The sequence below is a fragment of the Chitinophaga fulva genome (genome assembly GCF_012927205.1).
Lineage (GTDB): Bacteria > Bacteroidota > Bacteroidia > Chitinophagales > Chitinophagaceae > Chitinophaga > Chitinophaga fulva.
Genome location: NZ_JABBGC010000003.1, coordinates 1038087 through 1251210 on the forward strand (window position 1 = coordinate 1038087; position 213124 = coordinate 1251210).

168 protein-coding genes, 2 tRNA genes and 1 riboswitch (1 of these 171 running past the window's edge) are annotated in these 213124 nt (G+C 49.5%); of the genes, 88 read left to right on the forward strand and 82 right to left on the reverse strand.

Translation table 11 applies throughout. From position 1 onward, the window contains the following. Nucleotides 1–1431, forward strand: partial view of a DUF885 domain-containing protein gene (locus tag HHL17_RS27545; protein WP_206156189.1) — the 3' portion only. Its footprint begins 321 nt before the window's first position; only the last 1431 of its 1752 coding nucleotides appear in the window; its start codon lies off the left edge, out of view; the stop codon is at nucleotides 1429–1431. Nucleotides 1432–1552: 121 nt separating this feature from the next. Here the strand turns inward: HHL17_RS27545 and HHL17_RS27550 are convergent, their stop codons facing one another. Beyond that, complete coding sequence (locus HHL17_RS27550) at nucleotides 1553–2773, reverse strand: DUF4272 domain-containing protein (protein ID WP_169228045.1); 1221 nt, start codon at nucleotides 2771–2773, stop codon at nucleotides 1553–1555. A 247-nt stretch (nucleotides 2774–3020) separates the two neighbouring features. Further along, nucleotides 3021–3869 (reverse strand): 3-keto-disaccharide hydrolase, encoded by an 849-nt coding sequence (locus tag HHL17_RS27560; RefSeq protein ID WP_169228047.1) that lies wholly within the window; start codon nucleotides 3867–3869, stop codon nucleotides 3021–3023. A gap of 259 nt (nucleotides 3870–4128) precedes the next feature. On the opposite strand from HHL17_RS27560, the gene HHL17_RS27565 reads away from it, so the two are divergent. Further along, the gene (locus tag HHL17_RS27565) at nucleotides 4129–4845 is read left to right on the forward strand and encodes an SRPBCC family protein (protein ID WP_169228048.1); all 717 of its coding nucleotides are present in this window, start codon (nucleotides 4129–4131) and stop codon (nucleotides 4843–4845) included. Nucleotides 4846–4939: 94 nt separating this feature from the next. Here the strand turns inward: HHL17_RS27565 and HHL17_RS27570 are convergent, their stop codons facing one another. The 4 genes from HHL17_RS27570 to HHL17_RS27585 all read right to left on the reverse strand — a co-directional run bounded on the left by HHL17_RS27570 (nucleotide 4940) and on the right by HHL17_RS27585 (nucleotide 8782). Continuing rightward, nucleotides 4940–5242, reverse strand: coding sequence for a YtxH domain-containing protein (locus HHL17_RS27570; protein ID WP_169228049.1), 303 nt, complete (start codon nucleotides 5240–5242; stop codon nucleotides 4940–4942). A 389-nt stretch (nucleotides 5243–5631) separates the two neighbouring features. Further along, the gene (locus tag HHL17_RS27575) at nucleotides 5632–6870 is read right to left on the reverse strand and encodes a peroxiredoxin family protein (protein WP_169228050.1); all 1239 of its coding nucleotides are present in this window, start codon (nucleotides 6868–6870) and stop codon (nucleotides 5632–5634) included. Nucleotides 6871–6873: 3 nt separating this feature from the next. Next, nucleotides 6874–7560, reverse strand: coding sequence for a YggS family pyridoxal phosphate-dependent enzyme (locus HHL17_RS27580; RefSeq protein ID WP_169228051.1), 687 nt, complete (start codon nucleotides 7558–7560; stop codon nucleotides 6874–6876). An 82-nt stretch (nucleotides 7561–7642) separates the two neighbouring features. Beyond that, the gene (locus HHL17_RS27585; RefSeq protein WP_169228052.1) at nucleotides 7643–8782 is read right to left on the reverse strand and encodes an acyl-CoA dehydrogenase; all 1140 of its coding nucleotides are present in this window, start codon (nucleotides 8780–8782) and stop codon (nucleotides 7643–7645) included. 248 nt (nucleotides 8783–9030) lie between these two features. On the opposite strand from HHL17_RS27585, the gene HHL17_RS27590 reads away from it, so the two are divergent. After that, nucleotides 9031–9978 carry an arginase gene (locus HHL17_RS27590; protein ID WP_168872552.1) on the forward strand — a complete coding sequence of 316 codons (948 nt, stop codon included), beginning with the start codon at nucleotides 9031–9033 and terminating at the stop codon, nucleotides 9976–9978. Here the strand turns inward: HHL17_RS27590 and HHL17_RS27595 are convergent, their stop codons facing one another. Further along, nucleotides 9979–11061, reverse strand: a complete 1083-nt coding sequence (locus HHL17_RS27595; RefSeq protein ID WP_169228053.1) for a DUF3810 domain-containing protein — start codon at nucleotides 11059–11061, stop codon at nucleotides 9979–9981. A 14-nt stretch (nucleotides 11062–11075) separates the two neighbouring features. Here HHL17_RS27595 and HHL17_RS27600 point away from each other — a divergent pair, with 14 nt between their 5' ends. Continuing rightward, nucleotides 11076–11954, forward strand: a complete 879-nt coding sequence (locus HHL17_RS27600) for a fructosamine kinase family protein (RefSeq protein ID WP_169228054.1) — start codon at nucleotides 11076–11078, stop codon at nucleotides 11952–11954. On the opposite strand, the gene HHL17_RS27605 is transcribed toward HHL17_RS27600, so the two are convergent. Beyond that, nucleotides 11948–14380 (reverse strand): PAS domain-containing hybrid sensor histidine kinase/response regulator, encoded by a 2433-nt coding sequence (locus HHL17_RS27605; RefSeq protein ID WP_169228055.1) that lies wholly within the window; start codon nucleotides 14378–14380, stop codon nucleotides 11948–11950. The two genes, HHL17_RS27600 and HHL17_RS27605, sit on opposite strands and share 7 nt — an antisense overlap. A 246-nt stretch (nucleotides 14381–14626) precedes the next feature. On the opposite strand from HHL17_RS27605, the gene HHL17_RS27610 reads away from it, so the two are divergent. The 3 genes from HHL17_RS27610 to plsX are packed head-to-tail and all read left to right on the forward strand — an operon-like array spanning nucleotide 14627 to nucleotide 16371. Continuing rightward, complete coding sequence (locus HHL17_RS27610; RefSeq protein ID WP_169228056.1) at nucleotides 14627–15169, forward strand: YceD family protein; 543 nt, start codon at nucleotides 14627–14629, stop codon at nucleotides 15167–15169. A 12-nt stretch (nucleotides 15170–15181) separates the two neighbouring features. Then, nucleotides 15182–15376, forward strand: coding sequence for a 50S ribosomal protein L32 (gene rpmF, locus HHL17_RS27615; protein WP_073079237.1), 195 nt, complete (start codon nucleotides 15182–15184; stop codon nucleotides 15374–15376). Nucleotides 15377–15423: 47 nt separating this feature from the next. After that, a complete protein-coding gene (gene plsX, locus HHL17_RS27620; RefSeq protein WP_169228057.1) occupies nucleotides 15424–16371 on the forward strand; it encodes a phosphate acyltransferase PlsX in 948 nt (315 codons plus the stop codon). A 366-nt stretch (nucleotides 16372–16737) separates the two neighbouring features. On the opposite strand, the gene HHL17_RS27625 is transcribed toward plsX, so the two are convergent. Next, nucleotides 16738–20547 carry a sensor histidine kinase gene (locus HHL17_RS27625; RefSeq protein ID WP_169228058.1) on the reverse strand — a complete coding sequence of 1270 codons (3810 nt, stop codon included), beginning with the start codon at nucleotides 20545–20547 and terminating at the stop codon, nucleotides 16738–16740. Between the two features lie 53 nt (nucleotides 20548–20600). Continuing rightward, nucleotides 20601–21368 carry a nucleoside triphosphate pyrophosphohydrolase gene (gene mazG, locus HHL17_RS27630; RefSeq protein WP_169228059.1) on the reverse strand — a complete coding sequence of 256 codons (768 nt, stop codon included), beginning with the start codon at nucleotides 21366–21368 and terminating at the stop codon, nucleotides 20601–20603. 214 nt (nucleotides 21369–21582) lie between these two features. Between mazG and HHL17_RS27635 the strand changes: the two genes are divergently transcribed. After that, complete coding sequence (locus HHL17_RS27635) at nucleotides 21583–23862, forward strand: Tex family protein (RefSeq protein WP_169228060.1); 2280 nt, start codon at nucleotides 21583–21585, stop codon at nucleotides 23860–23862. 194 nt (nucleotides 23863–24056) lie between these two features. Here HHL17_RS27635 and HHL17_RS27640 read toward each other — a convergent pair whose 3' ends face one another. From HHL17_RS27640 to HHL17_RS27655, 4 genes are all read right to left on the reverse strand, one after another. After that, a complete protein-coding gene (locus tag HHL17_RS27640; protein WP_169228061.1) occupies nucleotides 24057–24569 on the reverse strand; it encodes a hypothetical protein in 513 nt (170 codons plus the stop codon). A 157-nt stretch (nucleotides 24570–24726) separates the two neighbouring features. Beyond that, nucleotides 24727–25506 (reverse strand): enoyl-CoA hydratase-related protein, encoded by a 780-nt coding sequence (locus HHL17_RS27645; RefSeq protein WP_169228062.1) that lies wholly within the window; start codon nucleotides 25504–25506, stop codon nucleotides 24727–24729. A gap of 48 nt (nucleotides 25507–25554) precedes the next feature. Beyond that, nucleotides 25555–26457 carry a DUF3667 domain-containing protein gene (locus HHL17_RS27650; protein WP_169228063.1) on the reverse strand — a complete coding sequence of 301 codons (903 nt, stop codon included), beginning with the start codon at nucleotides 26455–26457 and terminating at the stop codon, nucleotides 25555–25557. 49 nt (nucleotides 26458–26506) lie between these two features. Further along, on the reverse strand, nucleotides 26507–27463 hold the full coding sequence (locus HHL17_RS27655; RefSeq protein ID WP_169228064.1) for a DUF3667 domain-containing protein: 957 nt from the start codon (nucleotides 27461–27463) through the stop codon (nucleotides 26507–26509). Nucleotides 27464–27609: 146 nt separating this feature from the next. Here HHL17_RS27655 and HHL17_RS27660 point away from each other — a divergent pair, with 146 nt between their 5' ends. The 4 genes from HHL17_RS27660 (at nucleotide 27610) to HHL17_RS27675 (ending at nucleotide 29120) form a co-directional block, all read left to right on the forward strand. Next, nucleotides 27610–28458 carry a hypothetical protein gene (locus HHL17_RS27660; protein WP_169228065.1) on the forward strand — a complete coding sequence of 283 codons (849 nt, stop codon included), beginning with the start codon at nucleotides 27610–27612 and terminating at the stop codon, nucleotides 28456–28458. A gap of 145 nt (nucleotides 28459–28603) precedes the next feature. Continuing rightward, nucleotides 28604–28679 (forward strand) — tRNA-Gly (locus HHL17_RS27665). 16 nt (nucleotides 28680–28695) lie between these two features. Then, a tRNA-Leu gene (locus tag HHL17_RS27670) sits at nucleotides 28696–28781 on the forward strand. Between the two features lie 12 nt (nucleotides 28782–28793). Beyond that, nucleotides 28794–29120: a hypothetical protein gene (locus HHL17_RS27675; protein WP_169228066.1), complete on the forward strand. Its 327-nt coding sequence runs from the start codon at nucleotides 28794–28796 to the stop codon at nucleotides 29118–29120. Nucleotides 29121–29408: 288 nt separating this feature from the next. On the opposite strand, the gene HHL17_RS27680 is transcribed toward HHL17_RS27675, so the two are convergent. The 7 genes from HHL17_RS27680 to HHL17_RS27710 all read right to left on the reverse strand — a co-directional run bounded on the left by HHL17_RS27680 (nucleotide 29409) and on the right by HHL17_RS27710 (nucleotide 40388). Continuing rightward, nucleotides 29409–30539 (reverse strand): DUF4998 domain-containing protein, encoded by a 1131-nt coding sequence (locus tag HHL17_RS27680; protein WP_169228067.1) that lies wholly within the window; start codon nucleotides 30537–30539, stop codon nucleotides 29409–29411. Nucleotides 30540–30585: 46 nt separating this feature from the next. Continuing rightward, complete coding sequence (locus tag HHL17_RS27685; RefSeq protein WP_169228068.1) at nucleotides 30586–31770, reverse strand: DUF5000 domain-containing lipoprotein; 1185 nt, start codon at nucleotides 31768–31770, stop codon at nucleotides 30586–30588. Nucleotides 31771–31803: 33 nt separating this feature from the next. Next, complete coding sequence (locus HHL17_RS27690) at nucleotides 31804–33702, reverse strand: RagB/SusD family nutrient uptake outer membrane protein (protein WP_169228069.1); 1899 nt, start codon at nucleotides 33700–33702, stop codon at nucleotides 31804–31806. Nucleotides 33703–33732: 30 nt separating this feature from the next. Continuing rightward, nucleotides 33733–37125 carry a TonB-dependent receptor gene (locus tag HHL17_RS27695; RefSeq protein WP_169228070.1) on the reverse strand — a complete coding sequence of 1131 codons (3393 nt, stop codon included), beginning with the start codon at nucleotides 37123–37125 and terminating at the stop codon, nucleotides 33733–33735. A 455-nt stretch (nucleotides 37126–37580) separates the two neighbouring features. Beyond that, nucleotides 37581–38747 carry a FecR family protein gene (locus tag HHL17_RS27700; protein ID WP_169228071.1) on the reverse strand — a complete coding sequence of 389 codons (1167 nt, stop codon included), beginning with the start codon at nucleotides 38745–38747 and terminating at the stop codon, nucleotides 37581–37583. Nucleotides 38748–38787: 40 nt separating this feature from the next. Beyond that, on the reverse strand, nucleotides 38788–39393 hold the full coding sequence (locus HHL17_RS27705) for an RNA polymerase sigma factor (RefSeq protein WP_169228072.1): 606 nt from the start codon (nucleotides 39391–39393) through the stop codon (nucleotides 38788–38790). A 386-nt stretch (nucleotides 39394–39779) separates the two neighbouring features. Then, nucleotides 39780–40388, reverse strand: coding sequence for an FMN-dependent NADH-azoreductase (locus HHL17_RS27710; protein WP_169228073.1), 609 nt, complete (start codon nucleotides 40386–40388; stop codon nucleotides 39780–39782). 107 nt (nucleotides 40389–40495) lie between these two features. Between HHL17_RS27710 and HHL17_RS27715 the strand changes: the two genes are divergently transcribed. Continuing rightward, complete coding sequence (locus HHL17_RS27715; protein WP_169228074.1) at nucleotides 40496–40876, forward strand: winged helix-turn-helix transcriptional regulator; 381 nt, start codon at nucleotides 40496–40498, stop codon at nucleotides 40874–40876. A gap of 10 nt (nucleotides 40877–40886) precedes the next feature. Here the strand turns inward: HHL17_RS27715 and HHL17_RS27720 are convergent, their stop codons facing one another. Beyond that, the gene (locus tag HHL17_RS27720; RefSeq protein ID WP_169228075.1) at nucleotides 40887–42407 is read right to left on the reverse strand and encodes a serine hydrolase domain-containing protein; all 1521 of its coding nucleotides are present in this window, start codon (nucleotides 42405–42407) and stop codon (nucleotides 40887–40889) included. A 203-nt stretch (nucleotides 42408–42610) separates the two neighbouring features. Between HHL17_RS27720 and HHL17_RS27725 the strand changes: the two genes are divergently transcribed. Further along, complete coding sequence (locus HHL17_RS27725; protein WP_169228076.1) at nucleotides 42611–42946, forward strand: DHCW motif cupin fold protein; 336 nt, start codon at nucleotides 42611–42613, stop codon at nucleotides 42944–42946. Between the two features lie 175 nt (nucleotides 42947–43121). Here the strand turns inward: HHL17_RS27725 and HHL17_RS27730 are convergent, their stop codons facing one another. From HHL17_RS27730 to HHL17_RS27755, 6 genes are read right to left on the reverse strand one after another with little or no spacing between them, the layout of a single operon-like run. Then, nucleotides 43122–43724 (reverse strand): 4Fe-4S single cluster domain-containing protein, encoded by a 603-nt coding sequence (locus tag HHL17_RS27730; RefSeq protein WP_169228077.1) that lies wholly within the window; start codon nucleotides 43722–43724, stop codon nucleotides 43122–43124. Between the two features lie 3 nt (nucleotides 43725–43727). Further along, nucleotides 43728–44804 carry a ComEA family DNA-binding protein gene (locus tag HHL17_RS27735; RefSeq protein ID WP_169228078.1) on the reverse strand — a complete coding sequence of 359 codons (1077 nt, stop codon included), beginning with the start codon at nucleotides 44802–44804 and terminating at the stop codon, nucleotides 43728–43730. 11 nt (nucleotides 44805–44815) lie between these two features. Then, a complete protein-coding gene (locus HHL17_RS27740) occupies nucleotides 44816–45880 on the reverse strand; it encodes a ComEA family DNA-binding protein (RefSeq protein WP_169228079.1) in 1065 nt (354 codons plus the stop codon). Nucleotide 45881: 1 nt separating this feature from the next. Further along, nucleotides 45882–46094: a DUF2997 domain-containing protein gene (locus HHL17_RS33990; RefSeq protein ID WP_394353302.1), complete on the reverse strand. Its 213-nt coding sequence runs from the start codon at nucleotides 46092–46094 to the stop codon at nucleotides 45882–45884. Then, entirely contained in the window at nucleotides 46094–46528 is a 435-nt protein-coding gene (locus HHL17_RS27750; protein ID WP_169228081.1) for a hypothetical protein, read from the reverse strand. The genes HHL17_RS33990 and HHL17_RS27750 overlap by 1 nt, the downstream gene beginning before the upstream one ends. Nucleotides 46529–46539: 11 nt before the next feature. Continuing rightward, nucleotides 46540–48069: an AAA family ATPase gene (locus tag HHL17_RS27755; RefSeq protein WP_206156190.1), complete on the reverse strand. Its 1530-nt coding sequence runs from the start codon at nucleotides 48067–48069 to the stop codon at nucleotides 46540–46542. A 358-nt stretch (nucleotides 48070–48427) separates the two neighbouring features. Here HHL17_RS27755 and HHL17_RS27760 point away from each other — a divergent pair, with 358 nt between their 5' ends. From HHL17_RS27760 to HHL17_RS27770, 3 genes are all read left to right on the forward strand, one after another. Continuing rightward, the gene (locus HHL17_RS27760) at nucleotides 48428–48991 is read left to right on the forward strand and encodes a TetR/AcrR family transcriptional regulator (protein ID WP_169228083.1); all 564 of its coding nucleotides are present in this window, start codon (nucleotides 48428–48430) and stop codon (nucleotides 48989–48991) included. A 71-nt stretch (nucleotides 48992–49062) separates the two neighbouring features. Then, nucleotides 49063–49935, forward strand: coding sequence for an alpha/beta fold hydrolase (locus HHL17_RS27765; protein ID WP_169228084.1), 873 nt, complete (start codon nucleotides 49063–49065; stop codon nucleotides 49933–49935). Nucleotides 49936–49947: 12 nt separating this feature from the next. Further along, nucleotides 49948–50877 (forward strand): alpha/beta fold hydrolase, encoded by a 930-nt coding sequence (locus HHL17_RS27770; RefSeq protein ID WP_206156191.1) that lies wholly within the window; start codon nucleotides 49948–49950, stop codon nucleotides 50875–50877. 65 nt (nucleotides 50878–50942) lie between these two features. On the opposite strand, the gene HHL17_RS27775 is transcribed toward HHL17_RS27770, so the two are convergent. The 9 genes from HHL17_RS27775 to HHL17_RS27815 all read right to left on the reverse strand — a co-directional run bounded on the left by HHL17_RS27775 (nucleotide 50943) and on the right by HHL17_RS27815 (nucleotide 62090). After that, nucleotides 50943–51152, reverse strand: a complete 210-nt coding sequence (locus tag HHL17_RS27775; protein WP_169228085.1) for a heavy-metal-associated domain-containing protein — start codon at nucleotides 51150–51152, stop codon at nucleotides 50943–50945. Between the two features lie 130 nt (nucleotides 51153–51282). Further along, nucleotides 51283–51564 carry a hypothetical protein gene (locus tag HHL17_RS27780; RefSeq protein ID WP_169228086.1) on the reverse strand — a complete coding sequence of 94 codons (282 nt, stop codon included), beginning with the start codon at nucleotides 51562–51564 and terminating at the stop codon, nucleotides 51283–51285. 149 nt (nucleotides 51565–51713) lie between these two features. Further along, the gene (locus HHL17_RS27785) at nucleotides 51714–53144 is read right to left on the reverse strand and encodes an MFS transporter (RefSeq protein ID WP_169228087.1); all 1431 of its coding nucleotides are present in this window, start codon (nucleotides 53142–53144) and stop codon (nucleotides 51714–51716) included. Nucleotides 53145–53169: 25 nt separating this feature from the next. Continuing rightward, entirely contained in the window at nucleotides 53170–54504 is a 1335-nt protein-coding gene (locus HHL17_RS27790) for a TolC family protein (protein WP_169228088.1), read from the reverse strand. A 17-nt stretch (nucleotides 54505–54521) separates the two neighbouring features. Beyond that, the gene (locus tag HHL17_RS27795) at nucleotides 54522–57632 is read right to left on the reverse strand and encodes an efflux RND transporter permease subunit (RefSeq protein WP_169228089.1); all 3111 of its coding nucleotides are present in this window, start codon (nucleotides 57630–57632) and stop codon (nucleotides 54522–54524) included. A gap of 21 nt (nucleotides 57633–57653) precedes the next feature. Continuing rightward, nucleotides 57654–58718, reverse strand: coding sequence for an efflux RND transporter periplasmic adaptor subunit (locus HHL17_RS27800; protein WP_169228090.1), 1065 nt, complete (start codon nucleotides 58716–58718; stop codon nucleotides 57654–57656). A gap of 213 nt (nucleotides 58719–58931) precedes the next feature. After that, a complete protein-coding gene (locus HHL17_RS27805; RefSeq protein WP_169228091.1) occupies nucleotides 58932–59495 on the reverse strand; it encodes a helix-turn-helix domain-containing protein in 564 nt (187 codons plus the stop codon). Nucleotides 59496–59507: 12 nt separating this feature from the next. Further along, nucleotides 59508–60089, reverse strand: a complete 582-nt coding sequence (locus HHL17_RS27810; RefSeq protein ID WP_169228092.1) for an AraC family transcriptional regulator — start codon at nucleotides 60087–60089, stop codon at nucleotides 59508–59510. Nucleotides 60090–60230: 141 nt separating this feature from the next. Beyond that, nucleotides 60231–62090, reverse strand: a complete 1860-nt coding sequence (locus tag HHL17_RS27815) for a WG repeat-containing protein (RefSeq protein ID WP_169228093.1) — start codon at nucleotides 62088–62090, stop codon at nucleotides 60231–60233. A 173-nt stretch (nucleotides 62091–62263) separates the two neighbouring features. Between HHL17_RS27815 and HHL17_RS27820 the strand changes: the two genes are divergently transcribed. From HHL17_RS27820 to HHL17_RS27830, 3 genes are all read left to right on the forward strand, one after another. After that, nucleotides 62264–63079 (forward strand): helix-turn-helix transcriptional regulator, encoded by an 816-nt coding sequence (locus HHL17_RS27820; protein WP_169228094.1) that lies wholly within the window; start codon nucleotides 62264–62266, stop codon nucleotides 63077–63079. Between the two features lie 92 nt (nucleotides 63080–63171). Then, nucleotides 63172–63666: a YbhB/YbcL family Raf kinase inhibitor-like protein gene (locus HHL17_RS27825; RefSeq protein ID WP_169228095.1), complete on the forward strand. Its 495-nt coding sequence runs from the start codon at nucleotides 63172–63174 to the stop codon at nucleotides 63664–63666. A gap of 58 nt (nucleotides 63667–63724) precedes the next feature. After that, nucleotides 63725–64102 carry a hypothetical protein gene (locus tag HHL17_RS27830; RefSeq protein WP_169228096.1) on the forward strand — a complete coding sequence of 126 codons (378 nt, stop codon included), beginning with the start codon at nucleotides 63725–63727 and terminating at the stop codon, nucleotides 64100–64102. 39 nt (nucleotides 64103–64141) lie between these two features. Here HHL17_RS27830 and HHL17_RS27835 read toward each other — a convergent pair whose 3' ends face one another. Continuing rightward, complete coding sequence (locus HHL17_RS27835) at nucleotides 64142–64567, reverse strand: BrxA/BrxB family bacilliredoxin (RefSeq protein ID WP_169228097.1); 426 nt, start codon at nucleotides 64565–64567, stop codon at nucleotides 64142–64144. A 220-nt stretch (nucleotides 64568–64787) separates the two neighbouring features. Beyond that, nucleotides 64788–64969: riboswitch (cobalamin riboswitch) on the forward strand. A gap of 164 nt (nucleotides 64970–65133) precedes the next feature. On the opposite strand from HHL17_RS27835, the gene metE reads away from it, so the two are divergent. Continuing rightward, on the forward strand, nucleotides 65134–67458 hold the full coding sequence (metE, locus tag HHL17_RS27840; RefSeq protein ID WP_169228098.1) for a 5-methyltetrahydropteroyltriglutamate--homocysteine S-methyltransferase: 2325 nt from the start codon (nucleotides 65134–65136) through the stop codon (nucleotides 67456–67458). A 205-nt stretch (nucleotides 67459–67663) separates the two neighbouring features. Continuing rightward, nucleotides 67664–68050 carry a VOC family protein gene (locus HHL17_RS27845; RefSeq protein ID WP_169228099.1) on the forward strand — a complete coding sequence of 129 codons (387 nt, stop codon included), beginning with the start codon at nucleotides 67664–67666 and terminating at the stop codon, nucleotides 68048–68050. 37 nt (nucleotides 68051–68087) lie between these two features. On the opposite strand, the gene HHL17_RS27850 is transcribed toward HHL17_RS27845, so the two are convergent. Continuing rightward, nucleotides 68088–68903: a siderophore-interacting protein gene (locus HHL17_RS27850; RefSeq protein ID WP_169228100.1), complete on the reverse strand. Its 816-nt coding sequence runs from the start codon at nucleotides 68901–68903 to the stop codon at nucleotides 68088–68090. Nucleotides 68904–69069: 166 nt separating this feature from the next. On the opposite strand from HHL17_RS27850, the gene HHL17_RS27855 reads away from it, so the two are divergent. After that, on the forward strand, nucleotides 69070–70071 hold the full coding sequence (locus tag HHL17_RS27855) for a helix-turn-helix transcriptional regulator (RefSeq protein ID WP_169228101.1): 1002 nt from the start codon (nucleotides 69070–69072) through the stop codon (nucleotides 70069–70071). Between the two features lie 83 nt (nucleotides 70072–70154). After that, on the forward strand, nucleotides 70155–72605 hold the full coding sequence (locus tag HHL17_RS27860; protein WP_240975979.1) for a TonB-dependent receptor: 2451 nt from the start codon (nucleotides 70155–70157) through the stop codon (nucleotides 72603–72605). A gap of 65 nt (nucleotides 72606–72670) precedes the next feature. On the opposite strand, the gene HHL17_RS27865 is transcribed toward HHL17_RS27860, so the two are convergent. Next, the gene (locus HHL17_RS27865) at nucleotides 72671–73570 is read right to left on the reverse strand and encodes a Nif3-like dinuclear metal center hexameric protein (protein ID WP_169228102.1); all 900 of its coding nucleotides are present in this window, start codon (nucleotides 73568–73570) and stop codon (nucleotides 72671–72673) included. A 268-nt stretch (nucleotides 73571–73838) separates the two neighbouring features. Between HHL17_RS27865 and HHL17_RS27870 the strand changes: the two genes are divergently transcribed. The 7 genes from HHL17_RS27870 to HHL17_RS27900 all read left to right on the forward strand — a co-directional run bounded on the left by HHL17_RS27870 (nucleotide 73839) and on the right by HHL17_RS27900 (nucleotide 83729). After that, entirely contained in the window at nucleotides 73839–74408 is a 570-nt protein-coding gene (locus HHL17_RS27870) for an RNA polymerase sigma-70 factor (protein WP_169228103.1), read from the forward strand. A 217-nt stretch (nucleotides 74409–74625) separates the two neighbouring features. Beyond that, entirely contained in the window at nucleotides 74626–75585 is a 960-nt protein-coding gene (locus tag HHL17_RS27875) for a FecR family protein (RefSeq protein WP_169228104.1), read from the forward strand. 47 nt (nucleotides 75586–75632) lie between these two features. Continuing rightward, nucleotides 75633–79055, forward strand: coding sequence for a SusC/RagA family TonB-linked outer membrane protein (locus HHL17_RS27880; RefSeq protein ID WP_206156192.1), 3423 nt, complete (start codon nucleotides 75633–75635; stop codon nucleotides 79053–79055). Between the two features lie 10 nt (nucleotides 79056–79065). Next, the gene (locus HHL17_RS27885; protein WP_169228105.1) at nucleotides 79066–80526 is read left to right on the forward strand and encodes a SusD/RagB family nutrient-binding outer membrane lipoprotein; all 1461 of its coding nucleotides are present in this window, start codon (nucleotides 79066–79068) and stop codon (nucleotides 80524–80526) included. An 11-nt stretch (nucleotides 80527–80537) separates the two neighbouring features. Next, nucleotides 80538–81770, forward strand: coding sequence for an alkaline phosphatase family protein (locus tag HHL17_RS27890; protein WP_169228106.1), 1233 nt, complete (start codon nucleotides 80538–80540; stop codon nucleotides 81768–81770). Nucleotides 81771–81902: 132 nt separating this feature from the next. Then, the gene (locus HHL17_RS27895; protein ID WP_169228107.1) at nucleotides 81903–82847 is read left to right on the forward strand and encodes an SDR family NAD(P)-dependent oxidoreductase; all 945 of its coding nucleotides are present in this window, start codon (nucleotides 81903–81905) and stop codon (nucleotides 82845–82847) included. 9 nt (nucleotides 82848–82856) lie between these two features. Continuing rightward, nucleotides 82857–83729: a helix-turn-helix domain-containing protein gene (locus HHL17_RS27900; protein ID WP_169228108.1), complete on the forward strand. Its 873-nt coding sequence runs from the start codon at nucleotides 82857–82859 to the stop codon at nucleotides 83727–83729. 2 nt (nucleotides 83730–83731) lie between these two features. Here HHL17_RS27900 and HHL17_RS27905 read toward each other — a convergent pair whose 3' ends face one another. The 6 genes from HHL17_RS27905 to HHL17_RS27930 form a co-directional block, all read right to left on the reverse strand. Further along, nucleotides 83732–84163 (reverse strand): SRPBCC family protein, encoded by a 432-nt coding sequence (locus tag HHL17_RS27905; protein ID WP_169228109.1) that lies wholly within the window; start codon nucleotides 84161–84163, stop codon nucleotides 83732–83734. Nucleotides 84164–84317: 154 nt separating this feature from the next. Continuing rightward, nucleotides 84318–85778, reverse strand: coding sequence for a redoxin domain-containing protein (locus HHL17_RS27910; protein WP_169228110.1), 1461 nt, complete (start codon nucleotides 85776–85778; stop codon nucleotides 84318–84320). A gap of 20 nt (nucleotides 85779–85798) precedes the next feature. After that, entirely contained in the window at nucleotides 85799–87229 is a 1431-nt protein-coding gene (locus HHL17_RS27915) for a RagB/SusD family nutrient uptake outer membrane protein (RefSeq protein WP_169228111.1), read from the reverse strand. A gap of 12 nt (nucleotides 87230–87241) precedes the next feature. After that, a complete protein-coding gene (locus HHL17_RS27920) occupies nucleotides 87242–90556 on the reverse strand; it encodes a TonB-dependent receptor (RefSeq protein ID WP_169228112.1) in 3315 nt (1104 codons plus the stop codon). A gap of 94 nt (nucleotides 90557–90650) precedes the next feature. Beyond that, nucleotides 90651–91787 (reverse strand): FecR family protein, encoded by a 1137-nt coding sequence (locus HHL17_RS27925; RefSeq protein WP_169228113.1) that lies wholly within the window; start codon nucleotides 91785–91787, stop codon nucleotides 90651–90653. 80 nt (nucleotides 91788–91867) lie between these two features. Continuing rightward, nucleotides 91868–92458 (reverse strand): RNA polymerase sigma-70 factor, encoded by a 591-nt coding sequence (locus HHL17_RS27930; protein WP_169228114.1) that lies wholly within the window; start codon nucleotides 92456–92458, stop codon nucleotides 91868–91870. Nucleotides 92459–92557: 99 nt separating this feature from the next. On the opposite strand from HHL17_RS27930, the gene HHL17_RS27935 reads away from it, so the two are divergent. The 4 genes from HHL17_RS27935 to HHL17_RS27950 all read left to right on the forward strand — a co-directional run bounded on the left by HHL17_RS27935 (nucleotide 92558) and on the right by HHL17_RS27950 (nucleotide 94948). Continuing rightward, entirely contained in the window at nucleotides 92558–93139 is a 582-nt protein-coding gene (locus HHL17_RS27935) for a Crp/Fnr family transcriptional regulator (protein WP_169228115.1), read from the forward strand. 64 nt (nucleotides 93140–93203) lie between these two features. Beyond that, nucleotides 93204–93383, forward strand: coding sequence for a hypothetical protein (locus HHL17_RS27940; RefSeq protein ID WP_206156193.1), 180 nt, complete (start codon nucleotides 93204–93206; stop codon nucleotides 93381–93383). A gap of 7 nt (nucleotides 93384–93390) precedes the next feature. After that, nucleotides 93391–93843, forward strand: coding sequence for a nuclear transport factor 2 family protein (locus HHL17_RS27945; protein WP_169228116.1), 453 nt, complete (start codon nucleotides 93391–93393; stop codon nucleotides 93841–93843). Between the two features lie 10 nt (nucleotides 93844–93853). After that, nucleotides 93854–94948, forward strand: a complete 1095-nt coding sequence (locus HHL17_RS27950) for an NAD(P)H-dependent flavin oxidoreductase (RefSeq protein ID WP_169228117.1) — start codon at nucleotides 93854–93856, stop codon at nucleotides 94946–94948. Nucleotides 94949–95002: 54 nt separating this feature from the next. On the opposite strand, the gene HHL17_RS27955 is transcribed toward HHL17_RS27950, so the two are convergent. Beyond that, a complete protein-coding gene (locus tag HHL17_RS27955; RefSeq protein WP_169228118.1) occupies nucleotides 95003–95698 on the reverse strand; it encodes a DUF4304 domain-containing protein in 696 nt (231 codons plus the stop codon). 84 nt (nucleotides 95699–95782) lie between these two features. On the opposite strand from HHL17_RS27955, the gene HHL17_RS27960 reads away from it, so the two are divergent. The 7 genes from HHL17_RS27960 (at nucleotide 95783) to HHL17_RS27990 (ending at nucleotide 102599) form a co-directional block, all read left to right on the forward strand. Beyond that, nucleotides 95783–96208, forward strand: a complete 426-nt coding sequence (locus HHL17_RS27960; protein ID WP_169228119.1) for a hypothetical protein — start codon at nucleotides 95783–95785, stop codon at nucleotides 96206–96208. A gap of 66 nt (nucleotides 96209–96274) precedes the next feature. Further along, nucleotides 96275–96610 (forward strand): hypothetical protein, encoded by a 336-nt coding sequence (locus HHL17_RS27965; RefSeq protein WP_169228120.1) that lies wholly within the window; start codon nucleotides 96275–96277, stop codon nucleotides 96608–96610. A 58-nt stretch (nucleotides 96611–96668) separates the two neighbouring features. Then, a complete protein-coding gene (locus HHL17_RS27970; RefSeq protein ID WP_169228121.1) occupies nucleotides 96669–97379 on the forward strand; it encodes an ABC transporter ATP-binding protein in 711 nt (236 codons plus the stop codon). A gap of 13 nt (nucleotides 97380–97392) precedes the next feature. Continuing rightward, nucleotides 97393–98772, forward strand: a complete 1380-nt coding sequence (locus HHL17_RS27975; protein ID WP_169228122.1) for a DUF3526 domain-containing protein — start codon at nucleotides 97393–97395, stop codon at nucleotides 98770–98772. Continuing rightward, nucleotides 98756–100201, forward strand: a complete 1446-nt coding sequence (locus HHL17_RS27980; RefSeq protein ID WP_169228123.1) for a DUF3526 domain-containing protein — start codon at nucleotides 98756–98758, stop codon at nucleotides 100199–100201. Before HHL17_RS27975 ends, HHL17_RS27980 begins: the two co-directional genes overlap by 17 nt. Before the next feature lie 2 nt (nucleotides 100202–100203). Further along, entirely contained in the window at nucleotides 100204–102336 is a 2133-nt protein-coding gene (locus HHL17_RS27985) for a TonB-dependent siderophore receptor (protein WP_169228124.1), read from the forward strand. Nucleotides 102337–102416: 80 nt separating this feature from the next. Then, a complete protein-coding gene (locus HHL17_RS27990) occupies nucleotides 102417–102599 on the forward strand; it encodes a pinensin family lanthipeptide (protein WP_169228125.1) in 183 nt (60 codons plus the stop codon). Between the two features lie 54 nt (nucleotides 102600–102653). On the opposite strand, the gene HHL17_RS27995 is transcribed toward HHL17_RS27990, so the two are convergent. From HHL17_RS27995 to HHL17_RS28040, 10 genes are all read right to left on the reverse strand, one after another. Beyond that, nucleotides 102654–104483: a lanthionine synthetase LanC family protein gene (locus tag HHL17_RS27995; RefSeq protein ID WP_169228126.1), complete on the reverse strand. Its 1830-nt coding sequence runs from the start codon at nucleotides 104481–104483 to the stop codon at nucleotides 102654–102656. Continuing rightward, entirely contained in the window at nucleotides 104470–105333 is an 864-nt protein-coding gene (locus HHL17_RS28000) for a thiopeptide-type bacteriocin biosynthesis protein (RefSeq protein WP_169228127.1), read from the reverse strand. Before HHL17_RS28000 ends, HHL17_RS27995 begins: the two co-directional genes overlap by 14 nt. A 3-nt stretch (nucleotides 105334–105336) precedes the next feature. Next, the gene (locus tag HHL17_RS28005) at nucleotides 105337–107871 is read right to left on the reverse strand and encodes a lantibiotic dehydratase (protein ID WP_169228128.1); all 2535 of its coding nucleotides are present in this window, start codon (nucleotides 107869–107871) and stop codon (nucleotides 105337–105339) included. A gap of 7 nt (nucleotides 107872–107878) precedes the next feature. Continuing rightward, entirely contained in the window at nucleotides 107879–110089 is a 2211-nt protein-coding gene (locus HHL17_RS28010; protein WP_169228129.1) for a peptidase domain-containing ABC transporter, read from the reverse strand. A 124-nt stretch (nucleotides 110090–110213) separates the two neighbouring features. Beyond that, complete coding sequence (locus HHL17_RS28015; protein WP_169228130.1) at nucleotides 110214–111875, reverse strand: hypothetical protein; 1662 nt, start codon at nucleotides 111873–111875, stop codon at nucleotides 110214–110216. Nucleotides 111876–111956: 81 nt separating this feature from the next. Then, a complete protein-coding gene (locus tag HHL17_RS28020) occupies nucleotides 111957–112793 on the reverse strand; it encodes a DUF4397 domain-containing protein (protein ID WP_169228131.1) in 837 nt (278 codons plus the stop codon). A gap of 30 nt (nucleotides 112794–112823) precedes the next feature. Next, entirely contained in the window at nucleotides 112824–116195 is a 3372-nt protein-coding gene (locus HHL17_RS28025; protein WP_169228132.1) for a TonB-dependent receptor, read from the reverse strand. A gap of 106 nt (nucleotides 116196–116301) precedes the next feature. Further along, complete coding sequence (locus HHL17_RS28030; RefSeq protein WP_169228133.1) at nucleotides 116302–117303, reverse strand: FecR family protein; 1002 nt, start codon at nucleotides 117301–117303, stop codon at nucleotides 116302–116304. A gap of 82 nt (nucleotides 117304–117385) precedes the next feature. Further along, nucleotides 117386–117934 (reverse strand): RNA polymerase sigma-70 factor, encoded by a 549-nt coding sequence (locus HHL17_RS28035; protein WP_169228134.1) that lies wholly within the window; start codon nucleotides 117932–117934, stop codon nucleotides 117386–117388. A 152-nt stretch (nucleotides 117935–118086) separates the two neighbouring features. After that, nucleotides 118087–119349, reverse strand: coding sequence for an outer membrane protein assembly factor BamB family protein (locus tag HHL17_RS28040; protein WP_169228135.1), 1263 nt, complete (start codon nucleotides 119347–119349; stop codon nucleotides 118087–118089). A 119-nt stretch (nucleotides 119350–119468) separates the two neighbouring features. Here HHL17_RS28040 and HHL17_RS28045 point away from each other — a divergent pair, with 119 nt between their 5' ends. After that, nucleotides 119469–119852: a 5-carboxymethyl-2-hydroxymuconate Delta-isomerase gene (locus HHL17_RS28045; RefSeq protein ID WP_169228136.1), complete on the forward strand. Its 384-nt coding sequence runs from the start codon at nucleotides 119469–119471 to the stop codon at nucleotides 119850–119852. 41 nt (nucleotides 119853–119893) lie between these two features. On the opposite strand, the gene HHL17_RS28050 is transcribed toward HHL17_RS28045, so the two are convergent. The 9 genes from HHL17_RS28050 to HHL17_RS28090 all read right to left on the reverse strand — a co-directional run bounded on the left by HHL17_RS28050 (nucleotide 119894) and on the right by HHL17_RS28090 (nucleotide 138661). Beyond that, nucleotides 119894–121306: a SusD/RagB family nutrient-binding outer membrane lipoprotein gene (locus tag HHL17_RS28050; protein ID WP_169228137.1), complete on the reverse strand. Its 1413-nt coding sequence runs from the start codon at nucleotides 121304–121306 to the stop codon at nucleotides 119894–119896. A gap of 21 nt (nucleotides 121307–121327) precedes the next feature. Further along, the gene (locus HHL17_RS28055) at nucleotides 121328–124393 is read right to left on the reverse strand and encodes a SusC/RagA family TonB-linked outer membrane protein (RefSeq protein ID WP_169228138.1); all 3066 of its coding nucleotides are present in this window, start codon (nucleotides 124391–124393) and stop codon (nucleotides 121328–121330) included. Between the two features lie 447 nt (nucleotides 124394–124840). Next, nucleotides 124841–127120 carry an FAD-dependent oxidoreductase gene (locus HHL17_RS28060; RefSeq protein WP_169228139.1) on the reverse strand — a complete coding sequence of 760 codons (2280 nt, stop codon included), beginning with the start codon at nucleotides 127118–127120 and terminating at the stop codon, nucleotides 124841–124843. A gap of 158 nt (nucleotides 127121–127278) precedes the next feature. Further along, nucleotides 127279–128703, reverse strand: a complete 1425-nt coding sequence (locus HHL17_RS28065; protein ID WP_169228140.1) for an SGNH/GDSL hydrolase family protein — start codon at nucleotides 128701–128703, stop codon at nucleotides 127279–127281. Beyond that, nucleotides 128693–131296, reverse strand: coding sequence for a glycerophosphoryl diester phosphodiesterase (locus HHL17_RS28070; RefSeq protein ID WP_169228141.1), 2604 nt, complete (start codon nucleotides 131294–131296; stop codon nucleotides 128693–128695). The genes HHL17_RS28065 and HHL17_RS28070 overlap by 11 nt, the downstream gene beginning before the upstream one ends. Before the next feature lies 1 nt (nucleotide 131297). Further along, on the reverse strand, nucleotides 131298–133013 hold the full coding sequence (locus tag HHL17_RS28075; protein WP_169228142.1) for a sodium:solute symporter family protein: 1716 nt from the start codon (nucleotides 133011–133013) through the stop codon (nucleotides 131298–131300). After that, the gene (locus HHL17_RS28080; protein ID WP_169228143.1) at nucleotides 133013–133900 is read right to left on the reverse strand and encodes a DUF5017 domain-containing protein; all 888 of its coding nucleotides are present in this window, start codon (nucleotides 133898–133900) and stop codon (nucleotides 133013–133015) included. The genes HHL17_RS28075 and HHL17_RS28080 overlap by 1 nt, the downstream gene beginning before the upstream one ends. 4 nt (nucleotides 133901–133904) lie before the next feature. Then, complete coding sequence (locus tag HHL17_RS28085; RefSeq protein ID WP_169228144.1) at nucleotides 133905–135488, reverse strand: RagB/SusD family nutrient uptake outer membrane protein; 1584 nt, start codon at nucleotides 135486–135488, stop codon at nucleotides 133905–133907. A gap of 20 nt (nucleotides 135489–135508) precedes the next feature. Then, the gene (locus tag HHL17_RS28090) at nucleotides 135509–138661 is read right to left on the reverse strand and encodes a SusC/RagA family TonB-linked outer membrane protein (RefSeq protein ID WP_240975980.1); all 3153 of its coding nucleotides are present in this window, start codon (nucleotides 138659–138661) and stop codon (nucleotides 135509–135511) included. Between the two features lie 265 nt (nucleotides 138662–138926). On the opposite strand from HHL17_RS28090, the gene HHL17_RS28095 reads away from it, so the two are divergent. Both HHL17_RS28095 and HHL17_RS28100 read left to right on the forward strand, forming a co-directional pair. Further along, nucleotides 138927–139940 carry a LacI family DNA-binding transcriptional regulator gene (locus HHL17_RS28095; protein ID WP_169228145.1) on the forward strand — a complete coding sequence of 338 codons (1014 nt, stop codon included), beginning with the start codon at nucleotides 138927–138929 and terminating at the stop codon, nucleotides 139938–139940. A 145-nt stretch (nucleotides 139941–140085) separates the two neighbouring features. Then, on the forward strand, nucleotides 140086–142188 hold the full coding sequence (locus HHL17_RS28100) for a right-handed parallel beta-helix repeat-containing protein (RefSeq protein ID WP_169228146.1): 2103 nt from the start codon (nucleotides 140086–140088) through the stop codon (nucleotides 142186–142188). Nucleotides 142189–142276: 88 nt separating this feature from the next. Here HHL17_RS28100 and HHL17_RS28105 read toward each other — a convergent pair whose 3' ends face one another. Both HHL17_RS28105 and HHL17_RS28110 read right to left on the reverse strand, forming a co-directional pair. Next, nucleotides 142277–142741 (reverse strand): SRPBCC family protein, encoded by a 465-nt coding sequence (locus tag HHL17_RS28105; protein ID WP_169228147.1) that lies wholly within the window; start codon nucleotides 142739–142741, stop codon nucleotides 142277–142279. A gap of 10 nt (nucleotides 142742–142751) precedes the next feature. Beyond that, nucleotides 142752–143078: an ArsR/SmtB family transcription factor gene (locus HHL17_RS28110; RefSeq protein ID WP_169228148.1), complete on the reverse strand. Its 327-nt coding sequence runs from the start codon at nucleotides 143076–143078 to the stop codon at nucleotides 142752–142754. 542 nt (nucleotides 143079–143620) lie between these two features. Between HHL17_RS28110 and HHL17_RS28115 the strand changes: the two genes are divergently transcribed. Genes HHL17_RS28115 through HHL17_RS28130 form a run of 4 tightly spaced genes read left to right on the forward strand, consistent with a single transcriptional unit; the run spans nucleotide 143621 to nucleotide 149512 of the window. Next, nucleotides 143621–144001 (forward strand): response regulator transcription factor, encoded by a 381-nt coding sequence (locus HHL17_RS28115; protein WP_169228149.1) that lies wholly within the window; start codon nucleotides 143621–143623, stop codon nucleotides 143999–144001. Between the two features lie 38 nt (nucleotides 144002–144039). Continuing rightward, nucleotides 144040–145179 (forward strand): HEAT repeat domain-containing protein, encoded by a 1140-nt coding sequence (locus HHL17_RS28120; protein WP_169228150.1) that lies wholly within the window; start codon nucleotides 144040–144042, stop codon nucleotides 145177–145179. Nucleotides 145180–145181: 2 nt separating this feature from the next. Next, nucleotides 145182–146630, forward strand: coding sequence for a glycosyltransferase family 2 protein (locus HHL17_RS28125; RefSeq protein ID WP_169228151.1), 1449 nt, complete (start codon nucleotides 145182–145184; stop codon nucleotides 146628–146630). Between the two features lie 5 nt (nucleotides 146631–146635). After that, nucleotides 146636–149512 (forward strand): tetratricopeptide repeat protein, encoded by a 2877-nt coding sequence (locus HHL17_RS28130; protein ID WP_169228152.1) that lies wholly within the window; start codon nucleotides 146636–146638, stop codon nucleotides 149510–149512. A 70-nt stretch (nucleotides 149513–149582) separates the two neighbouring features. On the opposite strand, the gene HHL17_RS28135 is transcribed toward HHL17_RS28130, so the two are convergent. Together HHL17_RS28135 and HHL17_RS28140 are read right to left on the reverse strand one after the other, a co-directional pair. Beyond that, complete coding sequence (locus HHL17_RS28135) at nucleotides 149583–150749, reverse strand: glycoside hydrolase family 130 protein (RefSeq protein WP_169228153.1); 1167 nt, start codon at nucleotides 150747–150749, stop codon at nucleotides 149583–149585. 116 nt (nucleotides 150750–150865) lie between these two features. After that, entirely contained in the window at nucleotides 150866–151621 is a 756-nt protein-coding gene (locus HHL17_RS28140; protein ID WP_169228154.1) for an SDR family oxidoreductase, read from the reverse strand. A 170-nt stretch (nucleotides 151622–151791) separates the two neighbouring features. Between HHL17_RS28140 and HHL17_RS28145 the strand changes: the two genes are divergently transcribed. The 6 genes from HHL17_RS28145 to HHL17_RS28170 all read left to right on the forward strand — a co-directional run bounded on the left by HHL17_RS28145 (nucleotide 151792) and on the right by HHL17_RS28170 (nucleotide 157805). Beyond that, nucleotides 151792–153258 carry a hypothetical protein gene (locus tag HHL17_RS28145; protein WP_169228155.1) on the forward strand — a complete coding sequence of 489 codons (1467 nt, stop codon included), beginning with the start codon at nucleotides 151792–151794 and terminating at the stop codon, nucleotides 153256–153258. A gap of 65 nt (nucleotides 153259–153323) precedes the next feature. Beyond that, nucleotides 153324–154373: a glycoside hydrolase 5 family protein gene (locus HHL17_RS28150; RefSeq protein WP_169228156.1), complete on the forward strand. Its 1050-nt coding sequence runs from the start codon at nucleotides 153324–153326 to the stop codon at nucleotides 154371–154373. A 177-nt stretch (nucleotides 154374–154550) separates the two neighbouring features. Next, nucleotides 154551–154751, forward strand: coding sequence for a hypothetical protein (locus tag HHL17_RS28155; RefSeq protein ID WP_169228157.1), 201 nt, complete (start codon nucleotides 154551–154553; stop codon nucleotides 154749–154751). Between the two features lie 55 nt (nucleotides 154752–154806). After that, on the forward strand, nucleotides 154807–155004 hold the full coding sequence (locus tag HHL17_RS28160) for a class I lanthipeptide (protein WP_169228158.1): 198 nt from the start codon (nucleotides 154807–154809) through the stop codon (nucleotides 155002–155004). Nucleotides 155005–155064: 60 nt separating this feature from the next. Further along, nucleotides 155065–156267 carry a lanthionine synthetase C family protein gene (locus tag HHL17_RS28165; protein ID WP_169228159.1) on the forward strand — a complete coding sequence of 401 codons (1203 nt, stop codon included), beginning with the start codon at nucleotides 155065–155067 and terminating at the stop codon, nucleotides 156265–156267. Between the two features lie 89 nt (nucleotides 156268–156356). After that, a complete protein-coding gene (locus HHL17_RS28170) occupies nucleotides 156357–157805 on the forward strand; it encodes an amino acid permease (RefSeq protein ID WP_206156194.1) in 1449 nt (482 codons plus the stop codon). 83 nt (nucleotides 157806–157888) lie between these two features. Here HHL17_RS28170 and HHL17_RS28175 read toward each other — a convergent pair whose 3' ends face one another. After that, on the reverse strand, nucleotides 157889–159373 hold the full coding sequence (locus HHL17_RS28175; protein WP_169228160.1) for a LamG-like jellyroll fold domain-containing protein: 1485 nt from the start codon (nucleotides 159371–159373) through the stop codon (nucleotides 157889–157891). Between the two features lie 354 nt (nucleotides 159374–159727). Here HHL17_RS28175 and HHL17_RS28180 point away from each other — a divergent pair, with 354 nt between their 5' ends. The 8 genes from HHL17_RS28180 to HHL17_RS28215 all read left to right on the forward strand — a co-directional run bounded on the left by HHL17_RS28180 (nucleotide 159728) and on the right by HHL17_RS28215 (nucleotide 168755). Further along, entirely contained in the window at nucleotides 159728–160810 is a 1083-nt protein-coding gene (locus HHL17_RS28180; protein WP_169228161.1) for a linear amide C-N hydrolase, read from the forward strand. Between the two features lie 179 nt (nucleotides 160811–160989). After that, entirely contained in the window at nucleotides 160990–161898 is a 909-nt protein-coding gene (locus HHL17_RS28185; protein WP_169228162.1) for an AraC family transcriptional regulator, read from the forward strand. Nucleotides 161899–162140: 242 nt separating this feature from the next. Further along, on the forward strand, nucleotides 162141–163163 hold the full coding sequence (locus HHL17_RS28190; protein ID WP_169228163.1) for an efflux RND transporter periplasmic adaptor subunit: 1023 nt from the start codon (nucleotides 162141–162143) through the stop codon (nucleotides 163161–163163). A gap of 34 nt (nucleotides 163164–163197) precedes the next feature. After that, the gene (locus HHL17_RS28195; RefSeq protein ID WP_206156195.1) at nucleotides 163198–166317 is read left to right on the forward strand and encodes an efflux RND transporter permease subunit; all 3120 of its coding nucleotides are present in this window, start codon (nucleotides 163198–163200) and stop codon (nucleotides 166315–166317) included. Nucleotides 166318–166364: 47 nt separating this feature from the next. Then, a complete protein-coding gene (locus tag HHL17_RS28200) occupies nucleotides 166365–167648 on the forward strand; it encodes a TolC family protein (RefSeq protein WP_169228164.1) in 1284 nt (427 codons plus the stop codon). A gap of 20 nt (nucleotides 167649–167668) precedes the next feature. Further along, nucleotides 167669–168268 carry a TetR/AcrR family transcriptional regulator gene (locus HHL17_RS28205; RefSeq protein WP_169228165.1) on the forward strand — a complete coding sequence of 200 codons (600 nt, stop codon included), beginning with the start codon at nucleotides 167669–167671 and terminating at the stop codon, nucleotides 168266–168268. An 88-nt stretch (nucleotides 168269–168356) separates the two neighbouring features. Continuing rightward, nucleotides 168357–168533, forward strand: a complete 177-nt coding sequence (locus HHL17_RS28210; protein ID WP_169228166.1) for a hypothetical protein — start codon at nucleotides 168357–168359, stop codon at nucleotides 168531–168533. A gap of 12 nt (nucleotides 168534–168545) precedes the next feature. Beyond that, on the forward strand, nucleotides 168546–168755 hold the full coding sequence (locus HHL17_RS28215; protein WP_169228167.1) for a hypothetical protein: 210 nt from the start codon (nucleotides 168546–168548) through the stop codon (nucleotides 168753–168755). A gap of 47 nt (nucleotides 168756–168802) precedes the next feature. On the opposite strand, the gene HHL17_RS28220 is transcribed toward HHL17_RS28215, so the two are convergent. Then, nucleotides 168803–169426: a hypothetical protein gene (locus tag HHL17_RS28220; protein ID WP_206156196.1), complete on the reverse strand. Its 624-nt coding sequence runs from the start codon at nucleotides 169424–169426 to the stop codon at nucleotides 168803–168805. A gap of 398 nt (nucleotides 169427–169824) precedes the next feature. Continuing rightward, nucleotides 169825–170076 carry a hypothetical protein gene (locus HHL17_RS28225; RefSeq protein ID WP_169228168.1) on the reverse strand — a complete coding sequence of 84 codons (252 nt, stop codon included), beginning with the start codon at nucleotides 170074–170076 and terminating at the stop codon, nucleotides 169825–169827. Nucleotides 170077–170787: 711 nt separating this feature from the next. Between HHL17_RS28225 and HHL17_RS28230 the strand changes: the two genes are divergently transcribed. The 8 genes from HHL17_RS28230 to HHL17_RS28265 all read left to right on the forward strand — a co-directional run bounded on the left by HHL17_RS28230 (nucleotide 170788) and on the right by HHL17_RS28265 (nucleotide 182405). Then, entirely contained in the window at nucleotides 170788–172038 is a 1251-nt protein-coding gene (locus HHL17_RS28230; protein WP_169228169.1) for a TolC family protein, read from the forward strand. An 8-nt stretch (nucleotides 172039–172046) separates the two neighbouring features. Next, the gene (locus HHL17_RS28235) at nucleotides 172047–173102 is read left to right on the forward strand and encodes an efflux RND transporter periplasmic adaptor subunit (RefSeq protein WP_169228170.1); all 1056 of its coding nucleotides are present in this window, start codon (nucleotides 172047–172049) and stop codon (nucleotides 173100–173102) included. Nucleotides 173103–173112: 10 nt separating this feature from the next. Beyond that, on the forward strand, nucleotides 173113–173418 hold the full coding sequence (locus tag HHL17_RS28240; RefSeq protein ID WP_169228171.1) for a DUF190 domain-containing protein: 306 nt from the start codon (nucleotides 173113–173115) through the stop codon (nucleotides 173416–173418). Next, nucleotides 173415–176558 (forward strand): efflux RND transporter permease subunit, encoded by a 3144-nt coding sequence (locus HHL17_RS28245; protein WP_169228172.1) that lies wholly within the window; start codon nucleotides 173415–173417, stop codon nucleotides 176556–176558. The genes HHL17_RS28240 and HHL17_RS28245 overlap by 4 nt, the downstream gene beginning before the upstream one ends. A 333-nt stretch (nucleotides 176559–176891) precedes the next feature. Next, nucleotides 176892–177476, forward strand: coding sequence for a TetR/AcrR family transcriptional regulator (locus tag HHL17_RS28250; protein WP_169228173.1), 585 nt, complete (start codon nucleotides 176892–176894; stop codon nucleotides 177474–177476). A gap of 69 nt (nucleotides 177477–177545) precedes the next feature. Beyond that, complete coding sequence (locus HHL17_RS28255) at nucleotides 177546–178283, forward strand: SDR family oxidoreductase (RefSeq protein ID WP_169228174.1); 738 nt, start codon at nucleotides 177546–177548, stop codon at nucleotides 178281–178283. Between the two features lie 30 nt (nucleotides 178284–178313). Further along, nucleotides 178314–179852 carry a DHA2 family efflux MFS transporter permease subunit gene (locus tag HHL17_RS28260; protein ID WP_169228175.1) on the forward strand — a complete coding sequence of 513 codons (1539 nt, stop codon included), beginning with the start codon at nucleotides 178314–178316 and terminating at the stop codon, nucleotides 179850–179852. Between the two features lie 87 nt (nucleotides 179853–179939). Continuing rightward, nucleotides 179940–182405, forward strand: coding sequence for a YfhO family protein (locus HHL17_RS28265; protein ID WP_169228176.1), 2466 nt, complete (start codon nucleotides 179940–179942; stop codon nucleotides 182403–182405). Between the two features lie 275 nt (nucleotides 182406–182680). Here the strand turns inward: HHL17_RS28265 and HHL17_RS28270 are convergent, their stop codons facing one another. Next, nucleotides 182681–183289 carry a hypothetical protein gene (locus tag HHL17_RS28270; protein ID WP_169228177.1) on the reverse strand — a complete coding sequence of 203 codons (609 nt, stop codon included), beginning with the start codon at nucleotides 183287–183289 and terminating at the stop codon, nucleotides 182681–182683. A gap of 455 nt (nucleotides 183290–183744) precedes the next feature. Here HHL17_RS28270 and HHL17_RS28275 point away from each other — a divergent pair, with 455 nt between their 5' ends. After that, the gene (locus HHL17_RS28275; protein WP_169228178.1) at nucleotides 183745–184014 is read left to right on the forward strand and encodes a hypothetical protein; all 270 of its coding nucleotides are present in this window, start codon (nucleotides 183745–183747) and stop codon (nucleotides 184012–184014) included. 175 nt (nucleotides 184015–184189) lie between these two features. Continuing rightward, a complete protein-coding gene (locus HHL17_RS28280) occupies nucleotides 184190–184546 on the forward strand; it encodes a hypothetical protein (RefSeq protein WP_169228179.1) in 357 nt (118 codons plus the stop codon). Nucleotides 184547–184578: 32 nt separating this feature from the next. Here the strand turns inward: HHL17_RS28280 and HHL17_RS28285 are convergent, their stop codons facing one another. Both HHL17_RS28285 and HHL17_RS28290 read right to left on the reverse strand, forming a co-directional pair. Beyond that, a complete protein-coding gene (locus tag HHL17_RS28285; RefSeq protein WP_169228180.1) occupies nucleotides 184579–185121 on the reverse strand; it encodes a GNAT family N-acetyltransferase in 543 nt (180 codons plus the stop codon). Between the two features lie 71 nt (nucleotides 185122–185192). After that, complete coding sequence (locus HHL17_RS28290) at nucleotides 185193–185819, reverse strand: RNA polymerase sigma-70 factor (protein WP_169228248.1); 627 nt, start codon at nucleotides 185817–185819, stop codon at nucleotides 185193–185195. A gap of 118 nt (nucleotides 185820–185937) precedes the next feature. On the opposite strand from HHL17_RS28290, the gene HHL17_RS28295 reads away from it, so the two are divergent. The 5 genes from HHL17_RS28295 to HHL17_RS28315 all read left to right on the forward strand — a co-directional run bounded on the left by HHL17_RS28295 (nucleotide 185938) and on the right by HHL17_RS28315 (nucleotide 194195). Next, complete coding sequence (locus tag HHL17_RS28295) at nucleotides 185938–186936, forward strand: FecR family protein (protein ID WP_169228181.1); 999 nt, start codon at nucleotides 185938–185940, stop codon at nucleotides 186934–186936. Nucleotides 186937–187228: 292 nt separating this feature from the next. Then, nucleotides 187229–190627 (forward strand): SusC/RagA family TonB-linked outer membrane protein, encoded by a 3399-nt coding sequence (locus tag HHL17_RS28300; RefSeq protein ID WP_169228182.1) that lies wholly within the window; start codon nucleotides 187229–187231, stop codon nucleotides 190625–190627. An 11-nt stretch (nucleotides 190628–190638) separates the two neighbouring features. Beyond that, a complete protein-coding gene (locus tag HHL17_RS28305) occupies nucleotides 190639–192348 on the forward strand; it encodes a RagB/SusD family nutrient uptake outer membrane protein (RefSeq protein ID WP_169228183.1) in 1710 nt (569 codons plus the stop codon). A gap of 1 nt (nucleotide 192349) precedes the next feature. Further along, nucleotides 192350–193057, forward strand: coding sequence for a basic secretory protein-like protein (locus HHL17_RS28310; RefSeq protein WP_169228184.1), 708 nt, complete (start codon nucleotides 192350–192352; stop codon nucleotides 193055–193057). Nucleotides 193058–193259: 202 nt separating this feature from the next. Then, a complete protein-coding gene (locus HHL17_RS28315) occupies nucleotides 193260–194195 on the forward strand; it encodes a DMT family transporter (RefSeq protein WP_169228185.1) in 936 nt (311 codons plus the stop codon). Nucleotides 194196–194486: 291 nt separating this feature from the next. On the opposite strand, the gene HHL17_RS28320 is transcribed toward HHL17_RS28315, so the two are convergent. Further along, nucleotides 194487–196274 (reverse strand): hypothetical protein, encoded by a 1788-nt coding sequence (locus HHL17_RS28320; RefSeq protein ID WP_169228186.1) that lies wholly within the window; start codon nucleotides 196272–196274, stop codon nucleotides 194487–194489. Between the two features lie 102 nt (nucleotides 196275–196376). Between HHL17_RS28320 and HHL17_RS28325 the strand changes: the two genes are divergently transcribed. From HHL17_RS28325 to HHL17_RS28370, 10 genes are all read left to right on the forward strand, one after another. Next, nucleotides 196377–196808, forward strand: a complete 432-nt coding sequence (locus HHL17_RS28325; protein ID WP_169228187.1) for a 6-pyruvoyl trahydropterin synthase family protein — start codon at nucleotides 196377–196379, stop codon at nucleotides 196806–196808. A gap of 47 nt (nucleotides 196809–196855) precedes the next feature. Then, nucleotides 196856–197314 (forward strand): RrF2 family transcriptional regulator, encoded by a 459-nt coding sequence (locus HHL17_RS28330; RefSeq protein ID WP_169228188.1) that lies wholly within the window; start codon nucleotides 196856–196858, stop codon nucleotides 197312–197314. A gap of 260 nt (nucleotides 197315–197574) precedes the next feature. Next, complete coding sequence (locus HHL17_RS28335; protein ID WP_169228189.1) at nucleotides 197575–198090, forward strand: flavodoxin domain-containing protein; 516 nt, start codon at nucleotides 197575–197577, stop codon at nucleotides 198088–198090. 109 nt (nucleotides 198091–198199) lie between these two features. Beyond that, a complete protein-coding gene (locus tag HHL17_RS28340) occupies nucleotides 198200–198700 on the forward strand; it encodes a c-type cytochrome (RefSeq protein ID WP_169228190.1) in 501 nt (166 codons plus the stop codon). Between the two features lie 25 nt (nucleotides 198701–198725). Then, the gene (gene nosZ, locus HHL17_RS28345) at nucleotides 198726–200699 is read left to right on the forward strand and encodes a Sec-dependent nitrous-oxide reductase (protein WP_169228191.1); all 1974 of its coding nucleotides are present in this window, start codon (nucleotides 198726–198728) and stop codon (nucleotides 200697–200699) included. Nucleotides 200700–200753: 54 nt separating this feature from the next. After that, nucleotides 200754–201323 carry a hypothetical protein gene (locus HHL17_RS28350; protein ID WP_206156197.1) on the forward strand — a complete coding sequence of 190 codons (570 nt, stop codon included), beginning with the start codon at nucleotides 200754–200756 and terminating at the stop codon, nucleotides 201321–201323. Nucleotide 201324: 1 nt separating this feature from the next. After that, a complete protein-coding gene (locus tag HHL17_RS28355; protein WP_169228192.1) occupies nucleotides 201325–201762 on the forward strand; it encodes a nitrous oxide reductase accessory protein NosL in 438 nt (145 codons plus the stop codon). 5 nt (nucleotides 201763–201767) lie between these two features. Then, nucleotides 201768–202997 carry a nitrous oxide reductase family maturation protein NosD gene (locus HHL17_RS28360; protein WP_169228193.1) on the forward strand — a complete coding sequence of 410 codons (1230 nt, stop codon included), beginning with the start codon at nucleotides 201768–201770 and terminating at the stop codon, nucleotides 202995–202997. Next, complete coding sequence (locus tag HHL17_RS28365) at nucleotides 202994–203716, forward strand: ABC transporter ATP-binding protein (protein ID WP_169228194.1); 723 nt, start codon at nucleotides 202994–202996, stop codon at nucleotides 203714–203716. Before HHL17_RS28360 ends, HHL17_RS28365 begins: the two co-directional genes overlap by 4 nt. Beyond that, nucleotides 203700–204467 carry an ABC transporter permease subunit gene (locus HHL17_RS28370; RefSeq protein WP_169228195.1) on the forward strand — a complete coding sequence of 256 codons (768 nt, stop codon included), beginning with the start codon at nucleotides 203700–203702 and terminating at the stop codon, nucleotides 204465–204467. Before HHL17_RS28365 ends, HHL17_RS28370 begins: the two co-directional genes overlap by 17 nt. 40 nt (nucleotides 204468–204507) lie before the next feature. On the opposite strand, the gene HHL17_RS28375 is transcribed toward HHL17_RS28370, so the two are convergent. The 5 genes from HHL17_RS28375 to HHL17_RS28395 all read right to left on the reverse strand — a co-directional run bounded on the left by HHL17_RS28375 (nucleotide 204508) and on the right by HHL17_RS28395 (nucleotide 212686). Next, nucleotides 204508–205989, reverse strand: a complete 1482-nt coding sequence (locus tag HHL17_RS28375; protein WP_169228196.1) for a TlpA family protein disulfide reductase — start codon at nucleotides 205987–205989, stop codon at nucleotides 204508–204510. A 24-nt stretch (nucleotides 205990–206013) separates the two neighbouring features. Continuing rightward, nucleotides 206014–207342, reverse strand: coding sequence for a RagB/SusD family nutrient uptake outer membrane protein (locus HHL17_RS28380; RefSeq protein ID WP_169228197.1), 1329 nt, complete (start codon nucleotides 207340–207342; stop codon nucleotides 206014–206016). 8 nt (nucleotides 207343–207350) lie between these two features. Continuing rightward, nucleotides 207351–210899: a SusC/RagA family TonB-linked outer membrane protein gene (locus HHL17_RS28385; protein WP_169228198.1), complete on the reverse strand. Its 3549-nt coding sequence runs from the start codon at nucleotides 210897–210899 to the stop codon at nucleotides 207351–207353. A gap of 33 nt (nucleotides 210900–210932) precedes the next feature. Continuing rightward, the gene (locus tag HHL17_RS28390) at nucleotides 210933–211961 is read right to left on the reverse strand and encodes a FecR domain-containing protein (protein WP_169228199.1); all 1029 of its coding nucleotides are present in this window, start codon (nucleotides 211959–211961) and stop codon (nucleotides 210933–210935) included. Nucleotides 211962–212089: 128 nt separating this feature from the next. Next, entirely contained in the window at nucleotides 212090–212686 is a 597-nt protein-coding gene (locus HHL17_RS28395) for an RNA polymerase sigma factor (protein ID WP_169228200.1), read from the reverse strand. Between the last annotated feature and the right edge of the window lie 438 nt (nucleotides 212687–213124).

Here is a 213124-nt window from a genome sequence, read left to right on the forward strand (position 1 = left end):
CTGATAGAAAACTATCTGAAATCTGTACAGTGGGGCATTAAAGACCTGAAGAACAACGAGTGGGACCCTTCTTCCTTTAACGTCAGCAACACGTTCGCTTTTATTCTCAACGAAAACTACGCACCGCTGGAATCCAGGCTGCGCAGCTTCTCCTCCAGACTGGGCAATGTGCCGGCTTACTATGAAGCTGCCAAAAAACAAATCAAAGACCCGGTGACTGAGCTCACCGCGCTGGCAGCAGACCAGAACAATGGCGGCGTATCCGTTTTTGAAAAGGACTTCGTGGATTCCCTGCAAAAAACCAGCATCGGCGCAGATGAAAAGAAAACGATGATAGCCCGCGCGCAGACAGCCGTGAAAGCCATCAAAGATTACGCAGCATGGCTGAAAACGCTGAAGCCTGAGCACCCGCGCAGCTTCCGGCTGGGCGAACCTTTATACGACCAGAAATTCAATTACAATGTCCAATCCTCTTTCACCGCTTCACAGATCTATGATTCTGCTGTAGCACGCAAGACGTATGTACATGGAGAAATGGCTAAAATCAGCCGTCAGCTGTGGCCTAAATATTTTGGCAGCCAGCCCGTACCAACCGACCAGCTGGAACTGATCAGCCGCATGATCGATACCCTGTCTGTAAAACACGTGAAACCGGAAGAATTCCAGGCGGCCATCGAAAAACAACTGCCAGAGCTGATTGCTTTTATCAAAGAAAAAGACCTGTTGTATATCGACCCTTCCAAACCACTGGTAGTACGTAAAGAACCTGCCTACATGGCTGGTGTGGCCGGCGCTTCCATCAGCGCCCCCGGCCCGTACGACAAAGGCGGCAACACCTACTACAACGTAGGCAGCCTCGAGGGATGGCCTAAAGACAAAGCAGAAAGCTACCTCCGTGAATACAATCACTATATCCTGCAAATCCTGGATATCCACGAAGCTATTCCCGGCCACTATACCCAACTGGTATATGCCAACCAGTCACCCAGCCTGATCAAATCACTGATGGGCAACGGCGCCATGATAGAAGGCTGGGCGGTGTACACCGAACAGATGATGCTGGAAAACGGCTATGGTAACAATGAGCCTGAAATGTGGCTGATGTGGTACAAATGGAATCTGCGGGCGGTATGCAATACCATCCTCGATTACAGCGTACATGTGAAAAACATGAGCCGTGAAGATGCCATTCGCCTGCTGACAAAAGAAGCCTTCCAGCAACAGGCCGAAGCAGAAGGAAAATGGAGAAGGGTTAGCGTGACCAGCGTACAGCTCACCAGCTATTACACCGGCTACAAAGAAATCATTGACCTGCGGGAAGCTTATAAAAAGAAGATGGGCAAGGATTACAGCCTGAAAGCTTTTAATGAGAAATTCCTGAGCTATGGCAGTGCGCCGGTGAAATATATCCGTCAGCTGATGCTGAAATAATAAACATTTAGATATTTGGTTATTTAGATATTTTATCATTTAAAAAAAAATGCAGCGGAGATAAATCTTCGCTGCATTTTTTTAATAATCAAATATCTAAATAATCTCAATAACCCAATAATCAGGTATCACATGTAACCTCGTCCCACGGCTGATTGCGGTAGTTGATCAACCAATTGAGCGCATAGTGCCTTTCATACACCACGCCCGGATGTACCGGTGCTTCCTCGCTTTTCAGGCGGGCATCCACGCATGACCAGTGTGCACGGTAGTAAAGATCGTTGGCATCGAGGATGGCTGCTGCCGGGCGCAGCGTGGCTGCTTTTTCAAAGAAGAAAGCCGGATCACCGGACAGGCCACGGAAAGGAAATACTTCTTCCGGCACCAGGTCCAGGTTACAGAGATCTGTCATATACCCCAGTTCCGGCACCAGGTCGAGTGCCCACAGCAGTACCCAGATACTTTCGCACTTCCAGGTAGCTTTTGTTTTTTGATCTTCCGTAGGATTATCCAGGAAGATTTTTTCAGCTGGTGAAGTGTGCTCCCACAGCTGATTTTTTTGCAGATAGCTGATCACCTCTTTTCCAGGAAGATGGCCAAAGGCCACGCCATTGATAGCCGTAAGGACAGCTACCCTTTTGGCTATTTCTTCGCGGGAACGGAGCGTGACTGCGCTTTCATCGACGATGGCCGGCAGCATGGCGCTGGAGCGGACACCTATGGCCTGCAGCTGTTGCAGGCTGCGGGCTTTTCTTTCCAGTGCTTCCGCGGAGGGAGGCGTCTGGTTGTCGAAATATTTTGCCTCGATATTTACGTTAAGATTGGTAGCGGTAGAATGACCGTTCACGTCCAGCAGCAGGGCGCCTGTTTTATCCCAGAAGCCTTGCACGTCTGTATTGAAGATCACATTGCCTTCGGAGAAAAAGAAAGCGTCCAGTTCGTAGGCCAGTTCCATCACGGCGGAGCGGAGATCTCCGTTGAAGGAAGGTTCAGCCTTGATCGCTATTTCAGTATTGATGGTAGGAATTTTTGCCAGCAGCCGTTGTTTCAGCTCCTGATTATCGGCATCGATTTGTTGAACAAATGCGTGCATGCCGTGCAAATTAACGATGATGGGCTCATCACTGTGTTCCAGGGTATAGCCCGGCACTGACCGTTGACGGTAAGTGATTGTAATAGTATTGCCTTTTCTTAAACGTCTCTTTTTCGAAACTACGGTAATACTCTCCCAGTTGTCTTCCTGTCCGTTTACTTTCAGGGCGGATGCATCGAAATGCGCACGCATGCGCGTCAACACCTTCCCCATATCTACCTCATGCGTGTAGAGGGTACAATTTTCCATGCTAATTTTTTCGAGGGGCCAAAGGTAGCCCAAACCAATAGAAAATCAACTTTGGAGTTTTCTATTTTTTCCGTAGTCGGGAATAATTATTGCCTTCGTATAATAAAAAAGAAGCATAACAATGGTAACCAAACGTGCCAATTACCGGTGTGCATTATTGTTGACAGCGGCCCTGATCGCGGCCAGCTGCGTTCCCCCGAGGAGACCACAGCCGCCGCATCCACCACGGCCGCGCTTGTCATCGGCCTTATTTATGGCTTTTGTTCCGTTTTTGCAACAAGTGGATTATCCTGTTGAGTTTCACCGGATCATTGATATAAGGTGATAAATCAAAGAGTTCAACTTTCCGGAACTGTACCGGGTGACTTTCACTTTGCAGGGAAATAGAGCCTTCTGTGAGCAGTTTACCGTCCTGTTTCACAGCAGGACCGGCATGTGATACGTTGCCACCACCAATTTGCGGCTTATTATAGACGATCACGGTATCGCCTTCCACAATATGTTTAATCACGGAATCACGCAGTACCAGTGCTTCCACGTGCACCCACTGGTCGCCATGATACGTTTTGGAAGTAGAGCTGATGCAGTGATCGGTGATCAGCTTGCCATTCATCACCACATTGGTGCCGGGCGTACACAGGTTGGCCGTGCTTCTGGGGTCTTTGCCATTACCACCGAGGAGCTGATTTTCCAGGGAGATGGGGAAGTCCTGGTTTTTCGTCATAGTAGCTGCCGGTTGACCGTGCAGCATAATGCCGCTGTTACGGAAAGCCCATCCCGGTCCGCCTTTCACCTGATCGCCGGTGAAGCGGTATTCTGCCACCACGAGGTATGCAGAGAAATTCTTTTTATAAAAGATGTGCCCGTATCTTTCTTTGAATTCGTCGTATTTGTCGTAGCTAACGGTGAGATAACCATCTTTCACACGGAAGGTATTACCGAAGTTATCATTGAGATCATAACCGGTTATTTTAACATCCCAGTCTTTCAAATCCTTGCCGTTGAAGAGTTTCAGCCATTTGTTGGGGGCTATTTCCTTTTGTGCATAACTGTGGAGGCCGGAGAGCAGCAATAACGTGGTCAGTAACTTTTTCATATGTTCAGTTGTTTGGCCGGTTAAGATAGTCTATCAGCCAGAGAAATACAAACATGGCATATAATTGGGCGTGTTGAATGCATTTTATCCATAGACTGCGATACAATCGCACGAAACTGTGTAATTAATTACGCACCGTACCCATCATGCCACAGGTATTTAATATTAATTTTAATATTTAGCCATTTAGGTATTAATATCTTAACATCTTTTAACAAAACTCGCAGGGTTTTCGCTGCATCACCCCAAACTGTATCTAATGACAAATCCATCAAATGGTCATGTACCACCTAAGGCGGGACCGCTCTACGAAAGTTCAAATATTATCAATGTAACTCCGGAAGGCAGGATTGTATCCATTTTCACAGGTGCGTGGCTGTTGGGCAGTGCTATCAGCAAGGTCGACAAAAAGCCGGCAGGCAGCTTATTGAAGCTGTTGGCCGCTGGTTACCTGTTGTACCGTGGCATTTCCGGCAATGATCTCGTCAACGGATTGCTAGGCAGGAGAAAACCCGACAAACACACCGCTTCCATCAACATCCGCACTTCTATGAAGATAGACAACCCGAAGGAGGAGGTCTATTATTTCTGGCGGCAGTTGAACAATCTGTCGTTATTTATGAGACATCTGAAATCAGTGGAAGAAATAGATCCGTTGCATTCTCACTGGGTGGTGAAAGGACCAGGTGGCATTGGCACGCTGGAATGGGATGCTGAAATTGTGAAAGAGATACCTGGTCAAATGTTGGGCTGGCGGTCTTTGCCTGGATCGTCTGTAGCTACTGCTGGTCGGGTTACGTTCCAGGAAACGGTGAATGGTGGCACAGAAGTGGATGTTATGATCTCCTATCGCCCTCCGGCCGGCTACATGGGCAGTGGCCTTGCCTGGCTGTTAAATCCTGCATTTGAAAATATGATCGACCGGGATATCAAACGTTTCAAAAATTATATGGAAACCGGAGAAATCATCGGTTAATTTAGCCATTTGCTTATTTTGATATTTGGATATTTAAAATGCATGAAGATGACATCTTAGACATCCAAATATCAAAATAGCCAAATACCAAAATTTATGAAAGGGCTTCCTTTTTAAAGCGGTTGTATTTTCCCTGTGCTTTGTTGATCAGCCTTAAAACGCGTTCGCGGGTATCGTCCTGCAGGCCATCAATTTCTTTTTCAAACACCTCTTTGAGATCTGAAAGATCTTCACCGCCATGATTTACCATACCATTTATTTTGTTACGCCAGTCATCCGCAGTATGCCTGATTTTTCTACGGGTATTATCGCCACTTTCCGGGGCTGTTAACATACCAATAATGATCCCGGTGGTTAACCCTGCAATTGCTCCTGCTAAAAATTTGGTAGTAGACATAATGTGTAGATTTTATGTGGTTTAACAAAAAAAGCCAGTGCGTGGTTTAAACCTGCACAGTGAAGCAAGATTTTCAAATATCAGGCCATAACGGCCACCGCAAATGTTAAGATAGCGTGAAAGAAAATACGTGGAATTTACAAAGGCTAAACGTGGAGGCTTCGTTACCTGCCGGAACAATACCAGTATTGACATTGTTCCGGAGGTGGATTGACAAGCGTGTTAGATAATGGTGGAATTCATAAAGTCAAACGGAGCAGTAAAATAGGTAAGTTTTTTAATTTTTCAATAGTTTTTGAAAGAGATGAAAAAATAAATTTTCTTAAAAAGTCAAATCCTTCCCGGCAACTGTGTACCAGGAAGGATTTGCACTCTTTTATCCGTTTAAATTACGATTCGAGCAATTGGCTGATCAACCTTTCAAAGTCGGCTTTGAACTGTTCATAATGTTCTCCTGTGCCCGGTCCGGAAAAGCCGGTATGCACTTCTTTCACATTTCCTTTTTTATCAATGAAGATGGTAGTCGGAAAACCTTTGATACCTGTCAGCTGCGGTAGGGTCTTCTCTCCTTTTTCCGGGTCAGCCGGTGTAACGCCGGTGATCAGTACAGGATACTGCACATCAAAACGGGTCAGGAAACCGGAGAGTGCCTTTTGGGATTTTTCGAAGTCAGGTGTGCGTTCGTAAGACAGCCCGATCACTTCCACGCCACGGTCTTTATTTTTCTTGTACCACTCGCTGAGGAAACCGGTTTCGTCCATACAATTGGGGCACCAGGAGCCCATCAGCGTGATGACTACCACCTTGTTTTTAAAACGGTCGTCATTAATGCTGACTTTTTTACCGTTCATATCAGGGAAAGCAAAGTCGAGTTTTGACTGTCCTGGTTTCATGGTGGCAATAGTACGTTCATCGGGCAGTTTGGCGGTATCATTTTTTACGGCTGACCAGTTTTCCACATGATCACCAATACCAGCGAAGAAGCGGCCGTTAACGATACTGTCTTTTTTCACCACCGCTTTGAAAAGATAAGCGTGGGAGCCGTCGAAGGTAGAGAGACGGAGGGTATCGCCGTCCATGCTGCCATCGAGGAAACGGTAGTCGCCCGTGGTAGTGAGGAAAGTACCGTGTACCAGGTCGCCCATCTGTTTGAACTCACCGATAGCGTTGCTGGTCTTATTGTCTTTATCCACGAAGGTGGTCACCCAGCGGCCGGTCACCTGTTGCGCAGGTGCGGCGCCTTTAGGGAAACGTTCAGCGGTATTAGGTTTGGCTGTAAAAGGCACAGATACGTCTTTATCAGCCAGGTGGCGGGTCCATTGGCCTTCGAGGCTGCCGCCGTCAGCGAAACGGGCTTTAAAGTCAGAATCGAAGAAAGGCATTTTGATGAAGACAGAATCACCGGAGACTTTCACATCGTCTACCAGCAGTTTGTCGGTGGCATTGAGCACATAGAGTACTTTTTTGCCGGCGGTGTCTTTCACGAGGAAATTAAAGACGATGTCAGCGCCATCGGGGCGGTGCAGGCTGGCCTGCCAGGTACCCGGCGTAAGTTCTTTTTTTGCATTGCCCGTATTGCAGGCGGTCATACCGATACCTGCGAGGCAGTAGATCCAAAGTCGTTTCATAAGTTACTTGTTGTAGTTCCTTTCTCCAAACAGCAGGCTGCCGATGCGCACCATGGTGCTGCCCTCCTCCAGCGCGATGGTATAATCAGCGCTCATGCCGATGGATAGTTCCCTGAAATAATCCTGTGTGTTAAAAAAAGTGGTTTTAACAGACCCGAATAACTGGTGGAGCTGGTGGAACTCTTGGCGGACCTGTGTTTCATTTTCGGTATTGGTGGCCATGCCCATCATGCCGGCGATACGGACGTGTGCAAAATCCTGCTGGTGGCTGTTCCACGAGGCAAGCAGTTGCTGTAACTCCTGCTCGTCCATGCCGAATTTTGTTTCTTCCGCTGCAATGTGGACCTGTAAAAGGCAGTTGATCACCCGTTGGTTTTTAGCCGCCTGTTTATTGATCTCCTGCAACAGTTTGAGACTGTCTACCGCATGGATGGTGTGCACAAAAGGAGCCAGGTATTTGACCTTATTGGACTGGAGGTGCCCGATAAAATGCCATTCGATATCGGCCGGCAGAACGGCCTGTTTTTCCACGAGCTCCTGTACGTAGTTTTCGCCAAAGATGCGCTGCCCTGTTGCATAGTATGCCTCGATATCTTCCACCGGCTTGGTTTTGGAAACCGCTACCAGTTTGGCATGATAAGGCTTCAGTTGGGACAGCACTTCATTATAAGCATTGATGTTGATAGCCATCCGGCAAAAGTAAACAATGCTGGTGTAAAATAAAGCGCCCCGGGGTTTTGGTCCCGGGGCGGCTGTGAATATTTGGTGATGATTACGCCAGTATCGAGCGGCTGATCACGATACGCTGCACTTCGGAGGTGCCTTCGTATATCTGGGTGATCTTAGCGTCGCGCATGAGGCGTTCAACGTGGTACTCTTTCACGTAGCCGTAGCCGCCGTGTACCTGCACAGCTTCTGTAGTTACCCACATCGCTGTTTCAGAGGAGAACACTTTAGCCATAGACCCGCTGAGGGTATAGTCGAGGTGATGGTCTTTTTCCCATGCCGCTTTCAGGCAGAGCAACCGTGACGCCTCGATTTTAGTGGCCATATCCGCCAGTTTGAACTGGATGGCCTGATGCTGGGATATTTCTTTTCCGAATGCTTTTCTTTCTTTGGAGTATTTCACGGCCAGTTCGTACGCGCCGCTGGCGATGCCCAGTGCCTGGGAAGCAATGCCGATACGGCCGCCGCCCAGCGTTTTCATGGCGAATTTGAAACCGAAGCCATCTTCCCCGATCCTGTTTTCTTTCGGTACGATCACGTCCTGGAACATGATACTGTGGGTATCGGAACCGCGGATGCCCAGTTTGTTTTCTTTGGCGCCAACAGTCACGCCCGGGCTGTTTTTCTCCACGATCAGGGCGTTGATGCCTTTGCTGCCCTTTTCCGGATGGGTTTGGGCCATTACCAGGTACACGCTGGCGGAGTTACCGTTGGTGATCCAGTTTTTAGTGCCGTTGAGCAGATAGTGGTCCCCTTTATCTTCTGCAGTAGTACGCTGGGAGGTGGCATCAGAGCCGGCTTCCGGCTCACTCAGCAGGAAAGCGCCGATGATTTCCCCTTTGGCCAGTGGTACGAGGTATTTCTGTTTCTGTTCTTCTGTGCCATAGGTTTCCAGGCCCCAGCAAACCAGTGAATTATTCACGCTCATCACCACAGAGGCGGAAGCATCTATTTTCGATATTTCTTCCATCGCCAGCACATAGGAGATGGTATCCAGGCCTGCGCCGCCATATTTAGGGCTTACCATCATGCCCAGAAAACCCAGTTCGCCCAGTTTTTTGATCTGTTCGGCCGGAAATTTCTGATGCTCATCACGCTCAATCACTCCCGGTAAAAGTTCCATTTGGGCGAAATCACGCGCAGCCTTTTGAATCATAAGATGCTCTTCCGTAAGTTGAAAGTCCATGGTTTTAGTTGTGTGTTTAAAATAATATTGATAAAATCCAAATTATTTATAAATCAGGACGTAAAAAAATGCCGCTGGGAAAATTCAACGTTGTCAACCATATTGTGGCAATTATTGAATAAAATACCAGGATAACGCAACTGTATTGGATTTGGTTCATACAAAATATGTCCTTTTTTTACCATTCCCCGATGGCCTGCTTTGGGTGTTCTCCCAAAATCCTGTAGCTTGCCGGTAATGAAAACTTTATGAAGAACATTAAAATAATAGAAGTCAAGTCGGAAATAGGGGCTGGTACCCGGGGCGCAAGCCTGGGGGTGGACGCGATCAAGATAGCAGCACTGGACTTCATGAGCAACTTTTTTGTACACTTTCCCACCGAAGCCATTGAAACGGAAAACAAACTACTGTTTGAGCCCATTGAATCCCCCTATGCCAAAAGGATCAAGGGCACTGTGAATATGTACGAACGTATCAGTAAAAGCGTATGTGAAACGGTGAAAGCCAATTGGTTCCCGGTATTGCTTTCCGGCGATCACAGCACCGCAGGCGCCACTATCGCCGGGCTGAAAATGGCGCATCCCAAATCCAAGCTGGGCGTGATCTGGATAGATGCCCATGCCGACCTGCACACGCCTTACACCACGCCTTCCGGCAATATGCACGGGATGCCGCTGGCCACCGCTATCGCGGAAGACAACCTGGACTGCAAAGTGCACGACCTGGATGAACCCACCACCGGTATGTGGAACGCGCTGAAAAATATTGGTAAAATAGCTCCCAAAGTATTACCGGAAGATATTGTGTTCATCTCCCTGAGAGATTATGAGAAGGAAGAAGACTACCTGATCAAACAATACGGCATGAAGGTGATCACCACCAATGAAGTGCGCCGCAAGGGACCGGAGAACATCTCCCGTTCCGTGTTCCGTTATTTGAGCGACTGCGACTATATCTACGTGTCTTTTGACGTAGACAGCCTGGACGCCTCCATTTCGAAGGGCACCGGTACCCCGGTGAGCAATGGTTTAAGGGAGCGTGAAGCAGAAGACCTGATTGCCAAGTTTATGCAGCACCGTAAAATCTGCTGTTTTGAGATCACGGAGGTAAACCCGACACTGGACCGGGAAAACCTGATGGCCGAGATAGCGTTCAATATCCTGCAACGCAGTGTGAACGTGCTGATGATGAACTAATCAGCGTATTTTAAACCAGGCGATGAGCCATCCGGTCACTTCGCTGTAGCTGCGGATCCCTTTCTTCTGTTTATTGGCTTTAAGGTATTGGTCATATAAAATGGTGGAATAGTCGTCCACTTTACCTGTATACTTTTCGTAGAAAGTAATAATGCTTTTATAATCCGCTTTCACGCCGGGCAGCGCCCGGTGCCAGATATCCTTTGCCAGCGTGGTGTCCCTGATGGCCAGCTGGCGCACGCTATAGAGGAGCATATCAAAATTGGCCGCATAACGGAAATGACTATCCTGAATACTGGTAGCCGCGAGGTACCCTACAAAATTGGCCTCTTCTTCCGGCGCGTATCCCAGCTGATGGGCAATTTCATGGCAGGTGATAATGGGCTGTATCACCGGGGGCACGGTGGTATTTACCTGTGCCTCCAGCGTAAAGGGATTGAGATAGCCCGTCACCCCGGGATAATTGAGCCATTCGCCGAAGAGTGCTTTTTTAACGCAGGGCGCCTTATACCGGAAAGCAGGCCAGCGCTCGGCGGCAGCCTCATAGGCCGTAGCAGCCTTATCAAACAGCGGTGAACTTTTGTCGGCCAGGGTTACGCCGACGGTATCGCCCAGGCGTTGTTTTTCAGCGTTGGTGAGTCGCAGCAGGGTATCTGACAACTGATAGAGCTGTTGTGTATTGTAGTCGCCGGTAATAATACCGGTATCGCGCAGCAGGGTATTCCTTTCGTAGTTGAATCCCCAGAGGATGAGGAAAGCGAGGTATAGCTTCAGGATAAAATGGATCCCCCGCAGGGTGATCCAACCCGCCTCTTCCCATTGCAGGCGGATGAGTTTATAACATAGTTTTAACAAATAAAACAGGGAAGTTACAATCCAGGCGGTATATATTACGTCCCCAACACTGAATGGTACTATACCTGTTAACTGTCGAAATACCATACTGACACTGCTGTACCACCTATGGAAGTAAGCATCGCTGAAGCGGTTACTCCAGGCAAAGCATCCCTTTAACAACAGTATACCCGCAAGTGTTAATACAATACGGACGATCTTCTTTTTAATTTTGGCTTTTGTTTCCATATAAGTGGCGAAACATGATCGATGAAATTCTACAAAAACAACTGAGCGCGGCATTATCCGAACAGCTGAAAGTGAAAATACATATTAATGACGCAAAAAGCGTACATGGTGGCGATATTAACCAAACATTTCGTATAGGCACCAACGAGGGATACTTTTTCCTGAAGCTGAATGATGCCCGTCGTTATCCGGATATGTTTGCCGCCGAATATGCGGGGCTGGAGGCTTTGCATGCCGCACGTGCGTTGACAGTACCGCAGCCGCTGGCTTACGGCCAGAGCAACGGGCAGGCCTATCTGTTGATGGAGCTGATGATGAAAGGCAATGCCGTACAGGATTTCTGGGAACATTTTGCGCAGTCGCTGGCGCAGCAGCATAAAAAAACGCAGCCGCATTTCGGGTATCAGGCGCCGAATTATATCGGTACGCTGCGGCAATATAACACTCCTTACAGCAGCTGGCCGGTATTTTATGCCTTTAACCGGCTGATGCCCCTGATCAGAATGGCTTATGATCAGCAGGTTATAGATCAGGGTATGGTACAGCAGGCGGAGCGGCTTTGCCGGCAGTTGCCGCAGTTGTTTCCTGCCGAGGCTCCGGCGTTGTTGCATGGCGACTTATGGTCGGGTAATTTTATGGTAGGGCCGGATGGCAGGGCTTGTGTATTTGATCCGGCCGTGTATTACGGTCACCGGGAGATGGATTTAGCGATGGCACGTTTGTTTGGTGGTTTTGACACCCGTTTTTATTATGCCTACCAGGCAGCCTGGCCGCTGTCGCCGGGATGGCAACAGCGGATTGGTGTTTGTCAGTTATATCCTTTACTGGTACATATGTTATTATTTGGCGGCAATTACCACAGCAGCATACGGGAAATATTGCAGGCCTATTGATGCGGATGCGAGGCAGCGTCCACAAATTCCCGCATACGGGCATATTCCTCATCCACCACCGGGTAGTATTTGTCCACGTCTGCCACGATTTCATCGAAAAGGCGGGTGGTACCTTCCGGCTGTTGCGGTTCTCCGGTGCGGAGGTTGTTTTCCAGTTCCTGCATTTTGGCGCTGATCCAGGTAAGGCCCACCATGGCGAAGTTGGGTTTCAGTTTATGCACCTGGAACTTCACGCGCTCCCAGTCGCCTGTATCTACGATAGCCTTTAATTTTTTGATTTCGTCCCGGATGGTCCGGATAAATATTTCAAATAAGTCAGCCGCATAGGAAATATTGTTCTCATAGAGCGCTGTGAGATACTTAACGTCCAATTCCGGGTGGAACTCAAATCCGCTGATGTTCTGCACTTCTTCTTCCATTATTAATTCTGTTTCTTCTTCGTTGAGATATTTGTTAAAGATCTGTAGTAGCTGGTCCGGTGTATACGGTTTAATAAGAATATCGGTGATGCCCGCGGCCCTCACGGTGGCGGCGGTGTTTTCCATGGCAACAGCCGTAGTGGCGATAATAGGTGTAGCCACATTGAATTGGTTTTCATCTGTTCTGATCTTTTGGGCCAGTTCCAGTCCATTCATACCGGGGATACGGATATCCATAAGGATAAGGTCATATTGCCGGGCGTTGAGAAACCATGTGGCATCGGGTCCATTGGTGGCCAGCTGGTAATTGATTTTATATTTTTCCAGGAGGCTCATCATGTAACGCAGGTTCATCTGATTATCTTCCACTACCAGTACACGGGCTTCCTCAAAGGTACGTTGTTTCAGTTTTTTACGTGGTTTGTTGCCCGATGCGGAGATAGGTTTTCTGCTGTCCATGAATGGGAGGTCAAAGACAAAGCAGGTATTATATCCCGGGTAATCTTCCACGCTGATGGTGCCTCCGAGCAGTTCCACGAGTTGTTTTACGATAGCGAGGCCGAGGCCTGTGCCGCCGTATTTTTCGCGGATATCTCCTTCTGCCTGTTTGTAGTTGCGGAAAATCAATTCCAGTTTATCCTTGCGGATACCGATGCCGGTATCACACACGCGGAAGCGTACCCAGATGGTATTATCGAGCCAGCTTTCCTGTGTGGCTTTAATGGCTATTTCTCCTTCGCTCGTGAACTTCTCCGCATTACCTAACAAATTCAGCAATATTTGGTTCAGCAGTACGTCATCGCCGATCAGCCAGGTGTTGAGGTTGGCATCCAGTTCAGCGGTGATGGAGACCGGCCTGCGGCCCAGTTTTAGCTCAAAAGTCTGCCGGAGGGACTGTATCAGTTCCCGTGGGTTGAATTCCCTTTGGTTGACCTGCAGTTCCCCTGCTTCTATACGGGAAATATCGAGTATATCACTGACGATGCCCAGCAGTATGCCGGAGGAGTGTTTAAGGATGTTGACATATTCCTTTTGTTGCGTGTCGAGACTGGTTTCTTCCAGGAGGTGGGCCATTCCGATGATGGCGTTGAGGGGGGTGCGTATTTCGTGGCTCATGCTGGCCAGGAAATCTTTTTGTGCGAGGCGTGCTTCATCGGCCAGGCGGCGGGCGTTTTCCAGGTCGCGCTGGAGGCGTTTCTGCCCGGTGATGTCCATGTGGATGCCGGCGCCGCCGGTGATGTTACCGTTGCGGTCGTACACATTGGCCGAGCTGGCGAGCACCCATCTGCGGGAGCCGTCTTTCAGCACGATTTCCATATCATAGAGCAGCGGGAGGTTTTCCGAGAGGCGTTTACGGCGGAGGGCGCGGGCGAAGGCGCGGTTTTCCTCCGGTACGAACACGTCGGTAATATTTCTACCCAGCAGTTCCGCTTCTGTGTAGCCGGAGAGGCGGCAGAAGCTTTCGTATACACGGGTGATGTTACCGTCCAGGTCCGTTTCGCACATGGCCGCGTTGAGGTTATTGAGCATCACGCGGAATTTGTGCTCATTATGTTTGATTTCCTCCTGGAACTGGTATTTACGGGTGATATTGATGACCTGCCAGACGCTGCCCTGGAAGGCGGGGCCGTTAAAAAGAGCGGTATAGGCCACTTCCACGGTAGTTCCGTTCTGCAGTACCAGTTCCCAGCCGAAAAGCGATTTTTTTTCGTTCCGGAGGGCATTCATTTTAGCGGCAAAAGCTTCCTGATTGGCGACGAATGGTTTCAAAAGCTGGATAAGGTCGTCAAAAGGCAGATTTTCCGGGATTGGATATGGCAGGCGCTGCAGCAAAACGTCGTTTGTCCAGCGGCAACGGAAATTTTCATCTGTCACGAGGATACCGGCGCTGGTGTGGCTGAGCCAAGCGTGGATAGGCAGCGAGCAGATGTCCGGAGTGTCACGGGACTGTGTTTGATCCGTGTCAGGGGCCGGGATTTTCCTTGCATTCTTTCCTTTGGATGTCATTGGTTATGATGGCCAGGGGACTTCGGTTTTCAATTTTCATGGTTGTATTGCAAAAAACAGGTATGAGATAAAGGCAGAAATTCTTACCTTTGCGGCTCACTTCCGCTGTTTGCAACAGCAATATGGATGATATTCTGATATATAAATATATATAATCTGGATATCGATAGTGAACAAATTTAGGAAATTTTTGCAATTGCAAATATTTAATTACCTTTGCATCCCTCTAAAAGTGAGGACATTGATATGAAACCACTCCGCGAATTTGATATAGCCTTTGTTGGATTAAAACCAGGGGTGCATTCATTTCAATATGAGATCGGAGAAAGTTTCTTTGAGCATTTTGAAGGAGAAAGGGACTTCAGTGATTGTAAGGCAACAGTGAACCTGACGCTGGACAAAAAGATTAATTTCTTTTTGCTGAAGTTTGAAATCGGCGGTACGGTAACAGTTACCTGCGACCGTTGTGGACAGCCTTACGAGCTACAGCTCTGGGATGAGTTCAACCAGATTGTGAAAACGGTGGACAATCCTGAAGAAATGGCCAGCGAGGACGCAGATCCGGATGTAGCGTATATTTCCAAGACCGAAAGCCATCTGAACGTGGCGGAATGGATATACGAGTTTATCCTGCTGAGCATTCCGATGCAACGTATCCATCCTGACACTGCCGACGGCAAAAGCGGATGTGATCCCAAGGTAATAGAAATGCTGGAACGTATGAACCAGCAGGCTAAAGAGAACGATAACCCAATCTGGAAAGGGTTGGATAAATTTAAGGACAATTAAAAATTAAATAAAATGCCAAATCCTAAACGCAGACATTCTCAGCAGAGATCAGCAAAGAGAAGAACGCATTATAAGGCGGTAGCGGATACATTAAGCACAGACAGCGCAACCGGTGAAGTGCACCTGAGACATCGTGCTCATTGGGTAGAAAACAAACTGTACTACAAAGGAAAAGTAGTGTTGGAAAAACAGAGCGCCGCTAAATAATTTATTTTACTATTTTTACCCGAGCTAACAAGACAAACTTGAGTTACATGAGAATCGGGCTTGATATGATGGGAGGCGATTTTGCCCCCGCAGCAGCAGTAAAAGGAGTAAAATTATTTTTAGACACCGTTGCATCTGATGCGCATCTGGTGCTGATAGGGGACGAGTCACAACTGGTCCCTTTATTAGCGGAAGCGCAGGTGGACCAATCAAAATATTCAGTTGTTCATTCATCCCAGGTAATCGGGATGAATGAGCACCCTACCAGGGCACTGAAAGAGAAGCCACAATCCTCCATCTCTATTGGCTTTCATTTACTGAAAAATGAGAAGATAGATGCTTTCATCAGCGCAGGTAATACCGGCGCCATGATGGTAGGTACCTTCTATTCCATTAAAGCCATTGATGGTGTGCAACGCCCAACTATTTCTACCCTGGTCCCCCGTGAAAACGGTACACAAGGACTAATGCTGGATGTAGGTATCAACGCTGACTGTAAACCTGAAAACCTGGTGCAATTCGCTATCCTCGGCTCCCTGTATTCCAAACACATCCTGAAGGTTGATAACCCGAAGGTGGGTCTGCTGAATATCGGCGAAGAAGAAGGTAAAGGCAATTTACTGGCCCAGGCCACCTATCCGCTGTTAAAAGAGACCAAACAAATCAATTTCATCGGAAATATCGAAGGCAGAGATGTTTTATCCGAAAAAGCCGATGTCATTGTATGTGAAGGTTTTACCGGCAACATTATCTTAAAAATGGCCGAATCCATCTACGATATCACGTCAAGACGTAATATCAACGATGAATACCTGGCCAAATTAGACTCAGAATCTTATGGCGGCACACCCGTGCTGGGCGTTTCAAAACCGGTTATCATCGGTCATGGTATCTCCCAGAACGTTGCCTTCAAAAATATGATCCTGCTGGCACAACAAATGATTGAAAGTAAATTGCTGGAAAAGATCCAAGAGAGCTTCCACAGCAATAGCTAAGAGAATAAGATATTGAAAAAGGGCAAGCCGTTTGGTTTGCCCTTTTTTTGTTCCGTCATTTTTGTCCCCAGGGCTGAAGCCCTGGGCTACGATGTTATTCAGGTTTTTAAGGAAGAATGGGGTGTGATGGATGTAATAAGGTTTTACTGGTAATATGGGAATAGGGTTGCAATAGATGAGAAAAGATTTTACCGGTAATATGGTGGCCGGAACTGTAATGGATGGGAGAAACGTTTTACCAATAATCTGGAAGCCATATTATCCTTTAGAACCTGAACGACATCGTAGCCCAGGGCTTCAGCCCTGGGAATGCGAAAATGATCGATGGGGAATGCGAAATTTGCCCCGAAATTTTGGAATGATTGATTATTGTCCATCGTACAGCGGAAGTTTTACATAGAAAGTAGTTCCTTCATTAAGCTTGGTCTCAAACCAGATCTCCCCTCTTGTTTGTTCTGCAATGTTTTTACACATAGCAAGACCTAACCCGGTACCGGATGATTTGGTAGTGAAATTGGGCACAAAGATTTTGGACTGCACCTCCGGAGAAATCCCTCCCCCATTGTCGGCCACGCTTACAATCACGTAATGGTCCACCGTTTCCTGCAGCCGTACGCGGATAAGGCCCTGGGTATCTTCCGGAATAGCCTGGATAGCATTGAGCAACAGGTTGGTAAACAACCGGTTCATCTGTGTTTTATCGGCAAATACATAGAGCGGCCTTCCCGGTTCCACATATTCGATGTTACAGTCTTCCTGCGTCTGATAGAGGCCTGTCAGTGAAGACAGTACTTCATTCAACAATACCACTTCATTATTCGGTTCCCCGATACGGGCAAAAGCCGAGAAATCGGATGCGATATTGGACAGGTGCTCTATCTGTTCCACCAGCGTGCGGGCCATATTGGTAGACAGTTCCTTCACATTGGGCGAATCGCCGGCGATGGCCCGTTGCAGGTACTGTATACTCAGCTTCATCGGGGTAAGCGGATTCTTGATCTCGTGGGCCACCTGGCGCGCCATTTCCCTCCAGGCCCCTTCCCTTTCGCTCTTGGCCAACCGGGCGGCACTGACTTCCAGCTTCCGCACCATCTTGTTGTATTCCTTTACCAGTGCACCGATTTCATCATCTTTTTCCCATTCAATTTCATCGTTGCGCTGGCCCAGGTTCACGTGCCGCAGCTTCTCCGTTACCAGTGAGAATGACCGTGTAATGGAGTTGGTGATCAACAGCGCCACCATCCCGGCAATGAGGAAAATGAACGCGTTGAAATTGATCAGCGCCACCAGGAAGTTGGAGATCTGCTGGTTACGCTCTGTCTGCGTAGCGAAATAAGGTACATTGAGATAAGCCATTACATCGCCGTTGCGGTTACGCAGCGGCATATAGCCCGACAGGAACGGCATGGTGCCAATCTTTTCTGTCTGAATAAACTGAATATGCTGGAGGCGGGATATCTCATAATAAGCCATCGGCTCCATTTTACCGGAGATAAGGCCTTTCTCAGTCATCAGCGGTTGCGTGGTGAGGCGCAGGTTACCGTCTGCATCATATACGTTGATATCGAGTGCCCGTTCATTGGCGATATTGCCCAGAGCGGCCGTCAGCTTCTCTTTAAACACGGGATCGTACATATTGTCGATCTCGTCCATGTCGCGCTGGTTGAGGAATACCGTTTCCACATCGGTGGCCACCTCTCCCATCGTTTTACTGAGCTTTTCGCGGTTCTGTACTTCCGATCGCCAGATAAAGAACATGGTGGTGGTAATACCGAGTATCACGAAAGAGAAGACCACCACAAAGATGATGGTGCCATGCACTTTCTTACGGATACTAATATTGATCAGTGCCCGGATGTTGCTAACGCGCATCCTTGCCTTAATCAACAGATCGAACACCTTGTATATCACAATAATCAACAGGAACAGGCAGAACATGTAAGCAAAGAGCGTGATAAACTCAACGAACGTACGACTTTGTTTTACCACAAACACCACCTTCTCCGGAGAAGCACGATAGATCATTTCAGAGTGCCTGTCCACATCTTTTATCGTTAGTTCACCAGGCGGCACATCGCCGGGATATAGCCGGATGGGGAACGGATAATCGCTGTAATGACTGACCAATACCCCTTTATCATAAATCGCATAAGAGTAGTTGGCCTGTGATTCCCGGCTGCGGTCGTAGAGGTCGCCCTCTACCAGCAACTCGGGATACAGCCGTTCCTGGCTGAATATCTTGGGTTTGAGCACATATACCAGCCAGCCCGTTCCGGTATTGTCTACCGGGTTATGGAATTCCTTTTTACCGATATAATTATAATCGTTGAAGCTGGGCTCGTAGTAATAGAGGTCATTACCGCTGACATCCGAAGGAGAAACTTCCGATTCAAAGAACATGCGGCGGTTGAACGAGATGAGGCTGGTCGTATCGCCGGCATAGATAGGCTGACCGTTTTCATCGTATGGATAAAACGCCACATCAAAGCGGCTCAGGTACCCCTGAAAATAATTTTGCTGCAGCACTTCCTCCATACGGGCTTTGGATTGTTTACTTCCTTTGTCCATAAAGAAGTACTGCATGTATTCATCGTGTTCAATTTTTTTGCCGAGGTCATTGAGCAACATCTCCAGGTAAGGATCTTTTTGTTTGGAGAGGTCAGCAGCCAGCTTTTCACGGGCAGACAGCTCTTTCTGATCGTTGTAATATACCAGTGCGCCGGAAGTGGTGACGGTGAGCAGGAAGAGCCAGAAAAGGAAAGGCACCGTGGCCACACTGCTTTCAAAACGATCTGCCAGGAAGTCGAGCAGCACGATGTACAGCAGCAGCCAGATGACCATAGCCACAGAGAAAGGCAGTTCCGGGTTGTGGATACGGAACAGCAGCCAGATGATACCTACAGCTGCCAGCCACACATACTTAGCGCGATACTGGAAATTGGTGAGCTCATTGAGCAGGTAGTTGATGATCTGGGAGAAAAACAGGAAGCTGAAAGAGATAAACCCGAGCACCACAAATCCGATCAGGCTGTATTCCGTGAGACTGAAAGGATTGGTTACATCGAACGATATATGGGAGTCTATCACAAGGCTCTGGATCAGGTCTGCGAGGAACTGTTCCACCATATACAGCAGGAGGCTGGCCACAATGATCACGATGCTTTGCAGCCAGCGTTTGCGGATCACAGGCAGGTTGATTGTTTTAACGTGTTCGCGGAAAAACAGGATCATCCAGAAAGCCAGCAGCACGTTGAGCAGCAGGTCACCGAGCGAATAGAATATTTCGTCTTTCGCATAAATAACCGGGTTAAACACGTTCAGTGCGCGGAAATTGAACGGGAAAGCGTAAGTGTAACTCAATACGCGGAGGCTGAAGACCACGAGGAAAAGGAACAGGAACCCGTAGAGCGGGTTAGTGTTTTTGGCCAGCAGCGTAGCGAACAGGTTAAAGAAAATGAGTACGCAGATACATCCCAGTACGCGCAGGATCACGCTGAGGGTATTGGGAGGCTGGGCGCGGATGTTTTTATTGTAGTCGAGGAAAAAGAGAGTTTGGTCACTCCCGTTTTTCACCGGCAGGATGGTATGATCTGGCAAGATGAGGCTGGGGAGGTCCATATGGATGGTGTATTCCGGCCCCAGTTCTGATTTGTTATAAAAATGGCTGATGAGAAAGCTGTTCCTGATCGCATACTCCATGCGTACCGGGATCGCAGCCACCACAAAATGCTGATGATTGCCCGGTATTTTCATTTGCCGGGTAATGATTTCGTAGTACCCGTTTTTCAGTTTCATGAACTGTGCGCCGGGCTGGAGCACATCCGGCATCTCTTCCGGCTGTACCTGACTGGTGCTCCAGAAGGTAAGCCAGGTGCCTTGTGTGCTGGAGTCGTAGGCAAATACGAAGTAGTCACGTTTGCCGATCCTCTCCAGTGTTTTATCATCATAGGAACGCTGAAAGAGGCTGTTGACAACAGCGGTGTCCTTCAACAGTTTATCGAATGATTGTTCCCGTTGATGCAGGCTTTTCTCAAGGCTTCTTTTCACACCTTGCGGAGAGGAATAATAAGCCCAATAGTTGCTGAACAGGAAGGCGAAGGTGAACAGCCATGCTGCAACGATCAGAAGATATCCATGCCGGAGGAAAAAGAGACGTATTTCTTTTATATCAATCAAAAGTATTTGATTATATGATGATTTGGGTATTGGATTATCGGACAGGAGAGCTGTTATATGCCAGCCTCTTTCGCTTTATTCCAGAGTGTGTCCATTTCCGTTAGGTCCATATCGTTGAGGCGGCGGCCCTGTTCGAGCGCCAGGGCTTCCATGTGCTGGAAGCGGCGCTGGAATTTTTTGTTGGTGCGTTCCAATGCATTTTCCGCGTCGATATTGAGGAAACGGGAGTAGTTGACCAGTGAGAACATGACATCGCCGAATTCCGCTTCGATAGCATCCTGATCACCGGCGTTCACTACTTCTTCCAGTTCATTCACTTCTTCCTTCACTTTATCCCATACCTGGCTGGTATTGTCCCATTCGAAGCCGGTTTGTTTGGCTTTTTCCTGCAGGCGCATGGCTTTCACGAGGGCCGGAAGGGAAACGGGGACACCGCTGAGGACGGACTTTTTGCCTTCTTTCAACTTAATTTTTTCCCAGTTGAGTTTCACTTCTTCTTCATCCTGTACCTTTACATCGCCGTAAATATGGGGGTGTCTGGTGATGAGTTTATCGCATACACCGTTGATGACATCGTTGATATCGAATTGTTGTTTTTCAGCACCGATTTTAGCGTAGAAGACGATATGGAGGAGGATGTCTCCCAGTTCTTCTTTGATGGACTTCCAGTCTTCTTCCGTGATGGCATCCGCCAGCTCGTAGGTTTCCTCAATGGTCAGTTGCCGCAGTGTCTGGATGGTCTGTTTGCGGTCCCAGGGGCATTTTTCCCTTAAATCGTCCATTATCTGTAACAATCTGTCGAATGTAGCTGTCTTTTCCATAGCCGTAAAAATACAGAGAGATTTTGTCATTTTGGCATTTTGAACGTGGCAGGTAATGGGGGTAAAATTGCTTTCCGATTAAAAGGCTTTTTAATTACATTTGCGAGCTGTAAAAAATTCAGCGATTTTAGTATTTGGCGACTGGATAAATACCGGTTTAAATCGAGGTATCACGGTCAGTTGCCAACATAAAAAAATCCCAAAAAGTATTGATATGAATGCGAAACACATTACGCTTATTTCATCCGAACTGGGCATCTCCGCCAAACAGGCAGAGAACACCATGGTGTTGTTGTCCGAAGGGTCTACCGTACCCTTTATCAGCCGTTACCGTAAGGAGGTGACGGGCAGTCTGGATGAAGTGCAGATAGGTAAGATAGAAGACCTGCAAAAGCGTTACAAAGAAGTGGACGACCGTCGTGAGTTTATCATCAAAACCATTACGGAGCAGGAGAAAATGACCCCTGAGCTGCTGGAGAAACTGGAGAGCACCTGGGTGCTGGCAGAGCTGGAGGACATTTACCTTCCTTACAAGCCCAAACGCAAGACCCGCGCTACCGTGGCCATTGAGAAAGGGCTGGAGCCGCTGGCCAAGCTGCTGTTTGACCAGCAGGATGGTGATACCGGCGCCGCAGAGACATTCATCAACGAGCAGGTAGCCTCTTCGGACGAAGCCCTGAAAGGCGCCCGCGACATCATCGCTGAATGGATCAATGAGAATGCTGAATGCCGTGACAAACTGCGTAAGCTCTTCACCCATACCGGCAAGATGACTTCCAAAGTAGCCGAAGGCAAAGAAGAGGAAGGCAACAAATACAAAGACTATTTCGACTTTTCAGAAGACCTGCGCGAAGTGCCGTCCCACCGGGTACTGGCTATTCTGCGCGCAGAGTCTGAAGGTATACTGTTCAGCACCATCGCGCCACAGGAAGAAGAGGCCATGGAGCTGATCAACAAACAATTTGTGACTGGTAAAGGCGCCGCTTCCGAGCAGGTAGCCAAAGCCGGCGCCGATGCTTACAAACGCCTGTTGCGCCCGTCCCTCGAAAATGAATTCAGGGCTGTGGCCAAAGACAAGGCAGATACCGAAGCTATCGACGTATTTGCAGAGAACCTGCGTCAGCTGTTGCTGGCGGCGCCGCTCGGCCCTAAAGCCGTGATCGCCATCGACCCTGGTTACCGTACCGGTTGTAAGACAGTAGCGCTGGACAACCAGGGCAATATGCTGGACCATGACGTGATCTTCCCCCTGGAAAAAAATTATAAAAGAGACGATGCCGAAGCCCTGCTGAAAAAATGGGTTAACCGGTACGATACCGCAGCTATTGCTGTAGGTAACGGTACCGCCGGCCGCGAGACTGAAGAGTTCGTTAAGAAGATTGACTTCGGTAAAAAGATCAATGTGTTTATGGTCAACGAAAGCGGTGCCTCCGTGTACTCCGCTTCCGAGGTGGCCCGTGAAGAGTTCCCGGACCAGGACGTGACCGTACGTGGCTCCGTATCCATCGGCCGCAGGCTGATCGATCCGCTGGCAGAACTGGTAAAGATCGACCCCAAATCCATTGGTGTAGGTCAATATCAGCATGACGTGAACCAATCCTCCCTGAAACAGAGCCTCGACCGGGTGGTGGTTAGCTGCGTGAACAACGTAGGCGTAAACCTCAATACCGCCTCCAAACACCTGCTGGCATATGTTTCCGGCCTTGGCCCTTCCCTCGCGGAAAACATCGTAAAATACCGCAAGGAAAACGGCGCCTTCAGCAATCGTACGCAGCTGAAGAAAGTGCACCGCCTGGGTGACAAAGCCTTTGAGCAGTGTGCCGGCTTCCTCCGCATCGAAAATGGCGACAACCCGCTGGACAACTCCGCCGTACACCCTGAACGCTACGCCCTCGTGAAAGAAATTGCCGAGAAACAGCACTGTAGCGTTGAGGACCTGATCGGCCAGGAAGACCTGCGCAAAAAAATCAATCCGAAAGACTTTGTGCGTGAGGACGCTGGTTTGCTCACCATTGAGGATATCCTGAAAGAGCTGGCCAAACCCAGCCGCGACCCGCGTGATGAAATATCCATTTTCGAATACGCTGAAGGCATCCACAAAATCGAAGACCTGAAAACAGGTATGGTATTACCCGGCGTGGTGACCAACATCACCGCATTCGGCGCCTTCGTGGACATCGGGGTAAAACAGGATGGCTTGGTGCATATCTCCCATATGTCCAACAAATTCATCAGCAATCCGAATGAAGCGGTGAAACTGAACCAGAAGGTGCAGGTGACCGTTCTCGAAGTGGACATCGCCCGTAAACGTATCTCCCTGTCTATGAAAGACCAAGAGAAAGCCCAGGGCGGCGGTGGCGGACCGCGCAAAGAGCGTCGTGATGACCGTCGTGACGATCACCGCGATGACCGCAAGGGGAAACCCGCCAAAGAAGCGCCTATGAATGATTTCCAGGCGAAGCTGGCAGCGTTGAAGAACAAGTTTGACCGCTGATAGCCATGATTATCGCTGATCCACCTGATTAGCGGAGATCAAAACGGAGTTTATATTTAATCTAATTTGATTTTTAAAATTTTATAAAGAGAATGCCCCTCATTGCTAGGTCAATGAGGGGCATTCTCTGTTTGTTATTATTAGAATTCGTTTGGGTCTCCGCTAATCAGGTGGATCAGCGATAATCCTGGCTATCAGTGGTTTAGCCATTGTTTAAATTTCTTCGGATAAAGCGTATCATTTTTCTCCGCGAAGATCATCACGTTTTTATGAAAGGAATAGGCCGCGTAAACGATATCGCGGTCCATATCGATGGCGATGGCCGCTTCGTAGGGGCCAGCTTCATCGGGCATGCGGCCCTGATTAAAAAGGGTATTGTCATCCACTTCGATGGGCGGGCATACTTTAAAGCGTTCCTCAAACGTTTTGCGATTTTTGCCCAACAGGCGGTTGAGGCGGGATTTCAACGGTTCCTGTTCCAGTAGTGCCACTTCTTCCGCGAACTGTCCGTTATACTGCTCAAATTTCTTCCAGGAAGCAATTCTGTCTGTCTGAATAGTATCGCCATTGGCGATCATGGTGTCTGTGGGGGGCGCTGTGGTGTCATCTGCCAGCATGACGGCCCTGATCTCCTGGGCAGGGCCATTACAGGCCATTGTACAGAGGTTGATCAGGAGCATAGCTACAGGTAACAACTTGACGGTCATGGTTAAATTTTTAATCATCAATACAAACGGGTTGCCAAAAGCCGGCAGGTACCACTACCCTGCGGCTGCTATTACGGGTTTAATCTTTCGATATCAGGTTAACAATTCAAATAACAAAAAAGTTTAATGGTTTTTCAGTCTTTTGTATTGCAGTTGATTATTGGCCTTTAAAATCGGGGGCCCTTTTCTCCATAAATGCCTGCATACCTTCTTTCTGGTCAGCGGAAGCGAAGAGCAGGTAGAAATTTTTTCTTTCGAAGTGCAGGCCTTCATCGAGGGTGGTATCAAAAGCTTTGAGGACAGCCTCTTTGGCCATTTTTACCGCCAGCGGAGCCATAGAAGCCACTTCACCGGCCAGTTTGATCGCCTCCTGCAGGAACAGCTCTACTGGTACCACGCGGTTGATCAGGCCAGCCTGTTGTGCCTCCTGCGCCGTAATGAAGCGGCCGGTGAGCACCATTTCCATGGCCAGGGCCTTCCCTACTGCGCGGGTCAGTCGCTGGGTACCGCCGGCGCCGGGCATGACGCCCAGTTTAATTTCCGGTTGACCGAAGCGGGCAGTCTCGCTGGCAACGATCATATCACAGAGCATCATCAGTTCGCAGCCACCGCCCAGGGCGAAGCCGCTTACCGCCGCGATAATGGGCTTTTTTGTTCTTTTGATGGTATCCCAGGTGCTGAACTGGTCTGTATTAAACATGTCGATAGCCGATTTTTCCGCCATCTGTTTGATATCAGCGCCTGCCGCGAAAGCCTTTTCATTGCCACTGAGAACGATAGCACGCACCTGTTCATCCGCATCGAGGAGTTTCAGGGCATCGCGCAGTTCCCCCATCAGTTGAAGGTTCAGGGCATTCAGTTCTTTAGGTCTGTTTAACTGGATGTGGGCCACATAGGGCGCCACTTGCTGGTGTATGATAATAAATTCCGGTTGCATCACTCAATTTAAAGAAAAAAGATAATATTTTATCTTTTCCGGCTGTTATCAATAGGCGGCCAGTACCCCAAATATCGCGAACACAAATAAGATCACCACAATAGAAAAATATCCGCAGCACAGCAGTGTTGCTTTCACCAGGGATTTCCAGAAAGACTGTTGATAGGTATCTTTCAGCGCCAAAACGAAATACAAAAATGCGCCCCAATAGGCCAGCTCCAGCGGCAGACCATCATGGATAAAATAGCGTAGCACCAGTCCCACAAAGAGGATGATAAAGAGGAAAGAATGGAGATGAATCGTAAAAATGGCGTGATCAGTGAACAGCAGGTTGCGTTTGCGGTGTGTCCATTTCACCATCAGTGCAAATAGCGGCATGAGGACAAACATCATTTTAGGGAGGTTATGGGTAAACATTTCCTTGATGACTTCCTTACCACTTTGTTTGTTTTCCCTCATTTTCGCGAGACGGCGTTCTATACGGTCTTCCAGTCCCGTGTTCCGTTGACTGGCTGGTTTGGCTGCCTGTGCGGCGTCATATTCCGCTACACTTTTATAATCTGAGCCTATATCGCCCATCTCCACGTCTGCCAGCTCTGTTTCAATGCCCGGCTTGGCATTATGTTCTCTATGGCTATTTGCCAGGGCCAGGAAAAAGAAGAAAAAGACGGCCGATATGAATACGTATAGTTTAATTGGATTCACATAACGCATCCTTCTGCCGGCCCAGTATTCTTTTGTCAGCAGGCCTGGCCGCACCGTCAGGTACTTAAGCGTTGCCAGCAATTTGGAATCATAGTGAGCGATATCCGCCACCACATGACCAACAAGGTGGCCGAAGCTTTCGTGTTGCACCGTATTTTCCTGTCCGCAGTGAGGGCAATAACGTTCCGGGACTTCGGTGTTACAGTTGAGACAGTTTTTCTCAGAGCGTAAGTGTTGTGATTTCACGCGATGTAGATAGTTGTGTTTAATCAGATACAGGTCATGCAGGGTGTCATCAGACTGACAGCACCGCGAATATAAATACCATGAACACCATCGCCGCAATAAACATGTAACCAGCGAAAAGCAGGCTCCCCTTGATAAGCGATTTCCAGAAAGATTGCTGATAAGCATTTCTCAACGCCAGTACCAGGTAGAAGAATCCGCCCCAATAGGCCAGGTTCAGTGGCAGGTCATCATGAACAAAATAACGGAGCACCAGTCCTACAAAAAGGATGATAAATAAAAACGAGTGGATATGAATGGTGAAAATGGCATGGTCCACATACACCAGTTTACGTTTGCGATGGCTCCATTTCACCATTAACGCAAACAATGGCATCAGGAGGAACATGATTTTGGGCAGGTTATGGGAGAACATTTCCATTATCGCCTGATCTGCGGTTTTGCCTTCTTCCTTTAATCCTGCGATACGGCGCTGCCAGCGGTACTCTATACCTGTCAGCCGTTTCCCCGGAGGGAGGGCTGCCTGTAACGAGTCAAATTCCGCCGCGCTACCATAATTGGTGTCCATTGCACTCAGGTCTATCACGTCGTCCTTTTTCTGGTGAGCAGTATCCTCCTTATCCACAGCTTTCTCCTCGAGTGTAATTTTCTCATTGTGTGCAGTTTTTTTCTTGTCTGCGTGCCCTGGTGTATGGGTGAGAATTGTAAAGAACAGGAAAAATACGAAGGAGATGAATACGTACAGTTGGATCGGATTGACATACCGTACCCTTCTGCCGGCCCAATATTCTTTTGTGAGAAATGCCGGGCGGATGACCAGGTATTTGATGGTTGTCAGGAACCGGGAATCGTAGTGGACGATATCTGCCACGACATGCCCTGCCAGGTGGCCAAAACTTTCATGTTGTACCGTATTTTCCTGTCCACAGTGAGAGCAAAAACGTTCCTGGACCTCCGTGCCGCAGTTGAGGCAGGTTTTATCTGCCCGTAAAGGTTGTGTTTTCACGCGATTTAGATGGTTGTAATATGAAATCGGGGAACAAGATAACCAATAATCGTCATGTATCTTATGCGGCTAAAAAATTTTAATATGAAAATTGCGTTTTACATTTGTCGTAATTGTCACCATCAAAAATCTGCGATCATACCTACATGAAGAAGACGATCCTATTGGCATTGGGAATGCTGGCCATGGGCAGCAAGGCTTACACACAGTTTTATTTTCAGGATATCTATAATACCCAGCAGACCGTAGCTACTATGGCTCTGCTGAAGGAGAACAAAGTGCAGCTCCAGCGGGTGATGACGCTAGACGCCAATATGGAGATCGACCGGGATTTCCGCTGTGAGCGCAGTCTGAGCCCTACCTATCACCAGATGAAGTCGCAGACACAGTCCACCGCCACCGGCTATTCCGCCCTTACCTCTACTTTTTCCACCAAGGGACAGTTGACCAAGACCGTGGACAGCTCCGCCGCCAGTATCACCACCACCTTGTACCGTTACGATACCCAGGGTAAACTGCAGTTTGTCAGCAGCAGCTCCGTTGCGCGGGAAAGCAAAATCCGTTTCGATGAGACCCGCAGCTACAGCTATGACAGCACCGGGTACCTGCAGCAGATGGTCCAGAAAAAAAGCAACAGCACCGATTCCGCATTGGTGACCTTTAAGACCGATAGTGCCGGTCATGTTACCGAAGAGCTGGAGCAGCGCAAAGGCACACCCGCCAAACGTACGTATTACAACTACGACAAAAGCGGGCAGTTGACCGATGTATACCGCTATCAGCCTGCGAAGAAACGTATGCTGCCCGACTATATCTTTGAATACAATACACAGGGACAGGTGACGAAGATGACTACCGTCAATGCACAAACGTCGTCTTACACCATCTGGCAATATGAGTACCAGGGCAATGGGCTCCCATCCAAAGAAACCTGCTATGGCAAAGGGAAAGAGCTGCTGGGCATGGTAAAATACAGCTATGAGCTGAACCCGTAGTTACAGTTAAATTTTCTGGAATGCATAAATTCTTTCAGCTCAGCGCTAAAAAAATTTTGCAGCTTGAAAAAGATTACTATCTTTGCAGTCCCAACGAAAAAAGCCATTGCTAAAGCGTTGAAAAAGTTCTTATATTAGACAACCTGCGGAAGTAGCTCATTTGGTAGAGCACGACCTTGCCAAGGTCGGGGTGGCCGGTTCGAGCCCGGTCTTCCGCTCCAGGTTTTACACCTTGATACCCTGGTGGTGGAATTGGTAGACACGCGGGACTTAAAATCCCGTTCGCAGCAATGCGAGTGTGGGTTCAACTCCCATCTGGGGTACACAATCAATCAATGGAGAGCTGCGCTGGCGCGGGCTCTCCATTTTCTTTTTCAGCCAGTGCTGAAGAAAAACAAATTTCTGCCAAATTTTCTGCCAAGCATACGCCCCCAAAACTTACTGATTTGAGACAAAAAATCAGAATGCGTATGTCGAAAAAGTTAACCCAAACAGAAACATTACCTTATACTTACCCTGAACTTTACCGCGGCCCCAAAGAATGGTATGTTCATTTTCATTACAGAAATCCTGAAACAGGCGAGATGGAGCGTTTTAAAGATAGCTGGGGACTGAATAAAAAAAGAACCTCCACAGGCGTGAACAAATTGCAGCCGATTTAATCTCTGTTATAGCTGATGAGTTAAAAAAGGGTTTCAATCCTTTTGAATCTACCCAAGTGGAATCCGTGGCAATTACCTCCCTACCTCAGCACCCTAGCATGGCCATACCCGGAGCGTATATAAGAAGTAGTGGGCGAAAAAAAGGCACCGCTCTTGCGATGCCTTTAATCTTATTTAATTAAAAACGGAATGTCAAAATAATCTTGTACTGTCTAACCCTACAGGCCTGGCAATCTCTCCGCATTCCTGCTACTATCTTCGTGCCTGAGTTTTATTGAGTGATTTCTCTTACCTTTTATATACGCCAACTTCTGCCAATGCGGAGAAGTTAGAATTCTTGTGATCGGATTTCACAATGACCCGGAAATACTGGAAAGTAACGGCTTCCGTCAGTTCCACGTATTGCTTGTCGGCAATTGGCGCCAGGGTAAATGCACCCAGCGGGATCCAGTTGTTGTTGTCCGTACTTACCTCTATTTCGATCAGTTTTATAGGACCATCCAGCGGGCTGCGTTGTACAAATGTGAAGCCGTATGCAGAATTGGTGGCTCCCATATTAACAGTAATGGTATGCGGATAGGTCAGCCCTGCTGCTTTTGACATTTGCCATACTGTGGCAACGTTGTTATCTATGGCATTCCCGGGCCCGCGATTGGACGATTCGTCATAGTCAGAGGCAGTAGCCGTCCAGCCGGTCTTCGCGTATTCCTGGGGCGGCCCTTTCACCTTTACTGTTTCGTAGGCGGAATAAAAGGTATCAATGGCGGTGCTATCCGGCATATACAAGGTGGCATATTCAAATGTGCCATGCGCATTAAAATCATAATTGTCAAGCATGGTGGTGGCAGAATCGACAGGCACAGTTACATTACGTACGGTGCCGGCGGCATCCGTGTACTTTACCCTGGTGGCAGTTACATGCATATCAGCGCTGCCCCAGGTAATGGATACCCTGCCATTGGAGAAAAGGGCACTTTTAACCGGCCTTGCCAGCAGGGAACTAATGTACCGCTCACCATACACCTGTCCTGTAGTGCTGACCCTCACAGATCTGTTGCCCTGATCGTCATACGCATAGATATCGAATGAATAGGCGCCTTCCCGCATATCCGGCAGTATCACTTTCACGGTATCTATTTCATGTACTCTTTTTATGGCCATTTCGAGGGAATCGCTTTTGTTATTCCAGTAGATCCGCACTTTGTTTACCTGCGGGTCAGCAATAATCCAGGAGAGCATGATCCGGTTCTTTCCCGGGAAGACCTTTATGGAATCGACGGCGCCGGCATAATGTATCTCTCCGTTCTCTATGAATGGACGATAGGTAGCATCCATTTTGCTGCAGGCCGCCAGGATGCAACATATTGTAACAGCCAGGCACAAATAAAAGCAGCTTGTTTTATATACGCGGAATTTCATGTTGTTCTGTTTATGATCAGATATTCAAGTATATGCGTTTGCGTTATCACTGTGGATTTCCCCAGAAAGTGAGCTCCGCGATGTACATATGGTCCAGGGCGCCCCAGACTTTCAGCGTTTTGAAGCGTAGGTACCGCACCGGCGGAATGTCTGGCGGGAAATCAAAGTCTTCTCCTTCAACGGTGGCAAACTGTTTATCTTCTGTGGTTACAGTGCCGTCTGGCGCATTGGAAGGTTTGATGGACTCACAGCGCATCAGCAGTGTCCAGCCGTCCCAGCTGCCGTTGGCAGCAGGGTTATTGCAGCCCCATATCTCGTATATCTTCGGATCGCCGCCGGTATAAGGACCGTCAGTACCACCATCCCGGTGATGCAGCTTTAAACGGCTCAGTGTGGCTGTTACGCCCATATCAAAAGTGAACCATTGTGGAAGTCCGGACCCGGGCTTTGTATGAAATATGCGGTCGCCACTCTTACCCAATTTGTCGTCCCAGAGGTTAGGTATCTTGCCCATATGTGCCTGGTAAGTATCAGTTGGCAGGTCTACTTCCCTGAACTTCGATTTTTCGAGCTTTTGCTCAAAGAGGGGCGTCAGCTCCGCATACAGGGTATCGGAATGATTATTCCAGCGGTCCCTTACGAATGCGGCGAATTTTCTTTTCTGCGTATTGAAGCCCCTGGCAGCGAACACGCCCTCTTTTCTTTTCGTGTAGTAGGTTTCTGCTGGTATGAGATCGCCCGTAGCGTCCTCGGTCAGCACACAGATCGCCAGGTCAGCTTCGGCGTTATTTACAAAACGGACCCTGGCGCCCCCAAACGTGGCGCCTATGGACAGCGATCTGAAAGTCTCTTTTACAGGTGGTGTAAGCGGCTTTACCTGCACCGCAACAGGAGCGGACACTTTCTCGCCCCGACTAACGGCATACAGATTAACAGTATAGCTGGCGGTATCCGGGAACCCGTCAACACTGAGGCTGTTCAGGTAATAGGATACCTTTACTTCCCTTTCCACACCGGAACGGATGGTATAAACAGCTTTTACGTATAACAGGTCATTGTCCTTCGGCCGCATATAGCTGATCTTTGCGCCTCCCGGAGTACTTTCCACAACCACGTTGCTTACCGGCGCCGGCGCCTGGTCATTGTTGAGAGGGCTCATTTTGTCTTCCTTACAGCTATTACAGTACAACAGCCATATGGAGATAATAGAGAGCAAGATATGTTTGTTCATGAGTAATGCGTTTTGAAATGATTATGGGGGTTATCACCAACCTGGGTTCTGGTTCATTTTTTTATTGCTCATCAGTTCGGATTCCGGCAGTGGCCACAGGTAGTCGCGCGTAGTGAATGTCTGGTTAAAGATCACTTTCTCCCTGTAATAGGCCGCCGCATCTTCCTGCGCCACATCCCAGCCGCTGACAGGCTTATTCTGTTCTTCCACGGCCTTCTTCCACCTGCGGAGGTCCCAGAAGCGTTGCCCTTCAAAAGCAAGTTCTATCTGGCGTTCCCGCTGTATGATATCCCGCATGCCTTCTTTGGTGGTGAATTTGGTGGGCGTGCGGGAGTAGTTGGTCCAGGCATTTTCTACGGTAGGCAGACCGGCCCGCTCGCGGACCAGGTTCATGTATTTATACACTTCGGCACCGGGCCCCTCTGCTTCATTGAGGGCCTCCGCATACAGCAGGTAGAGGTTAGCCAGGCGCAGGATAGGCCATGGATAGGCCTGTATGGTATACGTGGTGCCGTCTCCGATCACGTTGTTGAAGTTCACCAGTTTTTTAGGCCAGTAGCCGGTTACGGAATAGGCAGACTGGTTCTGGGCGCTGGCTGGCTGTCCTTTTTTACAGGATACGAAAAAGAGATTGGCTTTGTCGTTGAACAGGCCCTGTCCGTACCAGATGCCGCCATCAAAGCCCAGGCTGGCATAGAAGCGGGGTTCCCGGTCAAAATGCAGGGCTACTGTCTGATATCCTTCCTGGAGATCATAACGGTAGGCGCGTGTACCGGTACGCAGCTTAAAGCGCCCTGCATAGTCCCATGTCTTATCTTCCGTGATAGGCACCCCGTGATTGCTGTAGAACATTTCTGCTATCTTGAGCGTGGGCGCAATATTACCGCTGAGGGAGCCGTTACCGACTCTGACAGGGTCCAGGCCGCGGGGTGTTGCGCCGGCCTGCATACTGGACACCAAACTGTTTGTATTGCCCCATATGATCTCTGCATTCCATTTTTCACAGACCGCATTCCTGATACTCATTTCAATCCGGGTGGTATCCGATATCTTATACGGGAAGAACTGTGGATTAAAGGTGTACAGGCGGTACCCCTGTGATTCGCAGAGATCTATCGCCTCTTTACAGGCGGCGGCAGCGCGCGTCCACTTTTGAGGATCAGCACTGTTAGAAAAAAGCAGTTGCCCGTCGGGGCCTTTAAACCCTGCATGGTCCGGGTTACCGTTGAACAGGGGGCTGGCGGCCACCACCAGCACATAGGCTTTGATGGAAACGGCAATAGCTTTTGTAATGCGCCCCAGTTCAGTTGTTTCGTTCGTGATCTTGTCCGGCAGATTGAGAGCTGCTTCGCCCATGAGCTGCGCAATGTAATTCACACAGGAATCTACCGGTTCCCGTACGGGATAGACTTCATCTTCACCAGCGCTCACGGGAATATTCACTTTTACAAGCGGGATAGGTCCGTACATCTGGAACAGCCAGAAATGATAATAGGCTTTCAGAAATTTTGCCTCCGCGATCCAGCGCTGTTTCTCTTCGCTTCCCATGTCAGGCACACGGTCAATGTTCTCCAGGAAGATATTGCACTGGCGGATGCCTTCGTAGAGATTTTTGCCACCATTCTTGCCCTGCCAGTAGTTCATATAGGAGTTCACCACATTCTGATTGCCGCGTGCTATCTGCCAGGCATTGGAGGTATAAGTAACAGGCAGCCAGCATTCATCGCCGGCAGCGAAGGCAGGATTACCTGCAAAATCCCCGGTGGCGGGCATATAGGAATAGCAGGTGAACAGGAACCGTTCTGCCGTGGAGCGCAAACGGAAAGCATTGTCGATAGTGGCCACATTATCAGGCACAATATCCAGGAATTTCCTGCAGCTGCTAAATAGTGTTGAGATGATAATACATAGTATGCAGATGATCTTTTTCATTGTTGTTCTGTTAAGATAAAAGCTCTGGGTTTAAAAGGTGGCCAGTACGCCCATATTGAATACACGTTGTACCGGGTAGCCGAGACCGTTACCTGCCATTTCCACGTCCCACAGTTTAAATTTGCTCCAGGAGAGCAGGTTGGTGCCGTTGAAATAGATGCGCAGGCTTCTGATGTAATTGCGGGGTCTCACGGTATAGCCTATTTCCACTTGTTTCAGGCGTATGAATGTACCATTGCGCATAAACCAGGTGCTTCGCTTCGAGTTATTGTTATTGCCGATACTGGTAGTGCTCAGCCGGGGCCACAGGGCATAGAGATTGCGGTTCTCTTCGGACCAGTGATTGTCTGCATAAGCCTGTAACAGTTGGTTCTGCTGCTTGCCGGTTTCATTCGGGTTGGCAACGAACGGTGCAGTGCCCTCGACATCGATCCAGAATGATTCCCTTGCCAGCCCCTGGAAAAAGGCGGAGACATCAAACCGTTTGTATCCTACCGAAAAGCCGAAGCCATAAGTTATCTCGGGTGTGGTCGGGTAGCCGATAGGTACTTCGTCCAGCTCCGTGATCTGTCCGTCGCCGTTCACATCATGATACTTGATATCGCCGCCGCCGTATTCGCCAAAGTTTTGCCTGGGCGATTTGGCGACTTCCGCGTCATCCACAAAAAGGCGGTCGGCAATGTATCCCCATTGCTGGGAGATGGGATAGTTCACATGCCGCTTCCAGGGAGCACCATCGAAAGATGGTTCTTCATACACCGTGAATTTGCTGGTTGCGTAGGTGAAGTTGGCGCGGCCCTGCAACCACAGGTCCTTTTTAATCGAGTGATTATAATCGAAAGAAATATCCATGCCCTTGCCCTGAGCAGCGCCCACATTGGCCTTGGGTTGGGCGGAAAGCCCCATGGTAGCCGGTGTGGCATTACGCGTCATCAGGATGTTGGTGCGGTGTTCCATATATAGCTCCACCTGTACATCCAGTTTACCGAACAGTCCTACCTCAATGCCCAGGTTTGCTTTTTTTGCCGTTTCCCAGCTGATATTGGGATTTGAATACCTGGAAAGGGAGATGCCTGGTCTTGAATAGCCGTTTTCGCGGCCAAAGACGGCGCCTTTGGAGGCATCGTTCATATTCACATTGGAGAGGTAGAAGAAGCGGTCATTCTGGTCACCAATGGCGTCATTGCCGGACAAACCATAAGTAGCGCGGAAGCGCAGGTTGGTGATGGTGTTTTTGAACGGTTCCCAGAACTTTTCATTGGAGACGCTCCATGCTATTCCCGCAGAGGGGAAGAAACCCCAGCGGTGGGATTCATGAAAGCGCTCCGACCCGTTATATCCAAAATTAAGCTCTACATAATACCTGCTGCCGTAAGAGTAAGTACCACGGCCTGCCAGGCCTACATTCCGGAAAGGCAGCGAAGCCTGCAGGTCTGCGGCGTTGCCGGTGAGGCTATTGCGCACCATGAACACCAGGAGGCCGTTAAACTTATGATCTTTATTGAAGGTACGGTTATAGTTGAGGGCGGATTCCATGTAAAAGCTGGAGTTGACCGTCTTGTCTCCCGGCTTGTAATTGAGATATTCCGTACCAGTTTCTTCATTCAGCAGCTGCAGCTTATAAGTGTTCTTTATTTTGTCGTAGGAACTGGCCTGGTACCAAAAAGGGATATACGCGCGGGTTACATCGAAATAGGCATTCCTGTTCACGTTCAGCATGGTCCTGAAATCAAGGCCCTGGATAAGGGGGGAGAGATCCTGTCGTATCTCGAACTGGGCTGCCATCATAGAACGGGAGTAGTCCTTGTACCCTTTTACCATATCTGCATAGGGGTTCAGGAGGAAGGTACCGCTACCATCGTCATAATTACCGAACATAATATGCTGTACATAGCGATGTTCGTCATCCACCGGATAATAGGCAGGGAAATACACAGGGTTCGTGCGCATCACTTTCTTATAGAGGTCCGCGCCACCATCTATAGGGCCGGTGTAATCGTCGAAAGAGCCGCTGAGGCGTACGGTCATTTTGGTGAATTTAGTCACCTGCACATTTACATTCGAGCGCAGGGTATAGCTTTTCAGATTTATGTTGCTGTTGAAATTGTTGCGGTGGTCTACATTGAGAATACCGTTATCCTGATTGATGGAACCTGCAACATAATAACGTGCGACGCTGCCTCCGCCGCTCACATTCAGGTTTGCACGCTGGTTAGTGGTATAGGATTTAAAGAGCTCCTTTCGCCAGTCGGTAGCAGGGTACATATAGGGGTTTATGCCGGCTATGGTATTGTCTATTTTCTGGTCTGTGTAAGGCAGCTGTCCCAGCGGATCCCGTGTCAGTACAGCTTCGTTGTTCAGCCGCATATAGGTGATGGGGTCGGCCAGCGCTATATTTCGGGTAGGTGCGGAGACGGAATTTTCCAACCGCAGGGTGATAGCGGCCTTCCCTTCTTTACCTTCCTTGGTGGTCACCAGGATCACGCCATTTGCCGCACGGCTCCCATAAAGGGAGGTGGCAGTGGCATCTTTCATGATGGAGAAACTGGCAATATCGTCTGTCTGCAGGCGTGCAAGATCGGTAACGGTAAGTTCTATACCGTCTATCAGAATAAGCGGGTCTTTTTTGTAACCAAAGGTGGTAACGCCGCGAATGAAGAAATCTGCATTGTCCTTCCCCGGCTCGCCGCTGCGCTGGTAAGCAATTACACCGGCAATACGGCCTGCCAGGGCCGTGGTAAGATTACTGGCCGGCACTTTCAGTTCGCTGGGATTAATGGTGGTGACGGCACCCACCAGGTCAGCTTTTTTCTGTTTGCCAAAGGCTACCACTACTGTTTCGCCCAGCTGGTTGGAAGAACGGCGGATCATTATGTTGATGACCTTCTGGCCGGTTACCGGCATTTCCTGTTGCGTATATCCTATTGAGCTGATCACCAGCAACGAGCCCCTGGGCACCTGTTGCAGCCTGAATTTTCCTCCTCCATCTGCAGTTGTTCCGTTCTTTGTTCCCTTCACCTTAACTGTAGCCCCTGGTATGGGCATGCCGGTATCGTCCGTTACTTTACCTGTAATAGTGATGGTTTGATCTATCGTGGTATCCTGGACGGAAGAAGAGGATGGAGCAGGGCTTGTTACAGGCTCAATTGAAATTGTTTTATTGTCGATCGTATAGGTAAGTCCCTGCCCCGTCAACACTATCTTTAACACTTGTTCTACCTCCATATCACGGACACTGAGCGTGACCGGTTTGGTATGCGCCAACAAGCTGTTCTTATAAAAAACAACATAGTCTGTTTGTTTATTGATCTCAGAAAAAACAGTTGCCAATGGTACATTACTGCCAGTAAAGCTGAACTGTTGTGAATAACCCGTCGCACCTACTTGTAAGGCGAAGAAGAGGAAGATGATCTGCAATCTCATGATCATCTTGATTTTAGTGGAAAGGCATGGGGCGCCCCCTTTGCGCAGACGCTGCAAAGAAAAAAACATAACATAGATTTTGATTAATGAATTTTTGTTCAGGCAACAATCATAGTTGGCCTGCTATACTGGAAAGCGTTCACTGTCTCAGATTTTCCTGGATAGGTATTTTTTGGTTGACATTACTATCCTGACTATTTCATTTCAAAACAATAGTTCCCCTGTATTACCCCACCAGGTGATTCCATGGGTTAACTTCATTAATGTTACTTTTGTTACTTTCATACGTGATGAGTTAAAATGGTTAAAGAATTCAATTGCGCTAACTGCCTGGCATTCTTCCAGACCTATGTATTGTTTGACATCCCTGATCAGGCATCTGATCCGGAACAGCAGGCCATAACATTGAATAATCGTTTCTGCTTCCATTCCGCCGTTTGACTGCTCAAAGGTCATCAGTATATAATAACTGTTCGTCCTTCAATCCTGTATCTTATGTCATTTCGCGCCAATATGGAGAGCACTTTAGATAATGGCAAACTACGTTCTATACCACCGCTGAAAAGCTCCCGGCTAATTGCGCCCTCATAACTGACCTGAACATCATACCATCTTTCCAGCTGCCGCATCACTGTTTGAATATCGGCATTTTCAAACCAGAATTTTCCATTCTTCCAGGCAGTAACTGCCTTTATATCTGCGGTTGAGATCACAGCGCTGCCATCAGATAATACAGCCGCCTTCTTACCTGGCTGCAACAGGTGGCTCCCCTTATCAGTCGTTACCTTTATCAAGCCCGAAACCAGGGTGGCGCACAGACTGGCTTCGTCCGGGTAAGCGTTCACATTGAAGGCAGTGCCCAGTACCTGTATGTTGGTAGTGTTTACGCTAACCACAAATGGCTGGCGGGCGTTTGCTGTTACCTCGAAATAGGCTTCGCCGCTCACTTCCACTTTCCGTTCTCCGCGGGTAAATGTTGTTGGATACCGGATCGAGCTGGCGGCATTCAGCCAAACTTTCGTCCCATCCGATAATACCAGCTGGAATTGTCGTCCGCGAGCGGTGGAGAGCGTATTATAAGTGATAGTCGTACCATCTCCTTTCGCTTCGTAGTGTAAGCTGCCTCCCTGCTGCCGCACAGCCGCCACCCCCTGCCGCATCACCCGGTTGCCGGCGCTGTCCAGCGTAATAGTAGATCCGTCAGCAAGAGTAAGTTTAGCTTCATTGGAGCCCGGCGTTATATCGGCTATCGCCTGTTCCCGGGGCATATCCGGCTTTGACGGCCGATAAAGCCAAACGTAAGTACCGAGTCCAAGCACCATGACCAGCGCAGCGGCAGCCCATCCCCAACGTCGTAAAAAAGAATTACGACGAAAAACTATAACCGGCTCCCTTGGGCTGTCATCCATGGCTGATTGCACCGACCTTACCACCCGTTCAGTCACAGCAGGAAAAGCATCCGTATCCGCTTCCGCCTCCAACAATTGACGATCAATCAGTTCCTCCAATAATTGCTTATACTCCGGTTGATCCAGAAGTGCACGCAACTCCTCCCATTCATCCCTGGTAATCGTTCCAGCGATATAGCGGTCAATATAAAACTCAAGCGGTTTATTTGCCATCTTATATATAAATGCATTTTTTTAAGAAGAGGTCAGGTCATCATAAAAAAAAAATTGACCTGGTCAGTATCATACTGATAGCCACACTAACAATTACCCCCATTTCTTCTCTGAGGTAATATCTGAGGAAAACAAGCGCTTCAATGATATGCTGCCGGACGGCGCTTTTACTGATCTGTAGTTGACAGGCAATTTCCTCATAGGTCATATTTTCCATCCGGCTGAGCTTAAATACCTCCTGTCGCCTGGCCGGAAGCATTGCGATAGCACGGTCAAGCCCTCTGCTCAATTCCTGTAATTCAAGAGCGGATTCCGGGCCATTGAGGAGTGTTTGCAATGTATCTTCAAGAGGGGCCTCTCTGACACGTAATTTTTCACGGAAAGCCATATGTATTTTATTACGTGTGATAACATACAAATAGCCTGCAAAATTACTCATGTCATGCAATTTCTCCCTGTTCCGCCATATGCTGATAAAAATGTCTTGTGTAAATTCCTCCGCCTGGGGGGCGCTCTTTATATATATAAGGAGTTGCTTGTAAATAATTGGTGTGTAATGCGCCACGATCTTTGTAAAAGCTCTCTGATCCCCGGAGGCAACAAGGGATAATAGTTCACTGTCATTATATATGCTATTGTCTAACAAGGCGATATAGATATTTTCCGTAGCTAAATATAGCTAAAAATGGCTGATGCCACCCGGGTAATATTGTGATGGATACTTGACACGCGGAATATTATTAATTAATTCGACAGGCACTAAAATAGGTTTGTCTTTTTCTTTTTCCAAGCCATATCTCAAATAAAATACATTCTCACATTATTTCTATCTTTAACGGAGTGATACTCTTTGATTAGGAATTCACCATTCCTATTGGAAAGTGAACAAATCGACAACTCCCGCAGGTTCCTTTGGGATCTAATCTGTCCTTTTAATTCCCTTAGTATATCCCTACAAACAATAAAGGCATCGCTCCCGCGATGCCTTTATTGTTTGTAGTTAGTGAGTAGTATTCCCCGGAATCGTCATTCTTATACCGCTATCGCAATACTCCCCATTCCATTTTCAAGCGCCGCTTCCGGCCCTATAATGGCCTGGCCTTCGGCTCTGAAAACACCTGCAATCGTGATTCCTATTAAACTAAGAAAGGAACGCACATACGGTTCTGTGAAATCGTAGTCTTTCAGTTCACCTTCCGAATAAACCCCGCCTGAAGTGGTAGCTATATACACCAACTTATCTTTCAACAAACCTTCCGGCAGCAATCCTTTTCCGGTATACTTAAATGTTATCCCCGCTCTTGTAATATGATCGAAATATGCCTTCAGCGTAGAGGTGATGGTGAAATTATACATCGGGGTTTCTACGACAAGGATATCGGCATCCATTAGTTCCTTAATCGCATCGTCTGAATACCTGATATTATCCAGCTGTTCGGCTGTACGATTTTCTTCGGGTGTAAAAAAGGAATTGATGTGAGATTCGTCCAGGTGCGGCGGCGGATTTTTAGCCAGGTCCCGTACTGTCACGATGCAGTCTGCGTATTTTTCTTTTATCTTCTCCACTATAGCATTTCCCAATTTCCTGCTGATGGAGGCATCCGTTCTCGGGCTTGAAATAATGTGCAGTATTTTTTTCATTTCTCTTGCAGTTTGATGCGTCAAAACTACCTACATTCGCTAATAAAAGGTTAGTAGTAAACAAAAGGTTAGTAGTAACCTATATGTTATTTAACCCAATTAAGCACATGAAGAAAGCAGAGTTAAAACAGACGGAATGCGCCGCCCGACTGGCTGCGGTGGAAGATGCGATGTACGTACTGGGTGGCAAATGGAAGCTCCGTATCATTACTGCCGTGGTGAGCGGCTACCATCGTTTCAACGAATTACAGCGGGCCATAACAGGTATTTCAGCCAGGGTATTATCAGCAGAACTAAAATCCCTTGAGCTGAATGAGTTGGTAAGAAGAGAAGTAAAAGCAGATCTGACACCGGTAGTAGTGGAATATCTACCTACCGAATACGGCATGACGGTGAAAGAAGTAGTATCCGTACTGGGGAACTGGGGATTAAAGCATAAGAAAAGAATTACCGGAAAAAGTGCAGCACTGATCGCTAAAGAAGATTGATAAAAGACGGCTACATCAGTCCCAGTTTCTTCATCGCCTTTATTCCATCTTTGCTGTTGGGATTAAGTTCCAGAGACTTTCTGTACATTCTTATCGCATCTTCCCGATGTCCTGCTTCCAGCAACGCTTCGCCATAACTGTCATAGGTATTGAAATCGGCCGGCTGGAGGAACGTATTCAGCTTAAATGTTTCCAATGACCATTGCAGGTGTTCCCTGGCTTTGGACTGGTACAGGAAATCATATCCCAGAAAGTTCATTTCCCTGGTATTAAAGTAATAGTGGGTACTGTCGGCCATACAAAGGTGCAACATGCAGGCGGCATTGTCTGCTCCCTGCACCATCAATGCCCTGGCATATTCACGGACAGCAGACTTCTTTAAAAACAAAGGAATGGCTGGCTTGCCATTCAGCATATACAAACAGGAGGTTACATTATCACCGAGCGAACTATTACCATTCATAAAAGCAATGATCACCTGTTTACTGTTTAAGTTGTGATAGTAGAAAGTGGCCAGTCCGAATTTGAACCCTCCATGCCCCACTCCCTTTCCATAACCAGGCATGTTAAATATTTCCCAGCCAAGGCCATATTGCCCAACGCCCTCTCCCAACATCGTATCCATATGCGCTTCATACGTTTTTCCATCGTTTAACTTAACCGGGGTAATCGCTTCTTCTACAGTAGCAGGCGACAATAGCTCACCACTAAAAAAAGCGTTATCGAAATTCAACATATCCTCCGTTGTAGTGATTATATTGGAAGATCCAACACTACCGCTGTTGTTATATTCTGTATACCGGTAACGTGCCACTTTATCCGCCTGCAGCCAGGCAGTATCATAGAAGGTTGGTTTCACCTGTTGTTTTACCAACAAAGAGTCTTCAATCTGGTTGACACGAAATACATAAGTGTTTTTCATACCCGCCGGTCTAAAAATATATTTCTCCATGTATGTAGGAAAATCAAGTCCGGAAACCTTTTCGATAATCAAAGCCAACACATTGAAGTTGGTATTACAATACCTGAATTCGTCTCCTGGTTTGAAATACAGCCCTTTTTTCCATTGTTTTAACAAAGGCAACACGGCAACATTAGTGATGATCGTATCAGGATATTGTTTCACTACTTCTTCAAACAGCTCCAGGTTAGGCAGACCCGAAGTATGTGTTAACAAGTGACGCAGTGTAACGCCGGGAAAGGGAAAACCGGGAAGATACCTGCTGACTTCATCTTCCAGCTTTAGCTTTCCTTTGTCTTTTAACCGCAGGATAGCTGTAGCAGTGAACACTTTGGATATAGACGCAAGGTTAAAATGCGATTGCTCCGTATTCCGCTGTTGCTGGGCATAATTAGCATATCCACCTGAAAAAGCATATACCTTACGTCCATTCTCTGCCAGCAGGATGTTACCATCATAAAGTTGATGGGCGGAGATCGTATCAAAATAGTTCCTGAGCGCGATAACCCGGTGCTGGGCTGTAGCGCCGACAGCCATCAGGCAAATTGTTACGATAATAAATGAACGCATAAAGTATGAGTTTGAAACCGGAACAATAATAGCGTCTGCAGTTAAGAGCGCTCCCGGAATGGGATGAACAGCACGATTCCGGGACGAAATGGGCGTTTTGAGGTTTCGTTATATTATCAAGCTGGTATTTTTAGAAAAAAGGAGACGAAAAAGTGTTTTTAAGCGCAATTGCAGATCAGCCGGACTTTCGTATTTTTATAAGCATGAAACATCCATTTCAGTGTATCGACTGGAGCGCCATCGCTCCCACCACACATCCCGGCACTACCGGCGAAGCTTTATGGCAAACGCTTCAACTGCCGGGTTTGCGCATACGCATTGTGACCTACTCTCCCGGCTACCTGGCTGATCATTGGTGCCAAAAGGGACATATTGTTCATTGCCTGGAAGGCAGCTTTGTCAGCGAAATGGACAATGGAGAAGCGTTTGTATTGCATCAAGGCATGACTTATGTCGTTTCTGATGATCTGAGCAATCATCGGTCCAGTACGGAATCAGGGGTTAAACTATTGATCGTGGACGGAGATTTTCTGAAGTAGTTTGTGGCAGCTGCTGGTAACATCACTCGCCGCCACAAGCTCCGACTTTGGATTTGAATGCCCTCCATATATTTCTTCAAAGTCTCATCAAACGGCTTGTAAAACTGAACTTCCATCTTAAACCCTATGCTATTGAGGTGTTTTGGTTATCTTTTCCACGATAAATTACAATAAATTAAATGTTCTTCAATGAATGCCGGAGCTCCAGGAATTTCTCCTTCGGCATCATCCCGTTGATGGCGATAATGCCATCTTCCCCGATACGCACCTCGACCTTATTCTTGATGGTATGCAGGTTATTTTCTAAATGTTTATACCGTTCTGTCTGGAAGAAAATACGCTGGTTACCGGAGCCCACCCACGGGCGTTCAAAACTGGTCAATGCTTTTACATAAGGTCCGTCCACAAAAATATCGCAGAGCGCGATGATAGCGGCTTTATGCAGGCAACCGCTTTCCAGTATGGCTTCTTTCGTATAGCCACTGAAAAGCATCAGCGACAGTCCCATTGCCTTCACCTCCTGCAGGAACGGCAGCAGTGCTGCCGCCTGGTCCATGGGCTCACCGCCTAAGACAGTGAGGCCTTCAATGTCCGGTGTTTCCGCAAGTATTTGCAACAACGCCGACGGATCTGTTGCCTTTCCTTTGCTGCGGTCCCAGGTATGTGGCACCATACAGTCCTCACATCTGATGGAGCAGCCCTGCACCCAAAGGCAGGCACGAAGCCCCGGTCCTTCTGCAGCGGTTACCGGGATAAAAGCATTTATATACAGTGCCATTTGTTAAAATTCTATTCTCCTTCCCTTACCTGTTCCCATGTCTTTTCCTTTATCATCTTTCTTCTCTGGCGCTTCTCTTCTTTCAGGTGCCCTTTGCTGTTGATTACCCGCCATATTTACTTCAAACGACGTGTTCAGCATCAGGTTGCCTGTCTGCTCCTGGCTAAATCCCATTCTTTGTTCCAAATCAAAAACATCAATAAAATACCCGTTCCTTGTCCGCTCGGCTATTATTGCTTTCGCCAGTATCAGGTTGACACCAGGCAATCCTGATAATTCATTCTCACCGGCAGTATTTATATTCACATCAGGAATGACATTATCGTAGGGGATCATGATGGAATTGTATCCGAGGTCGAAACGAGGCGGGTTGATGCGTACAGGCTGATCTTCTGCCGGCGCAAATGCATGCCATCCCAGGGCGATACTGCCAATCAGACTGCATATAAAGCCCAATGCGAATAGCGCATTAAAGGCCATTTCCCTGGCTTTCAGTTTATCATCTATAGCCTCTTTAAAGTACGCACCCATCTGTTTCCTGGTGTACTCCCGCTCCTCCTGGGTTTCACCGAAAGGAATATTACGTATGTTTCTCCCTCTTCTGCCTTCTGTTTCTTTTTCTACCCTGTTCCGGTAAAACACGTAGATATTTCGGTAGGCTCCTTCGTAAAAATACCAGACATCGTTATCAATACTGATTTTCCCGTCCCTTCCTGTTTTAAAAAGATCTTTTACTTCGCTATGCTGCTGTATTAGCTCTTTGGTTACCGTATCCAGCACACTGCGCACTTCACTTGCAAACTTATCCCTGTCGGACATCACGTCAGGCGGCATGTTTGTCGACTCCAGCCTGCGGTAAAAGGCCGGTTCCCATTGTTCATTTAATAGCTTTCGCTGCTTATCAACGTTACTAATACCAATCAATGACCCAATAGTGGCCCCACCCAAAACGATAAAGAGAATTCCCAGACGTCTTCTTTTTTGCACAAAAGACATCACAACACATATGAGTGCATTGAGCAAAGGAATGACGCCTAAAACGAAGCCCAATAATAAACCGCCTAACCGTTTTCCAAACATATATGCTGATGTTAAAATTCAATCACTCTTCCTCCGCCTCTTTTCGGAGCATCGAAATCTACATTGCCCTTTATCCTTTCGGCCTGCTCAAAGGAGAGTTCCAGGCGTTTTTTCAGATCATTTAAATCCATAAAATCACCACCATTCTTTCTCTCTGAAACGATCGTCTTTGCCAATATCCGGTTAATCCCGCGCAACTGCATCAGTTCCTCTTCTTCGGCGATATTTACATTTACCATCACCGGTGCGGCAGTTTCTTGTGGCAATGGCGGTGGGGTGCGCTGTGGTAGCGGCTGCGGCGCTGGTTCGTCTCTTCTCTGTTCCTGCGGCTGACGATCGAAAGACCGGCGCACGCTGTCTTCATTTGCGGTTGTACGGGCGGTGTTTGTAACTGTTGCTTCAGCCGGATTGATAAACAAATTAGCTCCGTTGGCGATACTTCCCACCATACCAATAAAATAGCAAATAAGCAGTACCCCTCCAATCAAACCCGAAACAGCTCCTCCTTCAGCCTCCAGATATAAACCAACAAAACTATCTACGTCACCAGCCAACTGCCGGTCGCCCATCAACTTATTACCGTCGAATGTTACATCATACCTGCCCTGGCCCGTTCCTCCTTTTGTTTTATTCAAATAATCCTCGTAGCAATACTGGCTGATTTTATGAAATGCAGCCTGGGGCTTTTCAGATAAACTGCCATTCCGCGCGTTTTGCAGCTTAAGCTCATGTTTTTTATCCTGTTGTATCAGTTGGTCGGCCGTGTTCTTTAAAACCTGCCGTAAGATCGTTTCCATCTCCACCGAGTCAACCGGCGTGCTGCGTCTCACGATCACCGTTTGCAGGTTTTCCTGAAAAGCAGGCGGAAAAGCTTTTTTAATAGGCTTGTCCTGCTTTGCGACCATATTCGTGGCGATAATCGCCACCAGCATCACACCCGCATTGATCGCATGCACAAGCACCCACTTCTTCTTTTGCAGGCGGTACGCGAAAAATGTGGCGGTCAGGGTATCTATAAATGGGATAACGCCGGTAACAATACCCAGCAGTACGCCCCATAGTCGTTTTAAAGACATACTAGAGATTATTTGAAAGATGTGATCGGTCGTCTGTTTTAACCTCCTGTTCGTAATACTCGGAGGTCAGGGTTTCATTGATGATCTGCCCTTCAATGATTTGTTCCACTAACTTCGTATAGTCCTTACAAGACGAACCTTTAACGCCATTTATTTCGGCGGTCACATTTCCGTCTTTATCTATCGAGATGATCAATTTTCGCTCTGTTGACATCAGCCATTCAAATTAAATGTTAATACAATAGACTGGTTCTTCTGAACGGCTTCCTGTTCCAATACCAGTCCTTTTTCTTCCGCTTTCGCTTTTATGGTATTGTACACGTAGTCCTGCACCATGCCCTTGTATTCGGCCTGTATATCATCCACCAGTGCCCTTACATCTCCGGATTCCACATCATAGAAATACTGTACCTCGTAAAAACCGGAACCATTCATTTGAAACACAAGCTGGCAGCCGTATATCACGGTTTCGAAGACATTCCCTTTACCATTGATCTTCGCCTTGTACAACTTTGTCAGAGTATTTCTGATCAGCCCTTCACTCTTCATATTTGTCTGAATAGAGAAGGCTTCTTTTTTCTGGACTGACTCATTCCATTGGGTTTCTCCCAATGTGATCAGGGGTCTTATATCAAATCTTACGCTCATGGAAACAGATTTTAGAATTCTATGCTGCGGCCGCCTCTGGAAGCCTCTTCATCAGGCTTTTTAGGATCGCTGCTCACAGGTTGATTATTGGGTACTTTATGGCTGACAGAAGTAGCAGATACCGCGCGAACATTCGCCCATTCCCTGATGGCACGGATCTTCTCCGACTGCGTCACTACCAGCGGAACGGTATTTTCAATGGCAGTAATAAAATCTTCCATGACGATAGGCCTGTTTTCAGAGAATGCCTCAAACAGGCCACTGATCACCACCTGTTCAATTTCCGCCCCGGTAAAGCCTTCCGTTCTCTCCACCAATGGATCAATAAAACTGTCATCCAGTTTCAGGTTGCCCAGTACCTCCGGGTGGGTCAGCCGTTTCTTCAGGTGGATATCTATAATGATCTTTCTTTCCGCCCTGGTAGGAAGATCGACAAAAAATATTTCATCAAAACGACCTTTACGCATCAGCTCCGGTGGCAGGAAATCGATATTGTTGGCAGTAGCCACTACAAAGACAAACTTTTCCTTCTCCTGCATCCAGGTGAGGAAAGTACCGAATAAGCGGGTGGCGGTGCCGCTGTCACCCGATGAGCCAACGCCTGAAAACGCCTTCTCTATTTCATCTATCCACAGCACACAGGGCGCCATCGATTCTGCCGTTTGAATAACAGTGCGCATATTACGTTCGCTGCTGCCAACGAGACCGCTGAATACTGCGCCCATGTCTAATCTCAGCAGGGGCACATTCCAGGAAGTGCTGACTGTTTTCGCTGTTAAACTTTTACCACAACCTGGCAAACCAGTGATCAGGACACCACGGGGTGCCGGGATATTATATTTCCTGGCTTGTTCAGACCAGCTGTCGGCCCGTTTTTCCAGCCACTTCTTCAGGTTCTCCAATCCGCCTATGTCTCCCATCTTCAGTTTGGGCATACTGAATTCCAGCAAACCATTGCGGTGAATGATCTGTTTCTTTTCTTCTGCGATGGTGCTGATGTCATGAATATCCAACACCCCGTCATTCACCATCGACAGGGCAAAGGCATTTTCTGCTTCATTAAGGGTAAGTCCACAGGCTGCCTCACATAAGCGGGCCACTGCATTATTGGCATTCAGGTCGAAACGCAGGCGTTGGTTCTGCCTGTTCTGCTCCACCAGGTTGAGTAATACTTTCTGGATTTCATCCGCGGTTGGCAGCGCGAACTCCTTGATAAGTATCTCTTTCTGCAAAGCATCCGGAATAAATTTATCATGACCGGTAATGATCACTGTTTTCAGCCAGTCGCCTTCCTTGATACGCCAAACCAGGTCTTTTAACTTACGGATGATGTTCTGCTCACAGTTGGGGTTGGCCAGTTGTGCATACATGTCTTTTAGGATGAGTACACCGTCTTCCTCCAGTTCGTCCGCGAACTCCAATGCCCGCATAGGTGTTTTCACATCCCCTTTCTCCAGCCTGTTGTTCTTGACATAACCATCCACTACGGTCCATTCCCATACAGGTCTGGGTTTACTAAACAGGGCAGTATCTTGTAACATTGTTTTTACGGTGTCAACAAATCGCTTTTCTTCCCAGGTAACAACATAGATGATAGGGAAACGCGCTTTAATCAGGGCCGCAAGTTCTTTAGTAAAATCAGTAGCAGGCATAATCGGTTTAATTATTTACTCCAGACAATCCATAGGCAAGGATATAGTCATCACCGTTATAGCTTTGAAAAATATCCGGGTAAATATATATTATTTTCTTCCAATTTAAATACCGGGAGGACTTGCGCCAGTCCCTGACGGGTTTTGTCGTTTATCCATCCAGGTGATACCCTTCCCGGCCATATGCCAATAAAAAATTATTTTACCGAACGTTTGGTAATATAAAATATTCGCCTACCTTTGTTCCATGAGACCACAAAAAATAGATGATGCCCGGCTGATAGAAGGACTGATGTCGGTGCTGCAATCCAAAGGATTTGAAGGCGCCAGTCTCAACGACCTGGCCCAGGCCTCTGGCTTGCAAAAGGCAAGTCTCTACCACCGGTTTCCCGGTGGGAAGAACGAGATCGCCATTATGGTGCTCCGTTTTGTATATGAATGGATAAAGGACAACCTGTACCTGGTGCTGACGGAAAAAGGCGTGGCGCCGGCCACTAAACTGCAGCGGGCCGTACAGCATATCAGGCAACTGTACCACAATGGTGATAAGAGCTGTATCCTCAATGCTCTCTCCCTCGATTCCGGACTGGTGGTATTGGGCGATGAAATCGGCAAAGCGATGCAGTTGTGGATAGATGCCTTCACCGCCCTCGGCGTTGAACAAGGCTTTACAGCCGCGCAGGCCAAGGCCAAAGCCAGACAGTCACTTATCCTTGTGCAGGGAAGCCTCGTGCTGGCCAGGGGATTGGGCGATCCATCCCATTTTCATAAGGCCCTCACCGATCTGAAACTGCTTTTCGTCAACGAGTAAATATTTTTTTCTTCATAATTTTACCGAACGTTCGGTAATAAACATAATCATCATCATAAAATCCAAGTAAAATGAACACCGTAAGACATAATATCACCTTCGTTAATGGAATCGAGATCTTCTACAGAGAAGCTGGCCAGCCAGGTAAACCAGCCCTGGTATTATTACATGGCTACCCCACCTCGTCCCATATGTACCGCAACCTGATGCAGCAGCTTGCCGCCGACTACCACCTGATCGCTCCAGACTACCCAGGTTTCGGCAGAAGCGCCCAGCCACATATGGCCGACTTCAACTACTCCTTCGACAGCTTTGCCAATATTGTACAGGGACTGCTGGACCAGCTGGGCCTTAACCGCTACAGCCTTTACCTGATGGATTACGGCGCACCGGTAGGATTCCGCATCGCCACCGCCCATCCTGAAAAAATCGATACCCTGATCGTACAAAACGGTTGCGCCTACGATGAAGGACTGGAACAATTCTGGGACCCTATCAAAGAATACTGGAAAGACAAAAACAATAAAGTGGCAGAACGTACACTGGAAGGGTTTCACAGCATCGACGGCCTGAAATGGCAATACATCCATGGCGTATCCGACACCGCTCTCGTAAGTCCGGATAACTGGGAACATGACCTGCGCCACCTCTCATGCCCCGGTAATGACCGCATACAGCTCCAGCTCTTCCACGACTACCAGCATAACGTGACCTTGTACCCTCAATGGCAGGAATACTTCCGCACACACCATCCTGAAATGCTGATCGTATACGGTAAAAACGATTATATATTCCCGGTAGCCGGTGCCGAAGCTTACAGGAAAGACGTAAAGAACCTGCAATATCACCTGTTCGACACTGGTCACTTTGCGCTGGAAACACATGGGGACGAAATTGCAGCTACCATCAAAACATTCCTCCAGCAAAAAGTTTCCCGTCAGTAAACACCTCATCACATGAAACGCCCACTATTCTTTTTAATCCTGATTTTTATGATCAATACAGCCACCGCCGCCACCAAAGAGCCATCACCCGTCTACCACAGGACCATTAACGTGGACGGCATCAATATCTTTTACCGTGAAGCCGGCGATCCCACCAAACCTACGCTCCTGCTGCTGCATGGATTTCCATCCTCTTCACACAATTTCAGGACGCTCATCCCGCTGCTGAAAAATGATTTTCACATACTGGCGCCTGACTACCCGGGCTTCGGATTCAGTGATATGCCGCCTATGTCTGAATTTGATTATACCTTCGACAACTACTCCCGTTACATCGAGAAATTCCTTTCCCTGAAAGGCGTGAAAAAATGCAGCATGTATCTGTTCGACTATGGCGCGCCGGTAGGCTTGCGGATCATCCAGCGCAATCCCGCTATCCTGGAACACCTGATCGTACAAAACGGGAATATCTACGCAGAAGGCCTGAGTGACATCCTGAAGAGCTACCGGAAAAATATCGATGAAAACACGGAAGCTTCCCGTGCGCTGGTCTACAAGGCATTCGAACTGGAATACACGAAGTTCGAATACCTGCACGGCGTCAGCGATCCTACAAAAGTATCACCGGAAAGTTACCAGCTCGATCAACTGCTGATGGACAGGCCCGGTAATAAAGAGATCCAATACAAACTGAAATACGATTACCGGTTCAACATTGCGGAATATCCCAAATGGCAACAAACCTTACGTCAGTTGGCCCCCAGTGTGCTGATCGTTTGGGGAGAAAATGACCCGGTGTTTCTGAAGCCCGGCGCCCTGGCTTTCAAAAAGGACATCCCGGCCACTGAAATGCATTTCTATCCTACCGGTCACTTTGCACTGGAAGAGTACGTGGTGGAGATAGCGGAACGGATAAGGGTATTTTTAAAAGCTCAACAATGATTCGAAAAACATAGAAAAGGCTGCCTTTTAAGGCAGCCTTTTCTATGTTCGCTATGTTGTAATAACTATTGTTCGTTGAGATGAACCCTGTAACCTGCTTTTTCAATCGCAGTAAAAACGGTTTCCTGTAAGTCATCTGAAGCCAGCGTCACTGTTACGGTACCAGGACCTATATGTTGAATACCTGCTCCTTCTACAGCTTCGATTGCTTTTGTAACGGTAGCCTGGCAGTGTGCACTTTTCATCGTTGGTACATTGAATATTTGATTTTTCATGGTAGTAATTTTATTTGTTATTGATACCACAAATTTCAATAAAGCTGTCCGGATGGCTGTTACAAGATTTCACAGATGTTTTACAAGATTTTGTTTTTCATTCATTTCTCCAACAACAAGCAATAAGGGTTTAGTTAATTCCATTCTTACGTTTGAAGTCTTCTCGTACCTCTTTTGCTTCTATTTCTGATAAATTACGAATAAACCTCGTTTCGATATCGGCACCTATAGTATAGACTTCCTGGATTTCTATATGCCCATCTGCATATTCATAAAAACCCTGGCCTTCAGGTAATTTATCTGACAAGATCAGAAATGGCAGATTCCTCATGAAATTGCGCGTCCTAATCTGCTCTATTGTAGCGGCAAATTTCTTTTTCTGGAGGGCCATTTCTTGTTCTAAGGCTGTCATCAATGATTTATTAAAATTCAAAAACCACAATAAAATTAGCCAAAAGTACCTACACGACCAACCCAATATTCTCAATAAACATAATAATCAAATGCCTTATAAAACATTGAGTTTACAAAATCATTATGAGCACAATATCCCGCCTACATCTACCCTTGCGGCGCCTTTTTAATCGCCACAGCCGCTATCACAGCTCCTGCCAAACTCACTACTGCCGCCGCCAGAAACGCTGTCTGAAAACCACCGTTCAAAGCCTCCACATCAGCCAGTCCATCACTTTTCAAAACACTTGTTTTAGCGGAAGATATCGCCACAATAACGGCAAGGCCTAATGCAGAACCTATCTGATAACTGGTATTGACTAAACCCGAAGCCAGTCCGGATTCTTCCGGCCGCGCTCCTGAAATGGACGCCACTGTCCCGGGAATATAAGCCAGCGACATACCGATAGCGCCTAACAAGGAAGCCGGCAACACATGTATCATAAAGCTACCATTGACAGGCGCGATACTGAAAAGCAACAGGGAAAGCGTCAGCGCCAATAAACCGGCAACGAGATTAGGTTTGATACCAAACCTGCCCATCAGTTTACCGGTAATGATAACCATAAACAACATAATGGTAATGGTCATCGGCAATAATGCCAGGCCACTGTTGAACGCCGGAAAATGAAGGACCTGTTGCAGGTACAGGTTCAGGAAAAACCATAATGGAATCCAGGCTGCCGCCATCAGCGCCATGACCAGGTTGCCCGCAGAGAGATTGAACGCTTTAAAAATCGATAACGGCATCAAAGGCTCTTTCCTGCTTTTCTGCAATGCGACAAAAGCTATTAACAACACCACCGATAACAACAACAAGCCCCATGTTTGAATAGATTGCCAGCCTGCACTTTCCGCCGCCACGATGACATATACCATCAGTACAAACGCCGCGGTGGCCAGCATGGCGCCTCCCAGGTCGATACTTCCTTTACGATGTTTTCCTTTCAACAGCAGCGAAGGACTCAGCGCGAGCACCACCAGACCAATAGGGATATTAATAAGGAATACCCAATGCCAGGAAAGCCACTGTGTGATCGCCCCGCCGAGGAATACGCCGGCAGAACCGCCAGCCGCTGCGGAGGCTCCCCAGAAACCGAGCGCTTTGTTCAGCTCTTTCGGATCGGTGAATTTCGTTAGCACCAAAGTAAGTGCTGACGGGGCTATCAATGCAGAACCCAATCCCTGCAACGCCCTGCCAACATTCAACGATGCTTCGGACCAGGCTACACCCGCCAGCAATGACGCTGCGGAGAGAATAACAAAACCCCACATAAATATTTTGCGGGCGCCGAACAAGTCGGACAGTCTTCCACCAAGCAGCAGAAAGCCACCGAAGAAAATGACGTAGGCGTTGAAGATCCATTGCAAGCCCGACTGTGAATAACCAAGATCGCTTTTAATGGCAGGCAGCGCCACGCCTATGATGGAGGTATCCATGATCACCATGAACTCCGCCATGCAGAGCACAAAAAGGGCGGCCCATCGCTTGCGGTAAGGCGCGGCCTGTATCGGTACAACGACTGTTTCTGAAATCATATGTTTAATTTTTTTGAGTGCGTTATTAAAGTTGCAGCAGTCCCTGTGCGCGGCGGAGCCGGACGTGGACCACCTTATGGAGATAAATCGCCTGGAGGTGATTCAGTTTTGCCTGTGTGAGCGCCAGTTCAGCATCTGTCAATTCCAATCTGGTACTAAGGCCGTTCCGGTAGCGGTCATCCATCATAGCGTAACTGATCTCTGCCAGTTCAACGGTCCTTTGCTGTATGCGCAGCTGCTCATTGGCTTCCTTCCATTGCGACAGCAGCGCGGCCAGTTCTGATCTGACCGACTGTTCCAGGTCTTCCTGCCCGATGCTTTCCTGTTTCTTCCGGATTTCAGCCTGACTGACTTTTGCTTTAATCCGGCTACCACTGAATATAGGCATGGCTATCTGTACACCCACGAAAGAGGTGGGCGGCCATATATACTGGCCAAACTTGTAGTTGTCGGCCTGCGCCTGCAGCTGGTACTGCCCTACAGCGGTTATCTGTGGCAGCCTTTCCGCTTTGGCCTCAGCAATTTCCAGCCCGCTCCTTTCCGTCGATAGCTTTTGTACGGCCATATCATTTCGTCGTTGTACGGCAGTCGCCATAGCGCTGTTCAGCTCATAAGCACCTTCAACAGGTAGTTCCGGGGCCAGAGTGTCAGACAGTTCAATAGGGATGGCATCATCCATACCGATCAGCCTTTTCAGTTGTATACCTGCTACTTCCAGGTTATTATGAAGATAGGAGATCGATGACCGCAGGTTCTCCACCGCTATAAAAGCCCGGAGTGTGTCCTGCTTCAGGCTGCGGCCCTGCGCGAACAGGGAACGGGTGTCTTTCAGCGCTTTTTCGTTGCGGACAAGGCTTTGCTGGTGAAGGGCTATCTGCGACTGCATCAGCAACATATCAAAATAGGCGATGGATATCTCCGTGCCCAGGCTGCCTCTCAGATCAGCCGTCTTCTCCCGCTGGATCCTTTCGTCATATATCGTAGCCTTTGCCTGACGCCGCGCACTTTCGTTGAGCAGCGGTTGACTGGCGGCAACAACGCCATTGAAAGCATTTTTGCCACCCACAGCTACATCTTGTACCGGCTTCGTTGTACCGGCAAAAGAACCGGGCAGAAAGATGACCTGCCGGTCGAAATACCGCTGGTAACCGCCACTTGCGGCTACATTGGGTAAAAGCCGGCTCTTTGTTTCCCAGGTGACTTCTTTGCGGTGTGCTTCTTCCAGCACCTGTATCTGTAACTGCCGGTTGCCGGTTGCGGCCGTCGACAATGCTTCGGCAAGGCTTATCTTTTTGGCTGTCTGCGCGCTGCCATGGAGGGCTACGAGCAACAGCGGTATCATGAGATTACTTCGTTTCATTGCTTTGTTTTTTTAGATCAACCGGCATATTCCGTTTCTGCTGCGGATAAAACCACGTCCGGCTCTTCTTCTGCTATCTTGCGGCTTTTGCTGCCGGACAGGTAGGAATACACAGCCGGAATGATGAACAGTGTGAGGATGCCGGCGAAGATCAGTCCACCGGCAATGACGATCCCGAGCGACTGACGGCTGTTGTTCGTCATCGCGATCGGCAGGGCGCCGAATATCATCGCCAGAGAGGTCATCAATATGGGCCGGAAACGCTGCTCTGCGGCCTGAATGGCGGCATCGAATTTTGAAAGTCCCGTATCTTTCAGGTGGTTGGCGAATTCCACGATAAGAATCCCGTTTTTGGTGATCAGTCCCACCAGGGTGATAATACCAATCTGGCTGAACACGTTCAGGCTCTGACTGAACCAGTCGAGGCTCAACAACGCGCCCATTACCGCCACAGGCACGGTCAGCATAATGATCAGCGGATCGCGCAGGCTTTCAAACTGCGCGGCGAGGATCATGTAAATAAGCAGCAGCGCCAGTATCAGCGTAAAGGCAATGTTGCCCTGACTCTCTTCATAATCCCTCGATTGTCCTGCCAGCGAAGTTTTGAAATTAGCGCCCAGCACTTCCTGCTGAATACGTTTCATCTCATCAATACCTTCTGCAAGGCTTATCCCCGGCGCTAATCCGGCTGATACAGTAGCGGAGGTATACTGGTCATAACGATAGATAGAAGCGGGACTGATGCTCTCTTTGATAGACACGAGGTTGTCCAGCGAAATCATTTCACCGCCTGCGGACCGAACATAGATCGTTTTGAGATCACTGATCTTACTTCTGTTTTCCCGCTCCAGCTGACCGATGACTTCATACTGGCGATCGTTGCGCAGGAAGTAACCATAACGTTGACCCGACAACGAAAGTTGAAGCGCCCTCGCCACCTCCTGTATGGATACGCCCATCAGGGCTGCCTTCTGCCGGTCGATGCTGATTTGCAGCTCCGGTTTATTGATTTTCAGGTCAGCATCCACGAACATCAGTTTGCTGCTCTGTCGTGCCGCCTGCAGGAATTTGTTCAATGCTGCGGAAACAGTGTCCAGCGTAGGCCCCTGCAATACAAACTGCAACGGCATACCGCCACCGTAGCGTGTGCCGATGGTAGGCGGCAAATAAGGAAACAGCAGCATGCCTCTGAAGTTACCGGATGCGGCCGCATACTGATTATACAGCTGCTGAGCTGTTACCTTACGTTCTTTGGGTTCTTTCAGGTAGATACTCTGCACCGCAAAACTGGTAGGCGCCGGTGCAGGGATAAACGAAACCGCCACCATGGAGTAGGTCTGGTACAGCCCTTCCGTGGAATCATTGACATACCGGCCTACTTCGGTCATGTGTTTTTTCATATAGTCGAAGGATACGCCTTCCGGTGCTATCGCAATCAGGCTCATATTAGAGCGGTCTTCCACAGGTGCCAGCTCGGAAGGCAGTTTCTTCCCGACAGACCAGATCACTACACCACCGCCCAGGAGAAACACCCAGGCCATCCAGCGCACCTTCATGAAACGTTTCAACAAATGTGCATAACCGTTATTGAGGCGCACAAAAAAGGGTTCTGTTTTTCGTTGGAACCAGTTGGGCCTTTCTTGTTTCTTTAACAGGTAAGCACTCAGCATAGGCGACAACGTTAGTGCCACAAACGCCGATACCAGCACCGATCCGGACACCACGATGGCAAACTCTTTGAACAATTGTCCGCTGATACCACCCATGAACACAATAGGCAGGAATACAGCCGCCAGTGTAATGGTAGTGGAAATAACAGCGAAGTATATTTCTTTGGAACCTTTAAAAGCCGCCTGTACAGGCGTCATTCCTTCTTCTACTTTTTTGTAGATGTTTTCCAGTACTACGATAGCATCGTCTACCACCAGTCCGATAGCGAGCACCAGTCCCAGCAGCGTCAGTACGTTGATGGAAAAACCGGCTATGTACATGATGAAGAACGCTGAGAGGATCGATACCGGAATGGCCAGCACCGGGATGATGGTAGAGCGCCAGTCTCTCAGGAAGAGGAAGATGATCAGCACTACCAGTCCGAACGCAATGAAAAGTGTTTCCTCTACTTCCTTGATAGACTCTCTCACCGGTTTTGTAAAATCGAAACCAACGATCAGCCGGTAGTCTTTGGGGATCTCGTTACGGAGTTGTTCAAGGCGCCGGTAGAATTCATCCACCACTTCGATGGCGTTGGCGCCACGTTGTATCTGAATGGCAATACCTATGCCTACGCGGTTGGCGTTGTCCGTTTCATTGATAATGGCAGTACGTTCATTGAGCTCTCCCAGTTCTGCAAAGCCAATGTCTTTCAGGCGGACCACTGAAGCGCCCGACTGCTTGATGATCATTTCATTGAACTCCGCCGCGGTGGTGAGCCGTCCCATTGTGCGGACGCTCAGTTCCGTTGTGCTGCCTTCAATCTTTCCGGAAGGGAGGTCCATGTTCTCACGGAGCAGCGCCATCCGGATATCTTCCGGCGTGAGCCGGTAGGCTGCCAGTTTTACGGGATCGAAACGCAGGCGCATCGCGTATTTATGCTCGCCTACCACCGCCACCCGGTTGATGCCCGGGATAGACTGCATACGGTCTTTGATAACGGTAGCCGCGAGGTGACTGACCTCTTTGATGTCTTTGGTATCACTTTCCACTTCGAGGAAAGCCACGAGATTATCCGCTGAACTGGCTTTCTCCACGATAGGCGGATCTACGTCGGCCGGCAGCTGGTTGCGGGATTTCGCCACCTTATCTCGCACATCGTTCAGGGCATCTTCCAGGTCCACATCGCGGTTAAATTCCACGGAAATAACGCTGGCCTGCTCTCTGGATTCAGAGGAGATAGTGCGCACCCCACCTGCTTCCGCCAGCGATTCCTCTATCGGCCGCGTGATCTTGGAAGCGATTACATCTGGACTGGCGCCGGGATAGAAAGTGACGACAGAAATAACTGGTGCTTCCGTCAGCGGGAACTCACGGATGCCCAGGTTCTTCCATCCTACCAGTCCCATGATGATGATCAGGACGGAGAATACACCTCCCAGGACCGGCTTTTTTATGCTTAGTGTTGGTAAGTTCATGATCGTAAATAATTTGAAGTCCTATTTTGATGCCACTGCCTGTACCGGTGCGCCATCGCCCAGCCTGAGAATATTGGAGACAATAACGCTGTCGCCGTCCTGTAGCCCGGAAGTGATGACAGCATGCGTTTCCGTCCTGCTGCCGATGGCCACCGGCGACATCCTGGCCGCACCGTTTTTCTTAACGAAGACAGCATAGCCGTTACCACCCGGGATCAACGCTTCCGTGGGGATGGTGATTCCTTTGGCGTCGGCACCGGCCGTAGAGAAGAAAATCCTGGCAGACAGGCCGCCTTTCAGTTTACCGCCGGGATTGGCTGCTACGGCTTGCACCAGCATGCTTCTGTTGCCGGCGTCTACACCGGGTTCTGTTGCGCTGATAACGGCGGTATATTGTTCATTGGAAAGGCCCGTTGTAAAATGCACGGTGCCGCCTGTACGAATCAGCGGCAGGTATTTTTCCGGCACCGCAAAGTTGACCTTGATCTTCCCCTGGTCCTGAAGGCTTACCAATTCTACATTAGGGGTTACATAAGCGCCTGCCACTACTTTAGTGATGCCTATGTTGCCTGAAAAAGGCGCATGGATGGCGGTTTTCGCCAGTTCAGCCTGGAGCAGCTCTTTTTGCGCTTTCAGCATATTGAGCTTAGTAGCTACTTCATCATATTCCTGCTGTTTTACCGCTTCGGTTTTAAGCAGATCGGCCAGTCTCTTTTCGTTTAGCCCTGCCAGTTCGAGTTCTGCGGAAAGCTGCTTCAGTCGTGCCTGTAGCTCGGCATCATTCAGTTTGTATAAAAGTTGTCCTTCGGTAACGTGGGCTCCGTCCTGGAAGCCAACATGAAGAACACGCTGTGGTACTTCGCTCCTGATAGTCACCTCCCGGAAAGGCAGTGTAGTGCCTGATATACTTTCAAGCTGGCTGAGGGTTTCCACCCTGGCCAGCACAATATCAACGGGAAGCGCCGGCGATGGCACTGCTGCTAAGGCCGCCTTTTTCGGGGCAGACTTACCGTTGCTGCAGGCTGCAAGGAAGCTCGCTGAAACAGCCAGTGACAACAGGATCGGACAAATGGAAATTCGCAACATAACATGGTGATTAATGTGAAATGCTTATTGTTTTTATTAATCACAAATGTAGAAGTGACCATAGCCCTGTCTATTATACTATAGGCGTAAAGGTTTGTAACATTATATACCCAGGGCTGAAGCCCTGGGCTACGATGTTATTCAATTTCCCTCAAGCTAAAACCCGGAAGTTATGGGTTATTCATTATTTAAAACCAGGGGTTAATGTTACGATTATAATTTATCGAGCGATGTTCGTTTTCCCTGCCGCTGCTGTTTATATACACTCGGGGCCAGTCCGGCCACCTTTTTGAATTGATTGCTTAAATAGGCCACGCTGGAATAATTGAGACAATCAGCGATCTCGCTTAAAGTAAGTTCATCGTAGTCCAGCAATTCCTTGACCCGCTCTATCTTCTGGGCGATGTAATATTTTTGAATGGTACTACCGGTGATCTCAGAGAAAACGCCTGACAGGTAATTGTACACACAGTTCAGGTCGGTGCTGAGAATATCCGACAAATTATTGTTAAGCTCTTTCTCCTGGTGATGTACAAGGTCTATAATAATGTGTTTTATTCTTTCTGTTATCCGTGTTTTCTCGTCATCAATTACCTCAAATCCAAACGACATCAGGGTATTTCTTACCTGCTCTTTTTGTTTAGCTGTGATGTTGTGCTCAAAGATCAACTCTCCCAGCGTGACTTTCTGAAGTCCGAGGTTCAGTTTTTTAACCTGTTGTGTAACAACAATCACGCAGCGGTTGCAGACCATGTTTTTTACACTGACTTTCTCCATAGAAGCTTTATTTTAGGGCTCTTCATCCTGCGAAAGAGAGATTTTGGTTTTACGGATTTCTTTAAAATAGGATGTATTCAGGCCTGTGGTGGCTTTAAACTGTCGCGACAGATGGGCGGCACTGCTAAATCCCAGCTTAAAGGCTATACCAGCCAGGGTTTCATCGGTATATACCAGCAGCTCTTTGGTCTTCTCTATCCGGTACTCCATAATGTATTTCTCCAGTGTCACATCTTCCGATTCAGAAAAAATACCGGCTGCCGTGTCATAGTCCCTGTTAAGCGAATGGACCACCACATCGGAGAAACGGAAATTCTCCGGGAAGTCATAACTCCCGGAATACACCTGTTCCACCAGCATTTTTATGTCCCGCACCAATTTGGTTTTTCTGTCTTCCAGGAGTGTAAATCCCAGTGTGGAAAGCCTTTTGCTGAGGATGACGATGTCAGGAGCAGACAGGGCAGACACAGTCGTTACTTCTCCAAGGTTGATGTTCACCACCGGAATGTCCAGGTCCCGGAACACATCCTTGATGGTCAGGATGCATCTATCACAAACCATCCCTTTTATAAAAACCTTGTAGTTGCTGAGCATAAGACAGTTTATACAAAATTGTCATAAGCGGCCGGGATATTGTTATACAATTTTCAGAAACATTTACATTATTGTTAGTATGACATAAAAAAACGGGTTACAGCAGCTGTAACCCGTTTTTCTGTTATTGGTAAAACATTATTATTTCTTCTGTTTACCCCATGCATCGAATTTTTTGTTTTGCATGGTATATATCCTGGATGCGCCTTCGCCATCCGTATCGTTGTGGGAAGAAGGTGCGAATGGTACTACCACAGCGCCGGAAGTGTTGATCAGTGCCGTCTCTTCCAGATCATTGTTCATGCGGACCACCATGGAGAGACCCAGGTTAAACTTCGTGGCCTCCTGGTATTCAAAAGGAATAGCCACTTTGCCCTGTGTATTCAGGAAGCCATATTTGCCGTCTGCATTTTTCAGCAACGCACGGCCATCCGTGAAACCTTCCACATTGTAGTACCCTTTCAGGTTAATCACTTTAACACCTTGCGGATTGATAAAATAGCTATTCCCGGGCTTATCAGTTACCAGCAACAGGCCATCCTCGAAACCGCCGGAGAACACATAGGGACCAGCTACCGCCTTGCCGGTATGGTCGTAGATAGTGGTAACGCCAGCCAATGGGCCGTCTTCCTCTGATTTATTAGCGAATATCAGTTTAGTGGCAGGATCAACAGTAATATATACAAACTCCATGGGCAGCAACATTTGGCCAGTGGAGGTCATCACACCGAACTTGCTTTCCGCCTCTTTGTTAGCAGCGGCCGTTACCAGGTCTGCTGTCAGAGCTTCAATATGTTCTTTGAGAGGCACCAGCTGTTTGGCTGCTGTATCCAACCGGTAACACTGATACGTAGCGCCCACTCCGGTAGCAAAGAACCAGGGCGTAATCTGATGCAGTCCTTTGTAGTTATAAGGAATCTCCATTTTACCAGTGGTAGCGGATATAAATCCGAATTTCTCACTGCCAGGTTCCTCTGTCATCATCATACCGGTATAGTTAGGCTCCAGATTGCGCAACATCATGGTTTTCTTTCCCTCTTTTGTTCCGTCTTTGATATGCACCCTGATCTTCGCGACATTCCCTTTGAAATAAGCATCCACATAACCTTTATCTACATCGTCAAATGGTGTTTCAGACGGCATCTTGTCCAGGATGTCTTTCTGTAGGGCTGCGATGTCTTTATAGGCGCCTTTCTCCAGGTTTTTCAAAATCCCTTCCACTACTTTCTTATAGTCTTTCAACATCCCGCCAATGTTCTCACCACCTTCCGGTGCTCTGAGATAGCTGGTCCGGTCCAGCTGTTTACCATCTTTATTAAATGCTTCCACTTCCATGTAATCTTTGTAGGCATCTTTTTCCATGGCGATACGGACGAAATTGTCTTTTACCTGTACCAACTTCACGGTAGTGCCTTTAAAGTCTGCTTTGTCATGCTGCTTGTCCAGCGCTATAACAGCGGTTTTTACCGGATAGCTGTATTGCGCCTCTACCAGGACACTATCGATCGTTTTCAGGGAGTTTACCCGGTGAGCCTCACTCAGGTCGAGCTTCTCCGCTTGTTTGCTTCCATCATGGAAGTATATTTCCTTTGTAATAAAAACAGGATTTTCCAGCGAACGTCCTCTCATGGAGAGCCCATCCGGTTCCAGCATGCTGTAGCCTTTGGCATATTTTTGCTTGAAGCCTACATCGGCAAGAGCAAGCTGATACCCCTCTTCCATCTGCGCGGGATCTGTGATAGAGAAAGGCGTGCCTTCCTTTTCCTCTTCCGGCTTAAAATGTTGCGGCTTGTCTTCGTTTTTGAAATTTCCCATGAATTTGATGAAAGAGCCTACTTTTTCATTTTCATCTTCAAGTTGTGCTTTTGCTTCAGCCAGACTTTTACCGTCTAATTGTTTTACAAAGTCCACTACAAACTGGGATGGCTGGTGACTTTTACATGCCTGCAACGCCAGTATAACAGCGACGCATGTACTGAATCGATTGGTGGTTTTCCTCATGACTATCATTAATAATTAAAACATTGGGGAATTGGATATAACAAACCCTTTTAGGGGCGAAAAATAGTAAAAAAACGGTTAACATCAAAAAAGCCGGCCTTTCACTTCCGGATCAAATGCAGGAATACACTAACTTTATATCATCGACGGTACCGTAATCATATGCGTTTTTTATGAATGAACATGCATTGTCCATCCTCCGCCACCGCACCCACCAGCCCGCTGTACGGGCACAGATAACCCTGCAACAAAATATGTTCACCTTCCTGCTGGAGGGTGAAAAAACGGTTCATTTTGCCGGCACACAGGTTACCGTAAAACCGCATCAGTTTATCATGTTGGCAGCGGGCAACTGCCTGATGAGCGAAAAACTGGCCTCAAAAGAGGCTGCCTATCACAGTATCCTGTTCCTCTTCGATGGTAAACTCCTGACTGATTTTTTTGACCGTCATCCATCATTGTCCGGTCATTCCACACCATCATCCACTCAGCCGTTTGTATTGTTTGAGAAAGATGAATTCCTGGTGAACTTCATTCACTCGCTTGATTGTATGCTCAGGAGCGGGCAGCCTATCCACCCTGATCTGCAAAAAGTAAAACTGGAAGAGTTGTTCCTGTACCTGGCCATCCACAGCCCGGCACAGATGCAGCAGATGCGGAATATGCACACCGAAGCAGGCGATGACCTGATGATCCGTCAGGCAGTCACCTCGCATATGGATAATAACATTACCGTAGAAGAACTGGCCTTCCTCTGTAATATGAGCCTGTCTTCCTTCAAACGAAAATTTGCCCGCGTGTATGGCAACAGCCCCAACAGGTGGCTGCTGGAGAAAAGAATGGAAAAGGCCGCCACGATGCTGCGGCAGGACAACCGCAAGGCCAGTGAAATCTATTATGAACTGGGTTATGAGAACCTGTCCAGTTTTATTCAATCCTTCAAGCAGATTTACGGTATCACTCCCAAACAGTATCAATTATCAAATTGAACGTTTAGCTATACTTTTTGAACGGTTGCCTATCCTTTGCCGCCTGGCATGGCAGCTACCTTTGAGCCATCATTCAAACAAAAGAAAAGAATATGGCAACAGAAACATCTTTCACTTTAAAGAGCAACGAACTGGGTGGCCAGCTGGCCAATAAACATTATGCTAACGGTATGGGCTACACGGGTCAGAACCAGTCGCCGCAACTATACTGGGAACATGCGCCCGCCGCTACACAAAGCTTCGCGGTGACCATCTATGACCTGGATGCGCCTACCGGCAGCGGTTTCTGGCACTGGGTAGTTTTCAACATCCCGCAAAACATCCACGAACTGGCCGCAGGCGCCGGTGATCCGGGCAAAGACCTGCTGCCTGCAGGAGCGATACAAAGCAATACCGATGCGGGCATGCCCGGTTACATCGGTGCCGCGCCCAATGACGGGCCTGCGCACCGCTACCTGATCACGGTACATGCCCTCAGCGAAAAACTGGAACTGAATAAAGATGCCACGCCGGCATTGGTAGGGTTCAACCTGCACTTTGTCACGTTGGCCAAGGCGTCATTGATCGTATACGGGCAAAAACATTAATGATCATGTCCCAGTATTGTTAAGGTACTGGGACTATTTTATGATAATACAACATGCCATGCACTCAACGCACACATACGAAGACATCGAGCAGGAGCTGTGCAACCTCACCAGATACTATGAGGCACGGGGCTTCAAACATCATTTTTATTTGGAGAATGGTTCACTGGTTTGCAGTAAATATGACCTGGTATTAACGGACCCCGACATCAGTGTATATGAAAACCGCTACTATCCTAAAAGGATGGGTATTCCTCATGGCTTTTGTTTATTTGCCATCACCGTCAGTAAAACACCTTGTGTGTTGAAGGGCTTATTTTTATTGCCACAGGGATTGCTGACACAGCAGCAGATATCCCGGGAGGTAGTGTGCCAGCTACAGTTACAGCAGTACCCACAGCTATTTAAAGCAGATGAAAATCACCACGCCTTTTGATTTAAAATAGAGACCGGACCGTCGTGGTCCGGCCTTTATTTATACCGCGAGATATTCCTCAAAGACTCCCTTCAGATCACTGGCGACAGCGTTCGCATCTCTGCTTTCAATTCTGAATTTGGGAATAAAATAAATCAGCTCTTTGTCTTTAAACAAGGCGATAGATGGAGAAGAAGGCGGAATATCTGCAATGTAACTGCGGAAACGTGCCGTAGCTTCCAGGTCCTGTCCTGCAAATACAGACACTACCCGATCCGGCTTCTTAATACCAGTATCTTCCATTATTCTCCTGATGGCAGGGCGTGCCATACCGGCAGCGCAGCCACAAACACTGTTGATCACCACCAGCGTGGTGCCATTCTGGTCCATAGCTTTGTCTACATCTTCAGGAGTGAGCAGTTCTTTTACGCCAACATCTGTCAGCTCTTCTCTGAAAGGCTTAATTAACAACGGGGAGTAAGGCATAACAATACATTTGAGGGTTAGAAAATGGGGTAATCATATCGCATTCTATAACATCACAACATTTTAAAATGTTACCGGCAGATGTTGCTTTTTTGGTAAAATCTCCTCAAGACACACTAAAGACACTGATAATCAACAATAAAAAAAGATCTCTCAAAAACCATTTGCCTTTTGTCTGGCGAATTGTATACTTTCGCACGCATAATCAGTTCTTACTTTATTTCTTATCAGCCGGAGAGGTTTTACTTCATGTAAATTAATAGGGAATTGTGTGTAAATCACAAGCTGTCCCGCAACTGTAAGTAACTTAGAAGGTTTTGCCACACGATGTCCACTGCCGCAAGGTGGGAAGGACGGCAAAATGTTACAAGCCAGGAGACCTGCCTAACCGGATTTGACAATGCTTTCGCGGATTGAAGTGATGTCGGATGATTTTCTCTGTATACCTATGGGCATCCTGTGCCCTGCAGGGGGATCGTCTATACTCCCCTATCATTCCCCTCTGCGAAACATCGTGAAATTCAGCGAAGGACTTTTAATTGATTCCATCATTTTAAAAGTTTCAGATGCGTACACACAATCTTGGCTACCCGAGGATAGGCAGCCGGCGTGAACTCAAAAAAGCCTGCGAAGCTTATTGGGCAGGCAAACAGACATTGTCTGAATTATTAACCGCAGGACGCGATATCCGCCAAAAGAACTGGCAACTGCAACAGGATGCCGGTATTGATCTTATCCCCTGCAACGACTTCTCTTTTTATGATCAGGTACTGGACATGAGCCTCATGCTGGGCGCTGTTCCGGAACGTTATACCCGCCTGATCACCGAACAGCAGCTGTCCGTTACCGACCTGATGTTCGCCATGGCAAGGGGCTACCAGCAAGATGGTTATGATATCACTGCCATGGAGATGACCAAATGGTTTGATACCAACTATCACTACATCGTTCCGGAATTCACGGCAGCGCAACAGTTTTCCCTGTTCTCCGAAAAAGTGATCGATGAATTTAATGAAGCCAGGCAGCAGCAGATCAACGCCAAACCGGTACTGCTCGGCCCTGTCTCCTATCTGCTGCTGGGCAAGGAAAAAGAACAACATTTCTCCCGCCTTTCACTGATAGACCGCCTGCTGCCGGTATATATGCAGATCATCGGTAAACTGTATAATGCAGGCGCCCGGACCATCCAGCTGGATGAACCCTGTCTCTCCCTTAATCTGACAGATAAAGAAAGACAGATATTCAGGGGTACCTATCAAGAAATAAGACAGACCTTCCCTGGCCTGCATATTATGCTGGCGAGCTACTTTGAATGTTATGGAGATAATCTTCCGGTAGCCCTTCAGCTGCCCGTTGATACCCTGCACCTGGATTTAGTGAGATGCCCGAGCCAGCTGGGAGATATCCTTGCGTCCCCGCTGCTGTCCGATACACTGCAGCTTTCACTGGGACTCGTAGACGGGAGGAATATCTGGATCAATGACCATCGTCATTCCCTTTCACTGATATGGCAGGCCAGCAACAGGCTGGGCGCTGACAGAGTATGGATTGCACCTTCCTGCTCCCTGCTGCACTCCCCTTGTGACCTCAGCCTCGAAAGCCAGGAAAACACACTGACACCTGAGATCAAACAATGGCTGGCCTTCGCCAAACAGAAAATTGACGAGGTGGTCACATTACAGCAATTGGCTTCGGAATCACCGGCGGCGGCCGCAAAAGCCAAGCTGGAAGCAAACATCAAAGCGATAGAAAGCAGGAAAACATCTCCCCTGATCCACAACGGCAAAGTAAAACAACGTACCGCTAAAATAACAGACGCCGACGCCCGCCGTGAGCACATTTTTGCAGAACGCAGGGTACAACAACGCGCAGCGCTGAAACTGCCGTTGTTCCCCACTACTACTATCGGCTCTTTCCCGCAGACCAAAGAGGTACGCACCTGGCGCGCCGCGCTCAAAAAACAAGAGATCACCCCGGAACAATACGATGCCCTGCTGAAAGCAGAGACAGAGAAAGCTATCCGCTGGCAGGAGGAAATCGGTATTGATGTACTGGTACACGGTGAATTTGAGCGCAACGACATGGTGGAATACTTCGGCGAACAGCTGTCAGGCTTCGTTTTCACAGAAAATGGCTGGGTACAGAGCTATGGCTCCCGCTGTGTGAAACCACCGATCATCTACGGTGATGTACATCGCGAAACACCGATGACCGTGTATTGGTCCAGCTACGCCCAATCACTGACCAACAAACTGGTGAAAGGCATGCTGACCGGCCCTGTAACGATTCTTCAATGGAGCTTTGTTCGTAATGATCAGCCCCGCAGTGAGACCTGCACGCAGATCGCATTAGCCATCAGGGACGAAGTGACAGACCTGGAGAAAGCAGGCATCAAAGTGATCCAGATCGATGAACCGGCTATCCGGGAAGGGCTTCCGTTAAGAAAAGAAAACTGGGAAGATTATCTCCATTGGGCCGTACGTGCATTTCGTATAGCCGCCAGCGGTGTAAAAGACGAAACACAGGTACACACGCATATGTGTTACTCAGAGTTCAATGATATCATTCAGCATATTGCCGATATGGACGCTGACGTGATCACCATCGAGTGTTCCCGTTCACAGATGGAGCTGCTGGACGCATTCGCTGCTTTCCGTTATCCTAATGAGATCGGGCCCGGCGTATATGACATCCATTCACCACGTGTGCCTTCTGTAGATGAAATGACGGCGCTCATGGAAAAAGCCAAAGCCGTTATCCCGGCAGACCAGCTGTGGGTAAACCCTGACTGTGGCCTGAAGACACGCCACTGGGATGAAACCCGGAAAGCGCTGATAGCCATGGTGGCCACAGCACGGGAGCTGCGCAAAACAGTGGCGGCAGCAGTGTAAACTACATCCTCATTTACTACCAGCATATAACAAAGGACCGCTTTACAGTGGTCCTTTTGTTTACTTTACACACCGGCCTCAGCATTCTTTCAGCCTGTCGGAAACAACCCGAAAAAGGTCGCAAATAACCACCCTCACGGATAAGCTTATGGGTTATCTTTGAAACTCATTCAACGAAAACCATTCATCTTAAAATCCATAAGTTATGAAACCAAAAAAAATCTGGGCCAATTTCAGCGTTCAGGATTTAGATCGGACCACTACCTTCTATAAGCAACTCGGCTTTAAACACAATGGCGCTTCAGAACAACTGACCAGCTTCTTCTTCAGCGACGACAACTTTATCATCCATTTCTTTTTGAAGGATGTACTTGAACCTGCCATGAAGGGACCGATCATTGACACCAAAACCGGGAATGAAATTATATTCACCATTTCTGCCAGTAGCAGAGACGAGGTAGACAGCTGGGAAAAAGAAATACGGCAAGCCGGCGGCACCATCGTCTCCCCAGCGGAAACGTTTGGAGAAGGTTATTATGGTTTTGTGTTTGCCGACCCTGATGGTCATAAGTTCAATGTATTCCTTATGTAGACAGGTATTTTACCTACGCCTGTTTTAGGAGTTTGTTTCATAGTTCAGCATTTTCCTGATGACGTTCGGAGGCGGAGTGCTCTTCAGACATTCCGGCCCGCCAGTAAGCGAAGGCATCCAGCTCCTCCTTCGTCCAGTTAAGTTCTTTGCGGAAGTAGTGCCGCAGCGCTTTCACGGTGGAAAATTCCGCCGCCACATAGGCGAATTTTGACACACCCGGCTGCGGCAGCTGTTCCCTCCGCGCAGTACAAGCCAATAAGCTACCCGCTTCAGGATTATCGTTGTGTATCCAGTCGATGGTGACACCGGAAGATGTATGGACCACCTGTTCATCTGCTTCGTCATGTACTTCAATGATGGCGCGGCCTTTAGCGCCGGCGGGCAGGTTTTCCAGGATATTGCTCAGCACCGGGATAGCGGTGGCATCACCAATCAGGAAATACCAGTCGGCCGGCGGCACCAGCTCCGTAGCCCTGTCGTGCATGGCTACGCCCAACACATCGCCGGGCTGGCACCGCATGGCCCATGCAGAAGCCGGGCCGTTATCACCATGCACTACAAAATCGATGTACATCTCTTTATTGACAGCATCAAAACCACGGTGGGTATAGGTACGGACAACAGGCCGCACTTCCTCCGGCTGATGTATCCATTGCCTTTTCTCGTAATCAAAATCCGGGAAGTAGATTTTATCAATCCCCGCAGGGGGAATAAAAATCTTGTTATTCGTACCGGGCGTAGTATTGGCAAAAAGTGTCACCTCTTCACCGGTAAGCGTTATCCTGATATAATGGGGCGTGATCACTGTTTTCTTTTTTACTGTCAGTTCGGCCTGTATCGTCTTTCTGCTCATGGTATACTGATTTTCAGTTTTGTTGATGCTCCCCGGAAAATTTTCCGGATTGGAGCGAATGCATTGGCAAAGTTTGATGAAATTGCTTTCATCTTTTTTATACAATAGGGAGTTGTTTTGATACAATACGGATTATTATCTGCTCACCGCTTTATAAACATGTCGTATGGGGATGAATTTTCGTGGCTCATCAGGCGCATGGCTCGAACTAGCTGACATGCCCGGTTTGTTCGATACCAACCAGCCGCTGGTAAGGGAAAAGACTGAAAAGTACAGCTTACCGTTTGGAGATGTTGAATTCCGGCAGATCGTGTTACCGGAAACGTATATCGTCTTTGGGGATATGTGTATCCGGGACCGCCGGTTGCAGATGGAAGCGCCGGACTTCCGGGATATTGTGGAGCTGCATTTTGTGCTGACCGGGAAAGGCGTGATCACCCAGCATGTTGCCAACAAGCCCCTTGTGCTGGCGCCGAACCGGCAGAATATGTTTTATACCCCTGTATTTTCCGGCTGTGCAGAGTATGATCCCGATGTTCCCTACCGCTTTTTCGAGATACATTTTACCAGGGAAAAATTTCTGCACCTGGTACAGGACTGCGGACCAACATTACAGACCTTCTGCGACCATATCATTGCCGGCGAGCAGATGCAGCTGTCCGAGCAGGGTATCCCCTCCAATTCAGCCACCCAGCAATGTATCCACAGTATTTTGAACTGTCCTTATCAGGGCGGCCTCAAACTGCTCTTCCTACAGTCCAAATGCGTAGAACTGCTGGTATTACAGGCAGAAGCCTATGATCAATATCTGAAAAACAATCAGAAGAGCGCTTTAAAATCGAACTACGACCGGGACCGGATACAGTTTGTCAGGGATTACCTGATAGCCAACGCTGTTGCCCCGCCCAGCCTGAGTGAGCTGGCCCAACTGTCCGGGCTGAATGAATTCAAGCTGAAGAAAGGTTTCAGGGAGGTATTCAACGACAGTATTATTAACTATGTAAATGAATACAAACTCCTGCAGGCCAAAGAACAATTGTTATCCCATGTGCCCATCAAGCATGTAGCTGAGGAGCTTGGTTATTCGTCCATACAATATTTCAGTAAGATGTTTAAGAAGAAGTTTGGGGTCTCTCCCGGTCTTTTTACCCGGGATGCACAAGATTAATTTCCTGATTGCGTAAATTATTTTTCCTGATCCGACATCAACCGCCGGCCGGTACTTCCCAATTTTGTGGAAAATTGAAAAGTATGGAACGCCGCTATGGCATTGTATCTATGATAGTCACACTAGGATTGCTGTTATTATTTGTATTCAACGCATCTGCCCATGACCCGGAGACGGAGAAAACAGGCGGCATACGCGGGAAGGTGCTTACCTCCGATGCGCGCCCGGCAGCAGAAGTAATGATCGTGCTGGCAGAACCCAATATCACCACCACTACCCAAACAGACGGCTCTTTCGTGTTCCGTCATGTGGCCCCCGGCAATTATCACCTGCTGATATCCGTGGCCGGTTACAGCACCGTTACCAAAGAAGTGACGGTAGAACAAGGTAAAACGGTTACTGTTTCCTTTACCTTAGAAGCCTCCAGCAAGGCTTTACAGGAGGTGGTCGTTACCGGCAGCCATCATAAGCTCTCCCGTAGCAGCACCTACGATGTTGCTAAAATACCGCTTAAAAACATAGAGAACCCGCAGGTGTACACCACTATTACAAAGGACCTGTTGCAGCAACAACAGGTATTTTCTGTAGACGACGCCATGCAAAACGCCACCGGTGTCACCAAGATGTGGGACGCCACCGGCCGCGGCGGCGATGGCGGCGGCTATTACAGCATGCGTGGTTTTGTGGTACAGAGCCAGTTACGCAACGGTATAGCCGGCAACGTTACCTCCCGTATTGACGCCTCCAACCTGGAAAGGATTGAAGTCATCAAAGGGCCTTCAGCCACCTTGTTTGGTAGCACACTGACCAGCTATGGCGGGTTGATCAACCGCGTCACTAAAAAGCCGTATGACCATTTTGGCGGCGAAGTGGGCTTTGCAGCCGGCAGTTTCGGCTTCAACCGCTTCAGCGCAGATATCAACACCCCCCTCGATAAAAACCGGGACGTACTGATGCGGGTAAACGCTGCGTATAACTACGAAGGTTCCTTCCAGGATTATGGCTTCAGCAGGAACGTAGCCATCGCGCCCAGCCTCAGCTATCGCGTGAATGACCGCCTCTCCTTTAATTTCGATGCAGAATATATGGCAGGCCAGAACACCGGTCTGAGCGCCTTCTTCTTCTCCTCCGGACAACCTATCGCCAAACTGGGCACCAACCGGGCCGATGAATTGAACATCGATTATAAGCGCGCCTATGCGATGAATGACCTGTACCAGACATCCCGCAACACCAATTTATTCGGGCAGATGACCTATCGCCTGTCTTCACAATGGAGCATGCAAACAAACGTCACCTCCACCAGCAGCTATTCTGACGGACCTTCGCCTTATTTCTACCTGCTCACTGATGCGGAAGTGAAGAACGATCCCAACGCGGTGGGCAACGGTTACATCTCCCGTAACGACCAGTTCACCAACAACAGCCATGATAATGTGATAGAGATACAACACAACTTCAACGGCGACTTTAACATCGGCAGCCTGAGGAACCGTTTCGTAGGCGGGGTGGACTTCTTCCATCATAACTCCAACCAGTTCTTCGGCGGCAACACGTACGATACCATCTACGCAAAAGGCGACATCCCCACCTACCGGGACTTCAACCGGAGGAACCTTGATAAAGTATATGATGCTAAAGGACTGGCGTTTACCTTCCCGTCACATTATATCGTCAACACTTACAGCGCCTATGTTTCCGATGTACTGAACATCACCGACAACCTGCTGGTACAGGCCGGTCTGCGGATAGACTACTTCGACAACAAAGGAAATTACAACGACGTCAGTGGCAAATACGAGAACGGCTATACGCAAACAGCCCTGTCTCCCAAATTCGGTATCGTATACCAGCCGATAAAAGACAAGGTGTCTCTCTTTGCCAACTATCAGAACGGATTCACCAACAAACCCTCCTCCAACCCTTCCGGCAAACCTTTCAAACCGGAACAGGCCAACCAGATGGAAGGCGGTGTGAAAGTATCCCTGCTCAACGACATGATCACCGGTACCGTTAGTTACTATGATATCCGGGTGAAAGATATTATCCGTCCCAGCAATGTCCCCAATGTGTCTATCCAGGATGGAACACAATACAGTAAAGGCGTGGAAGTAGAAGTGATTGCGCATCCTGCGCGCGGACTGGACGTGGTGGCAGGTTATGCCTATAACAATTCCAAATACGAAAAGACAGAAAAAAACCTGGAAGGACTGCGTCCCGCTACCGCCGGCTCTCCTACCGTGGCCAACCTGTGGGTAAGCTACCGCATTCAGCAGGGCGCTGTGAAAGGACTGGGCTTTGGAGTAGGCGGTAATTATGCCAGCGATAACAAAGTGGTGAACGACAGAGCACTGGGTTATTTTTACCTGCCTGCATATACGGTCCTCAATGGTAGTATCTTCTACGAGAATGACCGTTTCCGTTTTGGTGTCAAATTAAATAACATCACCAACAAAGAATACTGGATCGGTTATTCTACCGTGAACCCGCAGAAGACAAGGAACTTCAGCGGAAGCATTGCGTTCAAATTCTGATACCAGCCATTTAACCTTAGTTTGCCTTCAGCCACACTGCGATGTAGCTGAAGGCAAACTTGTTTTCAGGCAAAAGATAAGGAGTGGCCCGGATGAACATGTGTGGCCTTTACTTTGGGGAAATGTTGTTTCATCCAGTCGATCATAAACACAGAACCTGGCTCCTCGCTGGCGATATGCCCCAATACGATCAACGAGAGGTTATCTCCTTTGGCGCGGGCATCGCGCACATATTCAGCCGTTTCCCATTCTGAGATTTCACCGCAGCACACCACATCCGGTTTATACTTCCCGATAGCTTCTATCTGTGTCTTGCCACCGTAGGCGCCCGGCAGCACCAGGATTTTCTGGCAGCGCTGTTGCAGGTCGCCCACATACCGCATAGCAGCCACCCCCAGTTTCTTTTTGAAGAACGTTATCAGGCTGTTCAGCGACTGCGGGGCGGAGAGGTGATACACCGGTTGATCTTTTACCGCAAACTGCTGCCAGCCTAATGTGTCTTCCAGCCCTTTGCTGACCCCGTCGGGATGTATGGAGTGCACATAATCATGATTGCGCCATACCACGATCCCATGTTTTTCCAGCAGGTCTTTTTTATATTGATAGACATCATCTTGTTGCAGCCAGCTGACATCATCGAGGTGATTATAAAATGTAGGCTCATGGGCGATGATAAAATTGGCTTTCAGATCGATCGCTTTTCTGATGACTTCAATAGTGGCGAACATCGTGGTGACCACGCCGGTCACTTTTGTATCGCGGGAACCAGCTTTCAGGGTATCTACTGTGCCGGGGATAGCGCCGGAAGGGATTTGTGCAATAAAAGCATCGATGATCTGTCCAACGGTAGGGGTTTCCTCCGTAAAGGCCCAGCCTTTCAGGGGGCTGCCGGCCAATACCGCCGATCCGGCGAGGACAGCGCCGGAAGACAGGAACATTCTCCGGCTGATTCCAGTTGATTTCATAAGTCTGTTGTTTGGACTGAAAATAGCCAAAAAATGCCGCCAAACAAAGCTCCCAGGTTGAGAAGACCATGGCCACAAGATAAAAATAGGTCTGATAAATTTTTCCCGGCAGATTATACTTTTTTATACTAACTTGATCCCCGGTTAATGCTCCAAAAGCCAGGAAGCACCGAAAAATCACCAGAATCACAGTGGACGTTTTTTGAGTTTTTATTGATCCTTAATATTCCGGTAATAAATAGTTCTGATTTTTGTACCTCATATCGTCATGAGTCAATTAGGAGTGGAATGTATATCTAAAATAAAAGATGGGGATGCTACCGCGTTTCAGGAGTTGTTCTATGCCTACAAGGACGCACTTTTCGGGTATGCCTGTAAGTTATGCCGCTCGCCGGAAATGGCCGAAGAGGCTGTGCAGGAGGTGTTCATGAAAGTCTGGATCAACCGGCAACAGCTCGACCCTTCCCTTTCTATCCGGGCCTATCTGCATACGGCCGTCAGGCATTGTATTTTCAATATTCTGAAGAAAGCCGCGCTGGATGAAGATCTCCGGCAATCTATATTCCACCACCAGCCTGTTGCCGCCAATACTACCGAGGACGCCGTCTACGCCGCCGACCTGCAGCGGGTGAAAAGCAGGGTGCTGGACATGCTGCCCCCGCAGCGTAAACTCATATTCTGCCTCAGCCGTATCGAAGGTCTCTCCCACGAAGAAATAGCCCTCCGCCTGGGCATCTCCAAAAATACCGTCAAAGACCAGATCGTAAAAGCCAGCCGTTTCCTGCGCCAGCAGTTGGAGTATTTGGCTATTTGGGTATTTGTTTATTTTCTTATTTGATTTACGGATTTTGAAATTTTTTGATTTTGGAATTTGTTGGACCTTTTATTAAAATGACTCCCAAATATCTAAATCAAAAAATTTCAAAATCCGTAAATCAAATAGCCAAATAAAAAAAAAAAAATAAATTTCCCAATCGGATCGTCCTTTCCTTTTTTTCAATTGTATCATATAATAAAGCATACCGATGTACCCGGACCCGGCATATATAAGAGCGTTGTTTATTAAGCATGCGAATGGTTCTATTACTCCACAGGAAACAGCCGAGCTGATCGCGTTTCTTCAGCAGGAAGATAATGAAGACCTGTTACCGCTGCCCGGGGAGATAGATGACATACCGGCTCCCACTATGGATGCAGCGGCTACCGCACGGGTATTTCAGCAGCTTTCCGCTGTAACGTCTCCGGTAGCACCACCGGCACGGCGCCGTACTCTATTGCGCAGGGTCATTACCGTTAGCGCTGCCGCAGCGGCCGTGGCCGCAGCAGTGGTGCTGCTGTTCCATCCCGACCGGCAAAAGCCTGTACTGGCATCAGTATCCACCGGTTACGGCAGTATGAAAAAAGTAACGCTGCCTGATGGTACGACCGTTACCCTGAATGCCAATTCCATGCTGCAATACGACAGCACCGGCTGGCAACCAGGCTCCCGGGAAGTGTGGATAAACGGTCAGGCTTTCTTTGATGTGGCCCCCGATGCTGCCGGAAAATTTATGGTGCATGCGGGCAACAAACTCACCATACAGGTACTGGGTACCCGCTTTAATGTGGCCGCCCGGACAAAAGGTATACAAGTGGTGCTGAACAGCGGCAAAGTAAAAGTAGGCTTGCCCGATAACAGCAACGAACATACGCTGGTGCTGCTGCCAGGGGAAATGGCATACTATAATTCCGGTGATGGCCAACTGTCAAGACAACAGGCCGACACGTTGCAGCTGACCTCCTGGAAAGACAATCAGAAAGTCTTCCGGGACGCCACACTGGCTGACATAGCCGCCTTTATTGAAGAACAATTTGGAGCAGAGGTGACCTTCGCTGCACCACAACTGTCGCATTTACAATTTACCGGCACCACGCCCGCCAACGATTTGGACGTGCTGCTGAATATTCTTACCAAATCACTTGATATCAGGATCGATAAACACAACAACCAGGTAATGATTATGCTGGCCAGGTGATCATTACCGCCTAAACGAACCCGGGATTTTTATTAAAACGCATTATCATGCAACGAAAACTACTTATACATCATAAGGTAGTAGGGATCTTATTGTGCCTGATGCCCGCTGTGCCATTTACTACGCAAGCCCAGGACATCATGGCCAAAGGAACCGTCAGACAACATGCACGCGAAACATACCTGTTGTCTGAGGTATTCCCTGTACTGGAAAATACACATAAAGTCAAATTCAGCTACAACAGCGCCATTCTCGCTGGTAAGTCAGTCAGTGCACAGGCGTTCAGAAAAATGGAACAGGCTGACATCACTACCGGGCTGCCTGCCTTGCTGCACCCTTACGGCCTCACCTGTGAACCGATACAGGGCAACTACTACGCGGTAAAAGTGCTGCCCTTTACCGGTCACGCCCAAACGCAGATTACGGTAAAAGGCACTGTCACCGATGCCAAAGATAACAGCCCGTTACCCGGCGTCATCATCTCCATAAAAGGAAAAACAAAAGGTGCCAACTCCAACGAAACAGGCCACTATAGCCTCGCCGGCGTGGAAGAGGGCGATGTGCTGCGCTTTTCCCTGGTAGGTTACAAATCACAGGAAATACCGGTGAACGGTCGTGCACAGATAGACATCGCCTTACAGCAGGACGTAGCCGGACTGAGTGAGGTGGTGGTGACCGCCCTCGGTATCCAGAAAGAAAAGAAATCACTGGGCTATGCGGTACAAACCGTAAAAGGCGATAACATGACCAAAGCCCGGGAACCCAACCTGATCGGCTCCCTCACTGGTCGTGTGGCCGGCCTCGTGATACGCAACTCCACCGATATGTTCCGCGACGCCACCATCCAGCTGCGCGGACAGAAACCACTGATCGTGATCGATGGTATCCCCGATCAGACGGCCGATATGTGGAAAGTAAATCCCGATGACGTGGAAAGCATCAACGTGCTCAAAGGCACTTCCGCCTCCGCATTGTACGGCTCCATCGGCCAGTTCGGCGCATTGATGATCACCACCAAAAGAGGCAAAGGCAAAGAGCTGTCGGTTGACTTCAACTCCTCCACCATGTTCCAGCCTTCTTTCATCCGCATCCCTGATGTGCAGACCACCTACGGTAACGGCGCCAAAGGCAAATACGCCTATGTAGACGGCTCCGGCGGCGGTACCGAAGGCTCCGGCTGGATATGGGGCCCCAAGCTGGACCAGAAAGATCCCAGCACCCCGAGCGGCTACTGGGAAACACCACAATATAACAGCCCGGTAGACCCGGCCACCGGTAAACTGGTGCCACTGCCCTTCGTGTCCCGCGGAAAAAGCAACGTACGCAACTTCTTCCGGACAGGTGTCATCTCCACCAATAGCCTGAGCATCACCCAGTCCAGCGACAAAGGCAATTTCAGGGCTTCTGCATCGCACATCTATCAACTGGGCGTTGTACCCAATACACAACTCAACAACAGTTCTTTCAGCATCGCCGGTAACTATAATCTCACCGACAGGCTGAATGTAGATGCCCGTATCACCTACAACCGGCAGTATTCCGACAACTATCCAACTATCGGTTACGGCCCTACGAACTACCTGTACAACCTCGTATTGTGGACCGGTTCCGATGTGGATATCCGCGACCTGCGCAACTACTGGGAGCCGGGCAAGGAAAAACTGCAGCAACGAAACTATAACACCTCCTGGTACAACAACCCTTATTTCCAGGCGTATGAACTGCTGACCGGTTATTATAAGAACAACACTTTCGGCTCTATGACGCTGGATTATAAGATCAACCGGGATTTCAGCGTGAAGCTGCGGTCCGGCATCAACGCATTCGGCCTGAATGAAGATACAAAGGAGCCAGCCAGCTATATCGGTTACAGCAGCAAGTCCAGAGGTAACTATGTTGCCCGCTCCCAAAACTACTTCGACATTGTAACAGACCTGATTGGCCGCTATGAGCATGCTTTCAGCAAAAACTTTGCGGTACATGCCGAAGTAGGCGGTTCCAATTACTACCGCAACGACAAATACCAGCGCAGCACTACCGATGGTCTGACCATCCCCGGTTTTTATAACCTCTCCAATTCCGCCAATCCCATCCTGGGCAACAACTTCATCGAAGAAAGAAGGACCAGCAGCATCTATGGTTTTGTGGATATGGAATTTATGCACGCTTTTTATGTGTCGCTTACCGGTCGTAATGACAAGATCTCTACTCTGCCTATCAACAACAACTCCTTCTTCTATCCTTCCGTATCAGGGTCTGTGGTGTTATCAGAGCTGGTAAAGATGCCGAAATGGGTATCCTATCTGAAAGCCAGGGGCTCCTGGTCGCAGGTATCCAGTGGCGTACTGGCCACCGTGGCCAACGATTATACCTATTCCCACCTGTCTACCTACGACAAGGGCATCAAATGGAATGGCGTTCCTTCGCTGAACTTCAGCGACATGCTGCGTAATCCCAACATACATCCGCAGACCACCGGCGCCTGGGAAGCCGGCGTGGAGACCAAGCTGTTTGACAATCGTTTAGGCCTTGACGTTACTTACTACCGTGCCCGCGACTACAACAACATCGTGAAACTGCCGGTAGCCATCAGCAGCGGTTACGGTTCCTACCTGGTGAACGGCAACGAGTTCCTCCGTACCGGCTGGGAATTCATGCTTATCGGAACGCCTGTACGCAATACTGATTTCCGTTGGGACGTCATGGTGAACTTCAGTAAATACAAAAGGGTATTACAGGAGATTTATGGCGGCGCCTCCGAACTGGACAAAATCAGGGTTGGCGAGCGCATGGACAGGATATTTGACAATGTGTATGAACACGACCCATCGGGTAACATCGTATATGAAAGCAACGGTTTCCCGAAGAGTGACCCATATAAGCGCTACATCGGCAATTCCGATCCTGACTGGACTTACGGCATGGAAAACACTTTCAGGTACAAACAGTTTACCCTGCGTTTCCTCGTAGATGGCCGTATCGGCGGACTGATGTACTCCATGACCAACGCCAAAATGTGGTGGGGCGGTACCCATCCCGGTACAGTCAATCCCTTCAGGGATGACGCCAACGCCGGCAAAAACACCTACGTAGGCCCTGGCGTGATCGTTACTTCCGGAGATATCCAATACGATGCAGACGGCAATATCATCTCCGACAGCCGGAAGTTTGCCCCCAATACCAAAGCGGTGAACTATATCGACTATATGATCAACACCAGCAACAACGCCAACACCAACAACAACTACTACTCCCAAACCTTCCTGAAGCTGCGTGAAGTGAACTTCACCTGGCAGCTGCCCGGAAAATGGATGCGCAGGACGTTTATCAGAGACGCTTCGCTGTCGCTCGTTGGCCGTAACCTGTTGTTGTTCTCCAAATTACCCAACGTTGATCCGGACACAGGGAAAGATGAACTGCAGACACCATCCTCCCGCAGCATGGGCTTCAACCTGAATTTAAAGTTCTAATCACTGAATCATGCGTACATCATCAATTATCATATTTTGTTTACTGGCAACGGCTTTCAGCAGTTGCAAGAAGTTTGAGTACTTCCAGACAGACCCGAATAAACCCACCCAGGCCACGCCTGAACTACTGCTGACGAACATAGAAACCGCCGCCTTTAACGACATCAGCACCTCGGGGGCTTTTGCCTCCCGCTACCTGGTCAATACAGACGGAATAGATTCATATCAGTATTACAACTGGCAGCGGTCCGGTTTCAACGACTTCGGCAATCTCCGTCAGGTAGTGAAGATGGAAGAAGAAGCTACCAGGATCAATCAGCCCGTTTACCTGGCGCTGAGCAAATTTTTCCGTGCCTGGTTTTTTATGAAGCTGACGCTGGCCTTCGGCGATGTGCCTTACAGCGAGGCGCTGAAAGGGTCATCAGAAATGTTCACGCCGGCATACGACCGGCAGGAAGATATCTTCCTGAATATCCTCAATGACCTCAAAGCCGCCGGCGATCAACTCGTCGCGGCTGATGGTGATATCCGGGGCGATGTGATTTACGGCGGTAAAAAAGAACAATGGAAACGCCTGATCAACAGCTTCTCCCTGCGGATATTAATGAGCCTGTCGCAGAAAGAAGGCAATGCCAAACTGAAAGTGAAGGAACGGTTTGCCGAAATTGTGAACAATCCGTCCAAGTATCCGCTGCTGAGTGGCAGCGCCGACAACGGGCAGCTGGTGTTCGCGGACTTGCAGGACAACCGTTATCCGTACTACAATAACAACAGCATGCAAACAGCCTTCTACCTGGAAGAGAATTTTGTGGACCTGTTGAAACAGTACAAAGATCCCCGGTTGTTCCGTTTTGCGCAGAAAGCCACCAAATATGCCGGGCTGCCGGACAACGACTTTAACGCATACGGCGGGGCCAAAGGCAGCGCCACCATCGACGAAAACAACAGTCGTGTAGTGAACGGTGAAGTGTCCAAGATTGCCAAACGGTACTACAACGACCCGGTAAATGAGCCCAGCGTGGTGCTGGGATACCCGGAACTTCAGTTTGTGCTGGCTGAAGCCGTGATCCGTGGCTGGATCAGCGGCGATGCCACCGATTATTACAAAAAAGGTATACAAGCTTCCATGGAATTTTGTAAAATAGCACCCGCTGATATTACGGCTTACCTTGCACAACCATCTTTGCAACTGGTACCGGGGAAAGAGCTGGAAGGTATTTTTAACCAGAAGTATATCAGTTTCTTTATGAATTCCGGCTGGCAGGTGTTCTATGAACAGCGCCGTACAGGATTGCCGGTATTCGATGTTTCCGGCAACGGGGTGCTGAACAATAAAAAGGTGCCCAAACGCTGGATGTATCCTGACACTGAGCTGAATCTCAACAGGCAGCACGTGAGCGATGCCATCACCCGGCAATATCCGCAGGGCGACAACATCAACGGTATCATGTGGTTGCTCGTAAAAGAATAAAAATGTAGTCCATGTTAAAAGCATTTATCTTTTCCGTCGTTACTTTCTCCTGCACCACGCTGATGGTACAGGCACAGCAAAAGAAAGCCCTGTTTATTATTGTAGATGGTATCCCCGCAGATGTCATCGAAAAACAGCCAACGCCTCATCTGCATAACATCGCTAAAGCAGGCGGCTACACCCGCGCTTATGTAGGCGGTGAGAAAGATGGTTATTCCCAGACACCCACCATCTCCGCAGTAGGCTATAACAGCCTGCTTACCGGTACCTGGGTGAACAAACACAACGTATGGGATAACGATATCGCCGCACAGAACTACAGCTACGGCAGTATCTTCCGCTTTTTCAAGCAGGCATACCCGCAGAAGAAAACCGCTGTCTTCTCCTCCTGGCTCGATAACCGCACCAAACTGGTAGGTGACGGCCTGCCACAAACCGGTAACCTGAAAATAGATTACCATGTAGACGGCCTGGAGAAAGATACCGCCCGCTTCCCGCATGATAAAGACAGCTGGTACATGCACCTGATCGATGAAGCCGTGGTGGACAGCGCCGCTGACTACATCCGTAAACAGGCGCCGGACCTGTCATGGGTATACCTCGAATATACCGATGACATGGGACATCGTTACGGCGACAGTGAGAAGTTCTACGCCGCCATCAACATGATGGATGACCAGGTAGGCCGCATCTGGAATGCGCTTGAATACCGCCGTAAAAACTTCGGCGAAGACTGGCAGCTGTTCATTACCACAGACCATGGCCGTACCGCCAGCAATGGCAAAGGTCACGGCGGACAGTCAGACCGCGAACGTACCACCTGGATGGTCACCAATGCCAAAGGCCTGAATGACTACTTCAAAACCGGTCAGCCTGGCATCGTGGACATCCTGCCTACAATGGCCCGTTTCCTGCAGATCAACATCCCGCAGGCAGATGCCCGCGAACTGGACGGCGCACCGCTGACAGGCAAAGTATCCCTGACACAGCCCGGCGCCACACTGGACAACGGTGCATTGCATCTTACCTGGAAAGCCCGCGAAAAGAAAGGTAATGTGAAAGTATGGGTTACCACCACCAACAACTTCAAAACCGGTGGACAGGACACCTACAAACTGCTGGGCGAAGTGCCGCTACAGCAGGAACACGCGGAAATAAGCGTAAAAGACATGCCCTCCGGATTTTACAAAGTCGTCATGGAAGGACCGGATAATACGGTCAACCGATGGGTAGGAAAACAATAATCAATATTTTCAGCAACGGGTGTCTTTTCAGGCACCCGTTGTTTTTTTTAGCTGTTTCTCATAAGCATTGGTTTGATTCCCACAATTTTTCCGTTTCCCCACCTCCTAATTTTGTGGTATCAATCTTATCGAATGGAAACCATGCAACAACCCATCCACTCCCCTTTCAATGCAGAGAGCACCGCCGCGGCGGTGACAGCGGGCCATGATTTAAACGGAAAAACAGCGATCGTTACCGGAGGGAATTCGGGGATTGGACTGGAAATAGTCAAAGTATTAGCCAATGCAGGCGCGCAGGTAATAATCGGTGCCCGGGATGCGGGCAAAGCCACGGATGCACTGCAACAGCTTCACAACGTTTCATTTATTCCACTGGACCTGTCTGACCCGGTTAGTGTAAACCGCTTCGCGGAGCAGTTTCTTGCTGAACATCACAACCTCGATTATCTGTTCAATAATGCAGGACTATTCAATGTTCCATCGCTTCAACTGGACAAACGGGGTTATGAGCTGCAATTCGGAGTCAACCATCTCGGCCACTTTCAGTTGACCGGCCGGCTATGGCCGGCGTTGAAACGGTCCGGCGCCGCAAGGGTTATCAACACCTCTTCCATCGGGCACCGGCACATGGCATTGCAACCTGAAGACATCAATTTTGAGCAACATTCTTATGATACAAGGAAAGCTTATGGACAGTCCAAGACCGCCAATGTGCTGTTTACCATTGCGCTGGACCATATCGGGCAGCAGCATGGCATCAGGGCCTATGCAGTACATCCCGGCGCTGTAGATACCGCTATTTTCCGGTATATGAGCCCGGAAGAGTACCGGACATGGTCACAAGCCATCAAGACATTTAAAACGCCGGAGCAGGGCGCAGCGACGCTTGCCTGGTGTGCGCTTAGCCCTCAGCTGGCCGGCATCGGAGGGGTTTATTGTGAAAACTGCAACATCGCTGAGCGTGTGCCCGCTGACGTTACCGTGCCATATGGCGTCCGTCCGCATGCGCTTGATCCCGTACAGGCCGCTACCTTGTGGCAATTGAGCGAGCGTATCACAGGTGTCAGATTTTCGTAACTTAGATACATGAAGTCATATGAACATATCGAACAGTTTTTCACCAGGAGAAATCAACCGTATTCCAATTTACAGGACTTCTATGTTTTTTATGTGGGAGATGATCACCCAGGCCTTCCTTCGCCTTTCATCCGGCGTAACTATTACAAAATTTCGCTGATACTGGAAGGCGAAGTCCGGATAACCTATGCAGACCGCACTATCACGGTAAAGGACAAAGCCATCCTGTTCAGCAATCCGATGATCCCCTATTCCTGGGAACGTGTTTCCGATAAGCTGCGCTACTACTTCTGTTTGTTTACCGACTCGTTTCTGTATAACCTGGCGGCATCCACCGTCTTCAATATCCGCGGTGATCATGTACTGCTTCCCGATGAAGCTACCGCGGAGAAATTAACATTCATCTTTGAAATGATGATCAAAGAGCAGGAAGGGCACTATCAACAAAAGAATGATGTGATCAGGCATTATATTCAGTTGTTGCACCATGAAGCCGTGAAGATAACACCTCCTACCACCTGGCAGCCGCATAACTCCGCCAACAGGATCACCACGCTGTTCCTGGAACTGCTGGCCAAGCAATGCGCCATTACAACGGTACATGAGCAGGTACAGCTAAAGACCGCAGCAGCTTTCGCAACGCAACTGTCTGTACATGTGAACTACCTGAACAGAGCAGTCAAATCCGTTACCGGTAAAACTACCACGCAGGTGATCGCAGACCACCTCCTGAAGGAAGCCAAAACCTTGCTGCGCGCCACCAGCTGGAGTATTGGCGAGATCGCGTACTGCCTGGGCTTTGGACATCCTTCCAACTTCACTGTTTTTTTCCGTAAAATGAGCGGGCAAAATCCACATGACTTCCGGGGAACAAATCAATAGGTCTATTCAAATTTACTCTGGTCCGGATAAGCTTGTCCCTTCCCGGTTTGACATAACCGTTTCAGGCTTCTTAAAAACATGGCCCAGTCGTACGTGCAAACCGCATAGGTCGGTGAATAGTCTTTCCATCCGTCATGATGAAAGAACAACGTCGTGCCGTCTTTATGCGGCTCCAGGTCGAAAGTAATTGTAGTCCCGACCCATTCATCCACCGCCTTCAAACACTCCCATTTCACTTGTTTGGAAGGTTCCAGCACCGCCACTTTCATCTCTTTAAAATAATCTCCAAAAGCAAAGCGGGCAATGCTGCCTGTTTCAGGTTTTGCAATAGTGTCGGGCGTCCACCAGCCGGCCAGTCCTTCCTGTGTGGAAAGCGCTTTGTAAACTACCTCGGGAGAGGTTTTAATCACCAATCTGTGCCAAATATTGACCATTGTTATAGTTTTTATTGAATAACAAATTTAATAGCTAGTTGTTTGTCACGGGAGGCGTAAAAAAGACATTCTTACGGGGCGATTGTGACATATTACAAAAGCCCGGGAAATCCCGGGCCTTCGTAAGCAGACTATTATTGCATCATCCAAAAAATCACTGATTCGCCAGTGTCACCATCGCGGACACTTCCGCCACGGCCGCATCATCTCCGCCGCTGAACCCGGTGAACCGGAAACGGATATCACCTTTCCCGTCAATGACGAACTTAGTGGGAATACCCTGTACTTTATAGCTGTCCACCACTTTATTGATACCGGTAGCCGGGTCTTTCAGGTCCATCAGTACCTGGAAAGGATAACTATTGCCGGTGATGAACTTCTTAGCACTTGCGGCAGCGTTTTCTTCTTTTTCCCACGTGTGCACAAACAGGAACTTTACATTCGGATCGTTTTTATATTTCTCCATGGCTTTTTTCATGGCCGGGAATGACGCCTTGCAGGGACCGCACCAGGTAGCCCAGAAGTCGAGCACGACGGTTTTTCCTTTATAATCAGACAATGACACGGTATTGCCGTCTACATCTTTCAGTGTGAATCCCGGCGCCGGTTCTTTGATGATCTGTTTGGCGAATTCTTTCTTCATCTTATCATCGAGACCGCCTTTCAGGGAATCGATATATTTCTCCAGCTGATTATCACCACGCACCTTTGCGTAAGCTTCCGCCAGCAAACCCCTGTTTCCTACATTCAGCTGGCCTTGTGCGGCTACCTCGCTGAGGCGCGTGAAAGCCTGCTGATAGTCGCCCTTGGCGAGGAGCACTTTAGCGTACATTTCGTTCACCTGTGGGCGAACGGGTGTTTCCGCCTGTTCCGCGCGTTTCAGGTACACCAGTGCGGAATCGTATTCTTTGTCATTGAACAACAGCTGCGCGTAGGAGCTGAGATAACCGGGATAACCTATTGCAGCAAAACCGGCGCCTTCCTCGTTTTTGCGGGTAGTCCTGAATTCATAGGCATCTTCGATGGCCTTTTTATACAACACTTTGGCTTCAGCCGTATGACCATGTTTGAGGATCCGTTCAGCGGTGCCAACCCACCCCTGCCCTTTCCAAAAAGGCGACACGATACTGTTGGCATATTCCAGCGCTTTAGGCAGATTGTCAGCCTGGGCATAGGCGCCACCAACGCTATTAGCGGCGTAATCATAGATGATCACGTCTTTGTTCTGTTTATCCTGCGGGAACTTTTTGAGCCATGCTTTATAGAGCGCTTCTTTCTTCACCGGATCGTTTTCATCATAGATGACCTGTACCGCTTTATTACGTGCCGCAAAACCGGCAGGAAAATGTTCAGCGGCTATCTTTTGAATAGAATCACCCACGTTGTTTTTCTTCAGCTGGTAGAAGAAACGGGCGGCGGTGAGCCAGTCTGCTTCTTTTTTGCTTTTGGTCAATGTATACATTTTATCCGTCAGCAGTGCTTTATCTGTTTCGTCACCTTTGGCAAGACGGCTATAGTAGCGCATCAGCGAGTCGGGGCTGATCTTCGCCTGACCGCTTGACTGACCGGCGGCCAGCAGGCAGCCGCCGAGCAGGATTGGAAATACTTTCTTCATATAACAGGGTTGGTTTTATGTTAATTATTATATCCGGGATTTTGTGTCAGTGCCGGGTTGGACACACGTTGCGCATCCGGGATAGGATACAGCACATCTGTGCTCGTCCAGGTACCTGGGCGCATGCCACCTATAACTTCATCGGCACGGGTTTTACCGCCTCCGGAGATAGCTGGCGTACGTTTCAGGTCAAACCAGCGATGACCCCATTCGCCAAACAGTTCCGCCTTTCTCTCTTTTTCGATGGCGAGCAACAGGTTGGCTTGCGTAATACTGTTGTCCAGGCCAGGAAGACCAGCTTTGTCCCGAATAGCATTTACATCGGCAATGGCACCGGCGAGGTTGCCCAGCTGTGCCCGTGCTTCCGCCCTGATCAGGTATTGTTCTGCGAGTCGCAGCATTACGTTGAATTCATTACCCATAGTAGCGCCAGTGGCAAGCACCCGCATTTTGTATTTGGTAATGACTTTATAGTTCTGTCCACCGATATCTGTGGCCACCACCCAGCTGGTTTTGCGTTTATCCCCTGCTTCAAGGGAATTATACAGTGTATCCGTCAACGTTACTGCCGGGATGGTGCCTGGGGCAGCAGCGTAACTGCCTCCATTGGCATCACGGTTAGTAGTATACGTGGAAATACCGGTAAGCGTGGCCAACTGCCAGATCACCTCATTGCTGGTATTACTGAAAGTGGTGTTCAGGTCTTTATTAAGGCTGTATATCCCGGAGTTGATCACGGCATTGGCTGCTGCTTCTGCTTTGGCCCAGTCTTTCTGGTACAGGTAAGCCCTTGCCAGTAAGGCATTGGCCGTCTGCCGGTTAATCCTCGTTCTCAGCGTGGAGGGATAGGCATCCGTCAATAAGCCCTGCGCTTCCGTCAAATCGGTGATGATCTGCGTCCACACCTGTGAAGCGCCTGCCCGTGCCAGCGTGGCGTTGCCCAACGGATCATCTTTCAGTGGCAGCGGCACATCGCTGAACATATTCACGAGATAACCATACACAAAAGCTCTCCACACTTTCGTTTCTCCCAGTAACTGATTTTTGACAGCCGTAGAAAGCGCCGTACTGCGGTTGACACCCTCCATCATAGCATTAGCCTGCGCCACGGTGGTGTAACTATAGGCCCACAACGTAGATGCGACACTGTTAGTGACCGTAATACTGTTGGTTTTAAATTCATCGAAGGAAGGGCTGGAAACATTGTTCTGCAGCTCGTTTGCGGAAAGACCGGGCATTTCACTTAATGGAAATAACAAATCCCGTATGGCGGAAGTGTTATAGATACCCAACACGGCACTCGTAGCTGTAGCTTCAGAGGCAAATGCCTGGTCCAGGCCTACCTGCGTGGTAGGCGGCCCGATCTCTACCAGCTTTCTGCAGGAGGAAAAAACACTGCCTGCCAGTATCACGGACAACATCACTTTTTTATGGATATTAAAAGACAACATAACAATCAGATTTTAGAATGAACAGTTAACACCAAACACAATAGTTCTCAACGGCGGCATGGCGATCATGCCCGTACCCAGGCCCGGAGGGCCTCCGGGAACACTGGTCTCCGGATCATAGATGTATTTGTTTTTCATCCAGGTGAAGAGGTTCTGCCCTTCTGCATATACTTTCAGGTTAGCGATGTTCGCTTTCTTCAGCCACATCTTCGGGAAGGAATAACTAAGGGAAGCGGAACGCAGTTTCAGGTAACTGGCATCTCCCCATAAGGCAGTGGAACTGCCATACTGCGTATAACCGAGATAGACAGGCGTACCGGGAGTAGTACTGGCAGCAGGATAAGTGGCAATATCACCGGGCTGCCGCCACCTGTCGAGCAGGGAAGTGTTCTGGTTGTTCCGGCTGCTCCCTAACGGCGTGCTGATAGTATTGGTACTGCCCTTTCGGTGGTGGAACTGTAAGAAGAAGCTGAAATCCCAGTTTTTGTAGGAAAAGGTATTGTTGATACCGCCGAAATAAGGATTGCCCGGAGGGATGATCTGCCGGTCATTGTTAAAGTCGATCGATCCGTCGTTGTTCAGATCAGCATATTGCGGGATGCCCGTTTTAGGATCATAGCCGGTATAGAGATATTTCCTGACAACATCTATCGGTTGACCAATCAAATAACTGCTGGCATAAAAAGATTTCTCAATGCCGGGGAAATCTACCAGCTTATTGCGGTAGAAGGTCACGTTGAAAGCCGTTGTCCATCCGAAATTCCAGGCTTTCAGGTTGAGCGTGGTCAGTTCCAGCTCTACGCCGCTGTTCTGCACCAGCGCAGGCATATTCACCGTGTAACTGTTGTAACCTGACTGGGTAGGTAGTGCAGCAGACAACAACTGGTCGGTGGACCGGTTGCGGTAATAATCTCCGGAAAACTTGATCCGGTCTTGCAGGAAACCCAGTTCCAGCCCAAATTCCAGTTTGCGGGTAGTTTCCCATTTGATACCGGGATTAGGCAATGTGCCACGGGCAAGGGCAGCAGCGCCCTGGTAGGTTCCTGCGGACGACAACAGTGGCAGATAAATATAGTTGGAGATCTGGTCGTTGCCGGTGGTACCGAAGCTGGCACGGAGTTTACCGAAGTTCAGCCAGGGCAGGTTGTCCTGTGCAAACGGTTCTTCGGAGAACAGCCAGGCAGCGCCGACCGCGCCAAAATTACCCATCGCATAGTCCGGCCCGAAGCGGGAAGAGGCGTCGCGGCGGAACGTGACGTTCAACAGGTATTTCCGTTTGTAGTCGTAGTTAATACGACCGAATAGCGACGCAAAACGGTAATCGAAATAAGAACTGGAATTCAACACCATGGTACCTGCACCTACCAAAGAGCCCAGCAGCCCTTCGTTGCTGTAGTTACGGCCATCGATGCTTTGACCGGTGGAGAGGCTGCGCTGATAAGTGCCGCCCACCATGAGATTGAGCCGTCCCTGCTTTCCTTCCATCGTATAGTCGAGCGTAGGCTCTGCGATATAGTTCTGAGAACGTGTATTCGCGAACGTAGCAGACGATTGGGGATTGTTAAGCGGGTTCTGGGTAGATGCCGGCAGCGGGTTCACCTGGTCCAGTGAAGTATTCGTATAGCCGAGGCTCACTTTAAAATTCAGGTCCCTGATGATGGAATAGCGCAGGCTGGCGTTTGTCATCAAATTGCCGGTGGTGCTGGTATAACGGCGTTGCATCAGCGCGATTGGATTACTGAAACCGCTCGACCATACCAGTTTACCGGCGTTATCATACAGCGGCATATTCGGAGGCAGGTTATACATCGAAAGAAGATCTGACCCTGGCAATACCGTTTTATCATTGGAATAGTTGGCCGTGATAGCCGCATAGAATTTATCATTGGCAGAGCGGTGGTCAACAGACAAGCGGCCTGTAAAACGCTGGCTGTTGAAGTCGCCGGGATATACCGTAGTTTCTTTGTGATAGCCGCCGCTGAACAGGAAATGCGTTTTCCCTTCACCACCGGACACCGACGCCTGCGCATCAGTAGAGCGTGCGGTGCCGCCCGCGAGGAGGCGTTGCCAGTCGGTATAAGCGTTCTGGTCCCATACGGTGAGCTCCGGTGCATTCACAGTGGTGGGCGTAACGCCGTCATTTTTAAACGCTTCTTTTCTCAGGTCGAGGTACTGCTGCGTGTTCATCATGGGGATGAAGCGGCTGATCTTTCCCCATCCCGTGTATACGTTTATGTTAGCTTTCGTTTTACCTGACTTTCCTTTTTTGGTGGTGATGAGGATAACACCATTGGCGCCTCTGGCGCCGTAGATGGCCGTTGCGTCCGCATCTTTGAGGATGTCCATCCTTTCAATATCATCGGGATTGATCATACTGAAAGGGCTGATGCCGCCGTTAGCGCCTGTGGTCCCGAGGGAGTTAAGGTTATCCGACGGCGGATAGGAACCGTTGAAATTCGTATAGGGCACGCCATCAATGACGTACAACGGCAGGGTCCCGGAGTTCATAGAGCCCTGGCCACGGATTTGCACTACAGCAGCGCTGCCTGGCAGACCGTTCTGCTGCGTGATCTGCACACCGGGAATGCGCCCTGGTAAAGCGGCCAACGGATTGGATACCGGCTGCGTTTCAATGTCCCTGGCAGTAATACTGCTCACAGATCCAGTGTTCATTCTGCGGGTGGTGGTACCATAGCCGATCACCACAGCTTCATCGAGTGATTTCAACTGTTCGCTCAATACCACATTGAGCATAGTACGACCGTTGACAGCAATCTGTTGTGCTTCATAAGAAAGATAAGACACCACCAGCACAGCATTTACCGGCACCCGGTTGATGACATACTCACCATTGTCATTCGTCATGGCGCCGAAAGGTGTACCGGGTACGACCACAGATACAGCCGGAAGCGGGTTTCCTTTAACATCCGTGACCCTGCCACGGATAGTAATCCCCTCTTCCGCTGCTCCGGACTCTTTGGCTGGCACACTCTTCAGCCGTATGGCAATAAATTTGCCTGACAGCGAATACGTGAATGGTTGGTTATTGAAAAGCATTTTCAGCACGTCATTCAACTCCTGGTTTTCCACCGTTATGCTGACAGGTGCGGCCTGACTAAGCTGGTTCTTTCCATAGATAAAGCTGTATCCCGTTTGTTTTTCGATTTCCCGGAATGCTTTTTCCAGCGGACCGGATTTCATGCTGATGGTCACTTTCTGTGCGAAAATGGGTGTTGTCATCAACAGACAGACTGCCAGCAGGCAAATCCTGCAATAGTTGACTCTCGTTAAAAGGCATAGCGCTTTGAATAGCTTTCTGACAAGCATATCGTTTGGTTGATTTTTGGTAAACAATAAAATACACTCCCACCCTGTAAGATGGCCGGTCTTACAGGACAGTACAAAAGGACTGGTGTATGATCTACTTTATTACGGTTACTTTCCGTCCTTCAATTTTGAAATGCACGAGATTAGTCATCTCCAGCAGGTTCAGTAATCGGGATACCGGAACATCCCTCGGAATTTTAGCAACAAAAGCGTCTTTGACATCTGCCTGATAGACGACGTCTATATCATAATATCGTTGTAACGCTGACATAATGGTGGTGATGTCAGCACCATTAAAATAAAACAGCCCGTTTTTCCAGGCGGTAGCCTCCTGCAGATCGGCGCCGGCGGTCAGCTGCACAACGCCTTTTGTGTTGACGGCAGCTTGTTCTCCCGGATGCAGCAGTTGCGATGCAGCGCTGGTATTCACTTTCACCGCGCCGCTGAGAAGGGTCACCTGCATATCGCTGCCATCGCGGAAAGCGCGCACATTAAAGGTGGTCCCCAATACATCGATGGTGGTGTTATTGGTAGTAGATGTTACACTGAAAGGCTGGTTGCTGTTCCTGGCCACTTCAAAGTAAGCCTGTCCGGATACAAACACCTCGCGTTTGCCGCCATAAAAAGCAGTGGGATAGGTTAGTGCAGAACCGGCGTCCATCCATACTTTGGTGCCGTCTGCCAGGATAATGGCGAGTGGCTTGCTTCCCGGCGGCAGCTGTAATGTATTAAAGCTGGCTGCCTTGTCCGTACCGGCATATATGATCTGGCCGCTGGCATTTTTAGAGACCTGCACTTGTCCCTGTACGGCAAGGGTGCCGTTACCGGCGCTGTCCAGTTGTATCTGTTGACCGTTGCTCAATGTCAATACAGCATGCTGGCCAACAGGGGCTGGCACATCATTCCGGAAGCGGACTGCCTGCGGCTGCAACGGTTCCGGTTGCCGATGTTGCAGGGAATAGTAACCGCTGCCCAGCAGCAGGGCCACTGCCGCAGCTGCGGCCCATTTGTACCAGTGTACCTTTGCTCCCGAACGCTGACGATGAAGCACAGGCTGCAACCGCTGACGGATTATATCCTCCAGCTGCTGTTTGTTGCCCAGTACCTGCTCATCCCAGCTGTCACGTTCCTGGAAGGCGTTGAACAACTGGTTATACTGCATCATCTCCGCGTCTGTAGCTGTACCGGATGCAATTTTTTCCGCTAATAATATGGCTTCCTCTTTTCTCATATGTAGCCTATCCTATACATAGGCACTTGCAAAAACACACACCCTTAAAAACGACTCAAATTTTTTTTGAGATGGGCGAATTAATGATAACAGGTCACGATGGGAAGTAGTAACAAGGCGAGCAGGTGAGGCTCCACGGCTGCCCGGATGCGCTTCAGCGCGATGGTCTTTTGCGCTTCGACAGTTTTGATAGAAATATTCAATAAATCAGCTATCTGTTGATTCGTCAGTTGGCCGTCCCGGCTCAGGAGAAAAATCTCCCGGCATTTTTCGGGAAGGGTGTTCACCACCTGTGTGATGATTATTTTCAGATCGTTCAGCTCCAGGAAGTCCTGCGGACCGGGTGTTTCCGGCAGCAACAGGCCAGCCAGCTCGGTATAAAATTCGTCCCGGATTTTACCGGAACGGATGTAGTTGGCCACTTTAAACCGGACGGCACTCCGCAGATAGGAAGGAACAGCCTGTATTTCCAGCTGCTCCCGCTTTTCCCACAGCCAGGCAAAAATATCCTGTACGATGTCCATACAGGCATTCTGGTCACGCAGCAGGTAAAAAGCGGCCTGATACATGCCAGACCAGTGGCGGGAGTAAAGCAGATCAAAGGCTGCCACCTCTCCCCTCTTCAGCAGGCTTATCAGCTCCAGGTCACTATAGGCATCACTCCTTATCAAATTATTTCTTTTTCTGGCACTAAAATAGAAAAAGACTAACAGAAACAGTACACCTCTCCTTAAAATCAATGCTGTAAAAGAAATAATTATCTTCACCTTATGCAACCCGCAGAAATATTACAAGCACATATAGCCAGAACGGCCACATTAACGCCGGAAGAACATGCCTATTTTTTTTCACATTTCAAACCGGTCTCCTTTAAAAAAGGACAGGCAGTCATCCGCGAGGGCGACAAAGTGGAGCACGAGTACTTCGTGCTGTCTGGTTGTCTGAAAGCTTTCTTCATCAATGACCAGATCAAAATGCATATCCTGCAATTTGCTATGCCTACCTGGTGGACCTCCGACTATCATGCTTTATATAGCCAAAGTAAGGCTACTATTAATGTGGACTGTATTACAGATGCCGGGTTGCTGGCGCTTTCCAATACAGACCGGGAGAAACTTTGCAGGGAACTACGCCAGGTGGAGTATTTTTTTCGCTGGCGTACCAATAAAGGTTATGTAGCCGCACAGCAACGTCTGCTGTCGTTTATGAACAACGACGCCAAAACACGCTATGAGGAGCTATTACAGCTATATCCACAGCTACATCACCTGGTGCCCAAGCACCTGATTGCTGCCTACCTGGGCGTTTCCCGGGAAACCCTGAGCCGGTTGTACAATACTGTTAAAAAGTGATCCAGGTCACATAATCACCCCCGGATTCCGGTGTTACTTTGTATCAAAACAAACACACCAGCAAATGAAAACACAACAATTTGACATCGACACGCTGACCGGCAACGGCAAAATCGTCATTGCCAGGACATTGTACAGTATAAAATACCGTTCAGGGAACTTCTTCAAAGATCTTGGTGACACCCTGATCTATAATAACTTTGAGCTGAATGTATCACTGACAGCGAAGGCTGTTGCCCAATAACATCCCCATGAAAACCTTTGTAATGACCGCTTTGTTGTCCTGCTGGTGGTGGGGCGTGAAGGCACAAAAATCGACGACCATGACAATACAACAAAATGACTCCCTCGCCATCTCCGAGGTGCTGGAAGCACATTATTTCAAAGGCATTTATACAGGAGACGTGCCGCAACTGCAACAGATATATCATCCCGGCACCCTTCTTTTTGGCGATGTAAAAGGACAGCCTTACGCCAAAACGTTGGCCCAATACCTGGATGGCGTACAACACCGCCAGAGCCCCAAAGACTCCGGCAAACCCTTCAAGGGAGAGATCCTGAATATACAGGTCGTTAATTCCATCGCCGTGGCGGAAGTCCGCGTGAAAATGTATGATTTCCTCTATCACGAATTTCTCTCTTTTCATAAGATCGATGGCCAATGGCTTATTGTCAACAAAATGATCAGTGACGTAAACGAATAAATTCATCACCATGTGGAACAACACCCGTGTAACACAATTATTAAACATTGACTACCCTATATTCCAGGGCCCTTTCGGCGGCAGATTCTCTTCACCGGAATTAGTGGCTACGGTCTCCAATAGCGGAGGACTGGGCGGATACGGCGCGTATACCCTGAGCCCACAGGAAATCTTTGAAACCGATCAGCAGATCAAAGCCCAGACCAACCAGCCGTACAACCTTAACTTATGGGTATCCGACGCCGATGCCCCCGGCAGCCCTGTCAGTGACGCCGATTACAAGCTGGCCCAGACAGTATTTCAACCTTATTTTGATGAACTGGGCCTGCCTTTTCCGGAGAAGCCGGCGCCTTTCCAGTCGCGGTTTCAGAATCAGCTGCAAGCCATCCTGGACATAAAGCCAAGAGTTTTCAGCTTTGTATTTGGCATCCTGCCTGCCGATATCATGGAACAATGCCGCCGTGCAGGCATCATTACCATAGGCGCTGCCACTACACCTGACGAAGCCGTTGCACTGGAAGATTCCGGTGTGGATATGATCATCGCTTCCGGGTTTGAAGCCGGCGGGCACCGGCCTTCTTTCCTGGCACCTGCAGAAAGCTCTACCATGGGTACTTCTGTGTTGCTGCAACTGGTCCGGGAAAAAGTGAAAGTACCCATCATCGCCGCGGGAGGTATTGCCGATGGCCGGGGAACGGCCGCAGCGTTGCTGTTAGGCGCAGAAGCCGTACAGATAGGCACCGCCTTCCTCGCCTGTGATGAATCCAATATTATGCCCATACACAGGCAGCAACTGTTCTCCCCTGCTGCCAAACACACCACCCTTACAAGAGCGTTTACCGGACGACTGGGCCGCGGTATTAGCAATAGTATCAGTCGTGGTATCGCAGGGAAAGAAAATGCAGCATTACCTTTCCCATTACAATCCACACTCCTGTCTTCCCTGCGGAAAGCTGCCATCGACCAGGAACAATGGGACAAGGTCTTTTTCTGGAGCGGACAGATAGCGCCGCTACTCAAACATCGGAAAGCCCAGGAGCTGATGCAATCGCTCATCGTTGAAACGACCGCCACTTTCAACCGACTGAAAACAACATTCAGCTGAGGCATCCTTCATACAAAAATGAAACAAACCACTATCTCCGGAGACTTCTGATTTTCAGCTGTTGATCGTTAGTTTATTCCGGTAGGCCGCCCTCATGGTATTATCGGTAATATTTTTGTTCACCGGCGGCTTCTGCGCAGCCATTTCATCATAGATACGTTTAGCCCCTGCTGTTAGTTTTTGCTGCCGGAGATAGTTATCAAAGGCCGACTGCGCCTGCGCCTGTGAGCCGAAACAACAGAGGAAGTCTATCGGCAGGTTCTGATGACGGGTATCAAAATGTTCATTAAAAGCAACGCCGTTGGCCACCATATCCTGCACCGCCTGGTCCGTGTCTTCAAATTTATCGAACAACGGCAACGCATAAGTGATGATCAGTTCACACAACTTAGGAATTACATTTTCCTGGTTGCTGACAGCCATGTTCCAATCCTGGTTTTTATTCTTCAGCGGTGTCAGGTTCTCCAGCCGGGTGGCGAAGATCGTTCCGGTGGCGTCTTTATCCTGATGCTGCTGTATTTGCCACTTTTTCAGTTCACCGGAGGCGATGCTCAGATAGGGCCAGAGGGTAATGCCACCATTCCAGTTTTTAACGCTCGATTGAAAATGTATGTCGAAATAGACTTTTTTGTTGCGGGTGGTTTTTCTCAATGTTTGCGCTTTCTGCATGGGTTTAAAGCCATATGCAGACAGTCGTTCTGCGATCTTCGTACAGGCGGTCAGAAATATTTCCCGGGTATTTGTTTCCATCGTCATTAATAAAAGGTGGGGGCTGATGCTATAAAAATACAGTATGCCCGGCAATAATCAACAGAAAAAAACTATATTGATAACATGCTTATCTACACCACACTGCTAGACCAGACTGATCATGAGGCCATTGCTTTAGAAATGGTAACAAATATTTTCAGCCGTCTTCGTCAAAAAGATCTTGAAGAAACCAACGGCGGATATTTTGAATACCTGATGGACCAGGGCACTGCCATCATTCTTTTTTTTATTATCCGGACGCCTGATGAAATTTCTTTCAGATATGATTACAATGTCCCCGATGCCCGTCATGGCACCGCATGGTACAGTGTTACAGATACGCATGACCGCACCACCACAGACGCCGGCGATGAACAATATGTACCGGTCGTTTCTTTTGTAGACATGCCGGCAGCGCTGGAAATCATTACACAGTTCTTCCTCCGGCCGGAAGAAAAACCTGCACATGTCAGCTGGATGCCCGCCGATTTTTTTGAATGGCCTTATTAAAATTTCAGAGAAGATATTTTTTGCAACAATGTTTCATTTCTGAAATACATATCCTATATTTGCTCCATGCACCCAAAACCATTTGACATCACCCGCAGATTACTGGCCTTCTTCCTGATGGCCCTGCTGGTTTTTGTGCAGATGGTAAAACTGCTCCACCATCATCCGGCTACCGGCCAGGGTTATACGACGCATTATCACGGGCTGAATGATCAGCAGGTACAGGCATCACATGCCTGCGAGATCTGCGACTTTCAGCTGGCCAAAGATGCGACTGTTCCGGATTTCATTTCTTCTCCGCAGATACTATCCATTCCATACATTTCTTTCTCTTTCTTTACAGCAAACGGACACCCTGGCGCACAACAAGTGCAGACCAACAGAGGCCCACCTACAGTGTGATCTTTTATCTAAGACCACTTTCCGTTTCTGCTTCATTGTACCCGTATCGCTGTAACTTATGCTGCAAGCTATTGCGTTGACCAAAACATTTGGCCGTCATACTGCGCTGCATGCGCTCGACCTGTCTGTAGCCAAAGGTGAAATTTTCTGCCTGCTGGGGCCTAACGGCGCCGGCAAAACCACTACCATCAGTTGTTTTCTGGGGTTTCTGTCGCCAACGTCCGGAGAGGCGCTGGTAAATGGAATACCGGTGTTCAGCCGGCCACAGGAAGCACGGCGGCATCTCGCCTATATACCCGAGACCGTTACCTTGTACCCTTATCTGAGCGGGCTGGAGAACCTGACCTTTTTCCATTCGCTCACCGGTGAACAACTTGCCAAAGATGCTGCCATCAAACTATTGCTGGACGCAGGTTTACAGGAATCAGCCATTCACCGGGCAGTACAAAGTTATTCCAAAGGGATGCGGCAGAAAGTAGGTATTGCTATAGCCACTGCTAAAAACGCAGGGGCTCTGCTGCTGGACGAGCCCACTTCCGGGCTGGACCCCAGCGCCAGCAACGAGTTCTCCGCATTGCTGCGGCGCTTTAGCCAGGAAGGCCGCGCCGTATTAATGGCCACCCATGATATTTACCGCGCCAAAGAAGTCGCCACCCGCATCGGTATTATGCGGGACGGACATCTGCTGACCATCATGGAAGCCGCTGCAATAGATCACTACACGCTGGAAAACAGCTACATGGAATACATGGAAACATCCACCTGGTAACAAACATCCTGATATGATCAGCATAATTGCCATCAAAGAATGGCACATGGTGTCGCGTAATTACACCATGGCCGTCACCCTGTTGTCTGCACTGGTGCTGTCCGGCATCGCTGCTGCCGGCTCACGCCTGCTATACCGGCAGGAGCAACAGCAGCGGGAAGCGGCCAACCGGCAGTTCCGGCAGCAGTGGGAACAGTTGCGTACAGATGATCCGCACAGCGCAGCGCATTTCGGTACCTATATCTTCAAACCGCTCACACCACTGAGCCGTTTCGATAATGGGCTGGCCCCGTTCACCGGCAATGCCATGCGGATTGAAGCGCATGTACAGCATAACATGGCCACGCCACCACCGGGGCCTGCTGATCTTTACCTGCGCTTTGGCGCGCTCACACCGGCAACGGTACTGCAACTGTTTTTTCCGCTATTTCTTTTCTTCCTGTGTTTCAACAGTTATACACAAGAGAAAACCAGTGGCACGCTGCGGTTACAGTTGATACAGGGCGCCACGCTACGCAGCATCATACGTGGCAAAGCACTGCTATATCTGGGCATTATGGTCACCATACTATTACTCTCCATGCTGCTGTATTTCCCAATGATGGCTACCGGCAGCGCTCTGCCTTGCATATTACTATTGGTGGTTAGTTATGGCTGCTACGCCGGCATCTTTGTGTTGCTCGGCCTCTGGCTCTCTACTGTGGCCCGCCACGCCGGGCAGTCATTATTACTGCTATGTGGCATCTGGTTGTGCTGGCACATCCTGTTGCCCCGGCTGGCGGCAGCTACGGGAGAAGCGCTTTACCCACTGCCATCTCAACCATCTGTACAGGAAAAAATTGATCAGGCTATCAAAACAGGCATCGATGGCAATGACCCCAGGGATGCCCGTACCGCCCGCCTGGAACAATCGGTACTGCAACAGTACAAGGTCAGCAGCCTTGATCAGCTGCCGGTGAATTTCGACGCTATCCGGTTGCAGGCAGATGAAGACTATACACAACGGGTATACGAAAAATATGCGGTAATGACAGACAGCCTGATACGATTACAAAACAGCGTGCAGCACTACCTGGTACTGGCTGATCCGTATCTCGCCATTCGCGGTATTTCCATGGCACTGTGTGGCACAGACTATGAACATCAGTATCATTTTAACCAGGCGGCAGTACAGTACCGCAATGCTTTCATCCGCCGGTTGAACAATGCCATGGCTGATGGCGGAGAACAAGGCCACCGCCTGTATGAGCAGATGCCGGCTTTTCAATACGAACCTCCTGCCACCATACGGGTACTGCGAAAGCTGTGGTTGCCCTCCCTGTCTTTACTGTTATGGTTGATGATCAGTATTTCACTTTTAAACCGTTCCGCCAGACATGCATCGATTCAATAAATACCTGTCCGTAGTGCAGCAGGAATGGCGCCTGTTATGCCGCACCAGGCTACTGCCGGTGGTGGCAGCCATCCTGTTGCCTGCCGCAGTGATAGCGCTGTACTATGGTCATAACGTGTCCGCAAAACAACAGGCTGCTGTTGACAGCCTGCAACAACATTATCAGCAACAGCTGGCCACCCTGCGTGGACAATTACAAGCCGACACCAGCACTCCACAGGGCAAAGCAGCATACATAGCTGCCAGTTGGCCTATAGTGGCCGATCACCGGCTGCACGCTGTGGTGTGGTATCCGCCGGCCCCGGGAGCAGCGCTGTCTATCGGCATGAGCGACCTCGCCAAATATTATTACCCTATAGCGGTGAAAAGCAGCTATACACCTACGGAAGAAAAGATCAGTAATCCGCTGCAACTGGCTACCGGCAATTTCGATACTGCCTTCCTGCTTATTTACCTGATGCCATTGCTCTCTATCTGCACCAGTTGTCAGCTACTATCACAGGAAAAAGAACAAGGCACCTTATCGCTGCTGTTGGTCCAGCATGGCGCACTCACCCGTTTGCTCCTGCTACGGTTGCTGATACGTTACCTGATCTTATTGTCAGGCATGTTATTGATTGGCACCGCCGGCATGGCGATGGCTGTATCTACACATGGTTTTCCATGGCGGGAATGGGCCGCCTGGATGGGCATCACCGCCGCTTGGTTGTCTTTCTGGATGGGCCTCATTTGGTTTGTGATTGCCTGGAACCAGCATACCACCACCAACCTGGTATTGCTTTTCAGCCTTTGGTTATTACTGTTGATTGTATTGCCCGCCAGTTATAGGTTGATGACCAATCAGCCACGGATAGATGACACCGCCACGAATGCCGCGGTGCAACGACAGCTGGAATGGGACACCTGGGACCTTCCCAAACGGCAGCTGCTGGACAGCTTTTATCAGGCCTATCCACAGTACCGTAATGCGCAGGCTTATGATACCGGCATACACAGCTCCCGTCACGCGATGGCTTATTATTCACTGGTAGACCAGCGCATGCAACGTATCCTCGCGGCACAGGAGGCCAACAAACATGAGGCTCAACAAATGCTGGACGCTTCGGTGAGATATAACCCGGCCGTATACACGCAATTGTTGCTCAACAGTATCGCCCGGACGGATATCGCTGATTATGATCATTTCCGTGAAGAAACCCGCCGCTTCCGCGATCAATGGAAACAATTCTTTTACCAGCGGCATTTTCAAGATCAACAACTGACGGAGGCCGACTATCAGTCATTGCCTGTCTACCATCCGTCGTATGATCCCGAAAGCCCTACCCGCTGGCGAAGTGGCATCCTGTACCTGCTGGCATTGACAGCCGTCGCACTTGGCGCCGGGATACTGGTACTGAAAAGAAAATTGAATGATCTCTATAAAATATGAACATGCATAAAACATTACCTGCATTGATAGGTCTTAGTGCTATTTCCCTGTACAGTTATGGCCAGCACAATACCGACAGCCTGCGCAAACAACGGTTGCGGGAAGTCATCGTACTGGATAAAAAGAAAACCATGAAAGCAGACAGTATGGCGGCCACCCTACGACTGGAAGGCCGGTTGCTGGAGACGCCACAAAATATCATCAGTGTGACCAGTGAACTGGTCCGCGAACAAGGCGGACTGGAAATGAAAGACATTGTCCGCAACGCTAGTGGCGTAAAGATGGGTTACAACAGCTCCGTATTCGATGCTTCCACCTCCATTATGGTGAGGGGTTTCGGCGCCATCACGTATGTCAACGGTATGCCGCAACGCAGTACTATGGGCGCCCTCATTGATGATGCTGCCATGATAGAACGGGTGGACTTCGTCAAAGGCCCCGCCGGTTTCCTGCTCTCTTCCGGAGAACCCGGCGGGAGCATCAACATCACCACCAAAACGCCTGGTCCGCAACGTATCCGGCAGATAGAAGCCGCTGGTGGCAGTTTCGGATTGTTGCGTGTATCCGCCGACGTAGGTGCGGCTGTTCCCGCGAAAGGATTTTCCTATCGTATCAATGCGGCCTATCAACAACAACAGAGTTTCCAGGACTTCATCAAAACACGGAAATACATCGCGTCGCCGGTGTTACAATATAATTTTAAGCCCGGCACCTGGCTGCTGGCAGAATACAACCTCATACGCATGACCGCCGACGGAGGCAGTAGTGTTACGCAAACCGGTACCGATGCCGATGTGCTGCAACACCGCATCGGCAACAATTACGCCGGCGATCCCAACCTCCCGCAATCCTATACCATGTCACAAAGCGTGCGGCTGATGTTCTCTCACCGCTTCAACAGCCGCTGGAAAATGACGGTCCAATCGAAGTATACCGCAACGCCAAGCGCAGCATGGTCCCTGCTTTCCGACAACTACTCCCCTGTTAATTTCGACAATACGAATATTACAAAGCGGATGTCACAGTATAGCTATGTGAATGGGCGGGTAGCTGCAGTACAAGCTTATATCAACGGCACATTCAACACGGGCCGCTCGGTAAGTCATCAACTGGTGGCAGGCATCGACTACAACTACAGTAAAGACGATTTCTCCGTAGCCTACGGTCAGTACAAATTCGCATTCGACCGTAACCATCCACAGTATGGCTTGCCGAAGGATAGCGTACAGGCATTGGGCAAACCAAGGCTGATTGTCAGAGAAAACAACTGGTGGTCTGCCTTTGTCTACAACACCACCCGCGTACATCAAAACTGGCTCTTCAACTATGGCGGCCGTTTTACTTTCAACATGCCCGTTACCACCAATGCAAAGACACCACTGAGAAATGAAACCGCCTTCTCCCCGAGACTGGGCATTACCCGCCTGTTCGGTGAAAACACCAGCGTATATGCAGTGTACGACCAGTCGTTCATTCCGCAGGCTGGTGCTGACTTTGCCGGCAACAACTTTAAGCCGTTGCGAGGCAACAGCTTTGAAGTGGGCGCCAAACGCGAATGGTTCCAGCGCAAGCTGATCACGACCCTGGCTGGTTATCATATTATCAAAAACAACCTGTTGGTATCCGATCTGCAACATCCTGGTTTCAGCCGGCAGATAGGACAAGCCACCAGCACAGGTGTGGAAGCAGACATCATCGGACGGCTGTCTGAGCGTTTCACCGTATCCGCCAATTATGCCTATACGTACGCTATTACCAGCAAAGACACCCGCCCGGAAAATGAAGGCACCCGGCTGGCCTTTACACCGGAACAGATGATCAACACCTGGGTGCAGTATGCCATCCCTGTGACTGCGAAGGCCCGCCTGAGCATCAGCGCCGGACAAAGCACTGTTACCCGCACCGCTACCTACACACCAGACGTATACCTGAAAGGCTACACGAAACTGGACGCGGGAGTTGCCTGGGATGCAGGTCGCTGGTATGTGCGGGTAATTGCGGATAACCTCACCAACAAAAGATATTTCTCCAGTGGCGATATTCTCATCGGCTCTATTCATGAAGGCGTAAAAAGCTACTACTACATAGAAGGAGCGCCTATTTCATTCAAAGCCTTTGCGGGCGTGAGACTATAGCCACCTAAGATATTGCGCGCAACAAGGGGATAAGCCGAAACCCCATAACAGTAGGCATAAACTATCAAAAACACTATTTTATGAAAGAACAATCCATCAATCTCCAGCTGAGCATCGACGATCTGAAAATTGACAGCTTCGTTACCAGCCTTGACAACGAAATGAACATGCGTCTTGCTGGTGGTCTCGCGGGCCAGAGCCACCCTACGCATACCCTGCAAACAGATGATGAGGGGCACCTGTGCACCACTATTATCTGCTAAGGTTATACGAACGGAAAGTAAAAGGGAGATACTGATCAGTATCTCCCTTTTCAATTAATCGGCTTTTATAAAACATTGTCGCTGCGTGGAAAGTGTTTGCGCTACCAGCGCCGCGACCGCCTGCTCCCGGTCGGCCGTATTGAAACAGCGGACCAATATCTCTTCCAGCGTGTACCCGCCCTGAAGATGATCAAAGATGGCAGCCGTCAGTTTTCCCACCGGAAAAACTGCCACACCGTATTCACAGGCTTGCAGCAGATAATAATACTCACCCATCTCCCCAGGTTCCTCCTGACGGTCCCACTGCCATTGCGTGCGGCATAACACTACCTGTTCCACCACCGCCCACTTCAGCTGCAACAGCCTTTCTGGCGCGGATTCCGGCTGCATGCCGATGATTTCTCTCCTTCTGGTGTAATATAACAACCCCCTGTGTTGTCTCCACAGGGAAGTGAGTTGTTGCTCAAATGTAAAACAGTCCATCGCCTGCAAATAGCGCTCCTCCGGCAAAACGTTTATTGACTCTCGCAAAATACCTTCCAGTACATCAATACTGTTTACATCCGGTAATATCCACCCATTTTTTCTCAACAGCCGGAACGTATGTGCATAGTGCCTGGAAAATAGTTGCTGTTTGATTTCCCCCGGAGCATACAAGGGCGCGGCCTGTCGATCAACACCAATAACAGGGTGTAATACTCCATCTTCGTGGCAAGGCATCAATACCGAAGCCAGCATATATCCCACGCCGGCCAGCCCGGAGAACAGTCCCGGGTCCTGCATCATCGTAGGTACGTAGCTGTTATACGTACCGTGCGCCTGGCGGTAACGTACCGCCTGTAAAGCCAGCGTTTGTGCCGTTTGCCGGAGTACTGGTCTTTGCAATGCTTCCGCCGACTGCAACAACAGCAAAACAATACCGCCGTAACCACTGCACAGGGTAAAGTCGCCCCGCTTCAGCTGCCGCACATCTTCCAGCGAGCGTTGCACGGCATCTTCTACCTGCTGCAACCACATGGGCTGCTGCATTTGTTTATACGCAAACAAACGGGCGATGCCTATCCCCGCTGCGCCATGAGCCCAGGTATTTGTCTCAGCAGCATCTTTTCGGAAACGCCGGATATCCCAGTGAAAGAAGTCCTCTCGTTCGAGGCTGGTGCTGGTCAGGCGCAGGTCCAGCCAATTACGGCCTGCTGCATCATAGTACTGCATCTCATATTCCAATGCCTGTTCAGCCAAATATTGCAGCCCTTCATCCCTGAAGTACGCCGCCACCTGCATCAGCGCATAGGCGATTCCGGAAGCGCCATGTGAGAACCCGGTCAGGCAGTCGTAACTCATCTTCACGTGGCCCCATCTCCATCCTTTCGGGGCTAATCGCGCCTGTTGGACCAGGATATCCGTCAGGGAGCGGATCAGCGGCAGCAGCGTTTCCTCCTGCGTATGTGCATGCAGGTAAGTCAGCACAAACAGATTCCCGGCATGACCGCTCAGCCAGTCGTCCTGCAATACGCCTTGCAGGATACCTTCCTTGAAATGCGCCGTCAATTCCAGCGCCCGGTCCAGGTAGCGCTGCTGCGCTGTAGCCTCATACATTTTGATGCATAGGTACAACAGCCCCGTGGCGCCGGTGCAAAACGTATAGTACTGTTGCTGTAGCGCCCTGGGATGGTACAGCAGTGTATCCGATGCCGTTATACAAACATCCAGGTAAGGCTGCTCTTTGTAAGAGTCGTATAACCGCAGGTAAAATAAAATAACGCCGGCACTACCGTTGAACAGGTCTGCTTTTTCTGCTATCGTTGACGGTTGGAGACCGGGCAGTACCATCTGTGCAATACGGTGTAATTCCGCTTCTATGATCATTTTATCAGGGGATTCCATAGATATGTTCCAGGCATTTACGGGTGAAATACATAATGTAGGCTTCGTCGAGATTGGAAACGCCGAGGCGGTTGTGCCCCATGTGCAGGAAACTGCCTGCCACAGCTGCCAGTTGACTTTCGCGGAAGCCCAGCTGCCGGTATTGCGTAAAGACATCAAGGTTGCCGTCCGCAAATATTTGTAGTGCCGAAGGGGCATTTCCCTGTGCAATTTCCTGCCAGAGATTTACTGCAGCATGTGTCAGGGCCGGGGCATAGACCAGGTACTTTTCCTGCATCCGTTGCAGGTAATAGTCTTCCTGCTGCTGCCGGTCTTGTTCCGGGAGAAACAGCCGTGGCAGCCATCCCTGTATAAAACGGTGACATATATCCAGCGTGAGCGCGGGTGTTAGCTGCAATGCCTGCAACAGCGCCAGGTTCATCCGGATGGCCTGCGTCAGGGCGGCAGCAGGATTGATCTCCTGCAACACATAGACAGATGAAAGATGAAATTGTTGTTCTGCCAGCGACATCGTATGTACGTTACCGTAGCGGTCGATCTCCGGCACATAGGGTATATACTGCCATGAATCATTCGGCTGTAGCTGCTGCAACGGATAAGTGGCATCCTGCCGATGGGTAGGATATGTGGCAAAATAAATCCGCGCAATATCTTCCAACAGCCGCTTTACTTCAGCCTGCCAACCATTTTCTACGTATAACCGCAGCCGTATATGCGGTCCTCCTTCCCAATAACGGATAAAGAAATAAGGGCAGCCCGCCTGCTGCACCACTGGCCTGATCAGCAGTTGCAGCAGCTGATCATGATCTCCGGCATGAAAGAAATGTACGGACAACCAGGTACTTTGCATAAGTTAGTATTTATACCAATGAAGCATGTGCTCTGTTACCGTACCATTTTGGGAGGCATCCGGAAGCACCTCTTCCAGGTAGAGATATTCGCCCACCCGCGAGAGCATCTTCCTAAAAACGGATACCAGCAATGGTTGTGCGAAACTGATATATTGTGGTTTATAATCATCCCGATGGAGCTGGCCTTTCGCGGCGGTAGCCGGTATATACGGTGATTTCAGAAAAACAAACACCTGCTGCGGCAGTTGTTGCGCTACCAGCCAGCGCTGCAAACGGAGAAAATAATCCGCCTCCGTTTCTGTATTGGCCGGGGTCGGAATGGCGGCAGTGCTGATCAACCAGCCCTTTCTTCTTAATACCAACCGGTCTTCAAAGACGATGCGCGGCATCAGCTGCACTGGGCCTGCTGCGCCGGACAAGGATGCATATTCACGATCTACCGCTGTGATAAAACTCCGGAGCGGCACTCTCTGCTCGGGATTAAAATGCGCCAGCAGCCGGTAAAAATGCGACCGGTTGTAAAATGACTCCAGGCACAGGTCGAATGCGTAGACCGGTTTACCCGTGGCTGTATGCTTCAATCCTAACCGTTCAGTTGCAGGGTCATAGTGCACCATGATATCCTTCAGGGATACACGTTTTTCTGCGGGATAATTATTGCTGCCACCGGGTATGGTGATTTCATCGTCCAGCAGCGGCGGATGTATATTGGCATTAAAAACGGAACCATCGTTCAGCTCCATCATCATATGCCCGGGATGTAACGCCGTATTCCATGCGCTAAAATCCCGGGTGATGGCGGGATCGAAGAGATGCAAAAACCGGCCCGCCACTTTGCCCATACCAGGTAATAAAGCATTTACTACGCCCATCAACGGCCTGGTGCCATCCGGATGAAAAAGCTGTACGAACATGCCCCTGGCCACCGGAGCAGATGCATCCGCAGACTGGCCAACGATATCTACCTGTTCATTACCCACAGAGAGCTGTATCGTTTCCGATATATCCATTACCGTTACCCTGGCTGTATCCGGTTGTTGTTTTTTTACCTGGAGATAATAAGCCTGATAAAAATCTGTCACCGGAATTTGTTGTGCCACATCATATTGTCGTAAGAAAAAATCACGCATACGGTTTCTCTCTTCCTGCAACAGGTCGAAAGGCGTCAGTAACGCACATAGCCGTTCCGCCTTTGCTGCCAGCGTTTCCACCTCAGCGGGCAAAACAGTTATCTGCTTTGTGCTGGCGTCTTCATAAAAAATATCGGACGACTGAAAAGTTCTTGGCGCAAAGTGATTGACCTCAAAAGCAGTAGCAGGCGACCGCGCAGTAGCCATATCCGGTAGCGCCGCTTCGTCCTTCAACCGGTCCAGCACCGTATTAAGCAACGCAGCAGATGTATCCAGCAGCTGAGCGCGGTCAGCCGCATTAGCAGCAGTGTAGGCATGGCGATTAACTTGCAGTGATTGCAGCAGTCCCCGCAACGCGTCGATAGACGCATGTTGTTGCGGACTATGGGAAAGAAAACTGATCAACGTATGGTCCCACGCCGGGTCAATACCAGCGCAACCGATGCCCAGTTCCAGCAGTCCGCTGGCCGACAGTTTCAACAGAAACATTTTGATCTGTTCCCGCGCAGTACCCGGCATCTCCGCGGCGAGGGCATCAATGAGGGAAGCGAGCCGGCATGGTTCCTTCAGCCGGTGAAACAACCACAAGGCCACACTGCGGGCAGGCAGACTTTGAAACGCCTCCACGTTGAAATAGTTCACCAGGAAATGCAGGTGTGTTTCATCCGTCGTGGTAGTGTCATTCAGTTTCACTTCCATGATCTCATTCAGCACCGGATGATGCACCAGCAAACTGCGGAGGTAAGTGAACAAACTGTTATTAAGTCGGATGTTGCTGATAACAGCAGGCGGCTGGTTGGCAGGTGGCTCCTGCCATGTGCTGATGCCGGTATAGGTAAATGTGCTGAAGGGAGATGTTTTAGCCGCTATCCGGGTGATATAACGGAGCAGGCTATACTCATTTTTCAGCTCCCTTGCCCTGAAGGCCGATGGGTCGGCAGCAGCGAAATTGTTCAGCTGCGCATACAGCACGGGACTGGAAAGCAAAATCCCTTTTCGTAGTGCTTCCTCACGGGACCATGCCTGTAGTTGTTGCCGATGTTGCTGTAGCTGCCCATTGTAACAGACCTGCCAGGCTTCATGATCTTGTTGCTGCTGTTGCAGTAACCGGCGGTAGTCCTGCATAGGCACCTGTAAGTCCGCCGGCATTTCCTCCGGTGGTTTGCGGCCATTGTAGACCGCACGTTTCCATCGTAACAGCAGTTGCCGTGTATTGTCATCCGTAGCAGCCTGTATCGCCGTGTACAGCAGGTCACAAAGCTGTTCCTGGTGCTGCCGGAAATCCTGCTCCAATTTTGTTACAGCAGCCAGGCGTGCATCCATCTCCGTTATCTCCAGTACTTTTAACGAGGTGAACTTCATCGCAGCATAACGCACCAGCGCGTAAGGAAAAACTTTCAGTGTCATGTAGTATTTATTTTCCCAGCTCCAGCTGGTTTTTTACCAATTGATAGTAGGCCCCGCCGCTGGTTGACAGTCTTGCATGGGTACCGCTTTCCACGATGGCGCCTTTATCCATCACCAGTATCTGATCGGCATGTTTAACAGTACTCAGTCGGTGTGCCACCACCACAACGGTCTTCCCGGCGAAGAACTGTTCCAGGTTACGGAGGATAGCGCGCTCATTATGGGCATCAAGGGAATTGGTGGCTTCGTCCAGGAGTACGATGGAAGGATTGCGGTAGATCAGCCGTGCCAGCAGAAGGCGTTGTGTCTGTCCTTCGCTGAGGCCGTAGCCGTCTTTCCCGATCCGTGTTTCGTAGCCGAAAGGCAGCGTGGCGAAGAAATCGTGTATGCAGGCCATGCGGCATGCTTCGTATAGCCGTTCATAGTCTTTTTCCGTGTCGCCGGCGAACACGTTGCCGGCAATCGTATCGCGGAACACATAGCCGTCCTGCATCACCACGCCGCAATGCCTGCGCCAGGAGCGGGCGGAGAGGTCCTGCAAGGATTCATCTCCCAATAGTATTGTTCCTTCCTGTGGCGGGTAGAATTTCAGCAGCAGTTTCAGCAGCGTGGTTTTGCCGCTGCCGCTCATACCCACAATGGCAGTCACTTTACCGGCGGGGATCAACAGACTGATGTTACGCAATACCCATGGAGAATGCCGGTGGCCGTAGCGGAAAGAGACATGATGTAAGCGTATATCCTTTCCTGTTATCTCACCGGGTGGGAGCTGTTTTAACTGAGGCGTATCTTCCTCTGCCTCCTGGTGCACTTCCGCCATCCGCCGGAGGCTGAAGCGGGTGTTCTGCATGGCCCGGATAAAATCCGTGAGCTGCGATACGGGAGCACTCAACTGACCACAGGTGTACGTTACCGCCAGCATGGCGCCCAGCGTCAGTTGACCGTTGACCACCAGCACGGCAGCGAAACAGGTCACCAGTACGTTGCGCGTTTCGTTGATGAACAGCGACACGCCCTGCACCAGCTGGTCCAGCCGCAGGCTTTCCAGCTTTACTGAGATGGCCTGTTCCTGGATACCTTCCCACTGCCCTGTTTTTTTGGCCTCGCTGCCGGTGAGTTTTATTTCCTGCATGGCGCCAAACATCTCCAGCAACATATCCTGATTGGCCGCCAATATGCCGAAGCGCTTCTGGTCCAGCCGGCCGCGCCGTTCGCGAAAGGCATGGTTCCATAATATGCTTGCCGCGCCACCCAGCATAAACAAGGCAAACACCTGCCAGTGGTAATAGAGCAACATGCCTCCCAGCACCAGTATCGTCACCACAGACAGTGCAAAGCCCACCAGTGAGACCGTCAGAAAATCTTCTACCCGCTGGTTGTCTGTCACCCGTTGCATGTTATCTCCAGCCTGACGGTTATCGAAAAAAGAAAGCGGCAAACGCAGGAGCTTATGCAGGAAGTCTTTCAGCATGGCGGTGCTCACGCGGGCGCCTATCCGCAGCAGCAGCCGCGCGCGGACAAACTCCGCCAACATACGGCCCAGGAACAACGCCAGCTGGCCTGCACAGATCAGCAGTATCAAGGATATCTGGTGGTTACGGATGCCGCGGTCCACGATTGCCTGTGTAAGCAGTGGCGTGAGCAGCGCGAAACCGCTGGCCAGCAGTAATGTGAACAGTACCGGTGATAAACTTTTACGATGTGATCGCAGATAGGGCCAGAGGGAGCGTAACGACGCTTTTGTTTCTTCCACTGGCGGCGCTGCGTAAAATGCCGGCGTAGGTTCCAGGAAAAGGGCGCGGCCATAGCCGGAGTTTGCATCTAATTGCCATGCCTCCATGAATTCCGGCAGAGAGTACCGGCTTTGCCGCCCCAGTGCCGGGTCTGCAATATATACAGCCGTTTCCGTGATACGGTACAGCACTACAAAATGTTCCCTCTTCCAGTGCAACACACAGGGCAGCGGTGCTTTTTTTGCCAACACCGTAAAGGGCAGTTCCGCCGGTAATGTTTTAAATCCCAGCTGCTCCGCCGCAGCCATCATGTCCGCAAAGGTGACGCCCTGCCGGGATATGCGGCAGGCGTTGCGGAGGTACTGCAACGGATATACGCGGCCATGATAGGCTGCTATCATCTTCAGACAGGTAGGGCCACAGTCCATGGCATCCGACTGCCGGTAGAAAGGGAAAACATCTCTTTTAAACACTTTTTGAAACATTGTTGCAAATTTAAAGATATACAATAATTGCAACAATGTTTCAAAACCAGACAAATAAAAAAAAGCCGGTTGTAGATTACAACCGGCGCTTTCCAATAAAAGATAGGGTTTTCGCGATAAAAAATTATTTTTTCGGGTATAGTTTGTAAAACGTCACCCCATTGTAGTAGTCACCTTTATACTGATAGTAGTAAATGGCACCTTGCCTGTCCACACCGGCAAACCGCAGGGAGCTGTTGAAGTTCACATATTTGGACTTTCCCGTTTCCTGGTTCTGGTCAGGGGGGAAAGTCCCCACTCCTGCTTCCATGCCCGCATAACAGTATATTGATTTTTCCGCCAGGTTAACAGAAACCAGGGAAGTATTAAACTGAGTCAACACATTGTTATCAGGCAACAGCATAAAGTTACCGTTGTTGATTTCACCAATACCAAAGAAAATTTCCTTTTCGGAATATCTTGTAGCCTGTGCGGTATCATAGGATTTGAAAAGGTAGTTCATCCATTGTGCTGTAGAGGTGCCCACCAGCTCTTGTTGCTGCAGGTCGAGCAATCCAACACTGCTACTAAAATCCGCTTTATCGCAGAACAGCGCACTTGCACCATCCGTAGAAGGGAAATAACACGTGGTCAGGAAGGCACTGTATCCGGGAGCGCCGGGAGCGCCGCCTTCCTGCTGGGAAGCAACAGACCGCACCTCTAATGATGCACTCAACGTACAAAGATTATTAATTACGTCGGAATAATATCCGATCATATCATAATTGTTATTGAGGATGTAATTCTCATACCACAGGTTGTTAGTAGTTACCGGAGGTTCAGGTATTTCGGGCCTGTAAACGTTAATAAAAAACAACTGTCCCGAAGGAGTGGTTTTGATATGTCCTGCTACCAGTTTCAGCGACGAAACATTCCCCTGAAACTTGGAGATAAGCTCCTTCTGGCTTCCCCTCTTCTTTACCAGTGTTCGGTTGAGGGTGGAAATAGCGCCGGAAGCAATATCCATTTTAACAAAGCGGCAGATAAAGTTATCAGTAGTATCAGGCGTATCTTCCTTTACAGCCGCGGAAAAGTAGAGCGTCTCCTCATCAAAGGATACCGCAGAGGAACTTATTTGTGTTATTTCAAATGATTCACTCCCTGCTGTCAGTTTCTGTTTATTTTTTAATATCGTTGTCACAACTCCGTCCGCTAATTTGTACAGACCATCCTTGTTATTGAAATAAACATGACCTGCCCCACTAACACTCGGATCATTTACCATGGAGTTATAAAACGGACGGTACCCACTCAAATCTGCCGGCAAATAGCTTCCTACCTTATCTACCCACAAAGTGGTATCAGTTCTGCTAAGCCCCTGCGCCAGCTGGCGGATAGACACCACAGGCCCTTCATAGGTGAAACCATTAGCGGAAACGGTAACCGGGATCCTGGTACCAAGGCCCATCTCCTTTGTTACCACAAACCGCACCATATCCAGTTTTTTTGTGACGGAGTCCGTCCTGTCCCAGGGAGTTCTGATCATCCAGGGTGCAGTACCTGTTTCCACGGGCACTATCTCTACATTACCCACACGGATAACGGAACCCGGTTTCCCGGGAAAAAAATTGCCCAGTAACATCACCGTATCACCTGTCACCATATTCAATGGATAGGTATACTTGTTAGTATTCCGCCATTGAAGAGAAACCTCACTTGTTACCAACCAGGGACGTTCTTCCACGGTTGTAATATTCTGATCTACCTTTCTGCACGCTGTGGATATCAACAGCAAACAGAAGATCATGATACTCCAATACGAGTATTTATTATTTATATGAAAAAGGTTCAACATCGTTCATTCGTTTTATGCTGTTAACACAGTTCATTAATAGTTTTTAATGGCAGTTGCCTTTAACGTAGCTGGCATACTTACTTGCTGTTTTGTAACAGGATCAATATAGGTATGAGCATTGGCGTATCCACGCAGCAGGACCGTATAGGAATGCCCTGCCTCCATATACAGCGTGGTGGCTGCAACAGGATTTTCCTTATCGGTAGCCTGGTAGAACTTAATACGCATGGTATCCAGCGGCTTAGCCGCAAAGGACTTAAAGTCCTGTATATCTCCATATTTTGTTTCAGCAGCATATTCCGTTGGCACGCTGCCGTTAATCGTAAAAAAGACAGGAGCGCCATCAGGGCAGAAGTTCATCATCCGCAACCGTACCTTGTTGTCTTCCCATTGCAGGTGGTCCGGTACAGCCCAGGTGGAGAACACCCCATCTTTATCGGCGTAGAAAACCGTTACCGGCTGTCCATTAGCAGTAGTTACCTCGCTATTGATCAATGTGCGGTGACTGCTATCTGTCAGCAACAACGTATGTTTGCCAGCCGCCATACGCATATACACCTGCCACTGGACCAGCTGTTTATTGTTATAGGACAATGGCTGAGGGTACTGATACGGATTCTCTTCCGAGAAAAAAGGATGTTTATATATGGCGTCGACAGGCACATAATTAGTGTCCTTACTGTCAACGAGCACAAAAATTCTATTGCCGCCTATTGGTGATTTCGTCTCATCCCGCAGTTTTTCCGAGGCGTTGTAAAAACTGATCTTCCCATCTTCCATCTCCGGTACGGTCACCTCTTTGCTACATGCCGCCACTATCATACATCCCACTATAGCTGTCAGCCAGGTGCTTTTGTTTATCGTTTTCATGAAATCTCTTTTATCGGTAAAAACCTGTTATTAAAATGCGTAGGATAAGGATAGAATAAAATACCGGCCGGGATTATAACTGTTGAAGATGTTATCTCCCTTGTATACTAATTTTCCATCCCGGCCTAAGACCTGTTTTTCTTTATCATACCGCTGATCACGCCCATAATCTTCCACAATGCGCACCGGTTCAGCCAGCAGATTCTGTATACTGAATTTTGCCTGTAACGATTTTACGATACGTTGGGTAACTGACAAATCGAGTAAATGACGGGGAACTTCCAACAGGTCAGGGCGTATCCGCTTCGCATAGTCTTCATACTTCGGGCTGATGAACACACTTTTAGTATAGATACGGGGCCCGCTTACATTATATACCAATCCAATTTTAGTTCCCCATCCTGGATTCTCATAAAACATGCCTGCATTCAGCACATAGGGAGATTGTCCTTGTAACGGCGTACCGGATACCGTAGCAGTGTCCCAATAAATTTCGTTCTGGACCCTTTCTATCGTAGTGCTTTTAACCAATGTTCCATTGACCATTACGGAGAGGTTGCGGAACAACGCACCCGGTATAAAGCTCAGACTTTTTTTCACCTCCAGTTCCACACCATAAATCTCGGCTGAAACAGCATTTCCAAAAGTGATGGTAGTATTATAATAACTATCATTGTACCGGGCGGTATTCACATCTTTACGGAATCTTTCAATCGGGTCTTTCAGGTGTTTATAAAACACACCAAGATTAAACACCTCATTATGTGCCCTGCTATTCGGATAGAACTCAAAACGAAGATCATAGTTATCGATGGTTGCCGTAACCGTCTTAGGGTTTCCCCAGATAAACTCATTGGATTGATAGTCATAGTCGTTGTAAGGCGTGATCTCCCTGAATTCCGGGCGATTCAGGGTACGTCCATAACCGGCACGCACTACAAACAATGAATCAGGGCGGAAGGAGACATTGAAAGAAGGGAGTACCATTGTTTTACGCTTATCAACCGGTATGGATGCAATCACTCCTGAGTATTCTATGGCTCCGGACAAATACTGGCGGTCATATTCCACCCTTACCCCTGCATTCAGCGTTAATTTATCACCCAATATTTTTCCATCAGCCATGGCGTAGAAGGCATTATTCTGCTCACTGGCGGTATAGGCATCAACTGGAGTGGTCAGATCATATATTTTCAGACCGGTATTGTCATCCCGGAAATTAGCGGTATTCCACAACTTCGGTAAGTCCTGCTGGCGATAGGACTGGATGTTCCAGTCGTTATGTCCCCAATCATTAAGCCAGCCCATCTCCGGATCGTTGTTAGGCTGCACAAACATATTTCCCGCAGACAGTCCGCCGCGGTTAACCCAAAACACACGCCTTCCCACCTGCCTCAATTTATATAACTGAAAGGTACCTGCTTTCAGCGTGAACTTAGGGTGTAGCTGCCAGGTGTAATCCACAGACGCATTGTATACATTTTCCTGGTTGCGGATAAACAATCGGGCCATCATACCGCCGAATCCCGTTACAGGAGAGGTAAAACCATAATCTTCCGCTTCTATAGCAGTAGGCCGGCGGTAGAAATGCATGATCCGCAGATCCGGTACGTCCTGCCTGTCAAACGTATAACTCAGGTTCCAGTTAATGTCATGTTTCCCACTGGCGCCCAGCGTGTGTTTACCCATAAGATTGCCGGCATACAGCATACGCTGCTGGAATGACAATATGATATCCCGGTTGATTCCATATTTCTTCCATATTTCTTCCGGTGAATTGCCATGGCTGTTATTGATAGATGTTAACCGGCGGCCTTCATTCACAAAAAAGTTATTGAACGAAAACTGATGTTTGTCATTCAGCTTAAGCGTCAGGTTCTCCATCACATTGATTTTGCCAATTTCTGTGGTCTGACGGCTGTTCATAACGATATTTTTGTCAGCATCATTTTGCACGCTGGTGGTATCCACAGGTCCGTTATAAGCATTGGTATTACCCAGCTGACGGTAATTGTCATAAAACTTCGTCTCTTTGGTATAGGTCACTGAGGTCAGGTTGTACAACTGTTTTTTGCCACCCAGCTGGTAGGCATCATAGTAATTCAGAAAGAACTGCAGATCAGGGCTGCTTTTCCGGGAACCGTAAGCTAAAACAGGAGAGAACTCCTTTACCATGTCAGCCTGTGTTACACTTGTTTTTGTCTGGCTGGAATTAAAATAATCCGGTGAAAAGGATGGCAGTTTACGGGAACCATCATCGAAACCAAGAAAGTCATACTTCCCTCCGTTGTAGCTATTGATATCAGTGAAAGTAGATCCCGGGCGGTGCGCTATCTGCACGCCTACGTCCAGGTGTCTTACCGGCATGGCATTTTTGGTATAAATCTTCACACCGGCACCGGCGTAATCGGCAGCCAGGTCCGCTACCGGAGACTTATACACGAGGATACGGTCAATGATACTGCTGGGCAACAAATCATACGCAAAGGCTTTGCTATATAACTCTGTAGCGGGCGCAATGCTTCCATTCAGATAGGTAAGGTTATAGCGTTCATTCATACCACGCACTACAATAAAACGATCGTCCATCACGGTAACACCGGAGATACGTTTCACTACTTCCGCCGCGTTCCTGTCAGCCGTTTTGCTGATCATTTCATTGGAGATACCAGATACCACGCCGGTAGCACCACGGATTTCCTGCAGCAACTGCCGCTCCGTATTATGCGTAACCGCCCTTACTTTACGGGGACCGGCGTCTACGACTACTTCTTTCAGCGAGCCTCCTGCCTGTAACTTGATGTCATAGCTTCTTTCTTTATTTTCATCCACCGCAATGCGGCTCAGTACATCCCGCTTATAACCTACATAACTGATAACGATGTCATAATTACCTGCGGGAACATTCTCCAATCGGTAAAATCCTTTTTCATCGGTCACCACGCCGTAGGTTGTTCCTGCCAGCTGCACAGTGGCGCCGATCAGCGGTTGGGAGGTTTCAAAATCCACTACCCTTCCCTTCAGCGCGCCTTTGGCGCCGGGCTTGTGATAGGCCGGGTTAGGGCGCAGATAGATCATATTTCCCTTTATCAGGTAATTCAGCGGGCTGCCCTGGAAAAGTTGTTCCAGCACCTGTGTGATAGTGACATTGTTCAATGACAGTGTAACATTTTTACCATAGTCGCGTGCGCTGCCGGCTGTATAGGAAAAAGCATAGCCGGACAATTTTTCCAGTCCTGCGCTCACTTCCTGTAAGGTGGCATTTTTGAAATTCACATTTAGTTTCTTGTTGATGTCCTGTGCTGTCAGGCTGAGACCTGTAAGGGTACAAGTCAGCAGCAACACCATGTGGTAGATGCACCGGACCACCACATGACTGGCGATGGTTCGCTTTTTTTTCATACTTTTAATGACTGTTTGATGGTTATGACAATGGCCATATGGATTGCCCTCCCGTGGCCTTTAGTGACTGTCTTTATCCGTTCCGTCTCATCATGGAACGGATTTTTTATTTCGTCCTGCTGATTTTCACCACATTTCCTTCCTGTTTGCAGTGTACCATGGCGGTCAGCGATAAGATATTCAGCGCTTCGTGCAGGGGAACATTTCTGAAGGTGGTGATCATGGAAATGTCCGCCAAATCCGGTTGTACAAAACGGATCGTGACACCATAAAATCTTTCCAGTTCAGCAGCGACTTCCCGCAGCGGCTGGTTCCTGAATACCAGTACGCCTTCCCGCCAGCTGCCTATCTGCGCTTCATGCTCCAGCAATGTTCTTTTGGTGGCGCCCGTGTATATATTGTAGCGCAATTGTTGCAAGCGGGTGAGACTGGCCAACTGGTGAGAAGGGCTTACCACATCCACCATACCTTCCGCCACGGCTATGCTGATTTCCGGTTGATTTTTCAGAAAACGGATATTAAAAGCGGTACCTACATCGACCGTGGTAATCTTACCGGTCGTTACTTTAAACGGTGTGGTATCATGCTTCACCATAAAATAGGCTTCCCCTTCCAGGAACAGCTGACGGTGATTGTTGCCATAACCAGCGGGGTAGCGAAGTTTACTACCTCCGGCGAGATATACGATAGAACTATCCGGGAGTAATATGCGGGACCTTTTGCCTGGCGGGTTTTCCAGCAGCGTCCACTGACCGGCGACCTTGGACACCTTTGATGGCGTGCTATACCAATGGTAGGCAGCAGCACCGGATACTAACAACAGGGTCACGGCAGCGGCTACACGTCGCCAGCCAGCCCACAGGCTGCGGACCGGTGTTGTCTGATGCGTTTTGGCTAAAAACAGCTGATAGCGGTCCTGTAACGAAGACGTTGCAACGTGCTGCTCCGCCTGTATCTGTTGCCATTCCGCAGCCATCAGGCTTTGTATGCTTTCCGTATAGGCCTTATCGGTAAGGTACTGCTGAATGATGAGCAATTGCTCTTTGGTACATTCCCCATCCAGATATTGTTTGAACAATGCCTGGTCTGCTGCTTTCTGCTGTGACATGCCGGTAGTAATTGAATACACTGGTGCATACGCAGGCATAGGTCTTTTCCCCCATTGGGTAACAATTTGTTAACACTACCTGTCAGAGGATAACGCTGTTCAGGTAGCGCATCATGGCTTCCCGCAGGTGTTTGAGGGCGCTGGCCATTTGATTTTCTACTGTTTTGGGAGATAATTGCAGTTGTTCCGCGATCTGGCGGTAGCTCAAATTTTCCTGCCGGTGCAACAGGAATATACGACGGCGCTGCCGGGGCAAAGCAGCAAGGCTTTGCTGGTACACATGTTCCAGCTCTTTGTATACAAGTGAGTCTAAGCCCGATTCCGCAGGGGTTTGTGCGGCCTCGTCCAGCGACAATAAGCTGTCTACTTTTTTTCGCCACGCACTGATCAGCAGATTACGGGCGATGGTGAACATATAATTTTCAAAGGTCTCTGCCTGGATGTCTTTCCGTTTCTCCCATACCTTATACAAAACATCCATCACCATCTCCTCCGCCCATTCATGGTCCTTGATGAAACGGACAATGTATTTATATAAACGGGGATGGTAATGGAAAAAAATGGCTTCGTATTGTGTGTGATCACCTTGCAGCCAGGAAGCTATGTTCTGCTGAATATCTTGTTGCGGCACGAAAGACCTGGTTTAATGCGCTAAATTAGAATGATTTGAGCAGATGCACTGACAGGGGTGTGTTACCAATATATGAATTTGTAGGAGCGGTTAGTCCGCACAAAAAAGAGGGTGCCGATAGCAACGGACACCCTCTCTTCTCTACTGCAACTTTATTTCAGTTCAACGGCATACAACCGGCCACTGGCCGTAACCGCGTATACAATATTACCTTCTATCACAGGTGCTGTCGCAAACGGTTCCAGTTCATACAACTTGTTCATAACAGCCACCGTAGTGGAAAACAACCCCGGGTCAGCACCTGCGGCCAGATGCCGGAAGCGGATACGGCCGGTACTGTCCAGGTGCTGTGCGGCCAGTTGTTTCCGGCCGGGCGTATCAAAACTATCTACCTGTTGAGGTTTGTTTGTATTCATCAGGAAAAGCCTGCCGGTGAAATCGCCATAGCACAATGCTTTACCTGACAATGCCGGTGCGCTGAAAACATAACCACCACCTTTGTGACGATGCAGTTCTTTCCCGGTGGCGGCATCCAGGCCTACCATCAGGTAACTGTCGGACGTGCCCACATATACGTGCCCGTTAGCCACCGTAGCAGCGCCTACAATCCAGGCATCGCCGGCGCTGTACTCCCATTGTTTGTTACCGGTACGGAGGTCCAGCGCATACAACCGGGCATCCCTGGCACCGATATATACCTTGTTGCCGGTGACCACGGGTGCTGCCTGTATTCCTTCCAGCACGTGGTGATACGTCAGGTCCTCCCTTGTTTTGAACTTCCACAGCAGTTTACCCGAAGCTGCCTCCAACGCATATACGTAAGTGTCCCAGCTGCCGGCGAGCACGATACCCTGCGCACAGGCAGCGCCGCCATGCACCGGTCCGTTGGTTTTGAATTTCCAGCGCAGCTTCCCGGTGGATTTATTGAGAGCGTAGATACAGCTGTCGCTGCTGCCGAAGTAAACAGAAGCTCCATCCGTGGCGGGAGTAGACAGATAAAGATCATACTGGTCTTCCATGTACATCGTGTCGGGCATCATGGCCCATAGTCCTTTGGCGCCGATCATGCGCTCGCCGCCGGTACGGAACTTCCAAACCTCTTTCCCGGTACGTGCATCGAAGGCGTAATAGTGGCCGTCATAACTACCGGCAAAGACAGTGCTGCCGGATACGGTCAGACCGGTAGCGATCCCCTTTTCTACCGCAGCAGTCCATTTTAGGGCGCCCGTCTTCTTTTCGATCGCATGCAGGCGGCCGTTCATCCCGGCTACGAGAATGGATTCACCATAGATAGCGGGGGTAGCAAAAACCTTATCATCTACCTTAAAAAGCTGACGGGAGGTACCAAATTGATGTTGGGCAAGCATGACATGGCTCGCCATCATAAGCAGAAAAACCGTTAAACAATATTTCATCAGGTTGTAGGTTGTGTTTATAAAACCGTAATAAGTACAGATTATCGGGGATTAAAATAACTAAATCCGTCAATTAAACGGTTATCGTTAAATTTGAAGACCACTAAATCATGCTGCATATGCCCCATTTCGTGATAGAATGCTCCCAAAATGTACTGGACATGCAACCGGCGGAAGTTATCATGGACACCGTTTACCGGGCGGCAGAATCGACCGGCCTTTTTGCTGAAAATGATATCAAGGTACGGTTACAGCCCTACGAACTTTACAAGCTGGGAACAGGCAAAAACAGCTTCCTGCACATTTTTGGCAGCATCATGGGCGGGCGTACCACTGCTGAACAGGCCAACCTCTCCAGGACAATCACCCGCCAGCTGGCGCCGTTACTGCCGGATGTTTCGTTTCTGTCTGTCAACATCGACGAGTTTGAGCGGGCCACTTACAGCAACAGATCGCTGATCGACCCGCGCAACACTACCGGTGATCGCTTTTTCCAGCAATAAAGAAAGGCCGGCTAAACAGCCAGCCTTGTCCATTTTTCCTTCTAGTTATTCGTATCCCACCAGACACGATCGTTGATGGTTGCCTTTTGATCTGGTTGTGGATTCGTCAGTTCTTCCACTGCCGGGTAAGGCCATCTTCTCGGAATACCTTTCGCGGTACTGCCGATGTATGGCTTCAGCTGCGGATACCCGGTACGCCGCCAGTCGTTGTACACTTCGGGCGACAGGAAATTAGCTATATACTTTTCAGTGATAATATGCTTTATGGCATTGGCAGCGTCAAGTGCCGGCCGTGAAGAGATGTATGCCGTCTGCGCTGCGGGCTCTACACCCAACATTGACATGTGCGCGGCAATAGCATCCCGGTAGATAGGTTCTGCTGCAGCTGCGCCCTGTTTGATGAACGTGGCTTCTGCCTTCAGGAACAGCGCCTCACTATAAGTAATGAGAAACAGCTTTGAGGTAGCACCGGCGTAAAAACTGTTGATAGTCGACAACGTATGCACATCAGACACCGGTGCATCGTTCACATTGCGGCCAACATACTCTCCGTTGTTGTTTTTAGCGGCGATGATCGATAACCGGGGGTCCTGGCGGGACTTCAGGGAATCTATGAATGACTGTCCCAGTACCACGCCTCCTGTAGCTGCCCTGTTAAGAACATACCATGGATTCGATGTGTTGCCGGTACCCGGATAAGGTACAGAAGCATTATCTGTGTTACCGCCGAAACCTTTTGCCAGCACGGCGAGTGCATTATCCGCCTGTTGAGCGGCAGTATGACCGGGCGCTTTCGTCAGCCGCAGATAATAGCGGGCTTTAAGGGTGTACACCAGTTTCCTCCATTGGGCCATATCACCCTGGTAAATAAAATCGTCTTCTCCGGGAGCGATCTTGCTCACTGGCTGGTCCATGTAATACAATGCGCTGTCAAGCGTCTGCTGGATAACATTATATATCGATTCCTGGCTGTCGTACTTAGGCTTGGTCACCTGTGGCATTTTGAATGCCTCGGAATACGGGATGTTGTTCCACAAGTCGGTAGTGATGGCGAGATTGTAGGCAAACAATGTTTTGCCGATCGCTACGTACTGGTAACGCTTTGCAGCGGTGGCCTGATTGTTCATCAGGTATAGATTCTGAAATATGGTGGTATACAAGGCGCCGCCCCAGGCACTGTTCGCATCTACACTGGTCATAAAATAAGATTCCAGATTGGGCGACTGCTGGTTTAATGACAGGTGCTGCATCCAATAGGAAATAACATTGGTATTGGAGTTGCTGGCACCGCCCATCACCTGGCTGGCGGTGGCTACTTCCACGGGAGACAGTATCAACGCTTCACTGACTTTCAGCGGATTATTGGGATCATCGTTAATATCCAGGAATTTTTTACACCCGGTGGTCAGGAGCACTGCACAACCCATAAAGGCGAGTGTTCTAATTATTTTCATGTAGTTAGCTTTAAATATTCATTAAAAGGATACTTTCAGACCTAACACCACACTGCGGTTGGAAGGCACGTTGAAGTTGGAGAAACCCTGCCCGTTACCGGCACCATCGAGGCTCACCTCCGGATCAGAGCCGGTATAGTTTTTATGCAGAATGAAGTTGGTACCGGTCACAGACAATACCATTGAACGGAAACCTCTGTTCTTTAACAGCGAAGAGGCAAGGTCATAGCTCAGGGACACCTGGCGCAGCTTCAGGAAAGAACCATCTTCCACGCTGCTTTCGCTCACCTTGGAGTATGAATTTCTGTAGTACGCTTCATCCAGCTTGATGGGAATATCATTCTCCTTACCGGTAGATTGTTTTACGCCCGGCAACACAACGGTTTCACCTCTGTTCTCCGTTGCTTTTGCAGTACCATAGAAATAGAGATAAGAGTTGTCGAGGTTGATCACGTCACCACCATGGCGATGGTCCAGTACAAAGGAGAAAGTAAGGCCTTTGTAGTTCAGGGAGCTGGAAACGCCGCCCAGCCATTTCGGCGTGGCGTTACCAATGGGACCAAGTTCAGTGCTGATAATAGGGTAACCATTATCACCGATGATCAGCTGATGGTTTTCATTACGCAGGTAATAGTTGCCGTAGATCACACCATAAGGCTGGTTGGCATAGGCAAATATGCCCGGGCTGTTGAAGCCGGCAAACTGAATGTAGTTTACCCCGTCGGCCAGGCTAAGCACCTTGTTGGTAATCTTTGTATAGTTGATGTTGACGTTCCACGTGAGGTTAGCGGTTTTAACCGGCGTGATGCCCAGTGTTACTTCCACCCCTTTGTTCTGCATAGAACCCGCATTCAGTGAAGCGCCGGTGAAACCAGTGGCAGGTGAAACCGGTGAACCGGGTGTCAACAGGTCAGTGCTTTTCTTATCGAAATAAGATACTTCGAGAGAGGCTCTGTTACGGAAAAATTTAGTCTCCAACCCTACTTCAAATTCTTTCAGCTTTTCGTTACGCAGCGGGAAACCATAGGTGCTGGTAAGCGTATAGCCGTTCTGGCCAAAGAATGGGAAGTTCACACCCGGAGAAGCCCTGAAGAAGGGATTGCTGAGGGAATAAGGGCCTACGTTGTCATTACCAACCGCAGAATAAGACACTCTTACTTTACCGAAATTGAAAATTGGGTTATCCGCCATTTTCAGTGGTTCTGTAAACACAAAGCCTACGCTGGCTGATCCATAGGGATAAAACTGGTTATCTTTGGACAACACGGAGCTGCCGTCATAACGGCCGGTGAGTGCGAGGGTAAGCATACGCTTATATTCCAGGTTGGCCTGTGCATAGAACCCTACTTTCCTTGTACGATAGTAGTTATAGCTGGAAGTCACCTCCGCAAAATTGGTGATGTTATACAGTTTTTCTACAGAGATACCCACGCCCTGTACATAATTATTGTCGTTATAGTTAACCAGGATGTTATTACCGATCAACAGGCTACCGAACAGGTCATTGTTGAATTCCTTTTTGGCTTCCAGCATCAGGTCGTGGTTAAACTGCTGACTCTTGATGTCACGTTTATACATCTGGCCGTTAACAGGCGTACTGCCGTTGTTGCCCCATCCTTCGGCGCCGGGAGCTTCGTGATAATCGGTGGTAGTCACATACATATCTACGCCTACACGTTCTGTGACTGTAAGCCATGATAGTGGTGTGTAGCTGAGGGTAACTACAGGGATGATGCGATTGTTACGATCGCGCAGGCCGGTATTGTCCAATATCCAGTAGGGGTTGTTACGCGAGTTACGGTATACACGCTGCGAACCGTCTTCGTTCACAGTAGGATACGGGTCCCAGGAGATGGGTGCTCCGTAAACTGTCCACAAAGGATTCACGAAGTTGTTACCTTCCAGGTAACGATGGTTCTCTGACTGGATATAGTTGAACTGGGTAGACAGCTGCAGGTTGTCCAGCAATTTAACGCCATATTTTACAAACAGTGAATGCCGGCTGTAATCCGTATTGGGTATGGTGCCGTTGGTCTTCAGGTAAGAATAGGACACCATATAGTTGGAACGGTCCGTATAGCCGGAAACGTTAATATTGTTATCGGTGGTATGACCGGTCCTGAAAAACTCTTTCACGGGATTATGCTTTTTTACCGGCACGCCATTCACTTTCAAGGTATCGATGGCTGGTCCCCAGGAGGAAGAGTTACGGACGCCGGCGTTGCCATCGTCGTATTTACCATTATTACCTTGGGCATATTTATCCTGGAACTTCGGCAGAATGGGATTCTGGAAAGAATAGCTGCTGCTGAAGGTCAGGTTGGGTTTACCCTGTTTACCTTTTCCAGTGCCATTTTTAGTAGTGATCAGCACCGCGCCCCTTGCAGCGGCAGAACCGTACAAAGCTGTAGCAGCAGCACCTTTCAACACCGTCATGCTTTCGATGATATTAGGATCGATATCGCCGCCACGGTTAACGGTACCACCGGAATACATAGATCCGTTAGGGTTACCTGCCTCGCTGTTGTCCATCGGTACACCGTCGATCACAAACAGCGCCTGGTTGTTGCCCACCAGTGAAGTAGCGCCGCGTATCACGATCCTGGCGGAACTGCCCGGCACTCCGCTGGAGCTGGTGACCTGCACGCCAGATACCTTACCGGCGAGGGCACTCACCACGTTATCCTGCTTGGCATCCACCAGTGCAGCGCCTTTTACTTCTTCGACGCTATAGGTAAGCATCCGTTTGTCGCGTTTAATACCTAACGCGGTCACCAGTACTTCGTTGATCTGGCGGGAGTTTTCGTCCAGTGTGATATTAACCACCGCGTTTTTTTCTACTTTGATTTCAGTGGTGTTGTAACCGATAGCTGTTACCAGCAGCACATCTCCTTCTTTGGCAGCGATGCGGAAGGAACCATCCGACGTAGCTGCGGCTCCGGTATTGGCGCCCTTAACGCGGACAGAAGCCCCCGGTACCGGCGCACCATCCTTACTGGTAATTTTACCCGATATGAACGGGGCTTGCGCATAGGCAATGGATAACGCCAATAGCAGCATGACTGCTATCAAGAATTGTCTTTTCATAAGTGTTAAATTGATAGAATGATCAGCCGGCCATATGCCAGCCGGTGCTTGTAAGCGATTTCATTAAGACAGCGATAGATCTGTTTTTTGTATACGTGAATTACCGGGCGCGCCGTTTTTAACAGCACACCTGTATTGTGTTCTTTTAAAGCGATCAAAAAATTACAGGCACAGTTTTACACTGCCACCTTTTTGTGTGGTTGATATCCGTTCGACCCAATAACTATTTTTTAGTCTCCTGATGATGGGTTGAAATTAGGTCACATCGGGGTAGATGATTACATTATATTTAACCACTTCTTTACTAAAATTAACATGGCTGAAATAGCCACACAAACAACGAGCGTCTCTCAAACACAATACAGCAAAGGGTTACATGGAACAAACAACGGGGTTAACTATTCTAGCACCCAGGGCTAAAGCCCTGGGCTAAGATGTTGTTCAGGTTTATTCATAGCAGCGCACCGCAAATACAGCAGCTGGAATATCGGCGGAAGGATGTTCCACTTCCAGTATCAATTGATCGGTGGTTAGTGGCTGTGACAACCGTATCCGGTTATGTGTTTGATAATTGCCGGTCACCTCGGCCAGCACATGCCCTGCAGCGTCTTTTATCCGGTAGTTACGCACACAGAAAGGCATCACGGTTTCCGGATGTGTCATCAGCACCGATTCCATAGGATGATCATAATCTCCATCAAAGAAAAGATCGATATGATGAATGGTCACAGGGGCATCCCAGCGGAGTGCCAGTTGCGGCGCAGGGTCCGCCCAGTCGGCCACCCAGGCATTGGGACTGCCGACCGGCCTGTCTGTTCCGTTACGGATATTCTCCGCCTGGAAAAGCGGGATACCAGCCTCGTATTTCAGATCGATGTTGTGACCTTCCGGACGCCGCTGCGGACACCAGAATTCAAAAGCTTCCATGCCGATATCTTCAGGCGGTGTTTGTTTACCGTAGTTGGAAACCGCTTTGTTCACCGTATTAAAAACGGACAATACGCCGGTGAGCCGCTTATGGGTGCGGTGTAGTTGTACTAACGGATTTTTTTGGAAGATGATAAACGCGTAACGATTGTCATCCAGCACGGCATTGAAAGAGAGCGGCACACAGTTCCTCCCCGGCTGCAGAGCGATGAACTGTTTCTCCAGCGTAACATCCGGTGTATGATTACCCTTCCTGCTGGTGATACGCAGCTCCACTTCCAGCGTGGTAGCTTCCGTGGCATCTGCATGAAACACCATCGGCCCAATGCTGCCCTTCGGCAATGGCAGCAGCTGCGCCACAGATAACTGCAACGGCTGTGTGAAAGTCGTTCCCGGGAAACCGGTAAACACCAATTCACTGGAAGCTTCAATGGTAGCGGTTTGTACCAGATCTTCCTTATCCTGTAGCGGAAGCCCGGGGATATGCTGACCTGTTTGCTGCAATCTCTTTTGCAGCATGGGCACCAGTCCCTTATGAAAAACATCGGCAGGCAATACCTGTTGTTCTTTGCAAATAGCGGCCGCCATGGCTGCGGCCTGCGTGGCATAAGCTGCTGTGGCCATTACGCGGGTGGAGGCAAAAGCCACATGGGAGGCGCTGATGATACGGCCACCAAGGAACAGGTTGCGGATATTGCGGCTATAAAGGCTCCGGTAAGGTATCTGGTAAATGCCTTTGCTGTGCCACTGGTTACAGCCAGGTTTCTCACTGAAAACGCCATCGGCTGGGTGCAGGTCCACCGACCAGCCACCGAAAGCCACAGCATCAGCATGCGTGCGTTGTTCGATGATATCCTGTTGTACCATCATATAATCACCTTCAAAGCGGCGGCTCTCTCTTTTGCCAGGTATCATGCCCACCCACTCCAGGGTAAGCGTTTCGGCTTCCGGGAAGTTGCCTGAATTCTTGATGTAGTCCCACACGCCATATACTACTTTCCACAATTCCCATTTGATTTTTTCCGTGTCGTGTACGGTGTCCAGCCGGCCGCCATATTCAATCCACCACAGCTTACATCCGAAATCACCGGCGTTAAAAGATTTGAACCTGGGGATAGTGGTGATGTCATGCAGCGCAAAAGCGGGCGGGGTGTACTTCACCGGCCGACCGGTATCTTTACTGTAGAAATAAAGGGAATGTCCCAGCAACTCACCGTATTCAGCGGAAGGCGCGAATTTCTCCCCGAATTCTTCCCGGCTCTCGGCGCCCATGCGGAAAGCAGCGCCGGACAGGAAGCCCACCACGCCATCGCCGGAGGCATCGCAAAACAATGGGGCTGTTAAGGTATAAGTTGTCTGATTCTGGCTGCAAAAGGCTTTCAGCGCACCGATAGTAGCTTCGTCTTTTTTCTCTACAGCATATACGGCGGTATTCAGCAGCAGGGTGATATTGGGTTCCTGCGTTACTTTATCCAGCAGGATCATATCAAAAATCACCGGGTTACTTTCCGGGTTACGGAAAGTATTCTCCACGAGTATTTCATTTACCAGTCCGCCTTCGCGGGCCCAGCGATTGTTGTTGCCCATATGGGAAGTGGCGCCTAGTATCCATAAACGGACTTCACTGCTTGCGTTGCCGCCCAGTACGGGCCGGTCTTGCACCAGCACCACTTTCAGTCCCTGCCGCGCGGCGGTAATGGCGCCGCATACGCCTGACAGCCCGCCGCCTGTGATCACCAGGTCTGCGTTGATGTCCACTGTGGGAAAAGCACGGTCTCCTGTTGTTCCGGATGTAATCATGATTCTTCAGTTATAATTTTAGTAGTGTGCAAGTCAAAATTAATAACCTGTGCCCGGCAACGGCAAGCGTTACGGCCACAAAAAATCCCGGGAACATTCCCATTTACCGGGAATGTTCCCAACAAGCTGCACCAGGGTTTCGCATCATAACAGGTGCATTACTTGCCGGGTTTTCCCCGCAATAAAATTTTGCCGATATATACAACGGTACGGTCGTACTTCTCCGGATGACTGGTAATATCCTCCAGTTGCTCAGGCCCCAGTATCGTACGTTTGTCCGCCTTTTCGGACGACAGGCGTAAAGTGACGGTATGTTTGCCCGGTGGCAGGATGATCATCTCATACTGGCCCCGATAACGGTTATTACAAAAATTATTGAACCGGTTGATGGTAAAGCTGCCACTGCTGTCGGTCTCCTCCGCCTCGCTCAGAAAGCGCGCCCCTTTGGCATTGCGGGCGGTCAGTTTCATACGCTTACCGTCTACTATGGCTTCCAGTTGACCGGTTTCCGGGCAACCAATATCGAAGATGCCGAACATGGTGCCGGTGAAATGAAAGGTGAAAGTAGCGCCAGGCTGCTCTGCCATCATCACATAAGGAAACCAGCTATGGAACTGCTTCAGCGGCAGCTGGTCCGTGGCAGTCTTTTTAAAGCCATTATCGAAAGTGGCTATCTGTAACGGGTCGTACATGCCCGCATCTTCCCAGTTGTCCACCAACAATGGTGCTGGCAACGCAGACGGCTCTACGCTATTGGCTGCCTGTATCTTCCGCATGCCCCGTGCGATAGCGGCGGCATACAAATTACCGCCGGCCCATATGGGATGCAGCCCGTCACGCGAGTAAACGATCTTTCCGGGCACGTCTGTCGCGCTTTTCCATATCAGCTTTCCTTCCCGTTCCAGCATAGTAGGTTCCATACCGAGGTGAATGGAAGGCAACGCATAATGCACCGCCAGCCGTTCCAGTCCCTTTATATGTTCCGGTATCTGACCGGCCGCATATGCATTTGTATGTCCGATGTTGACTGTATAGATCAGGCAGATGTCTGTCTGTGGCGATGTTTTCCTGATCTGGCGGATAATACCTTCCATGCCGTCAGGCCAGGCGCCATTCACCGCAAACTCCACAAACACCAGGTCGGGATGGTACTGCATCAGCTGATCATACAGGCGGCAGGCGCCAAGGTCCGTGCCCGTTCCGGAAACACCGGCGTTAATGCCTTTCATGGCTGCATCCGGAAACATGGACTGTATGTACCGCGCCGTCTGCCGGCGGTAACATTGATTGCCCTGGGTAATACTGCCACCGATAAAACCGATGGTGAGCGGTTGACCAGCTGCCGCTTTACGGAAGAAATGTGGCAGGCCGCCCCGCACCGTGCACTCGTTACTGTTATGATAGTCACCTGTGCTCACAAGGGGTACTGTAGTATCTCCCGGATTAAAATACAAAGGCGAAGCGCCCGCCTGGGAAGCGGCAATAAGCCTCCTCTCCTCCGCCTCTTCCCGGCTTTGGGAATACGCGGATACCAGCAGCATCAGGCAGCCGGAAAATATCGTGCAAAAACGTTTATAGTTCATAGTTAATGGCAATTACACTCAACCCGTAAGGAGCGATGTCCAGCGGGAAAGCCTGTGTTATATTTGCAGGCCGTTGTTTACCGGCTGCGTTGATATAGATGATGTTCTTTGCCCGCAGTGTTTTACCGGCCAACACCCTGTCATAATTCACCTGGAGGGTTTCTTTCAAAGGGAGATGGCTGTTATTCAGCAACAACAGGAAAAGCTTCTTTTCTTTACGGTTGATGGCACAATAGTAATCCAGGTACGGACTGGCGCCTTGCAGCATATCTTCGCGCAGCAGCAAATCCGCGGTTGTACCGTACACCTTGCCCGGTGCGAAACCATACGTCTGGTGCGGGCCTACCTTCGGCGTAATGAATCCATGCGGAAAGGTAACGTTACCGCCCGAACGCAGTTGTATTTCAGACAACAGGTAATCGGTAATCCATCCCACCTGCCACCACGCATGATGTGGATAAGGGCCGGCGCCTTTATTCATGGCATCCCAGTAATAAGAAGCCACGCTGGTGGCACTGTCTACAAAGGCGTCTCTGCCGAGGGCCGCCGCACGGGCCATATGGAGGAACAGAGAATCACGGGTGAGACCAAACATGCGGACAAACAGGCCGGCATGACTTGCCAGCGCAATAGGCCCGCGATGATTGGCAGAACCCATGATGCCGCCGTGCTCAAAGCTTAGTCCAGCCTGGCTGATCTCCCAATCTTCCCGCTGCCGGCCGTTCACCAGCTTCTTCTCCATAGAAGGTATCGGTTGCGTGTACACGGAGGTGGTATACAATTTCGCCGTTTGAATGGCGGCCTGACGGTATCGGGAATCTTTGGTCACCTCATAAAGCTCCAGCAGGGCGCCGGCACTCTGACCTGTGGCAAAGTCGGGCACAAACCGCGCATCCCCGCATACGCCAAGGAAACAGCCTTTTTCAATGGCGTTAGCAATGTACCAGTCGGCACCCTTCTTTGCTGCATACAGGTATTTTTGATCACCCAAAATCTTATAAGCTATCAGCAATCCATAAAAGGTAGGCCGCAGGTCTTCCACTTCCGTAAACAGCGGCTTACCGGTAGCATGATCATACGCTACCGCCCATTTACCAGCAGGCCCCATCCAGGCCAGCAGCCTGTCGGCCGCTGTGCGCAGCGCCCTTTGCAGCGTAGTATCGTGAGGGTTAAAAAGCAGTACATTACCGATATCCATCATCATGTAGTACGTCGTGCCAATTGGCTCTACATAAGGGCCCCACTCTTCGGTGAACTGGCGGCTTTTAGACAGGTAATACTGACCGGCAGCTGCGCCGTGGAAAAAACCAGGCTGCTGCTCCTGCTGCATCAGTTTAAAATTACGCGCATAAGGCAGGCGTGTCCGCTGCAACACACTATCCTGTGTGATATTCGCCAGCATCCACATGGCGCCATAATCGGAGTTTTTAAAGGCATCTTTATCAGCACCGTAAACACCGCCCAGGTAGGCCTGTGCGCCGATGTCCACCCCTTTGTAGTTTTCCACCTTCCACATAGAAGTGCTGTCATCCACTAGGTAATGATGCATCCGGAGGATACGGCTGGTGAGGGACTGTTTTGTTTTCTTCAGCGACAAAAAATCAGGGAAGCGGTAGATATCATTCACGGCATGTTTATACACCGTGTACCAATCGGCAGGCTGGAGACTGTAACGGAAAGTAAAACTCACCGTATCGTTTTTTTGCAGGTACGATCCTTTCTCACCCAGCACCGGATGATAAGCTGTGGGTGTCAGTGCTGCTTTACGGTTCATCAGCGAGAGGCCCAGCTGCCAGTTGCTATTGCTGCGTTTATCTTTCTCCCATGGATCGCGGGCTATGCCCGGCGCCGGTATCACGGCCAGCGTCAACTGTTGACGGGTCTGGACAAAAGGCGCCAGGGTAGTAGCGGTCCGCTCCCGCACAATGACAGGTTTGTCCGGGATGCCCTGCATATACGCATAGGCTTTGATAAAATCTTTCTCTATATGATCACTCTGAAAATAACCGGGGATGCCCGCCCACTGCAAATCCTGTTCCTGCATAGTTGCCAGCGTGGGCGTAGCCAGTGAATAGTACCCGGCGCTCTTTGCACGCAGGTTCATCGTCACGCAGATATCACCGGGAAAAGCCGGATCGAGGCGCCAGCTGGCAGTCAATACCGCTGTATTGTTCTCACTGGTAAACGACAGTGAGCCATCTGCTGCCTTAGTGACCGCAGCAGGGTAAAAATGAAGCGCGGTACCCGCTGTATTCATCGGCACCGGTGACAAGGCTGATTCCCACACCGGAATAATATACCGGTATTGTGGCTCGGGGAAAACGAGTTTATTACCAGCTTTATCGTATAGGGGTAAGGGTTTGTTGTCCGGTTTCTCCGCACTGTACAACAGCGTGTATTCCCCGCTGGCATGCGGCAATGACTGCCATCCCTGTTTGCTGTTCACAGCAATATGTTCCAGCTGCCAGCCCGTGGCTCCGTTCTTCCAGGACAACCGAAGCGCACTGTTGTTCATCGTCACAACAGACGACTGGCCTGTGACCGTCATTACGCCTGCGATGCAGCAGATAAGGGTGATTACAATCTTTTTCATGTCAATAAATACTTTCTACCGGTTCCGCTTTGGATGCGATCTTCGTTTTTCGTGCAGCCCTCAGCGGTATAACAGCTACGATGAGGATAGTGGTGGCAATGGTCGCCACCAGGGTGATGCTTTTTTGTGAGAAGAAACACAGTCCGTATAACAACAGGGCAATAAAAGCAAGCGAGAAAGCGATCACTTTTAACCCGAACTGATTTTGTTTTTGTATTTCGATGGATTCTTCCGCGCCGGTTTCCTTCACAGCTGCCTTACGCTGTGCACGATGGCGTTGCAGTTGCACGTACTCATCGCTGACAGCGCCCTTGCTGCGCTGGTACCATTCGTACAGCGCCAGCATCACAAAAGGTAATCCAACACCGAGCAACATCTCACTGGCGCGGTCCAGTTTTCCACCGCCTGTCAGCGGTAGTATCACCTTAAACACCAGGTTCACCAACAGGCTCACCACGGTAATATACAGGGTAGCCTTTCCCGTTAGTCGCCGGGAAAACAGCGCCCAGATAGGCGGCGCCAGCAGCGGGCCTCCCGTAATAGCGCCTATGCTCAGCGTGAATTCCACGATGCCTCCGATGTAGGGCACTATCAGCGCAATGGCAATCATACCCAGCCCGAAGAACCAGGAAGATACCCTTGCCACGCGCATCAGTGCTTTATCGGAAGCACCGGGATTAATAGACCCTTTATAGATATCGTTCGTAAAAACGGCGGATACCACATTCAATGCTGTATTGGCGGAAGCAGAGGTGGAAAAATACATACCGGTCAGTATCAGTCCCATTAAACCTGCTGGCAGCACATGCTTGCAGATCATGAGATAGGCATTCTCCGTTTCAAGACCATGCAGTCCCGGGTTGATGCTTTTGTATAACATCGGCGGCAGCATCCATAACACAGGGCTGATAATATACAGCGCTGCAAAGAGGTAAGCCACTTTGGAAGCGGACTTCGGTGTGTCCACGCTGGTGTAGCGTTGTACAAACGTCCAGTTGCCGCCTATATAAAACACATGGTACAAGGCAAACGCCAGGATGAAGCCCCAGGTATATTCACCATTTACCACACTGAAAAAACCTTCCGGAGAGAAATGCAGAAAATGCTGTACTCCGCCTGCTGCATCAAAAGCCAACGGGATAATAATCAACACTGCGGCTGTCAGCACCACAAATTGCAGGATGTCTGTCACCATCACGGCCCACAGACCGCCTACTGCCGTATACGCGATCATAAAAAGTCCCAGCACCACGGTGGAAGGCATCAGCGGCAGGCCCAGCGAAGCACTTACCAGTCGTGCTACAGAATACAACACAGATCCTTTGATCAGCAAAGACACCAGCATGAAGATGTAGATATAGGCTTTCTGTACGCGCTCTCCCAACCGTTCCCGGATGAATTCCGCCGCGGTGAGATTGCCGGTGGCTTTCCAGCGCGGCGCCAGGTACAACCCCGTTACCAGCGCACCGATGCACATGGTCCACTGTATGGTGATGGCCACCCATCCGTACTGATAGGCAATGGAGCCCCAGGCCACAAAAGTACCGGCGGAAAAGAAACTCATAAAAAGGGACAGCCCGCCAATAAACCAGGGTACGGCCTCTCCGGCGGCGAAAAAGGATTTGAGGTTCCTTCCTGTCCTGGAAAAGGAAAACCCCACCAGCATAATAAACAGGGAAAAAACAACAATAACGGCGGTATCTATGGCTGCGTTCATCAGGGTGTAATCGTTAAGGTTAGTTCTCTGGTAATATGTTTCTCACCGTTATAACGCACGGCAGACGCTTCAAATACCACCCGGTAGGTACCGGGGCGGGCAAACACATATTTATATCCTTGCAGGGTGTTGCTGATATTCTTCAAGGCCACGCCCTGATCGGGTTTTACGGCGGTAGGGTCAAATCCTTTGGAGATCACCCAGTCTTCGTTGTCATCCGTATTTTTACTGTTGGTCATCAATAGCTGTGCCGATGTGATGGTCCACCCGAACGCAGGGTTTTTGAAGTCCACCGCCTTCCAGCCTGCGGTGGCCAGGGTGGCCAGCGGCGTGATTACCTTATCCGCCGATACGCTGTTAGCGTTAAATGTTCGCACTACCCAACGGTTCTGCCCCTCGGGCTTATTCGTGTCGGTATACCGGAAAGCGATATAGACCAGCGGATGACGGGAGGAATCGGCAAATTCTTTCAGGCTGATCACACCGGAAGGCGTATTGTCCTGCCCGGCAGAAAACACCGCTTTGGCTGACAAGTCCTTCCACGTGGCAGCTTTCACATGCTCCGCATCTGCGATGCCCGTAAAATCGTTGGACACCATCAACTGCAGATTAGGATAGATCTTACCAAACTGCACCAATGTAGTGAAGTCTATCTGCAAATCATTGTCCGCCGTGGTACGCTTACGGTATTCGTACTGCCGTCCGGGTTCGCCGGAATAAAACGTGATATTGTCCGGATTGCCCTGAAAGGCAAACGCCACGGTATCGCCGGCTTTAAAAGTAGTACCGGCGGTAGTCACCTCCAGCTCCGGTGTGGTCACCTTCTCTTTGGCACAGGCACAAAAAGCGGTGATGATCATCAGGTATAAAAAAGGTCGCATCATCATGTTTTTACCAGCCGGGATTTTGAGTGATAAAACGGTTGATCGTAATTTCAGTATTAGGTACCGGGAACAGTACATTCCGTGCGGTGGTGTTCTTAGCCGCGCTGCCGGCGTATTTCCAGGCGGCTGGTGCGTTATTGTTGACCTCCGTGGCGAGGGACTGCATCTTGCTAACGTACAGGCCCCAACGAATCAGGTCATGTTTGCGCATGCCTTCAAAACACAGCTCCCGCGCTCTTTCGTCCTGTAACCGTTGCAGGAAATCTGTGCGGCCCAGCCCTGCCGGCAGGTCCACCGCCGGATCAGCAGCGTTCACCGCTTTGCCATACCCTCTCCTTCTCACCTGGTTGACGGCGTTATACGCGGCGGCTACCGGGCCGTTCACGGCGTTCTCTGCTTCTGCTTTCATGAGCAGCACATCAGCATAACGTATCACCGGGAAATTAGTGGAATTGTACAACCGGTTCTTAGGTACCTGTGTTTCATACTCGCGGCGCCATTTTCCGGCCGTACGGTCGTATACCTGTGCGGCGGTGTAAAATGATTTGGAGACAACGCCTGCGGTCACAACATACTTGTAAGGCGCAATGGCCCAGTCGCGGCGCTGATCAACAGCTTCGAAAAGGTTAAACAGCCTGGCGGTGGGATGCACTGCCCCACCGGAAAAACCGATATTATCATCCGGACATTCGAGGCCGTTTTCGACACCCACGCCACCAGCTATCTGCGCGGCGCCCTGCTGGTTACCGTACATACCTATCTCCCAGAGGCACTCCTGTGGCTCATTGATATCTTTGGAATGATTGATAAAAATATTGCTGTAAGAAGGATTCAGTGAATGTTTACCTGAATTGATCACCTTATCGGCATAAGTCAGTGCATCGGCATATTTCGACACGTCTTTCAATGGCTCTCCGGCCATGGTAAGATACACCCGTGCCAATATGGCCTGTACCACGGTGGTGGTTACACGCTCGTTATTCGTATAGGTGCTGATATCCTTCACCAGCGGCTCCGCTATTTTCATATCTGCCACAATAGCTGCATAGACTTCGGCCACGGAAGAACGCGGCAGGTTGGGTGTTGTGGGCGAATTAGTGGAGGACATCTTCAACGGCACGCCACCGTAATTGTCTACCAGCACGAAATAAAAATAAGCCCGCAGAAAAAGTGCCTGTCCTTTGATAGCGTTTCTTTTGGTGTCATCCATTTTAGGCTTGTTCACATTTTCGAGCAACAGGTTGGCGCGGTCAATACCCTGATAAGCCACTTCCCACAACTTGCCCACGTCCAGCTGCCCGGCATCAAAGTCCAGCACGCGGAGGTTGTTCACGGATACATTCTTGTAAAAAAATTCATCGCTGATGTTCAGATAACTGTACAGCCCGCGGGAGTACATCCTGCCCCAGTTGTCGATCAACCTGTTGTAAACACCATTCAGCGCTCTGTCAAGATCAGCTTCGGTATTGAAATAATTCTCCGGCGTTACAAAATCTTCCGGCTTAGTGTCCAGGAATTTATTGCAGGCGCTGAACAGGGAACCTGCCAGCATGCAGGACATCACGATATATATTTTGATATTAACTTTCATCTTCACAGCTTTTAAGGTCATTAAAAGGTTACGTCTAATCCGAAAGTGATGGTCCGGGCCTTGGGATAGGCCGACCAGTCAAACCCCGGTGTGAGTGCGGAATTCCGTACGGACACTTCCGGATCAAGGCCGGAGTAATTTGTCCAGGTGAGCAGGTTCTGTGCGGCAGCATACACCCGCAGCGATTTTATCTTCGCTGGCTTGAGCGTTTTCGCCGGCAGCGTATAGCCGAGGGCGACAGTCTTCAGGCGCAGGTAAGAACCATCTTCTATCGTTCGGGAAGAATACACCAGCGGGCCCTGTCCGCCTACTTTATACAGGCTGTTGCTCGGATTCTCCGGTGTCCAGCGATCGGCATAGGAGGCAAACATATTCAGGAAGTTGCGGGTCACATCACCATTTTCAAACTCAATACGGTTGGCATTGAGCAGGTCATTGCCATAGCTCCATTGCAGGAAAACATTCAGGTCAAAATTGCGGTAGGTGAAATTATTGGACAGCCCGCCGATATGCTTCGGATTGGGATTACCAATGATGGTCAAATCGTTGTTGTCCACCTTACCATCTCCATTGATGTCCTTGAATTTGATATAACCAGGCTGGATACTGCTGGCGGGATTACCATTGTTCGGCACTTCGTTTTTCAACACATAAGAGCCATCCGGCAATTTGTTGAAATCACCATACTGGTAGATGCCATCAAACAGAAAGCCATAGAACTGTGCGATAGGGTGACCGGGAATAGCGATATACGGATAGGCGTTGTTGAAATTGCCCCAGGTAATACGGGAAGCGTAACTGGGCTCGCCTTCATTGAGCTGTAGCACCTTGTTGCGGTTAAACGAAATATTAAAACCAGTGGACCACGTAAAGTTCTTGCGCTGGATATTGGTGCTGTTGATGGTGATTTCCAGCCCTTCGTTAGACACCTTGCCTATATTGCGGATACCGCTGAGATAACCGGAAGAAGGCGCCAACGTGGCGTTTAGCAGCAGGTCACGCGTATTCTTCTTATAGTAGTCGGCCGAAAGGGTGATCCTGTTTTTCAGGAACCCAACGTCAATGCCTATATCTGTTTGTGCTGTGGTTTCCCATTTCAGGTCTGGATATCCCAGGTTGTTGGGTACAGTGCCTTGTACCGGTGAATTGCCGAAAGCGTAACCGGAATACGGGAACAACTGCAACGCGGTGAGGTAAGCGAAATCGGGTATCCGGTTGTTGCCGGTCGTGCCATAACCCACCCGTACCTTGGCATCAGAGAGCACACGGACATCCTTCATAAATGGCTCTTCGATGATACGCCATGCCAGCGCTCCGGAGGGGAAATACGCCCAGCGGCTGTTGACAGGGAATTTGGAAGAGCCATCTGCTCTGAAGGAAAGCGTGAGCAGGTAACGGGACTTATAACCGTAATTCACTCTTCCCAGGAAAGACATCAGCGTATTGGCGGAGCGGGCAGTAGGCGCTGCGGTAATGATACCTTCGTCGAGGCCGCTCATGCCCAGCGATTCGTTAGGCACCTGAGAGGCGCTAAAACCGTAACTGTAGGTTTGTGTCTTCTGCATGCTCATACCACCCATCACGTTCAGGTTATGGTCTTTGTTAAAAACACGGGCATACGTGAGGGTATTTTCGTTGAGCCAGCTACTACGTTCGGCATTGCTCACCGAGCCGTTAATACCCAACACGCTGCTTTTCGGATTACCCAGCCGCGTATTGGAATTATAGAACACGTCTTTTCGTACAGCCTCCCGCGTGATACCGCCGGTTACCCGCAGGGTAAAGTATTTGGCCGGTTTATATTCCACGTAAGCGTTACCAATCAGGGTATTGTTAAATGCCGGATTATATTCGTTACGATTGGATATAATAGGATTCATGCGGTATTCGCTCAGCGGGTCCACATCCGGGTCGAACGGTTCATCGATCAGTGAGCCGCCGTTGGTGGAATCGCCGGTAACCGGACGATATCCCCATACGCTGTACATGAGGCTGGAGGTAGGACCCGAACCGGTCTGTGAAGCAAAGGCGCCGTATGTTTTTGTAGCGGTATAGTTGAAGTTAACGCCGGCTTTTATTTTATTGCTCACCTGCTGGTCCAGCACCATGCGGCCCTGGTAACGTTTAAATCCGCTGTTGATGATGATACCGTCCTGATCGAGCAGGGAGCCGGACAGCGCATATTTTGTTTTATCGTTGCCACCTCTCATAGACAAGCTGTGGCTTTGCATGAAGGCATTACGCAGCACCTGGTCCTGCCAGTCGACGCCCTTTACATTCCGGTAGTCGTCCAGTGTTTTGCCGTTTTTCAGGTAGATGGGCGTATAGAGCGTACTGTTCTGGTCCAGCTGGAATCTTACGAATTCGTATGGGTCCATCATTTGCTGCTTTTTCAGATTTTGCTGGAATCCCATCCAGGTCTGATAAGCGATCACGGGTGCCCCTGTCTTTCCTTTTTTGGTGGTGATGAGGATAACGCCGTTAGCGCCACGGGCGCCATAGATGGCGGTGGCCGAAGCGTCTTTCAGCACTTCAATGGATTCGATTTCTTCCGGGTTAAAAATGTTGTTGGAGGGGTTTTCCATCGGGAAACCGTCCACCACGTAGAGGGGAGAGTTTTCCTGGGTGACAGAATTGTTGCCGCGTATGACGATATTGAGCGGAGCGCCTGGTTGCCCGTCACTGGCTGATACCTGCACCCCTGCCACACGGCCACCGAGGGCTTCTTCAAAAGAAGGCACCGGTGCTTTGGCCATGTCCGCCATTTTTACTTCTCCTACGGAACCGGTGAGGTCTTTACGTTTCACCGTGCCATAACCGATCACCACCACATCGTTGAGCCCTTTCACAGATGGCTCCAGGGTGATGTTGTAGACCGTTCTGCCGGCAGTCAGTTTTACTTCGCGGCTTACATACCCGATATAAGAATACAGGAGAATGGTGCCGGGAACGCTGTTCACGTTGATGTTGTAGGTACCTTCGTCGTTGGTAACAGCCGATACTTTACCACCTTTCACGCGGACAGTTACGCCGGGCAGCGGCGTGCCGGAAGCTTCGGTGATTTTCCCCGTCACCGTGGGGGTTGGTTGCTGTGCAGTACTGTTCATCCATATACAGATGATAAAAAACGGGAGTAGCCAATACCCCGTTAACGTGAAACTCTTTTTTTGCATTCCCCTTGCTGTTTTTTTAATGATTAGTTTTTCTGGTCCTATCGGGAAGTGGCGCCGTGGAAATATTCAGGTATAGCTTGCCCACTCATAAAGTTGTCGACAACTGTTTTTCCATACGTGTGAATTTGTTATCCAAAGATTAAAACAAACGGGCACAGATGCTACAAAAAAGGCCCGCTTTTCAATTGGGAACATTCCCAATTTATGGGAATGTTCCCAAATTTCAAGGTTATTTTGTTTCTTTGGCCTCATACAATTGTGAGCTATGAAACGACACCAGGTGACTATCGTCGACATTGCCAAAGCGCTGCAGCTTTCCAAATCCACTGTCTCCCGTGCGCTGACGGGCCATCCCAGCGTAAAAGCCGATACCCGTCAGGCGGTATTGGAACTGGCAGAGAAAATGGACTACCAGCGGAACATGCTGGCCATCAGCCTCATCACGCGGAAAACCAACACCATCGGGATTATCGTCCCTGAATTCACCAGCTCCTATTTCCCCAACGTGACCATCGGGGCACAGGAAGTGGCCAGCAAAGCGGGATACAACACCGTCATCTGTCAGTCCAACGAAAGCTACGAAACAGAAGTGGCCAATACGAAAGTGATGCTGGCCAACCAGGTAGACGGTATCCTTGTATCGCTCAGCAAGGAGACCCGGAATTTCGATCACCTGAAGATCTTCCAGCGCAAGGGTATTCCCATTGTTTTTTTCAATCGTGTATGTGATGATATGGACGTGCCTAAAGTTATCGTGGACGATTTTGAAGGCGCCTACAAGGCCGTCAGCCATCTGCTGGAAAGAGGCCGTAAAAGGATCGCACACCTGTGCGGCCCCACCTCGCTGCGTATCAGCGAAAAGAGACTGAACGGCTACAAGGCGGCGCTGAAAAAATACAACGTGCCTTACGATGAAAGCCTCGTCATTCCTTATGACCTCAACACCGATATGGTACATATCTACGTGACGCACCTGCTCAGTCTTCCCCAGCCACCGGACGCTATCTTCGCCATCAGCGACCCTACCGCCATTGAGATCATCCAGGTCATCAAAAAGAAAGGGCTCAGGGTACCGGAAGACATAGCCGTAGTAGGCTTCAGCAATGACTTTGCATCCGGGCTGATACATCCATCGCTTACTACGGTAGCGCAACCGGTAAAGGAAATCGGCAGAACGGCCGCGCAGCTGCTGATAGACCAAATCAACCGTGACCTGTCTGACTGGAAAAGTATCATCCGTGTGCTTAAAACCGAACTGATCGTCCGCGAGTCCAGCTGATCTTTTCTCTTTTCTATGGGAACATTCCCGTAGAAAGGGAATGTTCCCATAGAAAAAACGTTGTGTATTTTTTGCGGGTATGCGGTGAGGAAAGAATCTTTGACGTGATATGACCTTGTCAACTGCTCACCAAAATTATTCCCGTATGAAAAAGATCAACATGTTATTCGCCCTGTTGTTTGTTGGCACCCTGTCCCTATACGCGCAAACCGTCCCTGCACCTGCCACGCCGCTGAATGGCGGTACAGGCTACATGGCCCATCCGGGCTTTACCTGGAGCGCTGTTGCAAACGCCGGCAGTTATGAGATCATGATCGCAGCTGATACCGGTTTTACCAACATCCTCGCACAACGTGCAGGCCTGCCCGTTACCCGCTATGTACCGCTCAATCCACTCCCTGCCGGAAAACTTTACTGGCGGGTAAAAGCTGTCGATACTGCTGGCAGCAGCAGCTTATGGTCTACCCGTTTCAGCTACACCGTTGCCACTCCCGCCAACGTATACACGGTACCGGACAACAGCACTTATGCACAGGTGAAAGCTATCCTGGACACCGCTGTCAAACATACGCCGGCCATCGTGCAGTTTGCGGCCAATGGCCACTATGCCCTGGATCCCGGTGCCGCCGGCAGTTTTATGTACACCTACACCGGCATCAACGACCTGATCATTGACGGCAACCAGTCAGCTATTACCGTGATGAACCATCCGGAAACCGGTTTTCTGAACTTCCGCAATTCCAACCGTATTACCGTGAAAGGTTTTACCGTCGATTGGGACCCGCTACCCCATTCACTCCTGGACGTCATACAGGTAGATACCAGCAATCCGAATACGCTCAATGTGCGGGCGAGGCTGCGCAGCGTAGCAGGACAAACATCGCCCTACTACCCTGCCATCACCAATAATCCATCGTTCACCACACACTGGTCATGGGCTTACCTGTTGGACCCCGCGTACCCTGGTGCCGTAAAACCCGGTATCGGCAATGCTTTCGGCCTGGTACCCGGCGATGCTACGTATATTGCAGGCACCAATCCTGCGGAGTACAATATTGTACATCCCGGTTCCACCTCCGGCAAATATTTCGCCGCAGGCGATATCCTCACCATCCTGTGCCGCACCAATATGGGCTCGTTTATCAGCACTACCAACTGCACCGATCTCACCTTCAGCAACATCACGAACTACGCCAGCCCGATGGGATGTTACTATGCCTTTGATGGCGGAGATATGAAGGTGCTCAATTGTCATTCCGCCTTAAAGGACAATACCCGCTTTGTATCGGCCAATGCCGACGGCGTGCATTGCCGCGGCAATACCATCGGTCCGTGGGTGGAAAATTCTTCGTTTACTGGTAATGGTGATGACGGCGTAGCACTCTATAACAAAGGCATGGTGATCACTGCTAAAAACGCTACCAACAGTCTCACCGTAAAGAGCGATTACATGAACTTCAAAACAGGTGACCGCTTCGATATCTATATTCCGAAAACAGGTTATATCATCTCCCAAAACTTCACGGTCACCAGTGTACAACCCAATACGGGGCAGGGCACCTTTACCATACAGTTCACTCCCGCTATAGCCGACAGCAGCTACGCTACCATTACGGATGTGAATTTATCTGACCAGCAACAGAATGCACAGTTGTACAACAGCACCCGCCGCAACGAACAGTTTTATGTGTATAACAACCAGTTCACCGTCCGCGGCCGCGGCGTGATCCTGCGTTCCGCCAATGGTGCGGTAGACAGCAACCGCTTGTTCAACTGTTCCTCTCCCGCCGTAGCATTGTACAACGAAGCTGCGCAATGGCTCAACGGCCTGTACAACAGCAGGGTAAGTATTTTGCGCAATAACATCCGCGACTGTGCCTATGACAACCTGGGGATAGATGAAGGCGCTATTACCGTGAAGTTTAAGAAGATCGTTTTACAGGGCAGCCGTTATGTAGATGCCATCGCACCTTCCCGGCCACACAACAGCATCCTGATCAATGATAATACAATAGAGAACTTTGCCCAGCACGGCATTACCTTATTCAATGCCACAGGCAGCAAGGTGGGGAATAACATCTTCACCAGCAATGCCAGCGGGTTTATTCAACCCGGTGCACATTATGGTATCTATCTTAATACTACAGACAGCTGTACTATCAGCCGGAATAATTTCACCGGGGAAACGCGGCCGTTGACAGCCGTGATACAACAAACCAATTCCACCAATGTGGTGGTGATACCCTGATCGATTTGAACCCCAGGCTCACGCCCGGGGTTCAAATATCGGATGCCCCTGCATTCAAATGCAGCGTTCAAAACATTTCGCATTTTTATTATTTAGCCCGCTGCCGTTGCAGATAATCATACAGCAACCCGATCATATAAGTCCATCCTTCTTCGGTACGGTCTGCATACTCAGACCATTTGAGGTCCATATCATGTTCCAGCTGTAACAGGCAACCGGTGGCCGTAGGGGTAATACGGACCACTACCACGCTTTCATCTCCCGGTTCCTGGTCCACCCCCCACGTGAATACCAGCAGGGAAGGGCGTTTCACTTCCAGGTAAGCGCCGATGTGATTTAGGATATCGTTGCCTCTTTTCACCTGGTAACTGAAGCGGCCGCCCGGGCGCGGGTCGTTGGTGAGGTTCAGGATTTCTTCATTGCGCACCAAAGGGCCAAACATCCAGTGGCTGAGCATGTCCACGTTTAGCCATGCATCGAAAATGGTTTCAGCAGGCTCGTCAAAAGTCTTTTCCACCTGAACAAAAACGCGTTTATCGGTTACTTTTTTCATATGGTTAAGCTTATTTTTTTCTGATACGTTGTTTTTTCAGGAATTCATCCAAAGCGTCGAGGCTGTCGGCCCAGAAGGCCTTGTATGTCTTCATCCATGTTTCCACTTCGCTTAATGGTCCAGGGTTGGCGATACAATAGCGTTCCCTTCCTTCCTGTTTGATGATCACCATACCGCATTCCGTTAATACTTTGATATGCCGGGAGATGGCCGGGCGGCTGATATCAAACTGATCAGCCACGGTGTTCAGGTTCATCTTTTTGCCTGCCAGCATATGCAGGATGGCGCGTCGTGTGGGATCGGCAATAGCGTGAAAAACATCTCTTCTCGTCTCCATAACTTGTAACAATCTTGTTACAAATATATACGTAACAACATTGTTACGCAAATCTGTTTTCCGCGCATCTTATTAACCACATGACGAGCGATAAAGAGATCACCGCATCTGCTATGTCCCCGGAATATGCTGAGCACAAAAAACAGGTCTGCCATCAGAATAAAAGTATTTTTCACGCAAAGATTAGATATTCTAAAATGTAATATGTTTATTTTTTAATATCTCTAAAATCCGCCACCATAGCGGAGTGATTGTTAACGTCCTTAGATTGGCATAGATTATGCATACTTTTGCAAAACAAGAGTAGTTCGAACCTCAGCTCTGTTAAAATTTGCCATCTTTTTATTGAGTTAACCGCTAGTTATTATTATAGAGCACTCTTGATCCCTTAGACGGAAGGATAAAGCACTTCTTTTTATTTAATGTATTTATTCACAACGATATTGCATGTAGACGGCCCGTGCAATAAGATATGTTAGTTGTCATGCGATTAATTTAAAGAGGGTATTATCGATTATTCAATCAGTCAAAAAACATTACTTATGTATAGTATTCTCTTAGTGGAAGACGATGAATTTGTTTGTAAAGCAATAGAAATTATTTTAAGGAAACAGGACTATATCATCAGCATCGCCAAAAACGGACAGGACGCTATGCAGTATCTGCAAAAGTCAAAATTTGATCTGGTTATTACGGACCTGATGTTGCCCTACGCCAATGGAATGGAGCTGGTCAGCAAAATGCGCAACGAGCTTCATTTAGACGTCCCCATTCTTGTTTTGTCTGCCGTTACACATGAAAAAACCATCACAGAAGGTTTTGATATTGGTGTGGATGATTATCTGAAGAAACCATTTAATCCATCAGAACTGGCTTCGAGAGTAAAACGCCTGATTCAGCAGAAAGAAAAAAATACCATCTGATCCCATAACATAATCATCAATTATCAATAATGAATTTTATGACGTCGTTCCGCCAGTGGCTGGAGGATCTGATATACTATTTTGCCTACTTTCCGCTGGTAATACAAATTGCTATCATCGTGAGCGTGCTGGCCGTGGCCGGTACGGCCCTGGCGTATATATACATGATCTTCTTCCGTTGGCAGAAAGAAAGGCGGGCGAAAAAAGAAATACCCCTGCGCGAGAAAGGCAACGAATTATTGTTGGAACATATCATTTACAAATCGGTGGGCGACCCGGATACCCCGGTGGCATTGCCACTGGAGGCATTTAAGTCACTCCCGCTCGATCAAAAATGGGCTGCTGACGTATTTAAAAGTCAACTACTGGAATACCGCCAGAACTTCACCGGCGATATTCCGCTCTTGCTCCGTCAGCTTTACCTCGACCTGGGACTGCACCGGGAAGCCGCCGCTGCATTAAAATCCGGCCGCCGCAAAAAAGTGATCAGCGCCCTCGTGGAATTATCCGGTATGGGCGTACTGCTGGAAACAGCGCATGTACTGTCACTCACACAGAGCCGCGATCAGTACATCCGGGAAATGGCACGCTGCTACTGGGTACAATGCTCCCCTGATGCGCCCTTTGAGTTTTTCAGTCACGTAAAAGAACCATTGCTGGCCTGGGAACAGTTTGAACTGTTCCGGATTATTTCCCTTCGGAAAGACATCCCCATGCCGTCTTTTGCCCAATGGATCGAACCACAGTACCATCCAACTGTTATTTCATTGTGTCTCAAACTGGCTGCATACTTTCAGCAACCGGAAGCAATTCCGGCCATGATTAAAATGCTGGACACTCCCGACGAACAACTGCGGGCACTCACCATCAATAACCTCGGCAAACTGATGGCACTGGAAGCAGAACCAATACTGGTGAAGATGTATCCGCAACAACCAGACAACTGCAAACTGGAAATACTGAAAGCACTGGGCCGTATCGGCTCCGGCGACTTCATCAGTTTCCTGCAACAGGAACTGGAACATACGGAAGATTTTCTGCTGATGAAACATGCCGCACATTCTATTGTAGCCCACAAAGCACTCGCCAGTAACCTGGTAGCCCGGTTACAGCATTCGCTCACCGGGACCAGGCAGCAGGTGCTGCAACACAGTCTGAACCCCCTGATTAAATATTAATAATGTATTCTGCGATACTTAAACATGTTACGGATTTTTACGAAAGCGCCATATTCGTTTATTGCGCCGGACTATTCCTGTTCTACATTCTGCTGGCAGTACTGTCACTGATAGCCATCCGCCGCAGTCTGTGGAAAAATAAAATAAGAGGCCAGCAAATGCTGGTGGCCTCTCCCCTCACGCCCGGCATCTCCGTGATTGCACCGGCCTATAACGAAGGCGTGACCATCATCGCCAACGTACGGTCCCTGCTGGCGCTGAACTATCCCCGGTTTGAGGTAGTCATCGTGAACGATGGCAGTAAAGACGATACCCTGCAAAAACTGATCGATGAATTTGAACTGACGGAAGTGAATTTCGCTTACCGCCAGCAAATCCCCTGTCAGGAAGTAAAGCGTTTCTTTAAATCTTCCAACCCCGCCTATTCCAAATTACTGGTATTGGATAAAGTCAATGGTAAAAGCAAAGCCGATGCGGTGAATGCCGGCATCAACGCTTCTTCCTTCGACTACTTCCTGAATACGGACGTGGACTGTATCCTCGCCAGCGATACTTTGCTGAAACTGATCAAACCTTTCATGGATGATTCGGAAAGAGTGATTGCCACCGGCGCACCTTTACGTGCAGCCAACTCCTGCGATGTGGAAGCTGGCGTGATCACCCGTGTACGCGTGCCCAGAGCACTGCTGCCACGCTTCCAGGAAATGGAATATATCCGTTCCTATCTGCTCGGTAAAATGGGCTGGACATTCATCAACGCGGTACCTAACGTGTCCGGCGGCCTTGGTCTGTTTGATAAAGACATCGTGATCAAATCCGGCGGCTACGACCCCGCCTCTTTCGGGGAAGACATGGACATGGTGGTGCGCATGTGCAGGTACATGTGCGAACAAGACCTGCCCTACCGCATTCATTATATCCCGGAAACACTTTGCTGGACGGAAGTTCCCGCTACCTACAAAGTATTCTTCCGTCAACGGGTACGCTGGGCCAGAGGTCTTGCACAGATATTCAGCAAACACAGAAAAGTATTGTTCAACCCGAAATACAAAAAATTAGGGTTGATCATCTTCCCCTATAACTTTTTCTTTGAACTGCTGGCCCCATTGATCGAGTTCGCCGGCATTATCTACTACATCTATATCATTGTCAACCACCTGATCAACTGGGATTATGCGATCATCCTCCTGGTGTTCATCTATACTTTTTCCATATTGATCACCTCCCTTTCTATGTTGTGGGACCAGTTGATCTTCCGTTATTATAAAAGCTGGAAAGAAGTATGGCAGCTTTGTATCCTCTCACTGGCAGAGCCTTTCGTCTATCACCCGATTGTGCTTTTCTCCGCCATCAGAGGTTACTTCAATCAGCTCACCGGCAGGAAACATACCTGGGGAAATATGCAACGGCAAGGATTCAATCAATCTTCAAACATTCAAAAAACTATTTAAAGATCATGTTACAGCGGAGTGTGGAAAAGAGTTGTATTGCATTCTTCTTCTCTTTATTGTTTATATATTCAGGACTGAGCGCACAGCACAGCGGTCTTGTTTCTTCCGACGTGCTGTATAAAATGGCATTGAAGGCGCGCAACGAAGAAAAGGACTATCCCAAAGCGATCAAATTCTGTAAAAAAGCATTGTCACAAAGCCCGGACTATACGGATATCCGCATCTTACTGGGCAAACTATACCAGGAAACCGGGCAACCGGTGGCCGCAGCCTTCGAATGGAATGTAGTGCTCCGAAAAGATCCGGGCAACAGCGACGCCCTGCATTCACTGGTAAACCTCTACTACAGTCAGCATAATGCCCCCGAAGCCATCTGTTATATAGATATGTTACTGGAGAAAACACCGCTCGATAAAGACCTGCTGCTCAAAAAATACGGGCTGTCAGAAGAAAGCGGCGATGTAGTAACACAGGCTAAGATCATGGGACTTTTACGTACCCATTACATTTCAGATCCCAAAGTAGCAGCGCTGCTGGAAGACTATCAGATGCAGGCGGCCCGCCGCGGACGTAAAACCGGCGATCTGAACGGCTCTGAAAAGATGTACGAACAGGTGTTACTGAAAGACAAAAACAATGTGGAAGCATTGCAGGGACTGGCGGCTTCGCTGGAAGGACAAGGCCGTTCCCGGGAAGCGCTCTCCTATTACAACCAATTACTGTCGCTTCATCCGGACAGCGCCTCATGGCGCTTAAAACGCTCTTCCATACAACTGGCCAACGGCAATTATGCTGCCGCACTGGAAGACGCCAAATGGCTGTACAAAAAACATCCGGGCCAATCCCTGTACAAACAACATCTGACAGATGTATACACCGCGTTGTACCGGCAGCCAAATGCCCCGGCCGAATACGCAGAACAATTACTGGCATTGCAACCGGGAAATAAGGCCGTGTACACGCAGCTGATCAATCAAGCTTATCAGCGTGGCGATTATACCGCCGCCAACGAATGGTGCAACAAAGCATTACAGGTATTTGCCGGTGATGTGGATATATTAAGAAAACAGATTGGCATACAGGAAAAAATGCAGGACTACAGCACCGCCGCCACCACTGCCGGTAAGCTGTTGCAGCTTCATCCCGGTGCTACGCATGAGCAAATCTATACCGACCTGCAACTGTCACGTGCCAGCAGGCTGGTACAAATGCAAAAGCCGGGAGAAGCTGCTACCGTCCTGCAATCAGCACTGAAACAAGTCCCCGGGCACAAAGACCTGCTGCTGCTTTTGTCCAATGTGCAAACTGCACTGGGCAAACCACAGGAAGCCTTATCCCTGCTGGACCAGGTACTGGCCAAACAACCGGCAGATACCGCCTTGTTGTTTAAAAAGTCCGGGTTGCTGGAAGCCACCCAACACTACGGGGAAGCCGCTGCCATCAGCGAGGGATTAATGACGCGTTACCCTGCAGAAAGCCGCTACCGCCAGGCATATATAGACCAGGCCATGCAGGCCGCCAGAAACCATATTGCGCAAAAACAATATGCTGCCGCCGAACCTGCGCTATTGAAAGTATTGCAGTATGCACCAGCCAATAAAGACGCCTGGATGTACCTGATCAACATGAAAAATGAGCAGCAACAAACTGCACAGGCATTGGATTACACCACCCGCGCACTACATCAGCTGAACAACGATTCCCTGTTGCTGCAAAAGAAATCTGCCCTGTTACAACAGACCGGCCAATATTCCGCAGCCAGCACTATTGCGGCTGACCTGCATCGCCGGTACCCCGCAGACACGGCGCTGCGGCAAATGTACTTCGACCAGCTGCTGGCACACGGAAAACAGTTACGCGAAAAACAGCAATGGGACAGCGCATGGGCATTATACCAAACGGCCTATTCCCTGTCACCGGCAGATACCGCTGTACTGTATAACCTGACCGCCACCGCTACGGCCCGTAAACAATACGACTCTGTGCTCGTGTATGCCGACAAAGGTCTGGCTGTAAACGCCAACCAGCCGGCACTGCTGTCACAGAAAGCCAATGCGCTGGAACAGTTGCACCGCTATGCTGATGCCGCACTGGTAGCAGGACAGCTCCGCAAACTGCAACCCGGCGAAAAGAAATGGCAACAATATGCTGATCACCTCAACGGCTATACGTACAGAAACCAGGTCGGGGTGATTCATCTGCAATCTGTTTACAGCAGAGACCTGGCGCCGGCCAGTATTACCTCTCTGCAATACCTGCACCGTTTTCAGCGGGGCACTGTCACCGGAAGGCTCAACTACGGCACCAGGGAAGCCGGAAACGGTATTCAGCTGGAAGCAGAGACCTACTACACGCACAATCCCAGGTATTATTCCTACGGATTGTTCGGATGGTCCAACTCCGACGTATTCCCCACTATCCGCGCCGGCTATTCCCTTTTCCGGAATTTCAACAAAGGCTGGGAAGGTGAGCTGGGTGCACGTTACGTAAAAAGCGACACCATCAATACCTATTCCGCCGTGGCTTCCGTAGGGAAGTATTTTGGCAACTATTGGGTGAACCTGCGTGGCTTCTTTACCAGTGACGAACATCAGTGGTACCAGGCTTACACGCTGACCAACCGTTTTTACCTGAACGACCAAAAGGACTTCATTGCCCTGATTGGCAATATCGGCGCATCTCCGGATGACCGTAGCCGCAACTTCCAGTTTGGCAAAGTGGCGGGCTTCACCTCCACGTCCCTTACCGCAGGCTTCCAGAAAAATATCCGGGGAAGGGCCACCATCGGCGCCTACAGCACCTGGACAAGGCAACAAATACCACAGCAATCATATCTGCATCAATTTGATACCTATCTGTTATTCCTCTGGAATTTCAGATAAAGAAAACCACAGTAAAGGAGGGCCTTAGTGCCCTCCTTACACGTATCGGGTTAACTCATTCACTTGTATCTTATCGCTTTTTATTTTGATCGATGATCCCGCAGATGGTACTTACGGTAACGGCCGAACGAAGTCCATCGGCCGGTGTATAGATCACATAATCCACCAGTCTGTCCACCGTGCTGGTGGCCACATGCATCCGCGTATCCGAAGAGGCGTAATAGATAAAAACTGTTCCATCGTCATCCATTACCCACCCGTTACAGAAAAGCACGTTAGACACGTCCCCTACCCGCTCTTCTCCTTCCGGCGCCATAAAATAACCTGCCGGTTTATGAATAATACGGGAAAGATCATGCAGGTCAGTCATGAAGAGATAAAGCACATAACGCATTCCCGCAGCGGTGTTGCGTACGCCGTGTGCCAGATGCAGCCAGCCATAAGGTGTTTTTAACGGCGCCGGTCCCAGCCCGTTCTTTATTTCAGCTACTGTATGATATACTTTGGGATCGATGATTTTTTCTTCGGTGATCGCCGCCCGGGTGATATCACGGCATACACCGAAACCGATACCGCCACCGGTACCGGCACTGATAAAACCATCCTGCGGACGGGTATAAAAGGCGTATTTCCCTTGTACGAATTCCGGATGCAGCACTACATTCCGCTGCTGTGGTGAAGGTGTTGTCAGGTCAGGCAGACGCTCCCAATGTTCCAAATCTTTAGAGCGAATGATACCACAGGCAGCGATAGCTGCAGACTGGTCATAGGCAGGAGCTGCGGGGTCTTTACGCTCTGTGCAGAACAGGCCGTATACATAGCCGTCTTCATGCAATACCAACCGGATATCGTATACATTGATGTCCGGGTTTTCTGTTTCAGGGATAATGCCAGGATATTCCCGAAAACGAAAGTGGTCAATACCATTCTCACTTTCGGCCAGCGCGAAAAAAGATTTGCGGTCTGCACTTTCCACACGGGCCATCAGCACATACTTGTTGTTCCATTTGATAGCACCTGCGTTAAAAACGCCATTCATACCATAACGTTCCATCAGGTGTGGATTAGAAGCGGGGTTCAGGTCGTAGCGCCATTCCAGCGGTGTATGAGCGGCGGTGAGCACCGGGTAACGATAGCGGTCAAAGATACCGTTGCCCGGTGTTAGTTTTTCATTGTTCCTGTTTATCAGCAGCTGGTACTGTTGCTCCAGCGCTGTCAAACGCTCACTGAATTGCATAACGGAGAATTTGTCTCAAAGCTAATACTGCGCGTTACGCATTTATAGTACTTTTTTATCCGTTGTTTGACCTTCCGGCACCTTTTAGCGGCCGCTCTTTTGTGTTTCTTAAGAGATTATTTCACATTCGACAATCCACCATCTACCAGTATTTCCGCACCGTGTATATACCCTGCATCCGGCGAAGCCAGGAACAGTACCGTCTTCGCTATTTCCCATGGCTCACCAAAGCGTTTATACGGCAACGTTGGTGTCACACTGTCAACGGCTCCTTTGATCTCTTCCGCAGACAGGCCGGTATTGTTAAAAATATTAGTCCGGATATACCCGGGACTGATACCATTGACCCGTATACCTTTTGCCGTACACTCCATTGAAAACGTTTTGATAAAAGACTGTACTGCCGCTTTGGCCGCAGTGTATACAGAGAAGTGCTGAATGCCAAATGCTGTTACAAAAGAAGTGTTCAGGATAATGGAACCGCCTGATGCCATCAATGGCAGCAGCTGTTGCACGGTGAAGAAAGCTCCCTTCACCAGTATGTCGAACAGCTCATCGAAATGTGCTTCGTTCACCTGTTCAATGGGTGCGAATTTTCCGTATCCGGCGTTGACAAACAGTACATCTATGCGAGCCGTATGTTGTTGTAGCTGTGCCAGCAGCGCGAGGATGTCCGCCATTTTTCCTGCATCGGAGACGATGCCGGCCGCTGCCGGTCCCAGTGCTGCCACGGCTTTATCTACCGTTTCCTGGCTTCTGCCGGTAATGATCACACGGGCGCCTGCCCTTATAAATTCCTGTGCAGTGGCAAAACCCATTCCATTGGTTCCTCCTGTAATGAAGACCACCTTTCCGTTAAATTGCTGTATCATATTATCAGTAAATTATACCGCAAAGGTGCTGATGGCCGCACAGCCTGAAAACCCGATTATTGCTGTATTTCCGCAGTAAAAAGATAATGATTTCTTAACCCGCTGGCGCCCCTACTGTCAGTGCGAAAGCAGTGATAGTAGTTAATATTAGTAACAAATAAAGTTGTGCTATGCCCTATTTCCCTCAAACATTCCGGCAATATGTACTGAAAAACCCTTTCAATCGCCAGTACCTGAAGATTGCAGCTATTGCCATCCTGGTACAGCTGGTGATTTTTAAGATACTCTACCCCTACGGTGATTTTTTTTCGGACTCCTATAGTTATATCTATGCCGCCATCCTCAAACAGGAAGTGAGCCTCTGGCCCATTGGCTATACCGTTTTCCTGCGGCTCTTCCACACGATCAGTCATTCGGACGTCGCACTGGTGGGCTTTCAGTACGCGCTGGCACAATGTTCGGCACTCTACCTTTTTTTTACGGTGAGTTACTGGCTGCAACCTGGCGAGCAAACGAGGAGAATAATTTTTTATGTACTGCTTTTCAATCCGCTAATCCTCTACATCTGCAACTATATATCCAGCGACGGGCTGTTCCTTGCATTGAGCCTCATTTGGTTTACACAGTTACTGTGGCTCATATACCGGCCTTCTTATTCTTTGTTGCTGGCCCACACGATCATCATCGTCATTGCCTTTACCGTGCGGTACAATGCCATGTATTACCCGCTGATCACTGCGCTGGTAATGCTGCGGTGCCCGCAGAAAATCCCCTTTAAGGTAATAGGGATTATAGCACCGCTGGTATTGATAGGAGGATTTATCAAATTTACAGAGCAGGCCGCCCGTAAGGTGACCGGCACCGCCCAGTTCTCCGTTTTCGGTGGCTGGCAGGTGGCCAACAACGCCTTATACATGTTTCCATACCTGAGAGATTATCCGGAGCCACCGGCAGGCTGCGAGGCTTTCCACAAGGAGGTAGTACATTTCTTCCGTGATGTGGTTCCTAAAGGCGGCGGCATTCCCTCTCCGATCGATGGGGCCGTTTACCTCAAGCATCCGAATGCGCCACTAAAAAAATACATGGAGCTGACCTACGGCCCCAAAGACGACTCCACCGGCGGCATTCAATCATGGGGCAGCGTGGCACCGGTATATGGGAAATACGGCAGTTACATGATCCGGCAACATCCCTTCTATTTTGCCCGTTATTTTCTATTGCCTAACACCCTGAATTACTTTGTGCCGCCACTAGAGAAGTTATCGGAATATAATCTTGGCAGCTATCATGTATCCGGCACTGCCGTACACTGGTTTCATTACCCATCCAAAGAGCTGAGTTCAGTGGCTTCTATTGGTGCACAACGGGCTTTGTTGTTCTTCTTTCCTTTTATATTTGGTTTGTTGAACCTGATATTTTTAGGAATGATCGTCAAATGGTTCGTGTCTGCTACACGCAAGACAGTTGACCGGCCCTATCGCGACAGCCTGCTGCTAGTATTCGTGACGCTGCTGGTCAATGCAGGGTTTGGCATCCTCGCCTCCCCGATCGTTTTCCGCTACCAGGTATTCCCGATGATCCTCTGTTTCCTGTTCATCAGTGTACTGATTGATAAACTTAAACCCGAGTTACAGTAAAGATGAATTAACATTGTTGAATGAAAAGGATATTGGATATTTGACGGCATTATTAATATGCTATCATGAAATATCCTGCCCGTTTCCTGTTCCTGTTTATGTTGTTTTGCCGTTTTTCCGCCACTGCCCAGTCCCCATGGCCGGCAGAAAAAGCTGCGGCCTGGTATCAGCAACAGGGCTGGCTGCTGGGGGCCAACTTCATCCCCTCTACGGCAGTCAACCAACTTGAAATGTGGCAGGCCGCCACTTTTGACACCGCTACTATCAACAGGGAGCTGGGTTATGCTGCCGCTACCGGACTTAACATCATGCGGGTATATCTGCATCACCTGGCATGGCAGCAGGACCGTGAAGGTTTCAAACAACGGGTCAGCCAATACCTCGATATCGCCTCCCGGCATCATATCGGCACCATGTTCGTTTTCTTTGACGATTGCTGGCGCGACACCTACCAGCCGGGCCCACAGCCGGCGCCCGTTCCCGGCGTACATAACAGCGGCTGGCTCAAAGATCCCGGCGGACTGATAGACCGTGATACTACCCTCATGGATACCCTGCGTGTATATGTGCAGGATATCATCCATACTTTTAAACAAGATCAACGGGTAACCATCTGGGACCTGTACAATGAACCGGGACATTTTAAACACGGCGCCAAAAGCTGGCCGTTGTTGAAAAATGTAGTCACCTGGGCACGGGCAGAAGCACCAGACCAACCCCTCACCATCGGCATATGGAACAAGGAGTTCACCGACTTCAACCAATACCAGCTGGAACAGTCAGATATCATCACTTTCCATAATTATCGTGACAGCACCTCCATGCAGGAAGCTATCGATACCCTTCTCCGGTACAATAGGCCGATTATCTGTTCTGAATACATGAAACGCCCCAATAACAGCACTTTCGCCACACATCTGCCGATGATGAAAAAAGCCGGTATCGGAGCTATCAACTGGGGACTCGTAGCCGGTAAAACACAAACCAACTATCCACAGGGAAATAAAGGCGGTGAACCGGAACCAGCCATCTGGTACCATGATATTTTCCGGGCAGACGGTACGCCGTTCGATGCAAAGGAGACAACCTTCATCCGGGAAATAAGCGGGAAATAACTACTTATTCTATTGATTAACGATTCCATTGAATGCTAACATACCTGGCAGTATGTCAGGAGAACTTTCCATGTCCAATTTTTCGCCCCGCCTCCCGCTAACGAACAAAATAAAAGGGTTACATTTAATATACCTGTAATCATTCCCTCAGCTTTTTAACCCGTAAACAATAAATCTATGCATCCGGAAAAATTATCCCTCGACAGAAAACTCTTCCTCCAGAAAGAAACTGTTGCCGTTATGAATCCTGTTGATGTGACCAAAAGCCCGCAGGCCCGCAGCGCTCCTTACGAGACAGCGCTTTCCATGGACTCACCGGCTCGTTGTTTTCCCTGTTGCGCAGAGCCTCCGATTACTTTTGTTACCTGCCGTAACTAAGGGCGTGCTACTGTCATTATTCCCTCAGCTTTTCTTAACCTGTAAATCATAATTTATGCAACCAGAAAAACTGTCCCTCGACAAAAAACTCTTCCTCCAGAAAGAGACTATTGCTGTTATGAACGAAACAGACGTGATCGATGCACCACAGGCAGTGAGTGCTCCTTTCCGTACAGCGCTTTCTATGGACTCCCCGTTGCGGTGCTGGCCCTGCTGCGCACAGCCTAACACCCAAGCCGGCTGTCCCAACTGATTTTTCCCTGATAGCGCATGGCAGACGTTGTGCTGCCATGCTTTTTTTAATCCTGTACATATGACAACCGGTTCCGCGTTGACCCGGATTTACCAGGACCATCTCCGGTTACTGGCGTCCAAAACTATTGACCCGTACTTTGCAGAAAGCCTCTTCAAAGGCCCCTGGGGCGTCTTACTGTATCTTTTTTATTATGAGAGATATGTAGACAACAGTGCCCCTTGTGCAGGCAGCTGGTTACAACAATTGTACGGTGCACTGCAGCCGCAGCCAGTGGCCGGCTACTCCTACTGCAATGGTACCACTGGGCCATTCTGGTTATTGCATCATCTGCACAAACATCAGTTCATTGATATCGATATCAACGGATTGGCCGATGGGTATATTCCTGCCGCTATCTCGGAAAGTGAAAAATGTTTATCAGAACAGAACTTCGATTTCCTGCATGGCAGCGCCGGTATCTGTCATCACTTGCTGGACTATACGCACCTGAACGTTGTACGGGCACACCTGGAGAAATTTGTGGCAGCCTTGTCAGCAGCCAGCCGTATGACGACCAATGGCCGCAGTCTTCCTGTGTTTGTGCTGTTTGAAACGCCGGTAGAAACAGGTGTGGACACCTTCAGCCTGGCGCATGGTACCTGTAGCCTGTTGATATTGCTATCACGGGCCAGTGTTGCCGGTATAGCCCCGGACACCTGCCGGCAGCTGATAAGAGAGTGTATCGATTTTATGTGGCATCATCAGAATCCCCGTCAACCGGATACGCCCCATGCATTGTTTCCGGGCATCCTCGACGGACGGGCACCCTACAGCCGCCTGTCGTGGTGCTACGGTGATTTTAACGTGGCCCTGGCTTTATGGCACTGTGGCAAAACGTTACAGGAAACCGCCTGGCAGCAACAGGCACTGGATGTGATGCATTATACCCTGCGGCGGGACACCGACCAGCGCGCCGGTATCGTAGATGCCTGCCTGTGCCACGGCTCCGCAGGTATCGCCGCTTTTTACCGCCGCTTCTGGCATGAAACCGGTGAACCGGCCTTCCGGACCGCGGCAGACCACTGGCACCAAAATACCCTGCAAAAGGTGATCTTCCCCGACCAACCCGGCATCTATGGCATCCGTGGCTGGGAAGGGATAGACAAACAATGGGAGTATTGCTGGGACCTGCTGGACGGCAGCAGTGGCATCGGCCTGTCCCTGTTATCGCATACACTCGACCGTCCCCTGGCTTGGGATGAGGCTTTCCTGCTGTCCTGATATAATTCACTTTTATAATAAGTGAATTATTATTAGTTTACATTTCTCAGAAATTAACGCATCTTGCAACCTTACCCACCGTTTTTACCTTGGAAGAACTGATACAAACCAAAGAACAACCAACTCCGCAGAAGCTCAAGAGAGGCCTGCAAAACAGACACATTCAACTGATTGCACTGGGCGGCGCTATCGGCACCGGCCTGTTTCTGGGCATAGGCCCCGCCGCTGTACTGGCCGGTCCCTCTGTTATCCTCGGATATGCCATGGCAGGTGTTATCGCCTTCTTTATCATGCGCCAGCTGGGCGAAATGGTGGTGGAAGAACCGGTGTCCGGAAGTTTCAGCCACTTTGCCTACAAATACTGGGGCACCTTCGCAGGCTTCGCCTCCGGCTGGAATTACTGGATACTCTATATCCTGGTGAGCATGTCTGAACTGACGGCCATCGGCGTATATGTGCATTTCTGGTGGCCGGAAATACCGCTCTGGACTTCGAGCCTGTTCTTTTTTGTGGCTATCAATGCCCTGAACCTCAGTTCCGTAAAAGTATACGGGGAAGCAGAATTCTGGTTCTCCATCGTAAAAGTGATCGCTATTATCTCCATGATCGTTTTTGGGATATACCTGCTGATCAGCGGTAGCGGCGGCACACAGGCCAACGTGGAAAACCTCTGGAATGACGGAGGCTTCTTCCCCAAAGGACTGCTCGAAAAAGGTGCTGATGGCAAATACCAGGGCCTCTTTGCAGCTATCGCCATGATCATGTTCTCCTTCGGTGGACTGGAGCTGATCGGCATCACGGCCGCGGAAGCCGACAAACCGGAGAAAACCATTCCCAAAGCTACCAACCAGGTGATCTACCGTATCCTCATCTTCTACGTAGGCGCGTTGATCATCCTGTTCTCCCTGTCTCCCTGGAAAAGTATTACCACAGACAGCAGCCCGTTTGTGATGGTATTCGAAAGCCTGAAAGGATTTGAATTTACCCTTTTCGGCAAAACCATCTACTTCACCAGCCTGATCGCCAATGTGCTGAACCTCATTGTGCTCACGGCCGCGCTGTCGGTATATAACAGCTGCGTATACAGCAACAGCCGCATGTTGTACGGCCTGGCCGAGCAAGGCAATGCGCCCGCTTTTCTATCACAGCTCAACAAAAACCATGTGCCGGTAAAAGCCACGCTGGTATCCGCATTGTTTGCTGCTATCTGCATTGTGGTCAACAAACTGATACCGGAACAGGCATTGGAAGTATTGATGTCACTGGTGGTATCTGCCCTGATCATCAACTGGATCATGATCAGTGTGGTACACATTAAATTCAGGCAACAAAAGAAACTGGAACAGTTACCGACCAAATTCCCTTCGTTCATCTATCCGTTGTCTAACTATATCTGCCTGATATTCCTGGTTGGTATCTTAGTTCTGATGTGGATCACCGGCATGAAACTGCCTGTGGAAATGATCCCGCTGTGGCTTGTTTTCCTGTATATCTGTTATGCTATTTTAAAAAGAAACAAAACTGCGCAAGTGAACTAACCCTTGCGCATTACTATAAAACACGACGGCCGTCGACGGAGCTTTCCGCTGACGGCCGCTTTATTTGCGGGCATGGTTATACTTTAATTGACCTTAAATACCGTCACCATCGCTGCATGGTCTGACGGGTAACGTACCGGATGCGTGGTAATGGGAAAGGATTTGAGTGGCTGCAGTTTACTTCCTTTGTAATAAATGTAATCAATACGGTCCTTAAATGCCTGTGGCAACATGGGGCTCCAGGTAATACCCCTGTCCTTTAACGGATCAGGGTGCAGGTGCCGGTAGCTGTCTGTGAAGCCAGCTTCCTGCATGATGCGGCCTTGCGGGAAAGGCATCACATAACCACCGTTCAGATGACGGGTACTTTCTACCCAGTCAAGATGAGAACCACTGTTAAAGTCTCCGCAGAAGATGACCGGTATTTTATCTGCCTCCGCTACCGGCTGACGGATAGCTTTCAGGTTCTCTTTCAGTTGAGACGCATTCACCCGTTCCATTGCCGCCAGCAGGGTATCCGGCAATGGCTCTTTTTTCTCCAGCAGCTCCCAATAGTCCAGGGGATAGTTCAGCCAGTTGGTAATGAAAGCCACCTGTTGGTGTTCATTTAACCGGATATAGGCGCCTCCGTTGCAGAAAGGTTTGGCGCCGTCGAGCGTCTCCGCAATCGGATAACGGCTCATGATGCTCAGATTGGTGCTGCGCAGGTAAAAGTAGTATCCCAGCGCGTCCGCTATTTTTTCTCCGGAGCCATAGGTTTCCTGCATGGAAACGATATCAGCGCCCGATTGACGGATGATGTCCACCACACGCCGTGGCCCGGTCCCTTTGCCCGTTTCATTACCACCATGGTAGATATTGAAGTTCATCACGGTGAGCGGTTTTCCTGCCGGCATAACAGGAGCTGGTGCTGCCTTAAAGTAACGGGCGTAGGAAGCACGCACCTGTTGAGGCGAAAGCACCGACTTGTACAGGGCCACTTCATCCAGCGCACCATTGAACGTGTTCCATTCATGCTGGTCGCCAGAGGGACGGCCACCGGCAAACAGCGTATCGGCCATGTTTGTCACCGGAAGGGCGGGCACATGGTAGATAGCCACCTGCAGCCCGTCGTAATAAAGGGCCGCTTCCTTTTTTGCGGCATCATAACTATAGGTCAACTGGTGCCATTTCTGGTCGCGGATACTTTGCCTTTGCGGTGTAGGGTAATACGTATAACGGGCATTGTCATTCACCGTTTGCCAATACCAGGCCCCGTTGGCCTGTACGCCCAGCTCCCAGCCTTCGTTATTGCCGGTGGCAGAAAGCAGCACATAGGCGGCGTCATCGGGAGCAGCCTTCGTCCAGCATTGGGCAGTAAAGGAGCCGTTATACGGTCCGGAAAAGCCGGTCAGCGGCACCGGATGGCGCACCGCCACATTGTTATCAAGGTTAAGCGCCGTGCCCTCCACCCCGGCACAGGTTTGCCAGGAAGTGTCCTTGTCAAATGATTGACGGTAGTCCGGCGATTGAGCCGAAAGTGCCATAGCAGACAGCCCATAGACCGCTGTCAGGAGATTTTTTTTCATTGTTCGTATTTTTTACTCCGGGTACGGCAACAAAATACAGGAAGACAGACAATTTTCCATTTTTTCTATCACGGGACCTGTTGTTGGGTCACCGCCTCCCTTTCACCAGGCCGGTCATCTCCTCCATATCATCCGCTCCACTTCCGGCCATCGTGTAGCCTTTTTGGTAAGAGATAAAAAACCAGGCAAATCGTTTAAAAAACATTAGACACAGTGTACTTTTTTTTTATGTGAGACGATTTTCGTACAGGGATAACATTTTATTTCAAACAATCAGGAATCCGCACTTGTTGTAGCCATTACCGGTGTTTACCGGACCAATACCTCTGATTTATTCACCCCAATAACATTGCAATGAAAACCGGATTATTTAAAACCCTGTGTTATGCCCTCGGTATTTCGCTGTTGGCCTCCCCTATCACCGTTCCGGCCTGTACAGGTATTCAACTGAGGGCCAGAGACGGCGCTATAATCTGCGCCCGTACCCTGGAATTTTACAATGACCTGCAAGCACAGGTCGTCGTTTATCCACGAAACTACCCCTTTAACGCCGTAAGTCCTGGTGGCGCCAATAAAGGGCTGTACTGGAAAGCCCGGTACGCCATTGTTGGTATCAACTCCATGGGCAAGGATGCTATCGCTGACGGCATGAACGAAAAAGGCCTCGCAGTGGGTCTGTACTATTTACCCGGATACGCGAGCTATATGAATGTTCCCCCCAAGAAAATTGCCAAATCGCTCAGTTCTACCGACGTATCTGCGTGGCTGTTGTCCAACTTCGCCACGGTAGACCAGGTAAAAAAGGCGGTAGACAGCGGTATTCTGATCAACAAGGGCATCCCCCTGTATGTCAACGGTGGTATTCCTTTCCCGTTGCATTACAGTGTGCATGATGCGGATGGCAAGTCGCTGGTGATAGAATGTGTGAATGGGAAACTACATTGTTATTACAACCCGTTAGGCGTGTTGACCAATTCCCCTACGTTTGACTGGCATATTGCCAACCTGCAACAGTATCTGAACTCCCGTCCTTCCGACGCATGCCTGAAGGTGGGAGAAGATAGCATCCGCTCTTTCGGGCCAGGTAACGGGCTGGTAGGCATCCCTGGCGATTTTACCCCTTCCTCCCGCTTTGTGCGCGCCGTGGCATATACCCAGAGCCTGGACCCGTCTCCTACCGCAGACGAAGCCGTGACGCAGGCCTTCCAGATCCTCAACGCCTTTGATATCCCCAAGGGAGTCATCAAAGACAGGACACATCCCGGCAATAACGTATATACGCTGTGGACTTGCGCCAATGACCTGAAAAACAAACGGCTCTATTTCCATACCATCAACAACAGGACCCTGCATATGATTGACCTGATGAAATATGTTAACACCGACAAGGTGCTCTTCTTCCCGATGGATGATCCCATGGAAGTGGTCCAAAACTGACCCCGGTTTTTATCGTGATATACTCCCGTGATTCTATTTTTATAGTAGATTGCGGGGGTATTTTTTTGCCGTAGCGGCAACCGACTTTCTGACCAGATTTACCGACTAATCAACCTTTGATAACAAAACAGATAGGCAGACCTTTGCCCTGTCCGAAAAACAGCACCGCGAACAGATATATGACACAACGGAAAGAACACGGAGAGATCATGAAACAGGCCGAATTCATTCGCAGCACGGGGCTGGAAGATCCTCTGGGCATTGGCCTCTTTGTCTCTACCGATATTAACATGATAGAATATGATCATGTTAAATCCAATTTCCGGTCAGACTTCACCAGTATTCTCCTTATACAACAGGGAAAAATGCAGGGCAACCTGGACAGAAAAGTGTATCATCTGGAAGCCAACGACCTGCTGCTGATTCCACCACATACCATGAAAAAGTCGGTAGCGGTAGACAAATCCTGTATTGTCTCCGGCCTGAATTTCACCCTGGATTTCCTGGTGGAGATAGGATTACCTGCCACCAAAATGGAGCTATATGATTATTTCACCTCGAAGTATTCTCCCCACTGGAAACTCTCTCCGGCAGACGCACAGCTGATGCTGTCCCATTTCCGGCAAGTGGCGGCGCGTATTGAGGACATGAAAGAAAAACAACCTTTCGCCAGAGAGAAACTGCAACACACTTTTCTGTTGTTCCTCTATGAACTCGCTGCCCTCAGCACAAGGTATACCGAATTAATAAATCCGGCCGTGTCCAGGAAAGAAAGCCTGGTGATCCGCTTCACCAATCTTGTACAGGCCCATTTCAAGAACCAGCGCAACGTGCAGCAATACGCAGAACAGTTGTTCGTTACCGCTAAATACCTGACCGAAACAGTGAAAGAGTTTACCGGTAAAAGTGCCGGTGAGATCATTGATGACTATGTAGTACTGGAAGCAAAAATGTTGCTCGACAATCCCAAACTCAGCGTTGCCGAGATTGCCGAAATCCTGCACTTCAGCGACCAGTCTTTTTTCGGCAAATATTTCAAACGCCATACCGGCCATTCCCCCAAGGCTTTCCGGGCATTGGGACAATAACTTTTTTCCCCTGAAAAATTCTTGTTACTAACAGTGTAACAGTTGTAGGTTTTAATTACAGGCCGAGGCACTCCTGCTCCGGCCTTATTTTCGTATATCCATTTTCGTTATACACCAAAAACAAACCGACATTCTGACCAGGTTTCCCGATGTATCAACCTTTTCCGGCCAATGTACTGCGACTAATTTTGTTGCGCGAAAACAATTTGTATTCAATCATACTATAAAATAAGATTATGCCGATGACGTACAGACCCGTTTCCTTTTTGATCATCACCACCCTGCTGGCCGCCTGCGGCAGCAAGGAAGTGCAGCAGGAGCAACAGGCACCGGTAAAAGTGACCGCAACAAAAGTCAGCTACAATGATATGCCCCAGACCTTCACCTACTCCGGCACCATAGAACCTGACAATACCGCCGATATTGGTTTTGCCGTACCGGGCGTGGTCAACGGTATTCTTGTAGAAGAAGGACAGATCGTTAAACAGGGGCAATTGCTGGCCACCCTTGACGCCACAGAATACAGCAACGCGCTGGCCATCGCCAATGCAGGACTGGACCAGGCAGAGGACATGTACCGCCGCCTGAACGACCTGTATCAGAAAGGCAGTCTGCCGGCGAAAGATTACATCGACATTAAGACCAAACTGGCACAAGCCAAAGCCAACAAGGAAATCAGCGCCAAACATATCGCTGACAGCAGATTATATGCTCCCATCACCGGTATCGTCAGCGCCCGTAAAATAGAAAGAGGCAGCGCTGCAGCACCCGGCGTACCCGCTTTCACCATTGTAAAAACCGACATGGTATATGCCCGCGTCTCCGTTCCGGAAAGCGAAGTAGGCGCCATTCCCCGCGGTGGCAGCGCACAGGTATATATCCCCACGTTACAGGACAGTGTGGAAGGTAAAATCACCATCATCAATCCACAGGCCGACGCCACTTCACGCACCTATAACATCAAAATAAAATTATCCAACAACAACGGACGCCTGCTGCCCGGCATGCTCACCGAAATCCGCCTGAACACCGGCAGAAGCGCCAACAACCTGACAGTGCCTGCTACCGCTGTAGTGCGCGATGCAGATGACCTCACCTATGTCTTCATCACCAACGGGCAACGTCAGGCCGTACGCAAAAGGGTGACCGTAGGCGCGCTCACCGGTAAAAATGAAGTCGTGATCACCACCGGCCTGCAAGGCGGCGAACAGGTGATCACCTCCGGGCTCACCAACATCAAAGACGGTACTTCCGTGAGCCTCTAACCGCTATTATTCAGCATGACCAACAAACGGAAGCATGAAAAAAAATAAAATCAGTTTCATAGAAGCGGCCATGCAGTTCAAACAGGTGACCATCGTAGTGGTGGTACTGTTACTGCTGCTGGGGCTTTACTCCCTCCTGAACATGCCCAGGGCGGAAAATCCAAAGATAGATATGCCAACAGCCATGGTATATGCTTTCTATCCCGGCGCCGATGAAGTACAAATGGAAAAACAGGTGACCAATAAAATTGAACAGTACCTGTTTTCCTTTGAAGAAGTGAACAAAGAGAAAACCAAGTCACAAACAAAAGACGGACAGGTTTTCATCACCGTAGAGCTGCACACCAGCATAAAAGACCGTAAGAAGTTCTGGAGCACCCTGCAGCACGGCCTCAACAGCGCCGCCCCGCAGATACTGCCGCAGGGCGTTATAGGCCCCGTGGTGAACAGTAACTTTGGTGACGTGACGGCACAGATCATTACCGTGTCCTCACCCCAACGCAGCTACGCAGAAATAGAAAAATACCTGGATAAAATAGAAGACGGGCTCAAGACCATTCCGGAAGTGTCTAAAATAAACCGGTCCGGTGGCCAAAAGCAACAGCTCTATGTAACAATCGACGATCAAAAAATGCAACAGTATGGTTTTGACCTGTCTACTATTATCCGGACATTACAGATGCAAAACATCACCGGTTACTCCGGTGAAATGACCATCTCCTCCAATACCTTTCCCGTATTTACCAACAGCCGCTATAAAACGGCCGAAGACCTGGGCAATCAGATCATCTACACCACGCCGCAAGGCACCGTGGTGCGCCTGCGCGATGTAGCCCGCATAGAACGGCGCTACGAAGAGCAGTCTTCGTTTATCCGTATCGGTGATAACAAGGTTATGATGCTCGCCATCGAGATGCAGCCCGGCAACAACATCGTGCAGTTCGGTCATCTCGTGGAAAACCGGCTAAAAACACTGGAGCATGACCTGCCCCCCGATGTAAAAATCAATACCATCGTAAACCAGCCAGAAGTAGTGGACGAAAGCATCCGGCACTTCATGAAAGAATTCGGTATGGCGATCGCCTCTGTGATCATCGTAGTGATGTTGCTGCTGCCCGTCCGTGTGGCCGCCGTATCCTCCCTGGCAGCGCCCATCTCTATCCTGATCACCTTTGGCCTGATCAACATCATGGGAATAGAGCTGCACCAGGTAACGCTGGCCGCGCTGATCATTGTGCTGGGCATGGTGGTAGACAATGCCATTGTGGTGGTGGACAACTACATCGAAAAACTCGATGAAGGCATCACCCCCTGGACGGCCGCCTGGCAGGCAGCCAAACAGTTGTCACTGCCGATTTTTACCGCCACGCTGGCCATTATCTTCGCCTTTGCCCCGTTGGCGCTCTTTATGAACGGTATATCCAAAGATTTCATTGCCGCCCTGCCGGTGACCGTGGCCGTAGCGCTGATCACCTCCATGGCCGTGGCTTTGCTGCTCACGCCCTATACCTGCTATGTGTTCATCAAAAAAGGATTGAAACATAAAGTCAGCACCACCAAACAGCGTAAAAGCCTGCTCGACAGACTGCAGCACTCTTTTAACATCGCAGCAGAAGCAGCCTTCAATTTTCCTAAAACGACCGTTGGCGTAGCTGTGGCAGCCGTTGTACTGGCGATTGTGCTGGCAGGAAAAGTTAAGCAGGAGTTTTTCCCGCTGAGTGAAAGCAAACAATTCAATGCCGAAATATGGATGGCCAATGGCACATCCCTCGAAGAGACAGAGCGGGTGGTGAAACTGGTAGAAAAAGAACTGCAGAAAGATAAGCGGGTGACCGGCATCGCCAGCTTTGTGGGTTCCAGTTCCCCCCGCTTTAATGTGACCTATGCACCGGAGATGCCGCGGCGGAACTTTGCACAGGTATTTATCACCACTACCGGCAGTGATGCCACCAACGAACTGGTGAAAGAATACCTGCCCCGGTTTGAGAATTTTGTTCCCAACGGGTATGTGCGCCTGCGTCAGCTGAGCATGCAGGAAGGTTCACCGCTGGCTGTCCGTGTCATCGGTGAAAACATGAGCGACCAGAAAAAGGTAGCAGCGCAGATCAAAGAGATACTGGAACACACCGCCGGCACCAACTGGGTAAGGACAGATTATGAAGATGACTACCTGGGAGTGAGCCTTAACATCAAAGAAGATGCAGCGGCCAGGCTAGGCGTGCCCAATCAGCTGATCACCCAGACCATAGGCGCCGGCCTCAAAGGCTTTGCCGTATCGCAGCTCTGGGAAGGCGACAAGCCGGTAGATATCTTCCTTCGTATGGAAGCCGGCAGCCGAAAGGATTTCAATGACCTGAGCAACCTGCACCTGAACAGTCTCTATGGCGCCAAAGTGCCGTTGAAAGAAGTCGCCGAACTGCAACCTTCGTGGCATACCGGCGTAATCGCACACCGTAACGGTCTGCGTACACTTACCGTACTGTCTGAAGCGCAGAAAGGCATTATGGCATCAGAGATACTGAAAAAGGCACAGCCGCAGATTGAAAAGCTGCAGCTGCCGGCAGGTATCCGTATCCAATATGGCGGCGACGCCGAATCTTCTGCCGAAAACGCCCCGGGAATGGGCAAAGCGCTGGGCACCAGCCTGATACTGATCCTGATCACGCTGTTGTTCCAGTTCAAAACCTTTGGTAAAACGCTGATCATCCTGGCCACTTTCCCGCTTAGTCTGTTGGGCGCATTCCTGGGCTTGTACCTCACCGGCAACCCGATGGGCATGACCGCCTTCATGGGCATCATCAGCCTCATAGGCATTGTAGTGCGCAATGGTATCATCCTGGTAGACTATGCCGATGAGCTGATCCGCGATCACGGCTATACGATAAAAGCCGCCGCGCTCAGCGCCGCCAAACGCCGTATGCGTCCCATCTTCCTGACATCGGCCGCCGCCGCTATCGGCGTAGTGCCTATGATCATCGGCAAATCGCCGCTGTGGGCGCCGCTGGGCAGCGTACTGGCCTCCGGCCTGATCGTGTCCATGATATTGACGCTGTTTGTTGTACCCGTGCTATATTATCTGTTTGTGCGCCCGGCACCCGAACCGGTAACAGCATCGGACCATGATACGGAGATTATGTACAAACCCGCTCATTAATTTATCCGCAGGCGGCCATAGCGCCGCCTGCCTGTAAAAAGACAATCATGAATTTCAGAGTTATATGCACGCTGGCAGCGGCCATGGCTGTACAACAGGCCTTCGCACAGGCGCCCGTGCTCACCGTCGCCGACTGTCAGCAGATGGCGATCACACAAAATAAAAAGATCAAAGCCGCACAATACCAGATAGATGCCGCCAACGCCGCCGTGCAATCAGCTAACGCCAACGCCTATCCGTCCATTGACGGGTCTGTAATGGGCGTGTACCTCGGCAAACCGATAGGCGGAGCACTCAACGGTATGATACCGGAGTACGTAGGCAGCGCCTCCGTGTCTGTCACCCAGCCTGTTTATGCTGGTGGTAAAATACAGTTGGGCAAAGCTGCCGCCGCCAAAGGCGTGAGCATACAGCAGGAACAAAAGGCACTCTCCACAGCAGACGTGTTGTTCAATGTCAACAAAGCATATTGGCAGGTAGTACAGGTGAAAGAAAAAATCGTCCTCGCCCAGAAGTACCAGGAGATGTTGCAGGGCCTGCAGCGTGAGCTGAAAAACGCATATGATGCCGGGCTTATTTATAAAAATGATCTGTTGCGGGTAGAAGTGAACCAGAACGAAGCCTCGTTACAGCTCCACCAGGCCCATGACGGTCTGGTGATGGCTAAACTGGCACTGGCGCAGGTGACAGGCATGGCCGGCCAGACAGATTTTAATGTAGCCGACTCCGTTAGTGGCGACTTCCCCGAACAGGCCGCCCAGGACCTTGCCTCCGCCGCGGAAAACAGGCCGGAGATACGGCTGCTGAACCGCGTGCTGGAAGTAGAGCAGTTACAACGCAAGATGCTGAAAGCTGATTTCCTGCCCACCTTCGGCGTGAGCGCTGCCGGGATGGGCGCCGCCGGCAAAAAGGTGAACATCAGCAATGGCAAGGACCTGATGGCTTCCTGGTACGGTATCGCCAGCATCAGCGTACCTATTTTCGACTGGGGCAAAAAAGCAGGAAAAGTGAAGGAACAAACGTTGAAGATCGCTGCCCGTCAGCAGGAACTGGACAATACCAAAGAACTACTGGGCCTTGAGGTACAACAGGCTTATCTGGCGCTGAACCAGTCCGTGAAAAAAATCCGGACCTCTCGCCTGTCCCTCGAGCAGGCCGCAGAAAACCTCAAACTGGCCAACGACCGCCTGAAAGCAGGCACTATTACCGGCAAAGACGTGCTGGAAGCACAAACGATATGGCAACAGGCATACAGCAGCACCATTGACAGTAAAGTAGAATACAGGATACAGGAAGCAGCATACAGGAAGGCAACCGGCACTTTGCATTAACCTACATAAAACAATGTTGTATGAAAGAAGAATGGCATCAACTGCTTGACAGCAGCACCACCCTTTTTGCCCGGAAAGGCATCCGGGCTACCAGCACCGATGAAATTGCCCGGCACTGCGGGCTGCACAAACGATGCTTTTATGAACATTTCAACAGCAAAGAAAGCCTGGTAGCTCGTATCATCAGTACCTGGCTGGAAAAAACCGACCGGTACCTGTCATTCAACCGGCACATCTCTTCCAATGCGATTATCGAGATGAGCAACTTTTTCCGTGTAGCCGAAAGGGTGGTACTGACGATCCAGCCCGTTTTTTTCCGGGACCTGCGGGAGCTGTATCCTGCCATCTGGGCCAGCGTCATACAGTTCCGTGAAAGCCAGCTGGCGGTTTTCCTAAAGCTGAATATCCGGAGAGGACTGGAAGAAGACATTTATCGCCGCAGTCTCGATCAGGCGTTACTGGAAAAGTTGTATTTCACACCGCTGGAGCTGGTCATGGAAGACAGGATTCCGCCGGGATGCCCCGTCCACCGCACCTGCCGGGAGCTTAACATCATTTATCTCCATGGACTGGTGAATTTGAAGGGAATGAAACTCATCTATGAAAAACAGGTAAATTAAACCCTCGGCACTGGTGTCTACCGGTGCCTTGTTTATTTCCAGTCGGGAAATAGCTACTTTTGTCGTTTAACCCAAACCGTTATAAAAGATGTATAACAAACTGCTATTATCCCTGTCTGTGATACTGATATTCACCGGATGTTTTTCGAAAGAAACCAACGCGAAAAGAGAAAAAGCGAAAAAAGATGCGGAGTACATTGTCAACAATCTTGACAAGCCCGCTGTGACCAAGCATCTCCCTGAGAAACATTTCTCCGCCGAATAAGCCAGCCGGCTGGTGGAAAGCATGAAAGACTGCGACTGGTCGCATAAAGAAGGCGGACTGGTATCTTATTCCACCAATTACAACAATGGCAAAACCACGGCGCTGTTTGTATATGACTGTAAATCCCGTTGCGGCAACTTCCGGTTCAAGCTGGTATACAGCCTCGATGGTGTAGCGCCGGAACTGACCGACATGAATGTAGAAAGACCACTCGGCAAATAATAAATAAAAACCGCTGTGATGTATTACCACAGCGGTTTTTTCCATCATCACCACTGCTCTTCCTCTCGCGGAATAAAATACCCTTTAATACAGTTAGGGTTGCGGATACAAATCTGGATGTGTGTTTTATCAAAAAAACCGGCGTCTTCGTAGATAGGAGTGCCTTCTATAAAGACTCCTCTGACGGAGTCATATTGCCTTACACCCTTCCTCCGCATCCGTTCGTGCACGTATTCAATCACCTGGCAATCCAGTTCACGGATAACCTTATCCTGTAAGTTATCCGCACCTTCTTTATTTCTGTTTCGGGGCAGTTTACCTTCACGCTCCAGAGTGGCGTCTACCATCATCAAAAAACCATTTTTAATATTCCGAATATGTTTCGTATCTAACAGATCCAGACAATAATCCAGATTAATGACGGCTCCTAACACCGCAGGATGCACTATTTTTCTTCCATCCGGTGGATGAGTCACAAACTCCAGCGCACGTTCGTAATTATTTTGCCAGAAGTAAATTCCATGCCCTAGCCATTCGTATTTCCCTGTACTGAAACGGAGTTTTTTCCTTTCATTGATGACATCATCCCGCAAGGAACGTTCACAACCATGAAAGCCGATGACTAAGCCGGGCACAGCAGCATACATTGAATCGGAGATTAATCGGGTCATTTTTCAAACAATGTTTTTGGGGATACAAACAATTACTTATGTCTTTTAAGCCTCTTTAACCGGGCAGCATCCTTCTGTTTACGCCGGGCGCTTTTTTTTCGCCAGGGGTTTCGCTGCTTGGGACCTACCAATAAATGATATACCCCTGCATCTATCAGATACTGCTTTTTTTCTTCCTTCGTGAAAGTGGCGATACGCTTCCTTTCCTCTTCAAACATTTCATCCATCTGCCGAAAATGTTCGGCCCAGCTACAAAAAATCTGATATTTTGGTCTCTCCGTCATAACGATTTTTTAAATGGTTAATAAAAGTGTTTACAACTAAAAATCTACCTCATAGTACATGGGGTGAGAGAATATTAGGCCATTTTTTCAAAAAATACTTTTGGGGACAAACAATTACCTATGTTGCCTTAGTTTCTTTAGTTTGGTCGCAGCTTTTGCTTTCCGTCGTGTACTCTTTTTACGCCAGGGATTTCTTCTTTTGGGACCTATCAATAAATGATACACTCCTGCATCCTTGAGGTACTGGATTGCTTCTTCCGGCGTAAAAGCAGCAACGCGTAATCTTTCCTCCTCAAGTATTTCATCAATCTGCTCGAGGTGTTCAGCAACACTTCCAACGTACCGATATACTGGTCTTTCTATCATGACTATTTTTTTAAGTGGTTAAAAAAAAATTTACACGAAATACAAATCCATTCCCCATTATACATGGCGTGAGAGATGGGGTCTTAAAAAATCCTTCAAGGGAATAATTACCTATGCTGCCTTCCTTTTAAGCTTGGCAACTTCTTTCTTTTTTTGCTGCATGCAATTCTTACACCAGGGATTCCTTCGTTTGAGGCGAACTACAGCACATCCTTCAGATACTGCTGGTGAAGGTGGCGATTCGCCACCTCTCCTTTTCGAACATTTCTTCGATTTGCTGAAAGTGTACGCCCCGGTTTCCTACATAACGGTATTTTGGTCTTTCCATCGTAACGCTTTATAAAATAATGAATAATAAATATTTACAAAAAATACAAAACAAATACTAATCAATTAATTAAACAGGCAGCGAAACGATAAAATATCAATATAATTATTTACAAATATGGTTACTTCACAAATATACAGGAATAACCATTACACCCAAAAAAATTGCACATTTTCCTATATCTGTTCCCGTTTTGGCTAAATTGTTTAAGCTAATTTTAATGTGCTACAGCCGGTTACATCCTTCGAGATTCCCTATCTTGCCTCCCGATTTAGCGACAGGCCATGTGAACAGACCCCTTACCGGCAAGGTAATATTACCGGTGATTGAACAAAAACCGCAACACAACAGTAATTATCTATAGCAAATAGCACAAATCAGGAATGCGTTACGCCATTTTTCTTATCTTCTCGTGTACGGTAGGCCTGCCTCTGATATCGGAGGCGCAGACTACCCTTACCTTGCCAGGTGCACTCCATGCCGCCAGAAACAACAACCCTTTCCTTAAACCGGCCAGCCTGAACACGGCCATCGCCCAGAGCGATGTAGTCACGGCAAAACTCAGGCCCAACCCGGTCCTGAACAACCAGACGCTGCATATGACCAACCCCAGTCAGTGGGCGCCGGACACCAAGTTCCTGGATGGAAAGAACAACCAATACTGGTGGCAATTGACCAAACAATTCCAATTGGCCGGTCAACGGAAATACAAACAACAATACGCCGCCGGAAACGTGTCCGTCGCTGAAAAAGCCTATGCCGACACGGAAAGGGGCGTACTCACCGAAACGGGCAACAAATGGCTCGATGTCTGGTACAATAAGGTCAACCTGGAACTGATCCTGGAAGCCAAACAGAACGTCGACAGCCTCGTCAAAACACAGGAGATCCGCCTGAAAAACCAGGTGATCAGCTCCAGTGAACTGGCACGTACCCAGCTGCTGCTGGAACAATACCAGATCGAATACCAAAATGCCACACAGCGCTATCGCAATGAACTGCAAAGCCTGAAACTGCTCACCGGTCAAACCGACAGTGTGGCCATCGACGACCAGGACCCGGTCATGTCCCTGGAAATGACGCAGCAACTGGACAGCCTCCTCTCCCTCTCCCTGGCCAAACGCCCGGATGTGCAACAGGCACAGGCTACCATCACTGCCGCTAAAAGCAATATATCCCTGCAACGGTCACTGGCAATACCTTCCCCGGAGCTGGGCGTTATCTGGAACCCCCAGAACAGGGTGCCCTACTTCGGCCTGTATGCTACGATCGAACTGCCTTTCTTCAGCCGCAACCAGGGTGAGATAAAAAAATCCAAAATACTGCTGCAGCAATCTGAACAGTCCCTGTCAGCCCTGCAACAGCAGGTCGGCACGGAAGTACAGTCCACCTGGCGTATCTACCAGGTAAACCGGGAAACAGTGGACAAATACAAAAACATCCTGCCCAAAGCAGAAAACATCCTGCAATCAGTAAAGTACGCCTATACGAAAGGCGGTACCACCATCATAGATTTTCTGGACGCACAACGGACCTGGTTTGATACCCAGAAGATGTATTACGACGCACTGTACAACTACCGTAAAAGCTACCTGCAATTATTACAGGTAACCGGATTGATTAATCAACTATAATTTAACAGATGACAAAGACTGCCTTTGGCTTATCGATAGCAAGCATCGCATGGCTGGCTATGTCTTGCGGACAGCACCATGAAAACAAGCCTGCCCCTGCCACCAAAACCGTGGTGGAAGACAGTGGACGCACGATTAAACTGCCCCCCGACAGCCTTACCCTTCACTTCTTCAAAACACAGGAAGCTACCCAGAGCGACCTGAACGCCGAACTGATGGCACCGGCACACGTAGCCGCCACCGTGGTACGCTCCAACGGCAACGCCTCACAAAACATCGTGCTGTTCGACAACCCGGACATCACCGCCAGCTACACCGAAATGTTGCAACACATCATCAACATCCGGGAAAAAGGCAACATCATCCGGCAGAAAAAAGCGATCGCCGCCCAGAAACAAATAGAGCTGGACCGCTTTAAAGACCTCGCCGAACACGGCGCCGGTACCGGCAAAGATGTATCTGATGCCAAAACGGAGCTCATCACTGCGCAAACAGACATGGCCATCGCGGAAACAGACCTCGCCAATGAAAAGACATCTATCATTGAGCATGAATCCAAACTGAAACTGGCCGGCTTCGATCCACAATCACTCGTAACAGCCAAAACCGATAAAACCTGGCTCATTTGCGAGATGCCGGAAAACCAGATCACCAAAGTAAAAGAAGGCAGCAGCTGTAAACTGCAGTTCAACTCCTACCCCGGCGAAACCTTTACCGGCGTTATCGAAAACGTGGGCGAAGTGGTAGACAATATCACCCGCATGGTGAAACTGAGAATTACGATTGCAGATATCCAGCATAAACTCCGCGCCGGCATGTATGCTACCGTTAAATTCGGTGTCAGTGAAGGCAACTCCCTTTCTGTTCCGCGCGCCGCCGTGGTAACCGTACAGGGCAAAAACTACGTCTTCATCAAAACAGATGAACGCACTTTCGTTCGCCGTGAAGTAATGACCGCCTCACAGGTAGGCGACCGCATGGTGGTGCTCACCGGCGTGCAACCAGGCGACAAAGTGGTAACAGACGGCTCCATGCAGTTAAAAGGTATTTCATTCGGTTACTAAAAATATAATTATGCTACAGGCACAAATCTTTATTGACAAAGATGATATGTACGGTACCCGCCCCCTGTACGAATACATTATGCAGCTCCTGATGAACAACAATGTCAAAGGAGCTACCGTATACCGCGGTGTCATGGGCTTCGGCGTTAACCAGCGCATGAAACGCCCGGATGAAATATTTTCTTTTGACGAACCTCCAATGATGATCACCCTCATAGATGAAGACGACAAAGTGCGGGAAGTGCTTAAACTGCTGAGGAGCACCTACAAAGGAGGCTTTATTATTACCCATCACGTAGATCAATTTGAAGCATGATCCGTAACATTCTGATATTCTCTTTACGTAACCGTTGGGCAGTCATCATTGGCGCTGTGGTCTTGTCAGTGATCGGTTACTGGTGTTTTACCCAGCTGAAAATTGAAGCCTACCCCGATATCGCTGACACCAACGTTATCATCGTAGCACCTTTCGACGGCCGCGCGGCTGAAGAAGTGGAGCAACAGGTAACTATTCCCATTGAACGGGCACTTAACAACGTACCCCGCGTACTCGACCGCAGAAGCCGTACCATCTTCGGCCTCTCGGTAGTACAGCTGACTTTCCAGGACGGCACCGATGACTATTTCGCCCGTCAACAGGTAATAGAAAGGCTCTCGTCCCTTTCCCTGCCGGAAGGCGTTACGCCGGAACTGGCGCCACTCACCACCGCCGTAGGCGAAATTTACCGCTACGTGGTGGAAGCACCGCCCAGCTTTACGCCCATGCAACTGAGAGACCTGCAGGACTGGGTAATACGCCCGGCCATCCTGCAAGTGCCAGGCATTGCCGATGTGACCAACTTCGGCGGGCCGCTCAAACAATTTCATATCCTCACCTCTCCGGAGAAACTGCGTAAGTACAACCTTACCCTGCAATCTGTGATCGATGCGGTACAGAAAAACAACCTCAACACCGGTGGTAACGTGATCGAACGCGGCGGACAAGGTTTCGCCGTGAGAGGCCTCGGCGCCGTGAAGTCTGAAAAAGACCTACGCAACATCGTGCTCACGGCTGTTAACGGTGTACCGGTATACGTAAAAGATGTAGCCACCGTGGAGACAGCGCCCCCGCCGCCTTCCGGCGTAATGGGCTACGCTGTGCCCGATGAAAACATTGACAAGGTAGGCTCCCCCGAAGGCATCATCCTGCTACGCCGTGGCGAAAACCCCAGCATAGCCCTGAAAGCCCTGAAGGAAAAACTGGCCCTGCTGTCGGAAACAGAACTGCCCGAAGGCGTGAAGCTCCGCGTACTGTACGACCGCAGCTTCCTGATCGACCACTCCCTTGAAACCGTGGCGCATACGCTCTTTATGGGTGTCAGCATCGTGGTGATCATCCTGGTATTTTTCCTGGGCAGCATCCGTTCTGCGCTGGTGGTGACCGCCACCATTCCGTTCTCCCTGCTGTTTGCATTTATCCTGATGCGGCTCACCGGCATTCCGGCCAACCTGCTGTCACTCGGTGCTATCGACTTCGGTATCATCGTGGATGGCGCCTGCGTGATGGCGGAACACTTGATACGCCGCTACCGCAACGCCACACCGCAGGAGAAACAGGGCGGCATCATCGGCATCACCCTCTCTGCTGCGCAGGAAGTGGGACGTGAAATATTCTTCTCGGTTACTATTATCATCCTCGCCTATACGCCGATTTTGATGATGACCCGCGTGGAAGGCAAACTCTTCTCTCCCATGGCCCTCACACTGGCTTTTGCGGTGATAGGCGCTATGATCTGCGCGCTCACGCTCATCCCGGTGCTCATTTCCTATGCCTACAAAAAAGCGCTGTCTTCCGACAAACCCATGAAGGAACACCGCAACAGGATATTGGACTTCCTGGAACACCTGTACCAGCGTTCGCTCAATTTCTTCCTGCGCTTCCACCGGCAAACGGTGCTCGTTGCTACGGTGATCATTGTGCTGATGATAGGCCTCGCCGGCAAGCTGGGTACGGAATTCCTCCCCGAACTGGATGAAGGCTCTATCTTCATGCGTTCGTTTATGCCTGCTGGTGTGACCATCCAGGAAAACGCCAAGATCGCACCCATCATCCGGAAAGTGATCTCCTCCTATCCGCCGGTGAAATACGTGATCACACAAACCGGCCGTAACGACGATGGTACTGACCCCTTCCCCGCCAACCGTACCGAGATACTGGTGGGCCTGAAGGATTACAAACTGTGGAGCGATACCATCACTAAAAAAGAACTCGTTAAACGTATACAGGCCGACCTGGAAAAGAATATTCCGGGTACGTCTTTCAACTCCGGTCAGCCGATCATTGACCAGGTAATGGAAATTGTGACCGGTAGCGCCGCCGATCTGGCTATCTCTGTTGTGGGCGATGACCTGTCCCTGATGCGGCCCAAAGCCGACAGTATCGCGGCGATCGTGAAAGCCACACAGGGCTCTGCTTCCGTGAACATTGAACAGGAAGGCACCCAAGCCCAGCTGGCCATCAATATCAACCGTGAAAATGCTGCCCGCTTCGGTATCAATGTCAGCGATATCCAGTCGATGATTGAAGCCGCTATCGGCGGTAAACCGATCGGTACATTATACGACGGCACCAAACGGTACGATATCATTATCCGTTATCTGCCGCAGGACAGAAGCACTGTGGAAGCCATTCGCAATCTGCAGGTACCTGCCGCCACCGGCGCACTGATACCGATGGACCAGCTGGCGGATATCCAGTTCATCGATGGGCAGACCAACATCTACCGCATCGATGGCAAACGTATGGTGACTGTACGTACCAACGTAAGAGGCCGTGACCAGGGCTCTTTCGTAAAAGAACTCCAGGAAAAAATCGATAAAAGCGTACATGTGCCTAAAGGCTATGATATTATCTATGGCGGTCAGTACGAGAACCTGGAACGTGCCGGTAAACAGCTGTCACTCACCATTCCGCTGACCATCGTGATTGTGTTCGTGTTCCTGTTCATGCTGTTTAAAAGCATGAAGCATACGTTCGTGACCATGAGTTGCATACTGGTGGCCCTTGCCGGCGGTATTGTGGCACTGTTCCTCCGCGGCTATCACTTCAACGTGTCTGCCGGCGTAGGTTTCGTGTCCATCTTCGGTATCTCGGTGATGGCCGGCGTGTTGCTGGTGTCTGCACTCAACCGTGAGATGTACAAGTCGCCCCTCACCCTGCGCGCTTCCGTGCAGCGGGTAGCGGTAGACCAGTTCAAGGCCATTATGATGATGCTGATGGTAGCTATCATCGGTCTGGTGCCCGCCGCCATCAGTACCGGCATCGGTTCCGATGTGCAAAGGCCGCTGGCCACGGTGATCATTGGCGGACTTACCTTCACGCTGCTGTTTACGCCGGTGGTTATCCCGCCGCTGTACTACTGGGCGGAGAAGAAAAAACATCCCCAACCACCAACACCGCAGGAGCCTGCTGAATAAGCTGATTTCTTTCATAAAAGCGAAGGGCCGACCATTGTGTCGGCCCTTCGCTTTTGATCTCATGGGCGTTTTTTATTCCCGGTTCCCAGGGCTGAAGCCCTGGGCTAAGATCTTATTCAATTTCTTTCTAATGAGGGACCTTATCTTTTATGAGTGATAAACATCTTAATCTTTTACGAGTGATGAACATCTTAATCTTTTACGAGTGATGAACATCTCAATCTTTTACGAGTGATAAACATCTTAGCCCAGGGCTTTCAGCCCTGGGTTTGGAAAAAAGATTTTTCGTTTTATACCAAATGGTATAATTTTGTTTCATCAAACACGGAGAATATGAACAAAGCAGCCAGAACGAAACAGTTTATTGTGGAGAAGACCGCTCCTGTGTTCAACGAGAAAGGGTATGCGGGCACCTCGCTGACCGACATGACCAATGCTACAGGGCTGACGAAAGGCAGCATATATGGCAACTTCGCTAATAAAGACGAAGTAGCGCTGGCGGCATTTGAATATAACATCCGCCAGGTGGCTGATATTGTACGGCAGGAAAAAGCGAAGCAGGAAACTTACCGCGACAAGCTGCTGGCTTATGTGCATGTATATACTAATTTCCTGAAACATCCATTCCCCGTAGGTGGTTGCCCTATCCTGAACACCGCCACAGAAGCCGACGATACACACCCCGCACTGAAACAGCGCGCCGCTGAGGCGGTGAGCAAATGGAAGGACAGCATCGCACATGATATTACACGGGGCATCCGTCAGGGGGAGTTCAGTTCGCAGACCAACCCGGAACAAACAGCGCTGACGATCATCGCTATGATAGAAGGATGTATCATGATCACCAAGCTGACCGGCAAAATGCATTACCGCAATGCGATCATGCAGTCGCTGGAAACGTTTGTCAACCAGCTCTGATCATTTGTTTATTTTTTATTCAGCTATTTTTTTATTCTAAAATATACCGATTGGTATAATTATTTTGATATGAAAACAGAAGGTAACACGGTATTAATTACCGGCGGCAGTGCTGGCATAGGACTGGCGCTGGCACAGGCATTATCAGCAGCAGGCAACCGGGTGATCATCACCGGCAGAGATGAAGCACGGCTGCAACAAGCTGCTGCAGGCACACCCGGCCTTATTCCCATGATATGCGACGTCACTAAAGACACGCAGGTAAAAGCGCTGGTAAAAACACTGCAACAGGAATATCCGCAGCTCAATATGCTCATCAACAATGCTGGCAAAGCATACGCCTATGAGTTGACAGACACGGCGCGGGCCATCGATAAAGCGGCGGATGAAATGCTGACTAACTATCTCGCCATCCTGCAACTGACAGAATATCTCCTGCCCATGTTGCAAAACCAACCGGAAGCGGCGATCGTCAATGTAAGCTCCATAACAGCATTGGTGCCGTTTACCAAGGTGCCCACCTATGCGGCCAGCAAAGCGGCGCTCCACTCCTACACACAATCACTGCGGGTATCGGTGGCGCCTATACGGATATTTGAACTGATGCCGCCGATGGTGAACACCGACTTCTCCCGCGAAATCGGCGGCGAGAAAGGTATTCCGCCCAGCGAAGTGGCCACAGGCTTTATGGAAGCGCTAACAAATGATGATTACGAAATCCATATCGGTCAAACCCGGCAGGTATGGCAACTGCTGCAATCCACCTCACCGGCGCAGGTCCTGCAAATGGTCAACACCCGTTCCTGATTTTTTTCGTCATAAAATATACCAATCGGTATGAAAAGTAAAATACTGGTGGTCGCGGTCATAGCCGCGGCCATCATGGAACTGATAGACACGTCCATCGTCAACGTAGCCTTGTCACACATGAGCGGTAACCTCGGCGCCACACTGGAAGACACCTCCTGGGTGATCACCGCCTACGCCATCGCCAACGTGATCATCATCCCCATCACCAGTTTCCTCGCGGCGCGGCTGGGACAGCGTAACTACTACATTGGTTCCATCCTGGCTTTTACGTTCTTCTCCTTCATGTGCGGACAAGCCAGCAACATCTGGACACTGGTGCTCTTCCGCTTCCTGCAGGGCATAGGCGGCGGCGCACTGTTGTCGGTATCACAGGTGATCGTGTTCCGCCAGTTTCCGAAAGAAAAACAGAACGTGGCCAGCGCCATCTTTGGGATAGGCGTATTCGTTGGACCGACCATCGGTCCTACCCTCGGCGGCTACATCACGGAATTCTACAGCTGGCCGTGGATATTCTACATCAATGTACCTATCGGTATACTCGTTGCCGTTGTTTGTTACATGCTCCTGGACGAACCACCGCGGCAAACACAGTCCACCCGCATCGACTGGACCGGCATCATCCTGCTGGCTGTTGGCGTGAGCGCTTTGCAAACAGTACTGGAACGCGGCGAAACAGACGACTGGTTTGAAGCGGCGTACATCACCTGGTTGAGCGTGATAGCCGTATTCGGCATTGGTATTTTTATCTGGTGGGAATTACGTATAGCCCATCCCGTAGTAAACCTGCGGGTACTGAAAAGCCGGAACCTCAGCGTGGGCGCCATCCTCACTTTTATATCGGGCACCGGTATGTTTGCCTCGGTATTTCTAACACCGGTGTTTGCCCAGCGCCTGCTTTATTTCACGCCACTGCAAACAGGCATGTTGTTGCTGCCCGGTGCTTTCCTGGCCATCGGCGGACTCGTGATCAGCGCACGCCTGCTGCAACGCGGCCTGTCGCCTTTATACCTTATCCTCACCGGTATGAGCATGTTCATCCTCTTCAGCTGGCAAATGTCGCAGTTGAACCAGAACGCAACATCAGCAGCCATCAGCGGCTCGCTGATATGGCGTGCGCTGGGCATGGCGCTGATGACGGTGCCGCTCACCACCCTGGCGGTTTCATCACTGCCGCCGGTGGACATACCACAGGGAGCGGCGCTCAACAACATGATGCGGCAACTGGGTGGCTCCTTTGGCATCGCACTGATCAACACCTATCTGGCGAAACGTAATGCACAACACCGTTACGACCTTGTGAGCCATCTCGATCCGTCTAATCCTGCCGTGTATAACCGCCTGCACGGCTATACGCAGTTTTTCCAGAGCAAGGGAGCGTCAGCATCGCATGCACATCAGCAGGCGGTGCAACTGCTCGATCATAGTATCACGCGGCAGGGCATGCTGCTCAGTTTCAGCGATGCTTTTTTGGTGATGGGGCTGGTGTTCCTGGTGTCGTTGCCGCTACTGCTGGTAGCCTCCGGCCGGAAAAAGAATACTCCTCCCGTAGTGGCGATGGACCACTAATGTTATCCTGTGCGGATTTTCGCCGGTCATACAAATTCATTATTTTGACGCCCGTCTGGCATTAACGCCAGTACGAAAAAATCAACAATGAATAACAACCGGATGAAAACCCTCTGGCTGCATGTGGCCGCCATAGCGCTTTTTGCGGGCCTGGCCCTGCTGTTTTGCAGCCCCGTGCTGGATGGAAAAGCCCTGTTCCAGTCAGACATGATGCATCATAAAGGCATGCAAAAAGAGGCACTGGACTTCTATAACACCACTGGTGAAATACCAATGTGGACCAACAGTATGTTTGGCGGAATGCCCACCTATGTGATCTTTACCGGTCCACCGGTGACTGTGATCTCCTATCTCAACAAACTGTTCACCCTCTGGCTGCCCAATCCGGCAGACATGCTGTTTGTGAATATGCTGGGCATGTACCTGCTGTTATGTGTGCTCGATTTCCGTTACTGGATAAGAATATTGGGCGCTATTGCCTATGGTTTTGCCACGTTCAGTATTATCAGCATGGAAACGGGCCATATCACCAAAGTGATGGCCATGGCCTATATGGCGCCGGTACTGGCGGGCATTATCCTCACCTATCGCGGAAAATGGATCGCCGGTGCCTGTTTAACAGCCATCACCACCAGCCTGCTTATCTATAATAACCACCTGCAGATCACCTACTACACGCTTATCATGGTGATGGGGCTCGTGATCAGTACTTTTATTTTTGCCTTTCGGGAGAAACAATTGCCCGCGTTCTTCAAGGCTTCGGCGCTATTGGCAGTAGCGGCCATACTGGCGATACTGCCCAATATGGACAACCTGCTGATATTAAAGGAATACACCCATTACACCATCCGCGGCAGCGAATCTGAACTGAGCAGCAAACAAAAGGGCCAATCTGGCTTGGATGTGGAGTATGCATTCCAGTGGAGTTATGGCCCGGGGGAAACATTTACCATGCTTGTACCCGGCGTGGTGGGCAATTCCACGGCAGAAAAACTGTCTGTCAATTCACATACCTACAAAGCGCTGACAACGCTGGGCGTACCGGCCGTGCAGGCAGAACAGCTGGCCAACAGCCGCCGGTGGCCACTATACTGGGCGGGGCAGCCGATGACAGCCGGACCTGTATACATTGGCGTGATCATTTGTTTGTTGACAGTACTGTCACTATTGATCATCCGTAGTCCGCACAAATGGTGGTGGGTAGCCGTGGCGGCCTTCGCCATCCTGATCAGCTGGGGCCACAACTTTGCAGCCTTCAATAACTTTTTGTTCTATCATCTCCCGTTATATAACAAATTCAGGGCACCTACCATGGCGCTGGTGATAGTGCAGGTGAGCTTTGTAGTGCTGGCCTGTTGGGCATTGCAGGAGCTGATAGACAACAAACTGCCCAAAGCGCAATTGATGCAGGCCCTGCAAAAATCTGCTGTTATCACCGGTGGCCTTGTCATCGGTGTGGCTATTTTCGGGCCGTTCATCTATTCCTTCAGTGGTCCTAATGATGCGTCTGTACTGCAACAGTACACGCGGATGATGGGCAGTAAAGATGCCGCCAATACCTTGATGGCAGCGCTGAGGAAAGACCGCAGCAGCCTGCTGTTCCGGGATGGTATCCGTGCGCTGGTACTGATCGCGATAGCCTATGGCGTATTGTGGGCTTATCTCAAAGACAAGCTGAAAGCCGCGCCGACACTGGTACTGCTGACGGCCATTGTGTTGTTCGATTTGTTCCAGGTAGATAAAAATTACATGAACGAAGAGAGTTTTATGAATCCTGATCAGCTGGCCACCTATATTTCGCCAACTGCTGCCGACGAAAAAATCCTCCAGGACAAAACCCCTTATTTCCGGGTACTGAATGCCACCACGAACCCGTTCCTCGATGCCAATACCTCCTACATGCATAAGTCCATCGGTGGCCAAAGCCCGGCCAAATTGTGGATTTACCAGGATTTGATTGAACATCAGATTGCCAAAAACAACCGTGCGGTGCTCAATATGCTAAACACCCGTTACATCATTGCCCCGGACCCGTCTACCGGTCAGCCGGTAGCGCAGTTCAATCCGCAGGCGCTGGGCAATGCCTGGTTTGTGAACGGCATCCACTGGGCCGCTAATGCAGATGCAGAGATGAGCGCCATGGACAGTTTTAATCCGGCTGATACGGTCGTGATTGACCGCCGCTTCCAGGCGCAGTTGGGCAATCTCGCGCCGGCAAAGGACAGCAGCGCTGGTATCGTTTTGACGAAGTATGGCCTTAATGATCTGCATTTCAGCAGTCACAATACGTATGATGGTTTAGCTGTTTTCTCCGACATCTACTATCCTGCCGGCTGGAAAGCCTATATTGATCACCAGGAAGCAGATATTATCCGGGTGAACTACGCCCTGCGCGGGTTAAAGGTCCCTGCCGGCAAACATGATATTGTGTTTGAGTTCCGTCCGAAAACATTTATCACTGGCCGTAAGATTGCCGCCGTTTCTTCCTGGATACTGCTAGCCATGGTAGCCGGGGGATTACTGTGGGAAAGCTGGCGCCGTTTCCGCCAGTAAAAAATATGGCCGGGGACCATCTCCCCGGCCATTGAGGTTAAAAAACTGTCCGTTTATTGTCCATTTCCGATTAGGCGAATCAGGCAGCACCTTCTGCCGGTATGAGAGCACCATCCGCCTCCCGAATGGCAGGATAACAGACGATATGCTATAACAATGGCTGAACGGCCTTTAACTGCGTACAGCAAAAGTAGCGCACCTGCACATCCACATTTGTAGCAATAATATTAAATCGTTGTAGTCAGATTACTACGGCCAGGGGTATACGGTCGTACTCAGGCCTTGCCGGAGGAGTTATTTTCAGCCAGCTGGCGCCGCGCCTGTTCCAGTTGAGCGATGGTTTTTTCCAGCGCTGCGGTACGTTCCGCCACCATGGCTTCCAGCTGGGTGGTCCGGATCTGTAGCAGCGCCCGTTCCTTCCTTTCCACTTTCAGTTTTTCCAGCGCCAGTTTGCGGGCGGCGGCCAGAGAATACACCACCGGGTATATAAAGGCACCCACCAATAGGCCACGGTAACTAAGCCTGAGCAGTGCCCTGCCAGGCGGCAGTTGCCGGAAGGGTGTCAGCGGATAATCTTCAAATGGCGAGAGGTAATAGAAAGCCACAGAGATAACAGCAGCGATACACAGCGTACCGGCCAGCCGAAGCCAGCGGGGCAGGTAACTGGTTTGTACCGCATAGGCCGCCACCAGCCACACAAGAAAGCACCAGCCAAAAATAATAGTTTGGGACCCTATCAGATTCACGGGGTCATTCCCCTGTCCTTCCCGCAAGCGTGCGCCCAATACAGAATTGGCCAACAGGAAGGTCAGAAACAGTCCGGGTACCCAAAACCATGCTGTTACGCGGGATGCCGCGTTGTCATATTCGGTGGTTTGCTGCATTGTCGGTAGGTGTTTGACGACAGCAAAGATAATCCCTGCCCGTCTAAAAAAGTAGCAGTGGTAGACACCACCGCCGTTAAAATGGATTATGTATTTGTTGAGATGGTGAGGCAGATTGTAGAAACAACGCCTCACAGTGGTTTAACCCTTAGAACTAATGTTCGGCGCCGATCCAGGCAAAAGTCCAGAGCAGCACCATAAAGAATACAAAGACAATGATGAACCATTTGAAGGAACCATCATGATCGTCGTAAAATGGATCTTCCATTGTGGTAATGATTTGAGGGAAATCATACTGCAGTGGACTGATTATTGGTATACCCGTAAGTGCTGAGAAAAAAATAGTCATTTTTATAACCCATAAATGCTATTTCATATCCACTATAGTCAATTTTAGAATAACAAACGGCAGATTAACCCCATGAGCTGTATTTTCCAATTCGAAACATTCAGAAATGGCAAAAGGAAAAGATCCCAGATTTGAGGCAGTGCGCACACTGATAGAGGGAGGTCAGATAAAAGACCTCAGAGGTATCTATGATATTATTCCAATGACCACCGTAGGAACGGCGGTAGGTATCCACAAGTCCACCCTGTACAAAAAGCTGATGAATCCCGGGTTATTAAAAATTGAAGAATGTATTTTATTGGGTAAAGCATTTGGATTGACGCCACAGGTTATCATGACACTGGCACTTAACCAGATGCATAAAAAATCCTCCTAAGCTTCCTACTTCCCTCCAGATTTACGGTTACCCCCATCCAGACGCGTGTTTTGGTGAATAAAAGTCAAAAACGTAAACACAATATACAACTTTATAAACAACTAATCCAATTTCATAAACTGTAAAGGCAATAAAAAGGATAACTCAGTTAATTTGAAAAACTGAGCATGTCACCATGGAAATTCCAGAATCAAAACGACATACACTTTCCGGATTGATCAGAAAGGGGATTGCCGAAGCCGCGCTTCCAGAGAAGGAAAGGAGCCTGGACCCTGGCATTTACAACTTTAGGACACTGTTGGCATACGTCAAGCATACCGAATTAACAAAAGACGCCGGTTTCAATAAAGCCACCCTTTCAAAAAAACTTGCACAGCCGGAACTGATGAAAATAGCCGAATGCGTGAAACTGGCTGCTGTACTGTATGTAACACCTCAGGAGGTAATGACCCTCGCACTGAATGAGATGAGCCTGCGCCTTCCGAAAAAACCCAAAGCGAAGAAAGCAGCGACTAAAAAAAAGACGCGATAATTTCCCGATCAACTATCTCCCCAGGCCTTGTTTTATAAGCCAGACAACGTTTTACACATAATTGTCGTGGGTTTTACTTCTTCCTTAAACCCGGGCAATTCCAGCCTTGTTTTCCCTGTCTTTACAAACCCGTTACGCTCATAAAACCGGATGGCCGTTTCGTTGACATCCACCACATACAATACAATAGTGGGCTTTTGTTTCTCTCGGGCGATCCCTTCTATCTTTTCCATGGCTATTTTACCAACGCCGGTACCTTTGGCGGCAGCCAGCATATAGATACGCTCCAGTTCCAGCGCATGGGGGAAAAGCGATGCCTGCCCCGCTTCCTTCAGCTGGTCATTGAGTTTGACGAAGCCCGCAGGCTGACCGTCTGCATAGATCAGGTAATAAGCCGTGCCTGGCTCCAGGATGTCCTTCGTCAGGCGGTCTGTAGAAAAAGAGCCGACAAGGTACTGCTCCAGCGCAGCAGCGGACTCCCATTGGTTAGTGAAATGTTGTGTATAAGCCGTTGTGCAAACATGATGCAACAGGTCTACGTCTTTCAGTTCAGCTACGATAAGATCGACATTCATTATTTTCTTATTTTGTTATTTCCTTATTTTTTTATTGAAAGGCGGGCCAATCCGCTATCAGGCGAATCAGTTCAAATCATGTGAATCATAGTTACCGCTATGAGCATCATAATCAGCTCATCGTTGATGGAAGCCCGAAGAATGCGGAGTGCTTTGCGCATATGTTGTTCCACGGTATTCACAGAAATGTGCAGTCGTTCGGCCACTTCCTTATTGGAGAGTTGTTCTTCGCGGCTGAGGAGGAAAACGGCGCGGCACTGATCGGGCAGCTGTTGTATTTTACGGCGTAACCTGGTTTCCAGTTCTTTCAGTTCCAGTTTATCAGGCCCGATGCCAGACGCTGGCATATAGTTTTCACGGAGAAGGGCTTCCTTCTTCAGTTGCAAAAGCTGTTGCCGGTGATGGTTATAGATACGGTTACGGGTGGCAATAAAGAGGTAGTTTTCCAGGACGGTATTTTCGGGTAACCGTGACTGTTGGCGGTAGAGTGACAGGAACACATCCTGTACCAGTTCCTGCGATGCCTCCATATGCCCGGTCTTTTTATAGGCCAGGTTCACCAGCCTGATATAATGACGGGCATAAAGCTGGTCAAAGGCTTTTTCATCGCCGTTTTGCCAGGACCGGAGCAGGGCTGTATCGGTATTTTCCGCGTGTGGTTCGATGGCTATACGATTTTTATCAAATCTAATAATTATTCACTTGTGTTGTACCCTTGTTATCTCCCTGCTTATCCTGAAAAAAAATTTCCGGACAGGATAACGGCAACAGATTAAATTGGTGTTATTTATTGTAGCCAGTCGCATCATTACCGTTATGGATGAACAAAATTTGTATGTACTGTTACAGAAATATAGTCAGGGGGCCTGTACTGAAGAAGAGCTTACAACGCTGGAAGCCTGGTATACCACGCTCGGGCAGGATTTGCCTGATGAAGTGATAGACCCGCAAAGCGAGGCAGCGCGGCAACTTACGCGGCAACAGCTGCTGGCATTAAGGGCCCGGTTGTCGGCCGCTCCTGCAGCAACACCGCTGACGGTAGTGAAACAACGCGCCTGGAGCAGGTTATGGCGCTATGCCGCCATCTGGACCAGCATACTGGTGCTGGCCGGCGCAGGCTACTGGTGGTACAGTAACAGCAGTGATCGTCCTGCCATCAGCGTACGGCGGTACGCCGACGGGCAAACGAATTTTGACCGTTACCTGACATTGCCGGACGGCAGTACTGTTGTGCTGCACCGGGGCAGCCGCCTTGTAGTACCGGAACACTTCAACGGCCCCTCAAGGGAGGTGACGCTGCTGGGTGAAGCCTACTTCGATATCCGGTCCGACAGCCTGAAGCCATTTGTCATCAATACCGGTCAACTGAAAACAACCGTATTAGGCACCGCTTTTAACATCAGCGCTTACCCGGAGCAGGCAGAGATAACGGTATCGGTTACACGAGGAAAAGTAAAAGTGGAAGACGGCACCAAAGTACTGGCCGTATTAACACCTGACCAACAAATCGTTTACAATATAAAAAATGCAGCCGCCCGCCAGGAAGCCGTGAATGCGGCAGCCCGGGCCAGCTGGACCACCAACGAGATGGTTTTTGAAAACGCCACTTTTGAAACCATCGCCAATACACTCAGTAAACGTTATGAAGTGAACATACAATTCAGTGATGACGCTTTAAAACAATGCCCTGTCCGTGTATCATTTGCAGGTACTGAATCGCTCGAAGAAGTCCTCGATGTGATCTGCGGTGTCAGAAATGCCACGTATAAAATAGAAAACGGCCGCGACGTGCTCATAAAAGGCAAAGGCTGCTAAGACGACGATAAAAACACATCATTCAAAACCAAAATTGATAACTGTAAAAAGTTAAATGGACAAAGTACGCCCTGTTTGCTAAATCAATTTAGCATCAAAATCAGCCACCAGTGCGCCGTTACTGATTCTATGCATCACTAAAATCTACATCGCATGAAACCACATTGATCACTATCAAACAACACGTTCTGAAGTAAAACACTTTAATCAGCCCAAAAGCTGACAGTCGAAACAGCATCACCATGCTGTTAACGGCTACCTATTTCCTAACAATTTTAAAAGAATGCCCGTTATGCACAAGTTCTTAGCTGTGACCACACAGCTGACTGCCACGCTATTGCCCTGTATGTTCCGCCAAGGCCGGCACATGGCAAAAACCATTACCCTGGCCATGCTCAGCATCCTGTTACTGTCGTCTGTACTCTCTGCCTCCCCTGGCAGAGCACAAGACATCTCTACCAAACAAATTACCCTGACACTGAAAAATGAAACACTCAAAAGTGCGCTCGGTAAAGTGGAAAGCCTGTCAGGCTTCCGCCTCGCCTATCCGCCGGAACAGGTAAACCTTTATAAAAATGTAAGTCTGCCTAAAGCCACCCGCAGCGTTAAAACAACACTGGAGCTGCTGCTCACAGACACTTACCTGAACTTCCGGCAGTCAGACAACATCATCATCATTTTTCGCCCGTCAGAACAAAACGGCCATACCGCGGATACCACGGTACGTCCGGCCCCCCAGGCCGGCAACGGCGCGATGCGCACCATTATCGGCTCGGTTATGGAAAACAAAACCAACGTGGTACTCCCGGGCGTTTCTGTACAGGTAAAAGGCACCAGCAGAGGTACCCAGACACAAAGCGACGGTACCTACAGCATACAGGTGCCTGCCAACATGAGAACACTGGTGTTCTCCTTCATCGGTTATGAAACCAGGGAAGTGGAAATATCCGCCTCCAACCAAACCGATGTGACCATGACACCCTCCAGCCTCGGCCTGAAAGACGTAGTGGTAGTAGCTTACGGTCAACAGAAAAAAGCCACCGTTACCGGCGCGATCGCTTCTATCAGCACCAAAGAACTGGTGCAAAGCCCTGTGTCCAACCTCACCAACGCACTGGCAGGACGCCTTCCCGGCCTCATCACCACCCAACGCAGCGGTGAGCCCGGCGTAGATGCCAGCAACCTGTATATCCGTGGCGTAGGCACCCTCAACGGCGCCTCCCCCATCATCATGGTAGATGGTATCGAAAGGCCGATGGATTATGTAGACCCGAACGATATCGAAACCCTCACCATCCTGAAAGACGCCGCCGCCACCGCCGTACTGGGCATGCGCGGCGCCAACGGGGCCATCCTCATCACCACCAAAAGAGGCAAGGCCGGCGCCCCTTCCGTGAACTTCCGCGCATCAGCGGGCATCACCGAAGCTACCCGCCTGCCCGAATACCTGGGCTCCTACGATTATGCGTCCCTGCTCAACGAAGCACTGAAAAATGACGGCGCCCAGCCAGCCTTCACCCAGGCGCAACTGGACGGCTATAAAAGCGGGAAACTGCCCAACACCGATTATTATAAGTTCATCATGAAACCATCTACGGTGGCACAGGGCAACCTCAACGTCAGCGGTGGCAACAACATCGCCCGTTACTTCATCTCCGCCGGTTACAACGTGCAGGACGGCCTCTATGCCCATACCACCGAAAACCAGGACGGCTACACCGGCAACAATAACATGAAACGCTACAACCTGCGCGCCAACGTAGACGTGGACATTACCCCCGATCTGGCCGCACGTGTAGACATTGCCGGTATCATGACCGACCGCCGCGATGGTAACAACTCCGCCAGCACCATCATGAACCTGGCCAACCGCATGGCACCGATCTATCCTATCGTCAACCCCGACGGCTCCCTCTGGGGCAACGGTACCTTTCAGTCCAACATCCTCGGGGAACTGTCACAGAAAGGATACCGCCGCTGGTACAACAATACCGTACAGGGAACTTTTGCCCTCACCCGTAAACTGGACATCATCACCAAAAACCTGACGGCCAAAGTTTCCTTCTCGTACGACAACACCAACTCGCCTTCAGCTTCCTATACCCGTAACTACGCTGTATTTGAGCCGTTATACGATGCACAGGGCAACATCACCAGTTACAAACAGTCCGGCCAGGACACCAAAATAGACCCTAACGGCTCCTTCAGTGGTGGTGGCGCCAACCGCAGCACCTACCTCGAAGCTACCGCCAACTGGAACCGGCAGTTTGGCCGCCATGAAGCCACTGCCATGGTACTCTGGAACCGCCGTCTCAACGAAAACGGGTCATCCATTCCCAGGGCTTATCAGTCACTGCTCTTCCGCGGCACCTACAACTACCTACAGAAATACCTGCTGGAATTCAGCGCCTCCTATCAAGGCTCTGAGAACTTCCCCAAAGAAAGCCGCTACGGCTTTTTCCCTTCCATCTCCGCCGGATGGGTACTGTCTGAAGAAAGTTTCATTAAAGACAATATTCCGGCGATCAACTTCCTGAAAATACGTGGTTCCTATGGTGAAGTAGGTAACGATCAGGCAGGCAGCGACCGGTTTCTCTGGTTCACTTCCTGGGGCGGTGGCAGCCAGTATTATTTTGGCACCAATGCCAGTCAGGCTAACGGCTGGCAACAAGGCCCTATCGGTAACCCCGGCGTTACCTGGGAACGGGGCCGTCAGGCTAACGTGGCCATCGAGGCACGCTTCTGGAACAACCTGTTGGGCATCTCCCTCGATCTGTTCACCCAACGCAGAAGCAAAATCCTCATCCGCCGCAACACCCTCTCTGATGTATTTGGTCAGGATATCAAAGCACAGAACATCGGTATTGTGGACAACAAAGGATTTGAGCTGGAGCTGAGCCATGAAAACACTATCGGCAAAGTGCGGTATTTCATCAAACCCAACGTCACTTTTGCCCGTAACAACATTGTATACCAGGATGAAGTGGCGCGGGCCTATTCCTGGATGAAACGCACCGGTCACCCTATCGGCACCAAATTCGGCCTTATCTCCGAAGGTTTCTTTAAAGACCAGGCTGATATAGACAACAGCCCTTTCCAAAACTTCTCCGCCTATGGACCGGGTGATTTCAAATACAAAAAACTCACCGGCAAAGAATACGATTTCATTCAGTCCGACTTCGATGAGACGGCTATCGGTTACGCCCGTACGCCGGAGATCATGTTCGGCGCCACACTGGGAGCGGCCTACAAAGGCTTCGATGTGTCCCTGCTGTTCCAGGGTGCTGCCCATACCGACGTGATGCTCAACAACGAAGCGGTGTATGAATTTTTCCAGGGAGGCAAGGTGAAGCCCTTCCATCTGGGCCGCTGGACACCGGAAACAGCTGCCACCGCCACTTATCCGCGCCTGCACAGCAATACCAACGGCAACAACCACCGGGGCTCTTCCTTCTGGGTAAAAGATGCCAGCTATGTGCGTCTCAAAAATGCAGAGATAGGTTACCAGCTACCCAAAAACTGGGTGAAACAGGTGGGCCTCTCCTATGTTCGTTTCTACGCCAACGGAATGAACCTCTTCACCTGGGATAAACTGAAAGATTACCAGGTAGACCCTGAAATTGGCGATGGTAACGGTGCTATGTATCCTATTCAACGCATCTGGAATTTCGGTATCGATGTAAGATTCTAAAAATGAACGTTATGCAATATTCATCTCTCTATAAAAAAATCATTCTCCTCTGCGTACTGGCCACCCTCACCTTCAGCGCCTGCAAAAAAGGGTATCTTGACAGGGCCGCCACCACCCAGCAACAGGACAAGGACATCTTCACCAATTTTGCCATGACAGACCAGGTGGTCAACAACCTCTATTCCCGGTTGCGCGGCGCCTATACCTACCTCGGTGGTTATTCCATGTCATCCGGCACAGACGAGGCCAAAGACGCTTCCAGCTGGATGGCCTCTATGAGTTTCAACAACGGCTCCTGGTCCGGCAACAATAACCCTATCGGCAACACGTGGCGCGACAACTATGTCGCTATCCGTCAGGCCAACGCTATCCTGGAAGGCATCGCGCAATACAAAACCCCGGATGACGCCAACAACCCCGGCGCGCTGGGCAACCGTATCGGCGAAGTATATTTCCTCCGCGCCTATTACCTGGCAGAACAGGTACGTCAGTTTGGTGGTGTGATCATCGTTACCAAAACCATTGACCAGAACGATAAGCAGGCCCTTAACCAGCCACGCAGCGCTTATGATGCCTGTATCAATCAGATACTGGCCGATTGCGACGAAGCCATGAAACGGTTGCCTGTCAGCTATTCCTCCACGCAGATAGGCCGTGTTACCAAAGGCACCTGCCTTGCGCTCAAAGCACGCATGCTGCTGTACAGCGCCAGTCCGCTCTGGGCTATCGCCGGCAAAAACGGTTTCCTGGCCGATATCAGCTCCAACAACACCGCCTCCGATCCGGAGAAATGGCGCAAAGCTGCCGCAGCAGCCAAAGCCGTGATAGACCTGCAGACACCGCAGGGAGGCATCGCCTACCGGCTGGAAAACACGCTGGCAGACAGGCTGACCATGTTCACCAGCAATACCCTGTTGAGCCCCGAAGTCATCTGGGTACGGATGAAAGAAACCAACCAGGACTATGACCGCTACATCTTCCCCTACGGCAGCAACGGCTGGTCCGGTTGCTCTCCCACACAGAACCTTGTAGACGACTATGAAATGGCCAATGGCCTGCCCATCAGCGATCCCGCTTCCGGCTACGATCCTGCCCAGCCTTACGTTGGCCGCGATCCCCGGTTCTACACCGACATCAGTTACAACGGCGCCCCCTGGAAAGGAAGGAAAATAGAAACGTTTGAAAGAGGGAAAGACGAACAAAGCACACAGACAGACCATAGCCGCACCGGTTACAGCTGCCGCAAACTGGCCAACGAAAGCATCACGATCAACCAGGGTCCCGGCCGCGATGTACACGGCATCCTCTTCCGGTTGGCGGAATTCTATCTCAGCTATGCAGAAGCACTCAACGAATACGATCCCGGTAATGCCGACATCGCCAAATACATCAACCTGATACGCACCCGTGCCGGTCAGCCATCACTGCCCACAGGGCTCACCCAGGCCGATATGCGTAAACGTATCCGCAATGAAAGAAGAATAGAGCTGAGCTTTGAGAACCATCGCTTCTGGGATGTACGCCGCTGGAAGATCGCAGAGAACACCGAAAAAACCATATGGGGCATGCGTCCCATTGCCGATGCCACCGCACCGGGCGGCTATCGCTATGAGCGCTTTAAAGTGGAAGACCGCTTGTGGCGCAACGCGATGTACGTGATTCCCATCACAACAGACGAAACCCTGCGTAACACACAGTTAAAACAAAATGAGGGCTGGTAACATGAAAACGATCCGATTACTCATACTCAGCACTGGCCTGTTCATCCATGCATGTGCCCACGACAACAGCACTCCCGTACCGGAGGCCGCAACAATAGCCGTCACCACCGATTCCATTACCCGGGGCGACTATACGCTGGTGTTCATCAACCAGTCGCCAACTTTCGACAAACAGGTAAAAGAAAGAATGATCAATACTTTCTTCACCGTATACCCCGTGCTGGCCAATGCCTACAACCCCAACACACTGAAGAAAGTCACCTTTGTGATAGACCCCGCCTATACCGGTGTGGCCGCCACCAGCGGCGGCCGGGTGGTCTATAACCCGGAATGGTTCCGGCAACACCCCGGCGATATCGATGTGGTGACACATGAAGTCATGCATATCGTACAGGCGTACCCGGGAGGAGCTGGTCCCGGCTGGCTCACCGAAGGCATCGCAGACTATGTGCGTTACCGTTATGGTGTGGACAATGCCGGCGCCGGATGGGCCATGCCTGACTATAACCCGTCACAACGGTATGACAACAGCTACCGCATTACCGCCCGCTTCCTCGTATGGCTTGAAAAAAATGTCAACGACAAACTCGTCAAAACACTGGATGCAAACATGCGGGCCAAAACCTATTCCGCCGGCATCTGGCAGGCCCAGACAGGCAAAACATTAGAAGACCTGTGGCAGGACTACGCCAGCCGGCCAACTTTATAAATACCTGGAAAAATGTCATCCCGATTCATCGGAATGTAGTGATGCACGTTTTACAACGCCCCGGGCTTCCCGCCCGGGGCTATTCTTTTCTCCGGAACAGATAGGCGTTTCACTGCAGCCAGCGAAATAATAACCCTGAAAAACAATTTTGTTTTTTTTATATTAATGCAGCAGCTCCGCAAGTGCGGACAGAGAACCCTTTATGAAAAAAACATATTTCATCTTACATTTTTCGGTCGTCATAGCCGCGTTTACCGGAATATTCGGAAAACTTATTTCGCTCAACGAAGGTCTGTTAGTCTGGTACAGGATATTCTTTTCGTTTGTCTGGTTGTTTTTTATTGTGAAACTGTTCAGGGTAAATACAGCCATTACCACGCGTGAGAAGTTGGATATCGCCAAGATCGGTTTACTGATCAGCATTCACTGGATATTCTTTTACGGCAGTATCAAGTACGGCAATATTTCTATTGGGGCTGTCTGCTACTGCCTCACCAGTTTCTTCACCGCCATCTTTGCGCCCATCATTAACAGGAAGAAGTTTGCGGTCACGGAATTAGTGTTAAGTCTCTTTACACTCCTGGGCATCAGTCTCATTTTTCATTTCGACGTGTCTTACCAGCTGGGCATAGCGCTGGGCACTATTTCATCGGCGTTTGCCGCGTTGTATACGATTTACAATGAGCGGCTGGTGAAAAAGTACGACAGTAAACTGATCAACTATTACCAGATGATGGGCGGCACCATTGGCTGGGGTATTCTATTACCGGTTTACCTTCACTACTTTCCGGTGAAAAGTATTCTTCCCGGCATGGAGGACACCGTATATCTGTTACTGTTATCCCTGATCTGCACAGTTGGGCTGTATATCATGTTTGCAGAGTCTTTAAAGAGGATTCCTGCTTTTACGGTAAACCTGAGTTTCAATATGGAACCGATTTACGCGATCACCATGGCTTTCCTGTTTTTTGGAGAAGGTAAGCAAGTAAATGGTGCGTTTTATGTGGGACTGTTGCTGGTAGGTGTTTCTGTGATTTTGCAAACGGTGATTTCGGTGCAGCAAAAACGCCGGTTGGTTCGGAATGCCGGGGTTTTCGAGGTTTCGGGGGTTTCAGATGATATACGTGATTCCCATTAATCCCATTAATCCCCCATTAATCCCCCATTAATCCCCCATTAATCCCAGGGCTGAAGCCCTGGGCTACGTTGTTTTTCAAATTCTTCCGATGATGGGTTTCTGTCGTTGATAGAAGGTCCTGACTAAAGCCCCAGGCTACGTTGTAGTGCTACGTAAACTAAAGTGTTTATCATTAAAAGAAATTGAAGAACAACGTAGCCCAGGGCTTCAGCCCTGGGACCTTTTATGTGAGGACGTATGCTTCAATAATATGTATCACATCCGTGATTCCCCATTAAACCCTGCGACCTTTTATACGAGGGCATATGCCTCAATAATATTCGTCAGTTGCAGATTAGCCTGTTCCAGGTCTGTTAATAATTCTTCTGGTGGCAATACGCCTGTTGTTGTCAGGTGGTGATAGTAGTCGATGCCTTTGGTGAGTTGTTCACTGAAAGTGCGGAAATACTTTTGCTGTTGCGTCAGCGTGTCTTGCCGACGGGCTTTTTCCAGTTGCTCTGTCAGGTAGTCCAGGTACAGCTTCAGTTCTGTGATGAACATATGTGGCCTTGCGTTTCCTTCCAGGATATCCTGACGGCCATAGATATGATCGGTCATTGTTTGCAGCGACACTTCTTTATTGAAATACGCGATGCCCGGACCGGGGCAGATATTGACAGTGTGACGGCCTTTCACGAAAGGCTGTTCATATTCAATAGCGGCCGCATTGCTAAGGCCTACACATAAACATTCCTTGTCCAGCACCGACTCCAGTTGTTCCAGGTACACATCTTCCGGCAGCTGGAGCGATTGCAGCTGCGCCACCTTAAGGCGTTGATACTGGCGGGAAGCCGTACAGATAGGCTTTTCCGTGAACTCTGTATTAAACGACAGGTGTTTCTCCGTGCAGGGGCTGCCGGGCTTTCCGGCCTGGATACGTGCCAGCCGCTCTTCTTCAGCCGTGCTGCCTTTCAGGTAATGAAAGCGTGCGCCCAGCGGGGAATGGTAACTAAGGGTGAGGTCTGCGGTGGTAGCTTCGCGCAGGCGTTGCCGTGTGTCAGCGTCCACCGTGGTGGCTTCCGGTACCAGCAGGAAAGGCGTGCCCCATCCGGTGCTGTCCAGTCCGTAGTAGGTGTGCAGCAGCTGATCTTCCGCAGCGGTGCCAATGCCGCCCTGTGCGGAGATCTTCAACGGTGGGGCCGACTGAAAGGTGGTGAGCCCTTTATTGGCCAATGCAGGGTTGTAGAGGGCAAATAATGTGTCGATGAGTTCCTGTCTGCGCAGTTTGAACTCTTCCATAATAGGGCCCATCAGCGTACCGTCTGACGGGAAGGCGTGCCCGCCGCAGTTCAGCCCGGACTCTATCCGGAATTCGCTGACCCAGATGCCTTTTTTAGCGAGGTATTTTCCCTGTATCAGGGCAGAACGGAAATCGCTGACTTTGACGATGATTTTTTTGCTGAAGTTACCAGTTGCATCCGCATTGAACTGCGGACATTTCTCGAGGTAGTTGTACAGGCGGGGATTCATTCCGGCGGAAAATACGATGGAAGAATCTGTCAGGTCACTGTTGACATACCCTCTGAGGGCAGCTATCGCATCGGAGCCGTCGGCGATGGGCTGCCCGTTTTTATCGAAGTTGTCCTTATCCGTTTTTGTCATGATGTTGACATCGATGCTGCCGGGCTTGACGGCATTGCTGAGCCGGGACGCTAATGTGGCCTTCTCGCCGGCGTCTGTTGTGCTGGTCATTTGCCGGTACATGTGTTTCAGCGGATGCTGTTCCGGCAACATGTCAAAGTAGCGGACTATTTCAGAGCCGGCCTCAAAGGCTTTGTTTTTGAGCTGCTCCACCTGTTCCTTCACGATGCGGTTCACCAGGTTCAGATAATCAGTAATACGCCGGGCCCGGTAGTCTGGTTCCGTTGCCGGAATGGGCCGGTACGTCTCCCCTACTGTCGGATAATAATGGCTCCGCATCATTTCAATGAGCCGGTCTTCGATGATGGAAATGACAGAAGAGATGCCAAACCGCGCCACTTTAACAGGACTGTCGATCGTATAAGCCAGTCCCATCACAGGTATATGGAATGTGTGCATGTTGATGAAATTGTTTCAGGCAGCAATATTAGTAAAAAAGGACACAAATATCCTTTTTTAAATGTACCTTTGGTTAATTCTTACAAACAACAGACTGGAGATATGTTACAGCTGACGAAAATATTCAGTTTTGAAACGGCGCATGCCTTACACGAATACAATGGAAAATGCAAAAACATTCATGGGCATTCCTATAAGTTGCACGTAACGGTGCGAGGCCGGAGCGAAAGTGAAGACTACCTTCCTGCACCGGGGATACTGGTGGATTTTAAGGTGATCAAGGAGCTGGTGCAGCAGACTATTGTACAGCATTTCGACCATCGCCTGATCCTGTCGGCCGCCTATATGCTGGACCATCCGGGTTGCAGCACACAGGAGAACTTGTGGGTATGGGACATGGAGCCGTCAGCGGAAAACATGGTCTTGTATATGCAGCGGGCATTACGGGAAGTATTACCCGAAGAGGTAGTACTGGCAGGCCTGCGGCTCTATGAGACCAGTGATTCCTATGCGGAATGGGTGCCGGCGGTTTGACCGGTACCTTATTTCTTGTTATCTTGCAATCGTCATGATTTGATATTATGTTGTCGAAAACTGCTGAATACGCCCTGAGAGCAACGATTTACATTGCGCTGAAAGGGTCGGAAGATAATAAGCTGGGGATCGAGGAAATAGCCCAGGGCATTGATTCACCCAAATCATTTACGGCCAAGATACTACAGCTGCTCACGCAAAACAACCGCGTGATCAGTTCCGTGCGTGGCCCTAATGGCGGGTTTTTCCTGACAGACCGCGCTCGGAAACTGCCGGTAAAAGCCATCCTCGAAGCCGTAGAAGAAGAAAGCGTGATCACCAAATGTGTACTGGGCCTTAAAGAATGCTCCGAAACAAGGCCCTGCCCCATGCATACCCAATACAAGGCCATCAAAAAACAGCTGAAACAGATGTTCGAAAAAACATCCATCCAGCAGCTGGTAGACGAATTCAATAAAGGCAACTACTTTATTGATAACCTGAAAGGTGTCCGTAAACCCTGTTAACCCCCGTTCATTTCCCAATCCATACATTTTCGTATACCCGGTGAGGTTATCCATCCGGATACCGTTGTTCATTTCATATGTCTACTGTCATGTGTTTTCCTGATTTATATCAGGTCAACTTTTTTGGCCGGTATATTAAAAGAAGATATTTTTGTCCTTAAATAAGAAGGATATGATTATCCTTTACTTAAAGTAGCACGGGCAGCGTATGACAGCGCCTGTCCGCCCTATCAATGTGAAATGTTCAATACACTTTTGCTATGCACGGCATCATCATTTTCCAATCCAAATACGGGGCTACCAGGCAGTATGCCGATTGGCTCAGCAGGGCGCTACAAATACCGGCCATGGAAGCAGACACCGTCACCACCGCGCAGCTGGCAGCAGCCGACTTTCTGATACTGGGCACCAGCATATACATCGGTAAGATGTTGCTGAAAGGATGGCTGGAACAAAAGACACCGCTGCTAAAAGGAAAGCCGCTGTTCCTTTTTACCGTATGTGCCACCAAGGCCGACAAACAGGAAAAACTGAATCTTTATGTAGTACAGAATGTGCCGGCGCCGCTCCTTGTCCACTGCCACCGTTATTTCCTCCCGGGCAAAATCCAGTACCGCGAACTGTCGCTGGCCGATAAGCTGAAAGTCCGTGCCGGCGGCCTCATGGCACGGCTCATGGGCAAACCGCTCGACGTATCGGATTTCAACCGGATCGACGAAACCCTTGCCATGCCACTCGTAACCGATGTTCAACAGTTTTATCAATACCAATCCTAAATACAGCAACGGATGTTCGACAATTCTTCCTGAACGATTTTTTTTATTACAATAATAAAGGACAAAAACATCCTTATTAAATCTCTTCCTAAACAAAAAAATCGATATCATGAAACAAGTATCCCTCCTGGCGACAGTCGCAGCAACGGCGCTGCTGCTCTACAGCTGCGGATCCACGCCGCAGCAGGCCGACACGGAGAAACCGGCGACTGACAACAGCATGGCCGCTACCACTCCCGCTGATCCCGCACCGGCAACAGCTGCCGACGCCGCAAAAGGCAAAGGCAAATTCACCACCGTAGCACTCACCGATCCGTTGGACCAGAAAATGATCGCCAGCGGCAAAACCACCTACGAGGTGAAATGCGCTGCCTGTCACAAACTCTCCGGTGAAAAGCTGGTCGGCCCCGGCTGGAAAGGCGTTACCGAAAGAAGAAAACCGGAATGGATCATGAACTTCATCACCAACACCGATGAGATGATTGACAAAGACCCGGCAGCACAAGCCATGCTCGAAGAATGTATGGTACGCATGCCCAACCAGCACCTTACCGACGATGAAGCCAGACACCTGTTGGAATACATGCGGGCCAACGACGGTAAAAAATAATTGCTGACACTCACTCCATCTACATATGAAAAGATTAAGCCTGATGCTGGGCCTGGCAGTCGCCACCACCGCTGCCATGCAAAGCTGCAAAATGAAGACCGCTGCCACAGCGGTGCAAGGCGACGCCGCCAGCAAAACCTACGTCGCCCCCGGCAAATACGATGAAATTTACAACTTCGTGTCCGGCGGTTTCAACGGACAAGTATCCGTATACGGCCTGCCCTCCGGACGCCTGCTGAAAGTCATCCCCGTATTCGCGGTAAACCCGGAAAACGGCTACGGCTACAGCGAAGAAACAAAAGCCATGCTCAATACCACCAACGGCCTCATTCCGTGGGACGACCAGCACCACCTGGACCTGTCCCAGACCAACGGAGAACAGGACGGCCGCTGGCTCTTTGCCAACGCCAACAATACCCCGCGCGTGGCCCGCATCGATCTCACCACCTTTAAAACCATGGAGATCCTGCAAATACCCAACAGCGCAGGCAACCACTCCTCTCCCTTCATCACCGAAAACACGGAATACGTAGTAGCAGGCACCCGCTTCTCCGTTCCCCTCGGCTCTGAAGATGTGCCCATCAGCTCCTTCAAAGACAACTTCCACAGCACCGCCTCTTTTATCAGCGTAGATAAAACCTCCGGTAAAATGGACCTCGCCTTCCAGATCGTGCTGCCCGGTATGAACCTCGACCTGAGCCACGCCGGTAAAGGCCCGTCACACGACTGGTTCTTCTTCTCCAGCTATAATACCGAACAAGCCTATACGCTGCTGGAAGTAAACGCTTCCCAGAAAGACAAAGACTACATCGTAGCAGTGAACTGGAAAAAAGCGGAAGAATATGCCAAAGCAGGCAAAGGCAAAAAAGTTCCGGCCACCTATGCCCACAACACGTACGACGAGCACAAACAAACTGCTACATCAGAAATCAAAAATGAAGTGCTGCTGCTGGACCCGAAAGATTGTCCGGACATGATCTACATGATCCCCTGTCCTAAGTCCCCACACGGCTGCGATATAGACCCTTCCGGCGAATTCATTGTCGGCAGCGGTAAACTCGCCGCTCTCATCCCGGTATTCTCCTTCAACAAATTGACAAAAGCTATCGACGGCAAACAGTTTGAAGGCGATTTCAAAGGTATCCCCATCATCAAATACGAAGCAGCCCTGCACGGCGAAGTGCAGAAACCCGGCCTCGGCCCCCTGCATACCGAATTTGATGGTAAAGGCAACGCCTATACGTCTATGTTCCTCTCTTCCGAAGTAGTGAAATGGAGCCTGAAAGACCTGCAGGTGCTGGACCGCGTTCCCACCTACTATTCTGTGGGCCACCTCATGATCCCCGGCGGAGACACCAAAAAACCCGGTGGCAAATACCTGGTAGCCTACAACAAAATCACCAAAGACCGCTTCCTGCCTACCGGTCCGGAATTGGCCCAGTCAGCTCAACTGTATGATATCTCCGGTGATAAAATGCAGCTGATCCTGGACTTCCCCACCTTCGGAGAACCACACTATGCACAGGCATGTCAGGCCAGTCTGATCAAAGACAAACAGGTGAAATTCTATGATATCAACAAAAACGGTCATGACTATGTGGCCATGGGAGAAAAGAAAGCCAACGTGGTCCGCAAAGGCAACCGGGTAGACATCTACATGACGGCTATCCGCTCCCACCTGGTGCCTGATAACATCGAAGGCGTATTTGTTGGCGATGAGGTATACTTCCACGTCACCAACCTCGAACAGGACTGGGACATTCCGCATGGATTTGCCATCAAAAATAATCCTAATGCGGAACTGCTGATCATGCCGGGTGAAACCGTAACACTTAAATTCTCACCGGATAAACAAGGTATTTATCCGTTCTATTGCACCGACTTCTGCTCTGCCCTGCACCAGGAGATGTCTGGCTACCTGCGGGTATCCCCCAAAGGCGCCAACGTACCGCTTAAATTCGGTACCGGAGAAACCGTGACTTCCGTCGCAGCTAAATAAACAACCCCGCCGGCGGTGCTGTTCAGCACTGCCGGTCCTTTCAACAACTGAACTATGAAAAAATTATCACAGGCAGGCCTCATGAGCATCCCGATCGTCATCATCTGTCTCGCTACCCTCTGGTTCTTTCCCATGTGGCGGATAGACATGCGTGCGCCACAGTATCCGGATGGCCTGTCTATGCAGATATGGATCAATGACGTAAAAGGAGATGTACCGATCATCAATGGCCTGAACCACTACATCGGCATGAAGACCATCCACAAGGAAGACTTCCTCGAGTTCGTGTTCATGCCCATTTCCATTGGCCTGTTTATGGCTGCGGGCGTATTGATCATGGTGCTGAAAAAGAAAATACTGTACTACACCTGGACCGGTATCTTCCTGTTCATCGCGCTGTTGTCTTTTGGAGACTTCTACCGGTGGGAATACAACTATGGCCACCAGCTGGACCCGAACGCGCCGATAAAGGTGCCTGGTATGTCTTACCAACCGCCGCTGATCGGGTATAAGAAGTTATTGAATTTCGAAGTGCTCTCCCAGCCCGATATCGCCGGATGGTGCTACATCGCCAGCGGCCTGATACTCGTGGGCATTACCTACTATGAATGGAAAAAGAAATGATATGAAACACAATACCCTGATCTTCCTGGTTAGCTTTTTTGCCCTGCAACTGGCCTGCCGGCCAGCATTTGAGCCGATAGACTTTGGTCATGACGCCTGTGCGCACTGTAAAATGACGATTATAGATAAACGTTATGCCGCCGAACTGATCACACCTAAAGGCAGGGCTTATAAATTCGACGATATCGTTTGCCTGCTGCAATATAACGCCGCCAATCCGCCAGCCAATGGCACCCGTTTTCTTGTGACTAACTACAGCGATTCCAATCACCCTTTCACCGATGCACAAAAAGCCATCTACCTGCACAGCGAATCTTTCAAGACACCGATGAACGGCCAATGCGCCGCCTTCACCGACGAAAAAACCGCTATCCCGCATAAAGACAACCTGGAGCAACGATTATTAAAATGGGAAGATCTTACCCGGCTAAATCCATAAACATCATGAAATATGCATGGATATTGTCATGGCTGCTACTGGCCGCGTGGAGCACGCAGGCAGCCACCCTCGTGGTGAAGCCAGGCCCTGATGCATTGCGCAAAGCCATCAGCAGTGCACGCCCCGGCGATACGCTGCTGGTACAACCCGGCTTTTACCGGGAACACAGCATACAGGTAGACCGGCGCCTCATCATCACAGGCACCGGCATGCCGGTCATTGATGCGGAATACAAACACCCGGGCTTCCTCATCACCGCCGACAGCGTGATCATGCAAGGGCTGCAAATACAACATACAGGACGCTCTTCCATATCAGACATCGCCGGCATCCGCGTCAGTAATGCCAGTCATGTTACCCTCCGCAACAACAAGATACTGGACTGCACCTACGGCATCTATCTTCAGAATGCCCAACACTGCCTCCTTGAAGGCAACACCGTACATTCCGGCATCAAAAATGAAATCAACGGCGGCAACGGCATCCATGCCTGGAAATGCGATGCGTTGCAAATCAACAGCAACAGCATATCCGGCCACCGCGATGGCATCTACTTCGAATTTGTGACCAATTCCGGCATAGAAGGCAACCTCTCCGCCAACAATCAGCGCTATGGCCTGCACTTTATGTTTTCCCACCACGACACCTATATGAAAAATATTTTCCGGGAAAACGGCGCCGGCGTGGCCGTCATGTACACCCGCGAAGTGACCATGACCGACAACACTTTTATACAAAACTGGGGAGACGCTTCCTACGGCCTGTTGCTGAAAGAAATCACAGACAGCCATATCACACATAACCGCTTCATCAAAAACACCATTGGTATCCACATGGAAGGCACCACCCGCGTCTCTGTACAGCGTAACCTGTTCCAGGACAACGGCTGGGCCATCCGTGTGATGGCCAGTTCCAGCGGCAGCCAGTTTACCGGCAACAACTTCATCGGCAACTCTTTCGATGTGGCCACCAACGGTACCCTCATGCTCAACGAGTTTCACCGCAACTACTGGGATAAATACGACGGCTACGATCTCAACAGGGACCAGGTGGGCGATGTGCCACACTATCCCGTCAGCGTATACGCCGTGATATCAGAAAAAATACCTTCTGCCATGATCCTGTACCGCAGCTTCCTCACCAGCATCATGGAACAGGTGGAGAAAGTAATGCCCAGCATCATACCTGATCAGCTAAAAGATGATCAGCCATTAATGAAAAAACTGGAACTATGATCCGAATCAATCATCTCACAAAATCATTCAAAAAATTCAGGGCACTGGATGATATTAACCTGCAACTGGAACGTGGTCAGACCATCTCCCTGCTGGGGCCTAACGGTTCCGGCAAAACGACCCTGATCAAATCCATCCTCGGGCTTGTTATCCCGGAGAAAGGCAGTATTCATATTAACGGCCAGGAAATCCGCAGTCACTGGAGCTACCGTTCCAAGATCGGTTACATGCCACAGATAGGCCGCTATCCCGAAAACATGACCATCCGGCAGGTGCTGGCCATGCTACGGGAAGTGCGGAGAGACTGCAAACAATATGATGAAGAACTGATACATCAGTTTGATCTTCCTTCCTTCGATCATAAACTGATGCGTAACCTCTCCGGTGGCACCCGGCAGAAAGTGAGTGCCTGCCTCGCTTTCCTCTTCTCGCCCGATATCCTGATACTCGACGAGCCTACCGCAGGTCTCGACCCTGTAGCCAGCGAAATACTGAAAGACAAAATCGCACGGGAACGGGCCAACGGAAAACTGGTGCTCATCACCTCCCATGTGCTCAGTGACCTCGATGAAATCACCAGTCATGTGGTATACCTGCAGGAAGGAAAACTGATCTGTTTCAAAACAGTGGAAGAACTGAAAGAATCAACCGGTCAACATCAACTGAACAAAGTGATCGCGGCCATGATGCAAACACATCTACATGAAAACAATTATTAAATACGTGCTGATAGACCTGTTAAAAAACAGGACCATACTGATATACACCCTCGTGCTGGCTGTGCTGACCATCAGCGTGACCGGCATGAGCGACAACATGTCCAAAGGCATGTTGAGCCTGCTCAATATCACCCTGCTGTTTGTGCCTATCATCAGCATTCTATTCTCCACCATTTACTTTTTTAATTCGGCGGAATTCACCGAACTGCTGCTGGCACAGCCCATACGCCGCAAATCCATGCTGCTGGCTTCTTACACGGGCATATCCACCGCACTGGGACTGGCGTACCTGGCCGGTGTAGGCGTCACCGTATGTGTGCTGTACAATAGTCTTGCTGCGATAGCCCTTGTCATCAGCGGGGTGTTGCTTACGCTCATCTTCTCTGCATTGGCGCTGCTCATCTTTGTAGTATTCAAAGATAAAACCAGGGGTATTGGCGCAGCTATTATCACCGCGTTGTTTTTTACGTTGTTGTTTGATGGGTTATTACTTGCCTTTATTTACTCTTTCAGTGATTATCCGATAGATCAGCCGCTACTGGCTTTTATTTCACTGAACCCGGTGGACCTGGCGCGGATACTGGTATTGCTGCAACTGGACGCAGCTGTGATGATGGGTTATTCCGGGGCTTTGTTTAAAAAGTTTATGGGGTCTGCCATGGGGACTATTTATACAACGGCGTGTATGTTATGCTGGATGATTATTCCGCTAATATTGGCAGTGAGGATTTTCAGAAAGAAAGATATCTAAAAAACGGGGGCCGCTTATTCGCTGCGGCCCCCGTACACTTTTATAGCAAACTACTAAGTTGTTCCTGTAATTTCGGGTCTGATGGCCGCTTTGCTCTGGCCGAAACTATTTTGCCGTCCGGCCCTATCAATATAAACCTTGGGATAGCATTGATGTTAAAGTTTTTGATGAAGTCAGAATTGAAGTCGTCATCGGTGATCAATTGTTCTCCTTTTAATTGTTTTTCTTTCACAAAATCCAGCCACTTTCCTTTATCAGACTGTCTGTCTACCGACAAGCTGATGAAGTGTATGTTTTTCCCGGCAAATTTTTCCTCAATGGAGGTCAAAAAGGGGATTTCTCTTTTGCAAGGGCCGCACCAGGTGGCCCATACATCGATGTAGACGTATTTCCCTTTCAGGCTGCTCAGCTTCACTTTCGCACCGTGGTTGTTTTCAAATTCAAAGTCCGGCGCCGGTTGGTTATCGCCGTATTTTTTGAAGTTCTTATATATGTCGCTGACATTTTTTTTGTAGACGTCATTGTTCGACTGCGCGATAAATTTCTTATATATGGTATCTATTTCCCTGACATCGTCGCTCATTTTGATGACGCTGGATGCCTGAACATATTGATAGTACTCGCGAATGAAAGGGGAGGTTATTTTAGTGTCTACCACCCGCGCCTTCAGCACGGCCATCTCTTTGCCGGCCATCAACTCTTTCTGGTATTCGGCGTACATGATGTTGGTAATCTTGCCGTCGAGCACATCACGGTAAGAAGCCACATTGCGGAACCATTCTTCGTTGTTCATGTCCCAACCATCATACATCATCGAATCGAGTTCTTTTTTCTCTTCTTTGGTCAGTTTTTTCAGATGCATTTCATCGAAAGCTTTTCTGAACTTAACATGCGACATCGTATCTTTTGGATTAGGCGGTATTTCCAGCAGTTTTTGAAACGCGATACGTTTTACAGAATCCACCCCGTAGTTGATCCACCAGTCCTGTGTGATGTTTTTTATCCGGAAATTTACGGCAGCATTTTGCAATCCGATAAAATAAGGGTTACCTGATTTTTCCATCGTTTTAGCTGCAGCTTGTTGCCAGGCATTCATTTTCTGCCGGAATTCAGGCAGGCTCAACATATAAAAAGAATAGAGATAGTCCCCTTTGCTCATGGGCACATAGTCTTTCAACTGGTTCCCTGCTTCCCTGATCAGGTTATTCTCCATACTGCCTTTCCCTTTGAAGCGATAGTCATCGCCTTCGGGGATAATTTCGAGCGTGTAGCCGGGTTCGAGATAGACCTGGCCGATCTCTTCGAGCTGATAAATGCCTTTGGGCAGCTTACCGGTGGCAAACGAAAAATTGCCGGCCTTATCTACCGGTACTTCTAATGTTTCCATTCCCGGCTGTGTAAACTTTAGGCTTGTTTCCTGATTGGGCAGTAGTTTACCGCTGATTTTCGCCTGACTGAACGACGGAAAAGCCGCAGCAATGGCGGCCATGCTCAGTACAGAATTTTTTAACCAAGGTTTCATAAAATGGCGTTTTATTGGCTTAGGTTAGTTAATAGATATACTAGGATTAAATTTTCTTACTCGCGCCGGTATCTGAAACGTATAGTGTCTGCTGTTAGGTTCGAGGACAGTGATCACCGCGCCTGTTTCCCTGTTCACCCGTTTGATGGCCGGCATTCTGCCATCACGGTCAAGACGTTTCATATCCATCCAGCGTTGGCCACTGAAGGCCAGTTCCCGGCGGCGTTCCGCCAGCACAATATCCAGGGCTTCCTCCTGTGTGGCCGCAGAGGAAGGCGTATAGTTATCCTTTTCAAAGCGTGTTTTACGGAGAAAGTTTACAAAATCCATGGCGGCAGGTATGTTTCCTTTTCTAGCTGCTACCTCCGCACGGGTCAGGTATAATTCCGGGAAAGTAATGCCGAAGTTGGCAGACCCGTTTGCAATTGTCCTGACAACTCCCTCCTGAGTATTTTCTGTCAGGTAACTATATCGCAGATCTCCTTCACGGAATAAACTTCGTAATGTATCGGAATACAACATACCGCTGGGTATCATATAATTGTCGCACCCCCTTTGCCATAGGACCTCAGGATTAAAATCGTTAACAGGAAAATCGTTCGAGCTTTCAAAATTGTTGTAATTCAGCAGCTCGTGCCTTGCTTTGAGGGCACTGTCGGCAAACCTGTCCGCTTCTCCATAATTGCCAATATACAGATAAATCCGTGATAACATGCCGCAGGCTGCATATTTCGTACAGCGGTAACGGTTAATATTCTGTTCCGGCAACATGGTAACGGCCAGTTGCAGATCATGGATAACAGAATCCAGCGTGGTTTGTACTGAAGAGCGTTGCGGAATCTGTGTTGTCACATTCGTGCTCGTTACCAACGGCAGGCCTGGATCACTGTTGGCAGTGGCGGGGTTGTATGCTTTGGCAAAGGCCGTCAACATATTAAAGTAAGCCTCTGCTCTTGCCGCCATGCCTTCTCCCAGTATCTGTCTGCGTTGCTGCTCACTGCTTTCGGTGGCTTTCATCACGTTGTTGATGATGACGTTGGCACGATAAATAATCTCATAACCGCTTCCCCATATGGCAGGACTGATCTGGTCATTGACATCAATATTCGGTTGCCAGTAATAAGCATTGGCCTGCATACTTTTTTCCTGTTCGTTGTACACACCATAATAATCATCTGTGCAATACATCAGGGCCTCAGGAAAACTGAGCATCATCTTTTGCGAATTCAGCAGCCCTTCAAAATCCGTCAGTTTTTCCGGGATGATAACCCCTTTGGGTTTTACATCCAGGAACTTATTGCACGCGCTGCTGCATACTGTTATCAGTGCTATGGTCCATATTTTCTTCATCATCAACAGTATTAGAAGTTAGTGTAGAAAGAAACGCTATAAAATGGTTCCACCGGCAGGCCGCGACTGCCCGACTCCCGGTCCATGGCTTCGGGATCGATATCATTTCCGCTGAAGGTATAGCGGAACATATTCTGTGCCTGTAACCGAAGCTGGGTACGGCTCAATCCACTCCGTTGCAGGAAAGCCGATTTGATGTTATAAGTCAGTATCAGATCGCGAAGCCGGATATAATCTGCCTTGCGGACAAATTTGTCGGCATAGGAGTAACCATACACGGCGGTATAGTTAAATTCACCGGGCTGATTGTTTTTCGGGAAACCGGGTATATCGGTATGTATTTCATCTCCGGGCTTTTTCCAGAAGTTGGCTGCTCCCTGTAACGGATAGCCCAGAACGATGTCATAAGGGGAAGGTTGTTCCACTCTCATCACATGGCCACCATAATACATGAAGAGAAAGGACAGGTCGAAGCAGCCCAGCGAAAACTGGTTATTCAGACCCAGTACATATTTAGGGGTGGTAGTACCGTTGAAAATCAAATCTTCAAAACTGACATCCACGATATCATCACCCGATCTGTTCATGACTTTCTTCTCATTGTTGCGATTGTATACAAATGGTTGTCCCAGTTCATTGAGCCCACCGTAGCGATAGCTGAACAATGGATTCATCACATACCCTTCCCGTAGCTGCTGTCCGATCACTAAATCATACGATGCCTCGCTTTCAGCGGACATTACTTTCAGCACCTTGTTACGATTGAAGGAAGCTGTCAGTTGTGTTTGCCAGTTGAAATGCCGGTTTTTGATGTTAATACTGTTTATCATCAGTTCCAGGCCATTGTTGCTGATGGACGCTGTATTGGCATTATAGGTATTAAAGCCTGTGGTGGGATCGGAAGACATAGCGCCGAATACATCTTCCGTTCTTTTGTTGTAGATATCCACGGTTCCGGAAATGCGATTATTAAACAGTGCATAGTCGAGCCCCACGTTAAAATTGCGGGTAGTCTCCCAACGGATCGACTGGTTTTCCGGTGACAATATATCGTTGAAGGTCACTGCCTCTACCGGTACCACATTCACGCCCGGACTCAGCAACAAAAACGGGCCGCTGGTACTGGAGGGAACATTCCCGTTAAACCCTGTGGCCACCCGTAACTGAAGATTATTGATCCAGCTGACGGATTTCAGGAAATTCTCCTCATGCATGCGCCAGCTGACGCCGGCAGACCACAACGGTTTATTTTTATAGGCAGGGTCAGCGCCAAACAGATTGGATTGATCGATACGGAAACTCCCTGTAGCAATATATTTGTTGAGATAGATGTAGGTCGCCTGCGCATAGTACGACATAAATCTTCTGTCAAGACTGGTTTCCTTGAAATAATCTTCAGGAAAAAAAGAGGACGCAGCCCGGCCGGTTTCCGGGAAAGCCGGCGTAATATAGGAGCTCAGCGCCTGTACATTAATGGGTTTGCTGATCAGCGACTGGCCATCGTATCCAAAATAGGAACTTCTCACACCGGATTCAGTCCGTTTCCGTTGCTCAATACCGGCTATAGCTGAGATATTATGTCTGTCGCCACCAAAGTCCTTATTGACATTTAACTGACCACGGACAGTATAGGAAATACCTCTTACATTACTCAGCGTATAGATATCACCCTGTGGAATATCGATAAACAGCGGCTTTCCGGTAATCGGGTCTTTCTTTGCCCGTGTATTGATCAGTTTACGGACCGTGTAAGCATCATCTGTAGCCAATACACTGGTAGTAGCCAGCTGATTTTCATAAGCACCGCCCAGGTCCAGCGAGAGCCAGCTGGTGAGCACCGTATTGAGGCGGCCCTGCAGGCGTAGGGCAGACAAGTTGATCTTATTGGTATTGGCAAACAGTTCTCCGTAAGGATAATACAACTGATCATACAGGCCGAGGGCTTTTATCTTCTCGTTTCCGGCAGCAGTGGGGTATAAATTAGCATTCCGGCGGGGACCCAAAACAGAAGCAATAGCATTTCCCTGTTCGTCAGTAAAACGTTGATGCGGCGGTACGTCCGTATAGGGTGCAACCCTGCCGCTTTTGTTCACACTGTTGTTATACACTGCACGAAAATCGAAGGAGAAGCGGTCTGATAATTTATACGTATTGGCGAAATTCAGCACGAAACGTTGGTTATCCGAGCGCCTTTCCACAGGCGTTTCCCCCATATAGTTGAGACCGAGGAGATAGGTACTTTTTTCGCTACCGCCGCTTACATCAAAATCCACCTGGCGGGCAGTCCTTGTCTGGTAAAAGAGGCGTTTATAATCAGTGAGATTATTGTAGCTGGCTATTCCTGCGATCTGGCGGTCGGCCTCGCCGGCTGTCATAGTGCCTTCCTTCACGCGGAACAGCAGATCATATACCGGATCAAGCGGCGCACCAGGAAGATTATCCCGGCGGGAATAATTAGTAAGGTCTACCCGGTCTCTCATCAGCTGCACATACTCCTTTGAGCCGATGTAGTTCAAATATCCGAAATCCGGTTTAGCCTGCATGGCATAGGTCGCCCGCAGGCTAAAAACCGGTTTTCCGCTTTTGCCCCTCTTCGTTTCGATAACAATTACACCGTTAGATGCCTGTACACCGTAGATAGCAGCTGCTGCGGCATCGCGCAGCACCGATACCGAGATGATATCATTGGGGTTGATGGTGCTGATATCTATCTCGGTCGGAAATCCGTCTACCACTATCAGCGGGCGTTTTACCGCATCGAAAGTGGATACGCCCCTGATGGAGAGGTCGCGGGAGATGCTGTTGTACACCAGTCCCGGGATTTTACCTTCCAGGTTTTCCAGGAAGTTACCGGTAATGGCTGTACGTTGGTCATAATCCTTTGCAGACATGGCGGTAGCTGCTCCGGAGAGTTGTGATTTTTCAATTTTCTGATAGCCGGTGGACACGATGGCGATCTCTTTCAACAAGCTGGTAGACGCTTGCATGGTAATAGGGTACCATGAGCCATTTTTTCGGGAGATGTCAATATGCACGGGTTGCCAGCCGATGGCAGTCGCATCCAGGACTGTTTCCTGTGGGCCTACCCGAAGCGTAAAGTCGCCCTCGTTGTTGGTGGCCGCGGCATAACGGCCGGCCCGGAGCGTAACACCGGCCAGTGGCTCGTTGTAGTTGCTCAACACTTTACCTCGTACCTGCCGCATGGAGTCACCGGGGAAAGGGGTATCATCCGCCGGTTCCAGCTGTTCCGCATGACCGTTCTTTTTGTTTTTCCGCGCCACAATCGTATAGTGGTTTTTATCCACATACAGGAACAGCAAATCATGGGGATAGAGGATGGATTTCAACACCTCCTCCACCGGTTTGTTTTTCAGGTCTGTAAGATCGGCGGTCGTAGTTTTATTGGCCAGCAGGGATGCTTCATATACGAAACGGGTACCAAGAGTAGCCGAAACTTTGTCCAGCGCCTCGATCAGCGACATTTTTTTTTGCGCCGCGGCGGACCACGAGATCAGAGACAGCAACAGCAGGAAACTACAAAGGAGTAGCATTTTTCTCATCGAAAGGGAATGGTTAACGTTTTTTCTACAATACTATTTACCAGGCCTGAACAGCAGCGTACTGTCTGTTTTATTGACATCTATCTCCACATCAAGCATATTGGACAGTATATACAATAGTGTTTCAGTATTCTTTAATGGCAGGACACCATTGATTTTCCGGTTAGCGATAGCCGTATCCGTCAGCACCACCTTGTATCCGTAAGTATCTTCCAGTACGTGTATGATATCTTTTACTGCCGTATTATGCAATACCATTTTATTGTCCATCCAGGCAGCCGCAGCATCCGCATCACCCGGATGTTTGATGAGCAGGCGCTCCTGTTGGTGGTATTCCGTTTCTTCCCCGGGTTTCATAACGAGGCCCTCCGCTTTGTTGGCGCCTACTTTAACGGCCCCGTTTTTCAGGAACACGGTCGTAACACCGCGACGGTCCTTTACATTAAAGGTAGTACCGAGCACTTCGATGTCCAGCTGTCCGATGTGCACGAGGAAACGTTCGCCAGCTTTCAGCGGCAGATGATCTTTCTTCAGGTGCTGTACCTCAAAGTAAGCTTCCCCATCGAGCCACACCTCCCGCAGGCTGTTTTTACGCCAGTGCCGGGCATAGCGCAGGCTGGAGTTGCCGTTGAGCGTCACCACGGAAGCATCTTCCAGCACGACCTGCTTTTTTGTTCCGTAGGCAGCGTACACCGTCTGCGTGCCTGTATAACGATAGAAGAAATATCCCGCGCCGGCGCCAATCAGCAGCAGGCATACAGCCGCAGCGGCCACCCATCGGCGCAGCCCCAAGCGGCGCACCGGTGTAGCGTTGGCGGTATCTATCGACTGTGAAATACGGTCCCATACCTCCTGCTCCGTCCCCGGCCGGGCATTGACCCTTTCAGCGGACAACAGGTGGCGCAACAGGAACACCGCCTTCCTGAACTCCCGGATATTAGGCGGTTGCTGCTGTATCCAATCTTCCCAAAAGCGTATTACGACAGCGTCCTCCCCCTTCACGTAAGCAAGTAAGGAGGCATCTTCCAGGAAGTCGTTCTTATCAAAATGATGATAGTCCAATACCTTTCTCTTTTAATTTTTTGACATACCAGGCATATAGGACAGCCACAACAACAGAAAACACCCCACGCTTTTTACAATTTTTTTTATTTTTTTTCAGACCGTGGGAAACAGGTGGCAAAGAATAATCAGGCTTTGTGCTGTGCCAGCAATATCAGCAAGGCAGACATGGATATGTTCAGTATACCCCGCAGCGCATCAATCGCACGGGCATATAGTTTATAGGCCGCTTTGACAGTAATTCCCATGACAGCGGAAATATCTTCGTATTCCATTTCTTCATAGAAGCGCAGGTAAATGATCTCCTTCTGACGGGCGCTTAGTTTTTCCAGCGCCTCCAGCAGCTGTTTCGACTGCAGCCCTGCCGCCTCTTTTTTCACATAGGCCGATTCGGCCGAGAACGTCAACCGGAAATCATGGTGCGCCTCATACGGTATCACCCTACGGACTCCTGCCGGTTTCAGTTTATTGTAAATGCCTCCCCGGAGGGCTATCAGCAGATACAGACGCGGGTCACGGGCTTCCTGTAAGGTACTGCGGTTCGTCCAGAGTTTCACAAACAAGTCCTGGATACAGTCCTTTACCAACTCCTCCTGGTCATGCAGCCGCACCCCATATTCATACAACACCGGAAAATAATGCCGGTAGAGGGCCGACAAAGCGTCTTTATCCCCTCCCAGGAAAGATTTCCACCATGTTATAGGTTCAGCTGCCAGTTCGTTCATGATAAGCGGGTCATTGTTAAAGGTGTCTCATTGCAGCCGGCTTCCGCGTTTGGCAGGAAATGGTCAAATGGACATGGCGAATTTACATTATGTGAGGGAAAGTTTTAGAAGGATGTGAAAATAGTATCAAAAATGGGTTCTTTGAGGTTGTATTATTTATTTTTAAATATTTATAACTATTTAATCTGCATGCTGTTACAGGGGCATTGTTGTGGTATCCTCCGCGTATCCTTTAGGTATCCTATACGTATTCCTGTGTCAGACCGGTATCATGCCAATTACAAACAGGTACTTTTTTACCAGTAGGGATTGGTCTAGTCCTATTATAGGTTTACACCCAAGGTTAAAAAATCCTGTTTAAGGTTTACCTTGACGTTCTTTAATCCTGGATATTGTTTACATAGTGGAGAGAACGTCCTGTTTCTCGTTTACAGCCCG

Bases quoted from the DNA above. Each gene is read 5' to 3' on its own strand.
- HHL17_RS27550 (WP_169228045.1), bottom strand. From the start codon at position 2,773: ATGGAAAATTGTACCCTCTACACGCATGAGGTAGATATGGGGAAGGTG.
- HHL17_RS27560 (WP_169228047.1), bottom strand. From the start codon at position 3,869: ATGAAAAAGTTACTGACCACGTTATTGCTGCTCTCCGGCCTCCACAGT.
- HHL17_RS27565 (WP_169228048.1), top strand. From the start codon at position 4,129: ATGACAAATCCATCAAATGGTCATGTACCACCTAAGGCGGGACCGCTC.
- HHL17_RS27570 (WP_169228049.1), bottom strand. From the start codon at position 5,242: ATGTCTACTACCAAATTTTTAGCAGGAGCAATTGCAGGGTTAACCACC.
- HHL17_RS27575 (WP_169228050.1), bottom strand. From the start codon at position 6,870: ATGAAACGACTTTGGATCTACTGCCTCGCAGGTATCGGTATGACCGCC.
- HHL17_RS27580 (WP_169228051.1), bottom strand. From the start codon at position 7,560: ATGGCTATCAACATCAATGCTTATAATGAAGTGCTGTCCCAACTGAAG.
- HHL17_RS27585 (WP_169228052.1), bottom strand. From the start codon at position 8,782: ATGGACTTTCAACTTACGGAAGAGCATCTTATGATTCAAAAGGCTGCG.
- HHL17_RS27590 (WP_168872552.1), top strand. From the start codon at position 9,031: ATGAAGAACATTAAAATAATAGAAGTCAAGTCGGAAATAGGGGCTGGT.
- HHL17_RS27595 (WP_169228053.1), bottom strand. From the start codon at position 11,061: ATGGAAACAAAAGCCAAAATTAAAAAGAAGATCGTCCGTATTGTATTA.
- HHL17_RS27600 (WP_169228054.1), top strand. From the start codon at position 11,076: ATGATCGATGAAATTCTACAAAAACAACTGAGCGCGGCATTATCCGAA.
- HHL17_RS27605 (WP_169228055.1), bottom strand. From the start codon at position 14,380: ATGACATCCAAAGGAAAGAATGCAAGGAAAATCCCGGCCCCTGACACG.
- HHL17_RS27610 (WP_169228056.1), top strand. From the start codon at position 14,627: ATGAAACCACTCCGCGAATTTGATATAGCCTTTGTTGGATTAAAACCA.
- rpmF (WP_073079237.1), top strand. From the start codon at position 15,182: ATGCCAAATCCTAAACGCAGACATTCTCAGCAGAGATCAGCAAAGAGA.
- plsX (WP_169228057.1), top strand. From the start codon at position 15,424: ATGAGAATCGGGCTTGATATGATGGGAGGCGATTTTGCCCCCGCAGCA.
- mazG (WP_169228059.1), bottom strand. From the start codon at position 21,368: ATGGAAAAGACAGCTACATTCGACAGATTGTTACAGATAATGGACGAT.
- HHL17_RS27635 (WP_169228060.1), top strand. From the start codon at position 21,583: ATGAATGCGAAACACATTACGCTTATTTCATCCGAACTGGGCATCTCC.
- HHL17_RS27640 (WP_169228061.1), bottom strand. From the start codon at position 24,569: ATGACCGTCAAGTTGTTACCTGTAGCTATGCTCCTGATCAACCTCTGT.
- HHL17_RS27645 (WP_169228062.1), bottom strand. From the start codon at position 25,506: ATGCAACCGGAATTTATTATCATACACCAGCAAGTGGCGCCCTATGTG.
- HHL17_RS27660 (WP_169228065.1), top strand. From the start codon at position 27,610: ATGAAGAAGACGATCCTATTGGCATTGGGAATGCTGGCCATGGGCAGC.
- HHL17_RS27675 (WP_169228066.1), top strand. From the start codon at position 28,794: ATGGAGAGCTGCGCTGGCGCGGGCTCTCCATTTTCTTTTTCAGCCAGT.
- HHL17_RS27680 (WP_169228067.1), bottom strand. From the start codon at position 30,539: ATGAAATTCCGCGTATATAAAACAAGCTGCTTTTATTTGTGCCTGGCT.
- HHL17_RS27685 (WP_169228068.1), bottom strand. From the start codon at position 31,770: ATGAACAAACATATCTTGCTCTCTATTATCTCCATATGGCTGTTGTAC.
- HHL17_RS27690 (WP_169228069.1), bottom strand. From the start codon at position 33,702: ATGAAAAAGATCATCTGCATACTATGTATTATCATCTCAACACTATTT.
- HHL17_RS27695 (WP_169228070.1), bottom strand. From the start codon at position 37,125: ATGAGATTGCAGATCATCTTCCTCTTCTTCGCCTTACAAGTAGGTGCG.
- HHL17_RS27700 (WP_169228071.1), bottom strand. From the start codon at position 38,747: ATGGCAAATAAACCGCTTGAGTTTTATATTGACCGCTATATCGCTGGA.
- HHL17_RS27710 (WP_169228073.1), bottom strand. From the start codon at position 40,388: ATGAAAAAAATACTGCACATTATTTCAAGCCCGAGAACGGATGCCTCC.
- HHL17_RS27715 (WP_169228074.1), top strand. From the start codon at position 40,496: ATGAAGAAAGCAGAGTTAAAACAGACGGAATGCGCCGCCCGACTGGCT.
- HHL17_RS27720 (WP_169228075.1), bottom strand. From the start codon at position 42,407: ATGCGTTCATTTATTATCGTAACAATTTGCCTGATGGCTGTCGGCGCT.
- HHL17_RS27725 (WP_169228076.1), top strand. From the start codon at position 42,611: ATGAAACATCCATTTCAGTGTATCGACTGGAGCGCCATCGCTCCCACC.
- HHL17_RS27730 (WP_169228077.1), bottom strand. From the start codon at position 43,724: ATGGCACTGTATATAAATGCTTTTATCCCGGTAACCGCTGCAGAAGGA.
- HHL17_RS27735 (WP_169228078.1), bottom strand. From the start codon at position 44,804: ATGTTTGGAAAACGGTTAGGCGGTTTATTATTGGGCTTCGTTTTAGGC.
- HHL17_RS27740 (WP_169228079.1), bottom strand. From the start codon at position 45,880: ATGTCTTTAAAACGACTATGGGGCGTACTGCTGGGTATTGTTACCGGC.
- HHL17_RS33990 (WP_394353302.1), bottom strand. From the start codon at position 46,094: ATGTCAACAGAGCGAAAATTGATCATCTCGATAGATAAAGACGGAAAT.
- HHL17_RS27750 (WP_169228081.1), bottom strand. From the start codon at position 46,528: ATGAGCGTAAGATTTGATATAAGACCCCTGATCACATTGGGAGAAACC.
- HHL17_RS27755 (WP_206156190.1), bottom strand. From the start codon at position 48,069: ATGTTACAAGATACTGCCCTGTTTAGTAAACCCAGACCTGTATGGGAA.
- HHL17_RS27760 (WP_169228083.1), top strand. From the start codon at position 48,428: ATGAGACCACAAAAAATAGATGATGCCCGGCTGATAGAAGGACTGATG.
- HHL17_RS27765 (WP_169228084.1), top strand. From the start codon at position 49,063: ATGAACACCGTAAGACATAATATCACCTTCGTTAATGGAATCGAGATC.
- HHL17_RS27770 (WP_206156191.1), top strand. From the start codon at position 49,948: ATGAAACGCCCACTATTCTTTTTAATCCTGATTTTTATGATCAATACA.
- HHL17_RS27775 (WP_169228085.1), bottom strand. From the start codon at position 51,152: ATGAAAAATCAAATATTCAATGTACCAACGATGAAAAGTGCACACTGC.
- HHL17_RS27780 (WP_169228086.1), bottom strand. From the start codon at position 51,564: ATGACAGCCTTAGAACAAGAAATGGCCCTCCAGAAAAAGAAATTTGCC.
- HHL17_RS27785 (WP_169228087.1), bottom strand. From the start codon at position 53,144: ATGATTTCAGAAACAGTCGTTGTACCGATACAGGCCGCGCCTTACCGC.
- HHL17_RS27790 (WP_169228088.1), bottom strand. From the start codon at position 54,504: ATGAAACGAAGTAATCTCATGATACCGCTGTTGCTCGTAGCCCTCCAT.
- HHL17_RS27795 (WP_169228089.1), bottom strand. From the start codon at position 57,632: ATGAACTTACCAACACTAAGCATAAAAAAGCCGGTCCTGGGAGGTGTA.
- HHL17_RS27800 (WP_169228090.1), bottom strand. From the start codon at position 58,718: ATGTTGCGAATTTCCATTTGTCCGATCCTGTTGTCACTGGCTGTTTCA.
- HHL17_RS27805 (WP_169228091.1), bottom strand. From the start codon at position 59,495: ATGGAGAAAGTCAGTGTAAAAAACATGGTCTGCAACCGCTGCGTGATT.
- HHL17_RS27810 (WP_169228092.1), bottom strand. From the start codon at position 60,089: ATGCTCAGCAACTACAAGGTTTTTATAAAAGGGATGGTTTGTGATAGA.
- HHL17_RS27815 (WP_169228093.1), bottom strand. From the start codon at position 62,090: ATGAGGAAAACCACCAATCGATTCAGTACATGCGTCGCTGTTATACTG.
- HHL17_RS27820 (WP_169228094.1), top strand. From the start codon at position 62,264: ATGAATGAACATGCATTGTCCATCCTCCGCCACCGCACCCACCAGCCC.
- HHL17_RS27825 (WP_169228095.1), top strand. From the start codon at position 63,172: ATGGCAACAGAAACATCTTTCACTTTAAAGAGCAACGAACTGGGTGGC.
- HHL17_RS27830 (WP_169228096.1), top strand. From the start codon at position 63,725: ATGCACTCAACGCACACATACGAAGACATCGAGCAGGAGCTGTGCAAC.
- HHL17_RS27835 (WP_169228097.1), bottom strand. From the start codon at position 64,567: ATGCCTTACTCCCCGTTGTTAATTAAGCCTTTCAGAGAAGAGCTGACA.
- metE (WP_169228098.1), top strand. From the start codon at position 65,134: ATGCGTACACACAATCTTGGCTACCCGAGGATAGGCAGCCGGCGTGAA.
- HHL17_RS27845 (WP_169228099.1), top strand. From the start codon at position 67,664: ATGAAACCAAAAAAAATCTGGGCCAATTTCAGCGTTCAGGATTTAGAT.
- HHL17_RS27850 (WP_169228100.1), bottom strand. From the start codon at position 68,903: ATGAGCAGAAAGACGATACAGGCCGAACTGACAGTAAAAAAGAAAACA.
- HHL17_RS27855 (WP_169228101.1), top strand. From the start codon at position 69,070: ATGGGGATGAATTTTCGTGGCTCATCAGGCGCATGGCTCGAACTAGCT.
- HHL17_RS27860 (WP_240975979.1), top strand. From the start codon at position 70,155: ATGGAACGCCGCTATGGCATTGTATCTATGATAGTCACACTAGGATTG.
- HHL17_RS27865 (WP_169228102.1), bottom strand. From the start codon at position 73,570: ATGAAATCAACTGGAATCAGCCGGAGAATGTTCCTGTCTTCCGGCGCT.
- HHL17_RS27870 (WP_169228103.1), top strand. From the start codon at position 73,839: ATGAGTCAATTAGGAGTGGAATGTATATCTAAAATAAAAGATGGGGAT.
- HHL17_RS27880 (WP_206156192.1), top strand. From the start codon at position 75,633: ATGCAACGAAAACTACTTATACATCATAAGGTAGTAGGGATCTTATTG.
- HHL17_RS27885 (WP_169228105.1), top strand. From the start codon at position 79,066: ATGCGTACATCATCAATTATCATATTTTGTTTACTGGCAACGGCTTTC.
- HHL17_RS27890 (WP_169228106.1), top strand. From the start codon at position 80,538: ATGTTAAAAGCATTTATCTTTTCCGTCGTTACTTTCTCCTGCACCACG.
- HHL17_RS27895 (WP_169228107.1), top strand. From the start codon at position 81,903: ATGGAAACCATGCAACAACCCATCCACTCCCCTTTCAATGCAGAGAGC.
- HHL17_RS27900 (WP_169228108.1), top strand. From the start codon at position 82,857: ATGAAGTCATATGAACATATCGAACAGTTTTTCACCAGGAGAAATCAA.
- HHL17_RS27905 (WP_169228109.1), bottom strand. From the start codon at position 84,163: ATGGTCAATATTTGGCACAGATTGGTGATTAAAACCTCTCCCGAGGTA.
- HHL17_RS27910 (WP_169228110.1), bottom strand. From the start codon at position 85,778: ATGAAGAAAGTATTTCCAATCCTGCTCGGCGGCTGCCTGCTGGCCGCC.
- HHL17_RS27915 (WP_169228111.1), bottom strand. From the start codon at position 87,229: ATGTTGTCTTTTAATATCCATAAAAAAGTGATGTTGTCCGTGATACTG.
- HHL17_RS27920 (WP_169228112.1), bottom strand. From the start codon at position 90,556: ATGCTTGTCAGAAAGCTATTCAAAGCGCTATGCCTTTTAACGAGAGTC.
- HHL17_RS27925 (WP_169228113.1), bottom strand. From the start codon at position 91,787: ATGAGAAAAGAGGAAGCCATATTATTAGCGGAAAAAATTGCATCCGGT.
- HHL17_RS27935 (WP_169228115.1), top strand. From the start codon at position 92,558: ATGCAACCCGCAGAAATATTACAAGCACATATAGCCAGAACGGCCACA.
- HHL17_RS27940 (WP_206156193.1), top strand. From the start codon at position 93,204: ATGAAAACACAACAATTTGACATCGACACGCTGACCGGCAACGGCAAA.
- HHL17_RS27945 (WP_169228116.1), top strand. From the start codon at position 93,391: ATGAAAACCTTTGTAATGACCGCTTTGTTGTCCTGCTGGTGGTGGGGC.
- HHL17_RS27950 (WP_169228117.1), top strand. From the start codon at position 93,854: ATGTGGAACAACACCCGTGTAACACAATTATTAAACATTGACTACCCT.
- HHL17_RS27955 (WP_169228118.1), bottom strand. From the start codon at position 95,698: ATGGAAACAAATACCCGGGAAATATTTCTGACCGCCTGTACGAAGATC.
- HHL17_RS27960 (WP_169228119.1), top strand. From the start codon at position 95,783: ATGCTTATCTACACCACACTGCTAGACCAGACTGATCATGAGGCCATT.
- HHL17_RS27965 (WP_169228120.1), top strand. From the start codon at position 96,275: ATGCACCCAAAACCATTTGACATCACCCGCAGATTACTGGCCTTCTTC.
- HHL17_RS27970 (WP_169228121.1), top strand. From the start codon at position 96,669: ATGCTGCAAGCTATTGCGTTGACCAAAACATTTGGCCGTCATACTGCG.
- HHL17_RS27975 (WP_169228122.1), top strand. From the start codon at position 97,393: ATGATCAGCATAATTGCCATCAAAGAATGGCACATGGTGTCGCGTAAT.
- HHL17_RS27980 (WP_169228123.1), top strand. From the start codon at position 98,756: ATGCATCGATTCAATAAATACCTGTCCGTAGTGCAGCAGGAATGGCGC.
- HHL17_RS27985 (WP_169228124.1), top strand. From the start codon at position 100,204: ATGCATAAAACATTACCTGCATTGATAGGTCTTAGTGCTATTTCCCTG.
- HHL17_RS27990 (WP_169228125.1), top strand. From the start codon at position 102,417: ATGAAAGAACAATCCATCAATCTCCAGCTGAGCATCGACGATCTGAAA.
- HHL17_RS27995 (WP_169228126.1), bottom strand. From the start codon at position 104,483: ATGGAATCCCCTGATAAAATGATCATAGAAGCGGAATTACACCGTATT.
- HHL17_RS28000 (WP_169228127.1), bottom strand. From the start codon at position 105,333: ATGCAAAGTACCTGGTTGTCCGTACATTTCTTTCATGCCGGAGATCAT.
- HHL17_RS28005 (WP_169228128.1), bottom strand. From the start codon at position 107,871: ATGACACTGAAAGTTTTTCCTTACGCGCTGGTGCGTTATGCTGCGATG.
- HHL17_RS28010 (WP_169228129.1), bottom strand. From the start codon at position 110,089: ATGTTTCAAAAAGTGTTTAAAAGAGATGTTTTCCCTTTCTACCGGCAG.
- HHL17_RS28015 (WP_169228130.1), bottom strand. From the start codon at position 111,875: ATGATCTTCTGTTTGCTGTTGATATCCACAGCGTGCAGAAAGGTAGAT.
- HHL17_RS28020 (WP_169228131.1), bottom strand. From the start codon at position 112,793: ATGAAAACGATAAACAAAAGCACCTGGCTGACAGCTATAGTGGGATGT.
- HHL17_RS28025 (WP_169228132.1), bottom strand. From the start codon at position 116,195: ATGAAAAAAAAGCGAACCATCGCCAGTCATGTGGTGGTCCGGTGCATC.
- HHL17_RS28030 (WP_169228133.1), bottom strand. From the start codon at position 117,303: ATGTCACAGCAGAAAGCAGCAGACCAGGCATTGTTCAAACAATATCTG.
- HHL17_RS28040 (WP_169228135.1), bottom strand. From the start codon at position 119,349: ATGAAATATTGTTTAACGGTTTTTCTGCTTATGATGGCGAGCCATGTC.
- HHL17_RS28045 (WP_169228136.1), top strand. From the start codon at position 119,469: ATGCCCCATTTCGTGATAGAATGCTCCCAAAATGTACTGGACATGCAA.
- HHL17_RS28050 (WP_169228137.1), bottom strand. From the start codon at position 121,306: ATGAAAATAATTAGAACACTCGCCTTTATGGGTTGTGCAGTGCTCCTG.
- HHL17_RS28055 (WP_169228138.1), bottom strand. From the start codon at position 124,393: ATGAAAAGACAATTCTTGATAGCAGTCATGCTGCTATTGGCGTTATCC.
- HHL17_RS28060 (WP_169228139.1), bottom strand. From the start codon at position 127,120: ATGATTACATCCGGAACAACAGGAGACCGTGCTTTTCCCACAGTGGAC.
- HHL17_RS28065 (WP_169228140.1), bottom strand. From the start codon at position 128,703: ATGAACTATAAACGTTTTTGCACGATATTTTCCGGCTGCCTGATGCTG.
- HHL17_RS28070 (WP_169228141.1), bottom strand. From the start codon at position 131,296: ATGAAAAAGATTGTAATCACCCTTATCTGCTGCATCGCAGGCGTAATG.
- HHL17_RS28075 (WP_169228142.1), bottom strand. From the start codon at position 133,013: ATGAACGCAGCCATAGATACCGCCGTTATTGTTGTTTTTTCCCTGTTT.
- HHL17_RS28080 (WP_169228143.1), bottom strand. From the start codon at position 133,900: ATGATGATGCGACCTTTTTTATACCTGATGATCATCACCGCTTTTTGT.
- HHL17_RS28085 (WP_169228144.1), bottom strand. From the start codon at position 135,488: ATGAAAGTTAATATCAAAATATATATCGTGATGTCCTGCATGCTGGCA.
- HHL17_RS28090 (WP_240975980.1), bottom strand. From the start codon at position 138,661: ATGCAAAAAAAGAGTTTCACGTTAACGGGGTATTGGCTACTCCCGTTT.
- HHL17_RS28095 (WP_169228145.1), top strand. From the start codon at position 138,927: ATGAAACGACACCAGGTGACTATCGTCGACATTGCCAAAGCGCTGCAG.
- HHL17_RS28100 (WP_169228146.1), top strand. From the start codon at position 140,086: ATGAAAAAGATCAACATGTTATTCGCCCTGTTGTTTGTTGGCACCCTG.
- HHL17_RS28105 (WP_169228147.1), bottom strand. From the start codon at position 142,741: ATGAAAAAAGTAACCGATAAACGCGTTTTTGTTCAGGTGGAAAAGACT.
- HHL17_RS28110 (WP_169228148.1), bottom strand. From the start codon at position 143,078: ATGGAGACGAGAAGAGATGTTTTTCACGCTATTGCCGATCCCACACGA.
- HHL17_RS28115 (WP_169228149.1), top strand. From the start codon at position 143,621: ATGTATAGTATTCTCTTAGTGGAAGACGATGAATTTGTTTGTAAAGCA.
- HHL17_RS28120 (WP_169228150.1), top strand. From the start codon at position 144,040: ATGACGTCGTTCCGCCAGTGGCTGGAGGATCTGATATACTATTTTGCC.
- HHL17_RS28125 (WP_169228151.1), top strand. From the start codon at position 145,182: ATGTATTCTGCGATACTTAAACATGTTACGGATTTTTACGAAAGCGCC.
- HHL17_RS28130 (WP_169228152.1), top strand. From the start codon at position 146,636: ATGTTACAGCGGAGTGTGGAAAAGAGTTGTATTGCATTCTTCTTCTCT.
- HHL17_RS28135 (WP_169228153.1), bottom strand. From the start codon at position 150,749: ATGCAATTCAGTGAGCGTTTGACAGCGCTGGAGCAACAGTACCAGCTG.
- HHL17_RS28140 (WP_169228154.1), bottom strand. From the start codon at position 151,621: ATGATACAGCAATTTAACGGAAAGGTGGTCTTCATTACAGGAGGAACC.
- HHL17_RS28145 (WP_169228155.1), top strand. From the start codon at position 151,792: ATGCCCTATTTCCCTCAAACATTCCGGCAATATGTACTGAAAAACCCT.
- HHL17_RS28150 (WP_169228156.1), top strand. From the start codon at position 153,324: ATGAAATATCCTGCCCGTTTCCTGTTCCTGTTTATGTTGTTTTGCCGT.
- HHL17_RS28155 (WP_169228157.1), top strand. From the start codon at position 154,551: ATGCATCCGGAAAAATTATCCCTCGACAGAAAACTCTTCCTCCAGAAA.
- HHL17_RS28160 (WP_169228158.1), top strand. From the start codon at position 154,807: ATGCAACCAGAAAAACTGTCCCTCGACAAAAAACTCTTCCTCCAGAAA.
- HHL17_RS28165 (WP_169228159.1), top strand. From the start codon at position 155,065: ATGACAACCGGTTCCGCGTTGACCCGGATTTACCAGGACCATCTCCGG.
- HHL17_RS28175 (WP_169228160.1), bottom strand. From the start codon at position 159,373: ATGAAAAAAAATCTCCTGACAGCGGTCTATGGGCTGTCTGCTATGGCA.
- HHL17_RS28180 (WP_169228161.1), top strand. From the start codon at position 159,728: ATGAAAACCGGATTATTTAAAACCCTGTGTTATGCCCTCGGTATTTCG.
- HHL17_RS28185 (WP_169228162.1), top strand. From the start codon at position 160,990: ATGACACAACGGAAAGAACACGGAGAGATCATGAAACAGGCCGAATTC.
- HHL17_RS28190 (WP_169228163.1), top strand. From the start codon at position 162,141: ATGACGTACAGACCCGTTTCCTTTTTGATCATCACCACCCTGCTGGCC.
- HHL17_RS28195 (WP_206156195.1), top strand. From the start codon at position 163,198: ATGAAAAAAAATAAAATCAGTTTCATAGAAGCGGCCATGCAGTTCAAA.
- HHL17_RS28200 (WP_169228164.1), top strand. From the start codon at position 166,365: ATGAATTTCAGAGTTATATGCACGCTGGCAGCGGCCATGGCTGTACAA.
- HHL17_RS28205 (WP_169228165.1), top strand. From the start codon at position 167,669: ATGAAAGAAGAATGGCATCAACTGCTTGACAGCAGCACCACCCTTTTT.
- HHL17_RS28210 (WP_169228166.1), top strand. From the start codon at position 168,357: ATGTATAACAAACTGCTATTATCCCTGTCTGTGATACTGATATTCACC.
- HHL17_RS28220 (WP_206156196.1), bottom strand. From the start codon at position 169,426: ATGACCCGATTAATCTCCGATTCAATGTATGCTGCTGTGCCCGGCTTA.
- HHL17_RS28225 (WP_169228168.1), bottom strand. From the start codon at position 170,076: ATGATAGAAAGACCAGTATATCGGTACGTTGGAAGTGTTGCTGAACAC.
- HHL17_RS28230 (WP_169228169.1), top strand. From the start codon at position 170,788: ATGCGTTACGCCATTTTTCTTATCTTCTCGTGTACGGTAGGCCTGCCT.
- HHL17_RS28235 (WP_169228170.1), top strand. From the start codon at position 172,047: ATGACAAAGACTGCCTTTGGCTTATCGATAGCAAGCATCGCATGGCTG.
- HHL17_RS28240 (WP_169228171.1), top strand. From the start codon at position 173,113: ATGCTACAGGCACAAATCTTTATTGACAAAGATGATATGTACGGTACC.
- HHL17_RS28245 (WP_169228172.1), top strand. From the start codon at position 173,415: ATGATCCGTAACATTCTGATATTCTCTTTACGTAACCGTTGGGCAGTC.
- HHL17_RS28250 (WP_169228173.1), top strand. From the start codon at position 176,892: ATGAACAAAGCAGCCAGAACGAAACAGTTTATTGTGGAGAAGACCGCT.
- HHL17_RS28255 (WP_169228174.1), top strand. From the start codon at position 177,546: ATGAAAACAGAAGGTAACACGGTATTAATTACCGGCGGCAGTGCTGGC.
- HHL17_RS28260 (WP_169228175.1), top strand. From the start codon at position 178,314: ATGAAAAGTAAAATACTGGTGGTCGCGGTCATAGCCGCGGCCATCATG.
- HHL17_RS28265 (WP_169228176.1), top strand. From the start codon at position 179,940: ATGAATAACAACCGGATGAAAACCCTCTGGCTGCATGTGGCCGCCATA.
- HHL17_RS28270 (WP_169228177.1), bottom strand. From the start codon at position 183,289: ATGCAGCAAACCACCGAATATGACAACGCGGCATCCCGCGTAACAGCA.
- HHL17_RS28275 (WP_169228178.1), top strand. From the start codon at position 183,745: ATGGCAAAAGGAAAAGATCCCAGATTTGAGGCAGTGCGCACACTGATA.
- HHL17_RS28280 (WP_169228179.1), top strand. From the start codon at position 184,190: ATGGAAATTCCAGAATCAAAACGACATACACTTTCCGGATTGATCAGA.
- HHL17_RS28285 (WP_169228180.1), bottom strand. From the start codon at position 185,121: ATGAATGTCGATCTTATCGTAGCTGAACTGAAAGACGTAGACCTGTTG.
- HHL17_RS28295 (WP_169228181.1), top strand. From the start codon at position 185,938: ATGGATGAACAAAATTTGTATGTACTGTTACAGAAATATAGTCAGGGG.
- HHL17_RS28300 (WP_169228182.1), top strand. From the start codon at position 187,229: ATGCACAAGTTCTTAGCTGTGACCACACAGCTGACTGCCACGCTATTG.
- HHL17_RS28305 (WP_169228183.1), top strand. From the start codon at position 190,639: ATGCAATATTCATCTCTCTATAAAAAAATCATTCTCCTCTGCGTACTG.
- HHL17_RS28310 (WP_169228184.1), top strand. From the start codon at position 192,350: ATGAAAACGATCCGATTACTCATACTCAGCACTGGCCTGTTCATCCAT.
- HHL17_RS28315 (WP_169228185.1), top strand. From the start codon at position 193,260: ATGAAAAAAACATATTTCATCTTACATTTTTCGGTCGTCATAGCCGCG.
- HHL17_RS28320 (WP_169228186.1), bottom strand. From the start codon at position 196,274: ATGCACACATTCCATATACCTGTGATGGGACTGGCTTATACGATCGAC.
- HHL17_RS28325 (WP_169228187.1), top strand. From the start codon at position 196,377: ATGTTACAGCTGACGAAAATATTCAGTTTTGAAACGGCGCATGCCTTA.
- HHL17_RS28330 (WP_169228188.1), top strand. From the start codon at position 196,856: ATGTTGTCGAAAACTGCTGAATACGCCCTGAGAGCAACGATTTACATT.
- HHL17_RS28335 (WP_169228189.1), top strand. From the start codon at position 197,575: ATGCACGGCATCATCATTTTCCAATCCAAATACGGGGCTACCAGGCAG.
- HHL17_RS28340 (WP_169228190.1), top strand. From the start codon at position 198,200: ATGAAACAAGTATCCCTCCTGGCGACAGTCGCAGCAACGGCGCTGCTG.
- nosZ (WP_169228191.1), top strand. From the start codon at position 198,726: ATGAAAAGATTAAGCCTGATGCTGGGCCTGGCAGTCGCCACCACCGCT.
- HHL17_RS28350 (WP_206156197.1), top strand. From the start codon at position 200,754: ATGAAAAAATTATCACAGGCAGGCCTCATGAGCATCCCGATCGTCATC.
- HHL17_RS28355 (WP_169228192.1), top strand. From the start codon at position 201,325: ATGAAACACAATACCCTGATCTTCCTGGTTAGCTTTTTTGCCCTGCAA.
- HHL17_RS28360 (WP_169228193.1), top strand. From the start codon at position 201,768: ATGAAATATGCATGGATATTGTCATGGCTGCTACTGGCCGCGTGGAGC.
- HHL17_RS28365 (WP_169228194.1), top strand. From the start codon at position 202,994: ATGATCCGAATCAATCATCTCACAAAATCATTCAAAAAATTCAGGGCA.
- HHL17_RS28370 (WP_169228195.1), top strand. From the start codon at position 203,700: ATGAAAACAATTATTAAATACGTGCTGATAGACCTGTTAAAAAACAGG.
- HHL17_RS28375 (WP_169228196.1), bottom strand. From the start codon at position 205,989: ATGAAACCTTGGTTAAAAAATTCTGTACTGAGCATGGCCGCCATTGCT.
- HHL17_RS28380 (WP_169228197.1), bottom strand. From the start codon at position 207,342: ATGATGAAGAAAATATGGACCATAGCACTGATAACAGTATGCAGCAGC.
- HHL17_RS28385 (WP_169228198.1), bottom strand. From the start codon at position 210,899: ATGAGAAAAATGCTACTCCTTTGTAGTTTCCTGCTGTTGCTGTCTCTG.
- HHL17_RS28395 (WP_169228200.1), bottom strand. From the start codon at position 212,686: ATGAACGAACTGGCAGCTGAACCTATAACATGGTGGAAATCTTTCCTG.